167 protein-coding genes, 2 tRNA genes and 1 riboswitch are annotated in these 205,612 nt (G+C 43.2%); of the genes, 77 read left to right on the forward strand and 92 right to left on the reverse strand.

What is annotated here, in order from left to right:
* Positions 1–169 precede the first annotated feature (169 nt).
* Positions 170–658 (reverse strand): Cys-tRNA(Pro) deacylase, encoded by a 489-nt coding sequence (gene ybaK, locus AAEY79_RS03890; protein ID WP_201566278.1) that lies wholly within the window; start codon positions 656–658, stop codon positions 170–172.
* Positions 659–935: 277 nt separating this feature from the next.
* Between ybaK and plsB the strand changes: the two genes are divergently transcribed.
* Positions 936–3,722 carry a glycerol-3-phosphate 1-O-acyltransferase PlsB gene (plsB, locus tag AAEY79_RS03895; protein WP_201566277.1) on the forward strand — a complete coding sequence of 929 codons (2,787 nt, stop codon included), beginning with the start codon at positions 936–938 and terminating at the stop codon, positions 3,720–3,722.
* A gap of 100 nt (positions 3,723–3,822) precedes the next feature.
* On the opposite strand, the gene ettA is transcribed toward plsB, so the two are convergent.
* Positions 3,823–5,484 carry an energy-dependent translational throttle protein EttA gene (ettA, locus tag AAEY79_RS03900; protein ID WP_201566276.1) on the reverse strand — a complete coding sequence of 554 codons (1,662 nt, stop codon included), beginning with the start codon at positions 5,482–5,484 and terminating at the stop codon, positions 3,823–3,825.
* 515 nt (positions 5,485–5,999) lie between these two features.
* On the opposite strand from ettA, the gene AAEY79_RS03905 reads away from it, so the two are divergent.
* From AAEY79_RS03905 to AAEY79_RS03920, 4 genes are all read left to right on the forward strand, one after another.
* Positions 6,000–7,271 carry a flavin reductase family protein gene (locus AAEY79_RS03905; protein WP_201566275.1) on the forward strand — a complete coding sequence of 424 codons (1,272 nt, stop codon included), beginning with the start codon at positions 6,000–6,002 and terminating at the stop codon, positions 7,269–7,271.
* A 437-nt stretch (positions 7,272–7,708) separates the two neighbouring features.
* Complete coding sequence (locus AAEY79_RS03910) at positions 7,709–9,043, forward strand: acyl-CoA desaturase (RefSeq protein ID WP_025651107.1); 1,335 nt, start codon at positions 7,709–7,711, stop codon at positions 9,041–9,043.
* A 181-nt stretch (positions 9,044–9,224) separates the two neighbouring features.
* Positions 9,225–9,518, forward strand: a complete 294-nt coding sequence (locus tag AAEY79_RS03915) for a GNAT family N-acetyltransferase (RefSeq protein ID WP_025651108.1) — start codon at positions 9,225–9,227, stop codon at positions 9,516–9,518.
* A gap of 397 nt (positions 9,519–9,915) precedes the next feature.
* Complete coding sequence (locus AAEY79_RS03920; RefSeq protein ID WP_025651109.1) at positions 9,916–10,209, forward strand: 4a-hydroxytetrahydrobiopterin dehydratase; 294 nt, start codon at positions 9,916–9,918, stop codon at positions 10,207–10,209.
* A 135-nt stretch (positions 10,210–10,344) separates the two neighbouring features.
* Here AAEY79_RS03920 and AAEY79_RS03925 read toward each other — a convergent pair whose 3' ends face one another.
* The gene (locus tag AAEY79_RS03925) at positions 10,345–10,500 is read right to left on the reverse strand and encodes a DUF1328 domain-containing protein (RefSeq protein ID WP_201566274.1); all 156 of its coding nucleotides are present in this window, start codon (positions 10,498–10,500) and stop codon (positions 10,345–10,347) included.
* Positions 10,501–11,096: 596 nt separating this feature from the next.
* Here AAEY79_RS03925 and AAEY79_RS03930 point away from each other — a divergent pair.
* The 3 genes from AAEY79_RS03930 to AAEY79_RS03940 all read left to right on the forward strand — a co-directional run bounded on the left by AAEY79_RS03930 (position 11,097) and on the right by AAEY79_RS03940 (position 14,805).
* On the forward strand, positions 11,097–12,401 hold the full coding sequence (locus tag AAEY79_RS03930) for a trans-acting enoyl reductase family protein (RefSeq protein WP_173239578.1): 1,305 nt from the start codon (positions 11,097–11,099) through the stop codon (positions 12,399–12,401).
* Positions 12,402–13,009: 608 nt separating this feature from the next.
* Positions 13,010–13,846, forward strand: coding sequence for a hypothetical protein (locus tag AAEY79_RS03935; protein ID WP_101212165.1), 837 nt, complete (start codon positions 13,010–13,012; stop codon positions 13,844–13,846).
* Positions 13,847–14,376: 530 nt separating this feature from the next.
* Positions 14,377–14,805, forward strand: a complete 429-nt coding sequence (locus tag AAEY79_RS03940) for a hypothetical protein (protein ID WP_101212164.1) — start codon at positions 14,377–14,379, stop codon at positions 14,803–14,805.
* Positions 14,806–15,147: 342 nt separating this feature from the next.
* Here AAEY79_RS03940 and AAEY79_RS03945 read toward each other — a convergent pair whose 3' ends face one another.
* Complete coding sequence (locus AAEY79_RS03945; RefSeq protein WP_201566272.1) at positions 15,148–17,697, reverse strand: Tex family protein; 2,550 nt, start codon at positions 17,695–17,697, stop codon at positions 15,148–15,150.
* Between the two features lie 361 nt (positions 17,698–18,058).
* On the opposite strand from AAEY79_RS03945, the gene ompR reads away from it, so the two are divergent.
* Both ompR and AAEY79_RS03955 read left to right on the forward strand, forming a co-directional pair.
* Entirely contained in the window at positions 18,059–18,817 is a 759-nt protein-coding gene (gene ompR / locus AAEY79_RS03950) for a two-component system response regulator OmpR (protein WP_025651114.1), read from the forward strand.
* Between the two features lie 55 nt (positions 18,818–18,872).
* Entirely contained in the window at positions 18,873–20,078 is a 1,206-nt protein-coding gene (locus AAEY79_RS03955) for a GTP-binding protein (protein WP_051395056.1), read from the forward strand.
* A 109-nt stretch (positions 20,079–20,187) separates the two neighbouring features.
* Here the strand turns inward: AAEY79_RS03955 and AAEY79_RS03960 are convergent, their stop codons facing one another.
* The 5 genes from AAEY79_RS03960 to ubiG form a co-directional block, all read right to left on the reverse strand.
* Positions 20,188–20,454: a DksA/TraR family C4-type zinc finger protein gene (locus AAEY79_RS03960; protein ID WP_201535685.1), complete on the reverse strand. Its 267-nt coding sequence runs from the start codon at positions 20,452–20,454 to the stop codon at positions 20,188–20,190.
* A gap of 177 nt (positions 20,455–20,631) precedes the next feature.
* Positions 20,632–21,426, reverse strand: a complete 795-nt coding sequence (locus AAEY79_RS03965) for a substrate-binding domain-containing protein (protein ID WP_025651116.1) — start codon at positions 21,424–21,426, stop codon at positions 20,632–20,634.
* Positions 21,427–21,668: 242 nt separating this feature from the next.
* A complete protein-coding gene (locus AAEY79_RS03970) occupies positions 21,669–22,505 on the reverse strand; it encodes a YciK family oxidoreductase (RefSeq protein WP_227674788.1) in 837 nt (278 codons plus the stop codon).
* Positions 22,506–22,666: 161 nt separating this feature from the next.
* The gene (locus AAEY79_RS03975) at positions 22,667–23,377 is read right to left on the reverse strand and encodes an HAD family hydrolase (RefSeq protein ID WP_201577409.1); all 711 of its coding nucleotides are present in this window, start codon (positions 23,375–23,377) and stop codon (positions 22,667–22,669) included.
* A 71-nt stretch (positions 23,378–23,448) separates the two neighbouring features.
* On the reverse strand, positions 23,449–24,321 hold the full coding sequence (ubiG, locus tag AAEY79_RS03980; RefSeq protein WP_352287326.1) for a bifunctional 2-polyprenyl-6-hydroxyphenol methylase/3-demethylubiquinol 3-O-methyltransferase UbiG: 873 nt from the start codon (positions 24,319–24,321) through the stop codon (positions 23,449–23,451).
* Positions 24,322–24,752: 431 nt separating this feature from the next.
* On the opposite strand from ubiG, the gene AAEY79_RS03985 reads away from it, so the two are divergent.
* A complete protein-coding gene (locus tag AAEY79_RS03985) occupies positions 24,753–25,373 on the forward strand; it encodes a thiol:disulfide interchange protein DsbA/DsbL (RefSeq protein ID WP_025651121.1) in 621 nt (206 codons plus the stop codon).
* Between the two features lie 229 nt (positions 25,374–25,602).
* Here the strand turns inward: AAEY79_RS03985 and yjgA are convergent, their stop codons facing one another.
* The 8 genes from yjgA to mazG form a co-directional block, all read right to left on the reverse strand.
* The gene (yjgA, locus tag AAEY79_RS03990; protein WP_101212158.1) at positions 25,603–26,115 is read right to left on the reverse strand and encodes a ribosome biogenesis factor YjgA; all 513 of its coding nucleotides are present in this window, start codon (positions 26,113–26,115) and stop codon (positions 25,603–25,605) included.
* Positions 26,116–26,167: 52 nt separating this feature from the next.
* Positions 26,168–27,091: an RNase adapter RapZ gene (rapZ, locus tag AAEY79_RS03995; RefSeq protein ID WP_037024744.1), complete on the reverse strand. Its 924-nt coding sequence runs from the start codon at positions 27,089–27,091 to the stop codon at positions 26,168–26,170.
* A 118-nt stretch (positions 27,092–27,209) separates the two neighbouring features.
* Entirely contained in the window at positions 27,210–28,109 is a 900-nt protein-coding gene (gene panC, locus AAEY79_RS04000; protein WP_201577407.1) for a pantoate--beta-alanine ligase, read from the reverse strand.
* 64 nt (positions 28,110–28,173) lie between these two features.
* Positions 28,174–28,974, reverse strand: a complete 801-nt coding sequence (panB, locus tag AAEY79_RS04005; RefSeq protein WP_201577405.1) for a 3-methyl-2-oxobutanoate hydroxymethyltransferase — start codon at positions 28,972–28,974, stop codon at positions 28,174–28,176.
* Positions 28,975–29,243: 269 nt separating this feature from the next.
* Complete coding sequence (gene folK / locus AAEY79_RS04010) at positions 29,244–29,810, reverse strand: 2-amino-4-hydroxy-6-hydroxymethyldihydropteridine diphosphokinase (RefSeq protein WP_201582502.1); 567 nt, start codon at positions 29,808–29,810, stop codon at positions 29,244–29,246.
* A gap of 67 nt (positions 29,811–29,877) precedes the next feature.
* Positions 29,878–32,235 carry a polynucleotide adenylyltransferase PcnB gene (pcnB, locus tag AAEY79_RS04015; RefSeq protein ID WP_352287331.1) on the reverse strand — a complete coding sequence of 786 codons (2,358 nt, stop codon included), beginning with the start codon at positions 32,233–32,235 and terminating at the stop codon, positions 29,878–29,880.
* Between the two features lie 166 nt (positions 32,236–32,401).
* Positions 32,402–32,794, reverse strand: coding sequence for a ComEA family DNA-binding protein (locus AAEY79_RS04020; RefSeq protein ID WP_352287334.1), 393 nt, complete (start codon positions 32,792–32,794; stop codon positions 32,402–32,404).
* A complete protein-coding gene (gene mazG, locus AAEY79_RS04025; protein ID WP_352287337.1) occupies positions 32,791–33,687 on the reverse strand; it encodes a nucleoside triphosphate pyrophosphohydrolase in 897 nt (298 codons plus the stop codon). Before mazG ends, AAEY79_RS04020 begins: the two co-directional genes overlap by 4 nt.
* A 156-nt stretch (positions 33,688–33,843) precedes the next feature.
* Here mazG and AAEY79_RS04030 point away from each other — a divergent pair, with 156 nt between their 5' ends.
* The gene (locus AAEY79_RS04030) at positions 33,844–35,328 is read left to right on the forward strand and encodes a phosphomannomutase CpsG (protein ID WP_352287340.1); all 1,485 of its coding nucleotides are present in this window, start codon (positions 33,844–33,846) and stop codon (positions 35,326–35,328) included.
* 221 nt (positions 35,329–35,549) lie between these two features.
* On the opposite strand, the gene AAEY79_RS04035 is transcribed toward AAEY79_RS04030, so the two are convergent.
* The 20 genes from AAEY79_RS04035 to sdhC form a co-directional block, all read right to left on the reverse strand.
* Positions 35,550–36,917, reverse strand: coding sequence for a UDP-glucose/GDP-mannose dehydrogenase family protein (locus tag AAEY79_RS04035; RefSeq protein ID WP_407074175.1), 1,368 nt, complete (start codon positions 36,915–36,917; stop codon positions 35,550–35,552).
* A 102-nt stretch (positions 36,918–37,019) separates the two neighbouring features.
* Entirely contained in the window at positions 37,020–38,687 is a 1,668-nt protein-coding gene (gene pgi / locus AAEY79_RS04040; RefSeq protein WP_201566263.1) for a glucose-6-phosphate isomerase, read from the reverse strand.
* A 3-nt stretch (positions 38,688–38,690) separates the two neighbouring features.
* Positions 38,691–39,575, reverse strand: coding sequence for a UTP--glucose-1-phosphate uridylyltransferase (locus AAEY79_RS04045; RefSeq protein WP_352287346.1), 885 nt, complete (start codon positions 39,573–39,575; stop codon positions 38,691–38,693).
* Between the two features lie 257 nt (positions 39,576–39,832).
* Positions 39,833–41,392 carry a hypothetical protein gene (locus AAEY79_RS04050; RefSeq protein WP_352287349.1) on the reverse strand — a complete coding sequence of 520 codons (1,560 nt, stop codon included), beginning with the start codon at positions 41,390–41,392 and terminating at the stop codon, positions 39,833–39,835.
* 357 nt (positions 41,393–41,749) lie between these two features.
* Positions 41,750–42,730 carry a glycosyltransferase gene (locus tag AAEY79_RS04055; protein ID WP_352287352.1) on the reverse strand — a complete coding sequence of 327 codons (981 nt, stop codon included), beginning with the start codon at positions 42,728–42,730 and terminating at the stop codon, positions 41,750–41,752.
* 196 nt (positions 42,731–42,926) lie between these two features.
* Positions 42,927–43,778: a glycosyltransferase gene (locus AAEY79_RS04060; RefSeq protein ID WP_352287355.1), complete on the reverse strand. Its 852-nt coding sequence runs from the start codon at positions 43,776–43,778 to the stop codon at positions 42,927–42,929.
* Positions 43,779–43,846: 68 nt separating this feature from the next.
* Positions 43,847–45,838 (reverse strand): heparinase II/III-family protein, encoded by a 1,992-nt coding sequence (locus AAEY79_RS04065; RefSeq protein WP_352287358.1) that lies wholly within the window; start codon positions 45,836–45,838, stop codon positions 43,847–43,849.
* 11 nt (positions 45,839–45,849) lie between these two features.
* Positions 45,850–48,135 (reverse strand): glycosyltransferase family 4 protein, encoded by a 2,286-nt coding sequence (locus AAEY79_RS04070; RefSeq protein ID WP_352287361.1) that lies wholly within the window; start codon positions 48,133–48,135, stop codon positions 45,850–45,852.
* A gap of 32 nt (positions 48,136–48,167) precedes the next feature.
* Positions 48,168–49,412, reverse strand: coding sequence for a UDP-N-acetyl-D-mannosamine dehydrogenase (gene wecC, locus AAEY79_RS04075; protein WP_352287364.1), 1,245 nt, complete (start codon positions 49,410–49,412; stop codon positions 48,168–48,170).
* Between the two features lie 30 nt (positions 49,413–49,442).
* Positions 49,443–50,588 carry a non-hydrolyzing UDP-N-acetylglucosamine 2-epimerase gene (gene wecB, locus AAEY79_RS04080; RefSeq protein WP_352287367.1) on the reverse strand — a complete coding sequence of 382 codons (1,146 nt, stop codon included), beginning with the start codon at positions 50,586–50,588 and terminating at the stop codon, positions 49,443–49,445.
* Positions 50,589–50,628: 40 nt separating this feature from the next.
* The gene (galE, locus tag AAEY79_RS04085) at positions 50,629–51,690 is read right to left on the reverse strand and encodes a UDP-glucose 4-epimerase GalE (RefSeq protein ID WP_352287370.1); all 1,062 of its coding nucleotides are present in this window, start codon (positions 51,688–51,690) and stop codon (positions 50,629–50,631) included.
* Between the two features lie 96 nt (positions 51,691–51,786).
* Complete coding sequence (gene sucD, locus AAEY79_RS04090; RefSeq protein ID WP_025652967.1) at positions 51,787–52,662, reverse strand: succinate--CoA ligase subunit alpha; 876 nt, start codon at positions 52,660–52,662, stop codon at positions 51,787–51,789.
* Between the two features lie 133 nt (positions 52,663–52,795).
* Entirely contained in the window at positions 52,796–53,962 is a 1,167-nt protein-coding gene (sucC, locus tag AAEY79_RS04095; RefSeq protein WP_352287373.1) for an ADP-forming succinate--CoA ligase subunit beta, read from the reverse strand.
* A 186-nt stretch (positions 53,963–54,148) separates the two neighbouring features.
* Positions 54,149–55,600 (reverse strand): dihydrolipoyl dehydrogenase, encoded by a 1,452-nt coding sequence (gene lpdA / locus AAEY79_RS04100; protein ID WP_352287376.1) that lies wholly within the window; start codon positions 55,598–55,600, stop codon positions 54,149–54,151.
* 203 nt (positions 55,601–55,803) lie between these two features.
* Positions 55,804–57,063, reverse strand: a complete 1,260-nt coding sequence (gene odhB, locus AAEY79_RS04105) for a 2-oxoglutarate dehydrogenase complex dihydrolipoyllysine-residue succinyltransferase (RefSeq protein ID WP_025652972.1) — start codon at positions 57,061–57,063, stop codon at positions 55,804–55,806.
* A 156-nt stretch (positions 57,064–57,219) separates the two neighbouring features.
* Entirely contained in the window at positions 57,220–60,099 is a 2,880-nt protein-coding gene (locus AAEY79_RS04110) for a 2-oxoglutarate dehydrogenase E1 component (RefSeq protein ID WP_352287379.1), read from the reverse strand.
* Positions 60,100–61,036: 937 nt separating this feature from the next.
* Positions 61,037–61,747 (reverse strand): succinate dehydrogenase iron-sulfur subunit, encoded by a 711-nt coding sequence (locus AAEY79_RS04115; RefSeq protein ID WP_025652539.1) that lies wholly within the window; start codon positions 61,745–61,747, stop codon positions 61,037–61,039.
* A gap of 189 nt (positions 61,748–61,936) precedes the next feature.
* Positions 61,937–63,787, reverse strand: coding sequence for a succinate dehydrogenase flavoprotein subunit (sdhA, locus tag AAEY79_RS04120; protein WP_025652540.1), 1,851 nt, complete (start codon positions 63,785–63,787; stop codon positions 61,937–61,939).
* A gap of 428 nt (positions 63,788–64,215) precedes the next feature.
* Positions 64,216–64,620, reverse strand: a complete 405-nt coding sequence (gene sdhD, locus AAEY79_RS04125; RefSeq protein WP_173240263.1) for a succinate dehydrogenase, hydrophobic membrane anchor protein — start codon at positions 64,618–64,620, stop codon at positions 64,216–64,218.
* Between the two features lie 2 nt (positions 64,621–64,622).
* A complete protein-coding gene (gene sdhC, locus AAEY79_RS04130; protein ID WP_084212321.1) occupies positions 64,623–65,009 on the reverse strand; it encodes a succinate dehydrogenase, cytochrome b556 subunit in 387 nt (128 codons plus the stop codon).
* Positions 65,010–66,054: 1,045 nt separating this feature from the next.
* Here sdhC and gltA point away from each other — a divergent pair.
* Entirely contained in the window at positions 66,055–67,335 is a 1,281-nt protein-coding gene (gltA, locus tag AAEY79_RS04135; protein WP_201566251.1) for a citrate synthase, read from the forward strand.
* Between the two features lie 88 nt (positions 67,336–67,423).
* On the opposite strand, the gene AAEY79_RS04140 is transcribed toward gltA, so the two are convergent.
* On the reverse strand, positions 67,424–68,401 hold the full coding sequence (locus AAEY79_RS04140) for a hypothetical protein (RefSeq protein ID WP_173240264.1): 978 nt from the start codon (positions 68,399–68,401) through the stop codon (positions 67,424–67,426).
* Between the two features lie 257 nt (positions 68,402–68,658).
* Complete coding sequence (locus tag AAEY79_RS04145) at positions 68,659–69,159, reverse strand: type IV secretion protein Rhs (RefSeq protein WP_201566286.1); 501 nt, start codon at positions 69,157–69,159, stop codon at positions 68,659–68,661.
* Between the two features lie 324 nt (positions 69,160–69,483).
* Between AAEY79_RS04145 and AAEY79_RS04150 the strand changes: the two genes are divergently transcribed.
* Both AAEY79_RS04150 and ribBA read left to right on the forward strand, forming a co-directional pair.
* Positions 69,484–70,776, forward strand: coding sequence for a replication-associated recombination protein A (locus tag AAEY79_RS04150; RefSeq protein WP_025652547.1), 1,293 nt, complete (start codon positions 69,484–69,486; stop codon positions 70,774–70,776).
* Between the two features lie 285 nt (positions 70,777–71,061).
* Positions 71,062–72,174, forward strand: coding sequence for a bifunctional 3,4-dihydroxy-2-butanone-4-phosphate synthase/GTP cyclohydrolase II (gene ribBA, locus AAEY79_RS04155; protein WP_025652548.1), 1,113 nt, complete (start codon positions 71,062–71,064; stop codon positions 72,172–72,174).
* 95 nt (positions 72,175–72,269) lie between these two features.
* Here ribBA and AAEY79_RS04160 read toward each other — a convergent pair whose 3' ends face one another.
* The 6 genes from AAEY79_RS04160 to AAEY79_RS04185 all read right to left on the reverse strand — a co-directional run bounded on the left by AAEY79_RS04160 (position 72,270) and on the right by AAEY79_RS04185 (position 77,982).
* Complete coding sequence (locus AAEY79_RS04160) at positions 72,270–72,761, reverse strand: thioesterase family protein (RefSeq protein ID WP_201566250.1); 492 nt, start codon at positions 72,759–72,761, stop codon at positions 72,270–72,272.
* Between the two features lie 64 nt (positions 72,762–72,825).
* Positions 72,826–73,842, reverse strand: coding sequence for a hypothetical protein (locus AAEY79_RS04165; RefSeq protein WP_350588043.1), 1,017 nt, complete (start codon positions 73,840–73,842; stop codon positions 72,826–72,828).
* Between the two features lie 97 nt (positions 73,843–73,939).
* Entirely contained in the window at positions 73,940–74,926 is a 987-nt protein-coding gene (locus AAEY79_RS04170; RefSeq protein ID WP_101211191.1) for a uroporphyrinogen-III synthase, read from the reverse strand.
* 145 nt (positions 74,927–75,071) lie between these two features.
* On the reverse strand, positions 75,072–76,106 hold the full coding sequence (hemC, locus tag AAEY79_RS04175; protein WP_101211190.1) for a hydroxymethylbilane synthase: 1,035 nt from the start codon (positions 76,104–76,106) through the stop codon (positions 75,072–75,074).
* A 206-nt stretch (positions 76,107–76,312) separates the two neighbouring features.
* A complete protein-coding gene (locus AAEY79_RS04180; RefSeq protein WP_352287386.1) occupies positions 76,313–77,050 on the reverse strand; it encodes a LytTR family DNA-binding domain-containing protein in 738 nt (245 codons plus the stop codon).
* A gap of 176 nt (positions 77,051–77,226) precedes the next feature.
* Complete coding sequence (locus AAEY79_RS04185; RefSeq protein ID WP_352287389.1) at positions 77,227–77,982, reverse strand: histidine kinase; 756 nt, start codon at positions 77,980–77,982, stop codon at positions 77,227–77,229.
* 497 nt (positions 77,983–78,479) lie between these two features.
* Between AAEY79_RS04185 and argH the strand changes: the two genes are divergently transcribed.
* The gene (gene argH / locus AAEY79_RS04190) at positions 78,480–79,853 is read left to right on the forward strand and encodes an argininosuccinate lyase (RefSeq protein WP_101211188.1); all 1,374 of its coding nucleotides are present in this window, start codon (positions 78,480–78,482) and stop codon (positions 79,851–79,853) included.
* A gap of 145 nt (positions 79,854–79,998) precedes the next feature.
* Here the strand turns inward: argH and AAEY79_RS04195 are convergent, their stop codons facing one another.
* Complete coding sequence (locus AAEY79_RS04195; RefSeq protein WP_201582567.1) at positions 79,999–80,646, reverse strand: transposase; 648 nt, start codon at positions 80,644–80,646, stop codon at positions 79,999–80,001.
* Between the two features lie 467 nt (positions 80,647–81,113).
* Between AAEY79_RS04195 and AAEY79_RS04200 the strand changes: the two genes are divergently transcribed.
* A complete protein-coding gene (locus AAEY79_RS04200) occupies positions 81,114–81,404 on the forward strand; it encodes an oxidative damage protection protein (RefSeq protein ID WP_025652557.1) in 291 nt (96 codons plus the stop codon).
* Positions 81,405–81,508: 104 nt separating this feature from the next.
* Here AAEY79_RS04200 and phoU read toward each other — a convergent pair whose 3' ends face one another.
* From phoU to pstS, 5 genes are all read right to left on the reverse strand, one after another.
* Positions 81,509–82,297 (reverse strand): phosphate signaling complex protein PhoU, encoded by a 789-nt coding sequence (gene phoU, locus AAEY79_RS04205; protein WP_025652558.1) that lies wholly within the window; start codon positions 82,295–82,297, stop codon positions 81,509–81,511.
* A 273-nt stretch (positions 82,298–82,570) separates the two neighbouring features.
* Positions 82,571–83,503 carry a phosphate ABC transporter ATP-binding protein PstB gene (gene pstB, locus AAEY79_RS04210; RefSeq protein WP_407074171.1) on the reverse strand — a complete coding sequence of 311 codons (933 nt, stop codon included), beginning with the start codon at positions 83,501–83,503 and terminating at the stop codon, positions 82,571–82,573.
* Positions 83,504–83,559: 56 nt separating this feature from the next.
* Positions 83,560–84,468 carry a phosphate ABC transporter permease PstA gene (gene pstA, locus AAEY79_RS04215; protein WP_173240248.1) on the reverse strand — a complete coding sequence of 303 codons (909 nt, stop codon included), beginning with the start codon at positions 84,466–84,468 and terminating at the stop codon, positions 83,560–83,562.
* Positions 84,469–84,557: 89 nt separating this feature from the next.
* A complete protein-coding gene (gene pstC / locus AAEY79_RS04220; RefSeq protein ID WP_010200767.1) occupies positions 84,558–85,511 on the reverse strand; it encodes a phosphate ABC transporter permease subunit PstC in 954 nt (317 codons plus the stop codon).
* A 208-nt stretch (positions 85,512–85,719) separates the two neighbouring features.
* On the reverse strand, positions 85,720–86,886 hold the full coding sequence (gene pstS, locus AAEY79_RS04225; RefSeq protein WP_173240249.1) for a phosphate ABC transporter substrate-binding protein PstS: 1,167 nt from the start codon (positions 86,884–86,886) through the stop codon (positions 85,720–85,722).
* Between the two features lie 290 nt (positions 86,887–87,176).
* A riboswitch (TPP riboswitch) is annotated at positions 87,177–87,301 on the forward strand.
* A gap of 248 nt (positions 87,302–87,549) precedes the next feature.
* On the opposite strand from pstS, the gene thiC reads away from it, so the two are divergent.
* A complete protein-coding gene (gene thiC / locus AAEY79_RS04230; RefSeq protein WP_352287394.1) occupies positions 87,550–89,652 on the forward strand; it encodes a phosphomethylpyrimidine synthase ThiC in 2,103 nt (700 codons plus the stop codon).
* A 43-nt stretch (positions 89,653–89,695) separates the two neighbouring features.
* Here the strand turns inward: thiC and AAEY79_RS04235 are convergent, their stop codons facing one another.
* From AAEY79_RS04235 to AAEY79_RS04250, 4 genes are all read right to left on the reverse strand, one after another.
* Positions 89,696–90,841 carry a hypothetical protein gene (locus tag AAEY79_RS04235; protein ID WP_352287397.1) on the reverse strand — a complete coding sequence of 382 codons (1,146 nt, stop codon included), beginning with the start codon at positions 90,839–90,841 and terminating at the stop codon, positions 89,696–89,698.
* 6 nt (positions 90,842–90,847) lie between these two features.
* The gene (locus AAEY79_RS04240; RefSeq protein ID WP_156915648.1) at positions 90,848–91,915 is read right to left on the reverse strand and encodes a hypothetical protein; all 1,068 of its coding nucleotides are present in this window, start codon (positions 91,913–91,915) and stop codon (positions 90,848–90,850) included.
* Between the two features lie 125 nt (positions 91,916–92,040).
* Positions 92,041–92,931, reverse strand: a complete 891-nt coding sequence (locus tag AAEY79_RS04245) for a fructose bisphosphate aldolase (RefSeq protein WP_025652566.1) — start codon at positions 92,929–92,931, stop codon at positions 92,041–92,043.
* A gap of 181 nt (positions 92,932–93,112) precedes the next feature.
* A complete protein-coding gene (locus tag AAEY79_RS04250) occupies positions 93,113–93,961 on the reverse strand; it encodes a DMT family transporter (RefSeq protein ID WP_025652567.1) in 849 nt (282 codons plus the stop codon).
* Positions 93,962–94,302: 341 nt separating this feature from the next.
* Here AAEY79_RS04250 and AAEY79_RS04255 point away from each other — a divergent pair, with 341 nt between their 5' ends.
* The 3 genes from AAEY79_RS04255 to AAEY79_RS04265 all read left to right on the forward strand — a co-directional run bounded on the left by AAEY79_RS04255 (position 94,303) and on the right by AAEY79_RS04265 (position 97,826).
* Positions 94,303–96,216, forward strand: coding sequence for an ABC transporter ATP-binding protein (locus AAEY79_RS04255; RefSeq protein ID WP_101211181.1), 1,914 nt, complete (start codon positions 94,303–94,305; stop codon positions 96,214–96,216).
* A gap of 90 nt (positions 96,217–96,306) precedes the next feature.
* A complete protein-coding gene (locus tag AAEY79_RS04260) occupies positions 96,307–97,197 on the forward strand; it encodes an alpha/beta fold hydrolase (protein WP_201566999.1) in 891 nt (296 codons plus the stop codon).
* Between the two features lie 11 nt (positions 97,198–97,208).
* The gene (locus tag AAEY79_RS04265; RefSeq protein ID WP_201566997.1) at positions 97,209–97,826 is read left to right on the forward strand and encodes an alpha-ketoglutarate-dependent dioxygenase AlkB; all 618 of its coding nucleotides are present in this window, start codon (positions 97,209–97,211) and stop codon (positions 97,824–97,826) included.
* On the opposite strand, the gene AAEY79_RS04270 is transcribed toward AAEY79_RS04265, so the two are convergent.
* The 3 genes from AAEY79_RS04270 to AAEY79_RS04280 all read right to left on the reverse strand — a co-directional run bounded on the left by AAEY79_RS04270 (position 97,823) and on the right by AAEY79_RS04280 (position 101,038).
* Positions 97,823–98,818 (reverse strand): NADP-dependent oxidoreductase, encoded by a 996-nt coding sequence (locus AAEY79_RS04270; protein ID WP_025652571.1) that lies wholly within the window; start codon positions 98,816–98,818, stop codon positions 97,823–97,825. The two genes, AAEY79_RS04265 and AAEY79_RS04270, sit on opposite strands and share 4 nt — an antisense overlap.
* A 52-nt stretch (positions 98,819–98,870) precedes the next feature.
* A complete protein-coding gene (locus AAEY79_RS04275) occupies positions 98,871–99,629 on the reverse strand; it encodes an endonuclease/exonuclease/phosphatase family protein (RefSeq protein WP_025652572.1) in 759 nt (252 codons plus the stop codon).
* A gap of 296 nt (positions 99,630–99,925) precedes the next feature.
* Positions 99,926–101,038 carry a hypothetical protein gene (locus AAEY79_RS04280; protein ID WP_201566993.1) on the reverse strand — a complete coding sequence of 371 codons (1,113 nt, stop codon included), beginning with the start codon at positions 101,036–101,038 and terminating at the stop codon, positions 99,926–99,928.
* A gap of 600 nt (positions 101,039–101,638) precedes the next feature.
* On the opposite strand from AAEY79_RS04280, the gene AAEY79_RS04285 reads away from it, so the two are divergent.
* From AAEY79_RS04285 to AAEY79_RS04310, 6 genes are all read left to right on the forward strand, one after another.
* A complete protein-coding gene (locus tag AAEY79_RS04285; RefSeq protein ID WP_025652574.1) occupies positions 101,639–103,846 on the forward strand; it encodes a M3 family metallopeptidase in 2,208 nt (735 codons plus the stop codon).
* Positions 103,847–104,104 carry a YheV family putative metal-binding protein gene (locus AAEY79_RS04290; protein WP_201566991.1) on the forward strand — a complete coding sequence of 86 codons (258 nt, stop codon included), beginning with the start codon at positions 103,847–103,849 and terminating at the stop codon, positions 104,102–104,104.
* 145 nt (positions 104,105–104,249) lie between these two features.
* Positions 104,250–104,819, forward strand: coding sequence for a hypothetical protein (locus AAEY79_RS04295; RefSeq protein ID WP_201566989.1), 570 nt, complete (start codon positions 104,250–104,252; stop codon positions 104,817–104,819).
* Positions 104,820–104,847: 28 nt separating this feature from the next.
* Complete coding sequence (locus AAEY79_RS04300; RefSeq protein WP_025652577.1) at positions 104,848–105,471, forward strand: hypothetical protein; 624 nt, start codon at positions 104,848–104,850, stop codon at positions 105,469–105,471.
* A gap of 139 nt (positions 105,472–105,610) precedes the next feature.
* Positions 105,611–106,531, forward strand: coding sequence for a haloalkane dehalogenase (locus AAEY79_RS04305; protein ID WP_201566987.1), 921 nt, complete (start codon positions 105,611–105,613; stop codon positions 106,529–106,531).
* A gap of 200 nt (positions 106,532–106,731) precedes the next feature.
* Positions 106,732–107,376 carry a hypothetical protein gene (locus AAEY79_RS04310; protein ID WP_201566985.1) on the forward strand — a complete coding sequence of 215 codons (645 nt, stop codon included), beginning with the start codon at positions 106,732–106,734 and terminating at the stop codon, positions 107,374–107,376.
* A 583-nt stretch (positions 107,377–107,959) separates the two neighbouring features.
* Here the strand turns inward: AAEY79_RS04310 and pnp are convergent.
* The 14 genes from pnp to tpiA form a co-directional block, all read right to left on the reverse strand.
* Positions 107,960–110,080, reverse strand: coding sequence for a polyribonucleotide nucleotidyltransferase (pnp, locus tag AAEY79_RS04315; protein ID WP_037025879.1), 2,121 nt, complete (start codon positions 110,078–110,080; stop codon positions 107,960–107,962).
* A 658-nt stretch (positions 110,081–110,738) separates the two neighbouring features.
* A complete protein-coding gene (gene rpsO, locus AAEY79_RS04320; protein WP_025652581.1) occupies positions 110,739–111,005 on the reverse strand; it encodes a 30S ribosomal protein S15 in 267 nt (88 codons plus the stop codon).
* Between the two features lie 405 nt (positions 111,006–111,410).
* Positions 111,411–111,584 (reverse strand): hypothetical protein, encoded by a 174-nt coding sequence (locus AAEY79_RS04325; RefSeq protein WP_198015448.1) that lies wholly within the window; start codon positions 111,582–111,584, stop codon positions 111,411–111,413.
* A gap of 175 nt (positions 111,585–111,759) precedes the next feature.
* Positions 111,760–111,921, reverse strand: coding sequence for a hypothetical protein (locus tag AAEY79_RS04330; protein ID WP_156915649.1), 162 nt, complete (start codon positions 111,919–111,921; stop codon positions 111,760–111,762).
* Between the two features lie 74 nt (positions 111,922–111,995).
* Positions 111,996–112,520 carry a type 1 glutamine amidotransferase domain-containing protein gene (locus AAEY79_RS04335; protein ID WP_201566977.1) on the reverse strand — a complete coding sequence of 175 codons (525 nt, stop codon included), beginning with the start codon at positions 112,518–112,520 and terminating at the stop codon, positions 111,996–111,998.
* A gap of 408 nt (positions 112,521–112,928) precedes the next feature.
* Positions 112,929–113,987 carry a tRNA pseudouridine(55) synthase TruB gene (gene truB, locus AAEY79_RS04340; RefSeq protein ID WP_025652583.1) on the reverse strand — a complete coding sequence of 353 codons (1,059 nt, stop codon included), beginning with the start codon at positions 113,985–113,987 and terminating at the stop codon, positions 112,929–112,931.
* On the reverse strand, positions 113,984–114,397 hold the full coding sequence (locus AAEY79_RS04345; RefSeq protein WP_025652584.1) for a ribosome-binding factor A: 414 nt from the start codon (positions 114,395–114,397) through the stop codon (positions 113,984–113,986). Before AAEY79_RS04345 ends, truB begins: the two co-directional genes overlap by 4 nt.
* Before the next feature lie 185 nt (positions 114,398–114,582).
* Positions 114,583–117,309: a translation initiation factor IF-2 gene (infB, locus tag AAEY79_RS04350; protein WP_352287405.1), complete on the reverse strand. Its 2,727-nt coding sequence runs from the start codon at positions 117,307–117,309 to the stop codon at positions 114,583–114,585.
* A 166-nt stretch (positions 117,310–117,475) separates the two neighbouring features.
* Positions 117,476–118,960 carry a transcription termination factor NusA gene (nusA, locus tag AAEY79_RS04355; protein ID WP_201566973.1) on the reverse strand — a complete coding sequence of 495 codons (1,485 nt, stop codon included), beginning with the start codon at positions 118,958–118,960 and terminating at the stop codon, positions 117,476–117,478.
* A gap of 136 nt (positions 118,961–119,096) precedes the next feature.
* On the reverse strand, positions 119,097–119,597 hold the full coding sequence (gene rimP, locus AAEY79_RS04360; RefSeq protein ID WP_025652588.1) for a ribosome maturation factor RimP: 501 nt from the start codon (positions 119,595–119,597) through the stop codon (positions 119,097–119,099).
* A gap of 459 nt (positions 119,598–120,056) precedes the next feature.
* Positions 120,057–120,133: transfer RNA gene (locus AAEY79_RS04365), tRNA-Met, on the reverse strand.
* Between the two features lie 124 nt (positions 120,134–120,257).
* A tRNA-Leu gene (locus tag AAEY79_RS04370) sits at positions 120,258–120,342 on the reverse strand.
* Between the two features lie 215 nt (positions 120,343–120,557).
* Positions 120,558–120,866 carry a preprotein translocase subunit SecG gene (gene secG, locus AAEY79_RS04375; RefSeq protein WP_025652589.1) on the reverse strand — a complete coding sequence of 103 codons (309 nt, stop codon included), beginning with the start codon at positions 120,864–120,866 and terminating at the stop codon, positions 120,558–120,560.
* A gap of 223 nt (positions 120,867–121,089) precedes the next feature.
* Complete coding sequence (gene tpiA, locus AAEY79_RS04380) at positions 121,090–121,890, reverse strand: triose-phosphate isomerase (protein ID WP_201566971.1); 801 nt, start codon at positions 121,888–121,890, stop codon at positions 121,090–121,092.
* Positions 121,891–122,237: 347 nt separating this feature from the next.
* Here tpiA and pilB point away from each other — a divergent pair, with 347 nt between their 5' ends.
* From pilB to coaE, 4 genes are all read left to right on the forward strand, one after another.
* The gene (gene pilB, locus AAEY79_RS04385) at positions 122,238–123,947 is read left to right on the forward strand and encodes a type IV-A pilus assembly ATPase PilB (protein WP_025652591.1); all 1,710 of its coding nucleotides are present in this window, start codon (positions 122,238–122,240) and stop codon (positions 123,945–123,947) included.
* A 250-nt stretch (positions 123,948–124,197) separates the two neighbouring features.
* The gene (locus tag AAEY79_RS04390; protein WP_025652592.1) at positions 124,198–125,421 is read left to right on the forward strand and encodes a type II secretion system F family protein; all 1,224 of its coding nucleotides are present in this window, start codon (positions 124,198–124,200) and stop codon (positions 125,419–125,421) included.
* Between the two features lie 25 nt (positions 125,422–125,446).
* Positions 125,447–126,346 carry an A24 family peptidase gene (locus AAEY79_RS04395; RefSeq protein WP_025652593.1) on the forward strand — a complete coding sequence of 300 codons (900 nt, stop codon included), beginning with the start codon at positions 125,447–125,449 and terminating at the stop codon, positions 126,344–126,346.
* Between the two features lie 60 nt (positions 126,347–126,406).
* The gene (gene coaE / locus AAEY79_RS04400; protein ID WP_025652594.1) at positions 126,407–127,099 is read left to right on the forward strand and encodes a dephospho-CoA kinase; all 693 of its coding nucleotides are present in this window, start codon (positions 126,407–126,409) and stop codon (positions 127,097–127,099) included.
* On the opposite strand, the gene rlmB is transcribed toward coaE, so the two are convergent.
* Together rlmB and AAEY79_RS04410 are read right to left on the reverse strand one after the other, a co-directional pair.
* Entirely contained in the window at positions 127,062–127,832 is a 771-nt protein-coding gene (gene rlmB, locus AAEY79_RS04405) for a 23S rRNA (guanosine(2251)-2'-O)-methyltransferase RlmB (protein WP_025652595.1), read from the reverse strand. The genes coaE and rlmB overlap by 38 nt on opposite strands.
* Positions 127,833–128,032: 200 nt before the next feature.
* A complete protein-coding gene (locus AAEY79_RS04410; RefSeq protein ID WP_010197725.1) occupies positions 128,033–128,368 on the reverse strand; it encodes a pyrimidine/purine nucleoside phosphorylase in 336 nt (111 codons plus the stop codon).
* Between the two features lie 629 nt (positions 128,369–128,997).
* Between AAEY79_RS04410 and recN the strand changes: the two genes are divergently transcribed.
* The 9 genes from recN to AAEY79_RS04455 all read left to right on the forward strand — a co-directional run bounded on the left by recN (position 128,998) and on the right by AAEY79_RS04455 (position 137,138).
* Positions 128,998–130,686 carry a DNA repair protein RecN gene (gene recN, locus AAEY79_RS04415; RefSeq protein ID WP_201607559.1) on the forward strand — a complete coding sequence of 563 codons (1,689 nt, stop codon included), beginning with the start codon at positions 128,998–129,000 and terminating at the stop codon, positions 130,684–130,686.
* A 267-nt stretch (positions 130,687–130,953) separates the two neighbouring features.
* Positions 130,954–131,517 (forward strand): YqgE/AlgH family protein, encoded by a 564-nt coding sequence (locus AAEY79_RS04420; protein WP_025652597.1) that lies wholly within the window; start codon positions 130,954–130,956, stop codon positions 131,515–131,517.
* A gap of 40 nt (positions 131,518–131,557) precedes the next feature.
* A complete protein-coding gene (ruvX, locus tag AAEY79_RS04425; RefSeq protein WP_374189988.1) occupies positions 131,558–132,088 on the forward strand; it encodes a Holliday junction resolvase RuvX in 531 nt (176 codons plus the stop codon).
* Between the two features lie 78 nt (positions 132,089–132,166).
* The gene (locus AAEY79_RS04430) at positions 132,167–132,646 is read left to right on the forward strand and encodes a hypothetical protein (protein WP_352287410.1); all 480 of its coding nucleotides are present in this window, start codon (positions 132,167–132,169) and stop codon (positions 132,644–132,646) included.
* A 76-nt stretch (positions 132,647–132,722) separates the two neighbouring features.
* Entirely contained in the window at positions 132,723–133,049 is a 327-nt protein-coding gene (tusA, locus tag AAEY79_RS04435) for a sulfurtransferase TusA (protein WP_352287413.1), read from the forward strand.
* A gap of 111 nt (positions 133,050–133,160) precedes the next feature.
* The gene (locus tag AAEY79_RS04440; protein ID WP_201582613.1) at positions 133,161–134,381 is read left to right on the forward strand and encodes a class I SAM-dependent methyltransferase; all 1,221 of its coding nucleotides are present in this window, start codon (positions 133,161–133,163) and stop codon (positions 134,379–134,381) included.
* Positions 134,382–134,419: 38 nt separating this feature from the next.
* A complete protein-coding gene (xerD, locus tag AAEY79_RS04445; protein ID WP_037025884.1) occupies positions 134,420–135,358 on the forward strand; it encodes a site-specific tyrosine recombinase XerD in 939 nt (312 codons plus the stop codon).
* Positions 135,359–135,412: 54 nt separating this feature from the next.
* Positions 135,413–136,150 (forward strand): hypothetical protein, encoded by a 738-nt coding sequence (locus AAEY79_RS04450; protein WP_025652603.1) that lies wholly within the window; start codon positions 135,413–135,415, stop codon positions 136,148–136,150.
* 310 nt (positions 136,151–136,460) lie between these two features.
* A complete protein-coding gene (locus AAEY79_RS04455; protein WP_025652604.1) occupies positions 136,461–137,138 on the forward strand; it encodes a cupin domain-containing protein in 678 nt (225 codons plus the stop codon).
* A gap of 98 nt (positions 137,139–137,236) precedes the next feature.
* On the opposite strand, the gene AAEY79_RS04460 is transcribed toward AAEY79_RS04455, so the two are convergent.
* On the reverse strand, positions 137,237–137,467 hold the full coding sequence (locus AAEY79_RS04460) for a hypothetical protein (protein WP_037031154.1): 231 nt from the start codon (positions 137,465–137,467) through the stop codon (positions 137,237–137,239).
* 108 nt (positions 137,468–137,575) lie between these two features.
* On the opposite strand from AAEY79_RS04460, the gene AAEY79_RS04465 reads away from it, so the two are divergent.
* Entirely contained in the window at positions 137,576–138,184 is a 609-nt protein-coding gene (locus tag AAEY79_RS04465) for a class I SAM-dependent methyltransferase (RefSeq protein ID WP_101211381.1), read from the forward strand.
* A gap of 121 nt (positions 138,185–138,305) precedes the next feature.
* On the opposite strand, the gene lptG is transcribed toward AAEY79_RS04465, so the two are convergent.
* Positions 138,306–139,538, reverse strand: a complete 1,233-nt coding sequence (gene lptG, locus AAEY79_RS04470) for an LPS export ABC transporter permease LptG (protein WP_201567528.1) — start codon at positions 139,536–139,538, stop codon at positions 138,306–138,308.
* A complete protein-coding gene (gene lptF, locus AAEY79_RS04475; protein WP_201567530.1) occupies positions 139,538–140,818 on the reverse strand; it encodes an LPS export ABC transporter permease LptF in 1,281 nt (426 codons plus the stop codon). Before lptF ends, lptG begins: the two co-directional genes overlap by 1 nt.
* 544 nt (positions 140,819–141,362) lie before the next feature.
* Here lptF and AAEY79_RS04480 point away from each other — a divergent pair.
* The 4 genes from AAEY79_RS04480 (at position 141,363) to sstT (ending at position 146,287) form a co-directional block, all read left to right on the forward strand.
* Positions 141,363–141,968 (forward strand): cysteine hydrolase family protein, encoded by a 606-nt coding sequence (locus tag AAEY79_RS04480; RefSeq protein ID WP_025652609.1) that lies wholly within the window; start codon positions 141,363–141,365, stop codon positions 141,966–141,968.
* A gap of 609 nt (positions 141,969–142,577) precedes the next feature.
* Positions 142,578–144,227: a leucyl aminopeptidase gene (locus AAEY79_RS04485; RefSeq protein WP_201567532.1), complete on the forward strand. Its 1,650-nt coding sequence runs from the start codon at positions 142,578–142,580 to the stop codon at positions 144,225–144,227.
* Positions 144,228–144,276: 49 nt separating this feature from the next.
* Positions 144,277–144,768 (forward strand): DNA polymerase III subunit chi, encoded by a 492-nt coding sequence (locus AAEY79_RS04490; RefSeq protein WP_025652612.1) that lies wholly within the window; start codon positions 144,277–144,279, stop codon positions 144,766–144,768.
* Between the two features lie 316 nt (positions 144,769–145,084).
* The gene (gene sstT / locus AAEY79_RS04495; RefSeq protein ID WP_101211375.1) at positions 145,085–146,287 is read left to right on the forward strand and encodes a serine/threonine transporter SstT; all 1,203 of its coding nucleotides are present in this window, start codon (positions 145,085–145,087) and stop codon (positions 146,285–146,287) included.
* A gap of 90 nt (positions 146,288–146,377) precedes the next feature.
* On the opposite strand, the gene AAEY79_RS04500 is transcribed toward sstT, so the two are convergent.
* Complete coding sequence (locus AAEY79_RS04500; protein WP_025652614.1) at positions 146,378–146,704, reverse strand: chaperone modulator CbpM; 327 nt, start codon at positions 146,702–146,704, stop codon at positions 146,378–146,380.
* Positions 146,705–146,815: 111 nt separating this feature from the next.
* Positions 146,816–147,847: a DnaJ C-terminal domain-containing protein gene (locus AAEY79_RS04505; protein ID WP_201567540.1), complete on the reverse strand. Its 1,032-nt coding sequence runs from the start codon at positions 147,845–147,847 to the stop codon at positions 146,816–146,818.
* A gap of 873 nt (positions 147,848–148,720) precedes the next feature.
* Between AAEY79_RS04505 and AAEY79_RS04510 the strand changes: the two genes are divergently transcribed.
* Positions 148,721–149,083: a septal ring lytic transglycosylase RlpA family protein gene (locus AAEY79_RS04510; RefSeq protein WP_201567541.1), complete on the forward strand. Its 363-nt coding sequence runs from the start codon at positions 148,721–148,723 to the stop codon at positions 149,081–149,083.
* An 86-nt stretch (positions 149,084–149,169) separates the two neighbouring features.
* Here AAEY79_RS04510 and AAEY79_RS04515 read toward each other — a convergent pair whose 3' ends face one another.
* Complete coding sequence (locus AAEY79_RS04515; RefSeq protein ID WP_352287420.1) at positions 149,170–151,197, reverse strand: ATP-binding cassette domain-containing protein; 2,028 nt, start codon at positions 151,195–151,197, stop codon at positions 149,170–149,172.
* Positions 151,198–151,615: 418 nt separating this feature from the next.
* Between AAEY79_RS04515 and erpA the strand changes: the two genes are divergently transcribed.
* The 9 genes from erpA to AAEY79_RS04560 all read left to right on the forward strand — a co-directional run bounded on the left by erpA (position 151,616) and on the right by AAEY79_RS04560 (position 161,228).
* Positions 151,616–151,996, forward strand: coding sequence for an iron-sulfur cluster insertion protein ErpA (gene erpA, locus AAEY79_RS04520; RefSeq protein ID WP_025652618.1), 381 nt, complete (start codon positions 151,616–151,618; stop codon positions 151,994–151,996).
* Between the two features lie 305 nt (positions 151,997–152,301).
* Positions 152,302–152,658, forward strand: coding sequence for a hypothetical protein (locus AAEY79_RS04525; RefSeq protein WP_025652619.1), 357 nt, complete (start codon positions 152,302–152,304; stop codon positions 152,656–152,658).
* A 413-nt stretch (positions 152,659–153,071) separates the two neighbouring features.
* Positions 153,072–154,655: a glutamate--cysteine ligase gene (gene gshA / locus AAEY79_RS04530; protein ID WP_407074174.1), complete on the forward strand. Its 1,584-nt coding sequence runs from the start codon at positions 153,072–153,074 to the stop codon at positions 154,653–154,655.
* 342 nt (positions 154,656–154,997) lie between these two features.
* A complete protein-coding gene (locus AAEY79_RS04535; protein ID WP_173239014.1) occupies positions 154,998–155,525 on the forward strand; it encodes a disulfide bond formation protein B in 528 nt (175 codons plus the stop codon).
* Between the two features lie 571 nt (positions 155,526–156,096).
* Positions 156,097–156,726 carry a copper resistance protein NlpE N-terminal domain-containing protein gene (locus AAEY79_RS04540; protein ID WP_201567546.1) on the forward strand — a complete coding sequence of 210 codons (630 nt, stop codon included), beginning with the start codon at positions 156,097–156,099 and terminating at the stop codon, positions 156,724–156,726.
* 332 nt (positions 156,727–157,058) lie between these two features.
* On the forward strand, positions 157,059–158,552 hold the full coding sequence (mpl, locus tag AAEY79_RS04545) for a UDP-N-acetylmuramate:L-alanyl-gamma-D-glutamyl-meso-diaminopimelate ligase (RefSeq protein WP_101211368.1): 1,494 nt from the start codon (positions 157,059–157,061) through the stop codon (positions 158,550–158,552).
* Between the two features lie 328 nt (positions 158,553–158,880).
* Positions 158,881–159,135, forward strand: a complete 255-nt coding sequence (locus tag AAEY79_RS04550; protein WP_025652624.1) for a GlsB/YeaQ/YmgE family stress response membrane protein — start codon at positions 158,881–158,883, stop codon at positions 159,133–159,135.
* A 252-nt stretch (positions 159,136–159,387) separates the two neighbouring features.
* Positions 159,388–159,942, forward strand: a complete 555-nt coding sequence (def, locus tag AAEY79_RS04555) for a peptide deformylase (RefSeq protein ID WP_101211367.1) — start codon at positions 159,388–159,390, stop codon at positions 159,940–159,942.
* 110 nt (positions 159,943–160,052) lie between these two features.
* A complete protein-coding gene (locus tag AAEY79_RS04560; RefSeq protein WP_101211383.1) occupies positions 160,053–161,228 on the forward strand; it encodes a type III PLP-dependent enzyme in 1,176 nt (391 codons plus the stop codon).
* A 279-nt stretch (positions 161,229–161,507) separates the two neighbouring features.
* Here the strand turns inward: AAEY79_RS04560 and AAEY79_RS04565 are convergent, their stop codons facing one another.
* The 3 genes from AAEY79_RS04565 to dnaJ all read right to left on the reverse strand — a co-directional run bounded on the left by AAEY79_RS04565 (position 161,508) and on the right by dnaJ (position 164,804).
* A complete protein-coding gene (locus AAEY79_RS04565) occupies positions 161,508–162,434 on the reverse strand; it encodes a hypothetical protein (RefSeq protein WP_101211366.1) in 927 nt (308 codons plus the stop codon).
* A gap of 163 nt (positions 162,435–162,597) precedes the next feature.
* Positions 162,598–163,428, reverse strand: coding sequence for a 4-hydroxy-tetrahydrodipicolinate reductase (gene dapB / locus AAEY79_RS04570; protein ID WP_350588030.1), 831 nt, complete (start codon positions 163,426–163,428; stop codon positions 162,598–162,600).
* A gap of 239 nt (positions 163,429–163,667) precedes the next feature.
* Positions 163,668–164,804, reverse strand: a complete 1,137-nt coding sequence (gene dnaJ, locus AAEY79_RS04575; protein WP_350588029.1) for a molecular chaperone DnaJ — start codon at positions 164,802–164,804, stop codon at positions 163,668–163,670.
* Between the two features lie 427 nt (positions 164,805–165,231).
* Between dnaJ and AAEY79_RS04580 the strand changes: the two genes are divergently transcribed.
* Complete coding sequence (locus AAEY79_RS04580) at positions 165,232–165,882, forward strand: DUF2939 domain-containing protein (protein ID WP_201616417.1); 651 nt, start codon at positions 165,232–165,234, stop codon at positions 165,880–165,882.
* A gap of 388 nt (positions 165,883–166,270) precedes the next feature.
* Here AAEY79_RS04580 and AAEY79_RS04585 read toward each other — a convergent pair whose 3' ends face one another.
* A complete protein-coding gene (locus AAEY79_RS04585; RefSeq protein ID WP_350588028.1) occupies positions 166,271–167,920 on the reverse strand; it encodes an isovaleryl-CoA dehydrogenase in 1,650 nt (549 codons plus the stop codon).
* A 70-nt stretch (positions 167,921–167,990) separates the two neighbouring features.
* Between AAEY79_RS04585 and AAEY79_RS04590 the strand changes: the two genes are divergently transcribed.
* Complete coding sequence (locus tag AAEY79_RS04590) at positions 167,991–168,812, forward strand: PaaX family transcriptional regulator (protein WP_201567390.1); 822 nt, start codon at positions 167,991–167,993, stop codon at positions 168,810–168,812.
* A 137-nt stretch (positions 168,813–168,949) separates the two neighbouring features.
* Here the strand turns inward: AAEY79_RS04590 and AAEY79_RS04595 are convergent, their stop codons facing one another.
* Positions 168,950–170,014: a thioredoxin fold domain-containing protein gene (locus AAEY79_RS04595; protein WP_201582638.1), complete on the reverse strand. Its 1,065-nt coding sequence runs from the start codon at positions 170,012–170,014 to the stop codon at positions 168,950–168,952.
* Between the two features lie 406 nt (positions 170,015–170,420).
* Entirely contained in the window at positions 170,421–171,125 is a 705-nt protein-coding gene (locus AAEY79_RS04600; protein ID WP_101211929.1) for a pseudouridine synthase, read from the reverse strand.
* 246 nt (positions 171,126–171,371) lie between these two features.
* On the opposite strand from AAEY79_RS04600, the gene AAEY79_RS04605 reads away from it, so the two are divergent.
* From AAEY79_RS04605 to AAEY79_RS04625, 5 genes are all read left to right on the forward strand, one after another.
* A complete protein-coding gene (locus AAEY79_RS04605) occupies positions 171,372–171,968 on the forward strand; it encodes a YigZ family protein (protein WP_173239020.1) in 597 nt (198 codons plus the stop codon).
* Between the two features lie 128 nt (positions 171,969–172,096).
* On the forward strand, positions 172,097–173,155 hold the full coding sequence (locus AAEY79_RS04610) for an alpha/beta hydrolase (protein WP_352287431.1): 1,059 nt from the start codon (positions 172,097–172,099) through the stop codon (positions 173,153–173,155).
* Between the two features lie 40 nt (positions 173,156–173,195).
* Positions 173,196–173,738, forward strand: a complete 543-nt coding sequence (locus tag AAEY79_RS04615; RefSeq protein WP_352287434.1) for an acyl-CoA thioesterase — start codon at positions 173,196–173,198, stop codon at positions 173,736–173,738.
* Between the two features lie 155 nt (positions 173,739–173,893).
* Positions 173,894–177,949 carry a hypothetical protein gene (locus tag AAEY79_RS04620; RefSeq protein WP_352287437.1) on the forward strand — a complete coding sequence of 1,352 codons (4,056 nt, stop codon included), beginning with the start codon at positions 173,894–173,896 and terminating at the stop codon, positions 177,947–177,949.
* 156 nt (positions 177,950–178,105) lie between these two features.
* Complete coding sequence (locus tag AAEY79_RS04625; RefSeq protein ID WP_201567402.1) at positions 178,106–179,149, forward strand: nitronate monooxygenase family protein; 1,044 nt, start codon at positions 178,106–178,108, stop codon at positions 179,147–179,149.
* Between the two features lie 100 nt (positions 179,150–179,249).
* On the opposite strand, the gene AAEY79_RS04630 is transcribed toward AAEY79_RS04625, so the two are convergent.
* Positions 179,250–180,197 carry an alpha/beta hydrolase gene (locus AAEY79_RS04630; protein WP_201567404.1) on the reverse strand — a complete coding sequence of 316 codons (948 nt, stop codon included), beginning with the start codon at positions 180,195–180,197 and terminating at the stop codon, positions 179,250–179,252.
* Between the two features lie 588 nt (positions 180,198–180,785).
* Here AAEY79_RS04630 and AAEY79_RS04635 point away from each other — a divergent pair.
* Positions 180,786–182,318, forward strand: coding sequence for an MATE family efflux transporter (locus AAEY79_RS04635; RefSeq protein ID WP_173239026.1), 1,533 nt, complete (start codon positions 180,786–180,788; stop codon positions 182,316–182,318).
* A gap of 43 nt (positions 182,319–182,361) precedes the next feature.
* Here the strand turns inward: AAEY79_RS04635 and AAEY79_RS04640 are convergent, their stop codons facing one another.
* Entirely contained in the window at positions 182,362–183,081 is a 720-nt protein-coding gene (locus AAEY79_RS04640; protein ID WP_350588026.1) for an aspartate/glutamate racemase family protein, read from the reverse strand.
* A 280-nt stretch (positions 183,082–183,361) separates the two neighbouring features.
* Between AAEY79_RS04640 and AAEY79_RS04645 the strand changes: the two genes are divergently transcribed.
* The 11 genes from AAEY79_RS04645 (at position 183,362) to AAEY79_RS04695 (ending at position 193,467) form a co-directional block, all read left to right on the forward strand.
* The gene (locus tag AAEY79_RS04645) at positions 183,362–183,616 is read left to right on the forward strand and encodes a DUF2798 domain-containing protein (RefSeq protein ID WP_025652927.1); all 255 of its coding nucleotides are present in this window, start codon (positions 183,362–183,364) and stop codon (positions 183,614–183,616) included.
* 94 nt (positions 183,617–183,710) lie between these two features.
* The gene (locus tag AAEY79_RS04650) at positions 183,711–184,862 is read left to right on the forward strand and encodes a DUF2157 domain-containing protein (protein WP_350588025.1); all 1,152 of its coding nucleotides are present in this window, start codon (positions 183,711–183,713) and stop codon (positions 184,860–184,862) included.
* Positions 184,859–186,049, forward strand: a complete 1,191-nt coding sequence (locus AAEY79_RS04655) for a DUF4401 domain-containing protein (RefSeq protein ID WP_201567410.1) — start codon at positions 184,859–184,861, stop codon at positions 186,047–186,049. The genes AAEY79_RS04650 and AAEY79_RS04655 overlap by 4 nt, the downstream gene beginning before the upstream one ends.
* The gene (locus AAEY79_RS04660) at positions 186,046–186,723 is read left to right on the forward strand and encodes a GDYXXLXY domain-containing protein (RefSeq protein WP_201578142.1); all 678 of its coding nucleotides are present in this window, start codon (positions 186,046–186,048) and stop codon (positions 186,721–186,723) included. Before AAEY79_RS04655 ends, AAEY79_RS04660 begins: the two co-directional genes overlap by 4 nt.
* A 142-nt stretch (positions 186,724–186,865) precedes the next feature.
* On the forward strand, positions 186,866–187,807 hold the full coding sequence (locus AAEY79_RS04665) for an NADP-dependent oxidoreductase (RefSeq protein WP_350588024.1): 942 nt from the start codon (positions 186,866–186,868) through the stop codon (positions 187,805–187,807).
* A 57-nt stretch (positions 187,808–187,864) separates the two neighbouring features.
* On the forward strand, positions 187,865–188,842 hold the full coding sequence (locus AAEY79_RS04670; RefSeq protein ID WP_201582655.1) for a zinc-binding dehydrogenase: 978 nt from the start codon (positions 187,865–187,867) through the stop codon (positions 188,840–188,842).
* Between the two features lie 275 nt (positions 188,843–189,117).
* A complete protein-coding gene (locus AAEY79_RS04675; protein WP_352287445.1) occupies positions 189,118–190,098 on the forward strand; it encodes a zinc-binding dehydrogenase in 981 nt (326 codons plus the stop codon).
* A gap of 66 nt (positions 190,099–190,164) precedes the next feature.
* The gene (locus AAEY79_RS04680) at positions 190,165–191,169 is read left to right on the forward strand and encodes a YhdH/YhfP family quinone oxidoreductase (protein ID WP_350588022.1); all 1,005 of its coding nucleotides are present in this window, start codon (positions 190,165–190,167) and stop codon (positions 191,167–191,169) included.
* A gap of 164 nt (positions 191,170–191,333) precedes the next feature.
* Positions 191,334–192,125, forward strand: coding sequence for a TIGR04255 family protein (locus AAEY79_RS04685; protein WP_025645354.1), 792 nt, complete (start codon positions 191,334–191,336; stop codon positions 192,123–192,125).
* Positions 192,122–192,652, forward strand: a complete 531-nt coding sequence (locus AAEY79_RS04690) for a hypothetical protein (protein WP_025652919.1) — start codon at positions 192,122–192,124, stop codon at positions 192,650–192,652. Before AAEY79_RS04685 ends, AAEY79_RS04690 begins: the two co-directional genes overlap by 4 nt.
* Positions 192,653–192,660: 8 nt before the next feature.
* Entirely contained in the window at positions 192,661–193,467 is an 807-nt protein-coding gene (locus AAEY79_RS04695; RefSeq protein WP_025652918.1) for a hypothetical protein, read from the forward strand.
* Between the two features lie 60 nt (positions 193,468–193,527).
* On the opposite strand, the gene AAEY79_RS04700 is transcribed toward AAEY79_RS04695, so the two are convergent.
* Together AAEY79_RS04700 and guaA are read right to left on the reverse strand one after the other, a co-directional pair.
* Positions 193,528–194,514 carry a lipopolysaccharide assembly protein LapB gene (locus tag AAEY79_RS04700; RefSeq protein ID WP_201567674.1) on the reverse strand — a complete coding sequence of 329 codons (987 nt, stop codon included), beginning with the start codon at positions 194,512–194,514 and terminating at the stop codon, positions 193,528–193,530.
* A 48-nt stretch (positions 194,515–194,562) separates the two neighbouring features.
* The gene (guaA, locus tag AAEY79_RS04705) at positions 194,563–196,182 is read right to left on the reverse strand and encodes a glutamine-hydrolyzing GMP synthase (RefSeq protein ID WP_352287449.1); all 1,620 of its coding nucleotides are present in this window, start codon (positions 196,180–196,182) and stop codon (positions 194,563–194,565) included.
* Positions 196,183–196,900: 718 nt separating this feature from the next.
* Here guaA and AAEY79_RS04710 point away from each other — a divergent pair.
* From AAEY79_RS04710 to AAEY79_RS04720, 3 genes are all read left to right on the forward strand, one after another.
* Entirely contained in the window at positions 196,901–198,661 is a 1,761-nt protein-coding gene (locus AAEY79_RS04710) for an FAD-binding oxidoreductase (RefSeq protein ID WP_352287452.1), read from the forward strand.
* 162 nt (positions 198,662–198,823) lie between these two features.
* A complete protein-coding gene (locus tag AAEY79_RS04715) occupies positions 198,824–200,470 on the forward strand; it encodes a glycerol-3-phosphate dehydrogenase/oxidase (RefSeq protein ID WP_352287455.1) in 1,647 nt (548 codons plus the stop codon).
* Between the two features lie 32 nt (positions 200,471–200,502).
* Positions 200,503–202,068 carry an FGGY-family carbohydrate kinase gene (locus AAEY79_RS04720; RefSeq protein ID WP_352287458.1) on the forward strand — a complete coding sequence of 522 codons (1,566 nt, stop codon included), beginning with the start codon at positions 200,503–200,505 and terminating at the stop codon, positions 202,066–202,068.
* 561 nt (positions 202,069–202,629) lie between these two features.
* Here the strand turns inward: AAEY79_RS04720 and drt3b are convergent.
* On the reverse strand, positions 202,630–204,648 hold the full coding sequence (gene drt3b, locus AAEY79_RS04725) for an antiviral reverse transcriptase Drt3b (protein WP_352287461.1): 2,019 nt from the start codon (positions 204,646–204,648) through the stop codon (positions 202,630–202,632).
* Entirely contained in the window at positions 204,649–205,533 is an 885-nt protein-coding gene (gene drt3a / locus AAEY79_RS04730; RefSeq protein ID WP_352287466.1) for an antiviral reverse transcriptase Drt3a, read from the reverse strand.
* Positions 205,534–205,612 lie beyond the last annotated feature (79 nt).

The following is a 205,612-nucleotide window of genomic DNA, read 5'->3' on the forward strand; positions in this document are numbered from 1 at the left end:
TTGTATTCTTGGTCGAAAACAATAGATTAGTGAGGTGCTCTTCTTTTTTCAATCACTTTTAAAGTTGAGAGTGGGGTTAAAAATATAAATATCTTAAAAAAATAAGTACATTAAAAAGCATGGAAAACGGATAAAAAATGAGTGTGCTTGGTCAGCACGAACCTAACCATTATTCATCAGTGATGGCGGCAAAACGTGCGTCAAGGGTGGCGGCCAATTGTATCGGTGGCAGTTCAATCTCTAAGCCGCGACGCCCCGCACTCACATAAATGGTTGGCTGCTGCTCAGCTGAACTGTCTATAATAGTCGCTAAGCGCTTCTTTTGTCCCAATGGACTGACCCCGCCCAGTACGTAACCTGTGCTACGTTCGACTTGCTTAGGGTCTGCCATCTGTACTTTTTTGCATATCAGCATTTTATTAGCAGACAGCGCTTTGGCCATTTTTTTGAAATTTAAAGTTCTATCAACGGGCAAAATAGCCACAGCTAGCAAGCCATGGTCAGTCGACACCACCAAGGTTTTGAATACTTGTTTTACCTCCACGCCCAGCTTTTCGGCAGCTTCTAAGCCATAAGATGCGGCACTACTGTCGTGAGTATATTCGTGCAGCTGATAATCAAGGCCGCGCTGTTTGGCAAGTTGGATAGCAGGAGTCATAGGCGTTGAACTTTTGGTTGTTTGAAGGAGATTTGTTTAACAGCAGTGAGTGCGTGTACAGACTGGTCTGAATATTCATTCATGCTCGCTGACGCTATTATATTATTACGCTAAAGCCTTTAGACTTCAAATAATTGAGCCTTTTAAGCGGCATTTCACTCACAAAATAATTACCGATTCGTATTAATATTAGCAGTATATACAGACATAATATATCGCTTTGATGGCTTTTATGGCATCATAAGAGTAATACATTTCACTAATTTTGATACCCATTATGATACCCAGTTTCTTAAAGAATAAGTTCCTAAAAAAACGGATTTTTAAAGCGCCAGTCACGGCCGATAGCCCGTCAGCGACAGACAACGATGCAATAACTGACGGCGAGCCAGTCGTTACCAAGCCTTACTCGAATGCGCCCATCAATCAGCTCTATCGTAAGGTATCGGGTCAGCTACTCGATGTCGCCGTTAAGCCGAAGCTGTTGGGCGAATTGCCGGAGTTTGATACGGATGATCAGACGCTCAGATTTTATGTGCTGCAAGATTATTCGCGCTCCAACAGTATTTTGATCGACTTGCAGACGCAAGAGCACAACCTACCACCAGCATTGGTCGGGGTGAATGATGTCGCCCATAACATTAAAGAAAACGCGGCCATTATATTTTTGCACCATCCACATTCTAAAGACAGCCAGCTGTCGCCACGACTATCACGCTTGGTGTCTGCCGTTTTACAGCATCCAGAGTTAAAGGTTCGTTTAGTGCCCGTCTCTATCCTGTGGGGACGCGCACCCGAAAAAGAAGACTCCCTCTTTAAGCTATTGACCGCTGATAACTGGGAAGACCCTAGCATCACCAAGCAGTTATTTAATATCGGAGTGATGGGACGCGATACCTTTGTCCAGTTCCACCCACCGCAAGACTTGCGCACCCTTATCAATGACAATCTCCAAGGTCATGGAGAAGGCCCCGATGTCTTTGATTCTACTGCCACTGATTCAACTGATTCGAGCCATTCAACTGCTGATAGCACAAATGAGACCACTACCGTAGCGAATTATGCGTTAGTCGCGGCTGCCGATGGCAATCGTGAATTGGTGCGCATGCTGCAACAACAGCTTAATATTTACCTAGATAAACAGCGGGCCAGCATGCTTGGTCCTGATTTATCAGACAGGCGCAACTTGGTGGATAAGCTGATATATTCACCAGCGATTAAGCATGCGATAGAAGCTGAGGCCAAAGCGTCAGGCACCAATGTTCGTGATGCCCGTATCCTTGCCAAGGGCTATGCAAACGAGATGGTCAATGACTACTCGCACTCTATCATACGCGGTTTTTATAAATTTTTGACATGGCTATGGACGCAGCTCTATGACGGTGTAGAAGTCCATCACTTCGAGCGTGTACGCGAGCTTGCCACCGACTACGAGCTGGTATATGTCCCTTGTCATCGTAGTCATGTCGATTACCTTCTACTGTCTTATGTCATTTATAAACGTGGCCTGAGCATTCCTTATGTTGCAGCAGGTGATAACTTAGATGTGCCCATCTTAGGCCCACTGTTGCGCGGCGCGGTGGCGTTTTATATTCGTCGAAGCTTCCGTGGTAATGCGCTTTATACCGCCGTACTCCGTGAGTATATGCATACGCTTATTACCCGTAATACCCCAATTGAATACTTCATCGAAGGCGGGCGCTCACGCTCAGGGCGTCTATTACCACCGAAGATGGGTATGCTGGCCATGACGGTACACAGTCAGTTACGCCAAACCAATAAGCCAGTAGTCTTCATCCCGACTTATATCGGTTATGAGCGCATCATGGAAGGCGGCACCTATGTTGGTGAGCTAAAAGGCAAGCCAAAAGAATCTGAGTCGTTAATAGGCTTACTCAAAGTTGGGCGTAAGATTGAGCGTATTTTTGGTAACGTGCATTTGAGCTTTGGCACACCGCTACACCTTAGCGACTTTATGCAAAAATTTGATGTACCCGCCAACAGCTTACCTAGTGATCGCACGGATACCCCACTCGATGAAAAAACCGGCGCGATGGTCGATAACATCGGCGTCAAAGTGATGCAGCATATCAATAAAGCCGCCGTCGTCACTCCGGTGTCACTATTGTCATTAGTCCTGCTATCAGCACCAAAAGCGGCGCTCGATGAAGAGATCTGCCGTGAGCAAATCGCCCTATATCAAGGTCTGGCTCAGCAGCTGCCCTACTCTGATGATACGGTGGTCACTGATATGTCACCACAGCAAATCATCGATTATGGGGTTAAGCTCAAGCTTATCGAGCGTATCCCGCATATTTTAGGGGATATCATTCAAGTCGCTGGCAAACAAGCCGCCCTGCTCAGCTACTTCCGTAATAACATTTTGCATGTCTTTATTCTGCTGTCATTCCTAGCCGCTTTGGTTGCCCGTAACGGTCGTATCGAACGCAGTCGTCTCAATAGCATTGCCGAGCAGTTATATCCGTTTTTACAAAGTGAGCTGTTTTTATACTACCCAGCGCATGGCCTAGCCGAAACGCTCAATAAAAAAGTGGATAACCTGCTCAGTCATGGACTGATCGTCGAGTTGGGCGATGGTGTGCTTAGCGTTCCTGAGTCTAATAGTAAATGCTATCAGCAGCTACAGGTACTCGCGACGCCTGTCGAACAAAGCCTTGAGCGTTACTTTATGACGCTTGCGCTTTTGGCTCAGCAAGGCTCGGGCAATTTGACCGAAAACGAAGTGGTTGATTTGTGTCATCTACTTGGGCAGCGCTTGTCCGTCTTATATGCTGATGATATTCCTGATTTCTTTGACCGCGCCTTATTCACCAGCTTTATTAGTGCCTTGACCCGTCTAGATTATTTGCAAAAAGATGATGAGACGGGTGTGTTGACTTTTGATCAGCGTATCAACGACATTGCCCATCATGCCAAATACGTGCTCAGCCCTGATATGATGCAAATATTACAGCAAGTGGCCAGCTTAGATGAAGAGGAAATCACTCATGCGATTACTGAGATTAGCAATAAAAAGCAGCGTAAATTTGGCCGTAAACGTTAATTTATAGCAAATTAAGTATAAAAAAAGACCTCTAATTCATTAGAGGTCTTTTTTTATGTCTAAAATTATTGTCTAAAAACTCTTATGATAAACAAAGGTTCTAGGTAGAAATCTTTTTATACTTCATACGCTTAGGAGTGGCAGCATCACCCATGGTCTTTTTACGATAAGTCTCAAACTCAGAGTAGTTACCATCGAACCAAATTGGACCTTCTTCTTCGAACGCCAAAATATGGGTGGCGATACGGTCAAGGAACCAGCGATCATGCGAGACGACCATGACCGTGCCTGGGAATACTTGAATTGCATCCTCTAGCGCACGTAAGGTTTCGATATCCAAATCGTTTGATGGTTCATCAAGGAGCAAGACGTTTGCACCCTGTTTTAGTGTCTTAGCAAGCTGCAAGCGGTTACGCTCACCACCTGATAATTGACCAACGTGTTTTTGCTGGTCTGAGCCTTTAAAGTTAAAGCGACCGATATAAGCACGACTTGGCGTGGTGTAATCGCCAACCGTAATAATATCAAGACCGTCAGACACTTCTTCCCAAACGGTTTTACTGTCGTCTAAGTTGTCACGTACCTGACCAACATAAGCGACTTTGACACTTTCACCCAAATCAACGGTTCCAGTATCTGGCGTATCACGTTCAGTAATCATGTTAAATAGTGTGGTTTTACCCGCCCCATTTGGACCAATGATACCAACGATAGCACCTGCTGGGACGTTAAAACTTAGGTTTTCATAGAGCAAGCGATCGCCAAATGATTTAGAGATGTCATTAATCTCAATGACCTTGTTACCCAAACGTGGACCTGGTGGAATATAAATCTCAGAGGTCTCATTACGCTTTTGGAACTCTTGTGAGTTCAATTCTTCAAAGCGCTGGACGCGAGATTTAGACTTGGCTTGTTGGCCTTTTTGGTTTTTACGAATCCACTCAAGCTCTTTTTTCAGCGCTTTAGCAAAGGATTCTTCTTGCTTGTTCTGCTGCTCTAGACGGGTGTTCTTTTGCTCGAGCCACTCGGTATAGTTGCCTTCGTACGGATAGCCATGGCCACGGTCAAGCTCCAAGATCCACTGAGCAACGTTATCCAAGAAATAACGGTCATGGGTAATAGCCACGATAGTACCGCTGTAGTTCTGTAGGAACTGCTCTAGCCACGCGACAGATTCGGCGTCCAAATGGTTAGTCGGTTCGTCAAGTAACAGCATATCTGGGCGCGACAATAGTAAACGGCATAGTGCCACACGGCGTTTTTCACCACCAGACAGTTTGCTGACATCGGCATCCCAAGGCGGTAGACGCAATGCATCAGCCGCTTTTTCAAGCTGGGTATTTAAGTTATGCGCATCCCATGCTTGGATGATGTCTTCCATCTTGCCTTGCTCTTCAGCAAGTTTATCGAAATCTGCATCAGGCTCAGCGTATTCAGCATAGATAGCATCTAAACGAGCGAGCGCATCCAACGCTTCGCGCATGCCGTCTTCGACGTTACCACGTACGTCTTTGCTGTCGTCAAGCTGTGGTTCCTGCGGCAAATAGCCGATTTTGGTGCCCGTTTGCGCGCGTGCTTCGCCACTAAATTCTGTATCCACGCCTGCCATGATGCGTAGCAAGGTTGATTTACCTGAGCCGTTGATACCGAGTACACCGATTTTGGCACCCGGAAAAAACGATAGGTTGATATTTTTTAGGATTTCACGCTTAGGTGGAACAAGTTTTGACACGTTGTTCATCGTGTAAATATATTGAGCCATTAACACTCCGATAGACTGCATAGAAGAGGCAAGCAAATCATACTTAGCAATGATGCCAAGCGTGCTGCACCTCAAAATCAGGGTTACAAATTATAGGCCATTATCGCATTGTGGCGCATACCCTGCAAGCTAGTAGATGGCTTTAGCACTCTTTGGCATTGATTTCGTATTTTTGCACCTATAAGCGCAAGTTTTTACGCCTATCAGCACAAGATTATTTGCTTAAATGCAGCCTATAATAGTCAGTATAAGCTCTAATTTGAACAATAATCATATTACCCTGATACGCTTCTGTTTTATAAACCTCACAAAAAGTTGCAGCAAATTTTTCGCAAAATTAATGAATAGCCGTTAAGATATTAGATATTTTTAATAAAATATTTTAATAATTGTAGAGTTTTTTTATCTGTTCTAATATGTATAAGCGCTGATAAAAGCGACGGCAAAAGCAGTTAAGTGAGCAGTCAAACGCACGACTTTACAATGATTGAAAAGCATATGATAAAAGGTATTCTATGACGACCGGCTACCGCCCTGAGATTATCCAACGCGCGTTCGTTGATTTTATTGGGTCGCGCTTGCATCCGTTTTGGTCGTTGACCACGCCCAAACTACGCCTTATTGCGCGACAGACGATCAACGAGGAATTGGTCGCGCTAAAATTTGAAGCCAATCAGGCCTTTAAACGTCAAGCATTTACTATCGATGATAGCTGGCACGGCGGGCAACATATTCATCTGACTGTGCCTATCGAAGGTATCAACCATCAGCGCAGCTACTCACTGGTTGGGATGTTTCCGCAGCCAGCAGATTTGCACAACGCTATCTTTGATGACAACGCTAAAAATGCCGTTAATGACAGTGCCAGCAATAATTTATGTGCCACCGTTACTATTGCCATCAAACCGCAAGGGTTGGTTTCAGACTATCTGACTCAACAAGCGTCACTTGGTACGGTATTCGATAGTAGCTTGCCAAGCGGTGATTTTACCTTGGCGGATACATCAGCAAAATTAACCAAGCAGAACAGTGAGGTGTCACGCTCTAAGCAATCGCCGTTATTATTTATCGCTGGTGGTAGCGGTATTACCCCGATGTTAGGATTGATTACCCAAGCATTAGCACAAAGCCGCACTGTCACTTTGTTATATTATCACCGTACGTCATTGGCAAAATCACCTTTCCAAGCTTACTGGCAACACTTAGCAACTGCCTATCCCTATTTTGCTTACTATATGGTGAATACCGCTGACCCAAATAACTACAGTAGCCAGCTAGCAGGCTCGCGACACTTAGACGTAGACACCTTATCACTGCTGCCGTTGTCACTAGCAGAGTCAACGATATTCGCCTGCGGCTCATCCTCGTTATTGGCAGGGCTCTACCGTGCTCTAGAGACGTTAAGCCTGCCTTCAGATAACCACACTCTAGCACCTAAGCGCTCGCTGCGAGATAACGTGATTGTCGAACGGTTTGGCACTGCATTGCCTGATTCTGATATGAGCCTTGGTACAAATGAGGAAACGGCTGATATAGCAGTGCAAACGGTCTATTTACGTGGACGACAGCAGCAGTTTAGTAGTGGCACCACTTTACTCTTGGGCGCGGAGCAAGCAGGTATCAGACTGAGCTATGGTTGTAGACAAGGAATCTGTCAACTGTGTCGCTGCCAAAAAATCAGCGGTGTCGTCAAAAATATCCAAACGGGCAAGCTAAGCAGTCATGGTGTTGAATCTATTCAGACCTGTATCAATATCCCGATGACAGACGTCATTTTGGATGTATAAAGCAGGCTTCTTTTATTAGATAGCTATTAGGTGTTGGTACGCCTCCACTCACGGTTTATAGTGTAGAAAAAACCTTGCAAACTCAAAATTAAATACGATTTTCTTGTTATTATTACTGATTAATTAGGGCGTGTCCTCATTTTAAAAATGGCGATAAAAATGAGATAAAGTGCAGGTAAATAAGGAAAGTAGCGCAGATAATATCGAGATATTGACTAGCTATTTGACGCAGTTTGGCAAGATTTAGCCATTTTTAGACCATTTAGGCAGGTTCGTTCAGATTGAGGACATGCCCTAAGTAAACTAAATAAAATACAGCAACTTGTACCAGATTTAGATAGCTTAACGCTTTAGCATATTATATGCTAAAGCCCACTTGAATCATAAAACCGGCGCTGTCGTCTGACACCCTAGGCAGTCTCGGTTAAGGACTATTTATGCGCTTATTACCGCCTATGTTCACCGCCCAGTCTGCCGTGCCTACATTTGCTGGTTTAACGAATCTATCGCCAAAACAAGGTTTATATCCAACCCTGAGCGGCGCACAATTACCAACAGCGCGTACAGAAGCCTTGGCTGCTGAGCTAAACACGCTGTATCAGAGCGTGATGGACTCACTGGGCGCTGATGACGCTCGCTATATTCAGCGCGTTTATAGCACCGTCGTCTATAGTGAAATACTGGCCCGTGGTCTACTCGCTGTGTCAGGTCGACTGTCATCACGACAAAGTAGAGTAGTCACTTGGTTACTGGGCACTTCCCTATTAAGTTTTAGCAAAATTTTAAATAATATGGAGCTTGGTCATAATGTCATGCATGGTCAATATGACTGGATGCAGCATCCGCATCTGAATAGTAAGCAGTTTGATTGGGACATCGTTTGTCCAGCGCCGCTCTGGCAGCATTCGCATAACTACCTGCATCATACTTATACGAATATTGTTGGGCGCGATCACGACGTTGGTTATCATTTGATTCGGGTAACTGATGAACAGCCTTGGACGCCAAGCGACCGTTATAATTTACTGAAGACCATGATATTGGCATTGGGATTTGAGTGGGCGGTGGCTTTTCATGACATCCAAATCAGCGTTGACGAATATGCAGAGTCGCCACAGCTAACAGAGATCATGCAGCCAAAGTCTCATGCGTTACTGAGTAAAATCGCCCGGCAAGTGGGCAAAGATCATCTTGTTTTTCCGACGCTGGCTGGCTTAGCTTTCGGTCGCCGTAGTGCGATGACGACGCTGAGTGGTAACCTTACAGCCAATGTCGCTCGCAATATTTGGACGTGGGCAGTAATATTTTGTGGTCACTTTACCGAACAGGCGCATATCTATACCCATCTGGCTGATAATGAAAGCAAAGGCGACTGGTATGTGCGCCAAATCCTTGGCTCTAGTAACATTCAAGGCAGCAAATGGTTTCACCTTTTAACGGGTAACTTGTCACATCAGATCGAGCATCATATCTTCCCTGATATGCCTGCTCGCCATTACGCGCGTATCGCGCCCCAAGTACAGGCAATATGCCAAAAGTATGGCTTGTCTTATAACACGGGTCGGTTTGGTCGCCAATTCAAACAAGTACTGGGTCGTATCAAGCATTTTAGCAAACCAAGTGCAGAAGAGTGGCAGGCACATTTGCAAGCGCAATCTAACGTGCCAGCGCATACAAGTAATGTTACAACGCCAAAAGATGAACCACTTATGCGCGGCTTAAGCAAATATCTGCCACCTGTCGTGCAACAAGCCTTATTTTATTCCAAGTAAATGTTATAAAAATTATGGTAAAAACTTTGTCTGTAGCGCTCATATAATATTAACGGTAACATTTTACCTATCTGTGTTTACCATAAGCAGTCGTACATGACTGGTGTAACAACGGATAATGTCCCATAATATAAAAACGACACATTAGCCTTTTAGAAAAATCATAATAATGGAGTGATATATGAACGATAATACTGAAAAAAAACCATTAGATATTGTCCATGATGACCAAGCTAAACGTTTTGAGACCTCAATTGATGGTCATACTGGCTATCTCAGCTATCAGGAACACGATGATAAACTAATCTACGACCATACTATCGTACCGCAAGAATTGGGCGGGCGCGGTGTTGGTTCTGGTCTGGTCAAACATGCCTTGAACTATGCACGCGAACAGGGTAAAAAAGTCGTACCACAATGCTCATTTGTTGCCTCTTATATAAGCAAGCATCCCGAGTATCAAGATTTGGTATAACTGGCTCTCTTATAGTCCGTTCAATTCAAAAATAAGACAGCGGAACTGAGATACATTTTTTGCAGCCTCTGTCAGCGTAGACACAGCAAGCAAGGAAAATTTGTCTCAGTTCCGCGTTATGACACTTTGTACCTATTTTATTTAGAGCCTACTATATAGGGTTAACTATATTAAGATCTAACAATTGCTACCACACTACCCTCCTATTTATTTGCTGTCTGCAATCATGTATTTATTTTTAAATATATGACAAGATATCGAATATAGGTGGGTTTTTTGTCCTATTTAGAGTATAAAGTTGCTAGCGCACTTATTAGAATTTTTATCAATCCATTAAATAATGAAAGTTAATAAAAACTCGACCAAATCATCCAACATAATAATAAGGGAGACCACCATGAGTAGTTTATCTGACAAACAAATTGACTTACAGCTAGAAGACTTAGCTGGCTGGCAGCGTGACGGCAACAGCATTATTAAAAGCTATGAATTTAATGACTTTATTGAGGCCATCAGTTTTATGAACCAAGCCGCATTTCATGCCGAAGCGCTCGAACATCACCCTGAATGGCACAATGTTTATAATGTTGTAGACGTACGCCTAACCACGCATGATACGGGCGGTATCACCAGTCTTGATATTCGTTTGGCCAAACGAATGGAACATATTATTCAACCCAAACGCTTGTAATACATTTGGACGTATTCTTTATTAAGTCATGTTCATTGACTCAATATGTGAAGCAAAAAAATTAGTAAATAATTTCCATAAAAAAAGTCCTCAATTGAGGACTTTTTCATGGAAATTATTTAGGTAAGATTGTCATTAAGTTCTACGACTGACAAACGCCACAATAACTAATATTACAGCTACTATTAAGAATACATAAGCTATTTCCTTAGTTAAACCGGCAATATTACCGAAACCTAGGAAACTTGCTAATACTGCGATTACTGCAAATATAATAGCCCAACGAAACATAACCTTCTCCTCAATAATTATCAAAAATCAGATAAAAGGACAAATATCAGACCTAAAAAATGATCCTTGCTAATATTCGTCTTACTTCATCTAATGTCCATTTAAGTTGTTGTTTTTTTAATACTATTTACAACTGTGTACGGGGATAGATTAGCAATATTTTTCGCCAAAAAACGTTCATTTTAGTAATAATGTCGGTAGGTTATGTAATCTTTGTAGCAAATCTTAATATTTAGACATTTTTGCTTGGCTTTGCAGCACTTATGTGTAGAGATGGTGAGATATCACTCAACTCCGAGCATTTTCACCCTATAATTTACTATAAACCATAACAGTTCACACTAACTGGTTCCTACTTACCATTATTATGCCTTAGAATAGATTGACGACTTAGAATCCATTTAACGATATGTAAATATGGATCTTTTTTTATTCCCATCACTCATTTATAGTCGCTTCAATCTAAAAATGGTACGAAGCAATCGAATGCAGATGTATAGACCCTACTTCAAGCAAGGTTAATGCTGCAACACTTTTATAATGGATCGGCTCTAGCATTAAATTATGCAGAAAAACACTTATTAAGGACAATAAATATGGCTAATAATATGGATACGTCAAAGAATACGAATGCAGCAGATGATAATAAACAAACCAACAGTAACCAGCGCCCTTACGCTATTATTTTATACGGAGCGACCAGTTTTGTTGGACAGATTACTGCTCATTATTTAACAAGCTTTTTGTCTAATGCCAAAAATAAGGATAGCTCCAACGTCACGTGGGCGATAGCAGGTCGTGACGAAGACAAGCTTAACGAATTACAGTCCAAGCTTGAGAGCAAAGTAGATATTATTATCGCTAATAGTAAAGACGCTGCTAGCCTAGATGAGATGACCAAGCAGGCGCAAGTCATCATCTCAACCGTTGGCCCTTACTTAAGATATGGCGAGGCGTTGGTCAAATCTTGCGCCGAAAATGGCACTGATTATGTCGACCTTACCGGTGAAGCCATCTTTATTAAAGATATGATGGACAAATACCAAGAGACTGCCAAACAAAGCGGTGCTCGTATCGTCAATTCCTGTGGCTTCGACTCTATTCCGTCAGATTTAGGCGTTTATTTTACCCAGCAGCAGGCAGAAGCTCAGTTCGATAGCACTTGTGATGTCATTCATATGCGCGTAAAAGCGGCGAAAGGTGGCTTATCTGGTGGTACGGTTGCCTCAATGGCGACTATTTTTGAAGAAGTAGGAAAAGATAAATCACGTCGTAAGCAAGTGGCAAACCCTTATCTGCTCAATGATGATAAAGATGCGCCTAGCGTGCGCCAAGCCAATGTCAGTAAGCCAGAATACGATAATGAGCACAAACGCTGGTTGGCCCCGTTTGTAATGGCAAGCATCAACACTCGTATTGTACATCGCAGCAACCAACTGCTTGGCTACAAATATGGTCGCGACTTTAAGTATGACGAAGCGATGTGGATGAAAGATGGGGTAAAAGGCAAACTGTCAAGTTATGCACTGAGCGCTGGACTGTTAGGATTTGCCACCGCGATGATGATTAAGCCAAGCCGCGAATTGCTGTCCAAGCATGTCTTACCAAAAGCTGGCTCTGGGCCGTCGAAGTCTGACCAAGATAACGGTTACTACGATATTCGTCTCTTTGGAAAAACTGCCAATAAAGACACCATCAACACCAAAGTAACGGGCGATAAAGATCCTGGTTATGGCAGTACGTCACGCATGCTGGCACAAGCAGCCTTATGCTTAGCGCAAGATATTAGCAAAGATGATGTCGGTGGCGGGTTTTGGACGCCAGCAGCCGCGATGGGTGATAAGCTGCTAACACGTTTAGAAGCGCATGCAGGTCTTAGCTTTGAGGTAGTCGATGGTTAGCCTTTACAGATGACACTTAACAAACTGTCAATAAACGAAGACTAAAATCTGAATAGCCGTATTTTTAATGATCGTATTTTTAATAACCGTATCTTGGTAACAAGGTACGGTTTTTTTATGGACAAACTCTTTAAAATTTTCAAGCAGATGTTAATGAATAATAATAACGTACGTTTTTGGTGAACAATGTTGCCAGTTTTCTCTTTTTTTATACATTACGCTACACATCCTTAGCCTGATGTCACAGCCATGTCTTAGCAACTGACGTAGTATTAAAAACGTTAAAATAATAAATTAAAGCAGAAACGTCGAATCAAAAATTATGACGTTATTTATTAAAAACTAATTCGTTTTACTAGGGTGTGTCTTCATTTTAAAAATGGTCATAAAAGTGAGATAAACTGCCGTCAAACGAGGAAAATAGTGCAAATAATATCGGGATGTTAATCAGCTATTTGACGATGTTTGGCAAAATTTAGCCATTTTTAGCCCATTCAGATACAAGCGCTTGAATTGAGGACACGCCCTAATAACTTGATATAAAAATAAGCCATATAAGAAATAATACTAATTCAAACACATTTATTAATCATTAAAAGGATGTAACCATGAAATTGAATATATTGACCGTTGCTGTTATTACATCAGGTCTAACCATGCTTGCGAGCCATGCAAATGCTGCAATGACAACCGATAATCACGGTAACGTAGGCTATGACAGTTACGACGAATGCGTCACTGCTGTCCAAGATGGCTCAGCCAAGTTTTATAGCCCTTATACCTATCAAAACCCCAAACGCCAAGCTGGTGAAGCCTCTGTCAAAAAGATGCGCTTATCTGAAGTCATGATTCCACAGAGTGTCGTCGACAGCAATAACTTAAATGCTAACAATTATTCAGCAGGTGCTTGTGATTTAGGCGTGGGACAATCGAATGGTCGCTATGGCGTATCCGGTGCTTTGGTCGGCAAATATGTTGCTATCGCCGCTGATATGCCAGTCAACGTCTACATGGATAAAAACGGCAATCCTGTGCGTTTAAGTATGCAACAGTGCGACAATCATTTTGGCGCCAAGTTCCCTACACCAATTATGTCTGAAGCTGTGGAAAGTGAAGCGTTAGAAGCGGAAGTTGCCATTACTGAAGAGCGTAGTATAGAACCCGTTATTATCGAAACGACTCGTGTTATTCGTCCTGCTAAATATAAAGTAAAAGAAGTCATCATCGCACCACAAGATCAAATTAAACGCGTTAATACAGCAAATGGTACGGCCATTGCGGTAGAAGATGCTGGGCGTACTGTAATCGTTGGCGAGGTAGCAGATGATGAAGTGATTGATAATACTGAAATCAGTCAGACCTTCCCTGTCATCCGCGTTCCTGATAGCGATTTACAGCAGCGCGTTATCGATCCCAATACTGGTAGATATGTCATCGTTGAATAATTTTTTTACAAAAAAAATCTTGGATGCAAGTAAATTATATTCTTATAGTTGATTTAATTTAAAAGTAGTACAAGGCCACCGAGTGTAGATGTATATTTAGTACTTCAAACGAGGTTAACGCAGTAATACTTTTATAGTGGAATGACTATATTTAATAGTCACTGTGTTTAAAGCTAAGGTAAAGAAACTTTATATATTTGCCTGACAATAAGAATACAATAGTTGCACAAAGTCACCTGCGAGCGCACGTCTGTTAGATTTTTAATCTATGTACTACTGAAATAATAATCGCTTAGTTGCTATTCTCTTGCTTAGAGTTTTATTAGATTATTTTATAAAACTCTTTATCCACACCAATCATGATAATCAACAAATGGTTATCATGATTTTGTTTTATCTACACATTGAATGTTAAATATATAGATTCAAAATACACCATTAATTTGTGCTATACGAAATCATGCAAATAAGCGTCAAGTTTGAAATACTTTGAGCTGACGCTATGAGAATGCAAACTGAGGAATAAACTGATGAAAAACCGTACTCTACCTTTATCATTACTGATTGGCGCTATGCTCACTATTCCAAGCTTGGCTATGGCTGCACCTGCTGATACTGCACAAGCAGATATGCAAAATGCTGCTACTACCACACTTGAGACTGAAGCTGAAAATTCAGCCAATGTATCAGTACCAAGTCCATCTAACTCGGTTCAGATTAACGAAACCCAGCGCATCTCAAGAGCAAGCGTAAATAGCAACGCCACTCAACAACAGATGGCTCCTGAGCAACAGGCACAACAACAGGCTATGCAGCAAGCGCAACAACAAGCCATGCAAGATTCAGAAGAAGCAATGCCACAAAAAGACCTACAAGAAGATATGTCACAAGAAGATATGCTAGATGAAGAATCAATGCTGGAAGAAGAAGCTTCGTCAGAATCACAAGAAGAGCTATAACAAACTCCCCAAGAAGCAACAGAAAATCTATAATACGGTATAAGCGCTTCTGCTAACTGATAAAAGCAGTAATATTTATTTACTACAGCACCTTAGGGTCTGTTGAACGAATCTTTAAATATTAGACTGCTGATATCAATTTTTCTTGCTTGCTGTGCCTGCGCAGACAGAGGCGACAAAAAATTGATATCAGCAATACCGTCGTGTTTTAAAAATATTTTGACTATAGCTAAAGTATTTATCAAATATATTTCCAATAAAAAAGGCAGTCTAATGGCTGCCTTTTTTATTGGTTATTTCTGTTAATTATTTAGAACTAACTTAAGAAACTGACCAAACCCATTACTTCTTAGTTTTAGTGACGCCCGCTTCTTGCAACAATGCACCCAATGTACCCATTTTGCTAGGTGCTTCTACTTTTTCAGCTTTAGGCGCTTTGCTGCGGTTATTGGCGCTGTCTTTATCTTGACGATTACCGCGCGGTTTTGACGGACGCTTATCCGCTGCTGGACGGCTGTTATTTGGGCGATTGCTATTTGCCTGATTACTACGTGGACGACTGGCTTTCTCATCATTACCTGTACCTTCTGCAGTCGACTTCGCTGCTGGACGCGCGGGCTTTTCAGATTCAGGCTTCATACTAAAACCAATGCGACCACGCTTTTCGTCGATAGAGATGACACGCACTGAGACAATATCGCCCGGCTTGACGCGATTCATCGGATCGGCAACGAAGTCATTGGCCATCTGTGAGATATGCACGAGACCATCTTGATGGACACCGACATCAACGAAGCAACCAAAGGCTGTCACGTTAGTAACCACACCTTCTAGCTGCATGCCTTCGCTTAAATCTTTAATGCTATTAACGTCTTCACGGAAGTTAGCCGTTTTAAACTCAGGACGTGGGTCACGTGCAGGCTTGGCAAGCTCTTCGATGATAGCTTTGACACTGATATTATCATCATTTGCCGCTAGTGCACTGGTGTCGAGCGTGTTTAGTACACCGTCGTTACTGATGACTTCTGGCAATGCTTTACCGGTTTGCGCCAGTAAGCTATCGACCAGCGCATAGCTTTCTGGATGCACACCAGTCGCGTCAAGTGGATTACTACCACCATGTATGCGTAAGAAGCCTGCTGCCTGCTCAAAGGTCTTAGCACCTAAACGCGGAACGTTTTTGAGCGCCTCACGGCTATCAAATGCGCCGTGCTCTTTACGATAAGTGACGATTTGCTGGGCGACATTTTTATTCAAACCCGCAATATGCGCCAAGATAGCAGGACTTGCCGTATTCACATCAACCCCAACCGCGTTCACGCTATCTTGGGTCACTTTATCCAAGCTATCAGCCAACTGGTTTTGGTTGACATCATGTTGATATTGACCAACACCAATGGCTTTTGGATCTACTTTGACCAGCTCTGATAACGGATCTTGCAAGCGACGAGCGATAGAAACCGCACCGCGTACAGATACGTCTAAATTACCAAGCTCATCAGTGGCCAGCTCACTGGCTGAATAGACAGAAGCGCCTGATTCATTAACGATAACCGCTTTGGCTTTTAATTCAGAATTGGCGGCCAAAATCTCTTTAATCATCGCATCTGTTTCGCGGCTCGCCGTACCGTTACCGATAGCGACTAGATCGACGTTGTAAGTACTTAATAATTCATCGATGACTTTTTTGGCTTCATCCATTTTATTATCAGGGGCGAATGGATAAACGGTTGCGACGACAGGCTTGTCTTCGCTGTCTAGCATGACATGGCCTTGGGCATCGACAATCGCCATTTTAACGCCATGGCGGATGCCGGGATCCACACCTAAAATCACTTTACGACCAGCAGGTGCTGACATGAGTAAATGCTGTAAATTATTGGCAAACACATCAATCGCGTCAGCTTCAGCAGTTAGGCGTTTTTCCGTCAATAAGCGATGCTCGATATGCGGACGCCATTTTTCTTTCCATAAGCTACTAGCGGCTTCTGTTAAAAACTCACGGCGCGCGTCAGGTGCTTTGGCATTAACATCGAAATGCTTGATAGTTTTTTCGATAAAGGGGGCATCTTCGCCTTCGATTTTGAGACCCAAAACATTCTCTTGGCGACCACGTAGCATTGCTAATAAACGATGGTTTGGCAGACGCGCAAGGCTTTCACTATGTTCAAAATAATCTTTGAATTTCTCACCGACTTCGCGTTTTTCTTCGCTAGCAACCGCAGATACGATACTCGCCGTTTTGGCAAAACCACTACGTAAATTATCTAGCAAGTCTAGTGCTTGTGTCCACTCATCAACGATGATGGCTTGCACGCCCGCCAATTGCTTATCGATATCGCTAAAGTCGACTTCAATCTCGTTACCGCTGTCGTCAGAGATGCTAGATGGCGCTTGATAGTCAGCCAGTGCCTCTGTTGGGGTAATCTCTTGCGTCAGTACCGCCTGAGCAGCAACGTCGAGACCAGCAGCACGTGCTTTGGCAGCTGGTGAACGGCGACGTGGACGATAAGGCAAGTAGATGTCTTCAAGCTCAAGCTTGGACGTCGCGTTATCGATACGCGTCTGTAGCTCATCGGTCATATTGCCCTGTGTGCTGAGCAGCTCAGTAATTTTGAGGCGACGCGTTGCCATGTCGCGCTCATAATTGAGTGACTTCTCTAAAGCACGCAGCTGCGCATCGTCAAGGTTTTGGGTTTTTTCTTTGCGGTAACGCGCAATGAAAGGAACGGTCGCGCCTTCATCGTAAAGTTTGACAAACGCATTGACTTGAGCAGTCTTAATGCCAAGCGCGCGAGCAAGCTTGTCGTGAATATTCGCGTGTGTGGTTGCATCCAAAACCTGTGCATTTGTCGAGGTTTGAGATGGCGTTAAGGTATCAGTGCTACTCATAGACGTATCAATCGTTGATAAATGGTGTTTGGCATTATAGCAAAAGCTGCATGAATAAAAATCCTTTTTATCTTTTCCTTATTTATCTGCTGTTTTCTACCCTAAATTGGCTGCTATGCTAAGTTCTGTAGCCTTGTTAAACAAACGCATACAGCATTTATGCCGATGGGTGATGCAATTGGCAGTGCAATCTTATACACTAAAGTATCAATAGCGCAAATATTACTACGCGCTGAAATATTGAACAGAAGTCTTTAATTTTACGAGGTTTCATTAATACCTAATAGATTAATGATTAAATAACGACAACGTTTTTGCTGAAACTTTCTACTAATAATAATTTTTATAAGAGGATGCCTGTATGCCTGATAATAACAGCCCCGATACTTTAACTCAGCGTATCTTAGTGGTCGATGATGATGCTCGTCTGCGTTCTTTATTACAACGCTTTCTAGAAGATGATGGCTTCGTCGTTCGTACTGCCCATGATGGCAGTCAGATGGATAAGTTGATGCAACGCGAGCTTTTCTCTTTAGTCGTACTGGATTTGATGCTACCGGGCGAAGATGGCATTAGTATCTGTAAGCGGCTGCGTGAAGACAATGGCGATATTCCAATCATCATGCTGACGGCCAAAGGTGGCGACGCCGATCGTATCGCTGGTCTTGAAGCGGGTGCGGATGATTATCTGCCTAAACCCTTTAATCCAAAAGAGCTGCTTGCTCGTATCAAAGCCGTATTACGTCGTCAAAATCGCGAGCTACCGGGTGCACCAAGTCATCAGCTAGAAGTGGTTGAATTTGGTCCATGGACGCTTGATTTATCGACTCGTACGCTTAAACGTGATGGCAATGTAGTTACCTTAACGACCGGTGAATTTTCAGTATTAAAAGCATTGGTTCAGCATCCACGTGAGCCATTAACTCGCGATAAATTGATGAATCTTGCCCGTGGTCGTGAATGGGGTGCGATGGAGCGTTCTATCGATGTACAAGTCTCACGCCTACGCCGCCTCATTGAAGACAACCCGTCACAAGCGCGTTACATCCAAACCGTTTGGGGTGTAGGCTATGTGTTCGTTCCTGACGAAGCTGAAGTTGAAACAGCAAAAAGTGAATAGTATTTACTTTATAGTTGCTGCTTTACACCCACTTATGACGATAGTTTAGACGACAATGGCTTTGACCACATCTACCATGATTCAAAACATACCCTGCACCTTGGTGACAGGGTTTTTGGGTGCGGGTAAAACTACCGTCATCAACCAGCTACTCTCTAGCAAGCCCGCCGATGAGCGCTGGGCTCTATTGATTAACGAGTTTGGACGTATTGGCATTGATGGCGCGCTGCTAGCAAGCGCACAAGAGAACAACGTTGATACAGGCAGCATTGCCATTCGCGAGGTCAGTGGTGGCTGTATTTGTTGCACCAGTCAGCTGCCCCTACAGATTGCGATTACCCGCCTGCTTAGCGATCATCGTCCGCAGCGCCTTATTATAGAACCCACCGGATTGGCACACCCACGCGAGTTGATACAACAACTGAGCGCGCCACATTGGCAAACAGCACTCAATATGCAGGCTGTAATAACGGTGCTAAGTGGCGGGCAATGGCAACAACAAAAGTATCGCTCGCACGATGGTTTTCAAGCGCATGTCCGTGACGCTGATGTCTTGGTGATCAATCGCTATATGCAGCTGAGTGAAAATGAGAGGCAAGCGTTACAAGAATGGATAACACGGCTCAATCCTGACGTGACCACTATCTGGACAGAATCTGAGCCTCACACCGTGGATGATCGCTCAAATAAGATAACTGCTTTGAATACCGCCTTATCAATGCTGATAGCACAGCTGACCAAACCAAGCCATACCATCTCTCGGCAACGCGCTACCAATAAAAGCCAGCCTAATCAGATTCGCATTTCCTTACAGCCACTTACTAGACAGCCACTTACTGGCTTGATGTCTAATCAAGCTATACAAAACAATGAAAGTCATGACGGCATAGCGGCAGATACTGAGCTCCCCTACCGCTATCACGAACAACAACAAGACATGCTGTTAGGGGGCTGGCGCTTGCCTGCACATTACGTATTTAACGCTGATGGTTTACAAGAATGGTTGTTAAAATTGCCTAACTGGCAACGTATTAAAGGCATGGTTCATACCTCTGACGGCTGGTTAAAGATTAACTTTACACCTGACAGCTTGACTATCACCACGACGAGCGCCCACATCGATAGCCGATTAGAAGTCATTTTGCAGACCGATAATGATTTGCCGATAGACAACGTTAGGTCAACCATCAGTCTTAGTAAAGATGATTGGCAGGCTTATGACCAGCAGCTGATGGCGCTGGTGCTTGAAGACAGACTCTAGTTACCTATAAAAAGACTACCTTTCAAAAAATGCCACACTCACAAAAAAGACCACCGTTGCTAAGTAAAATAGCAACGGTGGTCTTTTTTTATTGATTCGCTTTTACAAATTAGCGCAATTGACTGTCTTTACTACCGCGGCGATTGAACAACTCAGCGGCGCGCGCTTCTTGCTCAAGCTCCGTCTGACAGCTCACGCAATGCTGCACGCCAGGAACAGCGATACGCCGCGCCTCTGGAATAGGCTTGCCACATTCATCACAGAACTCTGCACTCTCCCCTTTCGGTAGCGCACTGCGTACTCTGTCTAGAGCATCATTGACCGTTGCATCCATCTGTTCGTGCTCAGCACCATCTCTTGACCAGCCACCTGCCATAATCCCATCCTATTTATTTTTTAATGATCATTGCTTTATAGATAAATTCTTTAATAACAAATAGATGGGGTGGTTATTGCTAATTACAATATGCAAATAACAAATGTGTTTGAACGATTAGTGAGAATTATATTTAGGGTATTTACTTTTTAAGAGTGTATGCCTAAAACCTTCTACTCAGCGTTGCCACCCTTCTGTTTTCATGATTTTTTGTCCTTTTTTAGTGATTAAAAAGTTAAGAAAATCTTTTGTTTGAGGATCAGCTTTTGGTGATACAACGATGTTTAAATCACGCCAGATAGCTCGATCCTTATCTATACTAACCATGTCCATATCTTTGGAATTATTAAGCGGCCAATTCGGCCAAGTTATCCAAGCATCTGCTTTTTCATCTTTAAATGCTTTAAAACTGGCTCCAGATCCTAAAGAATACGCTACTATATTATCTCGAAAACGAGCAATATCGTTTAAGCTTCCTTTGCGTCCTGCGAGATCCTCCCAAACTCCAGTACCCGAAGTGTTATATGTTCCTTTACCTTCGGTCACAACTATTTTAATCCCCTTAGCTAATAAATCATCAAAGCTACGTATATTTTTAGGATTTCCTTTTTGTACAGCTATGATTGCTGGTCGGATATAAATGGGTTCAACTTTTTCATGATCAAAAGTTTCGTATGTCTCAAGAAATGCAGTCATTGATTGCTCAGAAGTTCCCCACAGAGCATCGGCATCAGCTTGAGCGTCAGCCGACCATTTGTCTTCAGGTCCTGCTATTAATTCTACCTTGGTACCACCTTGCTTTTCCCAGACATCTGCCACTTTTCTTAAAGCGGTATGTGGGCCACCTGCTCCATACAGCTTTATGACACCATCCTGAGGATTGTGCTCGATGGAAGGATCAAAAAGCGTGGTTTGCGCAAAAGCTGAAGTACAACTTAGCAGCACACATGCAGCAGCAATGGACTTATTCATAAGTATTATCCTAAGTAAAAATCATTGGTAGTTTTGACAAAAAACAGAGTCGTATTTACTATAAAACAGATATCTTGCTGTTGGTATATATTTTTTGTAGCTTCTATTAGCACATCAAGCAACTAAAGAAAATTTATACCAGTTTCGCATCCTAGTACGACGCATCTATTTCATTTAGTATCAACTATAGCTACCCAAATTACTTTTACGCTTTGTATTCATGCAAGTTTAAGTAACACCTCTTAATCTTTTGGTTGTAAATCCACCACTTGCCCGCGCACCCCAATGCTGGCGTCACTCATCAGACATACATAACCTGCCATAATATCCTCAGGTGTTTTGAGAGACATAGGGTTCTCACCAGGATAAGCATGAGCGCGCATATTGGTACGCGTTCCACCAGGATTGATACAGTTAAACCGCAAATTCGTGGTATTTTGCGTCTCTTGAGTAAAGATATCACTCATCCCTTCGACGGCTTGCTTGGAGAGTGCATAAGCGCCCCAAAATGCACGAGGATGGGTACCAACCGTGCTAGACGTAAAGACAATAGAGCCATGATCAGCATCTTTTAATAGCGGTAACAACGCTTGCGTGAGCATAAAAGTCGCCGTAAAATTGACCTTCATCACTTGGGCAAAGATATCGACGTCATACATCTCAAGCGGCGTCAATTGCCCAAGCATGCCAGCATTATGTAAGATACCATCGAGCTGACCCACTTCTTTATTAATCAGGCCTTCTAACTGCTGCATATCTGCGTAAGTTGCGCCTTCTAAATTCATCGGTAGCATGGCTGGCTGCTTGCCACCCAAGCTCTCAATCTCATCATAGACGTATTCAAGTTTGCTACTTGTGCGACCCAATAATAGTACCGTAGCACCATAACGGGCGTAGGTTAAAGCGGCGACGCGCCCAATACCATCACCTGCCCCTGTGACCAAGATAGTCTTGCCGTCTAAACAGTCAACAGGTGGCACAAACTGACGAATATCGTCGTGCGTTAAAGGCTGTCTAGGATTTTGCGCGGCTGCTTGATGATTCTGCTCGGTCGCTGACTGTTTAACATTGTCACTCATAGTATGACTCACTGCGTATTATTTATTATTAGAGGTAGTTGCGTTCAAAAGCGTTTATTTTCAGAGATGCGCGTTTACGAGCAAATATTTAAGATTACATATTTATAAGATATTTGCTTGTAAATGCTTTTTTATGACTGATTTATTGATAAGTGTTTTAGTTATAAATATTCAAACTTACCAGAAGACAGTAATAGCTTATTCAACTGCTCAGGGGTATCCGTAATATAATCAGCGCCCCACTTCTTAAGGTTTTTTTGATCTTGCGGCGGAATATAGCCATAAGCGGCCAAAATTGTTGACATACCAGCGGCATTGCCAGCATCGATATCGCGTATATGATCCCCTACATAGAGCACGCAACCAGCAGCGCCGCGCGGGATACCAAGTTTTTCTAATGCCATATACATCGGCTCTGGATCAGGCTTAGGGCGCGATACATCTTCAGGACAGACCAAGGCAGCACAGCGCTCATCCAACTGCATTTTCTGTAACAGCTGCTCTGCTAGATAACGCGGCTTATTGGTCACAATACCCCAAGGCACACCTTTTTTCTCAAGCGTGGTCAGGACCTCTTCTAGCTCGCTAAATACACAGCTGTCCACACAAATCTCTGCTTCATAATCATCTAAAAACTGCTGGCGAAAGCCAAGTAAAGCTTCTTCGCTGACACTGTCTTGACCATTTTGATGCAGCATAAGCTTGACCATGGATGACGCACCAGCAGAGACTTGCTCTCGAATAAGTGCTTCAGGTGGGGCTTGCCAATCATTTTCGCGGCTCATTTTAGCAATAATCCGTACGAAGTCGGCAGCGGTATCGATTAGCGTCCCATCAAGGTCAAATAAAACGGCTTTGACGAATTGGCTCATAAGGCATACTCTTTTAATTAGTAAAGTGTTTAGTGCGTCAATGATGGGACGATATACAATGAATCAAGCGATCAAACCATTGGTTTTTGTACGGCTATCATATAATTAACATCGACGTTTTGTGCCAGCCAATAGCGCTTAGTCAGTGGATTATAATGTAGTCCGGTAATATCTTGGCGCGTAAATCCAGCAGTAACCGCCATCTTATCAAGCTCAGCAGGCGTGATAAATTTGGCATAGTCATGGGTGCCACGATCCAGTAAACGCAATACGTATTCGGCGCCCACGATAGCAAACAGATATGACTTAGGATTGCGGTTAATCGTCGATAGTACACAAACACCACCAGGCGCTAATAGGGCAAAACAAGCTTGCACAATCGAGCTTGGATCAGGCACATGCTCAAGCATTTCCATACAGGTCACCACATCAAACTGACCCGCATGGGTTTTGGCCAAATCTTCTACTGGGATATGCTGATAGCGAAGCGTCTTGTCTAAACCACTTTGCTCTGCATGAATCGTCGCCGCCTTTAGGTTTTCAGTCCCTAGGTCGATACCGGTCACATCAGCACCGCGACGTGCCATCGATTCAGATAATATGCCACCGCCGCAACCGACATCGAGCACTTTTTTGCCCGTCAATCCCATCTCCGCAGTCTTATTAGCGTTTGTACTATCATCGCTATTTTGATAGCCGCGCTTAACATTTTCTTCTATCCAGTTCAGGCGCAGTGGGTTGATTTCATGCAAGGTCGCAAACGCGCCCGTATTACTCCACCATTCGCTCGCCAGTTTATTGAACTTGTCGACTTCGCTAGGATCTACATTTATCGTGGCAGCCGTATCGTTAGAAATAGTATCATTAGCAACAATATTAGCAGTATCGAAACGGCTGTTCGCTTGATCATTCAAAGCAGGCGAAGAAGATAAAGCTGAGCTCATAGCGTTTTCCTTTAGAGTTATTATCGGATACAGTACAGAATTATACCCTTAATATTAGCATGCGAGCGCCAGTTTTGTCGTGAGTACATCGTCACCGATTGTGAGTAAAAGCAGAAAATACTTACATATCATGTCTATAGCGCAGTGCTAACTTGATGGTAACCGATATCTAAAAAGCCTCTTTGCAAACGTTATATGATAAAATTTTTAGTCATAAGAGTCATAGGTACTGTTAAGTAAGATACCTTAAATAATAGCTCACAGCTTTACAACCGTTAGTTAAGAATCGGGTTCACAACCATACCTGTTTTACGTTATTATAGTCGGTACTCTGATATAGGTTGATTATACTCGACACTTTGTCCTTTATACTCTCTCGAATCTATAGAAACGCCTAAAAACTCTCAGCCTCTACCCCTCAAGGAAAAAGTATGAAACGTGTCATTGCATTGACTGGTCTGACTTTTGCTATTGGAATAGCCAGCATGGGCGCCCAAGCAGCCGATTATGTCGCCGGAAAAGACTATCGCGTGCTAGACAATCCAGAAAAAATCACTGGTGATGCTATTATTGTCCGTGAGTTTTTTTGGTATGGTTGCCCGCACTGTAACGCGCTTAATCCTCATATGGAAAAATGGGCAAAAAATAAAGACAAAGATGTGGCTTTCTTCAAAACTCCAGCAGCGCTCAACCCTGTTTGGGAAGCCAGTGCCCGTGGTTTTTATGCCGCTCAGCTGTTAGGCTATGAAAACAAAACCCATGATGCGCTCTTTGATGCGATTCATAAAGATGGCAAAAAGCTGTTTGATCAAGCCTCATTAAGCAAATGGTACGCAGCCCAAGGCGTTGACCAAAAGAAATTCAACAGCCTTTATAACTCATTTGCTGTAGGTACCAAAATCGGTCGCTCACAAGCAGGCGCTAAGCGCTATCAGCTGTCTGGTGTACCAGCCGTTGTGGTACAAGGCAAATATGTCGTCACTGGTGGAGATGCCAAAGTACCTAAAGTGGTTGATTACTTAGTTGATAAAGCACGTGCCGAGAAAAAATAAGCGTTAATTATATTTAATTAAACCGTATTAACGCTGTACTAAAAAAGCCAATCATTAACGATTGGCTTTTTTGTATTTGCATTTTGATAAGCTTATTTTTCAGTACAGTTATTAGTAGTTGTGCAGATAATCGCTATGCTGCTATTGGTATAGTGAGTGAAAAGTAATATAGAAACATCTACACTCGGTTGCCTTGTACTACTTTTAAATTGAATCAACTATAGAATAACTAGCCTTTTAAATCCGATAAGATGGTCACTTCGCGGATATAGCTGGCCAAATCTGCTTTAGACTCCAGCATCAGCTCATCATCCTGCGTGTGCTTGGCGTATTCAATCCAAAGCAATAATTGATACAGGCTATTACGCTCAGAGACTTTATATTGTTTGACAAACTGCTTTAGCGTGCCTTCGTCATTGATATTTAGACGTTCAGACCAGCTTTCTATTTTAGAGACTTGTTCTTTTGGAAAGTAAGCATCGAATAAGGCTTTTACCAATTCATGGCGGTTTTCTTCGCTGATCAATTTACCGACGCGCTTGGTCTGTCTAATACGCGCATTGGCACTGGTAATGTCTGCTAATGCCATCAACTCCGCCATAAAATAATCACTGGCTGGCAAGTTTTTGAGCTGTTTTTTCGATAAGCTGGCGAGGGGTATCGATAATTGTTGCAAGCGCTCATGGGATTTTTTGAGTTCTGTGCGCGAGACGCGCATATCATGTTCTGACCAGTCAATCATAAAAGCGTTCCAAAATAATAAAATGAATAGATTCTTTAGCCATTGATAATCACTACCAACGACTTTTTTCGCGATGTTTCGCTACAACTTTCACGCCTTGCGGCATTGCAGCAGCCAGACGTCGCTGTAAGATATCGGTAATAAATACGGAGCGGTGCTTACCGCCCGTGCAGCCAATCGCTACTGTCACCGTATGGCGGTTATTGTGTAAAAAGTCGGGCAGCCAACGACTTAAAAATTTATCGAGATCATCGGTCATCTCAGCCACTTCTGGATAATCTGCAAAGAATGCGTCGACTTCAGAGTCAAGACCAGTCAAGGCGCGTAGCTCAGGATTCCAGTGTGGATTTGGCAAAATCCTAACATCAAATATAAAGTCAGCATCCACTGGGTTACCGTACTTAAAGCCAAAAGACAGCAAATTAATGACAATTTGATTGTCCATACCGACATAAGCACGCAGTGTGTCTTTGAGCTGATGGATATTCAGCATACTAGTATCAATTTTGATATCGGCATGGCTGGCAATAGGTTCTAACAGCTCAACCTCTTTTTTGATCGCGGCCGGTAGATTAAAAGCAATATGCCGAGCATTATCACTGTCAATATCTTGTGACATTAACGGATGGACACGGCGCGTCGCATTAAAGCGTGCGACCAAAGTGCTCTCTTGCGCGGTCACATATAGCACTTCAACAGCCTGCTTACCATAAGTCTGTTTTAGGATAGCATGGGTCGCTGCAAAGTTAGACAAATCAGCGCGCGGCGTCCGAATATCCACACCAAGGGCGATACGCTTAATACCACTATCGCTGACCAGTTTCTTAGCAGCATCAGGCACTAACGACAAGGGTAGATTATCAATAGAATAATAACCCAAATCTTCTAAGATATTTAATACAGACGTTTTACCCGAGCCGGAACGACCCGATACGACTAAAATACTTAGCCGCTCATCGTTCGGGGCAGCAAGCATTTTCTGCTCTGCTTTCTCGTTGCTTTTACTGTTTTTTTTACTGTCGCTTTTATCGTTACTGGCATCCATGATCCGTTACCCTGTCCATTGCATCCGTCAAATTACTGTGTCATAACGGTTAATGTACCGTTACTACTTGGTTGTCCAACAAGCGTGCCCGCCCTAGCCAAGCCGCGACGAGGATAATCAAATTCTCGTTTTCCACATTAAAAACTTCGGCATCATTAATGACCGATTTCAGCGCATCTGTTTTTACTTCTAGATAGTCAATGTTGAAGCCAGCGTTACTAATACGCTGAGACGTCTCTGCAAGTAACGCTTCAAATTCTGGCATACTCAGTTTATTACTCATTAACTGCTGTGCTAGACGTTGCAGCTCTGCATGAAGCACGGGGGCTGTTTCTCGCTCAGCTGCGCTCAAGTATTGATTGCGCGAAGATAGCGCCAAGCCGTCAGCAGCACGCACAATAGGCGCACCAACAATCTCAATGGGATAGCTTAAATCACGCACCAGTTGCTTAATGATGGCTAATTGCTGGTAATCTTTTTGTCCAAATACTGCCACACCAGGTTGCACGATATTAAATAACTTGGAGACAACAATGCCCACACCATCAAAGTGCCCAGGGCGCGATTGACCACATAATTGCGTGGTAATGCCGCCAGCAAGAACAGAGGTCGGTGGCGGCATTACTGGGTACATCTCAGCGATACTTGGGGCAAAGACATAGTCCGTACCAACTGTTGCTAGCTTGGCGACATCTTCATCTAATGTGCGTGGATAACTCTCAAAGTCCTCTCCTTCCCCAAACTGGGTAGGATTGACAAAAATACTTACCACCACGATATCGGCATACTGTTTAGCAATGCTGACCAGCTCAAGATGACCTTCATGCAGGTTGCCCATCGTTGGTACTAAGGCAATACGCTGAGCGCTATCTGGCTTATCATTTCTTTGACCACGATAAGGCTGTAGCGCGGCGCGCAACTCTGAAATCTGCTGATAAATGATTGGCATCGTTAAATATTCTTCTACTGATAATCGTAAAAACCAAAAGACTTATTAATACTAGCGCTACAGACTAGCTAAATTGGTGCTGCTCTGTTGGGAAACTGCCTTCGCGTACCGACTGCTGATAAAGGGCAAAGGCGCCTTCAATACTGCGCGCACTGTTACGATCATCAGTTAAAAAGTCATGGACAAAGCGCGGCACGCGTCCATGCACCATACCCAGCATGTCATGCATGACCAATACTTGACCATCCGTATCTGCACCAGCGCCAATGCCAATCACCGGTGCTGCAACCGCTTCTGTTACCGCTTTGGCGAGCTCAGCAGGTACACATTCTAATACGAGCAAGGCAGCCCCTGCAGCAACGACCGCTTTGGCATCTGCCAGCAACTTATCAGCCGCTTCATCACCGCGACCTTGGATTTTATAGCCGCCAAAAACGTTGACCGATTGCGGAGTCAAGCCAAGATGGACACAAGTAGGCGTGCCTGCTTGCGCTAAGGTCGTGACCAAATCACACAGCTCACTACCACCTTCAATCTTTATGACATGTGCGCCTGCTTGCATCAACTTGCGACTATTGGCAATCGCTTCTGGCAACGTCACATAACTCATAAATGGTAGGTCAGCTAAAATCAGAGCATGCTGATTACTACGGGCAATATTGGCTGTATGATAAGCCATATCATCAACGGTCACGGGCAACGTTGAGTCGTGACCTTGTACCACCATACCCAAGCTATCACCAATCAAAATAGTATCGATCTGTGCCTTGTCCATCATGCGTGCAAACATCGAGTCATAGCACGTTAAGCAAGTAAACTTGGTGCCTTCTCTTTTGAATTTTTTTAAAGTAGATAACGTCGTCATATGATTCTCAATTAATCTGCAATGCCTTTATTTATCAATGTTTCTAATTATCAATATTTCTAATTATCAATATCTTTAATTATCAATGTTTCTAATTATCAATATCTTTAATTATCAATATCTTTAATTATCAATATCTTTAATTATCAATGTCTTTAATTATCAATGTCTCTAATTATCAATGTCTCTAATTATCAACACTTCTAATCATCAATGTCTCTAATTATCAACACTTCTAATCATCATCGTGCCTGTGATTAGAAGCATTATCAGTCGCTCGATAATAATTGTAAGCCTGTCCGATCATGACTTTGCGGATAGCTGTCTATCGGTTTTCCTGCAATCGTCAGCTTTGGCGCGAGCTCTCGCAGCGGTATCAGGACAAAATTACGCTCAAGCAGTCCAGCGTGCGGTATGGTCAGCTGCGGCTCCGCAAGTTGTACGTCGCCATACAATAAGATATCAACGTCCAAACTACGCTCACCCCAATGACGTAAACGTGCCCGCTTAGCGTGCTCTTCTAACTGCTGGCAAAATGCAAGCAACTCAAAAGGCGGCAATATTGTCTTAAAACCAGCGACAGCATTAACAAAGTCGGGCTGGTCTTGTGGCCCCATAGGCGCTGAGGCATAAAATGAGGATACTCGAACCTCACGTATTTGCTCATGCTCTCGCAACCCTTGCAATGCCTGCTGTAAGTGCTCTACCGGCGAGCCTAACTCATTGGTTAGATTGCTACCTAAGCCCACATAACAGCTAACCCAAGTCGCCTTGTCCGTCTCGTCAGGTGTTTTATTATGACACTTAGCACTTTTATTAAAGTGATTTTTTATCATGAGCACTTTACTCTAAAACCTGCGGTTCATCACCATCATCAATATCGGTTAAGGTCGTTTATCAATACTAGACATTATCGGTACTGGGCTGACGACGACGGCGTTTCGATGGTACAGGGCCTTTATTATCAGTTACTTTAATGTCAGTTGCCTTATTGCCATTAACCTTGTCACTTGCTTTACTAGTAACTGTCTTGCTATTGGCAGACTTTGACCCTGTCGTTTTAGCTGATCTCTTAGCTTTCGCAGGCGTAGTCGCTTTATTAGTTCCTGTCTTGTTTTCTGGCGAAGCTTCTACATGCTCTACCGTTTTCTCAGCTTTAGTATTAGCATTACTAGCAGGTTGAGCAGCTGGCTTAGGCGCTTTCTTCGCGTATTGCTTAGCAGTTTGTCCGTTATCGCTAGTTGGCGACTTTTCTGCCGTGCTTGCACTATTATCAACGTCTACCGTAGGCTCACGGCGACGACGCTTATGCGGTATCGGCTCGTTATTCATACTGACTAGCGCCGGTGACCTTGCCACCGAACGGGTCGGATAACTATTGGCTGCAGGTGACGTAACCTCTGGTTGTTTATCCTTAGGTTGCTGAGCCTTATTTGAGCGATCAGCTTTACCATCAGCTTTACCATCAGCTTTACCATCAAAATTAGCATTCTGACTAGGTAGATCTTTCTCAGCTGTTGGACTCGACATCACTGCTTTTTTCTGCACGGACTCTTGACGAGGCTTAGGCTTATCAGCACTTGCTAGCTGCTTTTGTAATGGCGGCACGACTTTTTCATGCTCGATCACAAACAATGGCGCAGGCTTGGAATGATGGCGCTTATTTGCCGCTCGGTTACCGCTACTAGCAAGAGACAACTGCTGTAGCTGAGCAAGCTCATTACTGTCTTGTTTGACCTGCTGCGCGTTATAACCTGTGTCTTTACTGCTGTCAGATTGCTTAGCAGCTGTAGACTGGCTGGCGGCCCGGCGACGACGTGATGGGATATTTGACGCATCGTTCACCACGTTCTGCTCATTGCCATTTTTTTCAGTGCCATTTCTTTCAAGGCCATGCTTTTCAGTGCTGCCATTGGCTTTGCTACGCTTAGTGTTTTGTTGATTAGATACCGACTCATCGGCTGTATTTGATTCTGGCTTTTGACGATTACGTCCGCGTCCACCACGCTGCCCTTTTTTATAGGCGCCGCGACGAATATTTTCATCAAACTCATCAATCGCTTGTTCCTGCTCTGATACAGACAAGGTTTGATAAGTTTGCCACCAGTCGCCCATGTCGTTGGTCGATTCTGATAATGGATGCTCAGCATCACCGCACTGCTCACGCAATAATAAAAAGTCAAAGCCTGCACGGAAGCGAGGATGCTCAGAGAGCTGGACGATTTGCTTGCTACGCGGGGCTGCAAGTTTTGGCTGCAATATCCAAATATCACGGATAAATTGCTCAGCAAATTTAGGAATAGCGGTTTTAATACGTTGACGGTCAATGACCTTGCCAGCCGCATGCATCTGCGCTTCAGCAAATGGCATATTGCGCTTTTTAGCTTTTTCTAACTGATGCAGATAGTTTTCCCATAATATGGCTGCATAGAAAAATGCTGGATTGATACTTTTGCCCGCTGCAATGCGTTTGTCAGTATTAATGGCCACTTGTTTCACTAAAGCGCTAGGCTCAGAAGGCGGATAAATAATTAAACTATCAATCGCGCCCGACTCAAATAATAGCGGTAATAATGGCACCAAATAACCACCGGTAAACATCTTTTGCGTTTCATCATAGAGGCGATGCGGAGAGATTTGCTCAAGCAGTGCCCAGTTACCATCATGAAACTGATCGGCTAACTCGTCATCAAACTCAAAACCGAGCTTGGCTTTAAAACGTAACGCCCGCAATAGTCTTACCGGATCTTCTTCGATACGAACGGGCGCATGGCCTAATAGGCGAATGATTCTATTATCAATGTCTTCAAGCGCACCGCAAAAATCATGAACCACACCTTTTAGTGGCTGATAATAAAGCGCATTGATCGAAAAATCACGACGAGAGAAGTCTTGTTGGATATCGCCCCAAACGTTATCACGCAGAATCATACCGTCTTGATTGGTGGTACCACTGCTGGTGGGCGGACCACGAAAGGTAGCGACTTCGATCAGCTCACGACCTGAATACACATGCGCCAACTGAAAGCGGCGACCGATAATGCGGCAGCGCTTACCAAAGACGTCTTTGATCTCATGCGGCTTGGCATCAGTGACAGCGTCAAAGTCTTTTGGGCGCAAACCCAATAAAGTGTCACGCACACCGCCGCCGACGATATAGGCGTCAAACCCTGCTCGGGTTAAGGTGGCAATTACTTCAGTAATGGAATTGGGTAATTCAGATTTATTCAGTTCTAACTGCTTGGCGGCACGCTCGGCCATGCATCTACTCCTCGCCGGTATTCTTTAACCACCCCTGATCAACACAGCGTTTATCAGGCGGATGTAACTGCTAGTTTAACAAATTTTGCGCGTGGTAGGTGCGTTATGACATTTAGTTACGTGCTATTTTGTCAATATTGGGATTAATTAATGCAAAATAATGCTATTAATCTTGCACGCGTAAACGGGCTCGATTTTTCTCAATCGTTTTTACGCCAATACCTTTAACCTTTGCTAACCCATCAACGCTCTTAAAATCGCCAAACATGTCGCGATATAAAATAATCGCTTGGGCTTTACTACTACCAATCCCGTTTAATGAAACGAGCTCACCTTCACTAGCACGATTGATATTGATGGTAGATTGATCGCGCGCTTGAGTTTTAGCATTCTCTTGTGCTAAAAGGTACGCATAAGCGCTTTGTGGATTATCAAAACAGGGCGCGGCGTGTGCATTGCTAAAAGTCAGGATAATCAAGGCTAGACAACAAGCAGCGCTAGATATTAAGCTGTTCAAACTGGTAAACCCAGCAAACGAGACTTTATGATAAGCGTTCATGACGATCGTTCATATCGTTTCGCCGCTTCCCATAATGCATCCATTTCTGTTATATCGCTGTCCTCTAAACGCTTGCCAGCCGCAGCCAAATGCTCCTCAATATAGCCAAAACGTGATTTGAATTTATGCACACAAGTAAGGGCAGCTGTCTCAGCATCAAGGTTCAATTTACGCGCAACATTGACCAGCGCAAACAGGCAATCGCCCAGCTCTTTTTCAATCTCTCTGATATTGGCTTTGTTTACGTCATATTTGTCAGCTTCTTTAGACATATCTGTTTTAGACGTATTTGTCAGCTCACTCTTTAGCTCGGCAATCTCTTCATCCAACTTATCAAATGCGCCTGCTACGCCTTCCCAATCAAATCCAAGTTTTGATGCCTGCTTTTGTACATCCTGCGCCTGCATGAGCGCACTGCCCGCTTTGGTATTGTCTAGACGACGTTTGGGTTTACCACGTGCCTCGCGCGCTTGCTGCTCCTCTGCCTTAATCTCATCCCAACGAGCTTTTACCGCCACGTCATCTTCAAGACTTTCAGCCTCAAACACATGCGGATGACGGCGAATCAGCTTTTCTTGTAAAGTAGTCATGACATCGCCCATATCAAAGCGCCCTTGCTCCGCGTACATCTGGCAATGAAAAACCACTTGCAGCAGCACATCACCAAGCTCGCCTTTGATATCTTCATCATCATCGCTTTGTACCGCTTCACCAAGCTCATAAGCTTCTTCGATGGCATACGGAATGAGGCTATGACTGCTTTGCTTTTTATCCCACGGACAGTCGGCGCGCAATCTTGCCATCAGTGTCAACAGGTCATCAAGTTGCCCGCTTGCTTTTGGCGTGCCTTGCACAGGTTCAGGTGCTGCGATTTTGTTTTCTACAGTACTCATAAAAGGTGCTCTTATACTTTTCGTTGTTATTGAATAGAGTCACGTTAACTTAATAACGATTTTGTCATTAGTGTAGCATTGAACGCTTAATAGCCTATAATTGTGCTATCTACTTTATTATTTTATCACTGCTCACGCGCAAGGAATTTTATCATTATGTCTACGTCTGCGACCACTAACTATCAGCCAGCGACTGAATTCAATCCTATTATTATCGATTCATTTAAAGCCTATGATATTCGCGGTGAGCTTGGGGTAAATCTCGATGAAGCCATTGCTTACCGTATTGGTCGCGCCTTTGCGCAGATTTTGTTTCAGCGCTATCACGCAGCATCTGATCAAAAGAGTGATCTGGCAGCACTAAAACCTGCCATCGTTATCGGTAGTGATATTCGCCATTCAAGCGAGCAATTAAAACAAGCGACTCTCAAAGGTATGCTAGATGCAGGTGTTGATGTCATTGATTTAGGCATGAGCGGTACCGAAGAAGTGTATTTTGCCACCAGTCACTATCAAGCATTAGGCGGCATCGAAGTCACTGCCAGTCATAATCCTATCAATTATAATGGCTTAAAACTGGTTAAGGAACATTCAAAACCCATTAGCGCCGATGATGGCTTAGCAGAGATTCAAGCATTGGCAGAATCTGGGCAATTTACCACTGAAAACCAATCAGGAACGTTGCAATTATTGACTGATAAAAGTGCTTATGTTAATCACGTCATCAGCTTTATAGATACCGATAAATTAAAACCGCTTAAACTGGTTATTAACTCAGGCAATGGTAGTGCAGGCCCCGTGGTTGATTTATTAATTGACAAGCTGGCACAAGCGGGCGCACCGATTGAAGTGATTAAACTGCATCATACGCCAGACGGCAGCTTCCCCAATGGCATCCCCAATCCTATGATTGAAGCCAACAGAGTAGCGACTCAGCAAGCCGTTTTGGAAAACAAAGCCGATCTTGGTATTGCCTTTGATGGCGACTTTGACCGCTGCTTTTTATTCGATGAACATGGTGAATTTATTGATGGTAGCTACATCGTTGGAATGCTCGCGCAAGCCTTTTTAAATAAATACCCAAACGAGTCAATCGTTTATGATCCACGAGTGATATACAATACTGAAGCGGTAATTAAAGAACACCATGGCGAGGCCGTCATCAGTAAATCCGGACATTCATTCATTAAGCAAGTCATGCGTGACTCTGGCGCGGTCTATGGCGGTGAGATGTCCGCCCATCATTATTTCCGCGACTTCTTCTACTGCGATAGCGGTATGATTCCGTGGCTGCTAACGATTGAGCTATTATCCATCACGGGTAAGACGCTGTCTGAGTTGGTCACTGGCTATATTGCAGCTTATCCCAGCTCGGGCGAGCTTAATTTTCGTCTCACAACAAATGATGCGTCGACGATTATTAACGCTATTGAAGAAAAATTTAGCCACGAAAATCCAACCAAATCGACCCTTGATGGCTTAAGCCTAAACTTTGATGAGTGGCGCTTTAATCTACGTGCCTCCAACACCGAGCCACTGATCAGATTAAACATTGAAAGTCGTGGCGATGAAGAATTGTTAACTATTAAAACTCGAGAGATTCAGCAGTGGCTAGCGGTGCAAGGTGCTGTACCAGCGTAAACGAATACGATTTAATACGCCCTAATTAAAGCCAAAAAAAAGCTCGCTGATAATTATCAACGAGCTTTTTAAATAACAGAAAAACTTGAATAGCGCTATAGTCAAAATACCCTAAAACGCGACGGTATTGCTGATATCAATTTTTTGTAGCCTCTGTCTGCGTAGGCACAGCCAGCAAGAAAAATTGATATCAGTAGTGCGTCATGTATCGATATTGCTTTTCACTGACTATATTTAGACCGACCAATACCCAAATAGTCACCCACTAAACTATCTATCTGCGAGCGTGTCAGTGCATTTTGCGCATCAAATATTGGCATCGCTTGCTGATTGATTTTGGCAATATCTAGCTGATCTCGTGGCGACCAACTGACAATAAAGATAGCCTGAGCATCATCGATTTGACCATAAGGATCAGCCATTAATTTAAGTAATGGTTGCTGCTGATAAAGCGCGGCAAGCTCATCTTGAGCTTTATCGCTATAGACCAAAGTACGAATATTATAAGACCACAGCAATGCTAGTAATGGATGTATGGCTGAGCCTGCGGTACGTCCCGATCCTGATTTATAACTACCGCCCCAAACCATCACCGTTTTATTATCTATAAAACCATCAAAATATTGCCAAAATTTACGGAATATCAGCTCTTTTTGGTCTTCGTTGATGTGCATGACTGACTGCAACAGGGGCATATCTAAACTGTGCGTTTGGCTAGACTGCTGCAACTTAGCAAGCTCAGTCGGTAGGGTGTTACCGCCAAAGCCCCAACCCGCTTGCAGATAACTGCTACCAACGCGCGCGTCTAGCCCCATGATACGACTGACTTGTTTGATATCGACCTGTTGACTGTCCGCCAAGCGTGACATCTCATTCATAAAACTCACTCGCGTCGCCAGCATCGCCATAATACTGCTACGGGCAAACTCTATGGTTGCGATATCAGCGTGATGGGCGGCGCGTGCGTGCTGCATTAAAGGCTGCAGTATATTTAGATGGTGGCTACTGTTGGCGGTTTTTTCACCAAGCAACCACAATGAAGGGTTCAGCATCGAGCTATAAGCATCGCCGTCCTGCAAAAATACAAACGGCACATAGTAGACCCATGCACGCTGCAAACGCTGAGCCAGTGCTGAGACAACGCCTAGTTTTTCAATACCGCTCATAAGCACAGGTAGCGACTGCTGATGACTGTGATTGAAGGCGGTAATCCAATTGTCTTCTGCCCATGCTGGCTTGATACTGTCTAAAAACAACCAATAAAGCGCAACGTTGCTTGCTTCGCCACGTTCACTGTCCTCATTGCTCTCATTGATATGACGACTATCACTAAAATTTGCCCTTTCATAGTAATGAATCAACGTGTCGGCGCTATCTGGTAATGCTTGACTGCTAATAACCTGCTGCTGCTCATACATCTGCCATAGCGCTTGCAAATGATGCTCAAAACCATACTGTTTTATTTGCTGTGTCAATAGTTCACTATTTGCATACAAATGCACGCGCTGACCTAGACTTGCCAGCACTACCGCACTGGTAATGGCTTCAATACTATGGCCAATAAGTACACAAACTGGCTTGCTTCTCATACTTTGTGCTGTAAATGCATGCGTATATTTAGCCGTATTGTCGTTTATAGAATCAGCGCTCATGAGTTACCCTTTTAACTGTATTACGTATCGGCAGCCGTATTAAGACAGCTGTCTAATGTGTTGTAGCAGCTGGTCCGTAGAGGTATCGAATTGACCCTCGGTTTCTTTCTGCATGGCTTGATGCACGGACTCTGCCATTTGCTTGCCCATCTCGACACCCCACTGATCAAACGGGTTAATATCCCAAATGCTGGCCATGACATAGACCTTGTGTTCATAGAGCGCAACCAAAGCCCCTAAGCTATGCGGCGTTAGCTCGTCGATCAGTAGCGTGGTTGACGGCTGATTGCCACGGTAGTATTTATATTTTTCCGCAGCAGACGCTACTTGCACCTCGGACTCTTGGAGCGCTGCATTACCAAAGGCCAATACTCGGCTTTGTGCCAAACAATTGGCTAGCGACAGCTCATGCTGCTGCTGTAATGGCGCGTTTTGCGATTGACCACTATAACGGCGCACACAAGCAATAAAGTCACACGATACCTGCTGTGTACCTTGATGTAGCAACTGATAAAAAGCATGCTGCGCATTAGAGCCAATCTCGCCCCACAGAATCGGACAAGTATCATAATCAATATGATCACCGTGCTGAGTGACCGACTTACCATTACTCTCCATCTCAAGCTGGGTTAGGTAGCTTGGCAAATAGCTAAGACGACCATCATAAGGCAATACGGTATGAGCATTAACCTGTAAAAAAGTACTGTTCCAAACAGCAAGCAAGCCTAATAATACTGGCAAGTTTTCTGCAAAATCAGCCTGTGCAAAGTGCTCATCCATACTATGCGCACCCGCTAATAACGCTTTAAACCCTGCCATACCGATACGAATGGCAATAGCAAGACCAATCGCCGACCATAAAGAAAAGCGACCACCGACCCATTCCCAAAGCTGCAGCTGATGCTCAGGATGAATACCCCAAGCACTCATTTTTTCACTATTAGCAGATATACCAATAAAGTGGCGACGTAACACACTGTCTTCCGTACCAGCGCGCAGCTTGGCGGTGGCAAGCAACCATGACAATGCCGTCTTAGCATTGGATAAGGTATCAATGGTACCAAAGGATTTGGAGGAGATAATAAATAAGGTGGTTTCAGGATTTAAATGCTTCAGCAAGTTATCAAGCTGAGTACCATCCATGTTTGAGACGAAATGTACTTCAATCTCAGTATCTGCCCATTCATCGAGCGCCGCAGTCGCCATCAGTGGCCCAAGATCAGAGCCACCAACGCCAATATTCACCACATCAGTAATCGCCTTACCCGAAAACCCGCGCCATGTACCACTACGGACACGCTCGGATAATCTGGCTACTTGCGAAAGACTCTGATGCACATCCGCGACGACATCTTGACCATCAAGCTGTAGCGTTGCTGTTTCTGGGAGACGTAGCGCTGTATGCAAGGCGGCACGCGCTTCACTGGTATTGACCATCGCGCCTTGTAATAGCGCTTTAATACGAGCCGGTAAATCACAACTATCAGCAAGACTCAACAGATTAGCTAATACTGTCTCGTCAATACACTGCTTGCTATAGTCCATATATAGCGCACCAGCTTGCCTGCTAAAACGCGTCGCACGCTCATCATCTTGCGCAAACAAGGCTGCCAATGACCACGGCTGCTTAGCCAGACTTTGCAACTGCTGCCAATATTGAGAGCGGCGAGCACTGCTATAACGCTTATCGTCCTTTATCTCAGCCATCAGCTATTCATCTTCTGCTAATTGCTGCTGGGCAAAATAAATAAACGCCTGCATATATGAGCGCATATCGCCTGCATCATAACTATCGCCGCGCATGGTCGTCACATTGACGCCGTATTCACTGATCAAGGCATCAATAGCATCGGTCAGCTGAATCTCACCACCAACCGACGCTTTGGTATTTACCAAATAATCAAAGATTTGATTGCTAAACACATAGCGACCAACCACTGCTAAGCGTGAAGGGGCATCTGCTAAGCTAGGTTTTTCTACAAAGCCAGCGACTTTAAAGCTAGCATTAACCTCTGCTTTGTCATTGATATCGCCCGCATTGCTATACGTTTCATTTAATTGGGCGATACCGTACTTATGCACGTCTTCATCAGCAACTTTATCGACCAATATCTGTGAATGACTGTCTTTAGCAAAAGCATCAATCATAAAAGCTAAGTTATCAGCAGTCATATCACCCGTAAAAGGATCGAGCACCACGTCGGGCAATAATACGGCAAAATCATGCTCGCCTATAATAGGGCGCGCAGCGAGTACCGCATGTCCCAAACCTAGCGGTTTGCCTTGACGTATCATAGACACCGTTACATCGTCTGGTAACCAGTTTAAGCTATCGGCTAGCTCGTCTTTACCTTTTTGGCGCAACTGGTTATCCAGCTCAGCATTGATATCGAAGTAGTTTTCAATCGCGCTTTTTTGTGCATGCCCGACCAAAACAATATGTTTGATACCGGCTGCTATCGCCTCTTCAACCACATAATGAATAGCGGGGCGATTACCAAGTGGTAATAGCTCTTTTGGCACAGATTTAGACAATGGCAACATACGGGTACCAAAGCCTGCAACAGGGATGACGGCGTGAGTTATTTTGTTCATATTTAAGGCAACATTAAAATAGAAGGGTAATATAAAAATAATGAGTCAATAGTAAGGTAACTATAAATCAATAAACTCAATAATGCGTTGTAACCATTTATCATAATTGTAATTTTGTAGTACAAATAAAATCTCTAAATGATTATTAAATTACTTCATGAAAAAGAGCTTATCATCTAACAAACTATAATATAATTTATATTCGCGTTATATATTACTTTTTTAACTCAATCAATAACTTAACTTTCTCCTAGTTTTTATTTATTACTATTTAAGTCTGGAAGTTGTTTTAAGTTTCTTTTCAGATCTGGGAATTGCTTCAAAGCTCTTTGTCCATAGTCATCAAGGTTTCCTACTTCAATATGCTCTGAGGCATAACGTGTAGCATTCTGATCTAAAATCCATGAATAATTTTCTTCAAGTCCCATTCCTACATAATCAGTCAATAGTTCACAATATAGTCTCCCTTTCTCATCATTGCATATATAAATATTACCTGCTAAGTGACTCCTACCAGATAGCATAGAAAATAATCCTGAAGTAATAGGCTGATAAACACTATACTTACCATTCCTAAAAACCTCCAAATAACTCTCAAAATCACCAACGACTAATTGGTCAATATCGCTTATAAATATATTATTACTATAGGTATTTATTAAATGCTTTGCCAAATAAAATCTCGCACAAGCGTAAACTGTTCTATTTATAACTGTAGATTTTATCCAGAAAAATTTGTAGTTATTAGGAACTTCCGTTTTCAATAAGTTTGCAATAGTCTTAATGATAGCTTGATAGTTATATATACAGTGTTCATACTCATTTTTATCGTTAGTGACTATCCCGAAATTAAGAGTTAAGTTTTTAAGATAAAAGCTCGCATGTGCCCAGCTTGTAGCAAACATTTGAAAATAACTTACATCTGAAGAAAAACATATATTTACTAAGTGCTCTGAATTTATTAGATCACTACCTTTTTCACTATAATTATCTAATATTTTGTAACTTTTATTAATTCCAATTATATTAGGATAATAGGTGGATAAAGCGTCTATTTCTAAGAAACCATTTATGAAACTCTTACCTATTTGCAAAACTTGTTGATAGCAATCAAAGGCTTCATTACGATCATATAAGCTAGCTATATGCCCTTTAGTAACGAGAACACCTGTTTTAAAACCTATTAGGTTTTCTTGATCAAATTTATACTTTTCAATAACTTCTACAATCCATTTATCGTCTGACTGTTTGGATATTAAAGTGCTTTCAGTCCTTACTATTCTTTCAGCATAGTCTGTCATTAAAGTAATTTGAGTATAGCAATGTGCAATAGTGTTACTAGATTGAATAAGTGTTATCGGTAAAGCATTTAAGTAAAGTTTCACCCTTTTAATTTTAGGAAGGCTTGGTGAACTTAATAAAAAATAATAATAGACTCTAAGTAGTCTTTGAAAGAAATATGTAGTTTGGTGTTCATTGAGTCTCTCTAAGTAAGGGATATCTTTTACATTTGAATCACTAAATTTAAAATCTTTAAGAAGTTTCTTTATGTCTGCTTTTGTTATATAGCTATATTTTTTAATATCTATCCACTTATTTTCTTCAGTAAATACTTGATACTTGTATTTTAAACCACTAATATTAATTTTTTCATCGAAAATTACCTCAATTTTATCTAACTTAGCGATAATTTTTTTCATAATAAAACTTTTAGACGAGTTATCATAAATAACTAATCTAACTTTTTCTTCAACACCTATTTCCTTATAAGGATTAAAAGTTCTTTTCTTCATAGCTTGTCTCTCTTGATAGTTCATTAAAAGACTGTTTTCAATAGTATTTAGTAAATTGAAAGAAAAATAACACATAGTTAATTAAATTGACTATGATGAGAGGAGTTGATTAAACAAGGAAATAAAAATATTAGAACACTATCTTCATTAATTAAAATCTTGCTAAAGAATGATTGTATATAGTCGATCCTAAATAAAACTAGCGCAACCTATATAGCCGAGGCACTTTAAAAACAATATGGTACTACTAGTATGAATTTTCCTTACTGGCTGCTTGCATGTACTTCACAATAACTACATTAAATTTACTTTATTCTCACCTTGTCTTTTTTTGTATTAATTTGGATACAATATGAGAACAAACCATTCCTAAATTGTTACCTACGAATCAACAAAATTGATAATGCGCTGTAACCATTTATCATAATTATAATTTTGTAGTACATGGTCGCTGGCATAACGCATCATCTCTTTTTGCCGCTTGGTATATCCTTTGGATAATTGCGCAAACAATTCATCCGCTTGTTCTTTATTATCAATGACTTCACACATACCTTCAAAGCGGGTACTGACTGCTAAGCTTGGATTGGTAATCGCTAAACGTCCACAAGCCATGATTTCAATCAGACGACGAGAGAACATACTAGCAGAATCAGTTACCGTGTTAACGTTTAGGCAGTGCGAATACTGCCTAAATAGCGCACCAGTTTGATCATAAGGTACAGCAGGTTTAATAGTCATATTCGGTACGTCAGGATAGCGATAGAGGTCAGACTTACGATCAGAGTTACGGTCGACGATGGTAAGCCCATAAGGAGAGGCTGCCGTAAATGTCATGTCCTGCCATTGGCGGCGTGCATCATGGATATGATGGCTGTAGCTACCGACAAACAGGCTTTGGTTATAACGAGGGGGTAAATCGGTGGGATGATGAAACTTAGGCTGCACCGCAAAGGGTAGCACTCCTACTTTCACACTGTTACCTAATATAGCTTGGTAACGTTCAACGCAGTTTGAATCAACCGTCAGTACATACTTAAATAAACTGGCAGAGTCGATAAAACGATTAAAGTGAGCACCGTCCTCTTTATTCCAAAATACAGCAGGAATATTGTATTTATCCGCTAGCTCTAAGAGTTTGCGCAGCTCGACATTACTGCGATCGGGATAATCAGGATAATTGGCTATCTTATATCGCCATCTATCCTTATAGCCGCGCCATGCTGACTCTACTAAGATAATGTCAGGCTTATGTCTTTTCCAAAGCTGGTACTGAAGCTGTTGTTCAACTATTTTGAAAAAATTTTCTTCATGCAAAGACTGGGAAGTCAAATCGTCACTTATCAGTGCTAACTTTAGCAAAATAAAATCCTATGTTTTAAAAACAAAGTAAAGTTTGATATTTTTCGATAATATATGTTAAATAATTTTTCTTAATTACATAGCTCCATAAAAATTAATAAGAAGCAATCCATGTTAATATTATATTTATTTATATATAGTCTCCATCCCTAAGAAATGAATATAGATAATTCCAAGTCCCACACTAATAACGTCACTATCTATTTTCGAATTGATTAGCCACAAGATTTTGACAAAATGGAAATTTCTCATATAAATTTTCAATATCTGTTGAAGGCTGTTTTCTCAGTTTTGCTTCACGTGCCTTATTATTGGAAGAATCTGAATTATCGTGCATCGTTCTAATAAACATATATTCACGAGAGTCTAGAATTAAAGGTATATATAAATCTACCGTTACATGTTTTCGTGCATGGTATATAGTTCTAATCTTAGAAGATACGAAACTTCTACTAGCATATTTGTATATATTGAAGTGGCTCAACCCGATAGCTACTTTTGGAGAGTAATAGTCTACTATTTTTTCATAACATCCTGACTCAAAATCATAAAAACCTGCGTATCCATTTCCAAAACTTAAGCCAAATCCTACATTTTCCTCTTTAAAATAGGAATCCATTTTTTCAAAAAAATTATTTGCTAAAGCGTCATCATCGTCCAATCTTACAGTGGAAAACAAAACATCTTCTTGCTCCATCTCCAAATCCTTCCATAGAAAACGAGAAATATCACGTTCTTGCGTGGATAAGTAATCTACATATAACCAATCATAGTCATCGACTAAACTTTCAATTTTCTTTTTATTCCATAACGGCAAACTTTCAGAAGTTACTATAATTACCTTTATCCAATCTGAACTAAGAGCTTTGGTTTGACTTACTAAACTAGGCAAAGTTATTTTTTTAAACAGCTCTAATCGTTGTTCAAGTCGTACATTGTCAAACAATTTATCTCTATAAACTTGTAAGTCTTCATCTGCAATTTGCCAGCCTTTTGAGTTTTCAATTAGTAAACTATACCTAATTATTACATACGTCATTTTTTTCATATTTTTACCTTATATATGTAATTTTTTTAATAAACAGACATTGAGTTATTTTTTTCTGCGAAATAATATCACTCATTTAAATATGTAAGCAAATTCACATCATCTGTGTATATCTTTTTATTTCTTAATTCTAACAAAGGCTTATCAGTTAAACTATTATTAATCTTAAATCGAGTCAAGATAATCAAGTGATCATTTAATTTTTTGAAAATCTTTAACGTAGATGTTGGCTCATACTCTAAATAGTTCTTTGAAACCCACCCTATGAGTGAATTTTTAGACTCATATCCTTTATACAAATCTAAAGAAGGATAACCTTCAGAAGAGTTTGAGGAGATTTCTATATTCTTACCGTCTTTTGTATTAGCAAGAACTTTACTACCAGAGATATTGAGGTCTATATCCGTATCAAAATGCCACCACTGAATTATATTTCTATTATTAATTTGCTTATTATTAATTATACTATCTATAACATATAAATCTTCATTAGGTTTGTAAACTATAGTTCTTTCATGAATATATTGATTTACTTTATGTTCTACTTTACCTTTCAATAACCAAAATCCACCGATGAACCTTGGTTCGCCTTCAATTGCACTTCCGTAAGCGTACTCTTTAGTACGAATAGTACTTTTTCCATCTACTTCTACAGTATTGTGAGCTCGCGTACTAAGAAAATATTTACGATATTTATCACTTTGATATCCGTATTTACCAGAATCTATTAATATATCCATTCCACTCTCTTGTAGTATGAATGAAAGATCATCACCATGTTTATGATGATGACTATTAAACGAACCTTGAAAAAACAAAATTGATGATTTTTCTACTGGAATTGATTCACATGACCTAACAATCGCATAGCCATCTACACGAGCCCCAATATAATTATTGACCTTTGTATGAGGCCAACCTTCTAACTTAGGGAGTTTATTAATAGCTGAACCAGTATGTGAGTCTCCAATAGGCACACATTTATTATTAGGAAAAACTAACCAAGGTTTAGCTTGTTCACCGAGCTTAAGTAGATTTAAAATAGTTGTATCTAAGTCAATCCACCAAGGCGAATTTACCATTTTTATTATTCTCTTATGTGTAAAGAAATGGTAATCAGGTGAGTTTTCTGTATGTACGCCGTACTGTCCTAACTGAGAAGTGATCAATTTTCCCATTTGCTTGTTAGCATAATTTTTTATATCTCTAGTGTCATAAGCCTGTTTAGCATCACTATCTAGAATATAAGCTAAACTTTTAAGACCATGCAACTGAAAAAGTCCATGATTACCAGAGTTTAACTCTTTAGGATTACTAAGATGCCTTAAGTGCTCATGTAATAAATAATCTAAGTCTGATATTTGATGATCAACTTTTTTTTCATAGCACATTTTTAAGTACAAGCTAATTTTAAGGGCGCGTAAACCCGTAGACATGTCATACCATAGCCATTTGCTATCATTCCTCTTCTCAAAATTCAACCAATCATTAATAATTTCGGAAATATAATTTAGATCACCAATATCTCCTCTATTAAAGTAGGGTTCTAACATCCTCCAAGCATGTAACTGATACATCCAGTTTCTATCGCTAAAAGGGTCTGAGAGCCAATCTATAGGTATGAATAAATTATAAGGCTTACTATCCTTTCGAGGTTTGAAACCTTCCTTCTCATATAGTTCTATTGCTTCAGGTGAAGACACTATAATTTCACAATTGTTTAAGGCTACCATCTTAAGATTAGTTTCTATAGAAGAATATCTTAAATTCTCATTAACTGAAACGGAAAAGTATTTTGACTTTTTTATTGAATGGTCTTTTATATATCTGAAAAAAACTTTAACCTTTAAATCAATGGTTTTTTCTTTCTCAATATAAAATATGTGTCTGTCGTTATACTTATAGTCGTTTTTGTATATCACTTGATCATTAGCATACAAATAACAAGCACACTTTACTTGTTCATTTTCTAGTATAATTTTTACATCAACTTTGAAACCATCATAAGTAGCATCTACTATTGCCGAATCACTGATTTCTACGATTTTTTCTATTTCCATGATTTTTCTCATTATTGGCTATGAGCAACTAACTTTAGCTGATTTTTAATAATCTCAGTCGTTTTGATCCAGTTTCTTTCTGCTTCTACCCAAACTCTTCCGTTTTCACCTAAAGTCTGCCTTAGATCTTCGTTGTCTATTAATATCTGTAATTTGTAAGCTAGATCATTGATATTACCTTTCTCAAATACTAATCCAGTCTTCTCTTCAACTACCATTTCTTTTAGGGCTTGCACGCTTGATACTAATACTGCTTTTTTCATAGCTAGCGCTTCTAAAGGCTTCATCGGAGAAACCAGCTCACATACGGGCTGAGGTTTACGTGGAAATGGTGCAATATCTATGAGTGAGTAATAACTTTCGACTTCCTCAAAAGGTATGCGTCCGGGCATTATTAGCCAGTCATTAAAGCCATAGGTCGTTGCAAGTTCACTAATCTTAGCAGTAATAGGGCCCACTTCCAAGCCAGAAGCATTTTCATTACCTACTAATAGCAGTCTAAACGGCACACCTTTTAATTTAAGGATGGCACAAGCCTCTGCTAAATCATCAAGACCTTCATATTGTACAAAAGTACCTATGTAGCCAATCACAGGTACATTGTCTGGAATATTGAGTTTTTTTACTAACTCCATATCACGATCTTTTGGGACAAAATTGTCTGGTGAACATGAATTAGGAACCAACGATATGCTTTCTTCTTTGACCCCTCTTCTCACTAATTCACTGACCATAGGATTAGTCAAGGTAAATACATGAGTAGCATGTTTTGCAGCTAAGGTTTCAAGCAATACTTGCACTGTATAAGCAGGCTTCTTTTCAAACTCTGGCTCACGCGAGACGCGAGTAATCTCCCACAGACCACGTACTTCATAATAAAACGGAATACCTAACCTTTTAGCGGCTATAAGGCTAGGGATAGCGGTAATATGGTTAGACGCTGCTATAACATACTGAGGGCGATATTCTATAAACCTTTTCTCAAGTACGTCAGCTGCCTCTAACATGTAATCGTAAGGGGTCATTCCTCTACGTGATATCGATAAAGAGCGGACATATTTATAGCCATCTATAACTTCAGTTTCTGGCACATCTTCAACATTAAGGTCGTCTTTAATGTCTAATGGAAATCCTGGACGATTAATAACAACTACTTCAAATCCATGACTTCTTAACCCTTCACATACCCCAAAAGCTCTGGTTGCATAACCACCCGAAGAATAAGGAAAGCTATTATGAAGAACATAGGCGATTTTATTAGGTATACTTTCTATAGTATCTTTAGGCTCACTGAGAATATGACTTTCAATGGACAAAGTATACGCTGGAGATTTATATATTTTTTCTAACAATAATTGTTGTTGAGAGTTTGGCGATTTTTGTAAAATAGGAATAAGTTTCTGCAAAACTATAGCCGTTTTTTCAAAATCCTGACTCTTCTGAAAGGCCCACAAACCTGCTCTTAACATTTTTTCGCTCTGATCTATCTTTAAAGCTTCTTCACAAAAATATGTTTCAAGTTTTTTATCATGAGCTGATAAGACTTTTGAAATTTTTACTAATAAAAAAGCTTGATCCACTTTCTTCATATGAGATGAGTTTGATTTTATAAACTGTACGAGCTTTTCTTTACCATATTTAAAGTAAAACTCTAGAACCAAGTCGGAAAACCTAGAAGATTTATAGTTTAATAGGTTGTCTTCATAGACAGCATCATAACCTTCTAGATTATTGATACTTTTCTCAGACAAAAGAGTGTCTAACTTTTGATTGAATAAATCTACTAATTCAAAATACTCTTGATCATTCGTTTTTTCGCCTTCCTGAAGAAGCTTTTTAACTACGACTTCTAATTGATCTGCATCTCTTAGATGGTAATTACTCCAAGCATAAGCTTTTAGATTTCTTTTGTTGGAATCCAATTCAACAGATAATTTCATCAATGTTTTATACAGGCTAGGATTTTGATCCTTTACATTAAGTGCGTTGTTATACACCATATTAGATTTCTTTTTCGCTGAAATATCATACCATTCCAGAAACTCTGTAATACCTAACAATCCACGTTTTTTATGAATTTTAATGAGCAGCGTATCAGGTGAACTCGACTTAAGAAACTGTCCATAATCTAACTTCGGCTTTTTTTGAGCCCGTCGACTTTTTGCATCTTGTCTTAGATTGTATAGTTTCCAAGGCAGTATTAATGCTCCTTCGACAGTTTTTGCATCTATTAGAGCCTTGCCTAGCTGATAAGATATAGTCTGATATTCACCTTTAGTTGTCTCTTTATTTTTCATTTGTATTACTCTTAAGTCTAGTATGGTTTTCTTTAAATAATACCAACAGCGTCTATCACTTTTGTATCATTTGGTAGACGTTCTTTTTTAAATTCATCATGAGCTACTAAAATAGCGATAATATCAGCTTTATCCATAGCTTCTTTAAGTGTTGCAAGCTTACCTGATTCCAAGCCTTTAGGTAGCTTATCAATGTTAGGCTCAACTAATAAGACATTAGCAGATGCACTATTAAGCATTTTCTGCGCAATACTAACTGCTGGGCTTTCACGCAGGTCATCGATGTTAGGTTTGAATGCCAAGCCCAATAACGCTACTGTCGGCTTTTCAATACCTTGAGTTTTTAGTTTATCTACTTCTGCGCTGATCTTTTCAATGACCCATTCAGGCTTATAGTCATTAATCTCACGTGCAGCACGAATAATCTTAGCTTCATTAGGGTTTTTGTTAACTATAAACCAAGGGTCAACAGCGATACAGTGTCCGCCAACGCCCGCACCCGGCTGTAAGATATTAACACGCGGATGATGATTGGCGAGTTCAATTAGCTCCCATACATTAATATCCAGCTTATCAGCTATAATAGATAACTCGTTAGCAAAAGCAATATTGACATCGCGGAAGGCATTTTCGGTTAATTTTGCCATCTCAGCAGTGCGTGAGTTGGTCGCTAGCAGCTCACCAGTGACGAATCGTTGATACACTTCTTTGGCCTTTAGCGTAGATTGTCTAGTCATACCACCGATGACACGATCATTGACGATTAACTCTTCTACGACCTTGCCCGGCAATACCCGCTCAGGGCAGTAAGCCACAAAGATATCTGCTTCAACGTCTGGCTCATGATATTTAGGGAAGGTCAAATCAGAACGCTCTTCAGCGAGCCATTCAACCATTTTTTCAGTAGCACCTACTGGTGATGTGGACTCTAATATTACTACATCACCTTTTTGTAGTAATGGAGCTAGTGCTTTACTAACAGCTTGAATGTAGGAAAGATCAGGCTCATGATCTTGCCCTTTGAAAGGTGTAGGAACTGCAATAAGGTAGGCGTCTGAATGTACAGGAGTGAGGCTAGCCTTAAGATTACCTTTATCCACGGATTGCTTAACGATGGCCTCTAAACCTGGCTCGACGATATGTATTTTGCCTTGGTTGATCGTATCAACTGCATGCTGGTTAATATCAACCCCTATTACATTTGCCCCATGATGAGCGAACATCGCTGCTGTTGGTAGACCAATGTAACCTAAACCGAAAACACAGATATTTTTCATTGTTAACTCACTTAACTTATATATAGTTATTTATTTTGAAGATTCTTTTTGACTGAAAAAACTAACGATAGTTTCTGTGATGCGCTGTGATGCTTGGCCATCACCGTAAGGATTGTGAGCGTGACTCATCTTGAGATAGATAGCCTCGTTTTCAATTAAATTGCTCACTTCAGCTACAATAGTAGGTGCATGCGTACCTACTAGTTTTACCGTCCCCGCCTCTACGGCTTCTTGCCTTTCTGTAGTTGAACGCATTACTAATACTGGAATACCAAGAGAAGGAGCTTCTTCTTGGATGCCACCTGAGTCAGTTAAGATTATGTGGCTAGTACTCATCAAGTATACAAAAGGTAAATAGTCTTGAGGTTCGATCAATTTAACGTTGCCAAGGTTTTTTAATAACCTATTTACAGGCTCTTTAACGTTAGGGTTTAAATGTACAGGATAAACAAATTCATAATCTGGATACTTTTGTGCTAACTCTTGTATCGCTTGACAAATAGATTCAAACCCATCACCAAAGTTCTCACGACGATGGCCAGTAATTAGAACACGACGCTTAGTAAAGTCTAATTCAGAAAATTTAAGTTTCAATTCATTTTGTAGTACTTCATTAGTTTCAAGTTTATTCTTGACCTCTAATAAAGCATCTACGACTGTATTGCCTGTAGTATAAATATAGTCTGGATTGTTATGTTCATCATATAAATGTTGAGCAGCAGCTTTAGTTGGTGCAAAATGTAACTTGGTAATTATACTTGTAAGCTGTCTATTAGCTTCTTCAGGCCAAGGGGAATAAATATCATAAGTACGCAGACCTGACTCAACATGCCCGATAGGGATTTGCTGGTAAAACGCAGCCTGTGCTCCGCATAATGTTGTTGAAGTATCACCATGTACAAGTACTAAGTCTGGTTGACACTCTTCCAAAATAGGCTCGAGAGCGAGTAGCATTCTTGAACTGGCCTGAGTTAGACTTTGTCCAGACTTCATAATATTTAGGTCATAATCTGGATTAATCTCGAATAGTGACAATACTTGATCAAGCATTTCACGGTGCTGAGCAGTTACACAAACTAATGATTTAATGTTAGGGTTAGCTTCTAATGCTTTGACAACAGGCGCCATCTTAATGGCTTCAGGACGCGTCCCAAATATACTTAGTACTTTTATCATAAACTTTCCTTCTTTATTTCTATCTATTTTTGTCAGTAAATTACACCACTTTGGTATACCCATTCGGATTCATACTCTGCCACCGCCAAGTATCTTCACACATCTCAGTAATAGACAGCTTAGCTTCCCAGCCTAATAACTCTTTGGCTTTATCCGCACTGGCATAGCAACTGGCAATATCCCCTGCACGGCGGGCAGCGAATTGATAAGGAATAGGCTGTTTAGAGACCTTGGTAAACGCTGCAACCAGATCTAATACCGAGGTGCCTTTACCCGTTCCTAGATTAATAGGTAGAAAGCCTACGGAGTTTTTTTGATCTGAACTGTTTTTTGAGCTGGCACGTTGCTGTAAATAATTAAGCGCGGCCACATGACCTTGCGCTAAATCAGTCACATGAATAAAATCGCGTACACCTGTACCATCGATAGTTGGATAGTCATTACCAAAGATACTGAGCTTAGGTAGCTTGCCAACAGCTACTTGTGAGATATAGGGCATTAAGTTATTTGGGATATCATTAGGGTCTTCGCCAATCTGCCCTGAAGGATGTGCACCTACCGGATTAAAGTATCTCAAAGGGATGAGATTCCAGCTTTCATCCGATACCGCTAAGTCTTCTAGAATATGCTCGACCGTCAGTTTGCTTTGACCATAGGGATTGGTACAAGAACGCTTTGAGCTCTCGTCGATAGGCAGCGATTCAGGGTCACCATAAACCGTTGCTGATGAAGAGAATACCAAATTTTTGACATCGTACTCTGCCATTACTTCTAGTAAGGTAATCGTACCACTGACGTTGTTATCGTAATACATCAGCGGTTTCGCAACGGATTCGCCAACTGACTTTAATCCTGCAAAGTGGATCACACCAAAGAACTTATGTGCTGTAAATACTTGTCTAAGTGACTCAGCATTACGGATATCACCCTCAATAAACTCAATCGGCTGATCGATCAGTGTAGAGACACGATTGATCGCTTCACGGCTACTGTTAGATAAGTTATCGTATACAACAATATCATAGCCTGCTTCATGCAGTGCAATACAAGTGTGAGTGCCAATATATCCAGCACCGCCAGTTATCAATACTTTGTTTTTCATAGTATTTTTTGCATAAAAAAAGACACCTCATTGTAGAGGTGTCCTTGCTTTTTTTCAATGTAGTTTTAGTAATCAGACTGTAGACTTATGCCTAACTTACCAACCTGTAACTTCTTTTAGCTTATCACCGATTTTAGCCGGATCACGCGTATACGCGATACCAGCATCTTCAAACGCTTTAAATTTCTCTTCAGCAGTACCTTGACCACCAGAGATGATAGCGCCCGCATGGCCCATACGCTTGCCTTCTGGAGCAGTCACACCAGCGATATAACCAACCACTGGCTTAGTCACATGATCTTTGATATAAGCAGCAGCTTCTTCTTCAGCAGTACCGCCGATTTCACCGATTAGGATGATAGCTTCAGTCTGTGGATCGTCTTGGAACAGTTTTAGTGCATCAATCTGGTTCATACCTGGGATAGGATCGCCGCCGATACCGATACACGTTGATTGACCAAAGCCAAGCTTAGTCGTTTGTGCAACGGCTTCATACGTTAGCGTGCCAGAGCGTGAGATGATACCTACTTTACCCGGCAGATGGATATGACCTGGCATGATACCGATTTTGCACTGACCTGGAGTGATAACGCCTGGGCAGTTAGGACCAACCATACGCACGCCGTCTGCTTCTTCGATATAGCGCTTCGCTTTTAACATATCGATCGTTGGTACGCCTTCCGTGATCACGACGATCAGCTTCACGCCTGCATCTACCGCTTCAACGATTGAGTCTAGGACGAATGGCGCTGGTACATAGATAACGGAAGCATCGGCTTGAGTGGCTTCCATGGCTTCCGCCATCGTGTTAAATACTGGTAGGCCTAGATGCGTTTGACCGCCTTTACCTGGTGTTACACCGCCAACGACTTTGGTGCCGTATTCGATCGCTTGTTCAGAATGGAACGTACCATTTTTACCAGTGAAGCCTTGTACCAATACTTTGGTATCTTTATCAATTAATACACTCATTATGTTTTCCTTATTCGGTTGTCTTGCAATAGCAGTTTGCCGTTTAGGTGTCGTTAAATGCTAACCACGTCTCGTTGACTAAAAACTACTATCACGCTTTGACTACTATGTTTAAGCACCTAAATTGATAGGTTTATGCTTGAACAGCATCGACAATTTTTTGTGCAGCATCGGCTAGGCCTTGGGCTGACGTTAGCTTCAGACCAGATTCTTCTAAGATCTGTAAGCCCAATTCAGCGTTGTTACCTTCTAGGCGTACAACGACCGGTACTTTTACGTCGACTTCTTTAACGGCAGCGATAATCGCTTCTGCAATCATGTCACAACGTACGATACCGCCAAAGATGTTGATTAGAACACCTTCAACACTGCTGTCTTCTAGAATGATTTTGAACGCTTCAACAACGCGATCTTTGGTTGCACCGCCGCCAACGTCCAAGAAGTTAGCAGGCTTGCCGCCATACAATTTGATGATGTCCATGGTTGCCATTGCAAGACCAGCGCCGTTAACCATACAACCAATATTACCTTCTAGAGCAACATAGTTTAGGTCAAATTCAGCTGCTTTAAGTTCACGCTCATTTTCTTGTGACTTGTCTTGTAATGCTGCAATTTTAGGCAGACGATATAGTGCGTTTGAGTCAATACCGATTTTGCCATCAACACAAACGATTTCGCCGTTTTCACGTACTGCTAATGGATTGATTTCCATTAAAGCAAAGTCGTTTTCGATAAACGCTTGATAAGCACCGGTCATCAATTTAACGAATTGATTGATTTGCTTGCCTTCTAAACCTAGCTTGAACGCGACGTCGCGCGCTTGGAAAGGCATTAGGCCAACTAAAGGATCAACATTTACTTTGAAGATTTTTTCTGGCGTATTGTTAGCCACTTCTTCAATATCAACACCACCTTCGGTTGATGCCATGAAAGTCACGCGACGAGTAGCACGATCGACAACAGCACCAAGATATAGCTCAGTTTGTACTGGGTACATATCTTCTGCAACCAATACGAAGTTCACTGGCTGACCATTAGCATCCGTTTGGTACGTGACTAGGTTAGTACCGATAAGCTCTTCCGTAACTTGCTTAGCTTCTTCACGAGTTTTAACCAGCTTAACACCACCCGCTTTACCGCGACCACCAGCGTGTACTTGCGCTTTGATAACCGCAATGTCAGTTGGTGTTTTATCAAAAGCAGCTGCAGCTTCTTCGCCGTTATAAGCGATGATGCCTTCTTGAATGGGCAGTCCGTAGCTTTTTAATAGCTCTTTTGCTTGATACTCATGTAAATTCATTGATTGTATCCTTTATTTTTTACAATTAATAAAAAGTGAAAACAAGTACACAGCAGCGATTTTCTGCTGCGGCACTTGTAACCCCAACGCTGACACCGCAAATAATAAAAACGGTACTGCGTTCAGGCTATAGCTTGTTACTTAAACTTCTAAAAGCGCTGTAAACACTATTGAACGCTATCAAAACTACTTACGTTTTTTACGCTGAATCGCGTGAATAGCACGGCCATCTGCAGATAGAGCCGCTTCATGTACCGCTTCTGAAATCGTTGGATGCGCAAACGTCATCAACTGTAAATCTTCGATACTAGAGACGAATTCCATCGCAATCATACCCTGATGGACGATATCACCGGCGCCAGCTGAGATAGCGTGCATACCTAATAGACGGTCTGTTTTAGCATCAGCGACGACTTTAATAGAGCCTTGTGCTTCGCTTTGCGCAAGGGCACGACCATTAGCCGCTAGGTTGAATGAACCGGTCTTAACTTCATAACCCGCTTCAGTCGCTTCTTGCTCGGTCAAACCAACCCATGCGATTTCTGGATGGGTATAGATAACATTGATAATCGTGTCATAATTAACCTGAGCTTTTTCACCGTGAATACGCTCCACGGCCATCATGCCCTCTTCCATTGCTTTATGCGCAAGCATTGGACCACGGACTAAATCACCAATAGCATAAACGCCATCAAGATTGGTTTTGCACTGGTCATCGACATCGATCAAACCGCGTTCAGTCAAGGTAATACCGCTGTCTTCGCCAAGCAGTTTTTCAGAGTATGCACGGCGACCAACACAAACGATGAGCTTGTCAAAGCTCTCTTCAGATGACTCGCCTTTATTTTCGCTAGTAACGACGACTTGATCGCCCTTCACTTCAGCATTGGTGACTTTGGTATCAACACGGATATCAAGACCCTGCTTCTTCAGCATTTTGCCTGCTTCTTTTGCGATGTCTTTGTCAGCGGCTGCTAAGAAACTTGGAAGCGCTTCATAAACAACAACTTCGCTACCTAAACGACGCCATACAGAACCGAGCTCAAGACCGATAACGCCAGCACCGATAACGCCTAGACGCTTAGGAACTGAGGTAAAATCAAGGGCACCAGTAGAGTCAACGATACGATCACCGTCAGTTTTGGCAACTGGGATATCAATAGGTACTGAGCCGGCCGCTAGAATCACGTTTTTAGCGGTAATAGTGCTTTCTGCTTCGTCTTCTAAAGCGACAAACTTAACTTGCTTATCAGCGCCTTTGCCATCAACCAATGTGCCCCAGCCTTGTAGCCAGTCAACGCCGTTACCTTTTAATAACGCTGCCACACCGCCAGTCAATTGCTTAACGATACCTTCTTTGCGAGCAATCATTTGCTCGATATCGATAGCGACGTCGCCAGTGCTAATACCATGTTCTTCAAGATCATGCTTGGTCGCTTCATAACGATGCGAACTATCAAGTAGGGCTTTTGATGGGATACAACCAACGTTTAAGCAAGTACCGCCAAGAGCAGGCTCACCTTTATAAACACGTTTTTCGATACAAGCAACGCTCATACCAAGCTGCCCTGCACGAATCGCTGCTTCGTAACCACCAGGACCGCCGCCGATAACGACTAGATCATAATTATCTTTCATAGTACGTTCCTATTTTTAATTTCTTTCTAGTTTTATTTAGGATTTAAGTGATTGATTGTATTTTTGATAAACTGATGAAGACCTCACTCTATAACTAATACGTTATTTGAGTGAAACCCTTTATTTATTTATCGACAAATAATAATCACTTACACCAAAGTTAAAAAGCTTGTATCGGCGGTTGCCAATACAAGCTTAGAAGCTTACAGGTCTAATAGCAGCATGGTTGGGTCTTCGACCAAATCTTTTAAGGTAACTAAGAACTGTACCGCTTCTTTACCATCAATCATACGATGGTCATAAGATAACGCGAGATACATCATTGGTAGGATTTTAACCTCACCATTAACCGCCATCGGGCGATCATTAATAGCATGCATACCCAAGATAGCAGTTTGTGGTGGGTTCAAGATAGGCGTTGACATCAATGAGCCAAAGACACCACCGTTAGAGATGGTGAATGTACCACCAGTCATCTCGTCCAAACCAAGCTTACCTTCTTGTGCTTTACCGCCAAGCTCACGGATTTTGGCTTCGACATCTGCCATGCTCATGCGATCGGTATCACGTAGTACTGGAACCACTAGACCACGATCAGACGATACCGCAACACCGATATCATAGAAACCATGATAAACAATATCATCACCGTCTAGTGACGCGTTCACTGCTGGGTAGCGTTTAAGAGCCTCAGTCGCTGCTTTGACAAACAATGACATAAAGCCTAGACGCACACCATGACGTTTTTCGAATTGGTCTTTATATTTGGTACGCATGTCCATCAATGGCTTCATGTTGACTTCGTTAAACGTCGTCAGCATTGCAGTCTCTTGCGTCGCTGATAATAGACGCTCAGCCACACGCTTACGTAGACGCGTCATCGGAACACGTTTTTCAGTACGCTCACCCGTCGATTCAGCAACTGGACGACCACTATCAGACTTGATAGAGCTGTCTGCTTTAAGCGTTGGATTTGACATGTCAGTTTTGGTCACACGACCGCCGCGACCACTACCTTCGACGTTTTTAGGATCTACGCCGCTTTCTTTTGCCGCTTTACGCACTGCTGGGCTTTGATCTTTATGGTCAGCTTCATCTTTTTTGTCAGTCGCTTGTACTGGCTCACCGCCGTCAGTACTTTGCTTGGCTTGTACTGGCGCAGCTGGCTGATTTGGGTTGACAGCTGGAGCGTCATTTGAGCTAGAACCGGCATCTGCACTACCGCTTGCACCCGCTTCGAACTCTGCAATTAACTCATCAGATAACACAGTGTCGTCAACTTGCTTAACGATTTTAGTCACCACACCATCATCAGGCGCTACGACTTCGAGGACAACTTTATCGGTTTCAATTTCAGCCAATAGGTCATCACGATTAACTTGTTGACCTTCAGTGACATGCCATTCAACGATTGTGCCATCGGCAACCGATTCTGGAAAAACGGGGGCTTTAATATCAGCCATCGATATACTCCTTAGATTTGGATATTCATATTTATTATTAAGTCGTGATGGGCAGTCAATACCGTTTTCAATCGCGTTACTCATACGGTATTGCTAGGTACTGACTGTCATCGCCTGATTCATGTGTCTTTTATAAACTGTTACTGATATAAGCTATTACTTTGACAACTCATCGACACTGATGCCAAGACCACCGGCGATCAATGCTTGTTGCTGCTGAGCATGTAATTTGGGTGAGCCCGTCGCAGGTGCGGCACTAGGAGGGCGTGCTACCGGCTCCATGACTTTTGCCTTGGTTGGATGCGGTACGACAATACGAAACATATGCGGTGCCAAATAATACCAAGCGCCTTGGTTCAACGGCTCTTCTTGCGTCCAAACGATCTCTTGTAGATTGCTATATTTTTCAATCTCAGCAATCAAACGCTCTTCTGGCAACGGATAAAGCTGCTCAATACGTACAATAGCCACATGCTCTAGACCCAATGCACGGCGCTGCTCTAACAAATCATAATAAACCTTGCCGCCACATAGCACCATACGAGTTACTTTATCTGCATTGTGATCATCCATCTCTGAGATAACCGTCTCAAACTTACCAACGGCCAACTCTTCTAGATTTGACGTGGCAAGCTTATGACGTAGCAAGCTCTTCGGTGACATGACGATCAATGGTTTACGGATTGGACGTATGGCTTGACGACGTAGCGCATGATAAATCTGTGCCGGCGTCGTTGGCGTAATCACTTGCATGTTGTCTTCGGCACATAACTGTAAGAAGCGCTCAAGACGGGCAGATGAATGCTCTGGGCCTTGACCTTCATAGCCATGCGGTAACAGCATGGTTAGACCACAAACACGCTGCCATTTGGTCTCGCCACTTGAGATGAACTGGTCAATCACTACTTGCGCACCGTTGACGAAGTCACCAAACTGCGCTTCCCAAACGATCAATGCGTTTGGTACAGTCGTGGCATAGCCATACTCAAAGGCCAATACTGCTTCTTCTGATAATAGTGAGTTATAAGTGGCAAAACGCGCTTGTTTTTCACTCATATGCGCAAGTGGCACATACATGCTACCGTCATTGACGTTATAAATCTCACTATGACGATGCGAGAAAGTACCACGGCCGACATCTTCGCCAGTAATGCGTACTAATACACCATCATTATCAACCAGTGAGGCATAAGCCAACGTTTCAGCGGCGCCCCAGTTCAGCGGCTCTTCGCCAGTCTGCATCGCTAGACGCTGATCGACCATCTTTTGAACTTGGCGCTGTAACTTGTAGCCTTCAGGCATTTCAGCCATACGGCGACCGTAGCCTTTAAGAGTTTCGATATCGACACTGGTGTCCCAGTCATCGACGAGGTCATGACCTAGATAGGGTTTCCAATCGACAAAAAGCGCTTCATCAGGATCACTGACCAAAGAATTCACCACATAATCGCCACGATCTAACGATTCGCGGTAAGAATCTTCGTAACTTTTCGCTTCTTCTTCACTAATAATACCCGCTTCAATTAACTGCTGGGCATAGAGAGTGCGGGTCGTTGGTAGCTGTTTGATGACTGCATACATCAATGGCTGAGTCGCTGACGGCTCGTCCGCTTCATTGTGGCCATTACGACGATAGCAGAACAGATCAATGATAATGTCTTTATCAAACTCATGACGGTAATCTAAGGCTAATTGAGCGGCAAATACGACAGACTCAGGGTCATCACCATTCACATGTAGAATGGGCGCATGTACCATTTTCGCCACATCAGTACAGTATTCTGTCGAACGTAGATCTTCTTGACGACTGGTCGTAAAGCCGACTTGGTTATTAATGACGATATGTACCGTACCGCCCGTGGTATAAGCACGGGTTTGTGACATCTGGAAGGTCTCTTGCACCACACCTTGACCGGCAAATGCTGCATCACCGTGGATAACGATTGGCAGTACTGAATTGCCATCTTTACCTTCATGGCGAGCTTGGTCGTTGCGACGCACTTGACGAGCACGGACTGAGCCTTGTAATACGGGTGCCACAATCTCAAGATGCGATGGGTTAAAGGCCAATGCTAAATGCGCTTCGCCACCTGGCGTCATCACGTTAGATGAATAACCATTATGATACTTAACGTCGCCTGAGCCTTTTTCTGGCTGTACTTTGCCATCGAATTCGTCAAACAAATCAGCGGGGTTTTTACCTAAGATATTTACGAGTAAGTTCAGGCGTCCACGATGCGCCATACCAATAACCATCTCTTTGGTACCATAGCCACCAGCACGCTGTATAATTTCGTTAACGGCAGGAATAAAGCTTTCACCGCCTTCTAAACCAAAACGCTTAACACCTGTATACTTACGCGCTAGATATTTTTCTAGGCCTTCGGCTGCCGTCAAACGTTCAAGAATAGACAAACGCTTTTCTTTGTCAAACTCGATATGACCTAAGTTGGTCTCTAGATATTGTTCCATCCAGCGCTTTTCGGTACTGGTGGTGACGTGCATATATTCGACACCAATGTAGCGGCAATAAACACGCTCCATAATTTCGATAATTTCTCGTAACGGTGCTTCGTCCTTACCGATATTCAAATCGTTGGTAGGATAAATGGTGTCTAAATCAGCTTCTGAGAGATTGTGGTACTCAAGGGTCAAATCTTCGACTTCAGCGCGCGGATGTAGATCCAACGGATCTAATTTTGCACGGCGATGACCACGGCGACGATAAGCAGAAATCAGCTGCTGTACGCCCATTTGCTTAGGGTCAGCACAGTCAGCAGCATTGCTAGTCGTTGTGGTTGTGGGGGTAATCTTGTTGGCCGTCTGATTGCGAGCAAGCAATAAAAACTGATCTTTGATGGCGTTATGCTGAGCATCATTTGGCGACTGATACTGGGCAAAATACGCTTGCCAATCGGTATCAACACTCGTAGGGTCAGTTAAGTACTGCTCATAAAGTGCTTCGATATAATTGGCATTATCAGCAGCCAGTTCAGTATGTTCTACGTCTGCAGCTTCTTTAGTTATACTATTCATAATAATCGTCTATTTGATAGATAAATGAATGGAATCGTGCTTATTATTGTGTCGTTCATTGTACGTTCGGTATTTTGACTCTTAAAATTCACCATTAAGTAAGAATGGCGATGGCTAATATTTAGTATATAAAAGCTCTATTCGTATTAAATGTTATTTGTGCTATAGAAAGAAGCCGTTATCACTATTGATAAAACATATATCAAGCAACGACAACGAGTGCTACTACAATACTTATCTCAGATAATAGTCATTCAATCAAATTATTTGTGAACGTCCGGTTTTCTTATCAGACTCGTTTCACAACATTAATTTATATATACTGCTATCAGCTATAACCAATTCATTAATGGTAATATCTTTGGTAAACATCCTATCGTTCAGCTAGCCTATAAACTGGCTATTTTCGCTGAAATGTTTTTGTATGAGAGATATTTACCGTCTTTTTTGACAAACATACATTGCTGTATAGCTTAGCATGCGTACCCCGCATGACATAGTTTGTTTGCTCAATAGTAGGTATTTACATAATGAATATCTATTATAAACCTCCCACTTCGTACATTTCTATTGGTAATTATATAGAGAGTTTGCTCATATAACTCATCTCCTTACATACCACCAACGTATTGTTAATACTGCCTTACTTTTGACCAGTTATTTCCTGCTTTTTTGATGAAAAACTCTACTATCTATAATATTTTTTGGTCTTACAACGGTAAGAAGCAACGTTTTTTCGCGCCTCGTATCGTCCTTTAAAATATATGATGGCTGTCTTCTTAAATAGCAAGTTAGATAGCAATCAGAAAAACCTCGCTTGCATTCGATCACGACACATTCTATCACTATGCAAATTTGTTCAATAAAAAACACCGCCTAATAATGAGACGGTGTTTCGTGATGATGTGTGCATACAACCATGCAACAATGAACCCGTTTAACCTGCTTGATCAATCAGCATGTTACGTAGATGACCGATTGCCTTGGTAGGGTTTAAGCCTTTTGGACAAACTGAAACACAGTTCATGATACCACGGCAGCGGAATAGGCTGAATGGATCGTCCAAACGTGCCAAACGTGCTTGCGTATCACCATCACGGCTATCAGCAACAAAGCGATAAGCGTGTAATAGTGCTGATGGGCCTAAGAACTTATCAGGATTCCACCAGAATGATGGGCAGCTGGTTGAGCAGCACGCACATAGGATACATTCATACAAACCGTTTAGCTTTTCACGTTGTTCAGGTGACTGTAAACGCTCCGTTGGCGGTGCAGGCTGATCATTAATTAAGTACGGGTGTACTTTTTCGTACTGCTCGTAGAATTGGTTCATATCGACAACCAAATCACGCACAACAGGCAAACCTGGTAACGGACGAATAGTAATTTTTTCGGGTAGCGTGTTCATGTTTAACAAACAGGCTAAACCGTTTTTACCATTAATATTCATGCCGTCAGAGCCACAAATGCCTTCACGGCAAGAGCGACGGAAGGTGATGGTTTCATCTTCCTTTTTTAGGCGTAATAACACGTCAAGCAACATACGATCTGAGTCTAGTAGCTCAATCGTATAAGTTTGCATGCGCGGCGCTGCGTCCAAGTCAGGATCGTAGCGATAGATTTCGATGGTGCGAGTACCTCGGCTCATAATGCTAAACTCCACACGTAGGTGATGGCGGGCATACAAAGGTTGCCGCATGTCAGCGCTAGAGGGTCTCTCTTTATTACAGCGCTGGCATGAGCATGTAGCTGGCGGTCACCTTTTTAATAAATTAATAAGGGATAGAACGTTTGCGCGGCTTTTATATAACAGATATAAAAGCCGCGCAGTCTAGACTTAATAGACGCGAACTTTTGGCTCGATATAGTCAACAGTCAGCGGTACTTTACGAACAGGCTTATAAACAATGCGATTGCCTTCAGAGTACCAAAGTGTATGCTTCATCCAGTCATGATCGTTACGACCGTTTGGTGCATAGTCATCATCTTCTGGGCGGTCATAATCTGACACACTGTGGGCACCGCGACTTTCGTGACGGTTAGCCGCTGAGATCATGGTTGCTTTAGCCACTTCGTAAAGGTTTGCGACTTCAAATGCTTCAATACGAGCGGTGTTGAACACTTGTGATTTATCAGCTAAATGGATTTGGTCAATTTTGTCACCCAGCGCTAAGATTTTCTCAACACCTTCGTCCATCATGGCTTGGGTACGGAATACGCTAGCATGCTTTTGCATCACGGCACGAATCTCGTCTGCAACGTCTTGAGCATTATAGCCTTCAGTAGACTGTTGTAACTTGTCTAAACGCTTCACGGTAAAATCAAGAACGCGTGGATCAAGCGGCTTGTAGTTGTGATCGGCATGATGGAATTCATCAACGATATGCTTACCTGCTGCCCGACCGAATACCAACAAATCGAGCAGTGAATTGGTTCCTAAACGGTTGGCACCATGGACACTGACACAAGCACATTCGCCAATAGCATATAGACCTTTAACGACATTGCCTTTGGTATATAGGCCGTCTTCATCCGTCTCCGCATCTAAATCCGGCGTGATAACTTGACCATGAATCGTCGTCGGAATACCGCCCATCATATAGTGAATGGTTGGAATAACAGGGATAGGCTCTTTGGTGATATCGACGTTCGCAAAGTTTTTACCGATCTCAAAGACTGATGGCAAACGCTTCATGATGGTTTCAACACCCAAATGCGTCATATCCATAACGATATAGTCTGCATTCGGACCACAACCACGGCCTTCTTTGATTTCTTGATCCATAGAGCGCGAAACCAAATCACGTGGTGCCAAGTCTTTTACGGTTGGCGCATAACGCTCCATAAAGGCTTCACCATCTTTATTACGCAAGATAGCACCTTCACCGCGGCAACCTTCCGTCAATAGAACGCCCGCACCAGCCACACCCGTTGGGTGGAACTGCCAGAATTCCATATCCTGAAGTGGCACGCCAGCACGAACTGCCATACCGATACCGTCACCAGTATTGATATAAGCGTTGGTAGAGGCTTCAAAGATACGACCAGCGCCGCCAGTTGCCAAAACAGTAATTGGTGACTGGAATACCGCAACCGTCCCTGTTTCTTGCTCAAGCGCGACCACACCGTTGATATTACCGGCTTCATCTTTGATTAAATCAAGGGCAATCCACTCAATAAAGAATTGAGTACCTTGCTCTAAGTTTTTTTGATAAAGGGTATGCAATAGTGCGTGACCCGTACGGTCAGCCGCAGCACAAGCACGTTGTACAGCTTTTTCACCATAGTTAGAAGTATGACCACCGAATGGGCGCTGATAAATCGTGCCATCCTCATTACGGTCAAACGGCATGCCCATGTGCTCAAGCTCATACACCACTTTTGGCGCTTCACGGCACATATATTCGATAGCGTCTTGGTCACCCAACCAATCTGACCCTTTAACGGTGTCATAAAAGTGAAAGTGCCAGTTGTCATTGCTCATGTTACCCAAACTTGCACCGATACCACCTTGAGCGGCAACCGTGTGCGAACGGGTCGGGAATACTTTGGTAATGACCGCCACATTCATGCCCGCTTCGGCCAAATGTAGTGACGCACGCATACCTGAGCCACCACCACCAACGATGACGGCATCGTAGTTTAGGGTCTTAATATTACTAATGGTATTATCTTGTCTAGTTGCCATTACGGTTTTCCTAATGCCTGTTAATGCTTGCGAAGTAAATACAAGGGTTACTTATTACGTCACGGTAGTTGGCTGATTGAACGTCTATTCTGTCTAATCAAGCAAACCACTTAAAATTGACGAGGTAAACCACCTCAAACCACTTACTAAAATGTGCATAGTCATCGTCGTGTCTGGCAAAGTTGACTTATATTCACCCTCATATAAGCGACTGTCTCAGCCAAAAACAATTGAAACTCGTGACTATTATATGGCTACTGAAAGACTGCTCTTAAAGACTTTAACCGTCTATAAAACTGACCAAGCAGTCCATCCTTATTTTTAAAGCCTAGCTTATTTTGTAGAATCTAGCTTCGTTTGTAAAACCTGAATTATTGATAGCGTTATTGATAAAACCTACCGATAAATAAGGCTTAGATATTGAGTCTTTAGACAGCAACGACAGCGAAGCCATTACCCCAAAAAATCATAATACCCCAAAATAAGAATACTAAAATGGCAATGATCATAAGTGTCTGCAACACCAGACGTAGACCTGCTGCGCTTGAGCCTAATTTGCCCGTGGTAATATAATCCGTAAAGACGGTCCACATTCCCACCCAAGCATGACCTGCTAGCGCAAGGATAGCCACCAAGCTAAATAAGCGCATCGGCAAGCTCATCATAAACTGTGACCATTCAACAAAGGTCACATCGCCATGCGTTAAGAAAAAGCCTAGAAGTACCACACTATAAACGGCTAAGACGACAGCACTAATGCGCTGAACAATCCAATCACGTGAGCCTGATCCGGTGAGACCAGTCGCGCTTTTGACTCCTGAATTATTTTTTATCATTAGAACATCACCCATACAAATGACGCGACAATTAGAATCGCTGCAATCACAAAACTGACCATAGAGGCAGTGCGGCCAGATTTTAGTTCTTCGTTCATGCCCATATCAGCGAATAAGTGCTTGATACCCATCACAAAGTGATAAGCAATCGCGGCCACGAATATCCATGCCAAAAAGCGCACGAGTACGTTGTCAAACACGGTCTCAAAACTCTCAGGCGAGGCCAATGAGTTCTGTAGTAACCACAGCATGACAGGAATCAGTAAAAATAAGATAATACCAGTGATACGATGCAAGATTGAGGCAATTGCGATCGGTGAGCGATTAACGCTAATCACTTGGCTTAAAGGCAGATCAATAGGTCGGTTGCTTTTCACAGCGGGCATCCTTTTTGCGGTTATACTCCTGTATCTGCTAGCAACGCTTGACATTAATGGCGTCAATTAGGCATTGAGCAACACACGAGACGAATAAAGTAAGGAAGAGCTAGCTGACTTCGTTTAGTTTGTGCTAAATATGAAGAAAGGATCGTATGATAAAAGGTTTTGATAAACGGTTTAGCAGGACTCATCAAACTGATAAGCTCTTGACGACAGCCCATCCACTAGCCAACAAGTAAAGATAAACATTCATTAGATCGATTAACTATTCTATTTTTACTGATACTTTTGATACAGAAAAATACGACTGTCGTTTCTATATCACTATGAACCATAAGTGCATTCACTAAAACAGGCTAATTATTTACTAATTACTTAAGAATAGGACAGTTAACAAGATCCATGAGACCATCACCTAGGGTTTTGGTCTAAACAGTCACCATTTGGTCATCGCCAAATACAGATAGAATCAGCTTTAAGCGATACTATATCACGACCACTTATCAATTCGCACAGAGCGAGTGCCAGTTAAGTAACGCTAATTATAAAATGACTGGGCGACAATTACAAATTTATCCCTAAAGTAATGAAATTAGAAGGCTTATTTAACAAACAAGCGGATTTGTGCAATACTAAATCCCCTCCGACATCTCAGCCTAACGAATTTGTTGACCTATTCTGTTCGCCTACTACTCATACGCACTCTGTTTTTAGCATAAATAACCAAAATGCTAATAGCTATATTTTGGCAAATTGACACTAATATTATGTGAATAATGGGATTTGGCTTAATGCCATAAAAAGGCATTTTTTAAGTAAAATAACCAAGCAGACATATTTTGATACAAAAATTACAGTAGATAAATACTATGAAACCACACCAGTTGGTGCCATTGCTGCTAAAAGTTTTTTCAAATCAGAGAGAATTGCTGCTAATATAGCCTGCATATTAAATGGGTTAAAACATTTTGACCGTTTGACTACTAATGGCGCGAGGCTGTGCGTCGGTATATTTTTATTCTAACAAGTTACAACCAATGGAGAGGAATTTATGGCTGACACTACCGCCAAACTAACCGTAGATGGTAAAGAATACGAACTTCCAATTATTAAAGGTACTTTAGGGCGTCCAGTTATCGACGTTGCAGCTTTGCAAGAGTCAGGCTTTTGGTCTTATGACCCTGGTTTTAAAGTAACCGCACCTGTCGAATCAAAAATCACTTTCATTGATGGTGGTAAAGGTGAATTATTACATCGCGGCTACCCTATCGATCAATTAGCAAACAATGCTGAATATTTAGAAGTGGCCTATGCCCTCGTTCATGGCGAGTTACCTAACGCCGAGCAAAAAGCGGACTTCTTTGAAAAAATCCGTAAGCATGCAGGCGTTCATGATCAATTACGCAAATTCTTTGAAGGCTTCCGCCGTGACGCGCATCCAATGGCCATTATGGTTGGTGTCGTTGGTGCCTTATCAGCGTTCTATCATGAAAACCTAGATGTCAGCAATGAAGATCATCGCGAAATCACTGCTATCCGTCTGATTGCTAAAATGCCAACGCTTGCTGCGATGAGTTATAAATACTCACAAGGCGAACCGTTCATGTATCCACGCAATGACTTTAGCTATGCAGAAAACTTCTTATATATGATGTTTGCCACCCCTGCTGACGTTGACTATAAAGTAAACCCAGTCATCGCTAAAGCTATGGACAAAATCTTTACTTTACACGCTGACCATGAGCAAAATGCATCGACGTCTACCGTTCGTTTGGCAGGCTCTACTGGCGCCAATCCTTACGCTTGTATCGCGGCTGGTATCGCGGCTCTTTGGGGCCCATCGCATGGCGGTGCGAACGAAGCCGTTCTTGAGATGCTAGATGAAATCGGTAGCGTAGAAAACGTGCCTGAATTCATGGAAAAAGTGAAGAGCCGTGAAGTGAAGCTTATGGGCTTTGGTCATCGCGTCTACAAAAACTTTGACCCACGCGCACAAGTCATGAAAGAGACTTGTGATGAAGTATTAGCCGCGCTTGGTATCAACGATCCTAAGCTTGAGCTTGCTATGGCACTTGAGAAAATCGCTTTAGAAGACCCGTTCTTCATCGAGCGTAACTTGTATCCAAACGTTGATTTTTACTCTGGCATCATTCTAAAAGCCATTGGTATCCCAACGTCAATGTTTACGGTTATCTTCTCTCTAGCCCGTACCTCTGGTTGGATCAGCCATTGGTTAGAGATGCACAGTGCACCGTTCAAAATCGGTCGCCCGCGTCAGTTATATACTGGTGAGACAAAACGCGATTTTGTTAAAGTTGAAGATCGCAAATAGTAAGCCCTTATCAGCAACATAAAAAATCCCGCTCTCGTAGCGGGATTTTTTATGGTCTAAATTTAATAACGTGATGACAAATCACACTTTACTGAAACTCTTTTAACGTCTGCTCATATTTGGCAATTTGCTCATCGTAGTCTTTAATGGTTTCATTGAACTTAGTCATCAGTGTTTCAAACTCTTGCTGCTGATTGATTTTCATCTGCTGCATATCTAACACTTGCTGAGCTTCTATCTGCTCCCAGACTTGATGTTGAATTATCAAACGCGCCAGCGCTGGGCTTTTTGCACTGACTCTGCCAGCGATTTCTGCATGCTCGAACAGTTGCGGGGTCAAGGTTGCTATATTAATTAAGGTATTGATATCTTCAGCACTAAGTGGTGTCGTTACCGGTTGATATAGTGCTTCCATCGCTTGCTGATAGCTTTCTATTATCTGTGCTTCCGACAACATCACCGGCTTACGTGGCTCAAGACTGATACGCTTAAGCACGGTCAAATCGCGCTCACCAACCTCAGTACTGGTGTTAATGTCAGCATCCGTAACATCGCTCTCGGTAGCGGCTGGTACTGATGCTTGCTCAGACACATTATTGTCGCTTGCCTCTGTAGCTGGCAAGCCGCTATCATCGGGTGTATTACTAGCAGTCACTTGATTGCCAAGATTGCCATCATCATTAGCCGTAGTGTCAGGCGCTCCTTCAAGCAATAAAGCATCGCCACCTGACGCATCAGCAGCTTGTAATGACTCATACTCTGCTTGCAAGCGCTGCTGCAACCCTTGCGCTTGAGCGACGTACAAGGGCTGGAACTGCTCTATGCGGGCAGCAGCTGAATCACTTTGCGGCATAGGCTCGCTGTCTTCTACGCTTGTTTTTTCAGTGGTTTGGTCATAATCTATCACAGGCTCTTCTGCTGGCTTTTGCTGACAGCCCGTCAAGAATAGCAGCCCTGTCATTGTCGCCGCCAGCAACATTGACGATGAGCGCAGACAAAGGCGACCTTGGTTGATACTATCGTTGTGCGAATCGATATCAGACTCAGCTGACAAAAATTTAAACATCAGAGTACATATCCTTTGTTAAAAGCTAACGTTAGAAGCTAACCTATTAAAAGCTCAGATTGTCGCGACATTTCATGGCTTCAGTGCATTGTTTCAGTGTATGGCTTCAGTATAGTGCTAATGCGTTCGGTTTTTGCGCAGCCATACTGGTGTTTGTAGTATTTAGCCTGCTTTATCATCATCGCTATTTATAATATTGGGTATTCAGAAAAATAGCTATTTATCACAATATAGAGCTTAACCGCTGAATGAGCTATCTATTTTTTAGTATTGTCCACAGAGTGTCTGGTCAAAAATGGAATACAGGCTTCTAAATCGTGACAGTCTTTCCCAAGCTGCTGACGTACAAAATAATCCTGTACCATGCGCGCCTGTTGCTCGATACCATAGTTAAAAAAGGACTTGCCTGTTTCTAATACATAATCATAGCGGCGATTGATAAGCGCACCGCGTACCACCTTGAGGCCCTGTTGTAGCTGCCAAACATGGGTTAGCTCGTGTATCAGCCAACTTTGCTTACCAATAGAGGCATGGCTAAAATCTGCTATCCAATCTGCAGGATGAAAGTAAATGTTGCCATTGGGACTAACCGCATAGTTTTTTAGTACCCAAAGCGCCGTTTTAAGATGAACATCATCAAGTTTAATATTGCTACCGAACACTGAACGAGCCAGCACAATTTCACCAGCAGTCAGCTTGCGTGATTGTTTTTTGGAAAATTTTGTCCGTAAAAACTGTTTGAAAGTCTGCTGAGACATCATCAATGGATTGCCTTATGCTAGCGAATGGTGCTGAGCCCTTAATAGGGATACAGACATTAAAAACCAAGCATTAAAAACCAATTGTCTAGGACATAAGCTGTACACTTAGCCAGTTTTTCTTAACGCCAATCTGCGTTAGCCTAGCAGCTCAACCATAATAGTAATAAAGAGCTGTTTGTATAAAAATGAAGTACTGTCTGTATAAATTAGCTTATTTTTACTACCAATGTCTAGGGTGTGTCTTCAATTCAATCAATAGTCGTTTTGATGAAATAATCATTATCAGACCCTGTAACAGCCGACCCTATAATAGAGAGTCCTATGCCGCCTAACTTTCATGCCGATACCCCACTTGCTCAGCGTATGCGCCCCACGACTCTTGATGCTATCATTGGTCAAGAACATTTATTAGCAGAGGGTGCGCCATTGAGACGCTTGGTGGAGCAAGGACACCTGCCGTCCATTATCTTGCATGGCGAAGCTGGCATTGGTAAAACCACGATTGCGATGCTGTTGGCTGACGCGGTTGGCAGGCCTTTTCATGCGCTATCAGCCTTGAATACTGGCGTCAAACAACTGCGTGAAGTGCTAGATACCAAAGATTCTTTAAACTTTGAATCGCCAGTGGTTTTTATCGACGAGATTCATCGTTTTAACAAAGCCCAACAAGATGCGCTACTGGGCGCGGTAGAATCTGGTGATATTACTTTGATTGGCGCGACCACCGAGAACCCCTCTTTTAGTGTCAATAATGCGCTGCTATCTCGTTGCCAAGTTTATCGTCTAGAGCCACTAACGCCTGAACAAATCAGTGCGGTCTTACAACGAGCCATGCAAGAAGACAACATTCTGCAAAATTTGACTATCGACCTGCAAGCACAAAATACCATCAGTCAATTGGCACATGGTGATGCCAGAAAAGCGCTGAATGTATTAGAGCTGGCGATTCAAACGGCAGATAGCAAACAGTCGCCAGTTATCATTGATGACGAACTGGTTAGCCGAGTGGCGCAAACCGCCTTAGTACGATATGACAAGGATGGCGAGCAGCATTACGACATTATATCTGCCATGATCAAATCCGTCCGTGGCTCCGATCCTGATGCGGCTTTGTACTGGATGGCGCGGATGCTCGTTGGCGGTGAGCCCGCTGACTTTATTGCGCGGCGCTTAGTGATTTTGGCCAGTGAAGATATCGGCAATGCCAATCCGAATGCCTTACTCCTCGCCGATGCAGCATTACGTAGTGTACAGTCGATTGGTATGCCAGAAGCACGTATTATCTTAGGACAAGTGGTGGTTTATCTGGCGACCAGTGCCAAAAGCAATAGCACGTATAAAGCCATCAATGCTGCAATGGCGTTGGCAGAAAAGGATGCATCTCCTGTGCCGCTACATCTACGTAATGGCGTGACCAAGCTGATGCGTAATCAAGGCTATGGTCAAGATTACATCTACCCGCACGATTATCCCAACCACTATTATCCGCAGTCATATTTGCCAGACAATTTAATCGGGACAAGCTTTTATGAGTTTGCGGACAATCAGCGTGAACAACACAGCAAGCAGTTTATGGATTGGCTAAAAAGCCAAGCGGCGAGTAATGACCAATAAAGATTATCTGCCTGCATCATTGATATTACTTATCACTATTTTTAAGCTATTAATGGACAGATTGTCAAGATGATGCAGCATGCTGGGGTGAAAAGCGTTAAAATGACCTCATAACGATATACACCAGCCAATTGAGTAGGTCATTTTTATAGCATATTGCGCCAACTAAGGCAGGTTTTACCTTAGCACAGCAGCGCGTGGTGCTATCTACTGCTACAATAGCCGGATAAACATTTATATCCCACATCACACTGATTTATACATAATAAAATATTGAGACTTCCTATGAGTTTAGATACGATTCCTGAGATTATCGAAGACATTCGTGCCGGAAAAATGGTTATTTTGATGGATGATGAAGACCGCGAAAACGAAGGTGATATCATCATGGCAGCGACCCATGTGCGCCCTGAAGATATTAACTTTATGATTACCCATGCTCGTGGTTTGGTTTGTTTGACTTTATCACAAGCACGTTGCCAACAGTTGGCACTACCGCTGATGTCAGATCGCAATGAGGCAAAATTTAGCACCAACTTTACCGTGTCAATTGAAGCAGCTGAAGGTGTCACCACGGGTATCTCTGCGGCCGATCGCGCGCGCACTATTCAAGCAGCGGTCTCATCTGCAGCAAAACCTGAAGACATCGTACAACCTGGGCATATCTTCCCGATCATGGCACAAAACGGCGGCGTATTGCACCGTGCCGGACATACCGAAGCAGGGTGCGACTTAGCACGATTGGCAGGTCTTGAGCCCGCAGCAGTGATTGTAGAGATCATCAATGCTGATGGTACAATGGCACGCCGTGATGATCTCGAGATATTTGCAAAAGAGCACGGCATCAAAATGGGCACCATCGCTGATCTTATCAACTACCGCATTGCCAATGAGCAAACGGTAGAAGAGATTGAGTCGCGTCCCTTTGAGACTGAACACGGCACCTTTACCCTACATCGCTTCCGCGAATTTGGGGCGGATGAAACGCATTTAGCCTTGGTAAAAGGTGATGTGAGCGAAGGCGTTAGTACGGTACGTGTACACGGCTTCCACCCTTTGCGTGATTTATTTGCTGCTAAAAATGATACCACAGGCCGTAGTGGCTGGAGCGTACAGTCGGCGTTAGAAGAAATCAGTGCCTCAGATCGCGGCGTGTTGGTTTGGATTGGCAGTCATCAACCGATTGATTTGGGCGATGCCTTGGATAAAGCCGCTGATAATGAGTCGCTATCTACCATTACCCAACAGCCTTATCGTAGTATCGGGGTTGGCGCACAGATTTTGCGCCATTTAGGCGTGCGTGATATGCGCCTATTGTCCTCACCAATGAAGTTTTATGCCCTTTCAGGCTTTGATCTGAACGTGGTTGATTTTGTGCATGCGCCAAAGCAAGTTTAGGATTTGATTGGCTGGATGATTCAATATTAGTCATACATAAAAAGGCACGCTACTTTACCGTTAGCGTGCCTTTTTTATTTATTAGCTGTTAATTTTTAAAATTTAGGCGTGTGTCCGACTGCTGTTTCTAATGCGAGCAGTCGCTTGCGCTCCTCGGTTGTCCAAGGCAACTTAGTTTTGCCATCACTCTCTAAGCGCACCACGACTGCCTCAGCAGTAGCGACCAGCGCTTGCTGCGAAGCGCTATAATAACTATATTCTATAACAATACTGGTTGTGCCCAAGCGTTGACAGCGTACGCCCAATAATAAAGTGTCAGGATATACGACTGGTCGTAAATACTGACAGCTAGACTGAGCGAGGACTGTCACCATACTGCCATCAAACATCCCTAACGTCTGCAAATACGCAATACGCGCTGACTCAGCATAACGATAATAGACGACATTGTTTAAGTGGTTAAACGCATCCATCTCGCCCCAGTGAATCGGCTGATGATGAATAATAGGATAATGTGCCAATTCCTCAGGGCGGCTAGCGCTTGATACATCAACGGCACGATTGGCTGTCTTATTTTTCTTATCCATGTTTTAACCTTATCTTTCAATATTGATATAGACGACTATTTTAAACAAGATTTGCTCATTGACATTAACGTGGCGGTTTTTCTAGAATTTGCGTGGTCAATAGTGGCGTTGGTTTCGGTGCGTTGGCAATAAGTTGATCGAGCCAATTAATCACTTCTGCAATGTCGCTTGGCGCTTTCATTGTTTCTAAATTCTTGGCCAAATCGTTTGTATTTTTAGTAGCGCTCGTCATACTTTTTGCTGCTGATTGCGCAGGTTGTTTGCTAGCAGTCATAGAAGATGGTGGTACTAAGGTTTTTAATTGCTTACGAGCTTGCGTCAGATAGCTGATAAGCTGATCCTGTTCACGCATATTGCTGGCTTGACTCGCTAAATTCAATGTCATGATAACTTCATGAATGGTTAATTGGCGGCGGTTCAAGGTAAGATTATTATTGCCTACTGCTCTACTTTGCTGAGTATTTTTTTGAGTGCTCTCATTGCCATTATTATTGTTAGTGCCATTACTATTGCTGTTCGCTGCCCGCTCATGACTGTGCAAAAAATCTTGAATATTCTGAATCGCTAGATTTTGGATTTGCCATGGGCTTGGTTGTGCACTTTGGGCTTGCAGGCGTTCGATATCTTTGAGCAAGCTTTGCTTAATGACGACGCTCAACGCCGGGGCAATCTCATTGCTGCTTTGGGCTAATTGCCAGTGCAGACCCCGTAGTAAGTCTATCGCTGCGCTATCGTTATTGTCAGCCAGTAATCTATTGGCTGCCTGTATTTGGATACGCAGTAAATCCAGCTGGTTCTGAGCTTGGTTACTGGCTGCCACGCTCGGCTCTGGTAAGGTCTGCTGACTCATGGCGAATATGCGATCATCCATCTCATTTAGACGACTGATCACCTGCTCATTGCTTTGTAAGCGCTCATTGACGCTGTGTTGAAAACGTTGATGGCTAATATATAGGCCTAATAACGCCGCGATAAGTAGCAATATCACCAACCATTGCAGACGCAACAACAAGGTGTTTGCTTGGCGGCGCTGCTGGATAGCAGAAGGATCCCTAGATAATGATTCAGAATTCGTTGACATAAGACAGTACCGTTATTGGTAAGGTTAACCATGTTTAAAGCGAGCGAAAAAATGTATCAAGCACTAAGGCATGTCATCAATTAGCACAGTTATATGTTTATAAAGTTTTAGAGTTAATGGCTGCCAGAATAGTTTCTGGTGCCAAATCTTCCACACGCCAATAGCTCAGCTGCTGTTGTGCGACCATGTTTGCCAAACGTTCGCCCAATACGACATAAGCGAAGTCTGATAATTTAAGCGCCGCGTTATCGGTCTTGCTTTGATTTGCAATTGCTTCTAAATTCTTCTCGTCTAAAACCTTAACTACCGCGGCTTCAACAATACTGGCCCAATGCTCAAAAGCCGTGCCACTACTGATCACGACAATTGGCTTTACTCTATCTACAGTGGCATTAGCTTGCAAAGCATTTTGTGCATAAAAATCCTGCAACCATTGCTCATACTGGCTCTGCGCATCCTCTGGCATGATGCGCTCGTACCAAGCAATACTATCGATATGCACACCGCGCGCCTGTAAGGTATCGACTAGCAGACGACGTCCGCCAAGCCCGCGCCATATCAATAGCTTATCGCCTGCTTGTAGACTTTCTATCTCAGGCATCGCTAGCATACCTTCATTATTGGCAATGCTAGGCTGTCGTACTTGATAACTGGCCACGGGTAGCTGGGCATTATTGAGGACAGCAGCAGTCGCATCACCAACCGCAATCAAATGACTTGGCGTTTCTAACGCCATCAATGCGGACTCTACCAGCTCAGTAGTCTTATTTGGTTTTTGACGCTCAACCTCAAGTGCTTGCCACATGGCTAACCCAGAGGCCGCAGCGGTCGGACTAACAATAACCAATGCTTGATAATCACCTGCCAGCCACTGCCGCATCATTTGTCTGTCTTTATCGGTCGTGGCACGCGCTTGTAATGTCAACATCGGCATCTCAATGACCGACAGTCCTGCCGCTTGTAGACACTGGGTCAGTGGCGCTGCACGCTCTATCGGGCGCGTATTGATGACCACTTGTTGCGGCGCTGATAAATTCTCAGTGGACCGATTGGAATCAGTAGACTGCGATGTTGAGTAAGACATAAACCTACCATGATAATCACAATGACAATGACAAAATGCTGATGAAATTAAAGTTAGCGTAATCAAAGGGCGTATAAGCGATTACCACTATATGCCCAAGCCAGTCGCCGTACTTATTTACTGTTTAAGCACTAGCACTGAGGTATTATTCAGGATGATAAATCGCTGATAAGATAGCACCAGCACCATCAGCGAGCAACAGATCGGCGACATCGATACCGAGCTGATTGGCTTGCGCTTCTTGCTCATCTTGTGTGCCGCTTAATGTTAATCGTTTGTCCGCTTTTAGCAGCTCACTACCATCAGCCTGACCCACACGACCACGTAGCCACAATACATTGCCGTTATCATTGTTGCCATTATTACCATTGTCATCGTTGTTGGCGGCGGTTTCATCAGCCATTTGTAAAACAGCATAAGCCGCAATTGGCACTTGGCAACCACCTTCTAAATGACGGTTTAGCGCGCGCTCAGCGATAAGGCGAATACGGGCTTTGTCGTCATTAAGCGGCGCGAGTAGTTTTAGTACTTCAGCATCACCCTCACGGCATTCAATCGCTAAAGCGCCTTGTCCAACTGCTGGCAAGCAAGCATCGATATCAAGCTCACCGCGGATACGCTCATCCAGCTCAATGCGCTGTAGCCCACTGGTCGCTAGGATAATCGCATCATACTCGCCCGCATCCAGCTTACCCAAACGGGTACCAACGTTGCCGCGCAAGGTTTTGATTTGCAGATCGGGGCGGTAGGCTTTGATTTGACACTGACGACGCAAGCTTGACGTGCCGACTACCGCGCCTTGTGGCAACTCATCAATACTATTATAAGTATTGGAGACAAAGGCATCCGTGGGCGAGGCGCGTTTGCAATAAACACCGAGCGTCAAGCCTTCTGGTAACTGCATGGGTACGTCTTTTAGTGAATGCACGGCGATATCCGCTTGTTTAGCATACAATGCCTGCTCAAGCTCTTTGACAAACAAGCCTTTACCACCGATTTTAGCCAAGGGTGTATCCAAAATTTTGTCACCTTTAGTGACAATTTTTAGCAAATTAATGGTCAAGCTAGGATACATCTCTAACAGGCGATCACGAATATGCTCAGCTTGCCATAACGCCAATGGGCTCTGACGCGTGGCGATATTTAAGGTAGTCAAAGCAGGTTGCTGCGGATTGCTCATAAAGGGCCTCAATAAGTTCGGTACGATAATGCGCTGTCAATGCCAAATGGACGCCAAATGGATGCTAAACCCTCACGCAAATCCACCCTATCAAATAGGTGATAAAAACCATATGTCATGACTGCTGACGCAAAAAAATACCCCTATTTAAGCATAAATAAGGGTTTGATGATATGGGCTGATTATTTCGCTATCGCAACGGTCTGTTACATACTTTGGATTTTGTCACGTAACGCTGGTAGGTGACGGCGACTAACCGCTAGCGTCTCATCGATACCTTTAAAGCGTATCTGATACTGTCCGGCATCCAAGGTCTCTAAAAAGTCCAAAAAAATGAGATTGATGATAGCGTTGCGGTGTACCCGAAAGAGTCGGTCTTCAAACTCTTGCTCAAGCTCTTTTAAGGTTTCGTCAATCAATACAATACCGTCTTTATGGCGAACTTTGACGTACTTTTGATCCGCGGTAAAATAATAAATATCTTTGAGCTTAATCAACTCGACACCGCGATGGGTACGCGCCGCGATATGTTCACGCACAGGACGCGCCGTTGGATCTTCGAGCTTACGGATTTCATTTAACTGAGCCGCATTTAGATTTTTGGCCTTATTAAGGGCTTCTAACAATTCATCTTTGTTAGCCGGTTTTAATAAGTAACCAATCGCATTGGCTTTCAACGCCGCAATCGCGTAATGATCGTAAGCGGTGACAAAAATAATCGCTGGTGGATGCTCCAGCTTGGACAGCTCTTGCGCACAGCGTACACCGTCCATTTCAGGCATGCGAATGTCTAGTAAAATGATGTCTGGCTGTTGAGTTTTTACCGCAACAATGGCCTCTGCGCCTGTCTTTGCTTGCGCAACCACTTGATGACCCGACTCCTGCACAATCCTAACCAAACGCTCACGTGCCAATGGCTCATCATCACAAACTACAATCCGCATGGAAACTCCTCTCTTACGGCATACTTAGTAGATTTTTTAATAGTATCAATAACATAATAGCATTTATTCCTAAACTTTTATCGCCATCATCTAAAACCAACGACGATAGTAGTATAATAAATTCTGCAATAAATATGCCACGGTCAGTTACCGATAGGAATAAAACCAGAAAAGTATTATAAACTGACGTCTTGCAGAGGATAGTCAATAACAGTGACAATTTGTTTACTGGTCACCGTACTTTGAATGTCCGCACTTTCGCCAAAATAAGCCCGTAAGCGCTCAGCTTGAATATAAAAATTCATATGCTGGCGCAAATCGTAATTAATCATCAAGGTTTTTTGGGGCAGCTGCACATGGATTGTGATGGTCACGCGGTGTTGTTGCCACGCTACCTCGATATCCATATAAATAGTCTCTGTCGTCATCTCAACCACATTCAGCAGCATTTTTTCAATCACACTCTGTAGCGTCAACGCGGTGATGACCATATCATACATCACATCCTCATCGGGAAGCTGCCAACTCATGATCAGCTTATCTGCTAAGCGGATAGACTCAATGGCAAGATAATGCTCACAAAGGGCGATTTCTTCTTCAAAGCTAATCTCGCGTGCGCCTTCAAAACTGGCACGAAATAATGCTGACACGTGCTGTAATAAGTCGGCGGCTCGTGATGGGTTAGACTCGATAAGGGACACCAAAGTATTAATGGTATTAAAGAAAAAATGCGGGGCAAGGCGCGCTTTAATCACATCGTTTTGCGCTGTCAATTTATATTCAAACGATTGCTTGAGCGCATTCAACTCACGATAGCGATGTAAAAAGAACAGCAACGCCGCAATGGTAAAACCTGCTGTAATCAGCGTATAAAGTAAAACAGCTGAAATAAGAAAATCAAAACTTTGATTAAACCAGCCAAAGTTCATCATAATCAGCAAGACTAACGTGATAGTGACGGCTGTAGTGGTCGTTAAAATTAGTAAAACATAGATACTAACTGTCCTTATGGACAGGCGCTTAAAAACGGGGCGTAAATAATCAATTAAATAAAATGAAGATATAAGTGCAAACGAGTTTTGAAAAAACCTTGCTATAAACTTGATAATAAACTGGGTTCCACTCGGTACGCTATGACGATCAACAATCGCCACAAATAGCGACCAAAAAAAGATTGCCAGCAGCCATTGCCAAGGTCTCATGACATCCATGAGCTTGGGAATAAAAAACTCTAAGCGCGCAGCTAGTAAGGCAACCTCATCATTTGCTATACTTGAGCTCTTATTCTCTTGACTTGTCTTAGACCGATATGAACGCCAATTCTTCAAATCCTAGTAATCCCGATTCAAATAAAAATTCATCTGCCACTGATTTTAGCACAGATGCCCCTATAACAAACGCAGCGCCACAAAACAGCCAAGGCCAACAGATGTGGGGCGGACGCTTTAGTGAAGCGACTGATAGCTTCGTTGCCGCCTTCACCGCTTCGGTTGGTTTTGACCAACGTTTTGCCCGTCATGATATTCAAGGCTCGATTGCGCATGCCACCATGCTTAAAGAGTGCGATATCTTGAGCGCCGAGGACGTTGCGACTATTATTGACGGTCTACAACAAGTACTACGTGAGATTGAAGCCGGTGAGTTTAACTGGTCGATTGCGCTTGAAGACGTGCATATGAACGTTGAATCACGCCTGACAGATATCGTCGGTGCGGTAGGCAAAAAGCTACATACAGGTCGTAGCCGTAACGATCAGGTTGCCACCGATATCCGCCTGTGGCTACGTGAAGAGACCGACAATATCATCGCTCTATTGGTACGTTTACAAAGCGGCTTGCTAGATTTGGCTGAGCAGCATACTGATACTATCATGCCAGGCTTTACCCATTTGCAAACCGCGCAGCCCGTCAGCTTTGGTCATCACGTAATGGCTTGGTTTGAGATGTTATACCGCGATACCGAACGCCTCGTTGACGCGCGTCGCCGTATCAATCAAATGCCGCTCGGTAGCGCCGCCCTTGCGGGTACGACCTTCCCCATCGACCGTACGATTACGGCCAAACTGCTAGGTTTTGAAGGTATTTGTCAAAACTCACTCGATGCGGTTTCGGACCGAGATTTTGCCATTGAGTTCACCTCAGCAGCTTCTATTCTAATGATGCACATGTCACGCATGAGCGAAGAGATTATTCTTTGGATGTCCGCGCAATTTAACTTTGTGCAAATTCCAGATCGCTTTTGTACCGGCTCCTCTATCATGCCGCAAAAGAAAAACCCTGATGTACCTGAGTTGGTTCGCGGTAAAGCCGCCCGTGTCTTCGGGCAGTTAATGACGCTATTAAGTCTAATGAAAAGTCAGCCGCTTGCCTATAACAAAGACAACCAAGAAGACAAAGAGCCGCTCTTTGATTGCGTCGATACCTTAACGGGTTCGCTATTAGCGTTCGCTGATATGCTACCAAATATCACGCCAAATAAAGAAAACATGCGCGCTGCTACGATGAAAGGCTATGCGACAGCGACTGATTTGGCTGATTATTTGGTGCGTAACGGTGTCGCTTTCCGTGATGCTCACGAAGTGGTTGGTCATGCCGTCGCTTTAGGGATCAAAGAAGGGGTCGATTTGAGCGATTTATCTTTGGCACAGCTACAGCAATTTAGCGATGCCATCGGTGACGATGTCTTTGAGTATCTAACGCTAGAAGGCTCATTGGCCGCTCGCGATCATTTAGGTGGTACCGCACCCAATCAGGTCAAGCAAGCCGTCGTTAATGGTCGCGCGCGTTTAAAAGTGTTTGCATAAAACATTTGATAAAAATATAAGCCTACTAGTAAACACACCCGCTCTCTAGGCGGGTTTTTTATTAGGTTGAAAAAAATGAATGGGGTGTAATGGACAAAATTCATGCTAAAAAGTAGAAGGTAGTCGCTAATGGACATAATTCATGCTATTTAAGTGACTTTAACCCTAAAAAGTCTTTAATAAACCGCAACTTACGCTGCTCATTTAGACCATGATGACTGTGTAATTGTCGCTTTAACTCACTGAATAATCCTTCAAGAGAATTGGTGGTATTTGGTATGTCTAAATGCTTATATTCTTGATAAATGAATAACCAATCACTATTGGTTCTGAGGCTACGATAAGCACTTCTAAGGCGCTTATGCGTGTACCACGTTCTACTGTTATCGTCATTGGTACTACGTTCATTGAGATAGGCTTCATGAGTCACATACCAGTGATCTAAGCGCTGTATGAACGCCTCTTTATCAAGCAGTTTTATTTCTAAAGTAAGTCGTCTAAGCTCGATACTGGCACTGTTCTTAGGTCGACGAGTGAGGTAGCGGGTCACTATTTGCACCTGATGAAACTGGCACATCTGGCAAGGGGTGCGGGTGAATAACGTACGCAGTCCTCGTCTACCATCACAGGTGATGCTTTGTATATCAACGCCTAACGATGCTAGATGATCAATTCCTTGTTTGTAGGCACTGTTGGTTTCATGACTGACTATCGCGTAGTAAAGAACGGCTTTAGTGGTATTGTCCATAAAAACCATTAAACCGAACTTACGACCGAAGTAAGTGGTGTCCATGATGATGCTAGCAGTATTCGGTCGCTTAACTTGATAGTCAATACTGACTGTGTCTAAGCGTCTTTGAATGGTTTTAAGACTACAGCTATACTTGTCAGCCAGTTGTTTGTAGGTCTGTTTGCCCTGAGTGTATTCCGTCCAAAGGGTTTGGTTATTGAGTCTTTTGCCACCTAAAAACTGCCGTTTGCAAGCTAGACATTGATACTGTTGTTTGCCTAGCTTGCATCCATTCTTTTTGAGGTGTTTATCACGACAAAAAGGGCAGTTTTTTGATTCATGGCTTTGATTCCTTGCAAATATAGACAGTATATAGCGTTAGACCCTACGCCAGCATGAATAATGTCCATTACACCATGAATGGCTACCTTCTATACACCTGATAGGCTTGGTTAAATCTACCAAGACCGTTATCATAGGGGGATACCAATATTTGATTCAATCATTTGATAATTAATAAGGAGTCCATTATGGCTGAGAGTTTTAATCCCCAAGCCAATACGGTATTTTGCCGCAAATATCAGCAAGAATTACCAAAGATGCCACATCCCCCTTTTCCTAATAAAAAAGGTCAAGAGCTGCAAGAAACGGTCTCTGACAAAGCTTGGAAAGAGTGGCTTGAGCATCAAACCATGCTCATTAACGAAAACCACCTAAGCATGATGGATCCTAAAGCCAAGCAGTTTTTGACCGAGCAACGTGATAAATTTTTAGACAATGAAGATTATGAGCGCGCGCAAGGTTGGACGCCAGAAAGCTAATTTTTTGATTTTCTGCTATAAAAAACGTGCTATATAAATAATATGGCGCGTTTTTTATTGAGATTTTATTGATAGACTAAATGCCTGATAAGCTGAATAGCTGTTTAATCCTTATGCTTGTCTACTGACTCAGCATCAGTATCAGCAACTTGCGTGGCACTAGCTTGACGAGCCGCCATGCGATCATTGGCTTCTTGCACCGCTTTTTCGACCTCAGCATAATCTGAATGCCGCACATCCTGCCCGCTAATATAATTGATAACCAGCTCTGCCACGTTTTGCGCATGATCACCGATACGCTCAAGCGCGCGCAGTACCCACATGATATTCATGACTTTTGAGACGTAGCGCGAGTCTTCCATAATGTAGGTCATCAAGGCGCGAATGGCCGACTGATACTCATCATTGACCACTTTGTCGTTACGCATGACTTCAAAGGCTTGCTCAGCATTCGACTGACTAAAAGCTTCTAGCGCATTGTGTACCATTAACCGAACTTGGTTGCTCAGATGCTGCACTTCCGCATAGCCATATTCAGTCTTACCTTGCGCGATAATTTTGATTGCCATCTGGGCAATTTTTACTGCTTCATCACCGATACGCTCCAAATCGACCACACCCTTGCTAATAGCCATGACCAAACGCAAATCACTAGCAGCGGGCTGACGCTTGGCAACCAGCAATAAAATATGTTCGTCCAAATCGACTTCCATGCGATTGATGTCAAAATCCATATCAATCACTTCTTGTGCCAGCGTCTGGTTTTTATCGGTCAACGCATGGATGGCCTTGGCGACCTGATTGGCCGCGCTGTCACCCATATGCAGAAACAGTCGAATCGCTTCATCAAGATCTTGGTCAAAACTTTTGGAGATATGCTTGTCATTTTGCATAGAACGTATTCCCTGAAATCTAGGTTTTGATGACACCGTATGCCTATTAAATCGCACATGATTTGAGTGCTCAAACCCGAGCTGCCGATATACTTCGGTCAATGCTAAAAACTTCGAATGATTGCTCACAATAAGTACTCATCCTGTTTGCTTGTTATCAGCGTCTTGTTATCAGCGTCTTATTATTAGTGCAGCTTATCTATAGTTAAAATATCCTAAAAACGCGACAATATTGCTGACTCTAAGCGTCGCCCACCTTAATCATCAATGCGCTTAGCCATAACGACCGGTAATATAATCTTCTGTGGCTTTTTGCGCCGGTTTGGTAAATATCTGATCCGTCTCGCCCATCTCAATCATATCGCCCAAATACATATAGACCGTATAGTCCGATACCCTTGCCGCTTGCTGCATGTTATGCGTGACGATAGCGATGGTGTAGTCGTTTTTTAAATCTTCAATCAGGTCTTCGATTGCACCCGTTGAGATAGGATCCAATGCAGAGGTTGGCTCATCAAGCAACAGCACTTCAGGCTTGGTAGCAACACTACGGGCGATACACAGTCGTTGCTGCTGTCCGCCTGATAAAGACAAGCCTGACGCTTTTAGCTTGTCTTTTACTTCTGGCCACAATGCCGATTTTTTTAGCGCCCATTCCACGCGATTATCCAGCTCAGCTTTGCTTAACTTTTCATAAAGTCGCACACCAAAGGCGACGTTATCGTATATCGACATTGGGAATGGCGTTGGCTTTTGAAAGACCATACCGACCTGCGCGCGTAGCAGGTTAACATCGACGTCTTTACCTAAGATATTTTTGCCATCAAGGTTGATACTGCCTTCTGCGTGCATGCCCGGATACAAATCATACATACGGTTAAAAGTACGCAGCAGCGTTGATTTACCACACCCTGAAGGCCCAATAAACGCCGTCACCTTTTTATCCGGAATATCGATGTCGATGTTTTTAAGGGCTTTAAAATCCCCATAATAAAAACTTAAATCTCGAACTTCTAGCTTTGCTGGCGGCATATTCTGCGGAATATCATGCAGGGTTTGCTTATTAAAGCTTGCCACATTTGGCTGAGCCATTTGTGCACTGGTCGATAAAGGGTTGGTTAATAGATTGTCTTCAGTGATATGAGACTTTTTAACCGCCGTTTTTTTAGGCGCTTTATTGATGACATCATTCATAATAGTATCCAACCTGACTTGATATAAATTTAAGTAAAAACCGACGAGGCCTGATTTTTTGGTAGCTGTTATTTACTGTGACCCCGATTGCCAATAAACCGTGCCAAAACATTCAATATCAATACCGACAAGGTAATCAGTAAGGCCGCCGACCATGCCAAGGTATGCCAGTTGTCATAGGGACTCATCGCAAACTGATAAATGGTGTTGGGCAAATTAGCAATAGGTTTACCCATATCGGTACTGAAGTATTGATTATTCAACGCAGTGAATAATAATGGTGCAGTCTCACCGGTAATTCTGGCAAAGGCTAACAATACGCCTGTGGTCAATCCCGCTTTGGCCGCTTTAATCGTAACTTTGGTCACCAGTTGCCACTTTGGTGTACCCAATGCATAGGCCGCTTCACGAATACTATTAGGCACTAAGTTAAGCATGTTTTCTGTGGTGCGTACGACCACAGGGATGACGATTAATGCCAACGCCAACGCGCCTGCCCAACCAGAAAAATTATTGCCTTTGACCATCAGCGCATAAATAAAGAGACCAATCACAATCGAGGGTGCTGATAGCAAAATATCATTTAAAAATCGGGTGACTTTGCCCAGCATACTGCCTTGAGAAAATTCTGATAAATAAATACCGGTCATCAGGCCAATGGGCGCACCGATAAACAGTCCTGAAAATGCCAACATGATTGAGCCGACAATGGCATTGCGTAGACCACCTGCGCTCATCGGTGGTGGGGTATCAGCCGTAAATACTGGCAACTGTACCAATCCTTGAAAACCTTCAACGAACAGGGTCAGTAAAATCCATAATAGCCAAAATAAGCCAAACGCCATCGCCGACAACGCAAAGCCTAGACCAAGCTTATTCAGACGACGACGCTTGTTATAAAGGCTTTTGTTATAACGTGCCTCAAAGCTTGTCTTTACCGGTAATGCGCTAGTAGCATTGATAGCAGGGTTAGGCATAACATTCGTTTCCCATATCTTTTTAGATAGCCTTTTTAGATAATCTTTTTAGACAACATTAATCTCTATCGTGCTGATACAACGTTGGCTTAGCGATTGCCTGCTTTATGATCCATGCGCATGAGCATAAGCTTCGCTATGGACAACACTATAAAAGTAATCACAAATAATATTAAGCCCAGATGCAGCAACGATGCCAGATGTAGCTCACTAGAGGCTTCGGCAAATTCATTGGCCAGCGCTGAGGTAATCGTAACCCCAGAGGTAAACAGGCTTGGACTGATATTAAAGGCATTACCAATCAAGAAAGTCACCGCCATGGTCTCGCCCAATGCGCGGCCCAGTCCTAAAATAACACCACCAACCACACCAGCTTTGGTATACGGCAAAATAATCTTGAACATGACTTCCCAAGTCGTCGCACCCATGCCATAAGCGGATTCTTTTAATAAGTCTGGCACGACGGAAAAAACATCGCGCATGGTGGCAGCGATAAAGGGAATAATCATGATGGCAAGCACCAAGGACGCTGTGAACATACCCAGTCCCATCGGTGCGCCTTCAAACAGTTTACCGATAATCGGTAAAGGGCCGACGTGTTCAATAAACCATGGTTGGATGTGATCGCCAAAAAACGGCGCGAAGACGAACAAGCCCCACATACCATAAATGATAGAGGGGATACCAGCCAATAACTCAATGGCGATACCAAGTGGTTTTTTTAGAAAAGCAGGACACATTTCGGTCAAAAATATGGCAATGCCAAAGCTCACTGGCACGGCTATCAGAATGGCGATAAATGAGGTCACTAAGGTGCCATAGATGGGTGCAAGTGCACCATATTCATTGGCGACCGTATCCCAGTTATTGCTGGTATAAAAACCTAGACCAAACTCTTGAATACTTGGCCAAGCCCCGACAATTAACGACACTAAAATACCACCTAGAGACATCAATACCAGTATGGCAAATGCTTTGGTGGAGTTAACGAATAAAGCATCGTAACGTTTTTGTTTAGCCAGTTGGGACCTTAAGTCTGTCATAAGTGTCTCAGCATTCAATAGGATAAGATTAAAAAATGAGTGTGTTTATCAGGTTTTATCACAACAAACTCAGCAGATATAAGTATCAGAAGCTATAAATATCATTGGCTTTGCGATTAAATTCGCTGTGATAAAACCTTTCAAACAACTACCGGAGAATAGTTGTTTGAAAGGGTAATTCGATCGTTATTAAATAATGACTATCGAATTACTGAGCAGGTTTATAGACAGGCTGTCCATCGCTACCTTTTACGTCGTTCCATTTTGCTTTGAACAAGGCCACTGCCGTGTCAGAGAATGGTACATAGTCTAGTGCCATGGCATCATCATCACCTTGGCTATAAGCCCAGTCAAAGAAGTTCAACACGCCAGCAACTTGCTGAGGATTCTCTGGTTGCTTATGGACTAAGATAAAGGTGGCAGCAGCGATAGGCCATGCTTGGTCAGTCTCAGAGTTGGTGATGACTTTATAAAAGCCTTCTTGCTGTGACCAATCAATATCACCTGCCGCAGCAAAGGTCTCAGCTGATGGTTGCACGATGTTGCCAGCTGCATTTTTCAATGCCGTATGTGACATTTTGTTTTGCTTAGCGTAAGCATACTCAACATAGCCGATAGAGTTTTTCATACGGTTGACGTAGCTTGAAACCCCTTCGTTACCTTTACCGCCTGCACCAGTCGCAGAGGTCGGCCATTTGACTGTTTTATCAACACCAACCGTGTCTTTCCAATCTGGTGAGACTTTGGCCAGATAGTCCGTAAAGTTAAAAGTCGTACCTGAACCGTCTGAGCGGAATACCGTCGTGATTGCCGCATCTGGCAAAGTCAGATCTGGGTTCATGGCTTTGATAGCTGGGTCATTCCATTTACTGATTTTGCCCAAATAGATATCTGCTAAGGTTGTACCGTCTAGCTTCAATGCGCCCGGCTCTATACCATCGATGTTGACGATTGGCACGACGCCACCAATAACGGTTGGAAACTGAATAAGGCCAGACTCTTCAAGCTCTTCAGGCGTCATCGGTGCATCAGAAGCACCAAAGTCAACGGTTTTTGATTGAATTTGTTTGATACCACCAGATGAGCCAATCGATTGATAGTTGACTTGGCCACCAGTGGCAGCGTTATAGTCGTATGACCATTTGGCATAGATAGGCTGCGGGAATGATGCACCTGCACCCGTGATATTCATGGCGATATTTTCAGCAGATTTAAAACCTGTGGTAGCAGAAGAGGCTGTTTGAGAGGTGGTTTCAGCCGTGGTAACAGCGCTACTGCTAGTATCAGCAGTGGGCTCTGCCGTGTCGGTTGATTTATTACATGCCGTGAGCATTAATGTACAACTAACGGCTACTGCTAATAACGAATAACGCATGTAAGGCTCCTAAAGTTTGACAACGATATGAAAAAGGTTTGTTTGTGACATGCGTGCTATCTTGTCAAATCTTTATGACAGTTTGATGACAACCTTTTTAATATTTCAGTCGTGTTAAAAAAGTCTCATTTGAGGACCTGACAGTCAATTAATTTGAGTCACGTTGTTGGGCGATATTAGCCAGCTGCGTTTATAAAGCCATAAAATATAGAGTTGAAACGAGATACGTATAGCCAAATATCATTAGCCGCGCGCGCAGAATTTTGCTAGTATGAAGGGGATTTACAACACTGACAGACTCGGGGTGCGGTGTATTACGAGCTTATTTCATAAGCCTTTTGATACATTCGCTGAGAGATCACCCGCTGAACCTGATGCGGTTAGTACCGACGCAGGGAAGTCTCAAGCCTATGTTATATAAGTACAAAGGGCGCGCAGAAATGCCTTTTTATTATCGCCACTATCTACTAGCATTGTTATGCGGATATAGCGCTTTAATAATCAGTCGCGTCCATCAATCAGCTAAAGATCACTGACTACGTTTAGGTTTGATAGCGCTAGCAGGTTTGTTTTACGATTGAATTTGTCCGTATCATATAGGCCAATCCCCGCAGCTACTGGCGGTGTTGCTTTTATTCAAAAACCAACACGCTAGGACAGCATATGACTACTTCAGATTTACAAACAGCCCAAACCCACATCCCAGCTACTGACGCCCCTCTTACTGCCAATGCTAGTCAAACAACTGACAGTAAAGCGGATAAAAAAGCCGATGCCCTCAAAACCCCTGCTCACCGTACCGCCAATGATGCCCGCTTTGAAGAAGACGCGCGCGACCTACACCGTGTCCTTCCCGCTTCTAGAAAAGTCTATATCGAGGGCTCACGTCCTGACATTCAAGTACCGATGCGCGAAATCACCCTTGACCCTACTCCGATACAAGGCGTGCCTGAAACCGATTGGGAACAAAACCCACCTTTTTATGTTTATGACACTTCTGGCGTTTACACCGATCCTAATGTCGAGATCGATTTGACGAAAGGCTTACCAAAGCTACGCGAAGGCTGGATTGCTGAGCGCGGTGATACCGAACAATTGAACGGATTGTCGAGCTCTTACGGACTGGCGCGCGCCCGCGATATCAGTACCGCCAATCTTAGATTCGCCCATATCGACAAACCACGCCGTGCATTAGCAGGAAAGAACGTCACGCAAATGTACTATGCCCGTCGCGGCATTATTACGCCTGAAATGGAATACATCGCCATTCGTGAAACGCAAAAGCAGCACGAACTGACCGATATGCGCCAACATGATGGCGAGAACTTTGGTGCCAACACGCCAACTATTATTACCCCTGAATTTGTGCGCAGCGAAGTAGCCGCTGGCCGCGCCATTATCCCCAACAACATCAATCACCCTGAGTCCGAGCCAATGATTATCGGCCGTAACTTCTTGGTGAAAATTAATGCCAATATCGGCAACTCAGCGCTCGGCTCATCTATCGACGAAGAAGTGTCAAAAATGACGTGGGCGACGCGCTGGGGCGCGGACAACATCATGGATTTATCTACGGGCAATCATATTCACGAAACCCGCGAATGGCTGATTCGTAACTCGCCCGTGCCGATTGGTACCGTCCCTATTTATCAAGCCTTAGAGAAAGTCGATGGCGTGGCAGAAGACCTCACGTGGGAGATATTCCGCGATACGCTCATCGAGCAAGCCGAACAAGGCGTTGATTACTTCACCATTCACGCCGGCGTACTACTGCGCTACGTGCCGCTGACGGCCAACCGCCTAACAGGTATCGTCTCGCGTGGTGGCTCTATCATGGCGCAGTGGTGCATGTTTCATAATAAAGAGAGCTTTTTATACACGCATTTTGAAGATATATGCGAGATTATGAAACAGTATGATGTGGCATTTAGTTTAGGCGATGGCTTACGTCCGGGCTGCTTGCAAGATGCCAACGACGAAGCACAATTTGGTGAGCTGCGTACCCTTGGCGAGTTGACCCAAGTGGCTTGGAAGCATGACGTACAGGTCATGATTGAAGGTCCCGGTCACGTAGCAATGAACCGTATTAAAGAAAATATGGATTTGCAGCTTGAGGTTTGTGCCGACGCGCCATTTTATACACTAGGACCTCTAACTACTGATATCGCACCCGGTTATGACCATATCACGAGCGCCATTGGTGCTGCTATGATCGGCTGGTTTGGCACCGCAATGCTGTGCTATGTGACGCCAAAAGAGCATTTAGGTCTGCCTAATAAAAAAGATGTTAAAGACGGTATCATCACTTATAAAATCGCGGCGCACGCGGCTGACCTTGCCAAAGGCCATCCGGGTGCACAATCTCGTGATAATGCCTTGTCCAAAGCGCGTTTTGAATTCCGCTGGGATGATCAGTTTAATCTGGCGCTCGACCCTGATACCGCCCGTGAATATCATGACGAGACGCTACCAAAAGACGCGCACAAATCTGCCCACTTCTGCTCGATGTGTGGACCTAAATTTTGCTCGATGAAAATCACTCAAAATGTGCGAGATTATGCCGCTGGACTAGATAAGGCTGCCGCAAATAAAAAAGTAACCCCACAAACCGGCGACCTAACTGGGGCTGGTCATCTGTTCAAAGAGGTAGATACTGAGCTGGTCGGGCAAGTTGGTGAAGCCAGTGCCGAGGAAGTGAGCCAAGGTATGGCAGAGATGACCGACAAATATAATAGTGAAGGACGCAAATTATATAAAGAAGTTTGATTGTTTAATATTTAATGCTTAAGCTTAAATCTAGTCGCTAGGTTTAAGCTTTTTTTACGTTTATTTTTGAGTCTCGTGGAAAAACTCGTTTGAAGTAAGAGTCGCACAGTTTCATAATGAGTAAATAAAAAGGCAAAACCAGTGGATAGCCAAAGACAATAATAAAAATTGTATATCCATGATACCTGCTGGCATGCTCGCCTAGTAACCAGTCTATAAAGTAAATTTTATAGAAAACTATTATCAATGCTATGAGAGGCACAATGAACACTCCCGACCAAAGGATTGCTTTTGCTTGTTTAGAGTGCTTTTTGTGACTCGAACGCAACGATCTATAATGCATAAAACCAAATAACATTATTGATACTAAAAACACTACTCTTCCATCTAAATCAATCAGCCATTGAGCCAAAGAACTTGGTGGCTGTCGGTAAGATATCTCAAGAACATCTTGAGGCAGATGATCAAAGACCCACTTCGAATCTGCTTTTATCATCCCACTTAAAGGTTCGCCAAGATTAGTCTTCAAGTATTTCGATTCATCAGCAATCTTTAGAGTAACGGTCAGGTCACCAAAGCTTTTCCAAGTTTTGGCAGGTTTTAATGAATAGCTATAGATATATTGATTGGTCCAATCACTACGGTTTACTGTAGGATAGGCAGAATATTTAACATTAATGACATGATTGCCTTCGCTTAAGTTTATCTCAAAGTATTTAGCGTCATTATGGAACTGTACGGCCGTATCCGTTTCTGGATCATGATAAGCGGGCAATGATTTTGAATGACTTTTATAATCATAATTGATAAGTACTGGTACCGCTTGCCCATCGACTTCGACTATAAAGCTTTTGTCTGCATCATTACCTATGCTATCGAACACCTCAAAAACCAAAGGTATTCGATCGCCTTTTTTAGCGCTATAAATTTCGTAAGTGACATCATAGTCAGCTTGATTAAAACCTTCAGCAATATTGATATCTATGTTTTCAGACAATATATCGATATCTTTGCTTGAATATGCCGTACTGGCATTAGTACCGTCGATAATGGGAGACGCCATATTGGCATAGCTAAACATACTGTGGCTTAATAAAAGCAATCCTAAAATGGTCCTACGCATTAATATTCTCTCAAATGGCTCGTCAGCTAGCTGTTCGCGAATCACAAAGCTATTTACAGCCTTCAACTATAATTACTTTACTGTTTTAGTAACCGTCTGTTTAACCATCATAAAAACCACAAAACTAATTATCAAATAAATAGGTGTTATTACTATATAGCCTAACGGCAAAACCCATATAAAGAACAAATCGCGACTTTCTCCTGTTGCGCCTTGACCAATGATCATATCTGTCACCAGTAGATAGAGGTAATAAATTATCAGGCTAAGCAGAGGCACTAGAAAACCACCCACCAGCATGACTGTCCAAAGGGTTTCGGGCTGGGCTTGCTGTCTACGTTTCATCATACGTAAATGCAGTCCACCCAATACAAATAGCGCGAAACTTATAGTTATGAATGGCGAAACAGCCGTCAAAACTTTTGCCACAGGATTCAGAGGTGCTTGAATAATAAAATCAATCTCTTTCGCAAGATTATCGTTGAAATGCCATTGGTTATTAGAAGGTAAAGTATTCTTCGTGCCATCGATATCCATACTGATATAGTCTAAACCACCATTGAAATTTAGCTTAATAAATGACCCTTTAAACTGCTTATCATCACTGACGCTCTCATTCATCGGCACTAACGAATAAGAGTAAGTGCTTATCCCAGTCCAATCACTGCCATAATAATGCGGCTGGACGTCATAAGTAGCTGTAATAGTATGCAACCCTGACGACAAATCCAGGTTGATATACTTTGAATCTGCTCTGAATTGCTCTAAACCAGTATTGGTTGGCATATAGAAATCAGATGTCTCAAGCCCGTTATTATCTTCAGTAACCGTTACGACAGGCACTGATTGACCATCGACAGTAATTTCGAACTCATTACTTTGTCCAAATTCATCGAATACTTCAAAAACCAATGGGAATTGAAGCCCTTCACGATTGTTATACAGCTTATAGCTCACTGTATAACCAGCATTATTAGCATCATCTGTAATATCGATATTAACTGTCTCTGATATAACATCGATGGCATTATTAAAATAAGCAGCGCTTGCCCAAGTACCTGAATAGCCTACAGGCTCCATAGATTGACTAGAAACACTCCAACTTAATAAAAACAATCCTAAAGTAATAAAGCGAAACACAACCTCTCCAAAAACCATGAAAACAAACACAAGTTTAATAAATATCTACTGTGAATGCCATTAAAAAAATCCCAGCAAACCTAAAGTCAGCTGGGATTCAAAATCAATTATAAAGGTTGAAGGCTTTAAACCTTCGACGCCTCATAGATTTCTTCGATTGAGTTATTAATCGTTTCAGAAAATGCTTCATCACTTTGCTGCTTACTCAACCCTTCAGTAAAGGCACGGGAGAAACTGGCAATCATACCTGGGTTTTGCTTAAGCTTAGCACACGCAGCACTACGGCTGTAACCGCCCGACAATGCCACAACTTTTAGCACTTTTGGGTGATCAACCAGCTCTTGGTAAAAGCCTTCTTTCTCTGGCAAGGTCAGTTTCAGCATTACTTGATGACCATCGTCTAAAAAATCAAGATTGTGCAAAAGACTGGTTTTAAGTATCAGCTCACAGTCATGTTTTTTAGCGCTGTCAATATTCACTTCTGGCTCGACAATAGGCATGAAGCCTTTTGAAAGAATCTGCTTGGCCACATCAAACTGCTGCTGTACGACCAGCTCGATACCATCGACATTGGGCTCATAAATCACTGAGCGCATCTTAGTACCAAATACCGGATAGTTTTTGGCCTTGTCCAATAGTGCATCTAAATCAGGTATCGGGCGCATGACTTGCACACCATTCATTTGCTCAGCCAGACCTTTATCAACCTTAAGGAACGGTACGATGTTTTTATCTTCCCACAGATAGTTGGCCGTCGACTTACCCTCAACCTCACGCTCCATGGTATCTTCGAATAGAATTGCCCCAAGCACGCGCTCGCTATCAAAGGTTTCACAAGTGATGATACGGGCTCGCATCTCATGTACGAGATCGAACATGGTGTCATCATTGTCATAATCGTCGCTGCTCACGCCATAATTTTCGAGTGCTTTTGGCGTACTGCCTCCACTTTGGTCAAGCGCCGCGATGAAGCCTGAACCATTTTTTATGCGTTGTAATTGCTTTTCGTATTCCATTGGGCGTGCATCCTATTTTTATTCGTTGAGGTCAAATGTCTCAAAGCAAAGCGCTTTTTGTCAGCTTATATCAGTCTTGCTATTTTTAGATAACCTTATCATAGGATGCCCGGCATGCCTATATCTGATAAGTTAACAATTTTATAAATCGCAACGATATGGATGAATTTAGGCTAAACGGTTATGCTAAAAACAGTACTGCCACACAACCAACCGCCAATAATAGCCCTATTATATTAATGCGATTGAGCCGCTCTTTAAATACGCCAACACCTATCATAGTTGCCACTGCGATGACACCCACATTCATACCAGTAAACACAATGCTTGGTGACTCAGACAATACTTGATGTGCCCGTACATAAGCGTAAATATTACCCATATTCAGCGCACCCAGCAGTACTCCTGCCATGAGTGCATTGCCCTGCCAGCGCACCCGCGTGATCAGCAAATAAATAAACAGTAACAGCCCTGCCAGCCCAAAACTGACAAATAACGTCAGTGGAAAGGCAGACCCTTGCTTGGCCACTTGCTTGAATAGAATATCGATAATGCCGTAGCCTGCCCAGACGCCAAGTAACCAAAGCGGCGTTTGGCGAGCTTGTTTAGTTATGCCGCCCGCTTGAGGACGATACACCAAAGCACCTAGTGCCAAAAAGCCTAATACCAAACCAAATATACGCGTACCTGTCAGTACCTCACCGAATAATAAAAAGGCAGCAACGATAGGAATAATCAATGATAAACGCTGAGCGGCATCGGTTGCCACCATACCAACCGCAGCAATCGCGCGCCCAAGAATGATAAACACCGCAGGCAGTAGCACGCCAAGCGCTATGATAATCCCCCACGCGCTTCCTAACAGACTAAGTCCGCTGATGTCTGGCTTCAATAAAAACCATGTCAATAAAAAAGCCACTGGATAACCAGCGACGATAGTCTGGCGAATATCGATATCTCGTTGACGTAATGTTTTCAAGAGTACTGAAACGGCGACACTGCATAGTACCGCGATGGTTAAATACAGCATGAACGTCTACCTTTTAAGTCGCAGTTTTATGTGTTTATTATTTATCCAAGGCGTGTCCTCATTTTTAAAATGGAGATAAAAATGAGATGAATGACAGCCAAATAGAAAATAAGCACTAGAATGTAACAAAATATTTTTTATACAGCAATGTATTTATGAGAGTTGAGCCAATCAGTAATAAACGAGTACAGCCACTGATTGTCAATTTACAATTAGCATGCAGGCGTGATTACGAAGTTTTGTTAAAATAGCAGCATTTCCCATTCACTCAAATACACGTTTAAGATAATGCCTACCGGTATCTGTCTTAGCGTATTGCTATTGACGCTCTTCCCTTGCCTATGAATGCTCTATTTCGATTTTTTGAAAACCGTCTACCGGCCTTTCCTGATACGCCTATGCCATTGCCCTCACCTCGCGAAGGGCTGATGAAGTTTTTGTGGGCATGTACCAAAGGCTTACGTATCTGGCTGCTATTCTTTATGATTTTGTCCGCAGGTATCGGTATCTATGAGGCGATGCTGTTTGCATGGATTGGCAACATTGTTGACTGGTTAGGGGTGTATACACCGCAAACACTATGGACTGAAAAAGGCGATACGCTCCTTTTGATGCTAGCGGTCATGCTCCTGAGCCCGTTTTGGATTGCCTTATCGTCGTTCATTCATTTTCAGTCGATTCAAGGTGTGTTCCCGATGCAGATGCGCTGGCGTTTTCATCAGCACATGCTTGGGCAGTCAATGCAGTTTTATCAAGATGAATTCTCTGGTCGTGTGTCAGCCAAGGTAATGCAAACGGCGCTGGCCGTACGCGATACGGTGATGACAGTCACTGACATGTTTATGTATGTCATTGTCTACTTTATTACGACTGGGGTTATCTTATTCAATTTAGACAGCTTATTGCTCATACCTTTTGTTATCTGGTTCGTACTGGTTGGCTTTACCTTACGTTTCTTTATTCCCAAGCTTAAACGGACCTCTATCATACAGGCTGATGCCCGCGCATTGATGGTTGGCCGTATCACTGATGCTTACGCCAATATCATGACGGTAAAGCTGTTCAGCCATTCGCGCCGTGAGCTGGGCTATGCCAAAAACGCCATGGGTCAGTTTTTAGGTACGGTTCATGCGCAGATGCGCTGGGTCAGTTATTTAGAGATATCCACCCATCTCATCAGTGTCATCTTAGTAAGTAGTACGGCTGGGATTGGTCTTTATTTATGGCAGCAAGGCGATATTGGCGTCGGTGCTATTGCCGCAGCAACGGCGATGGCATTACGACTCAATGGGTTGACGCAGTGGATTATGTGGCAAACTGCTAGCCTGTTTGAAAGCATCGGTACTGCCCAAGACGGTATGCGTACTTTGTCAGCACCGCAAACGATTGTGGATGTTTCAAATGCACCTGAGCTAAAAGTGACTGATGGTCACATTGTCTTTGACCATGTTGATTTCAGTTATGAAAGTGAAAATGGTGATAACGAAGGCGAGCGTATTGATGAAGTGAGTACTGCGGGAACGGCGATTGCCTCTTCACAAATCAAACTGCTCGATAACTTTCATTTAGATATCAAACCTGGGGAAAAGATTGGTTTGGTTGGACGCTCAGGTGCGGGTAAATCAACCTTAGTGAATTTATTATTGCGCTTCTTTGACGTTGATAAAGGTAAAATCTACATCGATGGACAAGCGATTGATGAAGTCACTCAAGAGTCTCTGCGTCAACAGATCGGTATGGTGACGCAAGATACCTCATTGCTCCATCGCACCGTTCGTGAAAACATCGCTTATGGTCGCCCTGATGCCAGCGATGCAGAAATCATCCGTGCCACTAAGCAAGCACAAGCATGGGAATTTATCAAAGATTTGTATGACGATAAAGGCAATACGGGTTTGGATACGCAAGTTGGTGAACGGGGCGTCAAACTCTCTGGCGGTCAGCGCCAGCGTATTGCCATCTCACGTGTTATGCTAAAAAATGCGCCGATTCTACTCTTGGATGAGGCGACCAGTGCGCTAGACTCTGAGATTGAGTTTGCCATTACCGAAAGCTTGAACGATATCATGACGGGCAAAACGGTGATTGCTATTGCTCATCGTCTCTCTACGATTGCCGCGCTTGACAGACTGGTAGTCATGGATAAAGGTCAAATCATTGAGCAAGGCAGTCACGAAGAGCTACTGGCATTGGATGGCGTCTATGCGGGGCTTTGGCAGCGTCAAAGCGGTGGTTTCTTAGGAGAAGAGAGCTAAAATTGGTACCACCTTAAATCTCACAATAAACTGTAGCTTGAAAACTAAACTTAAAATTGAAAAATGGTCATACAGGGAAGTACGAGTGTTATGGAACAATTTGCTAAAAGTATCACGCTAAATAAAAAACGCGCCTGTTACTACGATTTACACTCATTGGCTGAATCGACCCATGATAATGCTAAACGAGCCAAAGCGCATTTCTATGGCGGTAATGGTTTTACGGTCGGTAATTATCAGCCCTTATTAACCGAGCTGGCTGCTGGTTTTGATATCAGCGCGCTGGCGATGCGTGGCTATTGGTATGACAAGCCAAAAGCTCGGGTACTAACCCGTGAGCAAGATGCTGACCTGCTTATTAAGTTTTTAGAGCAAACGCAAGATAGTCCTGTTGTGGGCATAGGTCATTCGCAGGGCGCTACTGCGACGGCTATGGCAGCGGCCAAACGTCCTGATCTATTCTCTGCGTTGTACTTGATAGAGCCCGTCACTTTTACCAAATCACAGGCGCTGCTCTATAAGCTGATACCTCGCCGCGTGAAGCTTAAGCGTCAACCTTTCAAAAGCGCGTTAACTAAGCAAAAAGTTTGGGCAAATATAGATGAGTTTTATGACAGCCTACGAGAAAAAAGCGCTTATCGACGCATCTCTGATGAGCACTTATACCTCTTTGCCGAGCAAAGCTTAGTACAGCAAAACGATGGCCGTTATGCATTTATCTTCACTCCCGAGCAAGAGATAGCGAATTATTTCGGTATCCCTTATATAGACGGTGCGCTAAAGAAGCTGGCAAAAACCACGGTGCCTTACCAACTCATCATCGGTAAGCCCACTATCTTTATCAATGATAAAGTCCGCGATAATTGGCGAAAATTTGTACCCACTGACCAGCTTAACATCATGCCTGAGAACGGACATTTATTACCTATAGAAGCACCGGAACAATGCGCCACTGTTATCTTACAGAATTTTAATCGTTAAGTTTTGAGCTTATGACTGATTTATTTACCCCTAGTCCCACTGACAATATACTACCCTATGATGGTCGGGCGAATGACTTGGGTATCGTCATTGATAATAGCCATGAGCTTTATGACATATTATTGAGTGAACTGCCTTGGCAGGCTGACATTGTCACGTTGTTTGGTAAGACCCACGTCACCACGCGCCAAATCGTTTGGATGGGTGGAGATAGCAGCAGCTATCATTACTCAGGACATGCCCGTCAAAGCATTCCATGGTCAGAAACCGTGTTTCACGTGAAACAACATGTTGAGCAACAGCTAGCAAATATTGGGATTACCGCTAATTTTAATTCTTGCCTATTGAATTATTACCCCTCAGGTAGTGACGGTATGGGCTATCATGCTGATGACGAAAAAGAATTGGGCTATCAACCTATTATCGCTGCCTTATCGCTCGGTGCCACGCGCAAATTTGTTTTTAAACATAAAAAAACTCAAGATAAAGTCGAGCTTTACCTTGAGTCTGGTCATCTTATCGTTATGCATGGCGATACTCAGACCTACTGGAAACACACTATCACCAAGACTAAAACTGTCAACACTGGACGCATTAGTCTCACGTTTCGACAGATGCTGCCAGATTAGTCTACTTTTAAAACTATCTTGCCAAAGGTATCGCCTTTTTGTAGCTCAGTATGCGCGGCAACGACCTCAGAGAGCGAATAGGTCTGCTGAATATGTAATTTAAGCTTGCCAGTCGCCAATTGTTCTAACACTCTCGCCATATCCTGCCCACTACGCTGGGCTTTATAACCTGCCACGTTTAGGCTTTTTTGACTGCCAGCATCGACGAGCTTATCAACCCAAATCGTTGGTAACACATTGACGCGTGCACCAGATTTGAGTACATCGAGTGCGCGTACCCCAGCATCCCCGCCGACCAAGTCTAGCAATACATCGGCTTGCAAATCAGGAAATGCCTCTTCTTTGGTATAGTCAATCCAGCCGGTCAGCTTGCTTTTATCTATCAAAGTATCAAGCTTGGTATACTTTTCTGCTGAGCAGATGACGGTGACGTTAATATTGTCCTCGTCGACCTTGTCCATTAATAACTGAATGACCAGCTGACCAACCCCACCAGCGGGCGCATTCATGACCACATGCTCGCCTTTTTTGATATCAGCGAACTCAACAAATTGTAGCGCCGTTTGACCGACACAAGGGAGTGCACCTGCCTGTTCTAATGTGACGCCCTCTGGCACTTTGGCTAGCAACTTGCCATCGACTGCTACGTACTCTGCATAGCAACCCCCATCAAAAGTCAGAGCGGCAACTTTATCACCAACGGCAAACTGCTCGTTATTGCTTTTGACGATAGTGCCGGCTACATCAAAACCTAAAATCGCTGGCTGATCATGATCAAACTTATCTTTTTGAATATTATCAGCGCCCCAACCTTTACCTTGACGGGTTTTATAGTCAACAGGATTGATGCCGGCGTAGGCAACTTTTACCAAGACTTGCTCATCCGCCAAAGCTGGAATGGCGACACCGTCCTCATAGTTCATAACGTCAGGTTCACCAAACTCACGAATGAGTACCGCATGTTGAGTGGTTGGTATTTGAGTATTAGACATGGTTTATCATCCTTGTATGCTGCTATTGTTTTATTTTTAGTGAATTCTCTGCTTATGGCAACACCAGCTCTGCACTGATGGGCAAGTGATCGGACAGCGTTGACCACGGTTTGCCAGTGTGCACCCATGCATCTTTAACCCTTAAATTACGCACATAGATACGATCTAAGCTGAGCACCGGTAGCTTAGCTGGAAAGGTAGGTGACAGCTTGCCATGACAATGCTTGAAAGCTTCGGTCATGCCGAGACTGGACGCTAATTTGTCACAAGACAGTTTTTTCCAATCGTTAAAGTCACCCGCTAAGATCAGCGGTTGATCAGGGGCAATCTCATTGCGCACATAATTGGCAATGGCCTCATACTGCTTAAGACGATCCCGCTCAAACAAATTTAAGTGCGCGCACAATACTACGACCGGTCTCTCCCAACCTACTGGCTGCACCTCACAATGTAAGACCCCACGCTGCTCCAATTTATTTACCGTAATATTGACGTTATGTTTTGGATCTAACGGAAAGCGGCTGAGCACGGCATTACCATGATGACCGTTTTCATATTCTGAGTTTTTACCATAACTGTTTTGCAGCTGTAGATATTCGCCAAACCATTCATGCTGTGATTGATCAGGATATTCGTTGTATTGCATATTGCGCTTAAGATTCTGACCTTGTACCTCTTGCAAACACAGAACGTCCGAGCCTATACCCTCAAGCGCATGGGCAATACCTTGCATTTTTACTTGCCGATTCATAGGCGACATGCCTTTATGAATGTTATAGCTGGTTAGAACAAAAGAGCTTGTATTAGTCATAAATGTATCAGTCGTCGTGTAAAAAATGGGAGTCATGTTTAAAGTGGATGACGTTAAAATGACAGTAACTTTAAAAGGGCGTTTACTCACCGTTTAATTTATAGTGGTTTAATTTAGAATTGTAGTCAACATCAGGCGAGTACAGCTTGATGATTGAAATTACTAACCATAAGACCTGATAGCCATTCAGTCAAAAAAGCATTGATTCGTATCGAACCAATGCTCTCATCTTATACCGATACGTTACCAATGGCTAATTCATAAGTACATGTCATTAGCAGTCAATATGACTAAAATTAGTAACGGGTCACCAGAGCAATCGGTTGGTCTTCGCCCATGATGTCTTGCGGCATAAACACAGCCTCACCGCCATTGTGAATCACGTGCTCAATGATTTCGCCAATCGCATCATCCGTGACACCTTCTGCAGCAGCATCATTAGCGATGCTTAAAGTCTGTGCTTTTTCGTCAATCTTGGCAGATTGTATATAACCACGGCGCACATAGAGGGTCTCGCCCGCTCCTTGGAAGGCGCTGCGATAGACTTCTTGTAAGTCAGTCTGCAACATATTGGCACCGCGAGCTTTATCAATTTCACCCATGGCCGCTTGGTGTAATGAAGTACGGTACTCTTCTACCGCCTCTTGTAAACAATCGACGATATGCTGGGCGCTACCATCTTCTAGATTGGTGGCGTTTGATACCGTGGCAATGATGTTTTCTGGACGGTCACATACTTCTTTATAATAGCCGATATTTTTTGCGTCACCGACGATGACAAGAGGCATTTTATGCTCGCCCCACAGCTCTTGTACGCTCTTATCCACTTGGTTAAAGAACTCTTTTAAATGACTGCTTTCGTTACTTGCAGAACGGTCAGAGCCACCGTCACTGGTTGTATACAGACCGTTATTCTCGATAGGAAAGGCAATGCTTTCCATATTGTTTTGCACGTCATCACCTTTATCAAGCTCTCTAACAACGCGATCATTAGATGCTTCAATCAAGCGGGCACTATCACGGGTCAGTACCACTGTATAGTAATGTACCGCGCTTGCCATATCGCGAACCAAATCACGGGTAGCAAATCTGTTTGAAATGACCACGCGTTCGGTCGTATCAATCGGCATACGAATTACTTGTACGTCATCAACACTGGCAAATATCGCTAAAGTATCAAGGTTATAATTATGGTTTAGCTCATTAGTTTTGGCGTGAATGTTGTCCAAAATAGTCGTTGCTGTGCGCTTATCGTACTCTTTGGTGAGACGCTCTTCGACAACTTTTAACTGGTTTTTAAGGGCGATAGGATCTTTGTCATTATCAGGATGTTCGCGGTGAGTTTTAACAAAAATACTGACCGCAGGATTAGCCTTGGTTTCGCGTAAACTTTTGAGAGTCGCTTTCATAAATATTGCTCCTTGTTTTATTATTAGTTATTGATCTTATGAGTAGAAATACTTTTATATGAATTATCAAAATTCAATGAGTTTTACGGTAATAATTAATACAGAACCTCAGCATTCCTTGATCAAGTTCTTTTTATAAATTTCTTATCCAACTTTTATCTTTTTCTAGCTAAGGGTTTGGTTTATCCTTCTTTAGAAAGAAGTACCACTACGATGCTACCAACTTAATCTCACGTGCTATAGGGCTGATTTGAAAGCAAATGATGACACTTTGTAAGCAGAGCAATCTATATTGTATGTGAGATTTGATATCTGTAGTTAAACGCTAGGTTTACTAGCAAAGTAAACATTGATTGTATTGTGGATGATGTATTATGAGTGAAGCGGGTTGTATTCTCGCGGCATAATACCCATCATTTAGATAACCCTTTAGATAGAATTTATAGAATAAAATAATTTTTATAAGATGAATCAGTCGATTTGCAACCAATAGATATTGTCAGAAAATTCACCCCATATAAAACTGTCTATATAAGAACAACCTCACATTAACAACCATTGATACTCTTTATCTATTAATTACTCATACCGGATACTTTTATGACTACCCTTTCTCCAGATTTACACCTTGTCGATTTTGACAACGTTTCTTCAAGTGCACTACAAAGCCAAGTCATGAGCGCTATTGATGATGCCAATGGCTTTTTGGATACGCTGTCAGCAACGACGCAAAATGATACTAATGCGGCTGATATCACTGCTGAGCAAGCTCTGAGTGATGTGATGAACTTTGATCATATCAATCTGGCTTTGGATCGCAGTTGGGGCATTTTGTCACATCTTAATAGCGTGATGAGCAATGATGAGATTCGCCATGTTCATCATGAGCTGTTGCCTAAGCTGTCTGCTTATGGCACTCGTGTAGGGCAGCATCAGCCATTATTTAGCCGCTACCAAGCCATTGTGAATGACAAGGTGTTCTTTGCCGCGCTTGAGCCTGCACGCGCTCGTGCTATTGAGTTGGCGCTTAGAAGCTTTGAGATGTCAGGCGTGGCGCTACCTAAAGCTGAGCAAGAACAATTTGCAGCTATTCAAAGTGAGCTGTCAACACTGTCGGCGACCTTTTCAGACCATATATTAGACGCGACGCAAGCCTATGCATTGCCATTAGAGTCAGCGCAATTGGCGGGCTTGACAGACAGTGGGCTGGGCCTATTGGCCGATGCAGGTGAGCAATATAAAACCCGCGAACTTGCCAGCGGTGCCCTCACCCAAGCGGATATCGATACTTTGCCGACGCCTTACTATGTGGCAAGTTTAAATATTCCTGTTTACCTTGCCATTATGACTCATGCGGACGATCGCAGTCTGCGTGAGACGCTGTATCGCGCTTATGTCACCCGCGCCTCTGAATTTGATGAGCACACCGATAGCAAAGGCGCATCGCTGAATAACGCCGATATCATGGGTCAAATCCTACAATTACGTGAGCAAAAAGCCAAGCTATTAGGTTTTGATAATTATGCAGAAGTTTCGCTATTGACCAAAATGGCAGATAGCGTAACGGAAGTTGAAACCTTCTTACGCGATTTGGCCACGCAAGCGACCCCAACCGCTAAGCAGGATTTAGCACAATTACAAAAATATGCACGAGATTATGGTATTGATGATTTGCAGCCATGGGACAGTGCCTATATCGCTGAAAAAGTAAAACAAAGCGAATTTAGTTTATCGCAAGAAGAGATACGTCCATACTTCCCATTACCAAAAGTCATTAACGGCTTATTTGACATCGTTGAGCGTTTATACGGTATCAAAGTCCAAGAGCAAAATAGTGATAAGATAGACAGTGAAAGCACATCCGTATCGCGCTGGCACGACGATGTAAGCTTCTACCAATTGTTTGATGCTGACGATAACTTGCTTGGTGGCTTTTATTTTGACTTATTTGCCCGCAGTGGTAAGCGCGGTGGTGCTTGGATGAGTGGTTTTCAGTCGCGTTATACTTATGATGAGCAAGACCATCAACAGCTACCGGTTTGCTTTATGGTCGGTAACTTCACGCCTGCCCTCGATGGCAAACCGAGCTTATTGACTCATGATGAAGTGCTGACCTTGTTCCATGAGTTTGGTCATGGGCTACATCATCTCTTAACCCAAGTAACAGTGGGCGATGTCGCTGGCGTCAATGGTGTCGAGTGGGATGCGGTCGAGCTGCCGAGCCAATTTATGGAAAACTGGGCGTGGGATGCCGAAGGGATTGCGCTGATTAGTAGCCATGTCGAGACTGGTGAGCCGCTGCCTAAAGATAAGCTCGCAGCATTATTGGCAGCGAAGAACTTCCAAAGCGGCATGCAAACCTTGCGTCAAATCGAGTTCGCACTTTTTGATTTATTAATTCATGCACAGACGCCAGCGCTTGATTATAACGGTATCTTAGCAACACTAAATACCGTGCGTAGCCACATTGCCATCATGCAAACGCCTGACTATAACCGCTTTGCCAATGGTTTTAGCCATATCTTTGCGGGAGGCTATGCGGCAGGTTATTACTCTTATAAATGGGCGGAGCTGCTCTCTGCAGACGCTTTTAGTAAGTTTGAAGAAGAGGGTATTTTTAACCCTGTCACTGGTAAAGCTTTCCGCGAGAGTATCTTGTCGGTTGGTGGTAGTTTTCCCGCCAAGACCAACTTTGAAAACTTCCGTGGTCGCAGTGCCAGCATCGATGCCTTATTGCGTCACAGTGGCTTTAGCGATGTTAAAAATATCGATGCCGCCAATGCTCAAAGCAATCGCGAGGTGATTTAAATGCGTTATCAATCGTCACGTCCAAAGCGGCGTTTTTTAGCGGGTGTTCGCTGTCCGAAATGTCAGGCGCTGGATGCAGTGGTACAAGTCAATATTGTCACGCCTGCACCAGACGAGTATATCGAATGTACCCAGTGTGGTCATACAGAGCATCGCCCCGACCCTGATGCTATTAGTGCCAAAAACCATGCGGAAGACCAGCTCGCTCGTGATGCAATGGCGACAGGTACCAGTGGTACGGTAAAGTTTAAAACTTAAGCAAACAAATAATAGTCATATCTAAAAGCTTTTAAGTGCTTTATCATTTAACAGTATTTTAAGCCTATCTAGCAATAGATAGGCTTTTTATTTTGAGTTTGCTATAGTATGACTACTTATATCTTTGACATAAATTGACCGTAGTATGAAAAATAAAAAACAGCATCCTTTATTAAGCAAACGTGCAAAAGCGAAAGCCGCTAAATCACGTCGTAAAATCTGGATGGCGATTATATTAGTATTGCTATTTATTATTATCGGCTATTTAGTTTGGGCACAATCTGTGCCTGAAACAAGTAAAACTGATAGCAGCTCACCGTCAATCCCTGAGCAAACAGGACCTGAGCCGTCCGCTACTATGCCAGTAGAAAACGTCCTCAGTGAGGCCAATAATGATGACGCTATACAGAATGAAAATGCTGTCATTGATCAAAATTCTGACGATGCTGATACGCGCACTGACTCGACCATTCAAGTGCCGAAGCCCGCTGCTATCTTAAACGCCCCTTTACCAAAAACCGATAGCTTGGCCAAAGAAGAGATTGATCGCTTAGCAGATGAGCGCAAACGCTTTGCTGCCCAAGAAAAACTGGCGGCTGAGCAACTGGCAATGAATAAAAAGCTGACTAAGATGAAAGAAGAGCAAATTGCGCTGATTGAACAACAAATCGCCCAATTAGAAGCAGAAAACGCCGGACAGACTAAAGTAGAATGAATACATAATTTTTTTAAAGGGGCTGACTATGGCGAATTTACAATTGACGCACGCCCCTATTTTAAATAGCAGTGCCCAGCTGCTTATCTTACCGGTTAATACTGCTGGTACACTACTCGACCCTATTCTTACTCGAGCTAAAACGTTATTCCCTGATAACTATCAACGTTATTATCGCGCGTGTCGTGACGGTAGTTTAAGTGCTGGTAGCTGTTTATTGCATAAGCGTACACGTGAGCAGGCTGGCCTTGGCATCAGCAGTAATGGCAATCAACCCAGTTATATTGCCAACCTTGTTATCTCAGATCATCCTTATCATCCGACACGCACACGCTGGCTTACTGACGCTCTAATCGACTTACATCACCAGCTTATCCCCCTTGTTCGCTATCATGGTATCCGCAGAGCTGCCCTACTCGCTCGCCCACTTATCGATAATCGGCTACGTAGTAATATAAGTAATTCATCTAACGAACCTTCATCTAAGAACTTTTCAGCTGGTAGCTTGTCCCTCAATGAACCCAACGTCGCAAACTCACTGCCATTAGACTGGTATCTCGATATCTTGCCTTTACTGAGGCAGCAACTACAAGATCTACCTAAGCTACGTATTGACGTACATGTGCCTAAGAGCATTGATATCGTAAGCTAATTGGCGATTTGTAGAGTGTGTTTATAGGACGCCATAGTACTCAAAAGATATGCAACAGATAGTGGCGTCAGTGCTATGCTAAATTGGCATCGGCTGTTTGCAAATGCACGATTATTTATCATCAGGATAAGGATACCCTATGAAAACGCTTAGAACCCCCGATTCATACTTTGCCAACCTACTCGATTACGATTTTGCGCCGAACTATCTCATGGTTGATGATGGTGAAGGCGCTGAACTGCGCGTACATTACCTCGATGAAGGTCCAAAAGACGCTGAGCCTATACTGTTGCTACATGGCGAGCCTTCGTGGTGTTATCTTTATCGCAAAATGATACCGATATTGACCGCCGTAGGATATCGCGTTATTGCTCCAGACCTACCTGGTTTTGGACGCTCGGACAAGCCAGCGGCACGTACTGACTATACTTACCAGCGCCATGTCGACTGGATGCAATCGCTGCTTGATCAATTAGACTTAACAAACATCACGCTTTTTTGTCAAGATTGGGGCGGCCTCATCGGTCTGCGCTTAGTCGCCGATAATCCGGACAAATTTTCTCGGGTAGCAGCTGGCAATACTATGTTGCCCACTGGGGATCATAATCCCGGAGAGAGCTTTCGCCAGTGGCAGCAATTCTCGCAGGACACCCCACAGTTTCATGTCGGAGGCATCATTAAGAGCGGCACCACTACCGAGCTATCGCAGGCGGTTATCGATGCGTACAACGCCCCTTTCCCTGATGAGTCATACAAAGAAGGCGCTAGACAGTTTCCGCTTCTTGTCCCCACCACGCCAGATGATCCTGCCTCAGAGAATAATCGGGCGGCTTGGGGTAAGCTCAGCCAATGGACGAAGCCATTTATTACGCTGTTTAGTGATTCTGATCCTGTCACGGCTGGTGGCGATCGAATCATGCAAAAGCTGATACCGGGAACGAAAGGTCAAAACCATACCACAGTTAATAACGCTGGTCATTTTTTGCAAGAAGATCAAGGGGGAAAAGTAGCAGAGCTGCTGGTTGAGTTTATTGCTGATAATCCTCTCAGCAATTATTAATAAAATTTGGTATTTTCTTCGTTATCGCCTACAACATTAGTGTGACTATTTAAGCGTTTATAACATGACATGTGTTTTCCTGTAGACATTAAACAGTAGATTTATATCCGTATATTGATTAAAAAACAGCCTTGGCTTAGTATTTATGAGTGTCTACTACAAATACTTTTTACTCAAAATACAAATAGGGATAATAAATCATGTCAAACAATGATGCAAAAAATAGTAATGCTGGAAATAAGAAAAACTCTACAGGCAACAAAGCCGTTACTGGCGTAGAAGTGGTCAAAGATGATACCGTGGTATTTGAGGACGGCGACTTTGAAGAGTACAACACTGAGCATGACTACGAAGAAGGTACAGAGGACAGTGCTGCTAAAAAGGGCAAGTCAGAGAAATCAAGTAAGAATAAAGATTCTGAAAAAGAGCAGAAATCTGACAAAAAAGACAAGGCTAGCAGCGCTGATAAAGAGTCTAAGTCAAATGAAGACGATGAAACGGTTAAAGACGGCAAGTCCAGCAAAAAAGATAAAGCTAGTAAAAAAGACGGCGCTGACCAAGAGGATAAATCTGGCATTACTATGGCAAGTATTTACCAATGGGCCTCAAAACTCAAAGATGACTTTACCTCTGACGCTAGTGGGATGACTCACGATGTCTCTGAAAAAGCAACGGCTATGATGCTTGGTAAACTGTTGAATGCGGTAGATCTTGAATTAGCGGCCTTTGATAAGAGCTTAGACGTCGCCAAAAATCTAGTCGCGACGGCTGAAGAGAGACGCAAAAAAATCGCTGCAAAAAAAGAGAAATACCAAGGTATGATCGATAAATTAGATCAGGAATGATTACTCTGGCTAATTAGCCAGTTAGGGCGTGTCCTCATTTCAAAAATGGTCATAAAAATGAAATAAATTGCCGTTAAACGAGGAAAATAGCGCAAATAATATCGAGATATTAATCAGCTATTTGACGATGTTTGGCAAAATTTAGCTATTTTTAGGCCATTTAGATACAAGCGCTTGAATTGAAGATACGCCCTAGTCTAGAATTTTATTAATCCAATGTTGAACGTCTACTATAAGCGTTTGGCGTTGGATTTTTTATTGTCCGTTGCTTAGGTATGATTTTATTAAAAGGCAATGTCATTAAATGTAGCGAGTAAAGAGTAATATCGATATATCACACACTGCTGATAGACATTTTCCTTGCTCGCTGTGGCTGCGCAGACAGAGACTACAAAAAACTGATATCAGCAATACCGTCGCGTTTTTAAGATATTTTGACTATAGATTGGATAGAGATAGCAATATTCAACCTGACACAAATGGAAATGACTATTTAATAATTATTTAGCCACAAAAAAAACCGCTCTGAATAAATCAGAGCGGTTTTCAAAATTGTACTAAGCGACATCAACCAAAAAAATACTTATTCAGCAGTTGAGGTTGAACCCTGCTCAACGCCTTTCATAGTCAACTTAATGCGACCACGGTTATCCACGTCTTGTACGAGTACCTTAACGGTTTGACCTTCTTTAAGATAGTCAGAGACATTCTCTACGCGCTCTTCTGCGATTTGTGAGATATGTACGAGGCCATCAGTATTTGGCAAGACATTTACGAATGCACCGAAATCAACGATACGAGCAACGGTACCTTCGTAAGTTTTACCGACTTCAACTTCAGCAGTCAATGCTTCGATTTTACCGATAGCGGCTTTGGTTGCTGCTTTGTTTTCACCAAAGATACGAATCGTACCACCATCATCGATATCGATAACGGCACCAGTTTCTTCAGTTAGCTGACGAATCATCGCGCCGCCTTTACCGATGACGTCACGGATTTTGTCCGGATTGATTTCGATAACCGCATAGTTAGGGGCATGGGCGTTAATTTCAGTACGGCTCTCTGGCAATACTTTATTCATCGCGTCTAGGATATGGATACGACCGGCATGGGCTTGCTTTAGCGCTTGCTCCATGATGTCAGGAGTAATCCCTTCGATTTTGATATCCATCTGCAGTGCAGTGATACCGTCTTTAGAACCAGCCACTTTAAAGTCCATATCGCCAAGATGATCTTCATCACCTAAGATATCTGACAATACAGCGAAACGCTCGCCTTCTTTTACGAGACCCATCGCGATACCAGCAACTGGTGCTTTAATCGGTACGCCTGCATCCATCAATGCCAAGCTGGCACCACAGACAGAGGCCATAGAAGAAGAGCCGTTCGATTCAGTAATCTCTGATACCACACGGATGACGTACGGGAAGCGTTCGCTGTCCGGTAGCATCGCTTGTACACCGCGGCGTGCTAGACGACCATGACCAATTTCACGACGTTTTGGAATACCTTCACGACCCGTTTCACCAACAGAGAAATGCGGGAAGTTATAATGCAGCATGAAATGATCACGGATAGTGCCCGCTAATGAGTCAATCATATTGACATCACGGCTGTTACCTAAAGTCGTAGTAACCAATGCTTGGGTCTCACCGCGAGTAAATAGCGCTGAACCATGCGTGTATGGTAGTACGCCAACTTGCACGTCAAGCGCACGAACGGTCTCAAGGTCACGACCATCAATACGCGGCTTACCTGACAAGATATTGTCACGAACCGTACGATATTTAAGATCGTTATAGATTTCTTTTAATTCAGAAACGGTATCAGCATAATTTTCAGATTCCGCATCACCAGCAAGTGCATCGATAATGGATTGCTTAATGTCATCAAGTTTAGTATAACGCTCTTGCTTATCAGTAATGGTATAAGCATCAGCCACTTGCTCGCCGAACTGCTCTTTCATACTGCTCTCTAACGCTGCATCACGTACAGGGGCGACGTACTGCTGCTTAGCCGTACCGATTTCTTCCGCCATAGAGGCGATGTTATCAATAACGATTTGTTGTTGCTCATGACCATATAATACCGCGCCTAGCATCTGATCTTCAGACAGCTCTGCCGCTTCAGATTCAACCATTAGCACTGCAGATTTAGTACCAGCAACCACTAGATCAAGGTCACTTTCTTTAAGTTGTTCAAGCGTTGGGTTTAGTACGTACTCACCATTGATAAAGCCAACACGGGCCGCAGCGACAGGGCCATTGAATGGCGCATCAGAGATCGCCAATGCGGCTGAAGCACCAATGAGGGCTGCGATATCGGCAGATTGAGTCTTATCTGATGAAATAACCGTTGCGGTAATTTGAATTTCGTTGACATAACCTTCAGGGAATAGCGGACGAATCGGACGATCAATCAAGCGTGACGTTAACGTTTCATTTTCGCTTGCACGACCTTCGCGTTTGCCATAAGCGCCTGGAATTTTACCAGCAGCATACATTTTTTCTTGATAGTTCACGGTCAATGGAAAGAAGTTTTGACCTTCTTTAGGGTCAGACTTTACCACTGCTGCTACTAGTACGGTAACGCCGCCCATGTGAACCAAAATAGAGTTTGCTTGACGTGCTACGCGACCAGTTTCGATAACAACCTGCTGGTTGCCGTACTGGAATTCACGCTTAATAGTGTTAAACATTGTCATATAATCTTCCTAATGTTGACTGACGAAAATAACATCAACGTTATAAACACGCTGATATCTGTCATTAAAATTCTTTTTATCTAGCTACTGATCAACAAGTCTTTTTTCTACAAGTATTATTGCTCAGGCTGATAGTGTCACCTACTTATCTTACGCATTTGTCTATAGTAGACATCGTACTATTACATATTTTTAGTTGTTCAAATTCGGTTTTTTGCCCATACGGCTAAAGCTTGTGCCCAGTAGAAACCATACATATATGGTATTCACTATCTCTTTACTGCTCTACTGTGACGAATAGTAGCAATGCTATAAAGCTCACAAGACATTATTTTACAGTGATTTATAGGCATTGACCAATTAATTGCAAAACAGAGCCATTGTCTATAAATCGCCCTGAATGATGGCCTATATTAGATATTAAATTAACGGTTATTTTTGCAAAATATGGTAGCGTTATATCATCTAAACACTCGAGCGCGATCATCCATACTAACAAGCATAAAAAAACGGCGTGAAACTATTCCACACCGTTTTAGAGAAAATCTATTTTATCGATAGCAACAAGCAAGTTCCAAGCGGTTTAGCAAAAAATCTGAAATAGCGCCATAAGATGGCATCTGTTATTTTAGCGACCACTCGTACTATTGTCGTTAAATTAACGACGTAGACCTAACTGGCTAATAAGGGTGGTATAACGACCAAGATCTTTACCTTTTAGGTAATCAAGCAATTTACGGCGCGTGTTAACCATACGGATAAGACCGCGACGGCTATGATGGTCAGCTTTGTGCGCTTTAAAATGGTTCTGCAAATCGTTGATACGTGCGCTCAACAAAGCTACTTGAACTTCTGGAGAACCAGTATCGTTTTCGCCGCGCTGGTACTGAGAAATGATTTGTTCACGATCGGTATTAGTTAGCATAAATATCTCCGGCAATGCTAAAAGCTCCAAGATGTACTCAAATTAAGCCATCTTACAAGCAATAGAATAGTAAATAAAGTAACTTGTGCGCCATTCAGGACAACCCTGCATTACTAGAGTTGACCTAGTGTACGACAAGCCCAATGTATGATAAAACCATTTAAAAATAAGCCAGATATCAGCAAAAATTCACTCAACTCATTAATCTGCTTCGAGCAGTGAGCTAAATAATCGGCTTAATCTAAAAGCATTATTAAATGTGACGGCAATTATAACAAAAAACTGCTGAACTAGCAGCAGTTTTTCATAATAGTTTTATGCCGATAGAATTCATCGATTCAGAAATCTTATATAACAGCTATAATTTTGCAAGATCCTGATAAATTGTTAGAAAAGTCTAATGACTTACTTTTTCACGTCATCTTCGTTTGCATTTCCACCTAGCTCGTCATCAGCAAGAGGGGCTGTAGTGGCTTCTGCTAAGCTATCAGGGCTAGCATCTTCGCTAGGGTTGATATCTTCTGCTAGCTTTTCAATCTCTTGTTCTTGTGAATCCATGTTTTTTGATGAATTACTCATAATGACTCCTAGATTAGCATTTTCATTAAGTGAACTCTTTACCGCACCGTTCATACTTATTAGCATTCAAACTTATGAATATTCGAATCAATGCGTAAAGACTCAACGAAATAATGTTTATATAAAATAATGCTTACATTAAATAGCGTAGACCGCTACATAACGCAGAGCCTTTTTATTTATCTTTTTTTGCATTCTCTAAATTATCAGCGATGCGATCAGCGGCCGCTTCTGATTCTTCGGTATGGTTGTTTTCAGTTTGGCTCTTAAGAGCGGCGGTTGCCGATTCAGCACGTTGTTGCTCAAGTTCAGCATCATTTGGGTTAGAGTTAGACATAATATTTTCCTTAATTGTAATTATAAATAGTTGAGAATTTTTAATTTTTCATCTTTGAATAAATGAAGCAAAATTTAAGACAATGCTTTATCGATAGCATCGACAAAGTTACTGATATCGTCTGGATTACGCGAAGTAATTAAATTGCCATCGACTTGTACAGTCTTGTCGACGTACGTCGCACCAGCATTTTCTAGATCGGTTTGCAGCGTATGATAGGCTGTTAGTGTTTTGCCTTTAGCAATGCCCATGTTGATAAGCGCCCAAGGAGCGTGGCATATCACAGCTAATGGTTTACCTGCATCATTGATAGCATTGATAATATCATGGGCTTCTTTATTACCGCGAATGGTATCCGCATTGACCGTACCACCTGGTAATACCAATGCATCATAATCGGAAACATTTGCATCTTTTACGAAGATATCAGCAGTAAAGGTATCACCTTTATTTACATCTTGCTGCATAGCTTGCACTTCTTTATCTTCATTAGTAGTGATCAGAAGGGTCTTGTAACCTTTGTCTTTCAGCTGGTTATTAACGTCTTCGTATTCTGCTTGCTCAAAATTATTGTGTAGTAAAAAAGCGATCGTTTTCATAATATTTCCTTTTCTGTCTATACTTGTTTCTGTTTATTTACATTTGAGTTTTTATAATCGAATTTATTATTGCGCGATAATTTTTGTTGTTTATTATGATTTGATAAATGATTTTTGCATTAATAATAGTCATCCTCTGACATATTTTTTCTTATTAAAGAATGTCCTTTCTACATACTTTTTATTCTTATTTTTTATTGTTATATTGTTTTTCCAGTTTATTTTTGATCCAGTCTTTCCTAGCTGGTGTATCTACTGTACAAAAAAAACAGGTCTCACCATAGGTGAAACCTGCAATAAAATGTGAGGATATGTGATTAGTGTAAACTGTTAGTAAGTTTTAGGAGGATTCATGGGCTTACAGTCATACGAAACGTACGAACAATGATGAGCTTAGCAAAGAAGATTCTAACGCTGAATTAACTTTTTAGGTTGTAGTCGACCATTAAGACTAACAGCACCCAAGCCAATAAACTGCCCATGCTCATCTAGCAAGCGTATATCAACTGATATCTCATGGGCTAATGGTTGCTGTTCATCGTCACTATTAATAACCTCACTATCTAATTGGGTAGCATTGCTTGCTGACACAGAAGGCTGATGGCTAATACTGGTTGAAATATAATCACGCAAATTATCAGTAAGCTGCTCAAAGACATTCAAGCGTTGCCCCATATGGACACGGGCATACTGTTCGGCGCTTAATGTAAGCTCAGCCTTTATATCAACACACGCATCGATCGGAAGGATTTGTGCCTGCCGCTTATCTAACGATAGCGCCTCTAACGCTGATAAAGAAGTCGCTTCAGCTATACCAAACTTGCCAACCTGCGTACGGCGCAGTGCGATTAAATGTCCTAATGTACCCATTACCTTGGCAATATCTTCTGCCAATACACGCACGTAAGTACCTTTGGTACAAGTCACCGTCAATTGAACCTGCTCATTATCAATAGCTTTTAACTCGATTGCTTTGATCACGATATCTCTTGGTGGTCTATCGACTTCGATACCCGCACGGGCGTATTCGTAGAGTTTTTTACCGTCTTTCTTTAAGGCCGAATACATTGGTGGAATTTGTTGCTGAGCGCCTAAAAACTGCTGGGCAACGTCTTTTAATAGCGCTTCATCAAATATTGGAATAGCCGCCTGTGCAACGATTTGACCATCTGCATCACCGGTATCTGTCTGACTACCAAACAGTATCGTCGCTTGATAGGATTTGTCAGCATCAAGCTGATAATGGCTAAACTTTGTGGCCTCACCCATGCAAATAGGCAAGAGACCGGTAGCCATTGGATCAAGCGTACCCGTATGACCTGCTTTTTTGCTGTCATGGATAGGAGACTTAAGCAAATACTTCACTTTTGAGACCACTTGCTGTGAGGTCATACCCTGCGGCTTATCAATTAAGATAACGCCGGAGACCTTTTGTTTATCCGTTGTCTTTTGACTAGTCATTGTCATGAGTCATCATTTTCTTTACTATCGACTTCATCTTCATTCTGCTCAGTTTTGATAACCGCTTGACTGATTAAGTCCATCATATAGTTGCCACGAGCCGTTACTTCATCATAATGAAAGCGCAGACGCGGCGTGGTACGAGTCTTGAGGCTATGGCTCAATTCGGTACGCAAAAAACCGGCGGCTTTATTCAGTACCTTGATGCTTTCTTCGTGGTTGGTTTTGGTCATCGCATCATTAAGCTCTGGCTCCATGATAGTGACATAGACGTCCGCATACCCTAAGTCTGGGCTGACCTTGACACTAGAGATGGTGACAAAACCCGTCAGACGTGGGTCATTGACTGCGTCGCGAATAAGAACGGCAAGCTCACGCTGGATTTGATCCGCTAAGCGTTGTAAACGTTGGTTCATGTTATTACCTTGTTTTTAAAATAGCTTTTTTTATTGGTTGCTATATTGGCTTACGAATAAGCTGAAGAACTGATATTTGTCAAAAAAGGCCTAGCAGGATGTACCTGTTAGGCCTAAGCATATCGTTATTACGGTAGTCTAAGCTTAACTTGCTCAGCACATATAATGCAATGCTACAAGAAGGCTTAGATAGTACGTTCGAACTCTTGGATTTCAAAGACTTCGATCTTATCACCAGCTTCGACATCATAGCCACGAACCGCTAGACCACATTCCATACCAGTGCGTACTTCGTTGACGTCTTCTTTATAGCGACGTAACGATTGCAATTGACCGGTAAAGATAACTTGGTCATCACGCAATACGCGGATAGGCTTGTTGCGATAGATCGTGCCTTCAACCACCATACAACCGGCAGCTGCACCGAACTTACTAGAGCGGAATACTTCACGAACATCAGCAACACCCAAGATTTTCTCGCGATGTTCAGGCGCAAGCATGCCACTCATGGCTGCTTTCACATCGTCAATCAAGCCATAGATAACGCTATAATAACGAATATCCATGTTAGCGGCGTCTGCTTTACGGCGTGCGGTCGCATCTGCACGAACGTTGAAGCCTAACAGTACCGCTTCGCTAGATTCGGCAAGCGTAACATCAGACTCAGAGATGGGATCGACACCTGAGCTAATGACTCTGACTTTTACTTCATCAGTAGACAGCTCATTCAATGCCGATAGTAACGCTTCAAGCGAACCACGGACATCGGTCTTAAGTACGATGTTCAAGAATGACACATCGCCTTGTTCCATCTGATCGAACATGCTTTCTAAGCGCATGGCGTTCTGACGTTCAAGCTGACGCTCACGCTCACGATTGGTTCTGAAATCAGCGACTTCACGGGCTTTTTTCTCATCAGTGACGACTAAGAATTCGCTACCAGCAGCCGGCGTTTCAGGCAAGCCTAAGATCTCTACTGGAATAGAAGGGCCAGCTGACTGGATACGTTGACCATGTTCATCAGTCATCGCACGGACTTTACCATAATACTCGCCCGCTAAGACCAAGTCGCCTTGCTTTAGTGTGCCTTTTTTGACGAGGACACTAACAACAGGACCACGACCTTTTTCAAGTCTTGATTCAATCACCACACCTTGCGCAGCACCATCTAACGGTGCTTCTAGCTCCATTAGTTCTGCTTGTAAGCTAATAAGCTCTAATAGCCCATCAATACCATCACCGGTTTTGGCTGAGATACGCGCCATTGGTGTATCACCACCCCACTCTTCTGAAACGACTTCTTTAGCAGTCAATTCATTAAGGACACGATCAGGATCAGCGCTTGGCTTATCCATTTTGTTGATAGCAACGATAATCGGTGTGCCAGCGGCGCGTGCATGATCAATTGCTTCTTCTGTTTGAGGCATCATACCATCATCAGCAGCGACAACGATTACGACGATATCTGTCGCTTGCGCACCACGTGAACGCATTGCACTAAAGGCTGCGTGACCTGGAGTATCTAAGAAAGTAATCACACCACGATCGGTTTTAACGTGGTAAGCACCGATATGCTGAGTAATACCGCCAGCTTCACCTGTGGCAACTTTAGTCTCACGAATTTTATCTAGTAGAGACGTTTTACCATGATCGACGTGGCCCATAATAGTGACAACTGGTGGACGCGTTTGTACGTTACTGCTGCGCTCATTGACTGCAACTTGTAAATCGTCTTCAACCTTGGTGTCGCTGACTGGTACAGGGTTATGACCCATCTCTTCAACGATTAGACTGGCTGTCGCTTGATCAATGGTATCTGACTCACGAGCTATTTCACCCATTTTCATGAGTAATTTAGTGACTTCACGAGCTTTAACTGCCATACGTTGGGCAAGATCTGCGACGGTAATTTGCTCACTGATCTCGACATCATAAACGATTTTTTCGACAGGCTTTTCAAACTTATGCTGTGACGCTTGCGTTGAACGTAAACCGTTTTTGCGGTTTTTCATTTCACGCTCGTCTTGATTCTTACGACGACCACGACCACGGGCACTAGTACTACTAGTACCGCGCTTGATTTCGCGACGTTCTTTTTCGAATGATTCTTCTAGTGCATCACCGACCAAACCTTCGGCTAGTGGCTCATCTTTACGAACTTCCGCAGCAGGCTGGTCCGTATATTTACCAGCCATTTTACGCATTTGCTCAAGTGTACGCTTCTGCGCTTCTTCCGCTTGGACACGGCGTGTTTCTGTCTCGATTTCGCGTAGACGATTTTCTTCTTTTTCGCGTACTTCGCGAGCTTTACGCTCAGCGGCGGTTTCAACTTTTGGTTTCGTCGCCGCGACTTTTTTCTTCGGTTGCTCTTTCGGCTTGACTTCTACAGTCGCCTTGCCACCCTTCTTCACAACCACTGAAGTAGAAATATCGTCATTCTTATCGTCTGACTTTTTGCTAGAGCCTAAGCTTGCACGCATTGCCGCTAAGGTTGCCGCTTGACGTTCTTCGGCTTTTTTCTTAGTCGCCGCACGCTCTTCAGCATCTTTAGCAGCACGCTCTTGCGATTCGATCATCGCTTGCTCACGCGCAGCCAATTCTTCAGCCATTTTTTCTGGATCAGGCTTCTCGAACACTTTCTTTTTACGCACTTCCACATTGACACTCTTCGATTTACCTGAAGAGCCGGTCACACGCGCAGTGCTCGTTGTTTTAGACTTGAGACTAATACGACGCTTTTCTTGCTGACCATGACTTTGCTTTAAATACGTCACCAACTTCTCTTGCTCAAGCTCGGTGACTAGGTCACCCTCTGCGCGAGCAGGCAGCCCAGCGTCCACCAGTTGCTGTTGTACAGCACTTGCGGTTTTGCCTACCATATCTGCCAGTTCTTTGACGGTCTTATCTGCCATTTATTATCACCTACTGTCTATTATTTGCTATATGTTCAATTCAGTTGTTGGCTACAAATGATTGGGTTAAGGCTGATGGTTGTGTTGCATTTGATGATGCGACATAAATACCAGCACTTTATTATCGATAGCATATCACTAAAAGACAGCGATATGCAGTTACCGCTTATTCATTGAACCAAGATTCCCGAGCTTTCATGATGAGTTTTCCTGCGGTTTCGGTATCTAATCCTTCGATATCTTCTAAATCGAAGACGGCTTGTTCTGCCAAGTCATCAACGGTAATGATGTCTTTTTGTGCCATTTTATAAGCCCAACTGACCGTCATTCCTTCAAGATCTTGCAGTTCTTGACTTGGCTCTTTCATGTTCTGTTGTTTAACCAGCTCATCAGCGATGACGACTTCTTTAGCACGTTCTTGAATCATGTCGATCGCTTCGTCGTCGAGACCTTCGATGTCATAGAAGGTTTCGACCGGTACGTAAGCCACTTCTTCAATACTGGTAAAACCAATATCGACGAGCGCTTGGGCCAAATCTTTATCAACTTCTAAGCGCTCATAAAATAACTCGATGAACGCTTTTGATTCGTTTTGTTGGCGCTGCTGATACTCTTCTTCTAGCATCATATTGAGCTTATAACCCGTTAGCTCAGAGGCCAGACGGACGTTTTGACCTTGTGAGCCAATGGCGCGCGCTAGCTGATCGTTGGTGCTAAAGATGATATCAGCGGTCTGCATGTCTTCATCTAGGATGATACTACTAACATCCGCAGGCTCTAAAGAGCTGATGATAAATTGGGCTGGATCATCTGACCAAACCACCACATCAATACGCTCACCATCAAGCTCTTGCTGAACCGCTTGGATACGCGTACCACGCATACCAATACAAGCGCCAACCGGATCAATACGATGATCGTTGGTTTTGACCGCTATTTTAGCACGAGTACCCGGCAAACGAGCGACGTTACGAATTTCAATAATTTGTTCGGCAATCTCAGGCACTTCTTTTTGCATCAAAGCTGAGAGCATTTCGGGATGGGTACGTGACAAAAGCAACTGTGCACCGCGATTTTCGCGGTTGACATGATATAAAATGGCATTGATACGAGATTTTGCACGGAGTTGTTCGCGTGGTAACATTTGATCGCGTGACAAATAACCTTCAGCATTGTCACCTAAATCGATGATATAGCCATCACGAGTCTGTTTTTTGACTTCGCCATACATCATCTCACCAACACGCGGCTCGAAAGCGTCTGCAACTAGTGCACGCTCAGCTTCACGAATCTTTTGGATGATGACTTGTTTGGCTTGAGTAGCAGCAATACGACCAAATTCGATTGATTCAATTTGCTCTTCTTTAATATCACCAATTGACCATTCTTCCTGATCAAGATCGGTGATAGCAAGCTGACAAGCTGGCATTTCATGGTCTTCATCTGCAACCACTGTCCAGTAACGATAAGTATCGTAATCGCCAGTTGCACGGTCGATTGCTACCCGTACAGCCACTTCTGGCTGCTCGGTATATACTTTTTTCTTAGTCGATACCACTAAAGCGTCTTCAATTGCTTCAAAGATATCTTCAGGATTTAAGCCCTTTTCATTACTGACAGTTTCTACTACCGTTAAGATTTCACGACTCATGCTATACCTGTCCTATCATTTTATAATTGACTTAAATTTTATAATTGGCATATTGACGTTGTATTGTCACCGTCAGTTATACGCTATTTAGGGGTCAAAATATTGATTAATACTACATTACCATTGAATATTGCAATTAGACATCTTCATAAATCAAGTGGGCTTTATCAATATTACTCAGAGCAATTTCGAACTGCTCACCATCAGCAGATGTCAGCTTTAGAGACGTCTCATCGATACTGTCTAAAGTACCTGTTGCTTTGCGGCGTTTTTGATCGCCTTCACCAATAGCTTGTATCAAACGCAAGCTCACTGTTTGACCCACATAGCCATGCATCTGCTCATCTGAGAAGAACGCACGGTCAAAGCCAGGTGATGACACTTCTAAAATGTACTCACCAGCAATAGGGTCATGCACTTCAAGAATACCGCTTACTTGGTGATTCACTGCCGCACAGTTCTCAATGGTTACTTGCTTATCTTGGGCTTGCTCTTCTGGCAAAGCTTCAATATAAATACGTAATAAAGAGCGATTGCCTTGCGGTGCAAATTCAATGCCCCATAATGCCACATCACAAGCAGCAACGGCGGGGGCAATAATCTTGGTCAGTTCTGTAACTTTGGTCGAAAGCTTCATAATCTATTTATATTTTCCTATTCACTTATCTATCTTATTGAGTAAACCGTAACTGTATCAACTTTGATTTATTATTAACGAATATTGATTTATTATTAATGAATATAAGTCACGGTCATTATGTTAAACCACAAACATCTATTAAGATGCGTTGTGCGTTTATATAAGGATGAGCATAGAAAACATCAAGCTCAGCCAAACAATGCTTTTATTATTCATAAAGCAGTACTATCGATAAAAGAGTGAGGAATAAAAGATAGTGTGCTTACGAATCATCGCGCTGGTAGCAGCAAGTGACGCCCAGTAACGAATAGTATCGTACTCTATAGGCTTAGAGCTTAGCATAAGTAGGATAGATACCGCGATAACACCGAGCAGCAGATACAAAAAAACCCACAAGCATAATGGTGGGCTAATCGTTACTGACAAATTTAGTGTACAAAACATCAGTATAAAAAGTGGTAGCGGGGGCTGGATTTGAACCAACGACCTTCGGGTTATGAGCCCGACGAGCTACCAGACTGCTCCACCCCGCATCAATCTAGAACGCATATTATAGGGAGGTTTTGTAGAAGTGTCAACGTTTATTTTAAATAAAGTCTAAATCAAACGTTTGCTACCAAAAAATCCAACCTGACGCTATGCAGCGTCCATAAAACTTGGTGCGATTGGGGGGACTTGAACCCCCACAGCTTGCGCCACCACCCCCTCAAGATGGCGTGTCTACCAATTCCACCACAATCGCATTTTTCACTGCTTTACTTTTGCTGTCTAATCTATCGTAATAGATGCTTAAGGTAGGCATCGATAGAATCAGACTGTAAAAACAGAAAAAGCATTGTAAATCTAACGCCTTAAAATAGCAAGCGCTGCCTTCATTAAAAGACAATGATTAAAAATGAATACTAAAAAACAGTTATTAAAGATACCGTTTCTAGAGATAGCGTTTTAAAAAAATAACTACTGAGGATTTTGCGTTAACGGGCGCGGCGTTTGTGGTGCTGACACGGGCGCATCTAAACGAAACTGATCTTCTGCCTGCTTACGCGCATGTACAGCCAGCGTCATACTGGTGATAAAAAATATCACGGTTAACACTGCCGTCGCACGCGTCAAAAAGTTTGCGGTCCCAGCAGCGCCAAATACGGTACCTGAGGAACCAGCGCCAAAAGAAGCCCCAGCGTCTGCCCCTTTGCCATGCTGTATCAAAATCAAGCCAATCATGGCAATTGCCACGATAATGTGCAGGGCTAATATAAACGTAAACATGGTGGCCTCTTTTGCCGCGTAATGACGACTGATAACGAAAAATAAATCGTAGGGGTTAATAATAGCGCTTAGCGTGTAATGACGCCAAATCGATTATATAAATAAGGCGCATTGTACACGATTGCAAGGGCACTGTTAAACCCACTTTTGCCAACTGATAAAGACATTTTTTGAATAAGGTGGCCATTCAATATTTGTTAAATGGATGTTTTATTTAATTTTATTAAGCCATAGCACGGCTAAAGGCCTCGGCAATCGCTAAAAAACTTTCTGCTTTTAATGACGCGCCGCCGACTAATGCGCCATCTATCATAGGGTCTGCCGCAAAACTATCGGCGTTATCGACATTAACACTACCACCATATAGTACGGTCACCGTGTCCAATGAATCAGCGAAGCCTGCAACCGTCTGCTTAATATGTTGATGCGTGGCGCTCACCTCTGCCACGGTTGGCACTTTACCCGTCCCAATCGCCCATACTGGCTCGTAGGCAATAATTAAGCGCTCAGACAATGAGGCAGTAAGCTCGGGCTGTTGCGCGAGCAAGTCTTTGATAACTGACAACTGCGTATCAATGACTGTCAACGTCTGCTTATCATCATATTGTGCTTGGGTCTCACCAATACAAAATACCACGCCCAAATTTTGCGTCAGCGCATGAGTCAGCTTTTGCAGCAAGCACTCATGAGACTCTTGATGGTATTGACGGCGTTCAGAGTGACCAAGTATCGTCCAAGTTGCACCAGCATCAACCACTTGCTGCGCGGAACAATCCCCCGTATACGCACCAGTGTTCGCACTATGCGCACTAATATCTTGCGCTGCACACAGCACTGAGGTATCTTTTAAACGGACGCTGACAGCAGCCAAGTGAATACAACTGGGTGCCACTATTAACCTGCAGCTATTTTTGACCACTTGCTCTTCGGTATCAACGGCAGTTAATAAGTCATCTAGTAGCACATTGACGTCGTGGCTCGTTGCTGGATTTTGCTTCCAATTGCCAATTACCCAAGCTTGCATACTCATCTACCTTGTCTCATGTATTCCTGCCAATTCGGCTCATATGCGCGCCAGTATAACAAATATTTCACAAGTGCTATAGTATAGTGCGAGCTGAAGCAAAATGGCTTATATATAGTGGCATACCCTATATAAAGCTTAAAAAAATACAGTCACTACTATGAATACTAAAAAATAACAGCCGCTTAAAACTACTTATCTCAAACGACTTTAACCAACATTGACGATAATTAATGATTAAGAGCTACTCATGAAAACCATCAATACTTAAATACTTAAATACTCAAATACTCAAATACTTAGCAAGCGGGTTTTAGCAAAACATTCGATATCAAAGAGAGGTCATTATGTCTATCACAGCCAATAAATACGGTGGTTTAGCCCAGCAGCTGATTAGCGAAGGTATCGTAAGCGAAGCGCATATGAAAACTGCGCAGACAGAATCGCAGCAACAGCAAATCGGGCTCGTACCTTATTTGGTAGACAATAAATTAGCCAATGCTTATCAACTGGCACAAATGCTGTCACAGGCTTTTGGCGATCCGCTCTTTGATCTTGACGCAATCAGTGCAGATGTCATTCCAAAAGATTTGGTCGATGAAAAAATTGTACGCAAGTTTCACGCCCTTCCCCTCTTTAAGCGTGGGCAGCGCTTATTTGTTGCTTTAAGCGATCCAACACGTATAGACGCCATTGATGCGATTGCCTTTAACTCTCGCCTCTCTATTGAAACCGTCGTCGTCGAAGAAGATAAGCTAAAAAGACGTATCGAGAGTCTGTATGCCGATACCATGCAAAGTTTTGATAGTTTTTCTGACAGTGACTTAAATATTGGCTTTGAAGACGGTGAAGAAGAGGAAGGTGAAACCAAGCTTAGCGATAATATCGATGAAGCGCCTGTCGTAAAGTTTGTCAATAAAATGCTGGTCGACGCCATTCGTATGGGCGCCTCAGATTTGCATTTTGAACCGTATGAAAAAAGCTTTCGTGTTCGCTTCCGTGTCGACGGTGTCATGCAAAAAATGGCCAACCCGCCAGTACAGCTCGCTAGCAAAATTGCAGCGCGGCTAAAGGTGATGTCACAGATGGACATCTCAGAACGCCGCATACCACAAGATGGGCGCATTAAGCTCAAAATATCTAAAAATAAAGCCATCGATTTCCGGGTCAACTCATTACCGACCTTGTTTGGTGAAAAGCTTGTATTGCGTATTTTGGACCCGTCATCCGCCATGCTCGGTATCGAGGCTCTTGGTTATGAGCCTGACCAACAAGACATGTTTTTGGAAGCGTTGCATAAACCGCAAGGTATGCTACTGATTACTGGTCCGACTGGTTCTGGTAAAACGGTGTCACTCTATACCGGCATTAACATTTTGAACACAGGCGCAACGAACATCTCCACTGCCGAAGATCCGGTCGAGATTAACCTCGAAGGCATTAATCAGGTCAACGTGAATGCTAAAGTGGGGCTGACTTTCGCCAATGCGCTAAAGTCATTCTTACGTCAAGATCCTGACATCGTAATGGTGGGTGAGATTCGTGACCTTGAAACGGCAGAGATTGCCATTAAGGCTGCGCAAACCGGCCATATGGTGCTTTCGACCCTGCATACCAACTCAGCACCAGAGACCTTGACCCGCCTACGCAACATGGGTGTGGCTTCCTTTAACATTGCCACGTCAGTGAACTTGGTTATCGCCCAGCGCCTAGCACGGCGCTTATGTAAAAACTGTAAAAAACCCATCAACGTGCCACGGCAAAGCTTGCTTGAGCTTGGCTTTACTGACACCGATTTAGACAACCCAGACAATGTCATCTATGAACCCGTAGGCTGTAACGAATGCCGCGAAGGTTATAAAGGCCGTGTAGGTATCTACGAGGTGATGAAAGTCAGCCCTGATATTTCTCGGATTATCATGGAAGATGGCAACGCAATTGATATCAAAGATGCGGCTCTCAAAAATGGCTTTCGAGACTTGCGCCGCTCTGGGGTGTTAAAAGTTTTACAAGGCGTGACCAGTATTCAAGAAATGATGCGCGTTACCTCTGAATAATGATGAACGCTAAATCGCCTTATTATTTCTACTCTCTAGGCATTGATAGCATTGCTTTTAAATAGTCTTGACTTCGAATGGCGTTATTTTTATAAACCAGCAATAATACTTACTCAGATGTACTTAAAAATAAAACAGAGTTATACTGGTTTTTTACGTTAAAATAAAGTATGCCATCTTTGTGTAATAAGTTAGGCATCGTTGTATTTCTTTGCAATATCTATATTAGACAAATCTTGAGGGTAGTAACATGGCAAAAGCGAAGACCGACATGCTGTTAGACTTTGTCTATGACGGGGTAAATCGACGCGGACAAAAAGTAAAGGGCGAAACCACCAGTCGTAGCCTAGAGCTGGCAAAAGCTACTCTGCGCAAACAAGGCATCACCGTCAAAGGTATCAAGAAAAAGCCCAAGCCCCTCTACACCTTCAAAAAACCCATCAAACCTATTGATATTGCCATCTTTGCCCGTCAATTGGCAACCATGATGAAAGCGGGCGTGCCATTGACCCAGTCCTTTGAGATTGTCGCGGACTCATTGGATAATCCCAGTATGAAAGAACTGGTTTTGCAAATAAAAGCCGATATCGAAGCCGGTGGGACTTTTGCCTCAGCCTTGCGTAAACACCCACGCTATTTTGATGATCTGTTTTGCTCGCTCGTCGACTCTGGCGAGCAATCAGGTGCGCTTGAGACCATGCTGGAGCGGGTTGCCACTTATAAAGAAAAAAGCGAATTATTAAAAGCCAAAATTAAAAAAGCGGTAAAATATCCTATCGCGGTTATTGTCGTCGCTGTTATCGTTACCATGATTCTGCTTATCAAAGTAGTCCCTGTATTCTCAGACTTATTTGAATCTTTTGGCGCAGAGCTCCCTGCCTTTACCCAAATGGTCGTTGGCATGTCTGAATGGATGCAGGCGTGGTGGTTTATTTTGATTATTCTCATTGGTGGGGCGATTATTGGTTTTTCAGAAGCCAAAAAACGCTCTAAGAAATTCCGAGACTTTTTAGACCGTGCCGTATTAAAAATACCAATATTTGGCAATATTGCTTATCAAGCCATTATCGCGCGTTTCGCTCGTACCTTATCTACCACCTTTGCCGCTGGTGTACCCCTTATCGACGCCCTAGATTCGACTGCTGGCGCCACTAATAACGTCGTGTTTTATAATGCGACGCAGCAAATCAAAAATGACGTATCTACTGGTCAACAATTGCAGTTTTCGATACGCTCTACCAATCTATTTCCAAGTATGGCCATTCAAATGGTTGGTATCGGTGAAGAGTCTGGTAGCTTAGAAGAAATGCTAGATAAAGTAGCGGTCTATTACGAAAACGAAGTCGACAATGCGGTCGACGGCTTGACCAGTCTGATGGAGCCTATGATTATGGCTGTGTTGGGGGTTTTGGTCGGTGGCTTGGTGATTGCGATGTATTTGCCAATCTTCCAAATGGGCTCAGTGGTAGGTTAAAGATGACGGAAAGGACAGCGATTTAATGCAATTTATAGAATTATTACAAAGTAATATGACGGTAGCGTTAGTCGTATTTGGTCTGTTGGGCCTTTGTGTGGGCAGTTTTTTAAATGTGGTGATTCACCGTATGCCGCTGATGATGGTCTATAGCTGGCGTCAAGAATGTAGTCAATTTATGGCGCAGCAAGCAGACATGCCGCAAGAGCATACCATACCACTGACCGATATCGTCGCAGCGGATACCCCTATTACGTTGAGTCGACCAGCGTCGCGCTGCCCTCACTGCGCGCACAAAATAAAGTGGTATGAGAACGTACCCTTAATAAGCTGGCTGCTGTTACGTGGGCGCTGCTCAAACTGTAATGCTGCTATCGGTCTGCGTTATCCTTTGGTTGAGCTCGTCACTGCCTTGTTATCCATACTGGTCATCTATCAGTTTGGGGTCAGTGCCGCTGGGTTGTCCGCCTTAGTTTTAGTATGGACGCTAGTGGCATTAACGGGTATCGATTTTGATACCCAGCTACTGCCAGATCGCCTAACCTTTCCGTTAGCGGGTTTAGGATTGGCCGTCAATTCACAAAGCTGGTTCGTCTCACCAACTCAGTCTATTTGGGGCTTGTTGTTTGGGTTTTTATCATTATGGATAGTGGTCAAAGTATTCTTCCTTATCACCAAAAAACATGGCATGGGACAAGGTGACTTTAAGCTCCTAGCAGTACTGGGTGCTTGGCTTGGGCCCATGATGTTACCATTAATTATTTTATTGTCTTCCCTACTCGGCTCAATCGTTGGCCTGATTTTGATGAAAAAACAAGGTGAGAGTAAGCCTTTTGCCTTTGGTCCTTATATCGCAGTGGCTGGTATTGTTGCTTTATTATATGGCTCAGATATCGTCAGTTGGTACTTGGGCATGTATACTTAGGGTCACAAACTATTTTCTCAGTTTATTACTGCCATTCTATCCGTTAGATAAGTCATTATTATGTCAAAATATGCCACAACAGCTTCGCCTTATTCTCATCAACCACAAAGCCTGCAAAAGAAAAGCAAGACGCTAGTAGTAGGTCTAACCGGGGGCATCGGTAGTGGTAAATCTGCCGCCAGTGATTGGTTCGCTGAGCAAGGCATTGATATTATTGATGCCGATGTCATTGCCCATCAAGTCGTTGCCAAAGGCAGCGCAACGCTACGCAAAATCCAGAAGAAGTTTGGTGATTGGGTAGTGAATGAAAAAGGAGATATGGATCGGGCAGCGGTAAGAACGCATGTTTTTACTTATCCAGAAGCACTGATTGAGCTAGAAGCGATTACCCATCCAGCGATACGTGAGGCGGCAAAACTACAGCTGGCCGAAAGCACCTCACCTTATGTGGTGTTGTCAGCGCCACTACTCATCGAAGCGGCGGAAGCAGGGCTGGCCAATTTATGCCAGCGTATTTTGGTCATGGATGCGGCGGTGGACACCCAGCTGACCCGTGCCAGCCAGCGAGATGAACAAAGCGTACAAAAGATTAAAGCCATCATGGTCAATCAGCTAAGCCGCGAAGAGCGGAATCAGCACGCTGATGATGTCGTACTTAATGATGGTAATTTGGCTGATCTCTACCTAAAATTAGAGCCACTACATCAGAGCTATCTTACGCTTGCCCAGCAGCTAAAGTACGCTGCCGATTAACTTCATATAGCGCCATGCCCGTGGCAACGCTTACATTTAAGCTTTGTAAGTTGCCATGCTCATTGCCTGACATCGGAATATAAACCAGCTCATCACAGCTCTCCGTCGTCAGGCGGCGCATGCCCTCTCCTTCTGACCCCATAATAATAGCTGTTTTACCTGTCAAGTCTGCCTCATGTATCGGCTTCGCCTCTGCATTGAGTGCTGTACCGAATACAAAGACGCCGGCATTTTTGATTTGCGTCAGCGTGCGTGCCAAATTGGTAACGCTAACAATAGGCATCATCTCTGCCGCCCCTACCGACACTTTCGCAACCGTAGGCGTGAGGCTCGCCGCATGATGTTTTGGACAAACCACCGCATCAACACCCATGGCAACGGCGGTACGCAAGCACGCACCAAAGTTATGCGCATCGGTGATTTGATCCAAAACCAATAGCAGACACTGTTCACGGCCGATGATAATATCAAGCAAGCCTTCATCAGCGAAACCTAACGGTCGTGCATTCAGCACCACACCTTGATGCTGCGGGCTACCACACAGTTGCGTGAGCTTGTCTTTTTGCGTCGGTTGAATGCTGATGCCATTATCTGCTGCCTGCGCCATAATCGCTTTGACATGACTGTCGCTCTCGCGCCCTTGCTGTACAAACAAGCTAAGGCCATCAAGAGGACGATGTTCGAGTAACGCATCAATAGCATGAATGCCATAGAAATAAATGGGTTTTGCCATAATAGGACTGCCGGTTATAAGGTGGCTATCGCACACTGCGATAGAAAAGGGAGATATGACAATAATTGTAGCAATTAATCAAGGGCTTAAACAAAATAATGTCACCAAAAAAAAGAAATAAACCTTATCGCAAGATTTATTTCTTTTTGAGGGCTAAGCCGCTATAAACTGTCTTTTGGAACCTTTAACTGGTAATAGTATCAACCTTCTAAATGACAGATATACTGCACGATTTCCTCTGTGCGTAAGTTAAAGCCACTGTTGCCTTCAACGACGAATGATTGTCCCGCGCGATAGTAGCTGAACTCTTCATCACCATTTATTTTGACTTCACACTCGCCGCTGATAATTTCGATACGCTCGGAGGTATTGGTACTGAAGTGATAATGCTCGACCAAATTGTCGCAAGGTAAAATCACACCTAATGTTTTGTGCCGACCATCCTCGAACATAATGGTATGGCTTGAGCAACGACCATCATAAGATATCGTGGCTTGGGCATTGACTGTCACACTGGTAAATTGCGCCGCTGTCATAGTGGCTTCCTTATCAAATAATTATTGCCAAACTAAAAAATAAGTAACGTATTGAACTGCTTACTCTACCTAGGTTGTACTACGCATTTTGCACTATAGTAAAAACACGCTATGTCGCACAATGGCTAAAAATCTAGTGGTAAGAGTTTATCATTATGTGAGATTATGCTACCACATTATATCTATAAAGTTTGTTACAGGACCAATGAAAATTTTGTTGCGTTTTTAGGCTGAATAATTCTTAACCATTCGCTTTGCAGCCATCGACTGATGCCTATAGTGTATATACGTTGCGCCCCATTATGACGATTGCTGTTTAATGATAACAACTTATTATGACAGTCGCTCATTATCACGCTTATGATAGCTATTAAGGCGATTATTAAGACGGTTAACTGCTTTTTTATCATAGGCTTATTGAATTTTTATGATAGTCTTTCCTAGTTAGTTCGCAGTATTTGACGACTTTAAAATTTGTATTTAATAGCGTTTGACACCATACTATTTACCAATGGCTATTGTCTATTTAGTACTATTACCCCTACCATTTTACTTCTTTATTTACCCTATTTTAGATATGACCTCCCATGCTTTTATGTGAGGTTGATTGTCTGTCATGAGAGGCGTTGATGCTTGTATCATTAACTTTACATCAGTTTGCATTGATTGCTCAGCATGAGCTGAGTGTGGCTGAAGGCTTTAATGTCATTACTGGTGAGACAGGGGCTGGTAAGTCGCTATTACTAGATGCGCTATCCTTATGTGCAGGCGAGCGTGCAGACAGTGCGATGGTCAGACATGGCGCTGCAAATGCGGATATTTATGCGCAGTTCGATGTGGAAAATAACAATGTTGTTGCTGAATGGTTTGCCAAAAATGAGCGAGCGCTAGAAGAGCCGGAAGTATTGATTCGTCGTCAATTGAGCAACACAGGGCGCTCCAAAGCATGGCTCAATGGCACGCCAGTGAGCTTGGCAGAGCTTAAAAGTTTGGGTGCATTACTGGTTAATATCCATAGCCAACATGCTCAGCAAGCGTTGCTTAAGCCGCAGTTTGTGGTGCAATGGCTCGATGAGATGGCACAAATCACGCCACTAGCGGCACAAACGGCTAGCAGCTATCAAGCTTATCAGCAGCTTAAACGCCGTGCGGATGACATTGCCAGCCGCGAAGCTCAGCGTCAAGATAGAATCCAACTATTGCAAAGTCAGCTGGCTGATATTGCCCCATTACTGGCGGTTGATTATGCGGAAGTCGAAGCGGAGCACGAAGAGCTGTCTAATATCGAAGCGTTAATGCAAGAGGCCAGTCACGGTCTTCATCTACTCGACAATGATACCGATGAGCCTGACGTCATGACCTTATTAGGACAGGCCATCAAGCTCTGTGATCATCAGCTGGGGGTTAGTCAAACCTTTGAGCAAGCTTCCGAGCAGCTACATTTAGCACAGCAGCAAATCACTGAGGTGACCGCTCTACTCTCAGATTATGCCGAGCAACAACTGCCTGACCCAGAGCGCTTGCAAGCATTAGACAATTTAATCAGTCTTGGACACCGCTTGTCACGTAAGCATAGCTTGCCAGCGAGCGACTTAATCGATGAGGCCAAAGGCTGGGAAGCGCAATTAGAGCAACTGGAAAACGAACCAAGCAGTGATGCCATGGCAGCGCAAATTGAACAAGCATGGCAAGAGTATCTGACGCTAGCAACCCAACTAAATAAAGAAAGAACAAAAGCGGCACCAACTGTCAGTAAGCAGCTGATTAAGCAATTAAAACCGCTTGCCCTGCCCAACGCCCGCTGCGATTTTGTCTTTACTAAGAAGACCGATCCAAGCCAATATAGTGCGCAAGGCTGCTATGATATTGATTTATTGTTTAGTGCCAACGTTGGTATGCCGATGCAGCCGCTACATAAGATTGCCTCAGGCGGTGAGCTGTCGCGGATGGCGCTGGTCATGCAAGTATTGCAAGCGACCAATGCCGATAATAATGCCGCTAAGCCAATGTTGGTATTTGATGAAGTCGATGTTGGTATCAGTGGCGGCACCGCACAAGTGGTCGGTGAGCTCTTACGCGAGCTTGGGCAGACGCAGCAACTACTTGCCATTACCCATCAGGCGCAAGTCGCAGCGCAAGCGCATCAGCATATCTTGGTACAAAAACACCATGACGAACAGACTGAAAGTGAGCTGTTAATATTGACTGACAGCGCGCAAGTCGATGAGTTGGCTCGTATGTCGGGCGGTGTGACCATCACTGACGTCACCCGTGATCATGCCCGTAGTCTATTGTCTGATGTAAAATATAGTCAGTGAAAAGTCATATCGATACATCGCGCACTGCTGATATCAATTTTTCTTGCTTACTGTGCCTACGCAGACAGAGGCTGCAAAAAATTGATATCAGCAATACCATAGCGTTTTTAGGATATTTTGATTATAAGTATCCATCATTTATAAAAAGATAACTGCTGGCTAACGTATGGCGATTGTTGGCCTCGGTTGATTTCCCCCTCATTATCACCATATAGTGGTGTGTCTTCTCTATTATTTCACCTTTATTATTAGGTTGCGTTTGTTGCTATGTCTAAAGCCAATTTGACCCATCATTTCTTAATCGCGGCACCCGAGCTGTCAGACCCACGGTTTGAGCAGGCGCTGATTTATATCTGTCGTCATGACAAACATGGCGCCCTCGGTCTGATGGTCAATCGTCCATTAGAGCAGTCGCGCGTGGGCAAACTACTAGAGGATTTAGACATTGAAGTCACCGATCCGCAAGTGATGGAAGATGTGGCATTAGAAGGTGGTCCAATGTATCCCGAGGTCGGCTTTGTCCTGCATACAGGTCAACCAGAATGGGCATCGTCTTTTGCCATCTCAGAAAACGTCTGTATCACTACCAGTCAAGATATCTTGAAGCGTATCGCCGCCGGTCAAGGCGTTGGTCATTATCAGCTGTGCTTAGGTCATGCCAGCTGGGGCAAAAAACAACTCGACCAAGAGCTTGCTAGTGGCGACTGGCTCGTCTGTCCTGCTGATCTGAATTTATTGTTTAATACGCCATTTGAAGAACGCTGGCAAATCGCTGCCGATAAGATTGGGGTTAATTTTGACTATTTAAGTAGCGATATTGGTCACGCTTGAGTCAGAAGCTCAATAAGTATGAAAATAGGAAGTATGCATAATGATGGTAGAGTCTGAAACTAGCACTGAAATCGAAACTGCCGATACGACTATGGTGGAACCAGTTATTAAGCCGCATCTTATTTTGGCGCTTGATTATGGCGTCAAAAAAATGGGCATGGCGCTAGGTAACACTATCACCGAAACCGCGCGTGCTTTTGATATCTTAGCGATGAATAATGGCCAGCCTGATTGGGATAATCTACTGGGTATTATCAAGGTATGGGGCGTGACAAAAGTGGTGGTGGGGTTGCCGCTTAATATGGATGGTAGCAGCTCAATGCTGTCGAAGCGCGCGCACAAATTTGCCCGTCGCCTAGCGCATCGAGTCATGGAACAGCACCTGCCAGTTGTAGTAAGCCTCTGCGATGAACGCCTAACTTCAGTGGCGGCGCGTGAGATCGCGTGGGATAATGGCTGGATTAAGCATGAGCGCGACCCCATCGATGACATCTCTGCTTGTATCCTGATGTCGACTTATTTTGCTGATCCCAGTAGCAGTATCGCCATCGATGCCATCAAAGCAGACTAAATTAGCGACTAGCTTGCTGTTACAATAGCGCTAATTTTTGACATATCGTCACTCTACACGGATAAATGCCTGATTATTATGACCACTGTTTCAGACCAGTCTCTGCAAAACAAATCGCAACATGGCTTTGCGCCGCTTGCGATTGCTCGTATCAAAGGCGCTCAGCGAGCGAATCAAATAGCGATTTATCTTATTTATGCCGCTATCTTCGCCTTTATGGTCTTTGGTACCATTGCCAGTATCAAAGCCTTTCATGACAATCAGCTGCTTTATCAACTCTTCTATAACTTGCCCTACGTTTTAGTGGCGTTGACCATTCCCATTACCATTTACGATGCGTTGGTTATTTATCGTTATCGCTTAAACCAACCGTCGATGATTGCCATGAGTATTGGCGTATCCACGGTGATATTACTTGGCGGGCTATTATTTGCCGATACCGCTTGGTTAGGGCTGTCCTGCTGGCTTGGCGTGGCTTTTTTGTTCAAAGTTAGCTTTAAGCGCTTCTTTAACTTTTTAGACGCTGAAAAAGACGCGGAAGCCACTGAAAATAACTAAAGTACGCTGATAAAAACATCCTAACGAATAAAGCACAAAAAACTTTAACCATATTTTAGTGATTCAAATGACTATTATGACCACTTCTACGACACAAACGACGATCAATCATCATTTAGACACCCAAGGGCTTATTTGCCCTGAGCCTGTCATGATGCTGCATCGAACCATCCGTAAGGCTGATGCGGGCGAGGTGATTGAGATACTCGCCACTGACCCTGCAACCACTCGCGATATTCCTAATTTTTGCCGTCATTTAGGGCATGAGCTTGTCCAGCAAGAAACCCTTGCTGAAAATGTACCTTTAAATGTCGATTCTGATGAAATCACAGTTGCTGACGATAATAACGCGCCTATCAGCGCCACGCTTTATCGTTATTTGGTGAAGAAAAAGAGCGCTTGAAAGCTTGAACGCATGCGGTTGACCTTGCACTAATAATTTAAGAGCATCAAAAACACAAAGATATCTTTGCTTTGTACAAAACATATCATTCACAAATTAAAGGTAGATAACGTGTTAGCAACCCAACAGCAGTACGTACAGTGGCACGAAAATGGCAATGAAACCTTACGTCGTGCCCGCTGGTTATCGGAGAGCAATCATGCAGCGCCTGCGCGTATTGTATTGGTCGATGACAAAACAACCGCTGATGAGGCGTACCGCTTGGCTTGCGAAGGCACGTCACTGCTGTGGCGCGGTGACTTTCATAATGCCAAGCAATTGCTACAAGCGCTCAACCGACGTATCGAGCGTACCAATGAGCGCTCTGAGCAGCGCAAAATAAAGAAAGCGGCTAATAAATCTGCTAAGTCTAACGCAGAGTCTGATTCGGTCAACTCTAAAGAACTACCTAACTTGTTTTATCAACAACGGCAAATGCAAGCACAGCGTGCGCGTATATTAAGTCGCTTGCTACTAGAGCTTGATGCCAATTATGTCAGCCATCTGCGTCGCGCCCCTGATGTCAGCGCGGCCTGTACAGCAGCTTTTGGCCAGTTAGACAACGCGGCTGATGAATCATGTGTACTTTCATTTCGTGACTTGCAAGGGGCGTTAGGTGCAGCGCAGTGGCGCGAAAAAGGCGTGCCAGTTGAAAGCTTAAGTCTATCGATTTACCCGCATTATGGCGTTTTTGCACCAACCCGCCATGAGTATGTGCAGCTACTGCTCGATGCGACGCTGCCGACCATTCATGAGATCGCTTATGACATCGGCACAGGCACAGGCTTGCTTGCCATTATCTTAGCGCAGCGCGGTGTAAATCATGTGATTGCCACCGATTTAAATCCACGGGCTTTAGCCTGCGCTAGCGAAAATTTTACGCGATTAAAACTCACTAACGTACAGTTGCAGCAAGCTGATTTGTATCCGACTGATGCGCCACTCGCTAATTTAATTGTCTGTAATCCGCCTTGGTTACCTGCCAAGCCTAGCTCGCCTTTAGAGTACGCTGTTTATGATGCCAATAGCACCATGCTGCGTGGGTTTTTGCAGAGCGCGAAAACTCATTTAGCTGAGCAAGGAGAAGTCTGGTTAATTCTGTCAGATTTGGCTGAGCATTTGCAGCTGCGTACTCGTGAGGAATTATTAGGTTGGTTTGCAGATAGCGATTTAAAAGTAAAATACCGCCTCGATACAAAACCTAAGCATGGTCGCAGCCAAGATGATACTGATCCTCTCTATGCGGCGCGTAGTGCGGAAATTACCTCATTATGGTGTTTAGTACCTGCCTAATCTTTAATAATTGATAATTAATCATTGAGTATCAAATTATGAGCCGCGACCGTGCTGTACAACAGCGCCAACCTAAAGCGCTAGCCGTTGATGATGAACCTACTTATATCACCGAGTTTCGTCAAGCGATGCTGGCTCGTGGTCTAGCCACGCGGACGCGTAATGCCTATGTGCGCGACCTGCGCTCTTGCGAGCTGACCAATCCTATCGCTCTAACACGCTGGCAACCCGACGATGTGCTGCACTGCTTATCAACGCTTACCCAAGACGGCAAAACGCCACGTACTCAAGCGCGTATGCTCTCAAGCTTGCGTCAGTTTTATCTATGGATGATTGCTAGCAACCTGCGTGAAGACAACCCTTGTGAGCGTATTAAAAGTCCAAAGCTTGGGCGTCCATTACCAAAGGATTTGAGCGAGGGCGATGTTGATAATCTCCTAGCATCTCCTGATACCAGCACGGCGCTCGGACTGCGTGATAAAGCCATGCTAGAAGTGCTCTATGCCTGCGGTCTACGGGTCAGTGAGTTGATTAATCTGTCACTGGAACAAGTGAATCTAAATTCAGGCTGGCTACAAATCACCGGTAAAGGTAATAAAACCCGATTGGTTCCATTAGGTGAATATGCAGCGGATGCGCTGGAAGATTATCTAACGCATGCTCGTGGTGATTTGATTGCTCACCTGAAATCGGGGAATTGCCAAGCGGTGTTTTTGACCGCACAAGGCGGCTATATGACGCGGCAGAACTTTTGGTATTTATTAAAGAAGTACGCCAAAATTGCCAGTATAGATAAAGAGCTATCGCCGCATACCCTACGCCACGCTTTCGCCACGCATTTGCTAAATCATGGTGCGGACTTGCGTAGCGTACAGTTGTTGCTTGGGCATAGTGACTTATCTACCACGCAGATTTATACCCATGTGGCGACGGCGAGATTGCAGAAGCTGCATGCGGAGCATCATCCGAGAGGTTAAAGTTTCAAATAAAAAATTATTTTTAATAGTTATTAATTTTATATGGAATAAAACATGAAGGAAAAAGTAAGCGGTAGTACGAAACTCAATCATTTGAATCCATTTTGGCTACACTATTTATCCTTAGAAAAGTCTCTCATAGAAATAAGTGATTACGTTGCTATAACTCAATCGAATTTTCATACTTACTCACTTAAAAACATGCAGTTGTATTTCGCTATCTGTGTTGAAACAGAGAGCGTCTTTGAGCAAATATATAAATTTATTAATAAAGGTAAGTCTAAAAGCTCTAGTATTAGTAGAAATATGGATATGTTATTTGACCACTTTCCCGAGGTGAGAAATACTGCTGTTACTTTAAATATCACTGGTGAAAGTCTGCTGTTTAAGCCTTTTGAAAATATGTTTTATAATCATGAAATAGAAATAGAAGAAAAAAGTAAGAAAACAGGGGAAGTAAAAATGGATGAAGATGTTCAATCTATGAAAAATCGTGAAAGATTGAGCAGTTGGTGGCGCGAATATAACGGTGTAAAGCATCAAAGATACGAAAAATTTAACCAAGCTAATTTAGGAAATTTACTTGAAGCATTTGCAGCTTTACATGTTTTAAACATCCTTCTACCTCTCAACGTTAATATGGAGGCTATAGCTGATTACGATTCTACCTTTATTATCGTGCCTGTTGAACTACAACCTCCAATGTTCAGAACTGTGAATTATAGTCTAGAAATGATGTCAGATGGCATACGTTGCTATATTTGCCATATTAGTAATAAAAGTTTTAATTAAGTATTATCTTATCTGTGGCTCGATAGGCACACCCTAATCCTCTTCAAATTTCGTAATCATACAACGCTTTGACTTGCGGTGCGGTTTAACCTGAGCGAGGAAATAACGAAGTACTGCTTCGTCCGAGCTCAAGGGAATTCGCATTTTCGCAAATTCGGTAGCGGTATCCCGACGCAAGAGCAACAGCGCTAGACACAATAAGCTTTTTAATGATAAATACTTACGTTGATAATAGGTTTATCTGGTTTGTCTATTTTGAAAAATCAGAGGATAATTCCAAGCAATATCATAATTAATGAGAAGTTACATTATGCTCATCAATGCAGATTTCTCCTGCCGTGCTGCCTTAGCAGCTGAACACTATCAATGGGTTCAGTCACCACAAAACGGCGTCGAGCGCGTGATGCTTGACCGCGTTGGTGCTGAAAAAGCGCGTGCGACCAGTATCGTACGCTATGCCCCTGAGTCAAATTTTCCGCATCACCTGCACCCAGGTGGCGAGGAGATTTTGGTACTATCAGGCACTTTTTCAGCTGATAACAACCATTATCCTGCTGGTTGGTATTTACGCAACCCACCGACCTCAGGGCACCAGCCTTATAGTCATGAAGGTGCTATTATTTTTGTTAAACTTTGGCAGATGACAGTCGACGAGACTGAGCATGTCGCTATCAATACCAACGATGCAGCTAACTGGCAAGCACAAGGCGGTCGTGAGATTTGTCATTTATACTCAGATATAAGAGAAGAAGTGAGCTTGCAACGTATCAATGTAGGTGAGGTATTGTTTGCAGATGCCATCGCAGGAGGTGCTGAGATATTGGTGCTAGAGGGTACGCTGATAGACGCTGGACAAACCTATCAGAGCGGTGGTTGGATACGTCTGCCCGTCGATGCGACATCGCAAATAACAGCAGGAGCAAATGGCGCCACGGTGTATCTAAAAACTGGACATTTATCACAAATCATTGGGATTGATGCTCAATGAGCCGTAGGGTGCGCCTCGCGCACCGATGTTTGATATTATCTTGATTAAGGTGCGCATGGCACAGCCTACCTATAATAACTTGTTATCTCAACAACAATCTAAACCTGAATCAAACTAGGTTTTTTAGCCGTGACTGTCGCGGTATCCTGTGCATCTGAGCGGGCTGCGTCACTTGGCTGAGGGTAGTATCGCTGAGCAGGAATACCATCAGCCAATAGTGACCGCCCCGCTCGGAGGTACAGATACAAGCAGAAGGCGCGATCAGCTCCCATCACAACTTTTGCAATAACGACTTCCCACGATATAATTCTATCAATCGATAGCTGCAAACCTGCCCTTTTGTCGTTACAATAGCCTCAATAAAGCGCGTCATGATTGGCAAGTTGTCTGATTGAGCAGCGCACCCCCATTTTATTTATCCAATATCCGAGAATCCTATGAGTCATAAACCCTCTGCTGAATTATTGAAAAATGCTCGACACTGGCGCGAAGATATTAACTTTCGCCAAGATGTGCTGGGCAAGCCGTTTGATTTTGCGACGACGTGGGGTATTTTTTCACCGCAAAAGCTCGATGATGGTAGCTTGATGCTGCTTGATTATGTGGACTTTGAAGCGGATGATGATTCGATCGATTTGGGCTGTGGCTATGGCGTGCTTGGCATGACGGCGGCGCGTGAATGTCCGAATGGTCTGCATACGTTGATTGATAAAGACTTTATGGCAGTAGAATATGCCCGCCTTAATTGTGAGAAGAATGGTCTAAAAAATGTCGATGTGCATTTATCGAATGGCTTTAACCATGTGGCAAAGGACAAAGACTTTAGCTTGGTGATGTCGAACTTACCAGCGAAGGTAGGTAAAGAGCAGCATTATCTATATTTCCTCGATGCCTATGCACGCATGCGTCAAGGTGGACGTTTTTATGTGGTGACAATCAATGGTTTGCGCCAATTCGTGAAGCGTTCGTTTACCGAAGTATTCGGCAATAGCGACAAGGTCAAGCAAGGTAAGACCTATACGATTACCATGGCGACCAAAGATTAACTGCCAGAGTAAAACAAACAAAAAATCCCGCTAGCATGATGATGTGTTAGCGGGATTTTTTATGGCTAAATTCTTAGAACTGTATTTTTGACGTTATATTTTTAAAATTACATTTGTAGGATTACATTTGCCGCTTAAGTAAATACCCACCCAATGCCGCACTGGCAATAATTGGTAATATCACCATCAGTAGCGGCGAAAATCCAGTGGCTAGTGAGATGAAGCCAACCAAATCCTGAAGATAACTAAACAGCAAGCCAAATAATAATGCCACGACGATACGCAAGCCCAAGCTATGGGTGCGCAATGAGCCAAAGACGAATGAACAAGCGACAATCACCAGCGACAATATCGACAGCGGTGACAGCAGCTTTTGCCAAAATGCCAGCTCATGATTCAAAGAACGTTGGCCTTGTTGGCGCATAAACTGGCGGTGATCGTAAAGCTGAGTCAGCGATAAATCTTCGGCATCACGGGTCAACAAATAGACCGATTCGGGAGCGAAAGGCAGGCTTAAGGTATCCGACGGCGAGGTGGCTTGGCTACTCTCAAAGCCTTGATTGATACTGAGCTTGGTCATGTTGTTGAGCTGCCACTCATAGCGATATTGCTCGCTGGGCTTGTCGCTGGCGGTATTCGTACTTATCGGCTCGCGACCCGTATATTGTCCGCCCTCAGCATGGACAGCCGTTTGTAAGTTGCCATTATTGTCCAAATGCCAACGCTTAACGGTGCCAATATTCCCTTCTACATCAGCATAATCAATATACAGAATATCACTGCCATCTGGCTTTGTATTACCAGTCCCCGAACTCTCAAAGCGTGGCTGCACCGTCCAATAACCACGTACCGAGGTAATCAATGAGCTGTTGTCTTCATCGTTAATTTCTTGCGCCAATTGGTTGGAATGCGGCAAGACAAACTGGTTGATGAGCAAAGCGAGTAACACAAAAATCAGAGCAGGCTGCAATACCCAGCCAACGATACGATAGACGCTGACCCCAGCGGCACGCATGACGACCAGCTCACTTTTATTCGCTAGCAACCCTAGTCCAACGACCGCACCGAGTAGAGCGCCAGTCGGTATAAACTCTTCTAAAAAGTAAGGCGAGCGATAAAAGATATACTTAATCGCCTCGCCCATCGTATAGCTCTCGTCTAACGAATCCAGCTCTGACAAATAAGAAAAAATAATTTGTAGCGCCCACAAACCGATGACTGCGCCGATAATGGCCAACAAGGCATTCAATTTTACGTAACGGCTGAGCACGGTTAAGGTATCAGGCTTTTTGGCGAGTTGAGCTGTAAAGTTTGGTGAGCGAGATGCCTGAGATTTAGAAAATAAAGAGCGCATTAAGACTGCCCTCCTTGTGAGCCATTGCTTTGAGTCTCAATCAACGCGACCGGCGTATGGCTTTTTAAGCGAAAGCGCAGACGATGCTGCACCCGACTGCCCCAATTCATATAGAGCGCCAATGCCATAAATCCTAGGATGAGCCAAGTATAAGCCCAGACGCTAACCGTGCCTTTGCTCACTGCACTCTTTAGCGAGATAATACCTAAAGCACAGCTGACGAATAACAAGATGGCAGGAAACAAACGCAGCCAACGTCCTTGACGCGGACGTACTTGCGCCAGTGGGACGGCGAGCATCGGCGCGATAATCATCAGCCACGGCAGAGCAAAACGGTAGCCAATCTCACTTTGTGCTGCACGCAGCGCACTCTCACCACCGAGTTGAGCACTGCCGCTTGCCGCTTGCCATAAGGGGCCAATTGCTTGGGTTTCGATATTGTCTTCGGTGATGACTTCTTGTGCCGATTCCGTCAAGGTAATGCGGTAGCGATCAAAGCCGACTTGGTTATACTTGAGACTGCCCGCGCCGACTTCGTAACGCCGACCTTGGAATAAATCCAATTGGGTCACACCCTTGTCGCCCGTCTGCACTTGTTCGGCTCTTTTGGCCAAAGTAATGGTGTCTTTAGTGATATTTTTATTGCTTTTGCTTATCAGCGCTTGCGGCACATCTGGAATGTCTAGTTGTTCTGCGGTGGCAGGATCAATCTTATTATCAACATCCATCGCGGCGGCTTTTTTGCTGCTGCCTTTTGCTTCTGGCTCAGACTGAATGAGTATCACATCTTGCAGCTGTTTTTTATCGTCGCTAAGACTGCCGACATACAGATGATAATTGCCACTACTGATAAACTCATTGGGGCGAATCAAATCAAAGGCGCTGGTAAAGGCCTGCTGCTGCCACACCGCCTCAGATGAGCGCACACCCCACGGCTTACCGACCACTGACAATGCTGCCTCACCAACGAATAAGGCCAATATTAATGGCGTCATCAGCCGAGCCAGCTTACCACGCGAGACACCACTGGCATTGATAACTGCCATTTCTTGATCGACATATAAACGCCCAAACACTAGCATTAAGGCGATAAAAAATGCCAACGGTAAGATCAGCTCTAAAAAGTACGGTAAGTTATAACCAATAATGGTAAATAATAAGCTGACGTCCAGATTACCTTCAGCCGCAATACCAAAGTAACGTATCAGGCGACCGCCAAGCATCATCACCACCAAAAACCCCAATACCAAAGCGGTGGTTGAGGCAACTTGTTGGGTCATGTAGCGGCGTAATATCACAATAGGTACTCTTTAATAATGAATATGCGGACGATGTATCGCGTGCTGGGTAACAGAGGCAAGCGTAATAGGAGGCGCTACCAACGTAAGGCGACCCCAATATATAAGCAAACCAACACTTAAATAAATATAAACGTAACGGTACCACTTATAAGTCAGAACCTATCAATATAAGCGATAAAGATAACCGCTAATGCTAGCATATTTTGATAAAAAATGGCTGTGAAATGTGTGCTAAAAAATCACCCAACCCTTACTGGCGACACGTGGTTCATCACTAATAGATATTGATAAACATTGGTAGACGTTGCCAATAGCCAATGAGCCGTATCCAGCAGTCAATAAACACAAAAGACCAAGACTTCTCTGGACGCGGGCTTACGTCAGTTTAATTAAACGGTATTTTTATTTTTGGAAAGGTTTGTTTGTCATTCGTATCAAGTCGCCAATATGAGCAAGATTAATTGCTAGACTGATTGATTGTCAAAACTCATACATGTATCACACCCATTGGAGCATAAATATAATGTCTACTCCCTCTACCCTACTTGAGCTGGCTGGCGGTCAATTTGATACCCTTGATTGGTCAAATTGCGCAGTTGTCTTTATTGATTATCAGAACGAATATATTGATGGCGCTATGCCGTTAGGTCAGGCGGGCAGCAGGGCGCTTGCAAATGCGCAGCGCTTGCTTGATAAAGCTCGTAAGCAAGACATCCCTATTTTTCATATCGCTCACCACGGCGAAGACAATGGCAAGGTCTTTGACCCGTTATCCACCAACGTCGAGATCGTTGACGGTCTAAAACCGCTAGACGGTGAAAAAATTATTACCAAAAAGCATCCTAATGCCTTTTATGATACTCAGCTACAGGCGCTTATCTCTGCTAGCGGTAAGCAGCAGGTGATTTTTGCGGGCTTTATGAGCCATATGTGTGTCAGCTCTAGCGTCAGAGCGGCATTTGATCTAGGCTTTGATAATTTTGTTTGTCATGATGCTTGTGCCACGCGCGCGCTGCCTGATTATAAAAGAGAGACAATTAGCGCGGAAGTGATGCATGATACGGCTATGGCAGCGCTGCAAGATAGATTTGCAGCCTTGGTAACGACTGACGATTTGGTTAACCATTAATTCTATTAATGACTGACCAATAGATCAGATAAGTAGCAAACCGCTAAGTTACAGTATAGTGAGAGCACTATTTACATTGCTTTTTTACCCTGTCTAATCGTCATACTAGCAATAGCATGACGATTGCCTACATCCGATTCAGTGTCAATTATTGATGACGGCGTAGTCGAATATTCTATATGCCCTAGTAAGATAGTGCAGCAAAAAAATAAGAAAACATTACCTAACCCTTGCCAACTGCGCAGCAATTAGCTGATATGCTACACTACAATAATAATCAATGGGCTAATCCGTTTCATCGCGGACAACAACACCCTAACTGACGTTCGTTATTTTGATTGACCAGTTTTTTGCATAAGGTCAATATAAGATCAATGACGAAAAGTCATCATTGACAATTTTATTTTAAAAATAGCGATGTGCTATGAAAGTAGCAAAATGCCGATATTATCTTCATCACTTATTTGTATAGTCGGTTCACTATAATTTAGATACAAGGAAGGCGAGTGAAAGTACTACAAATAGTAGACTGAGCGAGCCTAACGCCGTAGCTGATTTATAGAGGATTGACTATACTTCTAAATTTATAACTCTAATAAGGATAACTATATGAATATTAAATTATCTCAGCACCTACCAAAAACTCATACTCAAAAAATTCTAAAAAAAGAAGCCAAAAGCAAAGACGAAGCCTGTTTGGTAGTCTTAGTGGATGATAAAAAGAACATCCTTGCTGAATCAGTGTTGGCAGACTATAGCGCTCGTATTGAGCAATTGATTGAAGTCTCTCACTTCAACGGTAAAGTTGGTGAAACGGTTATCGACTATGCCTTAGCGGGTGATAAAAAAACCACCAAGCAAAACCCTGTCCAGCTATTGTTGGTCGGTGTCGGTAACGTTGATAAACTCAACAATACCATCCTGCAAAAAATCACCAAAACCATCTATAGCAGCACACAAAAACGGGTAGCCTCTATTACTGTTGCCTTAGGTGACGCGCTGGAAGAAAACCAGTTTGGTCAATTCGCGCTTAACTTGTTGGCAGCGACTTATCGTTTTGATAAATATAAATCTGAGCAAAGTACCCCAGAATTAACCGATATCTATTTAGTTGCTGATGAATCACTACAGCCAGCATTGGACTTTGCTCAGTCAGTTTTTGCCGGTCAAAGTTTGACTCGCGACGTGGCTAACGAACCTGGCAATATCTGCTTCCCTGCCTATATGGCAGAGCAAGCAGAAGCGTTGGCAAAAACCTATCCTGACTTATTAAAAGTTACGGTATTGGGTGAAGAAGAAATGTCAGCGCTAGGCATGGGTTGCTTCTTAGCTGTGGCACAAGGCTCTGCTAAAGAAGGTAAGCTGGTCATCATGGAATACTATGGCAAGTCAAAATTCAGTGCCAACACTGGTAAATCTACCCTTAGCAGCGCAAAAGTAACGGGCGGTCTCAAAGCTTTGGCGGATAAACTACCAACCAAAGCGGCTAACAAAAAAGCCGCTAAAAACAACGATGACATGCAAGCTGCCAATGATGACGCACCTATCGTATTGGTCGGTAAAGGCGTAACCTTTGACTCAGGTGGTATCTCAATCAAGCCCGGTGCGGCGATGGATGAGATGAAATTTGATATGGGTGGTTCAGCGTCGGTACTCGGTACGATTAAAGCGCTATGTGAAGCGCGTCTACCGATTAACGTTGTGGGTGCGCTCGCCTGTGCGGAAAACATGCCATCAGGTGATGCAACGCGCCCAGGTGATATCGTAAAAGCCATGAACGGCAAATCGGTTGAAATTTTAAATACCGATGCGGAAGGTCGATTAGTACTGGCAGATACTTTATGCTATGTGCAACGCTATCAGCCAAAAGCCATTATCGATGTGGCCACATTGACGGGTGCTTGTGTCGTTGCTTTAGGTCATGTACGCTCAGCTGTATTCAGTAATGATGAAGATGTCTTGTTTGATTTAGAAAATGCCAGTAACCTATCTGGTGATCTCATTTGGCATATGCCGTTGGATGATGAATATCAGTCATTAATCGACTCGCCTATCGCAGATATGCAAAACATCGGTGGTAAAGGTGCAGGTGCAGTGACTGCTGCATGCTTCTTGTCGCGCTTCGTCGAAGAAGGTCAAGCATGGGCACATCTAGACATCGCTGGCACGGCATGGAACTCGGGTAAAGATAAAGCAGCCACTGGTCGCCCTGTACCGCTATTTATGCAATACTTAAAAAACAGCGCGAATATGGTCTAATCCGTTGACGAAAACCAACTTATGAAAACTACTTTATGAAAATCAGTTTATGAAAGTTAGCTTTTATGTATTAAGCGACAGTAAAGCCCAAGATTTCTTGGGCTTTATTTGTCAGTTGACCCAAACGGCGCTCAATAAAAGCAATCAGTCGTTGCTAATTCTTATTGAAAAAGACGATGAATTATCATCCTCGCTTGATGAAGCACTATGGGCACAAGAGGCGACGAGTTTTATACCGCATCAACGCCTGTTCGCTAAAAGTGATGAAAGTGCTAATGCTAAAAGCGATAACACTGAGGTTGCTACCAATGAACAGTTAGCGCCTGTTCTGCTTGGCAGCTATATGCCAGCAGATTTCAATGGTATCGTCATTAATACAACGGCACAGCCTGTGAATACCTTTATGCAAGCGACCAGTAATGCTCAGCCTACCCGTATTCTTGAGCTGATTAAACCTGACGCGACGAGTGTGCAACAAGGTCGTGACAAATATAAGCACTATCAACAATTAGGCTATGAGCTGACTCATTTTAAAGTCTAACCTCTAATATCTCTTTTATTTTTTCACGATAAAAATGCTTCCATCTTCCTCATACAACGCTATGCTCTTAGCTCTATACGCCCTCCTATCTGCTTAGACAGGTATGGGTTAAAGGTAGGCGCTTATCTTAAAAAATGCTACCATCCTTCGATTAGTTTTCCGTTTTCATTATAAATGTCTTATTTATCGTCGAAACTGTTTTAAGTGGCTACAAGGCAACCGAGCGCAAATCGTACACTTAGGTACAGGAAGCGAGGGTAACGCCGTAACCATTTACAAATGCTTCGACCATATCGACTAACTCGAGGTTGTATAGATGCGTTCATTGATTGCGATGTACCAGCGTATAGGGCTGGTGCCGCTCATTATTATTGGTTTAATATTAGGGGTATTAATTGGTTGGTTGGCACCAGATACCGGTATAGCACTAGGCTTATTGGGTACGCTATTTGTGGGTGCACTAAAAGCGGTGGCGCCGATACTGGTATTTATTTTGGTCATCGCAGCGATTAGTCAGCATCGTAGTGGCAATGAAGTCTTCGTCAAGCCCGTGCTCATTATGTATATGTTCGGCACTTTTTTGGCCGCCCTCACTGCGGTGGGCGCAAGCTTCTTATTCCCGACCGAGCTGACGTTAGTGAATGCTACTATCGAGCAAGTACCACCGGCGAACCTCAAAGAGGTATTGACCAATTTGCTGATGAATTTGGTTGCCAACCCTATCAACGCCATCGCTGAAGCCAACTATATCGGTATATTAGCGTGGGCAATCATCATTGGCTTTGCGCTGCGTCAAGCCAGTGATACGGCTCGTACTGTCGTCGGTGATTTTGCGGATGCTATCTCACAAGTCGTGAAATGGGTCATTGCTCTAGCGCCCTTTGGTATCTTAGGTCTAGTTGCCAATACCGTCGCGGAGACAGGCTTTGGTGCATTAGCGGGTTATGCGCGTATCTTAATGGTACTGGTCGGTTGTATGCTATTTATCGCCTTGGTCGCCAACCCCATTATCGTGCTGATTAAGACGGGCAAAAACCCTTACCCACTGGTATTCACTTGCCTGCGCGAATCTGGTATTACCGCCTTCTTTACCCGTAGTTCGGCGGCCAATATTCCCGTCAATATGAACCTTGCACGTAAACTGGGTCTGCATGAAGACACTTATTCAGTAACGATTCCACTGGGCGCGACCATTAATATGGCAGGCGCGGCGATTACGATTAACGTCTTAACGCTGGCTGCAGCTCATACCTTGGGTATCGAAGTGACGTTCGCTTCAGCGCTGCTACTCAGTCTGGTGGCAACCATTAGTGCTTGCGGTGCGTCTGGTGTCGCTGGTGGTTCATTGTTACTGATTCCATTGGCGGCGAGCTTGTTTAGTATTCCAAACGAAATCGCCATGCAAGTGGTGGCAATTGGCTTTATCATCGGTGTTATTCAAGACTCTGCAGAAACAGCACTGAACTCATCGACTGACGTACTATTTACCGCAGCAGCTGATCCTAAATATTCGCGTTAATTGATAGATATTCAGATTGATAAATTAAGAACCACAAACAGAAAAGGGCCTCATTTAATCAGTGAGGCCCTTTTTATTGTCTGCTGTTTACTACTGCTTCAAGTGTTCAATATCCACTTCAATGACTGGCGTCTGTAGATCTATCTGACGTTTTAGTTGACGTAGTTGTTCCACCTCGTCTAATAGCTCCAGTATCAAGCCAATCGCTGGTACGCTGGCTTCAAAGTCGCGACTTAGACGCGAAGCACGGCGCACAGTCGTCAGCTGATAACCGGTAAATTGCTGATGCTCTGGCACATCATACTCAATGATGTTTTCTTCAATCAGTTCGATGACCCATTGGCGCTCTTGACCACAGGCGGATACCAGCTCATCTAAGCTCATGATAATGTCGGTAAATTCAGGCGAGTTTTTCATAATTATTATCCTCGTATGCTCTTTATTTCATCGTTATCGTATTCATCTCTGTTCGTTGTTGCTTATTGCAGTAATGAGCCATTGTTATTAACACTCTATTTAACATTCTATTTAACGCTCAATAGCGGTATCAGCAAAGGCTTGCTTTAACTGCTCGTAAGCTTGGGTTGCAGCCTCGCTGCTAATCTCAGGGTTGACGATGTTTAAGGTTAAGTATAAATCACCCGCTTGCTTAGCAGGGATACCCTTACCTTTTAAGCGTAAGTTGCTACCAGATTTACTGTTTTTAGGAATCGTCACACCAAGCGTACCTGCTGGTGTAGTTAGATTGATTTTTTCACCCAATGCCGCTTCCCATGGCGCTATGTTTACTGTCTGATAAACATTCGCGCCTTCGATACGGATATTGGCTGCATGGCGAATCTTAACTTTTAAGAATAAATCGCCATTTTTACCACTACCACCGCCAGCAGCACCTTGTCCTGTTAAGCGAATTTGCTTGCCATCAGTGATACCTTTGGGGATTTTAATTTTTAGGGTTTTATTGTCATAATCGACGCTGCCGTTGGGCTGACGCACAGGGACGTTTAGCTTAATACTATAGTCATCACCGCTATATACCGAAGACAAATCAACGGTAATTTCTGCATGTTGGTCTTGACCCTTGCTATCTTGTGCGCCAAAACCACCACCAAATTGATCGAAGCCAGCACTTTGAGAGCGGCTACCTGTCTGCCCATTGGTTGAGCCACGTGCGCCGCGACCAAATGCCGAGAATATATCATCGAAGCGAAAGCCACCATCGCCGTAGGCTGCGCCATCACCAAACTGGTCTTTGATATCTTCCCAGCGAAAGCCATCCTGCCCAGCGCCTGCTGATTGACCGCCGAAGCCACCAAAACCGCCAGTGCCAGCTTGACCAGCAAACGGGTTGTTTAGCATCGCGTCATATTCAGCACGCTTGTCTTTATCTCGAATGGTTTCGTAAGCGTTATTGATTTCAGCAATCTTGTTATCCGCGTCCGGATCGTCACTGACATCTGGATGAAATTGACGAACGAGCTTACGGTATTTTTTCTTGATATCAGCGTCTGAGGCGTCTTTTTTGACCCCTAAAATGTCGTAATAGTTTTTTTCTGCCATATTGTTTTTCCTTATCGTATATATTTCTAATTATTCAGTTAATACATAATATGGGGATAATGAGTCAATATTTCATTTTTTCGCTTGCTGCTGCCATTAATAAGGGAGTATTAGTAATACAGTAATGATGACAAGCGAGGCTCGACGTTGGGTTATCTGAATGACCTAATCCCTCATTATTCGCATGTGTCACTATATTGATGTGTGTCACTGTATTAGCGTTTATCACTATGATTCTGGCATCATTTTTCTTTGACAACTGTTGGCGTAATGTCAATTTGGTTTACATGCTTTTATGGCTCACTACCAGTGAGGCTTTATCTGTCTACTTACTTTTAGACGGCAGAATATGTTTTTTCAAAGCATTGCACTGGTAAACACTTGGTATTACAAAATTCAAAAACCGTTTAATCAAAACGATGAAAATATTATTGCTAGATACTTTTGATAATACCCGACTTCTTACACCTTACAAAATAGTAATAATATAGCAAGTTTTGTTTACATTAGTTTGTACCTAGTTTCTTATCTCAAATATGAGAGCGTTGAGTTACTCTAACATACTGATTAAAAATAATACTGCAAGCGTCTTATTACAAGGGCTGAGCCTTACAAAAACCTTGTTTAAACTGCTCCTAACCTCGTCTGAGGGCAATTAATTTTTCTTTTAAATCAATGCTTTATTCTACATTTTTACTGGTCATTAGTTGATTATTACTATGGAAATATTTGACCTCTAGCGTTCTTTTACAGAGCAGTAAGGATATGACAAGCTATGTACGTTAAAATGGATATAGTGTTCATGCTCATAGGGAGTATGGACGATATAGGCAAGCCTATCTGTCTATTTTATAAATCGCTTAAAGGTATTAAATGTCTTATTTCATCAAGTCTTTAGTTATCACTTTATCACTACTATTAAGCACCACAGTGTTCGCTGGTAATACTAGCTATTACGGTAGTAAGTTTCACGGTAAGCGTACCGCCAGTGGCAGTATCTTTAACATGAACTCTTTGACCGCTGCGCATAAAACCTTGCCATTCGGTACAAAGGTACAAGTGACCAATAAAAAGACCAAGCAGAGCGTGATCGTAAAAATTACGGATAGAGGGCCTTTCATTCGAGGACGCATTCTTGATTTATCTAAAGCTGCTGCTAGTCAGATAAGCTGCGAGCTTTGTACGACCACAATGAAAATACTCTCTTATGGTGATGGTAAATACCGTCTGCAATAATGTAAAAAAAGGGAGAGCTAACGCTCTCCCTTTTTTTATGCCTGTTATTATCAGTGAGTAACGGCTTCACCCATTATAAAACCTATTTATTCAAAACCAGCTTCCATTTCCTCTAACGTCGTCATAGATATCAATAGCTTTTCTTCATTGTCGCTGTGCTGCTGCTGTAACGCCGTTTGCTCATTGAGCAAAATCAGTAAATCCGACTTACGACTGTCTTCATATAGCTGAGTATTAGCCAGCTTTTCTTCTAAAGCCATGAGCTGCTCATCAATGTTAGCCAATGCCTTTTCTGTATTTTCGATATCACGACGTATCGGCGCGGTCAATTTACGTTGTTCAGCGGCCATTTTGCGCAGCGCATCTTTACTAAGCGTTGGCTGAAGAGCTTCGTTTTTTGCTGGTGCTTTGTTAGTAGAGGAAGAATTATTAGATGCTCCTTCTACTGTTTCACGTGAAACAAACTTCTTATTGGCTTTTTTATTCTTTTTCTTACTGCTACTTTTGTCTGTCGAGTTCTCTTGCTTGCGCTTTTCTGCCAGCCACTTACCATAGTCGCTGATGTCGCCGTCGAATTCTTCGATTATACCGTCATGAACCAAAAACAGCTCATCACAGACGTTGGCAATCAACTCGCGATCATGCGAGACCAGTACCACTGCCCCTTCAAACCCTTGCAAGGCGATGGTCAATGCTTGGCGCATTTGTAAATCCAAATGGTTGGTTGGCTCATCGAGTACAAGGACGTTCGGACGTTGCCAAACGATCAAAGCTAGCGTTAAGCGCGCACGCTCGCCACCAGAGAATAGCTCACTGATGGTATCGATACGGTCGCCACGGAAATCAAAGCTACCTAAAAACGAGCGCAGCATCGCATCAGACGTTTTACCTGCTAGGCGACGTAACATCTCGATTGGGGTTGCCTTAGGATCAAGGATATCCATTTGATGCTGATTAAAGTAGCCAAGTTTGAGCGTATCTGAAACCTTGTAACTGCCTTTTAATACACTAAGCTCACCGACCAAGGCTTTAACCAACGTCGATTTACCCGCGCCATTCATCCCAAGCAGCCCGATACGAGTATCAGGGGTCACTTGCACATTGGCATTGTAAAGTAGGGGCGTATCGCTATAACCAATATCGGCATCGGTTAGCTCAATCAATGGCGAGCTCATATTCGCTGGCTCATAAAAGCGGAACGAAAACGGGTTGTCTGCCATCATTGGTGATAGCTCTGCCATGCGCTCAAGCTGCTTGATACGGCTCTGTGCTTGTTTGGCCTTACTGGCCTTGGCACGGAAGCGACGAATAAAGTCATCCAAATGTGCCTTAGTCGCTTCTTGCTTTTCAAACGCTTGCTGCTGCTGCGCCATACGCTCATGACGGGTACGGATAAACTGCTGATAGTTACCCGTATAAAGGGTGATTTTTTGCTGCTCAACGTGCAAGATATGACCGACAGTATTGTCTAAGAAGGTTTGGTCATGTGAGATCACGATGACCAGACCGGTAAAGGCATTAATCCAAGTCTCAAGCCACAGAATGGCATCCAAGTCCAAATGGTTGGTTGGCTCATCGAGTAGCATTAAGTCAGCACGGCTCATCAAGGTTTTGGCGAGGTTTAAACGCATACGCCAACCACCCGAAAACCCTTCTACGGGCAGCTCATGTTGATTGGTATTAAAACCAAGACCCGCCATGATTTGCGCGGCTTTAGTCGGTGTACGATAGCCATCGATCTCATCAAACTGCTGATGCAACACCCCAATCTGCTCATCACTGACACTGCTCAAATCATTTAAAGCCGCGTTAATCTCATACCACTGCTCGTCACCACTTAATACATAATCAATCGCCGTTTGTGCACTCGCACCCACTTCCTGCGCCATATGCGCCACATGCCAGCTATCAGGAATGCTCACTTCGCCCCTATCAAGGCTAACCTCGGTATCGCCTGTGCCCATTCGCGTCAGTAATAAGGCAAACAAGGTCGATTTACCAGTGCCGTTATTGCCCGTTAAGCCAACTTTGTGGCCCGGATGTAGCTGGAAGCTTGCCCCTGCAAACAACTCACGACCATCACGGCGAACACCAACGTCTTTAAATTCGATCATATAATTTCTTCATCTCAACAGTAATATAAAATTTAAGGCAATAAAAAACACACATCTGGCATGTTAACTGGCGGCTATTATTTCAAACGCTTGCCCCATAGGCAAACGATTAAATAACTATTTCAAAACCAAGCAGCTATTGTGCTAAAAAAGCCAGTCTTAAAACCCGTATGGACGATGATCCCTCTTGACAAACTAATCGTGACCCCCATTATGATATACTGCCAAAAGCGTAATGCCCGCAGACAACTAAAGGGTTGTGATGGCGCAACTACCAACCTTATAATAACCAAACGACATTGCTATAACGACAGCACCCAATTGAATCAAACGCCGCGCGTATCTTTATTTGCAACCATATAAGTTGCAAACCCAAACAGGACGACGACAGCATTTGATCCTAGCAACTGAGGTAGATATGAACGAATCAGCCAACCAATTTAACCCAAGCTCAAGCCAGCCGGTAGATCCTACCGTATTAAGCCTAACCGACAGTGCAGCACAAAAAGTGCGGCGCTTGCGCGAAGAAGAAGGTGACAGCGATCTTATGCTGCGCGTCTATGTGACTGGCGGCGGCTGCTCAGGTTTTTCTTACGGCTTTAACTTTGCCAATGACCTAAATGAGGACGATGCCAACTTTGACAATGGCGACGTCACTCTAGTGGTAGACTCTTTAAGCTATCAGTATCTGCAAGGCTCTACCGTTGATTATACCGAAGGACTAGAAGGCGCGCGCTTTATCGTCACCAACCCGAACGCTACGACTACTTGTGGTTGCGGCTCGTCATTTTCCATCTAAGTTAAATAGTGGATTTAGGCTTTTGATTGATAACTATTATTAATCAATGCCAAATAAATAGGAAACTATTGTGATAAATTAAGTGTACGGTTGTATACTTAATATTATATTGCGCGCCGATAATCCGACTAAAAGCCTATTTGGTCGGTTTTTTATTGTTTTATTATAAGGATATGCTTAAATATCACCATATTTTTAGTAGCTACATTAATCAATGTGAATTTAAGCTGATTAATCGAAGCTATTAATTGATGACATTTTTGAGAAACTCTCTTTATATCCCAAACAATTAAGGTACATGACCAATGGCTAAATTAACACTTGACGCACTAAATGACATCGACGGCTTTATTGCAGCCGCGCTAGTAGACAGCGAATCTGGTCTTGCAATGGCCACGCTTGGTTCTGGCATCGATCTTGAGCTTGCCGCTGCTGGTAACACGGAAGTATTGCGCTCTAAACGTAAGGTTGCCGCAGCACTAGGTCTGAATGAGAGCATCGAAGATATCCTGATTACCCTAAGCAAGCAGTATCACTTGCTACGTCCATTAGTACGCAACGACAACTTGTTCTTATATCTTGTGCTTGATCGTCAAAAGTCAAACCTAGCGATGGCACGTCATAACCTAAAAAGCTTTGAAACTGAATTAGATTTTACTTAAGTCAGTAATGAGCCCGTTATAACTCAATCATTTGCTCGTGACAATACCCGCACTGAGCTTGATTACTCGTAGCGTTCTAAAGCATCTACCCACTTGGTAGGTGCTTTTTTTAGTTTAGCCAATCCCTTGTTTTTGGCAATAAATTTTTTATTATCAATGATATAGACAACAATCACTTACTGACCTAAAGTATTCATGAGTAACTATAAAACGTGTAATACCGACGTAAATACGCCAAGTTTATTAGCCAAATAGTCATCGACCGACTTTAAGCAAAGCTTATTGTATTTGTAATTGTCCGTGGTTTTCAGGGTGGCTTTGAGCTAAACTGACGTCATTATTAATCTAAATACCTACCTCTTTTATGGTCATACACCTGTCGTGTTTTGAGCCGCCATAACAAATAACAATAGATGACTATTATGAGTAATTTTGCACCTAGGTTTGTTAGTTTTGAAATCCCTAATTGGTTTGATACCCAGCACTTAGCGGGTATGCTGCGCGGTATCGAAAAAGAAGGTCTGCGCGTCAAGCCCGATGGCTATTTGGCGCAAACGCCGCACCCAATCAAACTTGGCTCCAAGCTCACGCATCCCTTTATTACAACCGATTATTCTGAGAGCTTGCTTGAGCTCATCACTGACCCAAAAACCAGCCCCAAAGAGACGCTAAATATGCTGCGTCAGCTCCATCTTTTAGTGTACCAAGGTATGCCTGAAGGTGAGCTCATGTGGCCACTATCGATGCCATGCATGCTGTCATCCAAAGACGAAGACATCCCTTTGGCGGATTATGGTAGCTCTAACACGGGTAAGCTAAAAACGTTATATCGTAGTGGTCTGGGTATTCGTTATGGTCGCCGCATGCAGACGATTGCTGGTTTGCATTACAACTTATCTTTCGGTGACAACCTATTCGAAGCGTGGCAAGCAAAAGTACCAGCTGCGCAAAGCCAAACGTTGACAGAATTTAAGAATGAGAAGTACCTAGGTCTGATTCGCAACTTTAAGCGCCTGACCAGTCTGGTGCTTTATTTGCTAGGTGCCAGTCCCAGTGTCTGTCCTTGTTTTATAGCAGGACGCGAGCACGATTTAGAGCTGCTCAACGATTCAACTTATTACAAGCCTGCAGCGACCAGCCTACGTATGGGCAAGCTTGGCTATACCAATAGTGTGCAAGAGCAGCTGGATATTCGCTATAACTATCTACCAGAGTATGTCGCTGGCCTACGCCGCGCGATTCAAACGCCGCACGAGAGCTTTGAAAAGCTTGGTTTGGATGATGCTGAGGGTCATCCTATCCAGATCAATAACCATATTCTACAAATAGAAAATGAATACTATAGCCCTATCCGCCCCAAACAAATTGCGATGAGTGGCGAGACGCCTACCGAAGCGCTGGAGCGTCGCGGCATCGCTTACGTTGAGTTCCGCGCTATTGATCTCGATCCTTATAGCGATATCGGTATCCGTCTATCGAGCGCTTGTTTTTTAGAAGTGATGGCGCTTTATTGCTTGCTAAATGATTCGCCTGAATTGATGCCTGAGGAAGAAGAAGCGCTGGCCATCAATCTTGAGCGCGTGGTCAATGAAGGTCGCCGTGACAATTTGCACATCATTAATAATGGTGCGGAGCAATCACTAGAAAGCTGGATGTTGATACACCTAGATCGTATGCAACCTCTAGCCGCCCTACTCGATGCGCACTATGGTGGTAATGACTACCGTGCGGCGGTAGCATTGATGCAAGGCAAAGCGGGACATTCTGAATCGACCATATCGGCGCAAGTAAACTCTGATAGCAAACGTCTAGGCAGTTTATGGCAGCTGGGCTTTACCTTAGCGCAGCAGCATCGCGATTCTCTCTTGCAACAAACTCTTAGCCCCAATAACCAAGCCAAATATGAAGTATTGGCTGAAAAATCAATACTTCAGCAAGCAGAAATTGAAGCCGCCGAGACCGAAGACTTTATGGACTTCTTACAACAGTATCGCTAATTAACGTTTTCTATTGTTCATGGTATTTTATTGTTTATAGGGCGTGTTGAACATTCGACCATGGCACTGACAGAGACTATTTTTTAGGCGATTCAACGTTAAAAATCTTAAGTTTAGTCTTTCTAAACGTCTATTTTTAACACAGAAGCGGCAAAAAACAGTCCTGTCCCTACAGGCTGATGCTAAAATCGCCCCATACTGCGTTGCAAGTCTAGCTAAGGTATTAACATTATCGTCGACTTGCGCCTTGTATGAAACCATTTTAGCAATCAGCAGTGCCTATTTGTGAATGTTCAACACGCCCTAGTGTTTTATTGATTATTTTATAAGAGTATTTGACCAATGCTAAAGCTAACCACCTACCGTAACTTGCAAGTCTTTTTGGTATTAATGGCAGTGATAGGAATGAGCTTTGCGCTGTTTTATTTACAGCGCCATCTGGGTCTATCACCTTGCCCACTTTGTATTTTTCAGCGTATCGGCCTGATGGTTATGGGTGGCTTTGCCTTAATAGCAGCACTGTTTAATCCGAAATCTAAAGTGGTAAGACTTATATTATGGCTTGGTAGCTTAGCAGGTATCGGCTGGGCTACTGCGGTTGCTGCGCGTCATGTCTGGTTACAACACTTGCCCGCTGACCAAGTCCCTTCTTGTGGTCCGGGATTAGACTATTGGCTCGACACCTTACCAATGAAGCAAGTCTTGAATGAAGTGTTTGCTGGTTCTGGTGAGTGTGCTGAGATTGCTTGGCGATTTATGGGCTTGAGTATTCCTGAGCAATCACTGATTCTTTTTAGCATTCTATTGATAGTGCATGTAATAATATTATGGCGCATCGTACGCCCTGCTACCCCTATTCGTCGTGCTTAACAGCAATCGGCGCGGCTAACTACCAAGCAAGATAACGCTTTATACATTTATACTTTTATACAATGGCAAATCTCTAACATAAAGGGATTTGCCATTTTTTTATGCGCTTTCTTTTTTATGCGCTGTATTTATTGCTGTTATTGAATCGCTATTACTTATTATAAGTATCGTTATAAGTGCTACCCTATCTGTTCTCCCATCGAGTTGATTATAACAAAAAGTCCACATAGATATCTTTGAGCTTTGGTATGGTGAGACAGCTTGTATACTTAACTGGTATAAGGATGTGTTTTAATTATACATTCGTTAACTATCAACCATTAGCTACCAGCCATTAGCTACTAGCCATTAATGAACAAGCACAATGTTCAATATCTATAGCTCAGCCTTATTATTAATCGATACCAACCGATAAAACAATGCCGTCAGACGCCTAATACGGACTCAGTAAGCTCGTCCGCTTTTATCTCTGATAACAGCCATTGAGCTTCGGCGATCGCGCTGGCTCGGTCATAATTGACAATACTCGTAACGTTTCTAGAATCTATTTAAAAACTGTTTTTGGTATGCCATGATATATCTTACGTCTATTTTTTCTACCAGTTCTAATATCATAAGACGCGCTCGTCGACCCTTATTAGCCGTGCCTATCTGCTTACTGCTTATTGGTTGCGACAGCTCTTCGTCGACGACCAATAAAGGCATAAGCACTAAAGTTGCCCCCGTCGATAATACGGAAAACGCTGCTCTGCAAGATGCTGCGCAAGACAATCAGCAAACGGATACTGATATATCGGCCAATGCAGATACAGGTCAATCGCTCATTAACGCCGCCCAACCCGATGATGACACGCATACACGTCACTCACCCATGATCTCAGAGCCAAATGATAATAGTGCATTACAGGCTACGTTAATGGGCGATTATGGTGGTATGGTTCCTTGCGCATCTTGCGACAATATCGATATTACTCTGAACTTATTCGCCGATGGTTCAGTGTTAAAAACCAGCCTCTATAATAGTGCTGAGCCGCCGCGCCAGCCATTGCTCGAGTCGGGTATTTATCGCCAAGACAATGATACAATTACGATTGTTTATGAAAGTAAGCATATCGAAACCTATCATATCCAAGACAACCATCTGGTGATGATGGATGAGTACAAAAATCCCAACGGTGACTATACTTTGTCACGCAGATAAAAGTGCAGCAGTATAAAAGATTGAATACACTCAATCTAATGATGCCAAATAAGCAGTCGCATAACGCCTATCTATTGGGCGTTTTTTATTGGTCATCCAACAGTGTTTACTTTACAATAAGTGCCTGCTGGCTATAGAACAACCGAGCGCAAATAGGTCGTTTAGTATAGCAAGCGAGGTTTGCGCCGTAACCATTTATCAATGCTCTGATATAGCCAGCACTCGTGACCAATAGGTTGGGTACGTCCTAAAATACGCAGCGCTTTGATGTTGCTACCTTTTCGGATAACTCTACAATTTCATTTTCTTATTCAAGCTCGTACGGAACGTCTATGCATATTCATATTCTTGGTATTTGTGGTACTTTTATGGGCTCATTGGCCTTATTGGCACGCGAACTTGGACATACGGTCACGGGCTCAGATGCCAATGTCTATCCACCGATGTCTACCCAACTTGAAGATGCGGGCGTGACGATTGAGCAAGGCTATCTGATAGAGCACTTGCAGCCAGCGCCAGATTTAGTCGTCGTTGGTAACGCCATGAAGCGCGGGATGGATGTCATCGAATATATGCTAGACACAGGTCTACGCTATACTTCAGGGCCACAATTTTTGTCTGAAAAAGTGTTGCAGTCGCGTCACGTCATCGCCGTTGCCGGTACTCATGGTAAAACCACGACGACGACCATGCTTGCCTGGATACTGCATTATTCAGGTATTGATGCAGGGTTTTTGATTGGTGGTGTGCCGCTAGTCGATACCACTGACGAGCATTTGCAGCAAGTTTTTGCACATAGCAGCTATTTGGGTGCTGAGAAAACCAATGATGCAGCAGAAAAAACTGGCTATTTCGTGATTGAAGCTGATGAGTATGATTCGGCGTTTTTTGATAAGCGTTCAAAATTCGTTCATTATCGCCCGCGTACCGCTATTTTAAACAACCTTGAATTTGATCATGCTGATATTTTTGCAGATCTCGATGCTATCCAGACCCAGTTCCATCACATGGTACGCATGATTCCGAGCACGGGTAAAATTATCATGCCGGCAGCAACTATTAGCCTAGAAGATACCTTAGCAAAAGGCGTTTGGACGCCTATTTGGCGCACGGCAGTGATTGACTCAACAGAGGCTAATGCTAATGACGGCGACAATAATACGACTCTAAAAAACAGTAGCGACTGGCAAGCCGAACTTATTAGCAAAGACGGCGGTCAATTCAAGGTTAGTTTCGCAGCTGATAAAGAAGCCACAGCGCTCATCGATTGGTCGATGAGCGGTATTCACAACGTCAATAATGCACTGGTTGCTGTCGCCGCTGCCTATAATGTTGGCGTCGATGTCAAAACTGCTTGCGCAGCGTTATCAGCATTTGCTGGTATCAAGCGTCGTATGGAACTCATCGGTGATGTAAATAATATTTTAGTGTTTGATGACTTTGCCCATCATCCGACTGCCATCACCACCACGTTGGATGGTGCCAAAAAGAAACTGGCTGATAGACGCATTTGGGCAATCATTGAGCCACGTAGTAACACCATGAAAATGGGTATTCATCAAGACAGTTTGGCTGAGTCTGCCGCCCTTGCCGACTATACACTTTGGTATGAGCCTACTGGTCTCGAATGGGGTCTAAAAGACGTCATCGACAATGCCAATACTGCCAATCCTAATATCGACAACCAACAGGTACTCTCTAGCGTCGATGCTATTATTGAACATATCACTAGCCATGCAAAAGCTGGTGATGCGATTGTCATTATGTCTAATGGCGGCTTTGAGAATATTCATCAGCGCCTATTAACGGCCTTGCGCGAGCAATAGTTCAACCGACCAATCAAAACTACTGTCAGAATGATAGCGTCGCTTATTAATCATAAACGGCGCTATTTTTATGCTCATCTTTTATAAATTATAATCAACTCAGACTAGGGTCTGTTGAATATTCAAATATTAGCGACATTGCTACCTTTTTAACCTTTCGTTTACCTATTGCACCTGTGCGATAGCAATTCGAGGTTTTTTCTCACATAGCCCGTACACTGGTAACATTTTGTGCTTACTCTTATTCCTATAGAGTCCTTACAATGTATTTATCAAAACCATTAATAATTAATAATACATTTAAATTACAATAAATTAGGAGAATGAAATGGGCTTTATTTGGATGATTATCGTAGGTTTGGTCGCTGGTCTATTAGCACGAGCAATTAAGCCAGGTAGCGACCCTATGGGTTGGATTATGACCATTGTCTTGGGTATCGTTGGTGCTTTATTGGGTGGTGTCATTGCTAGCGTTATCGGCATAAATGCTGATGGTGGCTTTACTGGTCTAATATTCTCAGTAATCGGTGCCATTATCTTGCTCTTCATCTATGAGATGATCATGAGCAAACGTGGTGTATAACCTCTAATTAAACAGTTTGGTCAGACAAAGTGAGCAAAACCACTTGAGTTGAACCAACGAGCGTTTAACCGAGACCAATCGAAAAGCCTTGCTATTTGCAGGGCTTTTTTATGACCCTAATAAAAGTGACTATCTTGGTTTTTACTATGCTAAAAAGTAATAGTTGCGCGAAAGTATTGATAAGCATTACTTTTGTCCCCATTTATCTTATAATATCAACCCTATTTTGTCCTTATCATTGAGGTGAGCGTTATGGCTTTACTCCCTATCTTAAGCTATCCAGACCCGCGCTTACGCACGATTGCGAAGCCTGTCAAGGAAGTCACTGCTGAAATCAAAACCTTAATCGCTGATATGATTGAGACCATGTATGACGCCCAAGGTATTGGTCTGGCTGCCAGTCAAGTCGATCGTCATATTCAGCTCATCGTTATCGATTTGTCAGAAGATAAAAACGATCCAAAGGTTTTTATTAACCCAAAAGTCACGCCATTGGTAGAAGAAAAGCAACCGTATGAAGAAGGTTGTTTGTCAGTCCCTGAGGTCTATGATAAAGTTGAACGCCCTAATAAAGTGCGCATTGAAGCCTTAGATGAGAACGGCGAAAAGATCGATGAAGAAGTCGAAGGCCTACTTGCCGTCTGTATCCAGCATGAGATGGATCATCTAAATGGGGTCATATTCGTCGATTATTTATCACGTCTTAAGCAAACGCGGGCACGTGATAAAGTTCGTAAAGTGCTCAAAATACGTGAAAAGCAAGGTGAGCCAGCCGCTGAAAAGCAGCCGCAAACCACCAACTCTTAATTGGATGCATTTATAGTTAATTCAGGACCTATTGTCCGATTATCTCAAGCATGCATTGGTTTTTATTATTCATCCTATCCTGTGTTAACTTAAGGTTCCCCACCATGACCATGATCAAAATTGACCAATATTTTGACCCTGCCGGCTGGCAGAAATTCACCAAAGCTGCCGAAGGTCGCGAAACCCCATTCTTAGTGGTGGACCTGAGTCGTATCAAAACCAAATATCATGAAATGGTTGGCTTTTTCCCCAATGCCAAGTTGCATTATGCGATGAAAGCCAGCCCTGCTGTCGAAGTCATTAATCTATTGGCTGAACTGGGCTCAAACTTTGATTGTGCGTCCATTTATGAGCTTGATCGTGTCCTTGACTGCGGCGTTGAGCCATCGCGTATTTCTTATGGCAACACCATCAAAAAAGCCGAGCACGTCAAATATGCTTTTGAGAAAGGCATTGATTTGTATGCGACCGACTCAGAAGCCGATCTAAAAAATATTGCCAAATACGCTCCTGGTTCAAAAATATTTGTGCGTATCTTAGTACAAGGCTCTGAGACCGCTGAGTGGCCATTGTCTCGTAAGTTTGGTTGCCATCCAAACATGGCAATTGAGCTGTTGATTCAAGCCCGTGATTTGGGTCTAGTGCCTTATGGTATCTCGTTCCATGTGGGTAGCCAGCAAAAAGATGTTGCCGCTTGGGATGATGCCTTAGCCAAGGTCAAATATATGTTTGACTGGATGAAAAACGAAGAAGATATTAAGCTGCAAATGATCAACTTAGGCGGCGGTTTTCCAGCCAATTATATTAGTGAAGTGAATCCCGTAAAAGTTTACGCTGAAGAAATCACTCGTTATTTGACGGATGATTATGATGAGGAAGATATGCCGGAGATTATCCTAGAACCCGGTCGCTCATTGGTCGGTGGTTCAGGGGTATTGGTCAGTGACGTGGTGCTCATTTCGCGTAAGTCGCATACTGACTTGACGCGTTGGGTCTATACTGATGTGGGTTTGTTCCAAGGCTTAATTGAAACCTTGGGTGAAGCGATTAAATATCCAGTTTATACGCCTAAGATGGAAACCTCAACCAGCGAAGGTACGGTCGTATTGGCCGGTCCAACCTGTGACTCAACCGATATCATGTATGAAGAAGCAGGTTATCAATTACCAGAAGAGCTAGAAATTGGCGATAAAATCTTTTGGTTAACCACGGGTGCGTATACCAACTCGTATTCATCGGTCGAGTTCAATGGTTTTCCACCGTTAGAAGTGGTTTATATTGATTAATTCTCAGTGAATGCTCAGCAATAAGAAAAGCGCGGTACTGTGATTAGCAGTGCCGCGCTTTTTTATGCTTTTTCATCTATCATCTATGCCGCCCATTATTATAATCATTTCTAAATAAAAGAAGCACAGATGTTATAACGCGCTACTGGGACAAATTTTTCTTGCTTGCTATGCCTACGCAGACAGAGGCTACAAAAAATTAGTCCCAGCAGCACTGTATTCTTTTAAAAAATAGATCAACTATAACTCCTTGAATAACAAGGAACGATGTAATACTAACTACTGCACTAACAGCGAGATAGGCATACTATTAGTGTTATTAACAGTGCGATTACTGCCATAGCTTGAGCGTTGGGTTTGATTATTCTGTGAAATCTGACCGATCGTCACCCACTGTCCACGTGGTACGACAATGGTACTATTTAAGCGCTGACCTTGAATAGCATTATAACTATTTTGCTTATAAGACGAATGAGAACGCACGAGCTGCTCATCAACTTGTGATAACTGCACTTCGACTTGCCCGTTTGGTAGTAGCCGTGGCGTCACAGCAATGCCTTGCGTCGTTGGCAGTAATACTTGCTGCTGAATAATAATCTGCCCCGATGGTCGATTATAAGTTGGATACGTAGTGGCATGATAGGTTTGAGTCAGCGCATAGAGCGTGCCTGTACTAATGCTCGCGGCACTACCAGATAGCGTTTGTACTTGATATAAATTATTGCCTTGCTGCTGACTATTGCGCTGATTAATTATCTCTGAACCCTCAATGCCGCGATTGCTAATAATAACCTGACCTTGCTGAATATTACTTTGAGAATCACTATTATTACCAACACGCACAGCAACGATCAACGCCTGTGGTTGACCGTCAATTTGACTCAGTAATTGCTGTACCGCTTGATAATTAGCGGCGGTGGTATGCAATACCAGCTTATCCTGATAAGTAGACACCGTACCGCCATCGCGACTATTATTCAATTGCTGGCGTACCGCAGGCAACAGTGCATCACCACCATAGGTATGGATGACGTAGGTTTGAAAAGTAGCTGCTTGTACGACTATCGGCAGTACCGTTAAACTTAAAGTAAATGCTATCGGACGCTTATAACTTATGGCTTTGACAGTTTTTATATTTTTAACAATGTTAAGTATAGCCACTACCCGACCAAAACTCTCTCTTAAATGTTCGCTCAACTTATTCATAATTGACCTCTAACAATAGTTAAACGCTATCAAAAGCCATACTTAGCAGCTATCAAACCATCAGCAAAAACCCTTAGTCATTTAAGTATGAGGTATTTAAGCCTTATTCATTTAAGCCTTATTCATTTAAGCCTTATTCATTTAAGCCTTATTCATTTAAGCCTTAGTCATTTAAGCCTAAAACATCCTGCATATTATATTGCCCGACTTCCTGCTTAATTACCCAAGTTGCCGCACGTACCGCACCAGCGGCAAAAGTCATACGCGCGCGCGCACGATGGGTAATCTCAACCACTTCACCATCTGCAATAAACATCACGGTATGATCGCCGATGATTTCACCGCCCCGTATCGCATGAATACCAATGCTACCCGCTTCGCGCTCGCCTGTTTGCCCTTCGCGACCATAGACAGCGACGTCCTTTAAGTTCTGTCCGCGAGCCTCTGCGACGGCCTCTGCCATCATATAAGCGGTGCCTGATGGGGCATCGATTTTGTGCTTATGATGCGCCTCGATGACCTCTACATCCGCATCAGTGCCAAAGGCTTTGGCTGCCATGCCGAGCAACTTTAATGACAAATTAACGCCTGTTGAATAGTTACCCGCATAAACGATAGCAACTTGCTCACTCGCTTTTGCCAAGACTTTCTCTTGCTGCTCATTGAATCCTGTAGTGCCAATCACCATCGCCACCTTATGCGCTGCACAGATTTGCATATTTTGCTCAGTGGCATCTGGCAAGCTAAAATCAATCAGCACATCGATGTCATTAATGACTGTTTTTAAATCATCGACAATCTGTACATCTAAACGACCAGTCGCTGCAACTTCGCCCGCATCTGCACCGACAAGGCTTGAACCTTGACGTTCAATCGCAGCGTTAAGCGCAGTTTGCGAGTTGTCCTGTACCGCTTCAATAAGCATACGCCCCATACGCCCACCGGCACCGATGACACCGACTTTAATAGCTTGGTTTTTTACTTGTTGACTCATATCTCTGTCCTAAATATTTTATTTTTAATAAAGGGATTTTGCATAATATTTATCGCAAGTTTAGCAAATATCAATGTATCAATGTATCAATTGTCTTTGATACACTCAATAAAAAAGCCTAGAGGTTTCATGTGAAACCTCTAGGCTAACTTAACCACTTATTTGAAATGCTTATCCTGTCTAATCTTATGCTGTGTCAACTACTTGCTTTACATATAGCGATTCAGCAATCAGACGTTTTAGTCAAACAACTCACCAATCTTTTTGAAGAATGACTTTTTATGTGGCGACTGTTGATGTTTGCTATCACCATCAAGTGTATCTTGGAATTCGCGTAGTAGCTCTTTTTGCTCACGTGTCAAATTCACTGGCGTCTCGATGACCACACGGCAGATCAAATCCCCTTTCATCGTCGTGCGTACAGGCGTCACGCCCTTGCCGCGCACACGCAGCAACTTACCACTTTGCGTACCTTCGGCGACCTTGATTTTGACTTTGCCATCTAGCGTTGGGATTTCAACTTCTTTACCCAGTGCTGCATCGGTGATGCTAACTGGCACGTCCATATAGAGATCGGCACCTTGACGGGTAAAGACGTTGTGCGGTTTGACGCGTACTTCGACGTATAGATCGCCGTTTTGTACACCTGCGCCGCCCGCTTCACCTTCACCCGCTAAACGCACGCGATCACCATCATCGACGCCCGCTGGGATAGATACTTCTAGCGTGCGTGATTTGTCTTTGACGCCATTACCATGACAGTCAGGGCAAGGGTTTTTAATCTGTTTACCAGAGCCGCCACACTGTGGGCAAGCTTGCTGCACGGCAAAAAAGCCTTGCTGCATACGCACTTGGCCCTGACCATGACACATCTGACACGTCACGACATCAGAGGCGTCTTTTGCGCCCTTACCATCACAAGTCTCGCACGGCGCAGGTGCGGTAAAGCTGATTTCTTTTTTGCAGCCGCGTACCGCTTCTTCTAAAGTCAGCTCAATCACATAACGCAAGTCCGAGCCGCGACGTGAACGCCCACCGCCGCCGCCACGTGATTGACCAAAGATATCGCCAAAGTTGCCAAAGATATCGCCAAAGATGTCTTGGAAGTTGCCACCGCCAGCACCGCCGAAGCCGCCACCGCCCATGCCATTTTCAAAGGCAGAGTGACCCATACGGTCATAAGCTGAACGCTTTTCTGCGTCGCTCAATACTTCATAAGCCATTGACGCTTCTTTAAACTTGTCTTCGGCATCAGGGTCATCGGAGTTACGATCTGGATGGTATTTCATGGCCAGCTTGCGGTAGGCTCGCTTAATTTCCTTGCTGTCAGCGGTCTTGCTGACACCTAATACTTCATAAAAATCGCGCTTACTCATGGGCTCTCCTATCGTCTTTACAGTGCCGCCGGCTGGTCGATTCATCAACCCTAATCAATTATCACCTTGTTTTTATACGCAGTTGTCCTTAAAGGTTTCACATGAAACATGGCAGACTGCGAATACGGAGGCGATAATATTATGAATCTTATAAGCGAATACGGCGGGATGCTGCTTAGCCAAATCAATTATTAAAAGTTTGCGCTATTTATGGAGATGCCAAGATGATTTATCAAGCGCTTGGATGCTGAAATTCTGACTCATGAAGTTTTAAGCCTGTTAAAAAAGGTTTTATTAAGAATTGAGCAAAGGTTTTTATACCTTTATCAAGGCTGGCCATGCTAATATTTAGCGCCATATTAATGGGGTTTTAAATCCTATTTTTGAGATTTACCGCCATTCCGTTTGCGCTAAGGTAGCAATTTTTATGAAAAAGCTGATTGTTTTATTGATCGTCATTGCAGTCGCGGTCTATGGCGGCTCGCCTTATTACAGCGCTTATCAGCTCAAAAACGCTTATGATGCCAAAGACGGTGCTGCTATCGCTGCCGCCATTGATTACGAACAGCTGCGTCCAAGTATCCAAACGCAATTGACCGATCAATTTGCCAATACCATGACCCATTATCCATTGGTTGCTGAGTTGGGTGGTGCGCCTTTGACTGAGGCGGCAAATGGCTTCATCACACAGGCAGTCGCTGGTGCAATCACCCCGCAAAATATCGAAAAAATTATCAACACTCAAGGGCAAGCCAACAGCGCGACCAAAGAGCTGGCCGCTGCATGGGCTATCGCCAGCAATCAAGTCGATCTTAAAAACCTGATTCAAAATTTGATTATCCAGCGCGGCGATGTCAATGCGGTGGTTCAAAACCAGATGCAGCAAATCATGAAAAAACAAGCAGCGGAACTTGAGCAGCAGGTCGCCCAAGGCTCAGACAGTGATAAGCCAACATTGAGCTATTGCGGTATCAATTGCTTCACTATCAGCGGTCAAGTTAAAGGCTACCCGCTCACTGTAGAGATGCAGCGCAACGGTTTGATTGATTGGAAAATCGTTGATATCGTCTTGCCATAACATAATGTGAATGGCTATTGGGGAATTTTTCTATAGAGCGTTTTAACTTATTCTACTTCTGAAACCTCTAAATATAGTCAATTTGAAATAAAATCGACACGCTAATATTGCCAGTGCTACTGGGATAAATTTTACCTGCTTGCTGTGTCTACGCTGACAGAGGCTGCGCAAAATTCATCCCAGCAGCACTGTATTGGTTTTTTATAATGATTCAACTATAATCAGCGTTCTCAAAATTGTAAATTGCACGACGCGATCCATTATTTCCCAAGCTACTGTTGCCTAAGATTTCTCTTACTGATCTGCTCATCGAATTACAGGCGGTAGGAATACCGCCCAAAGTCATACGATAAACGTGATATCTTCTTAGGCCTAATAGCAGGACGATTTATTGTGCCGCTATTGTCGCACCAGCAGCACGTTCAATCAATTGCGCTACTGGCGCATCGGGGCTCAAAGTACCAAAGGTCAATCCGTGTTCGCCTGCAATGCGCGAACGGCAGAATTCCGTCGCGATGTCTGTATGATCACTCAGCAGAAAAATCGACGCCTGCAGCATCAATGCCAAGCGCTCAATCACATAACGACTTCGGAACTCAAGCGTCTCGATATCGTCGAAGCGTTGCGCCAAGCATTTGAGTTCGGCATCGTAATGGGCATTCTTACCAGCAGCATTCTGCAATTCGGCAAATAGAGCGTCGCGCGTTTCCGGCTCTTTGCGTAAGGCGCGTAATACATCGAGGCACTGCACATTGCCACTGCCCTCCCAGATAGAATTCAATGGCGCTTGCCGATAAAGGCGCGGCAGGATATTTTCTTCCACATAGCCGATACCGCCCAAACACTCCTGCGCTTCATTCACCAATACGGGGGTGCGCTTGCATATCCAGTACTTGCCAATGGCAGTCGCAATGCGTGCCAATGCAGTCTCATGTGGGTCTTTGCCACTCATTTCAACCGCACGAGCAACGCGCATGGTCAGAGCGATGGCGGCTTCTGACTCCAAAGCCAAATCAGCCAACACATTGCGCATCAGGGGCTGGTCAACCAGCAGTTTGCCAAAAGCCTCGCGCTTGCTAGTATGATGAATCGCCTGCACAACGGCTTGGCGCATTTGTGCTGAAGAGCCAATCATACAATCCAATCGGGTTAACGCCACCATCTCTAAAATGGTAACGATGCCGCGCCCTTCTATACCAACCAATTCACCAAACGCGCCTTGGAACTCGACCTCGGATGAAGCATTGGACCAATCGCCCAGCTTATCCTTTAATCGTTGTATTCGAACCGCGTTGCGCGTGCCATCGGGCAAAAAGCGCGGTACTAAGAAACAGCTAAGACCGCCTTCGGTCTGTGCCAGCACCAAATGCGCATCACACATTGGCGCTGAAAAAAACCATTTATGACCGATGATCTCATAGCTTCCATCTTCTTGGCGAAGCGCTCTGGTGGTATTGCGCCGTAGGTCTGAGCCGCCTTGTTTTTCGGTCATGCCCATACCGATAGTACAGCCTGTTTTTTGTTCCATTGGCAGGCTACGTGGATCATATTCCGCTGATAGAAGCTTGGGCAACCATTTTTCTGCCAGTGCCGGTGCATGGCGTAGCGCAGGAATCGCTGCATAAGTCATCGACATTGGGCAACCAAAACCCGCATCCGCCTGCGAGCCAAGATACATTACCGCTGCCCGTGCCACATGCGCCCCATCACGATTTTCATGGCGCCAAGCAAAGCTACTCATGCCATATTCTATCCCAGCTGCCATCAACTCATGATAGGCAGGATGAAATTCGACCTCGTCTATACGACGACCATAGCGGTCAAAAGCGCGAAGTTTAGGAGGATTTTCATTGGCGGCAAAACCACTATCAATCAAATCACCACCAGTACGAGCGCCAAAGGCACTCAGATGATCCTGCGCCCATAATCCGCCCTCGCGAGCAACCGCTTCCATCAGGGCTATGTCTGTCTGCCATGCATTATAATTTTCTAGCGCAACCGGCTGATTGCACACCTCATGTGTATTGAATTGGTTCATCGTTGACAACATCCTTGTTTGATAGGCCGTCTTGCCTTGTCCTCTCTATAGTACGATGTTAATATTACATATGGAATCATATTTTGTCAAAAACTGTAATACATCTTGGCCAACGCCGCGCCTTCTTGTGCTGCGACTGCTAACTGTGGCGGATGGGAAAACCTTGACGGTTGCTGAGGCCGTTCGCGCAGGTGCACTATTTGATATGACCGAAAATAGCGTGCGCGTGACCATGGCGCGGTTGACGCAAGCAGGGCTGGTCGAGGCAGTCGATGCTGCTATTTATCGATTGGGTGCTAAAGGGCAAAAACTGGGTGCTGATGTAGCGGCATGGTCTACGGTGGATCAACGTGTGACAGAATGGGACAGCACATGGATCGCCGTTACCACGGGCGGTCTACCACGTAGCGACCGTAAAGTGCTCCGTGCCCGTGCACGCGCGCTCTCCTTGTTAGGCTTTCGAGAGCTAGATACCGGTCTTTATCTGCGCCCCAACAATCTATCGGGCGGCGTCGATACCGTACGCGCACGACTGTTAGATCTCGGCTTGGGAGAGGAAGCTGCCGTTTTTAAAGCCAGCGTCTTTGATAGCGTTCGACAGGAAAAAGCCTTATCACTTTGGTCTGATATGCAGCTGGAAGCAAGCTATAAAGAAATCTCACAACGATTGAATGACTGGTTGGCCACCAAAGATAAGCTACCACGTGAGGCTGCCTTGCGTGACGTCTATCTGCTCGGTGATGCCGGTATCCGCAGCGTAATTTTTGATCCGCTGCTGCCCGCACCGCTGGTCAATGAGACCGAACGGCAACAGTTCTTTGCTACCGTCAGACGCTTCAATAATGAAGGTCGCCGCCTGTGGTATGCGTTTTTTAAGGAAAGTAATTTATGAAAAGGGTCGTTTTAAAAGTGATATTTTAAAATCGAGACAAGCCAGCCGAGTGTACGCGATACATGAGTATGGCTGGCGAGTTTGATTTTGTGGCAGTTTTATAGTGGACAGACGATAAATTATTTAATGCCCAAAGGTTATTTAATACCTAGAAATTCTAAAAACTCTGGACTCTCAAAGCTCGCTTGATAGAGGACGCCATCTTCACGATAAATAGCAGGCGTGGCCATCACTGCCAGTCCCGCCGCTTTTTCGCGATTGGGCGTCACGTAATCAACATTACAGCTGGCAGCGGCTGGCGTCATTTTCCCAATTAACATGGCTTTATCAAGGGCTTTGCGGCGGCTGTCCTTATCAGCTTGGCACCAAATGGCACGCATTTGCGCAGGTGACTGTTCATATATCGGATAAGCGATGGTTTTTACTGTGACACCTTTGGTATTGAGCATAGGAAATTGTTGATGTAGCTTACGGCAATAAGGGCAATTGACATCGGTAGCCACATAAATAATGGCTTTTTCTGCGCTGATAGCGGGATAAGTAATCAATTGCGACTCATCTAAAGCCACGAATACTGATTGATTTTTGCGCATTTCAAACGCTTCATCAAGTCCGATAAATTGACCGTTTTCGATGACGGATATCTCACTGTCAGTGATGTATTGCGCATCGTCCGATAGCAAGAAAGGCACCCCTTCTAACGTTGCTCCCCAGATAACGCCCGGCACTGCCGTATAAAAGAAAGGTGTTTTAGCGCTCATATTTTTCAGCGCACTCATATTGGCGAGTAGCGATGACTTGACGGTAGCACTGACCGGCTTGCCTATTTGGTCACGATTACTACGGACTGGCGTTTTTGTCACGACCCGCTTGCTGGGGTTTTTCTGTAGCTCGCCTTGGATGACATAATTGCCATCCTTAGTGATATGCAGTGGTAGCTGCCCTACTAGGTTGACTTGATACATATTAGGCAACTTAGAAGGCACAATCGAGGTTATCTGTGTCTTAATCCCTGCTTGCGTTAGTAACTGGCGTAAGCGCTTGTCCACCGACTGGCCTACCGTACCAGCGGCTGGCGTGGTTTGCACGCTTGAGCTGAGTTTGTTATTAATGGCATCAGTGGCACTCGGCTGGGCACAGGCTGTCGTCGCCAATAGTATCGCGCTCATCAAACCAGCAGACTTTAATACAAGTTGTTTCACGGAGACAGTCCTATTTGTTATAAAAGAAGTGTTTTAACAGACGTGTTCGGCAAGTTTCTCTAACAAGCATCCACTTCATTATGCAAAAAAATAGATTAAAAAGATAACGGGACTTTAGCATATGCGCTAACTTTGACAGCGATTAAAAGGCCAAATTTGCAAAATTGCTACTGAGCTTTAAGAGACAGGCAATACAAATATAGATAAGTTAGGGTCTGTCGGCGTAGGCACAGCAAGCCCAAGAAATTTGTACCAGCTTCGTGCGTTATATCTTTTATCTATTTTATTCAGTATTGACGATAGCAGACAGACATAACAGGCAGCAAAAAGCAGCGCACTTTAATAGTGGCTGCTCATGTTAAATCTTATTTTCACAAATTATTTTAGGGTTCAATAAGGCGAAAATTTAGAATTTGGCGACTTCTTCTTCGGTTAAGAAGCGACTATCGCCTTTTTCCAAACCGTCTAAAGTGATATGACCAATACTGGCGCGATGCAGCTCAGTCACTCTATTACCAAAATAACCCATCATACGTTTTACTTGGTGATACTTGCCCTGCTCTAAAGTTAAACGCGCATGAGTCTCATCGATGAACTCAAGAACCGCAGGCTTGGTTTCTTCATGTTCGCCTTCTAATAAGATACCTTCAGCCACTTTTTTAACAGCATTGGCTTGAGCGTCGCTGTCCATCGCTTCAGCCAAGGTCAGCTCATAAATCTTGGCATGGGCATGTTTAGGGCTGGTGACACGGTGCAACCATTTGCCATCATCACTGATGAGCAACGCACCAGTCGTATCGACATCGAGGCGACCCGCAATACGTAAGCTACCCAGTTCTGGTACCGAAATCAGCTCGGTGACGATAGGATGTTCTTTAACTTTTAAGGTACATTCAAAACCTTCAGGCTTATGCAGGAGTATATAGCGATTGCCCGCCGCGACCGATAGTGGCTCGCCTGCCCACATGACATCATCGTTGACGATATCGACATGGACGCCAGGATCTTTGATTATCTGATCATTGACCGTGATTTCACCCGCGTGCATAATCTTTTTGGATTCTTTGCGCGACAGCTCAGTGGCCTTACTAATAAATTTATCTAAACGCATACGATTGACTACCATCAGTGTTATGTTACCACTCCCAACTCTGCCGCTAACGGAATGAACTTAACGAAATCGCTAATTCTATCCGCCGCGCCAAGGCTACTAGATTAGCACTTAGGCGCGACTCGCTCGTTATCTTTAAGCGTGAGAAATGGTACTATAATGAAAAATTAAATGAACACTGCGCCAAATATGGACAACAGTGAAAGTTAGACAAGTTTACCATATCCTACCTAGACCTGATGAAATATGAGCTATCAAACGCTAAAACGTGCCGTCACTGCCCGCCTAGAAATCAAAAAATCTGATTTTATCGCTTATGCGTATCCGGTGCACTCACGTGAGCAAGCAATGTTTCACGTGGAACAACTACGTGAGAAATATGCCGATGCCCGTCACTACTGCTGGGCCTATATCATTGGTGACCCTGATAATACCACCAGCGCTGGATTTGACGACGATGGCGAGCCGAGTGGTACCGCAGGACGTCCGATATTAAATGTCTTACAACACAAATCTATTGGCAACGTCATCATCATTGTGGTGCGTTATTTTGGCGGGATTAAACTGGGCGCTGGCGGTCTGACCCGTGCCTATGCAGGTTCTGCGCAAGCGGCGGTCGACCAGATGATTTTAAGCCCTTATGTAGCCATGAGCCGAGTGCAAATACTCGCAGAATTTGCGACCGAAGCGCAATGCCGCTATGTGGTTGAGAGTCTAAACGGTCGTATTGATGAGGTCGCTTACAGTAAGCAAGTCACCTTGACCGTGACGCTTGCTGAGGCAGATATTGAGACTTTAAAAGAACGCCTTGCGATGGATGGGCGGGTATTGGATGAAACATGAATTCAACCTCAAACCATCAAAAAGCCATCAAAAATTTGAGTAACCATGCGTTCACTGAAAGTCTTTGGTTTTCAATATATCTATCGGTATTATACGCTTACTCTCAACACTAACGATAAGATCACGCCATGCAAACCTACAACCTCCCCGACCATTTCAACCCCACGCCTTTTAAGCCGCCATTTTGGCTCTCTAACCCGCATCTGCAAAGTATCTTGCCCAAGTTTTTTGCACCAGCAGCACCGACGTATCGTCGGATGGTGATGCAAGACTCTCTAGGTGAGACTGATATTGCTTATGACTTTTATGATGCGCACCCTGTAAAAGCCATCGAAAATGATGAGCGTGAACAAACACCTTTAATCGTCTTGTTTCATGGGATGGAAGGCAGTAGCGACAGCCATTATGCACGGGTATTGGCGTATCAAATGCACGCGCAAGGCTGGCACTTTGTGGTGGCGCACTTTCGTAGTTGTGGCGGTATTCCTGCTAATGGTCGAGTCTTTTATAATGCCGGTGACACCGATGAAGTGCATCACGCGCTACAAAACCTCAGCGAGCGATATGCCAATATTTATGCGGCTGGGGTGTCACTAGGTGGCAATGCCTTGGCAAAATACATGGGCGAATATGGGGATAAAGCCATCTGCAAGGGTGCAGCCGTTATCTCTGCGCCTGTCGATATGTCATCGGCGGCGCTCAATATGCACAGCTTTCTGAGCCATCGTATTTATACGCCATATCTACTCAATCCTATCATCAAAAAAGCACTGGCAAACGACATCACCAAAGAAGAAATCGATGCCATCAAAGCGGTCAATCGTATCAGCGACTTTGATGACATCTTTACCGCACCGCGTCATGGCTACCGCTCCAACAATCACTATTACCAATCTTCCTCTGCCCTCCCTTATTTGATTAATGTGACCAAGCCGTTATTATTAATCAGTGCCAAAGACGATCCTTTTATCGGCTTTACCGCGACGCCAAATGATGTCTCTGATAGCGTCACTATCATCGATACCGATCACGGCGGGCATATCGGCTATCTGCGCTACTCTTCAACGAAAAGATTGGTTAACGCTAATAAGATTAACGGTAAAAAGTCGAAATTTGATATCAATTGGATACCCGAAACCGTCAGTGCTTATTTTGAAGCTATTGGTGTTGGTTCTAATAAACGCTAGGCTCAGATAGCCTGTTCCTCTAAATTTTTGAGAGTATATTATGTATCCCTACCTACGCTATACCAAGGCTATCATTGATGCGGTTGTCGCTAATAAAAAAGGCAAGTCTTTAAACTTTACTCAGGTCAGTGAAGTCATGATCCGCTGTAGCCTCACAGATATTGATCCCATGATTGAGATGAATAATGGGCGAGTATTAACGGTGTATGATATAGGGCGTACTGATTTTATTATTCGTACAGGTCTTGGCAAGCAGTTGTTCAAACATCGTTGGGGTATGGTAGTCGCGGGCAGTACTATCCAGTACCGTAAGCGTATTCGCTTATTTGACAAAGTCACGATAAAAACCCAGCTGGTCGGTATTGATGAGCGTTGGTTATATCTTGACCATTCGATGTGGGTCAAGGGCAAGCCCTGCTCCTCTGTACTGTTACGCACTGGCGTGACGGAGGGCGGCAAAGTTATCGAGACGGCAAGAGTGTTAGAAGCATTAGGTCAAACGGAATGGAATAAGCCCACTGAACCGTGGATTCAAGCTTGGATAGAGGGCGATAAGGAACATCGTTGGCCACCGATGGGTTGAGGTATAAAAAAAATGTTATAAACTGCGGAAACGAAATATTTCTACGGTTTTTTATTAAATTAATGTTAGTAAATTCTCTATACACTAAGTCATTTGCTAATCCTAAAATATTAGTGATAGATTAGACACATCTAATGTCGATAGAACAACAATAAATGCAGAACTATATTACCAGAAAGCTCGACTACCAAACTCAGGATGAGAGCGGAAAACCTAAAACTGAAGTAATTGAAGATTCACAATTGCTAGACTTATCTGTATCTAATACTATTGTCCTTCTTGCTGATGCAGGCATGGGCAAGACTTTGTTGATGGAAAAATTAGCTGAATCTTCTAAGTATATAACTAAGTTTTTAAGTGCTTCGGATTTGATTCAAAAATCAGTCGAAAGACTAAACATTCAGTCAAACCAAATTTTATTAATAGATGGGTTTGACGAGATACTTTCTACTAAAGATAGTAGTAGTATTAATAGTGTTTTAAACAAACTTGCTAAGCTAGGATATCCAAAATTTATATTAACTTGTCGAAGTATTGAATGGAATAGTAGTAATAAAAACGAAATTCAAAATGACTACAAAAACATATTAACTGCGAACTTAAAAAACTTATCTAGAGAAGATGCTCAGCAGTTCTTGCAATCGCAAGGTTTATCTTCAGAAAATGTCTCTCAGCTTATCCATCAACTAGAAGAAAACAGCTTATCCTCTTTTTATGAAAATCCAAGAAATTTAGCTTTGTTAGTAGCAATTGATTTTTCAGTTAATCCTGTACCCAAAACGAAGGCTAAGCTATTTGAATTGGCAACTGAAAAATTATGGCAAGAGATAAACTTGAAAGCACAGAATGCACTTGGGCTATTACATCAAGATCAGGTTATTGAATGTGCAGGATTAATCTTTTCTATTTACCTATTGGCAGGAAAACAGTCTATTTATAAAGGTATGACAGGCAGCACACCTGATGATGCAATAAGCCTTCACTTTTTAACTGACCTTATAAGTAATGACACGTTAGAATCAACCATACAGTCGCGATTATTTCAATCAGTAGATGCTGACCTGTTTAAGCCATGGCATAGAAGTATTGCAGAATATTTAGGTGCTAAGTGGCTAGCAAAAGCGATGTCTAGTCCTAGAATCAAACGTCATATCCTTTCTTATTTGGTTTTCGATGGTGGCATAATTGCGTCATTGAGGGGGCTATTCGCATGGCTACCTACTTTTAACCCTAATTTATCTGAAATTGTAATCAAAACTGACCCTTACGGGCTGATAGAGTATGGCGATACTAATTACTTCTCAGATAATGATAGTATTTTACTGTTTGATGCTTTGGAAAAGCTAACTATAGAGAACCCTTGGTTTCGCAAAAATAATTATTGGAAAAAAACTAAAGCTAAGGGATTGGTTAGTCGCTCACTACTCAAGAAATATAAGAAATTATTAAGCGATAAAGATGCCAACTTTCATTTTTTAACAACTATACTTGAGGCATTACAAGATGCTGACTTCATTGCAGAGTTAGCTGATGAATTATTTGCAATATTTTACGATGATGGCTGGCCTTACTCTGCTCGTTCTGACTCTTTGATGTTGCTTCATGCCAGCAGCTTGATTAACACCTTTACCGATTTCAATCCTTTAATAGAAAAAGGTAGTCATTCTTCATTAAGGTTAGTTTTTGAGTACGCAATTAAATATGGTTATGATTTAATTACAGATGAACAAGTCATCTCAATAATTATGAAATCTTATAATTTCAGACTTTCTGATGCGAAACGAGAAAGAAGTTTTGTACCTCGCAATGGTAGTGAATACTATTTTTCACAATACCCAGTTGATAGAATTTCTACATTTCTAAAAAACTTACGTAAAGAAATTATTTCTCTGGCTATTGGCAGGTTTGATTTTAATCATGAAGCCGTGAAAGATATCAATAGCTTAATTATAAGTTTTATTCAGCGATATGTAACAGAAAGTCAGCAAAAAATAGATACCGTTATTTTCTATGAAAGTATTTCACTCTTTAATAAGTTCCATACCTTCGGTTCAGATGAAGAGACATCTAACTTTTTCATAGATTACTTCCAACGATACCCAGAGGAAAAGCTAAAGATTCAGAAGTACTATTTGGGACGTTCAAGTGAACATTTTAATTTCTATTTATTTAATCAAACTGTATTGTATTCTCTAATTCCAACAAAGGAAGATGTGGAAAAACTACTAATACACATACAAGCGAAAGATGTAATAGAAGATAACATTAGTAAATGGAAGCACCTTTTAAGTCTCTATTGTGGTAGGGGTATTATCTCTGATGAAATTTATCGACTTGCATTACCTTACGCACAACATAATAAACTCTTAGACTATCTGAACAGCAAAAAGAAGTTTTATCTTTTTGATTGGGAAATAAAAGATAAGCGCTCTAGCCGTCGTAGAAGAATAGATAAGAGGCTAAAATCTAAGAAAATTCAAAACAACTTATTGCCATACAGGACTGAATTAGAGAAAGGCGACGCTAAATTTTGTAATTATCCAGCTCATATTTTACTGTACCCAGACTATGACATTCCTCAAGATGTACAAGTAGTTGAAAAAGTTAAATATATTTTCGGAGATAGTTTGACTGACTCTATATTAAAAGGGTTTGAAGCAAGCCTACATAACTCAGTTCCTACTATATCCGAACTAACAACTCAAAAACGCTATCATATTGAGCCAGTTTTGATAGCTGGAATTTATTGTCGTCTCTTGAGAAACGAAACACTCAGTGATTTATCTGATAATACTATTTTAGCCTGCGCTGTTATTCTAGATTATGAACGATATTTAAGTTTTACATTTTACGATAATGAATGTCCTAAGCTTTGCGAGACTATTAGATATGAAATAGTTACTAGAAGCTTAAAGAAGACAATTATTGATGAAATGTTTATTCCTCAATTTCAGAACGATGGAGCGCTAATAAAAGGCTTGCACTGGGTTCATGGTGAAAATGTAGATGAGCTTTCAATCAACACCATTACTGATTTATTAAATACCTACCCTAAAATTCATGGTGAAGCAAGAAATCAGTTTATCGATACACTTATCAATAACAATGCACTAATAAAAATAAGCGATTTAGTTGTCGAAAAAGCACAGTTGGTAGATGACGATAATGGTGAGCGTATTGAAGAGAATAATAGATGGATATCGTTATTAAGCTTTATTGATGAAAAAATCTTTATGAAGTTTTCACAATGTACTCAATACCCCAAATTACTATTTTGGCATTTAAAAGCGACCTATCACGAGTCACGTTTGACCAAGAACCTTAATATGAGCATCACATTATTGTCTTGGATTGCATATCGCTTTAGTTATTCATTCCCTAAGACTGATATGCCTACTGGTGGCTTCTCGGGAAGTCGACACCCCTACGATGCGAGTAATTTTATTACTTTCTGTCTAACAGAAATTAGCAATATAACCACTCTTGAAGCTCAAGTAGAACTTAGAATGCTCAAAAAATGTGTTCATTCAAGTTACACACTTTTCATTACCAATTTACTAGCAGAACAAGCTAATAATATTAGAGATGCCAATTATCAAGCGCCTATGCTTTCTGACTTACTAAATGTTTTTCAGAATAAAGCGCCTGAGAATTGCAAAGACTTGAAGACTTTAATTTTAGAACTGCTTGATGAGATTCAAAAGAAGGTTAAGTCCAGTGAACTTGACAGCTATAAAATGTTCTATGAAGATGGCAAAAGTAAAAATCCTAAAAAGCCTCATGGCGAAAACTATTGTAGAGATAGATTAGCTGATTTATTAAAACCTTATATTGAACCTTATCATTTCAGGCTAGATACTGAAAAAGATATGCCAGATGATAAACGTGCTGATTTGGTTTGCAATAGTAGTGAGATGCAGTTACCTATAGAAGTCAAAGGACAATGGCACGATGATTTATGGACAGCCATGAATGACCAATTAGGCGACTTATATCTCAAAGAGTATCAGTCTCAAGGACAAGGCATTTATTTAATATTTTATTTTGGCGATGTTCCTCAGAAAAATAAAAAACTTCATACCAATAAAACTGTAGAGCCAAAAACACAAAATGCTAAAGAGCTTCAACAAACCTTGACTTTACGTATTGAAGAAAAATACAAAACAGGTATCGATGTGTTTGTGATGGATCTATCGATTGAAGCAACTTAACTACAAATCCATAGTCAACTATCTTAACTACAAAACTGTAGTCAAAACCAACCTCCATATTCAGCAACTAAATAAACACTATCCAACATACTCATTGCTTACCTCTGTTAAAGTAAGTGAGATAAAAAACCTAACAAAACAAAAAGGACGCCAGTCATGACCTTAATGAATACCCTTAATCTGATCCATCCCATCGTGCAAGCACCGATGGCAGGCGCAACCACCCCTGAGCTGGCAGCAACTGTCAGTAACTTTGGTGGACTGGGGTCGTTAGGGAGTGGGACGACCGCACCAGATGTTTTGCATGATCACATTAATAGCCTTAAATCGCTGACCGACCGCCCCTTTATGGTCAATCTAATGGTGTTGTCTGAGCATGATTCTACTACGTTGGATAGCGCAATTCCTGCTTGGCTAAGTGATTATTATCAAGAAAACAATATAGACATGGCGCTACCTGACCGCCCCGCGCCAAACTTTGCAGAGCAGCTAAAAGTGCTCTATGACAATCCTGTCCCTGTCGCTAGTTTTACCTTTGGCATTATTAGCGCCGAGCAAGTGCAAGGCTTAAAAGATTTAGGCACACGTGTCATCGGTACTGCCAATCACCCATTGGAAGCGAAAGCATGGGCAGAGATTGGCGTCGATGCGGTATGTGTGCAAGGGGTGGAGGCTGGTGGGCATCGCGGTGGTTGGTTGCCGCAAAGTGAAAACGATCCATTGGGATTATTGACGCTAATAAGTCAAACGCGTGCCTGCACCGATATTCCGTTAATCGCGGCTGGTGGCATTATGACGGGACAAGCGATCAAAGCAATTCAAACAGCCGGTGCCGAACTGGCGCAAATCGGCACGGCGTTTTTGACCACCGATACATGTGGTATCAATGACACTTATAAACAAGCATTGCTCGACGCTAGCGAGAATAAACGCAGTAGCGAGACGCGCTTAACACAACTATTCTCAGGTAAGCAGGCTCGCGGTTTATTGAACGATTATTTGCGTGACTTCGCTCAATTTGAAAGCGCGTATGAACTACCGCCCTACCCTCAATTAAATGCAATGACCAAAGTTTTACGTGCACATGCGAAACAAAACCTAGATGCAGAATATCAGTCTCTATGGGCAGGGCAAGGCGTGGCTTTGGTCAGACAAGAACGGACGATTGAATTATTAGAGCGGCTGGTAAAAGAGTGTTAGTTTTCTTGATGTAGAAACAATATTCTAACCAAAAAAAAGAAACACCAGTCTACCTGATGTTTCTTTTTTGGTTTAGAACAAGTATTTTTGACCTAAACAACTACTTCTTTAGTCCTTTTCGAAACGCTTTATAATCATCCGCTGTTTGGTCAAGCGCTTCGACCATCGGTACATGACCGACTTCTGGCATCATAATAATCTGTGATTGTGGGATGATTTCTTTTATCACCTTGACCGTTTCAGGCTTAATGACTTGATCTTTATCACCCCAAACCACTAGCGTCGGAATATTATATTGCGCGATGACTTTGGCACGTTCCTCGACACTATCTGTGACGATTTGCTCAAGGATTTTGGCGTGTAGCTCTTTATTAGCGATACGTTCTTGGGCAAATACTGCTTTGACAGACTTAGGCAAGTAAGGCGGCTTATACATCACAAAATCAAACATTTTGTAGAAGTCTTCTTTGTTATTGACCAGTAGCGGATTGTTCTCTAAAGTCGCGCCTTCTAGCGATTTAGAAATACCTGCTGACCAAAACCCTGCTGTGTCCACTAACCATAGACTTTTGACGTCTTTAGGGTACTTTGCCGCATAAGCGACACTGATCGCCCCGCCCATCGAATTGCCACCGACATGAATGTTTGACGCGACACCTTTGGCTTGCAGCAACTCATGCAAACGCGTGGCCTGCGCCTCCGAGCGATAATCTGCGGTCATAGGCTTGCTAGACTCACCAAAGCCCAGCAGATCAGGAATGATCAGATGATAGCCCTCTAGCTGACTGGCGATGCGCGTAAAGTTATCTTTATTACCGCCAAAGCCATGAATCAATAGTAACGGCTCGCCCGTCACATTCGCGTTTTCGGCATAAACCATTTTGTCGCCAGAAGCTAGGGTCAACGATTTGACTTCTAAATCTGACTTATTGCGCTCATACTGGATAATTTTTTGCGTGGTATTGACCGCTAAAGAATTGGGGGCAGTCGTACAACCCACCACTGATAGACTGAATAGAGCGGCAAGGCCTAAGCGTTTTAATAGCATCGAAACATCCTTATTAAGAGGTAATATGAAAGTGTCTTGTAGACCATGATTCTAACGGCAAACTTATGCTTATATTTTTTAATTGATAACTTTGCAGTCAAAACATTATCCCTTTGCATTTGATAAACAAGACTACCGCTTCCCTGATTACCTTTCTAATCAAGATGCCACACACATTGTCATTTATAATGAGCGTTTTTATTACATTAACGTTTATTTCATTAGGGTCTGTTGAACATTCAAATATCAGGACTGCTGATTGCTAAAATCGTCCCAAACCTTTTATCAAATCAGGCGTAAACCGACAATAATGTCGAGACCTTAGCTAGGTTTACAACAACGTTTGGGGTGATTTTAGTATCAGCCTTTCAGGGCAGGGCTATTTTTTGCCAATACATGGCTAAATTATCTAACCTAGAATGACTAGGCGTCAAAAATTTCACTGCGTATTGTCTAAAAAATAACCACTGCCAGTGCCACATTTGAATGTTCAACAGACCCTACTATTAGATTAGCTACTTAATCTTCTGTTAGGACTCTTTTTTACCATCAACCGAAGCCCATTTGGATGGCGCAAAAGGATGCACATTGAGCGACACTATTACTTCCACTGACAAATCGCGTGACCTTACCGAGGGGTCGATTGCCAAAACCATGCTGCTGTTTGCCTTGCCAACCCTTGGCTCCTCGGCACTACAGTCATTAAACGGCTCGATCAATGCTGTTTGGGTCGGCCGGTTTTTGGGGGAAGAGGCACTTGCCGCAACGGCGAACGGCAATATCTTAATGTTTATCATGATTTCATTCGTGTTTGGTTTCGGTATGGCGGCCACTATTTTTATTGGTCAAGCCATGGGTCAAAACGATGACGTTAAGGTTAAGCGTACCATGGGGACGGCGCTAGGGAGCATTATTCCAATCAGTATATTGTTATCAGCAATAGGCTGGATATTTGCCCCAACGCTACTCGATCTGCTCGGTACGCCGCCAACTGCTTTTGAGCTTGCTTTGACTTATCTGCGGATGATCTTTATTGCGATGCCCGTCACCCTAACCTTTACGCTGATGATGATGGCACTGCGCGGTACGGGGGATTCCACCACGCCGCTTTGGTTTATCGCGATGTCGGTCGTGATTGATCTGATTTTGACGCCGACGCTTATTTTGGGTTTAGGCCCTTTTCCTGAATGGGGTATCTTTGGCTCAGCCGTTGCAACGGCAGTTGCTAATACGTTAGCGCTTATCGGTATGGTCGTCACTATGTACTGGCGTGGTTCGGTGCTGACACTCAGTATGCCAGAGCTGCGCTTTTTGCGGGCAGACCTTGGCATCTTAAAGTCGATGTTTTCCAAGGGCTTGCCGATGGGTTTGCAGATGATCGTCATCTCTACGGCAGCGCTAACCATGCTATCGCTCATCAACCGCGAAGGCGTACAGACGACCGCTGCTTATAGCGCCACCCAGCAACTTTGGACTTACGTGCAGATGCCCGCCATGGCGCTAAGTGCCGCCGCTAGTGCGATGGTCGCTCAGAATATCGGTGCCAATCAATGGAGCCGAGTGGCAGGGATTACCCGCTGGGGGCTTATCTTTAACGTGATATTGACAGGCACTATGATTGGGATACTGACTATTTTTGATAAAACTATTTTAAGCTTGTTTTTGGGTAGTGACAGTGCAGCGGTGCCGGTCGGTCGGCATATCCAAACCATGGCGACGTGGGGCTTTCTCTTTTTTGGGATAGCGCAAGTGTTCTTTGGCACGATGCGTGCCAACGGCTATGTGATCTGGCCACTGTTAGTCATGGTAATTTCGATGTATCCTGTGCGACTTGGTTTTGCTTTTGGCATGTATCCACTACTGGGTGCCGATGCGCTTTGGTTATCATTCCCTGCAGGTATGGTAGCCACCGCGGTCATGGGGGCAGGATTATATCTATACGGTGGCTGGCGCAAAGGCGAAAACTTGTCAAAAGAAGAAGCCGCGCAAGGGTGCGAGGGCTATCGTGCTCAGATAGGCACTTCGGCGTCGTGCCGTGATCTGGCACCGACCACTTCATGGAAGCGCTTACCTTCACTCAGTGTTGCAAGCTTGCGCCAAAAATTTCAGGGTAGCGATTAAACGAATCATAATAAACCGTAGTAGTGATGATCTGGCTTTAATATTACCCAAGTAAAAACCTGACTGCCGCTGCCGCATGAATAGCAGTGGTATCAAATACAGGGATGGGGCTGTCGGCTTGTTTAATCAGCAAGCCAATCTCGGTACAGCCCAAAATCACACCTTCGCATCCTTCATCCGCTAACTGCTCAATGACCTTTATATAATAGGCTCTTGAGCTGTCTTTGAATGCCCCTACGCAAAGCTCGTTCTTAATAATGCGATGCACTTCTGTACGCGCATCACTCTCTGGTATCGCTACTTGTAAGCCTGCGTCAAGCAAACGTTGCTTATAAAAATCCTCAGTCATCGTAAACTGAGTGCCCAGTAAGGCAATTTTCGTCAGACCTTGCGCCTTAATTGCTTGAATAGTGGCATCAGCGATATGAATCAAAGGTAAGTCGGTCACGTCTTGCACCGCATTAAACAGCTTGTGCATAGTATTAGAGGCGATCATTAATCCTTGGGCATCTGCGGCTTGTAAACGTTTGGCACTATTAGCCATGAGTACGCCCAACTCTTCCCACGCTCCTTGCTCTTGCAGCTCATTAATGGGGCCAAAGTCTACGCTATGTATGAGCAAATCTGCTGAATGTAATCCGCTCAGCTTATCCTTTATCCCTTCATTAATCAGACGATAATAGCTCTCGGTACTTTCCCAACTCATACCGCCGATGATGCCTAATGTTTTTTGTTGAGAGTGTCGTTGCTTTTTAGCGGTCATTTTACTGCCTTATTGGTTTGTGGTGATCGATTTTATCTTAGCAAAACTAGCGGGCTTTAGTATGCTAATTATCAAAAATATGCTTTCTCAAGAAAAAACTAGAGTCGTTAAGATATGGCAAACTTTAAGATGAGTAATAACGATTTTACCAATGCCTCATCCCACGATATGATAGTCGCCAATAATTAATAAAGTGGCACAAAACCCTTTACTCCATCAAAAAATCATGCTGATTCAGCTATTTAAGCATGATGCTAACTGTGTAGGACTACATAATATTATGGCAGAGACCTCTACCTTTAAGATACGTACCCGTCGTAAGTACTATCGACTAATTTTTACTGGACTCATGGCATTGATGATGTCGCTCATTATCTCGACGGCATTGATATTGGTCAAAGTAGGCTTTATAGATGGTTTCTTTACGGAGCTATTGCACTCGTGGGGGCTGGCCTTTATTTTTGCGTGGCCCAGCGCTTATATCTGCGCCTACCTAGTGCAAGAGCATGTGTTGAGTAGAATTGAGTTTTATTGAATTAAACGAGCAAGATGAATTTTAAAACTTAAGTCCACCCCTACCATATAAAAACAGCTAAGATAAGCCATACCATTTTTATATAGAGGGCGCTATGACCCAATCAAGGCGTACAATCGAGCAGTTGCTCAGCCAAGGTACACTGCCCATAGAAAAGGCAGATACCGCCGCACTATTTTTAGACGTTTATCCCAGCAAGCGCACATGGCTGCAGTTTTTTGATAAAGCGCTATTGATTATCGGCGCGGTAGCGTTGGTATTATCCCTTGTGCTCTTTATTGCCTATAACTGGCTATATATGGGCAAATTGGCCAAGTTCGCTTTGGTCGAAGGCGCTTTGGTCATCACTATCGCGCTGTATGTGGCGCTGTCCTTTCGGCGTCGTTTTGCCTTTGTTCGGCAGTTGTTATTGCTGATCGCTAGCATCATTACCGGTAGCTTATTAGCGCTGTTTGGGCAGGTGTATCAGACTGGCGCTGATACGTGGCAGCTGTTCTTTGGTTGGGCCGTATTGATTACGCCTTGGGTCATCATCGCCCGTTTCCCTGCGCTTTGGCTGCTGTGGCTTGGGCTTATTAATGCTGTAACTTTATTTTATATCGACACCTCATTGTTTTTTGGCATAGGTTACTACTATCAAGATTTTTGGCAATTCACTGCAATCACTATCATTAATTTTATCGCTTTTTATTTATGGCTGATCTGCTTCGAAGACAAACGTGGTTCAGGACTTTCTAATTTAAAGACATCTAATTTAAGCCTTTCTGACTTGAGCCTGTCTAGCGTTACTACTGATATCACTACCAATAGCAAATTAGACACCTTCAATCTTGCCAGCACTGCCGCCAAATCCAGCCTACATTGGAGTACCTATGTCGTCGGTCTACTCAGTACGTATACCATCACTTATCTGACGATAAGCACCTTTTTTGATAATAAAAATATTCTGCTGTTCTTAGTCGCGGTTTCCTTGTGGCTAGGTTGGTGTGTATTTATGCATTGGCGTTTCCGCAAGCGTACGACTGATTTGCTGATGTTGACTTACTTGTCAGGCTCAGTGATTGCGGTTGTTGTCTTTATTTTAGGCAAAGCACTGCTGAGTGATTTTGACGCTGGCGGTTTTTTATTATTAGGGCTGGTACTGATCGGTATGAGCTCCTATGCCGTCGTCTGGCTACGCAAAGTTGCACGTCTTAAAAAAGAAAACAATGTGCCCCATACCATCGTTAAAGGGGAGCAATTATGACTAATGATATGAACGATGAGCAACGTCGTCGCCTTTTGCTATTACAACAGCACGGATTAATTAACAAGCAAAATGGGAACGATAGCTTGTTAAACCAGACTGAATCTGGAGAGCATACCCCTTGGTTTATCAACATCCTTTTTGGTTTTAGTGGGATATTTGCCAGTTTATTATTCATTGGGTTTTTGACGTTGATATTATTTGAGACTGAGATTTTTGACAGTATCATTGGAGTATTGCTTACTGGCAGCATATTGAGCGCTATTGGCTGGTCTTTATTTTATAATGCCCATTTACGTCATAGCCCATTCTGGAACAGCTTAGCCTTTGCGATTACTGTCGCTGGTCAAGCGTATATCGCCTTTGCCTTATTGACTAATGAGCTTGAACAACCCGTAAATGTAGTCATCTTGCTACTTATACAGCTATTTATGACGATCGTCACGCCCAATTTTATTTACCGTCTATTAAGCGCTATGGTAGCGCTGGGCTGTGTCATCTATCTACTCAACTTCTATCACCTGCCCGAGTTAAGCTTAGGGCTACTGGCGCTTATGACTGCCGTTGCCAACTTACAGCGCTATTCAATATTACAGCACATTTCTGTTAAATGGCGGTCGGCGGCCTTGGATATTAGCAAAGCGCTCTCCTACGCCAGCGCTTTGATGTTGCTCAGTGTTTCGGTGTATTTTATCACGGCTGAATATGGGGGTAGCCCTGATAGCTTTGGCAGCCTTGATAGTTATGGCGACACCTTTAGCTATAACTACTACCTCGCACAAGGTTTACTGACGCTCGCCAGCCTTTATGCAGCTTTGCTTATCCTTAAGCGCTATCAAGTCAAACTGCTATCAGCAGCAGGGTTCATCATTATTTTCGCCATTGCTATATTGGGCGTTATGTCGATCTATGTCTCAGGATTGCTGACGACCAGCCTTATCATCGTCATCGCGGTTGCCAACAGTCAGCGCGTGCTATTAGGGCTAGGTATTACAGCATTAGTCGGCTATATATTTTGGTATTACTATCAGCTCGATACCTCTTTATTGATCAAATCCGCCTCCCTGCTAAGCATCGGTATCGGTTTACTATTGATGCGCTGGTTACTCATAAAACGTTATTTTGCGATTAGTAAAAGGAGTAGCGAAGCACTGACAGTGGCTAACGAGAAGGAGCGCTTGTCATGAGCAAGATAAATAATCCATTGCTGGGGCAAAAGTCTGTAGCCAAGCCGCTACCGTGGTGGCAAAAGCGTACATTTACCATCGGTGTTGCGCTACTGGGTTTGATCATAATATTAGTCATAATGACCGTTAATGTCGCAAAGTTTGAGACCCATTTAGCTACTGGCGACACCGTGCTATTAGAGCTTGCGCCCGTTGATCCGCGCGGCTTTATGCAAGGCGATTATATGACCCTGCGCTATGCGTTAGAAGGTGAGGTACTCAACGAATTAAACGAAAAATTTCCAGAAAATGAATACTACATTAACGCTAGTGAAGGCTACGTCATTGTCGCTTTGGATGAAAATAACGTCGGTACGTTTACCCGTCTAGTCAATGTCATACCGAGCGATTTAGCCGCTAATGAGATGGCGCTTTACTACCGCGTGCGCAATAACGAATTGAAGCTGGCGACTAATGCTTTCTTCTTTCAAGAAGGTCATGCTGAAGCGTTTGAGGTGGCAGAGTATGGCTTGTTTCGCGTGAATGATAGTGGTGAACCGCTACTCACAGATATGGTGGACGGAGTGTTTAAAGTAATTAAGCCTGAAGTTAACGACCTTGAGACCAATAATTTCGAGACTAATCGCTTTGACAATGAAAAAGTCTTTGATGATGACAAAACCTTTGATAATTAAACCTAATAAATGCTCAAAGTTTAATCCCTACAAACAGTGACAACATCAGGTAACCAAAGTTGCCTTGTTAGTCCTCAGGACAATTTGCTAAGGTAATTGCTACTTATTTTTATTACTTATAACGATAATAAAGGAACATCTTATGCAAGCCTACCTTCTCCATAAAGCGGGCGGTATTGAAAACCTAATTTTGAGCAATGTTGATAAGCCGAAGCCAAAAGCCAATGAGCTATTGATTGAAGTCAAAGCTATTAGCATTAATCCCGTCGACGTAAAAATACGCGAGATGCCCAAGCTCCTCGATCAAGTCTATGGCACTGACAGACCGCTGATTTTAGGTTGGGATATCGCAGGCGTAGTCACTGCTATAGGAGACGACGTTACCAATTTTAAAGTGGGTGACAAGGTCTTCGGACTCGTCAATTTCCCTGGTCACGGCAATGCTTATGCCGAATATGTTGCCGCGCCAGCTGAGCATTTAGTCAAGATACCTAATGGCACTTCCTTTGCAGAAGCGGCCGCTACCACACTCGCCGCTTTGACCGCACTACAAGTATTAAGCCCAAGGATAAAGGCGGGTGATAAAGTCCTCATTCATGCTGGTTCTGGCGGGGTTGGCCACTTTGCGATACAGATTGCCAAGGATATTGGCGCTTACGTTATCTCAACCTCTTCTGCTGATAATAAAGACTTTGTATTATCGTTAGGTGCGGATGAGCATATCGATTACGAAACTCAGGATTTTGAAGAGCTGGTCTCGGATCTAGATTTTGTATTAGATGCTATTGGCGGTGACGTGCTTGAGAAGTCATTACAAGTCACCAAGGATGGTAAATCGATCATCTCTTTACCGACGCCGCAGTTCTCCGATAAAGCAAAAAGCTATGCTAAGCAGCATGATATCGATATTGCGTTTTTTAACGTGACCTCAAACGGCGATGATATGCAGACGCTAAAAGAGATGCTGGAAAAAGGGACACTAAAACCACACGTATTCAAAACCTTTGCCTTTACCGATTTAGCACAAGCACACCGTCAAGTCGAGACCAATCGTACCGTAGGTAAGGTGGTGGTTGAGGTTTAAACCTTCAAACTGTTACTAATCTAAAAATACTTATAAACAATAAATAAAGGATTTATTATGCGTAGTGCAACTTATAACGAATTTGGCAAACCAACAGAAGTCCTCAGTTTAGGCGACAGTCCCACTCCAGAACCCAAAGCCAATGAGGTACGGGTCAAAACTATCCTCGCCTCTATTCATAACCATGACTTGCTCACTATTCGCGGTCAATATGGCTTTAAACCAGAATTGCCAGCGATTGGTGGCTCTGAGGCAGTTGGCATTATCGATGCGGTTGGCAGTGAGGTTAAAAGCTTAAAAGTCGGTCAGCGTGTGGCAGCGGCGAGCGTACAAGCGACGTGGGCGGAATACTTCGTCGCCTCAGCCAACATGATATTTCCTGTGCCCGACAGTCTGAACGATGAGATGGCCGCGCAACTTATCGCGATGCCGCTCAGCGCTCTAATGATGATTGAATTCCTAGAGTTACAACCGGGTCAGTGGGTCATCCATAACGCTGCTAATGGCGCGGTCGGCAAGTCACTTGCGATGCTGGCAGCGGCGCGCGGTATCAAAACCATTAACGTCGTGCGCAATAGTGACGCAATAAAAGAATTGGAAGCATTGGGGATTAAAAACAATATCAATACCTCAGATGAAGACTGGCAGGATCAAGTCCGTCATATCATCGGTGATGAGGCAATCAGTGCAGCGGTTGATTCTGTCGGCGGTGAAAACAGTGGCGAGCTATTATCCTTGTTGGGTCATTATGGTACTTTGGCCTCTTTTGGTCTGATGTCAGGTAAGCCCATGGCCATCAATCCTACCGATATGATTTTTAAACAAGCCACCATGAAAGGCTTCTGGGGCAGCAAACTCAGCCAAGAGATGAGCGTGAAGCATAAGCAGCGCCTAGTGAATGAACTCATCGAACGGGCGGTCGATAGCAAATTAAAGCTACCTGTTGAGGCCACTTTTGATTTGGCTGATATCACCAAAGCAGTCGATGGCGAATTGCAATCAGGCAAAAAAGGTAAAGTACTGCTAAAACCTTAAACTGTCGTTAACTTGTCATTTAGCCAGCCTTACTTTTATTGATAATGGCAGCGTTCTTTACAGTGAGAGCGCTGCCATTTTTTATGACAGTTTTTTATAGCTTACCGCTTATAACTTACCTAGTAGTATATTGATAAACAGCGGGCAACGTTCATTTACCAAAGTCAGGTTGCGGGTATCAAGCCCTACTTGTTAAGGTTGATGAGTGATTAATCACCATCATTTAAAGATTAATAATTAACGATAGCTATCTAACAATAAAAAAGGATATAAGTATGCGCAGCGTAACCTACAACGAATTTGGCAAACCGTCAGACGTACTAACGATCATTGACAGCCCAATGCCGGAGCCAAAAGAAAACGAAGTCCGTATCAAGACTATTTTATCCTCCATCCATAACCACGACCTCATCACTATCCAAGGCCAATATGGCACCAAGCCAAAACTGCCCGCACTTGCTGGTAGCGAAGCCGTGGGTACTGTTGATGCTATCGGCGATGGCGTCAAAGGTATGGAAGCGGGTCAACGTGTGGTGGTCACCGGTGTCGAAGGCACGTGGGCCGAGTACTTCACCGCGCCTGCCAGTAGCGTCATTCCTATACCGGACGCCATCGATGATGAAATGGCCGCGCAGCTTATTGCCATGCCGATGAGCGCCTTGATGCTCATTGAGTTTTTAGAACTAGAAAAAGGTCAATGGGTCATTCAAAATGCCGCCAATGGCGCAGTTGGTGAATCGCTTGCGATGTTGGCAGCTGAGCGCGGTATCAATACCATCAACGTCGTGCGTAGTAAAGAGTCAGCAAACGAGCTGACCGAAATTGGTATCACCGAAAACAACGTGGTGAGCGATGATGATGACTGGAAAGATCAAGTCCGTCAAATTATCGGTGATGCAAAAATAAGCGGCGCAGTCGACTCTGTCGGCGGTCAATCTGGCGGTGATTTACTAAGCTTGCTCGGTCATGGCGGTATCATGGCAGCGGTGGGTGCGATGTCTGGTCAGCCACTCGCGCTCAATCCGACTCATCTCATCTTTAAGCAAGCGACCCTCAAAGGGTTTTGGGGCGGTGCATTGATGCAAAAGATGGATGCTGATAATAAAAGCCGTTTGATAAAAGAGCTTATCGAGCGCGCCGCTAGCGGTAAGTTAAAGCTACCAACAGGCGGGATTTATACGCTGGACAATATTAACGAAGCGGTATCTGGTAAGGTACAATCTGGCAAAAAAGGCAAAGTATTGATTAAGCCTTAAGCTGCTGGTTTAAGAGATTCGTTGAAAATACATTCAATATAAAAGCAATAAAATAGGAATAATATAATGTCTAATAATAAAACCTTTAAAGCCTTAGTCGTCGAAGAAACCAGCGACGGTACGTTCGATAAAAGCATTCAAACACGTAACGTCAGTGACTTGCCAGAAAATGACTTGTTGATAGAAGTGCATTATTCCTCGTTAAATTTCAAAGATGCCATGTCGGCATCGGGCAATAAAAGAATTACCAAACAATATCCGCATACCCCTGGTATTGATGCGGCAGGCGTCGTGGTCAGTGACAAATCAGGTACGTTTACCGCGGGGCAAGAAGTATTGGTATTTGGCTATGATTTGGGTATGGATACGGATGGCGGTCTGGGTCAGATGATTTCTATCCCTGCCGATTGGGCGCTCCCCTGCCCGTCGTCGCTGACATTAAAAGAAGCGATGATTTACGGTACGGGCGGTCTCACCGCAGCGTTAAGTGTGCAAAAGTTAGAAAAAATGGGCGCAAAACCCAGTGATGGCCCAGTCGCGGTCACGGGCGCTACGGGCGGCGTCGGTAGTATCAGTATCGCGATATTAAGTCAATTGGGCTACGAGGTTATCGCTTTCTCAGGTAAGCCAGAACAAAGCGATTATCTAAAAGAGCTGGGCGCGAGTGAAGTCCGTCATCGCGATACGATCAATGAAATCGGTAGCAAACCTATCGGTCGTGAGCTGTGGGCCAATGCCATTGATACGCTCGGTGGCGATTATCTAGCTAATTTGCTCAAGCAAACCAAAGCGGGCGGCGCAGTGACCAGTTGCGGCCTAGCGGGCGGTGCGGAGTTTTCGATGACGGTTATGCCATTTATCACCAGAGCAGTGTCATTATTGGGTGTCGACTCGGTTTATATCCCGCTAGCTGATAAAGAAGCTATTTGGCAACGTGTCGCCACCGATATGAAACTGCCTAATCTAGAGAGCTATGGCGAAGAGATTACGCTTGAGCAAACGCCAGAATATCTGGATCGCTTTATGTCGAGTAAGGTAGTTGGGCGTTATGTGGTGAATGTGCGGGGTTAGGGTTTGGCTTAGAACTTAGTTTTTATATAATGGCAGTGCTCTTTTTTGGAGCGCTGCTTTTTTTGGAATTCTCAACTGTTTTCCAAAAATTACACAACTAATTACACATAGTGTGTATTATATAATAACTTTAAATAGACTTATCAGCTTACTGAGAGTTCAACATGTGTGACTATAAAAAGTTATCGAATCAACCTTTGGTCTTTGTATTAGCAGAATTTAGATTTTCTCCTATACTAGGTATAAAGGAATACATACCTAAGATTCAAGATGCTTTGAGAAATAAGCTACCAATTCTAAGAAACACTGAGACCCAAGAAATTACGGTGTCGCCTAACGGTATAAGCTTAGAGGCTCAAGCCAACTGGGAGTTTATCTCTAAAAATAGTCATACCGCAGCTTCGGTTAACCAGAATCGTTTATTGTTTATGACTAGTGAATATGAACGCTTTAATGGATTTGAAGAGAACTGTGATTTCTTATTACAAACTATCATAGATGTTATTAACCCAAGCCTCTGTTTAGGTCTTGGCTTACGTTATAGCGATACCATTTTTAACATTGAAGGCAAAGGTTCAATAGAAGATTTTGTTCAGCCTAGACTATACAACAACGATGATTTAAAACTGTCAGGGAGCTTACTAAGACAGACTAATGAAACTTTATGGAGAACGACAGAAGGGGCTATTTTTATTCGTTCGATATACGGTGAGGATAAAGTTTTAGTTTGGCCTGATGCAGAGAATTTACCCATTGCAATAGAAAAATCTTCTGATAAGCCTGTCAAAAGACTACTATTGGATATCGACCATGTATGGAATGCTCAGGAAGAAGAGTCCGGTCCACTAGATTTTAATAAAGGATTAATACTTAGTAAACTATCAAACATGCATAAAATCAGTCGAAAAGCATTTTGGAATGTAACAACAGAACAAGCCAAGGAGGCATGGAAATGAGACAAAACAGTTATGGAGCAAATAGCTGGATAAATAAGAATATTACTACCGCTTTTATAGGCGCTTCTATTCTTGCCACTACTCCAGCCTATGCTTTTAAGAAATCAACCAGTTACGATAACAGTCGTTATATAATTGACAAAATGAGCCAAGCAAGCGGATCAAGTATTAATGTTAAGTACAATACTCGCCAGTCTCAGCTTTCGACAATAAAAGAGTATTTTGATTTGAGTGATGAAGAGCTTGCTAACCTTGTTGGTGTCTCAAGAAAAACACTGTACAACTGGGAGAAGCAAGGGATTAGTAAAGAAAAAGATAGACAAAGAGTGTTTGAGTTAAGCGTTATCGCAGAAGACTGGAGTTATAACAAGCTTCCTACTGATAAAGAAAAGCTGTTTACCCCTATCCTAGGTTCTACTAGCGTGATGCAAATGTTGACAGACGAAAAGCTTGATAGAGAAAAAATAATTTTTGCAGGTCGACGTCTTACTCATCAATCACTGACGCCTGAAGTAGGTTTGATTTAGAGGTTTAAATGCAGCGTATACTCGAAGCATTAGGATGGCGACAAGGCAGCTTTGTCAAACCTGAATCAGTTGCAAAGCTAATAGGTGATATAGATAGTACGTTCACTATATCTGCTAACAACTTGTTGGTTGTTGCCTCACAATCATGCGACGTTGCCTCCTCGCAAGAAGAATACATCGAGCTCTCTATTGTCCGGCTTTTATCAGTTGAAGCGTTTAATAAACAGTATAGCCATAATCGTCATCCTAGAATATTGCATATAGAAGCCATCTCAAACAGCTCTGATGAGAAGGTTATTTTAGAGCTAAAAGCTCACGAAAAAATTCAAATAAAAAAGTCACTTCTTGAAGAATTTAAACCTGATTCTTCAATTAACTTTTTAGAAGGGAATCTAAATCAGTATATTGATTGGCTAGCTGGTCGTTATAAAAGACCAGCATTACCTACTAAATTCGATCAGCTAATCGCGTCTTCTGATAAGAAAGGTAAAAGAAAAAAGATTGCTAAGCGAGCTAATGAACATCTAACTGGTATATATGTTGAGATTTATCCAAATCGAGATATTAAGGATGAAGAAACTTATTCAGTTAATTTGTTAGGTATAGCTTCTAATGATCAGTCTATTGCTTCTGCTACTGATGCACTTAATGAATATGCCGATATATTAAAAGATGCAGGAATGGACGTCTCTGTTCCTAAAGTAGGCACTGAATTTAAAATTTCTGTAGGTACTTTACGCCAATATCAACGTATCAATTTTGACTATCTTTCGTACGAAGAAAATAACCCTATACCACCTGATACAGGAATTTAGACAAAAAAACACCCAACCAAGTTGAGTGTTTTAACTAAAGAGAAGTGCCGCTAAATCAAATTATTTTTTCTTCTTTTTCTCAGCACGTTTTTTCTCAATCAGGGTTTGAGCGGTAGTATTTTCTTCCCACCAATCGCCCATATCTTGCCAGTAGAGATAAGCCTGCTCTTTACCACCAATTTCGATACCATAACTATTGATACCCATACCGCGTGGTCTAGGATGACGCTTTTTAAGAATTTCATGCGCCACTTCAGGCAAGTTATCTTTTGCGATATCCCACTCTTTTTCAGCCTTATCTAATTTATCTTGATAACAGTAAGCCAGCACCTTACCGAAAGCGATATTTGCAAGCATATCCTCTGGATAGTTGTCGCAAATTCGAATTATTTTCTGATACTCTTCGGTAAACATGTACCATTCTATCAGCGCTTCACGCATACCTAGGTTGTCATTAGGGCAAACTTGTAGCAGCCTTTCTCCCTGCTCGCAGGCTTCATCAAAGCTCATATTGTCAGCATAGACATTTGCCAGCTGAAACAGCGCTCGCAAAAAGGGACGGTTATCCATGATGCCCCATGGCAGCTTACTTTTTTGCCAATTAAAGTTTTTGGGGAAATACTCTAAGTATAGGCGCATACATTCGCGGCTACTCAATAGTGCTAAAAAGCTGTCATCATGCTGCTCACACAAAAATGCTAAGTTAAAGTAAGCATCAGGGTCATTCATATTCTCTAATACTAAAAACTGAGCAATATCACGAGCCACTTCATAACCTTCTTTCTCCAGCGTCATCTGTATCACTTGGAATGAGGTTAGCGGCTGCTCATCAAAGTCTTGCACAATTTCATGCTGAAATTTGGTCATGACTTCATTCATAATATCGTTGATATCACGACCTCTTTTTACCTCGGCATCTACAAAGGCTTTTATTTTAAGATTAAGCGCTCTACCAGCGCCAAGCGCATTTGATCTATTGTCAGCCGACTTATCGCTAACGTCATCTTCAAACATCCACTCGTTCTGTCCCACATGAACCAGTTTCATAGTCCATCACTCCTTTGCGTTGATATTACAATCATAGCATATGAATAATTATTCCCACTCAATAGTAGCCGGCGGCTTGCTCGACACATCATAAGTCACACGTGACACATCAGCAATTTCGTTCATGATGCGGTTCGATACCGTCTCGATCAAATCATACGGCAGATGCGCAAAGCGCGCCGTCATAAAGTCAACAGTCTCAACCGCACGTAGCGCGATTACCCACGCATAGCGGCGGCCATCACCGACCACGCCGACTGATTTGATTGGTTGGAATACGGCAAAGGCTTGCGCCGTTTTGTCATACCAGCCTGAACGCTCAAGCTCTTGCATAAAGATAGCATCAGCCAAACGCAAGACATCCGCGTATTCTTTTTTCACTTCACCCAAGATACGCACGCCCAAACCTGGACCTGGGAACGGATGACGATAGATCATTTTTGCTGGTAAGCCTAAAGTAATACCAAGCTTGCGCACTTCATCTTTGAACAAATCACGTAACGGCTCAATCAGCTTAAATGCCAAGTCATCTGGCAACCCACCGACGTTGTGGTGGCTCTTAATGACGTGGGCTTTGCCTTGATGTGATTTGGCAGATTCGATGACGTCTGGGTAAATCGTACCCTGTGCTAAGAACTCAACAACTTTACCATCGCTCTGCTCGCTCACTTGACGCGCACTATCAGCGAATACGTCGATGAAGGTTTTACCAATGATTTTGCGTTTTTTCTCTGGATCAGACTCGCCTGCTAGCGCATCTAAGAACAAATCTTCAGCATCAACACGGATGACTTTAACGCCCATGTTTTCTGCAAAAACTTGCATGACCTGATCGCCTTCATGCAAACGCAAGAGACCATTATCAACGAACACACAAGTCAGCTGATCACCGATTGCTTTGTGCAATAGTGCTGCAACGACTGAGCTGTCCACGCCGCCCGATAGTCCGAGCAATACTTGCTTGTCACCGATTTGCTCTTTTAACTGGGCGATACGCATATCAGCGATATTGTCTGGTGTCCAGTCGCCTGCACAGCCGCAAATCTGATGCACGAAACGACCAAGCAATTCTTGTCCTTGTAGCGTATGCGTGACTTCTGGGTGGAACTGTAGACCATAGTACTGTTTGGCATCATCGGCCATAATCGCAATCGGACAGCTTGGCGTACTAGCAACGATGTCAAAGCCTTTAGGCGCTTCGATGACTTTATCACCATGGCTCATCCAAACGTTTAGCTTGGCAGCCGCGCCGTCAGTCTTGCTGTCTTCGATACCGTCAGTCAGCTGCGAGTGACCATTTACTTCGATGGTCGCCGCACCAAACTCATGAATATCACTGGCATGAACCTGCCCACCGAAACGATCCGCCATCGCCTGCATACCGTAGCAAATGCCCAATACTGGCACGCCCAAGTCAAACACGGCATCGTTGATACGTGGGCTATTCTCTGCGTGTACGCTCTCAGGACCACCCGATAGGATGACACCTTTGGCACCAAAATCCGTGATACGCTGAGTGTCGATGTCGTAAGGGAACATCTCACAAAACACCCCAGAATCGCGCACACGGCGGGCGATCAGCTGGCTATATTGCGAGCCAAAATCGAGGATTAAGATGCGGTCTTGCTTGATAGTCGGTATTGTAGAAGTGGCAGCGGCAGTGGTCATAAATCGATGTCCATCAATAAATAAATTGGTGGCCTATTTTAACAAGTTTACGTCCTCTATTGGCTATTAGATGGTTAATTATTGACGATTTTTGCTAGTTATCAATAGCGATGACCCGTTATTAGCGAATATTGACGATTATTTGAATGTCAGAAGGCAAGCGTGGGGAAAAAAGAGACAGCAAGCTCAATAAATAATTCTTAATAAATAGCTAGGTGGAGATGACATTTATATTCGAGTAAGTCCTAATAATAGGACTGTTTAACAAAAATGATAATTTTTTATTATACAAATGACGAGTACGTATAAACGTTTTGTTTATATTGTGATATGCTCAAATGATAAGCAGTTTAACGTTAGCACGGTAGATATATAGTCATTCGCAAATGATATCAATATATATTAATACAAAGCAATCGAGTACAAGCTATACATTAGTATGGTCAGCGAGGTTGACGTTGTAATGATTTGATAGTAGGTAGGTTATAGCATCGCTAGCTGTCGCTCACTATCTGCCGTTAAGCGATCGTTATATTGGCTCTAATGATTAACACCAGATCTCAATCCAAACCTAAATAAAAGTGATAGTCGGTTCAGGATAATTTGGATACAGGGAAGACGAGTGAAGTGTCTACAGGATAGTAGACTGAGCGCGCCTGACCTCGCATCCGATTTATATAAAATGTGACTATATAATAAATCGAAAGGCTAAACTTCTATGAGCAAAATCAAATCCCTTATCCGTAAAAGCCCTAAATCTGACCAGTCTGCACCTATCGCCGTAAATTCTGATAATAAAAATATCGATAACATCAGTGTAGATAGCGTCTCAAAAGATAATACCTCCTTAAATACACCCATCGAGCAAACGCGCTGGAATGGCTGGGGCAATGTCAGTATCAATAAAAAAGTCTCACCACACGGTGCGAAATTAATCAAATCACACATCGGCAAAACCAATAAGCTAAAGTCTGTCAGCTTGCAGCAAGTACTTAAAACCGTCCCCAAATCCCGCTTGCCTGTTGCTATGACTGAGCTTGATACCGTATCTGTCGATAACGAAGTGAGACTTAGACACGCCCGTGGGCAAAGTTTTCCCGATTGGATCGCTATGCACGGTGGTGACTTTGAAGTCTTCCCTGATGGTGTCGCTTTCCCTGAATCGACTGATGATGTCGAGCAATTACTTAAATTAGCCCAAGAGCATGATCTTATCGTCATTCCTTTTGGTGGTGGTACTTCCGTCGTTGGTCATATCAATCCACAAAAGGGCTCGCGCCCCGTATTGACCGTCGCTATGAGCAAGATGGATCAGCTGATGGACTTAGATAATGAGAGTCAAATCGCAACCTTTGGTGCGGGTACGCAAGGGCCAGCCGTTGAGAAACAACTGGACGAGCATGGCTACCGCTTGGGACATTATCCGCAGTCTTGGGAGCTGTCAACCCTTGGCGGTTGGATCGCCGCGCGCTCTAGTGGTCAGCAGTCGTTGGGCTACGGGCGCATCGAGCAAATGTTTGCGGGCGGTACGCTAGTCACGCCGCAAGGTGTGCTAAATATCGCTGATATTCCGGCTTCATCGGCAGGGCCTGATTTGCGTGAGATGATGATGGGCACCGAAGGTCGCGCCGGCATCTTTACGACAGTAAAAATGCGCGTACAGTCACAACCGGAACAAGAGCTATTTAAAGTTGCCTTTTTACCCAATTGGGCAGCAGGTAAAGCCGTACTAAAACAAGCGGTGCAGAGCAATGTTCGTCTGTCTATGCTACGTCTCAGTAATGCAGTCGAGACCGATGCACACTTACATCTGGGCACTACGCCTAGTCAATTCTTGGCTATTAGCACTTATCTAAAAGCGCGCGGGCTTAGCTCAGATAAAGTCATGCTGACTTACGGCGTCTCAGGCGATAAAGCGCAGAATAAACTCGCGCTGACCCAGTTCAATAAATTATTAAAGCAGCACGGTAGTGTCACGGGTAAGCTGACCGATATCATGGGCAATATCTGGGCACACGGGCGTTTCAAGTTTCCTTATCTTCGTGGCACTCTGTGGGAAAAAGGCATCATGGTCGATACCTTTGAGACCGCGACCAACTGGATTAATATCGATGAGCAAATGGCACAGATGCAGGATGCGGTGAAAACTTCGCTAGCAGATGAAGGCGAAGACGTCATGGCGTTTACTCATATCTCGCACGTTTATAAACAAGGTGCCAGTCTTTATACGACTTACTTTTTTAGAGCGGCAAAAGATCATGCTGCTACCTTAAAACGCTGGCAAAAAATTAAAAAGGCGGCCAGTTTAAGTTTGGCCAATGGTACAGCGACAATATCGCATCAGCATGGTGTTGGCCGTGATCACGCCCCTTATCTTGGCGCTGAAAAAGGCGCGCTTGGCCTACAAGTCACCAGCGATATGATCAAAAGCTTAGATCCTGAACAACGTATGAATCCGGGCGTTTTACTTGAAGAATGATTGCTTAAAAAGAGGAATGATAAGTACTATAGCGATATTTTTAAGCAGCCTCTTCTGGCGCAGCACGCAAGAAAAAATATTGCTGTCGCACACCGTAATCATGACGCTTTTTTGTTTAAAATTGCCTATGTCATATCAATGGATAACTAAGATGAATCACCTATGAACCAAACCAAACAACGTGAGCAAGCCCTAGCGCCCTTATCTCAAACGCAGCCTTGGGATATGCTCATTATCGGCGGTGGTATCACGGGCGCAGGCATTGCTCGTGAGGCGGCAAGGCGTGGTCTTGCGGTATTACTTATCGAGCAAAAAGACTTTGCTTGGGGCACGTCCAGCCGCTCTAGTAAAATGGTACATGGCGGACTACGCTATATTGCCTCGGGCGATTATAAAACGACTTTGCTTAGCGTGCGTGAACGTGAGCGCATGCTGAGTGAGGCTGGCGGCTTAGTCAACGAGATGCATTTCGTTATGCCGCATTATAAAGGCAAGTTCCCGCCGCCATGGATATTTAATACTTTGCTTCGCGTCTACGATAAGCTGGCAGGCAAGCGCTATTTTACCTACTTTAAAAAGGACGCTTTTTTGCGTCTGAATCCTCATATCAAGCAAAATAATTTTTTGGGTGCCAGTCAGTTTAGCGATGCGGTGACCGATGACTCGCGACTCGTGATGCGCGTGCTGGACGAAGCCATACATGACGGTGCGCAGGCGATTAACTACTTAAAAGCTGAGTCGTTACTCACTAATGAGCAGGGCTTAGTCGTTGGTGTAGATCTTAGAGATACCTCTTCTGAAAATAGCAATCAGACTTATAAAGTTCATGCCAAAGTCGTGGTTAGTGCCACAGGTGCTTGGGCGGACACCTTACGGATGCAAGCCAGTAAGCAAACGGAGCAAACCTTTAATAAGCAGATCCGTCCCTCACGCGGCAGTCATTTGGTAGTCAGTCAAGAGCGCTTGCCTATTCATCAGGCCTATACTTTTTTACACCCTGTCGATAAAAGAGCGGTGTTCGTCTTTCCGTGGGAAAACCGCACCGTCCTTGGCACCACCGATTTGGATCATCCACCATTAGGCGATGAAGAGGTCGGTATTACTAGCGAAGAGGTCGATTACCTACTAGCGGCGACCAATGCGCTGTTTGATGATGCCGATCTCAATCGAGAGGATGTCATCAGCACGTGGGCGGGCGTGCGTCCACTGATTTCAGAAGGTGGCGACGGTAAGCGCGTCAGTCCGAGCAAAGAAAAGCGCGATCATAGCGTGTGGCTAGATAATAATTTAGTGACCGTCAGCGGTGGTAAGCTCACGACCTTTCGCCTCATTGCGCTTGATGTCCTTAAAAAGTGTCAAGAAGTGCTCGCCCTTGATGAATCAGTTGTTCAAAACAACAACCTAGACAGCGACCAAGTCTTTAGCAATCAAATCCCAACCAACCCCAAATTCGCCACTTTACCAAAATCTCTACAACAGCGCTTACAAGGGTTTTACGGTCTACAACTTGATAGGTTGCTTGAACTTGCCCATGACGACGATTTGGCTTATGTCACCGACAGCAATACCATTTGGGCGGAGATTCGTTTTGCTGCACGCTATGAGCAAGTCATTCATTTGGATGACCTACTACTGCGTCGTACGCGCTTAGGGTTGATACTGCCGCATGGTGCGATGACGCCATTAATCAGTGCCAGACTGAAGCAAATTTGCCAGCAAGAGCTTGGTTGGGATGAGCAAAAGTGGCAGCAAGAAGTCGCTCGCTATCAAGACTTATGGCAGCATTATTATCATCTGCCTGCGGCTTAATGTTTTTTATCACCACATAGTTAAGGACGACTATGACCACCCTTGATGACCCTATTTATTTCTTAGCCATTGATAATGGTACCCAAAGCGTCAGAGCGCTTATCTTTGATCAATTTGGCACTGAGATCGCCAAAGCCCGTGTGCCTATCGAGCCGTATTTCTCCGAGCAGCCCAATTATGCCGAGCAGCACGCCGACTACTATTGGCAAAAGCTATGGGAGGCCTGCCAAAAGCTGTGGCAAAGCTGCGATATTAAACCTGAGCAAATCGCCGGCGTCAGTCTCGCCACTCAGCGTTATACGATGATTTGTTTGGATAAAGACAAACAGCCGCTTCGCCCCGCTATCGTCTGGATGGATTTGCGCCGCGCTGAAACTCATGACATTGGTTTTTTAAACCCGCTGACCAAAATCATCGGCATGGGCGAATTAGTCAAAGACGCCCAGCAAAAAGCGCGCTGTAATTGGCTGGCGCAAAACGAGCCTGAGATATGGGCAAAGACTGCGCACTACGTCAATCTCTCCGCCTACCTCACTTATCAGCTAGTAAGTGAACTTATCGACTCAAATGGTCACGCCGTCGGCTATCTGCCGTATGACTACAAAGCGCAAACATGGCTCAAACCCAAAGACCTTAAATGGCGACTGTTTAGCTGTACCCCCGAGCAAATGCCCAAAATCGTCCCGCCAGGCCAAAATCTTGGTGAGATAAGCGCCAAAGCTGCCAAAGTCACAGGTATCCCAGAGGGCACGCCAATGATTGCCGCCGCCAGTGACAAAGCCTGCGAAGCCCTAGGCGCAGCGGGACTGTCCGCCGATACCGCATGCCTTAGCTTTGGCACCACCGCCACCATCAACACCATCTCCCCCGATTATGTCGAGATTCTCAAACACATGCCCGCCTACACCGCCGCCGCCCCGCATTACTACAATCACGAGTACATGATTTATCGCGGCTTTTGGATGGTCAGCTGGTTTAAAGAACAATTCGCCCACTATGAGCAAGCGCTTGCCAAAACCCAAGGCATAGACACCGAAAAGCTCCTCGACGCCGCCGTCAAAGGCATTCCAGCAGGCAGCATGGGACTCATTATGCAGCCCTATTGGTCGCCGGGCGTGCGTCATCCTGGACTTGAAGGCAAAGGCTCGCTTATCGGTTTTGGCGATGTGCACACCCGCGCCCACGTCTATCGCGCTATCTTAGAAGGGCTGGCTTACGAGCTTAAGCTTGGATTTGATACGATTGAAAAGCGCACCGGCAAACCCATCAAACACCTGCGCGTCTCAGGCGGCGGCTCCCAAAGCGACGCCGCTATGCAGCTCACCGCCGACATCTTTGCCATGCCCGCCTACCGCCCGCACACTTTTGAAGCCACTGGCCTCGGCGCTGCCATCAACTGCGCGGTGGGTCTCGGCGTCTATCCTGACCACGCTGCTGCCAGCGACGCCATGACCCATTTAGGCGACGAATTCTTACCTATTGAAGCCAACGTGCAACTCTACAAGCGTCTGTATAACGAGGTCTATCTGAAGATGTACGAGCGCCTAAAACCCTTATACCAAAGCATTCAAGACATCACAGGCTACCCCGCCAAGTAGTCTGTGCAAGTTTGAGGTGTGGATGTATTGGGAGTGGCCAAAAGGTGGGATGCTTTTGGTTGGTATGTTGTGGGAGCTAATCGCGCCTTTTGCTTGTATCTGTACCCCTAAGCGTGGCGGGCACTAATGGCTGATGGCATTCCTGTATTCTCGACACTACCCTCAGCCAAGTGCCCGCAACCCGCTTAGTCGCACAGGATACCGCGTCAGTCACGGCTAAAACGCGCCACAAGGCAACTATTCCAAACAACTTTAAAGAAGATATTGAGTATTCAGGCAGTTGATTTAAGAAAGAATGATCGATAAGGATATTACAAAAATGTTAAGTGGAAGAGGGATGCCTCAACATCAGGTGTGTGGCATACAATGTTGCTATAGTATGCGCTCAGGAAGTTGCTCATGAAAGGTCGGCAAACCCACATAAACCTTGTTATAACGATTCATTTCTGTTTACAACTATCCGACTTGCTTAAAAAGCTTCATCTAAAACACTAGAAGAAAAGGTATTTCAGAGGGAAAGTAATATTGGCACGATCCTCTTCCACCTAGAAAGATAACCTATTAGTATTGTAATTTCAACTCATTACGTTCTATAAGTTGTTTAATATTAAAGTCTTTCCAATTTACAAACCAATAGCTATCTTCAAGAACATTGACACAAGATTCAATCGTATGGGGTAGTTGCTTTATATCGTCATTAGCCAACTTTAAAGCTCTTACTCTTACATCAAAAGGAATGTATGGACAACATAGTACATCTAGTAATAAGTGAACTAACTCAGAATCATCCTTAATTACATTATATGAACTAAGTCTACTCATAGCTATACTAATAACTTTATTTTTAATTTCGATATATTCACTATGGTTGTTGAAATAATAAAGCAAAGAAATAATCTCAAAATAATTAAGATCATCACTACTATTAATTAAGCCTTCAAAATAATTAGGTGGAAGTCTAAAGTGATCTCCAAAGTTACTAGTTATTAGTACTACGTTTAGCTTTTCAATAGATATATACCCTTTGCGCCTCTCACTTTTATATCTATCAAAACTAATTTCTTTTATTGTATTAACAACAAGACTCTTTATTCTTGGGGAGTATATTTTGAGATTAATATTAGATTCAAGAAAATCTAGTAAAGATATTATTACTTTAGCTACTTTACTTGAAGCGTTGATAGTAGGATAAACTTTGTAATAAAAAAATATCAGTTCTATCATTAGCTCTATATTACTAACAAAAATTTCATTCGAGCCTTCATTAGTAATATATTTATCATAAAAATCAATAGAACAGCTTATCCGTTTTGTAAAAAAGGATACTAAATAAGATGAAACTTGAGCATAGCCGCTATTAGTATTTGATTTGACTACCAGTCTTACTTCATCCATAAATTTATTCATGAAACTATCTTTTCTATAGATTTTACTATACAAATACTCACGTTTTTTTAAGTAATTTTCCTGAAATACTTTACTTTCAAAATAATTTAGACACCTTGTTAAAGCTACTATCGTTTTAGATTTTTCAGTAAAAAAAGGTCTTTCAAACTTAGATAATTTTTCGTTATTAATATAAAGATTATAATCCGATAAGCGGTCGCTGACAACAGCAGAAACTGTTTTACAGATTTCATCCGTCATACCAAAAACAATATAATCATCTACATATCTCAGTACCTGATAATCCTCTTTATTATAAAGTGAGTAAACAGTATCCAGCTCTTTCTCGATATTCGTATCAATATCTTGAAATATTATTTCTGCGAAAATACGACTAAATTCTGATCCAACTGGAATACCGTTAGTTTCATTAGCGTTACTTCTCTGCATTATAGTATCTAGTTTTTGAGCAAACTGATTACTCCATCTGACATAACTACCTTTTATATAGTCTTTATTTTTAGAAGCCCAAGAGATTGTATGTGTATATATACTATCAAAACAATTAGCAACATCTAGCATATACATGTATGAGAACTTAGCCTCCATCTCTCTATAGAGAGGAGAAGTATAGAACTTATATATACGATCGTACCCTCTATAAGAATAGAATGAAGAAGAGTGTTTTTTAAACATTTCTTCCTCAATAGTATCTATTCGAACCTCCTTATAAGATCTTTGTAATACTTCTGGCTCTTTTTTATTCAGATAAAAGGAATTACAAATTCTTATAGGACTTCTAATTGAGAAATTATTTTTATCACATAATGATAATAACATGTCAGAATCCTCTCTATATACTTCGAGGTAATTCATTTGTGATCTTGGATGTACTAAAGACAATGTTCTAAGTCTAAGCTCATTCTTAATTATCTTATATTTAAACGGTTCAGACTTACTCTTCTGAAGTTCGTTTCTTTTTTTAACTGATAAATTCTCATCTAATTCGGGTCTAATTAGCAGCTCGTATAAATACTTAACAACTTTTGTTTTTTGACTGTTTTTATCATTTTTGACTATATGACTATTAATATATAGTCCAGCGTTACTAAATATTATAGGTACATCGGATGGAATCGTATCTGTTAGCAAAGCTCTAAAATAGTCTTTTTTATCTAACTTTATTGGTTTCATTTAGTATCTCCAAGCGTCTTTTATAAGTCGGAGTCTGTCGGGAGAAAATCTTTTATAGTTGTTATTTAGAAACCCTTTTTCAAAGGAATAGTTAAGTAGTAATCTTTTTTGTCTATTACTCAAAGTATAACTGTTTGCAACTCTACTACTCATAGGCGCTTTGAGTATCAATTTTCTTAAATAAACATCTATTTTTTTAAGGCTTTCAGAACTACTATCTATATTTACATTGCTATAGTAAAGACCTGTTGCAAACACTTTATTCGTCTTTTTATCCTTCATTAATCTATTCGAAGTTAGAAAAGCTAGCCTGTCTTCTAATAGCTTAAAATCACCGGTCTTTAGATAACAGTAAATAGACCTATAAACCCTAGTCTTTATTTTTTTTATCTTTTGCTGTGTAAGAGAAACTTCAACCCCTCTAAAAATTGATTTGCATTTATTTTTCTTCTCACTTCTATTTTCACCTTCAATTTTATTATTTATGACCTTGTACTCATACCCTAGGTAATCAAATGTCGCAACCTCAGAAAAGTTGTAATGTCTTTGTGACACATATATTATTTTCTGCTTATTGTAGTTAAAAGAAAGCTCGTTAGGTAAGAAAGACTTAATAGACTTTAGAAATTTTTTTCTGTCTTCAAATCCTGATGATATTATTAGTATATCGTCTACATACCTTGAGTAGAAAAATATATCGTCTTGAACACGAACCTTATTGTCGAAATCTTGAAGAATTAGTTCTGCAAGTGATGGACTGAATTCAAGCCCTCTTGGTAAACCGACTCCTTCAGTTTTATGCACATCTTCTATAATTTTTTCAATCAATATCCTAGTTTGATTACTAACAACTTTGTGAGTTAGAGCTTTTCTAATAGTATTGATACCCCCCTATGGCAGGATAGTTGTCACCCCTAAAGAATAATCCAAATGGGGGCACAAGGACCAATCATGCCACGTTATA

Origin of the sequence: Psychrobacter sp. GW64-MNA-CIBAN-0177 (genome assembly GCF_040309585.1) — a bacterium.
Classification (GTDB): Bacteria; Pseudomonadota; Gammaproteobacteria; order Pseudomonadales; family Moraxellaceae; genus Psychrobacter; species Psychrobacter okhotskensis.

Coding starts and splice junctions, on each gene's coding strand:
- odhB (WP_025652972.1), bottom strand. CDS start 57,063: ATGGCTGATATTAAAGCCCCCGTTTTTCCAGAATCGGTTGCCGATGGC.
- AAEY79_RS04050 (WP_352287349.1), bottom strand. CDS start 41,392: ATGAACTATCAAGAGAGACAAGCTATGAAGAAAAGAACTTTTAATCCT.
- AAEY79_RS04260 (WP_201566999.1), top strand. CDS start 96,307: ATGGAACAATTTGCTAAAAGTATCACGCTAAATAAAAAACGCGCCTGT.
- rpsO (WP_025652581.1), bottom strand. CDS start 111,005: ATGCTAACTAATACCGATCGTGAACAAATCATTTCTCAGTACCAGCGC.
- AAEY79_RS04505 (WP_201567540.1), bottom strand. CDS start 147,847: ATGGCAGAAAAAAACTATTACGACATTTTAGGGGTCAAAAAAGACGCC.
- pgi (WP_201566263.1), bottom strand. CDS start 38,687: ATGGCTGAGATAAAGGACGATAAGCGTTATAGCAGTGCTCGCCGCTCT.
- AAEY79_RS03955 (WP_051395056.1), top strand. CDS start 18,873: ATGGCTTTGACCACATCTACCATGATTCAAAACATACCCTGCACCTTG.
- lpdA (WP_352287376.1), bottom strand. CDS start 55,600: ATGAAAGATAATTATGATCTAGTCGTTATCGGCGGCGGTCCTGGTGGT.
- AAEY79_RS04675 (WP_352287445.1), top strand. CDS start 189,118: ATGCGCAGCGTAACCTACAACGAATTTGGCAAACCGTCAGACGTACTA.
- AAEY79_RS04650 (WP_350588025.1), top strand. CDS start 183,711: ATGACCCAATCAAGGCGTACAATCGAGCAGTTGCTCAGCCAAGGTACA.
- hemC (WP_101211190.1), bottom strand. CDS start 76,106: ATGAGCAATCCGCAGCAACCTGCTTTGACTACCTTAAATATCGCCACG.
- AAEY79_RS04690 (WP_025652919.1), top strand. CDS start 192,122: ATGAGACAAAACAGTTATGGAGCAAATAGCTGGATAAATAAGAATATT.
- pnp (WP_037025879.1), bottom strand. CDS start 110,080: ATGACAATGTTTAACACTATTAAGCGTGAATTCCAGTACGGCAACCAG.
- AAEY79_RS03905 (WP_201566275.1), top strand. CDS start 6,000: ATGACGACCGGCTACCGCCCTGAGATTATCCAACGCGCGTTCGTTGAT.
- AAEY79_RS04150 (WP_025652547.1), top strand. CDS start 69,484: ATGCCGCCTAACTTTCATGCCGATACCCCACTTGCTCAGCGTATGCGC.
- AAEY79_RS03965 (WP_025651116.1), bottom strand. CDS start 21,426: ATGAATAAGTCCATTGCTGCTGCATGTGTGCTGCTAAGTTGTACTTCA.
- AAEY79_RS04410 (WP_010197725.1), bottom strand. CDS start 128,368: ATGACAGCGGCGCAATTTACCAGTGTGACAGTCAATGCCCAAGCCACG.
- mazG (WP_352287337.1), bottom strand. CDS start 33,687: ATGAGTACTGTAGAAAACAAAATCGCAGCACCTGAACCTGTGCAAGGC.
- AAEY79_RS04430 (WP_352287410.1), top strand. CDS start 132,167: ATGACCACTGTTTCAGACCAGTCTCTGCAAAACAAATCGCAACATGGC.
- secG (WP_025652589.1), bottom strand. CDS start 120,866: ATGTTTACGTTTATATTAGCCCTGCACATTATCGTGGCAATTGCCATG.
- AAEY79_RS04390 (WP_025652592.1), top strand. CDS start 124,198: ATGGCAAAAGCGAAGACCGACATGCTGTTAGACTTTGTCTATGACGGG.
- sucD (WP_025652967.1), bottom strand. CDS start 52,662: ATGAGTGTATTAATTGATAAAGATACCAAAGTATTGGTACAAGGCTTC.
- ubiG (WP_352287326.1), bottom strand. CDS start 24,321: ATGAGCTCAGCTTTATCTTCTTCGCCTGCTTTGAATGATCAAGCGAAC.
- AAEY79_RS04070 (WP_352287361.1), bottom strand. CDS start 48,135: ATGAAAAATAAAGAGACAACTAAAGGTGAATATCAGACTATATCTTAT.
- xerD (WP_037025884.1), top strand. CDS start 134,420: ATGAGCCGCGACCGTGCTGTACAACAGCGCCAACCTAAAGCGCTAGCC.
- AAEY79_RS04270 (WP_025652571.1), bottom strand. CDS start 98,818: ATGTCTAATACTCAAATACCAACCACTCAACATGCGGTACTCATTCGT.
- AAEY79_RS04420 (WP_025652597.1), top strand. CDS start 130,954: ATGTCTAAAGCCAATTTGACCCATCATTTCTTAATCGCGGCACCCGAG.
- AAEY79_RS04610 (WP_352287431.1), top strand. CDS start 172,097: ATGCAAACCTACAACCTCCCCGACCATTTCAACCCCACGCCTTTTAAG.
- guaA (WP_352287449.1), bottom strand. CDS start 196,182: ATGACCACTGCCGCTGCCACTTCTACAATACCGACTATCAAGCAAGAC.
- AAEY79_RS04565 (WP_101211366.1), bottom strand. CDS start 162,434: ATGAATAAGTTGAGCGAACATTTAAGAGAGAGTTTTGGTCGGGTAGTG.
- AAEY79_RS04305 (WP_201566987.1), top strand. CDS start 105,611: ATGAAAACGCTTAGAACCCCCGATTCATACTTTGCCAACCTACTCGAT.
- rlmB (WP_025652595.1), bottom strand. CDS start 127,832: ATGGCAAAACCCATTTATTTCTATGGCATTCATGCTATTGATGCGTTA.
- AAEY79_RS04275 (WP_025652572.1), bottom strand. CDS start 99,629: ATGACTAATACAAGCTCTTTTGTTCTAACCAGCTATAACATTCATAAA.
- gltA (WP_201566251.1), top strand. CDS start 66,055: ATGGCTGACACTACCGCCAAACTAACCGTAGATGGTAAAGAATACGAA.
- AAEY79_RS04030 (WP_352287340.1), top strand. CDS start 33,844: ATGTCTACGTCTGCGACCACTAACTATCAGCCAGCGACTGAATTCAAT.
- AAEY79_RS04160 (WP_201566250.1), bottom strand. CDS start 72,761: ATGGATAAGAAAAATAAGACAGCCAATCGTGCCGTTGATGTATCAAGC.
- thiC (WP_352287394.1), top strand. CDS start 87,550: ATGACTACTTCAGATTTACAAACAGCCCAAACCCACATCCCAGCTACT.
- AAEY79_RS04655 (WP_201567410.1), top strand. CDS start 184,859: ATGACTAATGATATGAACGATGAGCAACGTCGTCGCCTTTTGCTATTA.
- AAEY79_RS04715 (WP_352287455.1), top strand. CDS start 198,824: ATGAACCAAACCAAACAACGTGAGCAAGCCCTAGCGCCCTTATCTCAA.
- sdhA (WP_025652540.1), bottom strand. CDS start 63,787: ATGGCAACTAGACAAGATAATACCATTAGTAATATTAAGACCCTAAAC.
- ribBA (WP_025652548.1), top strand. CDS start 71,062: ATGAGTTTAGATACGATTCCTGAGATTATCGAAGACATTCGTGCCGGA.
- AAEY79_RS04510 (WP_201567541.1), top strand. CDS start 148,721: ATGTCTTATTTCATCAAGTCTTTAGTTATCACTTTATCACTACTATTA.
- sucC (WP_352287373.1), bottom strand. CDS start 53,962: ATGAATTTACATGAGTATCAAGCAAAAGAGCTATTAAAAAGCTACGGA.
- pilB (WP_025652591.1), top strand. CDS start 122,238: ATGTCTATCACAGCCAATAAATACGGTGGTTTAGCCCAGCAGCTGATT.
- AAEY79_RS03975 (WP_201577409.1), bottom strand. CDS start 23,377: ATGAGCCAATTCGTCAAAGCCGTTTTATTTGACCTTGATGGGACGCTA.
- AAEY79_RS04185 (WP_352287389.1), bottom strand. CDS start 77,982: ATGATGAACTTTGGCTGGTTTAATCAAAGTTTTGATTTTCTTATTTCA.
- AAEY79_RS04535 (WP_173239014.1), top strand. CDS start 154,998: ATGCTAAAGCTAACCACCTACCGTAACTTGCAAGTCTTTTTGGTATTA.
- lptF (WP_201567530.1), bottom strand. CDS start 140,818: ATGACCCAACAAGTTGCCTCAACCACCGCTTTGGTATTGGGGTTTTTG.
- AAEY79_RS04585 (WP_350588028.1), bottom strand. CDS start 167,920: ATGAACCAATTCAATACACATGAGGTGTGCAATCAGCCGGTTGCGCTA.
- AAEY79_RS04170 (WP_101211191.1), bottom strand. CDS start 74,926: ATGTCTTACTCAACATCGCAGTCTACTGATTCCAATCGGTCCACTGAG.
- galE (WP_352287370.1), bottom strand. CDS start 51,690: ATGAAAAACAAAGTATTGATAACTGGCGGTGCTGGATATATTGGCACT.
- ybaK (WP_201566278.1), bottom strand. CDS start 658: ATGACTCCTGCTATCCAACTTGCCAAACAGCGCGGCCTTGATTATCAG.
- panB (WP_201577405.1), bottom strand. CDS start 28,974: ATGACGACGTTATCTACTTTAAAAAAATTCAAAAGAGAAGGCACCAAG.
- AAEY79_RS04060 (WP_352287355.1), bottom strand. CDS start 43,778: ATGAAAAAAATGACGTATGTAATAATTAGGTATAGTTTACTAATTGAA.
- AAEY79_RS03915 (WP_025651108.1), top strand. CDS start 9,225: ATGAACGATAATACTGAAAAAAAACCATTAGATATTGTCCATGATGAC.
- AAEY79_RS04525 (WP_025652619.1), top strand. CDS start 152,302: ATGGCTAAATTAACACTTGACGCACTAAATGACATCGACGGCTTTATT.
- AAEY79_RS03925 (WP_201566274.1), bottom strand. CDS start 10,500: ATGTTTCGTTGGGCTATTATATTTGCAGTAATCGCAGTATTAGCAAGT.
- dapB (WP_350588030.1), bottom strand. CDS start 163,428: ATGAGTCAACAAGTAAAAAACCAAGCTATTAAAGTCGGTGTCATCGGT.
- AAEY79_RS04165 (WP_350588043.1), bottom strand. CDS start 73,842: ATGTCAACGAATTCTGAATCATTATCTAGGGATCCTTCTGCTATCCAG.
- AAEY79_RS04540 (WP_201567546.1), top strand. CDS start 156,097: ATGATATATCTTACGTCTATTTTTTCTACCAGTTCTAATATCATAAGA.
- AAEY79_RS04550 (WP_025652624.1), top strand. CDS start 158,881: ATGGGCTTTATTTGGATGATTATCGTAGGTTTGGTCGCTGGTCTATTA.
- AAEY79_RS04665 (WP_350588024.1), top strand. CDS start 186,866: ATGCAAGCCTACCTTCTCCATAAAGCGGGCGGTATTGAAAACCTAATT.
- folK (WP_201582502.1), bottom strand. CDS start 29,810: ATGATAAAAAATCACTTTAATAAAAGTGCTAAGTGTCATAATAAAACA.
- AAEY79_RS04695 (WP_025652918.1), top strand. CDS start 192,661: ATGCAGCGTATACTCGAAGCATTAGGATGGCGACAAGGCAGCTTTGTC.
- tpiA (WP_201566971.1), bottom strand. CDS start 121,890: ATGCAAGCTTGGGTAATTGGCAATTGGAAGCAAAATCCAGCAACGAGC.
- AAEY79_RS04710 (WP_352287452.1), top strand. CDS start 196,901: ATGAGCAAAATCAAATCCCTTATCCGTAAAAGCCCTAAATCTGACCAG.
- AAEY79_RS04720 (WP_352287458.1), top strand. CDS start 200,503: ATGACCACCCTTGATGACCCTATTTATTTCTTAGCCATTGATAATGGT.
- AAEY79_RS04110 (WP_352287379.1), bottom strand. CDS start 60,099: ATGAATAGTATAACTAAAGAAGCTGCAGACGTAGAACATACTGAACTG.
- drt3b (WP_352287461.1), bottom strand. CDS start 204,648: ATGAAACCAATAAAGTTAGATAAAAAAGACTATTTTAGAGCTTTGCTA.
- plsB (WP_201566277.1), top strand. CDS start 936: ATGATACCCAGTTTCTTAAAGAATAAGTTCCTAAAAAAACGGATTTTT.
- AAEY79_RS04295 (WP_201566989.1), top strand. CDS start 104,250: ATGAAAAATAAAAAACAGCATCCTTTATTAAGCAAACGTGCAAAAGCG.
- AAEY79_RS04035 (WP_407074175.1), bottom strand. CDS start 36,917: ATGAGAAGCAAGCCAGTTTGTGTACTTATTGGCCATAGTATTGAAGCC.
- AAEY79_RS04200 (WP_025652557.1), top strand. CDS start 81,114: ATGGCTGAGAGTTTTAATCCCCAAGCCAATACGGTATTTTGCCGCAAA.
- nusA (WP_201566973.1), bottom strand. CDS start 118,960: ATGAGTCGTGAAATCTTAACGGTAGTAGAAACTGTCAGTAATGAAAAG.
- AAEY79_RS04680 (WP_350588022.1), top strand. CDS start 190,165: ATGTCTAATAATAAAACCTTTAAAGCCTTAGTCGTCGAAGAAACCAGC.
- AAEY79_RS03940 (WP_101212164.1), top strand. CDS start 14,377: ATGAAAAACCGTACTCTACCTTTATCATTACTGATTGGCGCTATGCTC.
- AAEY79_RS04065 (WP_352287358.1), bottom strand. CDS start 45,838: ATGGAAATAGAAAAAATCGTAGAAATCAGTGATTCGGCAATAGTAGAT.
- erpA (WP_025652618.1), top strand. CDS start 151,616: ATGAACGAATCAGCCAACCAATTTAACCCAAGCTCAAGCCAGCCGGTA.
- AAEY79_RS04625 (WP_201567402.1), top strand. CDS start 178,106: ATGACCTTAATGAATACCCTTAATCTGATCCATCCCATCGTGCAAGCA.
- pcnB (WP_352287331.1), bottom strand. CDS start 32,235: ATGGCCGAGCGTGCCGCCAAGCAGTTAGAACTGAATAAATCTGAATTA.
- panC (WP_201577407.1), bottom strand. CDS start 28,109: ATGCCAATCATTTATCAGCAGATTTCAGAGTTGCGCGCCGCGCTACAG.
- gshA (WP_407074174.1), top strand. CDS start 153,072: ATGACTATTATGAGTAATTTTGCACCTAGGTTTGTTAGTTTTGAAATC.
- AAEY79_RS04335 (WP_201566977.1), bottom strand. CDS start 112,520: ATGAAAACGATCGCTTTTTTACTACACAATAATTTTGAGCAAGCAGAA.
- AAEY79_RS04285 (WP_025652574.1), top strand. CDS start 101,639: ATGACTACCCTTTCTCCAGATTTACACCTTGTCGATTTTGACAACGTT.
- AAEY79_RS04020 (WP_352287334.1), bottom strand. CDS start 32,794: ATGAACGCTTATCATAAAGTCTCGTTTGCTGGGTTTACCAGTTTGAAC.
- truB (WP_025652583.1), bottom strand. CDS start 113,987: ATGACAATGACTAGTCAAAAGACAACGGATAAACAAAAGGTCTCCGGC.
- AAEY79_RS04500 (WP_025652614.1), bottom strand. CDS start 146,704: ATGAAAAACTCGCCTGAATTTACCGACATTATCATGAGCTTAGATGAG.
- AAEY79_RS04480 (WP_025652609.1), top strand. CDS start 141,363: ATGTCTACTCCCTCTACCCTACTTGAGCTGGCTGGCGGTCAATTTGAT.
- ettA (WP_201566276.1), bottom strand. CDS start 5,484: ATGGCTCAATATATTTACACGATGAACAACGTGTCAAAACTTGTTCCA.
- AAEY79_RS04255 (WP_101211181.1), top strand. CDS start 94,303: ATGAATGCTCTATTTCGATTTTTTGAAAACCGTCTACCGGCCTTTCCT.
- AAEY79_RS04605 (WP_173239020.1), top strand. CDS start 171,372: ATGAGCTATCAAACGCTAAAACGTGCCGTCACTGCCCGCCTAGAAATC.
- argH (WP_101211188.1), top strand. CDS start 78,480: ATGTGGGGCGGACGCTTTAGTGAAGCGACTGATAGCTTCGTTGCCGCC.
- lptG (WP_201567528.1), bottom strand. CDS start 139,538: ATGCGCTCTTTATTTTCTAAATCTCAGGCATCTCGCTCACCAAACTTT.
- coaE (WP_025652594.1), top strand. CDS start 126,407: ATGTCAAAATATGCCACAACAGCTTCGCCTTATTCTCATCAACCACAA.
- AAEY79_RS04580 (WP_201616417.1), top strand. CDS start 165,232: ATGAAAAAGCTGATTGTTTTATTGATCGTCATTGCAGTCGCGGTCTAT.
- AAEY79_RS04455 (WP_025652604.1), top strand. CDS start 136,461: ATGCTCATCAATGCAGATTTCTCCTGCCGTGCTGCCTTAGCAGCTGAA.
- AAEY79_RS04640 (WP_350588026.1), bottom strand. CDS start 183,081: ATGACCGCTAAAAAGCAACGACACTCTCAACAAAAAACATTAGGCATC.
- AAEY79_RS04600 (WP_101211929.1), bottom strand. CDS start 171,125: ATGCGTTTAGATAAATTTATTAGTAAGGCCACTGAGCTGTCGCGCAAA.
- dnaJ (WP_350588029.1), bottom strand. CDS start 164,804: ATGAGTAAGCGCGATTTTTATGAAGTATTAGGTGTCAGCAAGACCGCT.
- phoU (WP_025652558.1), bottom strand. CDS start 82,297: ATGCAAAATGACAAGCATATCTCCAAAAGTTTTGACCAAGATCTTGAT.
- ompR (WP_025651114.1), top strand. CDS start 18,059: ATGCCTGATAATAACAGCCCCGATACTTTAACTCAGCGTATCTTAGTG.
- AAEY79_RS04590 (WP_201567390.1), top strand. CDS start 167,991: ATGGAATCATATTTTGTCAAAAACTGTAATACATCTTGGCCAACGCCG.
- AAEY79_RS04395 (WP_025652593.1), top strand. CDS start 125,447: ATGCAATTTATAGAATTATTACAAAGTAATATGACGGTAGCGTTAGTC.
- AAEY79_RS04490 (WP_025652612.1), top strand. CDS start 144,277: ATGAAAGTTAGCTTTTATGTATTAAGCGACAGTAAAGCCCAAGATTTC.
- sstT (WP_101211375.1), top strand. CDS start 145,085: ATGCGTTCATTGATTGCGATGTACCAGCGTATAGGGCTGGTGCCGCTC.
- recN (WP_201607559.1), top strand. CDS start 128,998: ATGCTTGTATCATTAACTTTACATCAGTTTGCATTGATTGCTCAGCAT.
- AAEY79_RS04620 (WP_352287437.1), top strand. CDS start 173,894: ATGCAGAACTATATTACCAGAAAGCTCGACTACCAAACTCAGGATGAG.
- tusA (WP_352287413.1), top strand. CDS start 132,723: ATGACCACTTCTACGACACAAACGACGATCAATCATCATTTAGACACC.
- AAEY79_RS04450 (WP_025652603.1), top strand. CDS start 135,413: ATGAAGGAAAAAGTAAGCGGTAGTACGAAACTCAATCATTTGAATCCA.
- AAEY79_RS04615 (WP_352287434.1), top strand. CDS start 173,196: ATGTATCCCTACCTACGCTATACCAAGGCTATCATTGATGCGGTTGTC.
- AAEY79_RS04700 (WP_201567674.1), bottom strand. CDS start 194,514: ATGAAACTGGTTCATGTGGGACAGAACGAGTGGATGTTTGAAGATGAC.
- AAEY79_RS04145 (WP_201566286.1), bottom strand. CDS start 69,159: ATGTCTCAGCAGACTTTCAAACAGTTTTTACGGACAAAATTTTCCAAA.
- def (WP_101211367.1), top strand. CDS start 159,388: ATGGCTTTACTCCCTATCTTAAGCTATCCAGACCCGCGCTTACGCACG.
- AAEY79_RS04045 (WP_352287346.1), bottom strand. CDS start 39,575: ATGAACAAAATAACTCACGCCGTCATCCCTGTTGCAGGCTTTGGTACC.
- AAEY79_RS04280 (WP_201566993.1), bottom strand. CDS start 101,038: ATGAAAGCGACTCTCAAAAGTTTACGCGAAACCAAGGCTAATCCTGCG.
- AAEY79_RS04345 (WP_025652584.1), bottom strand. CDS start 114,397: ATGAACCAACGTTTACAACGCTTAGCGGATCAAATCCAGCGTGAGCTT.
- AAEY79_RS03910 (WP_025651107.1), top strand. CDS start 7,709: ATGCGCTTATTACCGCCTATGTTCACCGCCCAGTCTGCCGTGCCTACA.
- AAEY79_RS04330 (WP_156915649.1), bottom strand. CDS start 111,921: ATGTCTAACTCTAACCCAAATGATGCTGAACTTGAGCAACAACGTGCT.
- rapZ (WP_037024744.1), bottom strand. CDS start 27,091: ATGCTTGCTGCCCCGAACGATGAGCGGCTAAGTATTTTAGTCGTATCG.
- AAEY79_RS04560 (WP_101211383.1), top strand. CDS start 160,053: ATGATCAAAATTGACCAATATTTTGACCCTGCCGGCTGGCAGAAATTC.
- AAEY79_RS04265 (WP_201566997.1), top strand. CDS start 97,209: ATGACTGATTTATTTACCCCTAGTCCCACTGACAATATACTACCCTAT.
- AAEY79_RS03970 (WP_227674788.1), bottom strand. CDS start 22,505: ATGAGTGACAATGTTAAACAGTCAGCGACCGAGCAGAATCATCAAGCA.
- AAEY79_RS04245 (WP_025652566.1), bottom strand. CDS start 92,931: ATGGAATACGAAAAGCAATTACAACGCATAAAAAATGGTTCAGGCTTC.
- AAEY79_RS04115 (WP_025652539.1), bottom strand. CDS start 61,747: ATGAGCCGAGGTACTCGCACCATCGAAATCTATCGCTACGATCCTGAC.
- AAEY79_RS04140 (WP_173240264.1), bottom strand. CDS start 68,401: ATGTTTAAATTTTTGTCAGCTGAGTCTGATATCGATTCGCACAACGAT.
- AAEY79_RS04685 (WP_025645354.1), top strand. CDS start 191,334: ATGTGTGACTATAAAAAGTTATCGAATCAACCTTTGGTCTTTGTATTA.
- AAEY79_RS04290 (WP_201566991.1), top strand. CDS start 103,847: ATGCGTTATCAATCGTCACGTCCAAAGCGGCGTTTTTTAGCGGGTGTT.
- AAEY79_RS03945 (WP_201566272.1), bottom strand. CDS start 17,697: ATGAGTAGCACTGATACCTTAACGCCATCTCAAACCTCGACAAATGCA.
- AAEY79_RS04630 (WP_201567404.1), bottom strand. CDS start 180,197: ATGCTATTAAAACGCTTAGGCCTTGCCGCTCTATTCAGTCTATCAGTG.
- pstA (WP_173240248.1), bottom strand. CDS start 84,468: ATGCCTAACCCTGCTATCAATGCTACTAGCGCATTACCGGTAAAGACA.
- AAEY79_RS04515 (WP_352287420.1), bottom strand. CDS start 151,197: ATGATCGAATTTAAAGACGTTGGTGTTCGCCGTGATGGTCGTGAGTTG.
- pstC (WP_010200767.1), bottom strand. CDS start 85,511: ATGACAGACTTAAGGTCCCAACTGGCTAAACAAAAACGTTACGATGCT.
- rimP (WP_025652588.1), bottom strand. CDS start 119,597: ATGAAGCTTTCGACCAAAGTTACAGAACTGACCAAGATTATTGCCCCC.
- infB (WP_352287405.1), bottom strand. CDS start 117,309: ATGGCAGATAAGACCGTCAAAGAACTGGCAGATATGGTAGGCAAAACC.
- AAEY79_RS04300 (WP_025652577.1), top strand. CDS start 104,848: ATGGCGAATTTACAATTGACGCACGCCCCTATTTTAAATAGCAGTGCC.
- AAEY79_RS04670 (WP_201582655.1), top strand. CDS start 187,865: ATGCGTAGTGCAACTTATAACGAATTTGGCAAACCAACAGAAGTCCTC.
- AAEY79_RS03985 (WP_025651121.1), top strand. CDS start 24,753: ATGAAACGTGTCATTGCATTGACTGGTCTGACTTTTGCTATTGGAATA.
- yjgA (WP_101212158.1), bottom strand. CDS start 26,115: ATGATTGACTGGTCAGAACATGATATGCGCGTCTCGCGCACAGAACTC.
- AAEY79_RS04180 (WP_352287386.1), bottom strand. CDS start 77,050: ATGCGGATTGTAGTTTGTGATGATGAGCCATTGGCACGTGAGCGTTTG.
- AAEY79_RS04660 (WP_201578142.1), top strand. CDS start 186,046: ATGAGCAAGATAAATAATCCATTGCTGGGGCAAAAGTCTGTAGCCAAG.
- AAEY79_RS04325 (WP_198015448.1), bottom strand. CDS start 111,584: ATGAGTAATTCATCAAAAAACATGGATTCACAAGAACAAGAGATTGAA.
- AAEY79_RS04485 (WP_201567532.1), top strand. CDS start 142,578: ATGAATATTAAATTATCTCAGCACCTACCAAAAACTCATACTCAAAAA.
- AAEY79_RS04310 (WP_201566985.1), top strand. CDS start 106,732: ATGTCAAACAATGATGCAAAAAATAGTAATGCTGGAAATAAGAAAAAC.
- AAEY79_RS03935 (WP_101212165.1), top strand. CDS start 13,010: ATGAAATTGAATATATTGACCGTTGCTGTTATTACATCAGGTCTAACC.
- pstS (WP_173240249.1), bottom strand. CDS start 86,886: ATGCGTTATTCGTTATTAGCAGTAGCCGTTAGTTGTACATTAATGCTC.
- AAEY79_RS04465 (WP_101211381.1), top strand. CDS start 137,576: ATGAGTCATAAACCCTCTGCTGAATTATTGAAAAATGCTCGACACTGG.
- AAEY79_RS04195 (WP_201582567.1), bottom strand. CDS start 80,646: ATGGACACCACTTACTTCGGTCGTAAGTTCGGTTTAATGGTTTTTATG.
- AAEY79_RS03960 (WP_201535685.1), bottom strand. CDS start 20,454: ATGGCAGGTGGCTGGTCAAGAGATGGTGCTGAGCACGAACAGATGGAT.
- AAEY79_RS04645 (WP_025652927.1), top strand. CDS start 183,362: ATGGCAGAGACCTCTACCTTTAAGATACGTACCCGTCGTAAGTACTAT.
- AAEY79_RS04250 (WP_025652567.1), bottom strand. CDS start 93,961: ATGCTGTATTTAACCATCGCGGTACTATGCAGTGTCGCCGTTTCAGTA.
- sdhC (WP_084212321.1), bottom strand. CDS start 65,009: ATGCCCGCTGTGAAAAGCAACCGACCTATTGATCTGCCTTTAAGCCAA.
- wecB (WP_352287367.1), bottom strand. CDS start 50,588: ATGATAAAAGTACTAAGTATATTTGGGACGCGTCCTGAAGCCATTAAG.
- mpl (WP_101211368.1), top strand. CDS start 157,059: ATGCATATTCATATTCTTGGTATTTGTGGTACTTTTATGGGCTCATTG.
- wecC (WP_352287364.1), bottom strand. CDS start 49,412: ATGAAAAATATCTGTGTTTTCGGTTTAGGTTACATTGGTCTACCAACA.
- AAEY79_RS03930 (WP_173239578.1), top strand. CDS start 11,097: ATGGCTAATAATATGGATACGTCAAAGAATACGAATGCAGCAGATGAT.
- ruvX (WP_374189988.1), top strand. CDS start 131,558: ATGATGGTAGAGTCTGAAACTAGCACTGAAATCGAAACTGCCGATACG.
- AAEY79_RS03920 (WP_025651109.1), top strand. CDS start 9,916: ATGAGTAGTTTATCTGACAAACAAATTGACTTACAGCTAGAAGACTTA.